140 protein-coding genes (1 of these 140 only partly in view) are annotated in these 179,099 nt (G+C 47.7%); 67 read left to right on the top strand and 73 right to left on the bottom strand.

Going from position 1 to position 179,099, the window contains the following annotated elements:
• Positions 1–355 precede the first annotated feature (355 nt).
• The 3 genes from GJR95_RS08040 (at position 356) to GJR95_RS08030 (ending at position 3,433) form a co-directional block, all read left to right on the top strand.
• Positions 356–841 carry a (2Fe-2S)-binding protein gene (locus tag GJR95_RS08040; RefSeq protein WP_162385387.1) on the top strand — a complete coding sequence of 162 codons (486 nt, stop codon included), beginning with the start codon at positions 356–358 and terminating at the stop codon, positions 839–841.
• Positions 842–843: 2 nt separating this feature from the next.
• Positions 844–3,015, top strand: a complete 2,172-nt coding sequence (locus GJR95_RS08035; protein WP_162385386.1) for a xanthine dehydrogenase family protein molybdopterin-binding subunit — start codon at positions 844–846, stop codon at positions 3,013–3,015.
• 124 nt (positions 3,016–3,139) lie between these two features.
• Positions 3,140–3,433: an antibiotic biosynthesis monooxygenase family protein gene (locus tag GJR95_RS08030; protein WP_162385385.1), complete on the top strand. Its 294-nt coding sequence runs from the start codon at positions 3,140–3,142 to the stop codon at positions 3,431–3,433.
• A gap of 71 nt (positions 3,434–3,504) precedes the next feature.
• Here GJR95_RS08030 and GJR95_RS08025 read toward each other — a convergent pair whose 3' ends face one another.
• Complete coding sequence (locus GJR95_RS08025) at positions 3,505–3,879, bottom strand: hypothetical protein (RefSeq protein WP_232541117.1); 375 nt, start codon at positions 3,877–3,879, stop codon at positions 3,505–3,507.
• A 365-nt stretch (positions 3,880–4,244) separates the two neighbouring features.
• On the opposite strand from GJR95_RS08025, the gene GJR95_RS08020 reads away from it, so the two are divergent.
• From GJR95_RS08020 to GJR95_RS08010, 3 genes are all read left to right on the top strand, one after another.
• The gene (locus GJR95_RS08020; RefSeq protein WP_162385384.1) at positions 4,245–5,006 is read left to right on the top strand and encodes an alpha/beta hydrolase; all 762 of its coding nucleotides are present in this window, start codon (positions 4,245–4,247) and stop codon (positions 5,004–5,006) included.
• Between the two features lie 109 nt (positions 5,007–5,115).
• Positions 5,116–6,195 (top strand): endonuclease/exonuclease/phosphatase family protein, encoded by a 1,080-nt coding sequence (locus GJR95_RS08015; protein WP_162385383.1) that lies wholly within the window; start codon positions 5,116–5,118, stop codon positions 6,193–6,195.
• A gap of 59 nt (positions 6,196–6,254) precedes the next feature.
• Positions 6,255–6,776 carry a GreA/GreB family elongation factor gene (locus GJR95_RS08010; RefSeq protein WP_162385382.1) on the top strand — a complete coding sequence of 174 codons (522 nt, stop codon included), beginning with the start codon at positions 6,255–6,257 and terminating at the stop codon, positions 6,774–6,776.
• A 54-nt stretch (positions 6,777–6,830) separates the two neighbouring features.
• On the opposite strand, the gene GJR95_RS08005 is transcribed toward GJR95_RS08010, so the two are convergent.
• A complete protein-coding gene (locus GJR95_RS08005) occupies positions 6,831–7,574 on the bottom strand; it encodes a pseudouridine synthase (RefSeq protein WP_162385381.1) in 744 nt (247 codons plus the stop codon).
• Positions 7,575–7,762: 188 nt separating this feature from the next.
• Between GJR95_RS08005 and GJR95_RS08000 the strand changes: the two genes are divergently transcribed.
• The 8 genes from GJR95_RS08000 (at position 7,763) to GJR95_RS07965 (ending at position 20,570) form a co-directional block, all read left to right on the top strand.
• Entirely contained in the window at positions 7,763–8,845 is a 1,083-nt protein-coding gene (locus GJR95_RS08000; RefSeq protein ID WP_162385380.1) for a Gfo/Idh/MocA family protein, read from the top strand.
• Positions 8,846–8,936: 91 nt separating this feature from the next.
• Positions 8,937–9,932, top strand: coding sequence for a phosphotransferase enzyme family protein (locus GJR95_RS07995; RefSeq protein WP_162385379.1), 996 nt, complete (start codon positions 8,937–8,939; stop codon positions 9,930–9,932).
• A 23-nt stretch (positions 9,933–9,955) separates the two neighbouring features.
• Positions 9,956–10,759, top strand: a complete 804-nt coding sequence (locus GJR95_RS07990) for a hypothetical protein (RefSeq protein ID WP_162385378.1) — start codon at positions 9,956–9,958, stop codon at positions 10,757–10,759.
• Positions 10,760–10,925: 166 nt separating this feature from the next.
• On the top strand, positions 10,926–11,699 hold the full coding sequence (locus GJR95_RS07985; RefSeq protein ID WP_162385377.1) for a helix-turn-helix domain-containing protein: 774 nt from the start codon (positions 10,926–10,928) through the stop codon (positions 11,697–11,699).
• A gap of 95 nt (positions 11,700–11,794) precedes the next feature.
• Positions 11,795–12,148: a YciI family protein gene (locus GJR95_RS07980; protein ID WP_162385376.1), complete on the top strand. Its 354-nt coding sequence runs from the start codon at positions 11,795–11,797 to the stop codon at positions 12,146–12,148.
• Positions 12,149–12,603: 455 nt separating this feature from the next.
• Positions 12,604–15,843: a SusC/RagA family TonB-linked outer membrane protein gene (locus GJR95_RS07975; protein WP_174260195.1), complete on the top strand. Its 3,240-nt coding sequence runs from the start codon at positions 12,604–12,606 to the stop codon at positions 15,841–15,843.
• Between the two features lie 30 nt (positions 15,844–15,873).
• Positions 15,874–17,436, top strand: a complete 1,563-nt coding sequence (locus tag GJR95_RS07970) for a RagB/SusD family nutrient uptake outer membrane protein (RefSeq protein WP_162385375.1) — start codon at positions 15,874–15,876, stop codon at positions 17,434–17,436.
• A gap of 314 nt (positions 17,437–17,750) precedes the next feature.
• Positions 17,751–20,570: a hybrid sensor histidine kinase/response regulator transcription factor gene (locus GJR95_RS07965; RefSeq protein WP_162385374.1), complete on the top strand. Its 2,820-nt coding sequence runs from the start codon at positions 17,751–17,753 to the stop codon at positions 20,568–20,570.
• Positions 20,571–20,638: 68 nt separating this feature from the next.
• On the opposite strand, the gene GJR95_RS07960 is transcribed toward GJR95_RS07965, so the two are convergent.
• Positions 20,639–21,721, bottom strand: a complete 1,083-nt coding sequence (locus GJR95_RS07960) for a fasciclin domain-containing protein (protein ID WP_162385373.1) — start codon at positions 21,719–21,721, stop codon at positions 20,639–20,641.
• A 581-nt stretch (positions 21,722–22,302) separates the two neighbouring features.
• Between GJR95_RS07960 and GJR95_RS07955 the strand changes: the two genes are divergently transcribed.
• The 5 genes from GJR95_RS07955 to GJR95_RS07935 all read left to right on the top strand — a co-directional run bounded on the left by GJR95_RS07955 (position 22,303) and on the right by GJR95_RS07935 (position 31,331).
• On the top strand, positions 22,303–23,628 hold the full coding sequence (locus tag GJR95_RS07955) for a sugar porter family MFS transporter (protein ID WP_162385372.1): 1,326 nt from the start codon (positions 22,303–22,305) through the stop codon (positions 23,626–23,628).
• Between the two features lie 12 nt (positions 23,629–23,640).
• Entirely contained in the window at positions 23,641–24,534 is an 894-nt protein-coding gene (locus tag GJR95_RS07950) for a carbohydrate kinase family protein (RefSeq protein WP_162385371.1), read from the top strand.
• 118 nt (positions 24,535–24,652) lie between these two features.
• Positions 24,653–27,811: a SusC/RagA family TonB-linked outer membrane protein gene (locus tag GJR95_RS07945; protein ID WP_162385370.1), complete on the top strand. Its 3,159-nt coding sequence runs from the start codon at positions 24,653–24,655 to the stop codon at positions 27,809–27,811.
• A gap of 19 nt (positions 27,812–27,830) precedes the next feature.
• Positions 27,831–29,549 (top strand): RagB/SusD family nutrient uptake outer membrane protein, encoded by a 1,719-nt coding sequence (locus GJR95_RS07940; protein ID WP_162385369.1) that lies wholly within the window; start codon positions 27,831–27,833, stop codon positions 29,547–29,549.
• 258 nt (positions 29,550–29,807) lie between these two features.
• The gene (locus GJR95_RS07935) at positions 29,808–31,331 is read left to right on the top strand and encodes a glycoside hydrolase family 32 protein (protein ID WP_162385368.1); all 1,524 of its coding nucleotides are present in this window, start codon (positions 29,808–29,810) and stop codon (positions 31,329–31,331) included.
• A gap of 232 nt (positions 31,332–31,563) precedes the next feature.
• Here GJR95_RS07935 and GJR95_RS07930 read toward each other — a convergent pair whose 3' ends face one another.
• Entirely contained in the window at positions 31,564–33,054 is a 1,491-nt protein-coding gene (locus GJR95_RS07930) for a mannitol dehydrogenase family protein (RefSeq protein ID WP_162385367.1), read from the bottom strand.
• Positions 33,055–33,118: 64 nt separating this feature from the next.
• The gene (locus tag GJR95_RS07925) at positions 33,119–33,439 is read right to left on the bottom strand and encodes a hypothetical protein (protein ID WP_162385366.1); all 321 of its coding nucleotides are present in this window, start codon (positions 33,437–33,439) and stop codon (positions 33,119–33,121) included.
• 232 nt (positions 33,440–33,671) lie between these two features.
• On the opposite strand from GJR95_RS07925, the gene GJR95_RS07920 reads away from it, so the two are divergent.
• Positions 33,672–33,896 (top strand): hypothetical protein, encoded by a 225-nt coding sequence (locus GJR95_RS07920; protein ID WP_162385365.1) that lies wholly within the window; start codon positions 33,672–33,674, stop codon positions 33,894–33,896.
• Between the two features lie 619 nt (positions 33,897–34,515).
• On the opposite strand, the gene GJR95_RS07915 is transcribed toward GJR95_RS07920, so the two are convergent.
• The 5 genes from GJR95_RS07915 to GJR95_RS07895 all read right to left on the bottom strand — a co-directional run bounded on the left by GJR95_RS07915 (position 34,516) and on the right by GJR95_RS07895 (position 39,455).
• On the bottom strand, positions 34,516–34,851 hold the full coding sequence (locus tag GJR95_RS07915) for a hypothetical protein (RefSeq protein ID WP_162385364.1): 336 nt from the start codon (positions 34,849–34,851) through the stop codon (positions 34,516–34,518).
• Positions 34,852–35,132: 281 nt separating this feature from the next.
• A complete protein-coding gene (locus tag GJR95_RS07910; protein ID WP_162385363.1) occupies positions 35,133–35,501 on the bottom strand; it encodes a hypothetical protein in 369 nt (122 codons plus the stop codon).
• 11 nt (positions 35,502–35,512) lie between these two features.
• Positions 35,513–37,771, bottom strand: a complete 2,259-nt coding sequence (locus GJR95_RS07905; RefSeq protein WP_162385362.1) for a transglycosylase domain-containing protein — start codon at positions 37,769–37,771, stop codon at positions 35,513–35,515.
• Between the two features lie 119 nt (positions 37,772–37,890).
• Complete coding sequence (locus GJR95_RS07900) at positions 37,891–38,343, bottom strand: GNAT family N-acetyltransferase (protein WP_162385361.1); 453 nt, start codon at positions 38,341–38,343, stop codon at positions 37,891–37,893.
• Between the two features lie 77 nt (positions 38,344–38,420).
• Complete coding sequence (locus GJR95_RS07895) at positions 38,421–39,455, bottom strand: RluA family pseudouridine synthase (RefSeq protein ID WP_162385360.1); 1,035 nt, start codon at positions 39,453–39,455, stop codon at positions 38,421–38,423.
• A gap of 126 nt (positions 39,456–39,581) precedes the next feature.
• Between GJR95_RS07895 and GJR95_RS07890 the strand changes: the two genes are divergently transcribed.
• Complete coding sequence (locus GJR95_RS07890) at positions 39,582–40,511, top strand: 1-aminocyclopropane-1-carboxylate deaminase/D-cysteine desulfhydrase (RefSeq protein ID WP_162385359.1); 930 nt, start codon at positions 39,582–39,584, stop codon at positions 40,509–40,511.
• 14 nt (positions 40,512–40,525) lie between these two features.
• Here the strand turns inward: GJR95_RS07890 and GJR95_RS07885 are convergent, their stop codons facing one another.
• Positions 40,526–41,479 carry an L-threonylcarbamoyladenylate synthase gene (locus tag GJR95_RS07885; protein WP_162385358.1) on the bottom strand — a complete coding sequence of 318 codons (954 nt, stop codon included), beginning with the start codon at positions 41,477–41,479 and terminating at the stop codon, positions 40,526–40,528.
• Positions 41,480–41,746: 267 nt separating this feature from the next.
• Positions 41,747–44,281: a hypothetical protein gene (locus GJR95_RS07880; RefSeq protein ID WP_162385357.1), complete on the bottom strand. Its 2,535-nt coding sequence runs from the start codon at positions 44,279–44,281 to the stop codon at positions 41,747–41,749.
• 435 nt (positions 44,282–44,716) lie between these two features.
• Between GJR95_RS07880 and GJR95_RS07875 the strand changes: the two genes are divergently transcribed.
• The 3 genes from GJR95_RS07875 (at position 44,717) to GJR95_RS42505 (ending at position 46,584) form a co-directional block, all read left to right on the top strand.
• On the top strand, positions 44,717–45,073 hold the full coding sequence (locus GJR95_RS07875; RefSeq protein ID WP_162385356.1) for a YciI family protein: 357 nt from the start codon (positions 44,717–44,719) through the stop codon (positions 45,071–45,073).
• A gap of 48 nt (positions 45,074–45,121) precedes the next feature.
• The gene (locus tag GJR95_RS07870; protein WP_162385355.1) at positions 45,122–46,393 is read left to right on the top strand and encodes an RNA polymerase sigma factor; all 1,272 of its coding nucleotides are present in this window, start codon (positions 45,122–45,124) and stop codon (positions 46,391–46,393) included.
• Between the two features lie 65 nt (positions 46,394–46,458).
• Positions 46,459–46,584, top strand: coding sequence for a hypothetical protein (locus GJR95_RS42505; RefSeq protein ID WP_262889773.1), 126 nt, complete (start codon positions 46,459–46,461; stop codon positions 46,582–46,584).
• Between the two features lie 78 nt (positions 46,585–46,662).
• On the opposite strand, the gene GJR95_RS07865 is transcribed toward GJR95_RS42505, so the two are convergent.
• Complete coding sequence (locus GJR95_RS07865) at positions 46,663–47,610, bottom strand: EamA/RhaT family transporter (RefSeq protein WP_162385354.1); 948 nt, start codon at positions 47,608–47,610, stop codon at positions 46,663–46,665.
• A 139-nt stretch (positions 47,611–47,749) separates the two neighbouring features.
• Here GJR95_RS07865 and GJR95_RS07860 point away from each other — a divergent pair, with 139 nt between their 5' ends.
• Both GJR95_RS07860 and GJR95_RS07855 read left to right on the top strand, forming a co-directional pair.
• On the top strand, positions 47,750–48,307 hold the full coding sequence (locus tag GJR95_RS07860; protein ID WP_162385353.1) for a DUF4142 domain-containing protein: 558 nt from the start codon (positions 47,750–47,752) through the stop codon (positions 48,305–48,307).
• An 88-nt stretch (positions 48,308–48,395) separates the two neighbouring features.
• Complete coding sequence (locus GJR95_RS07855) at positions 48,396–49,067, top strand: PorT family protein (RefSeq protein ID WP_162385352.1); 672 nt, start codon at positions 48,396–48,398, stop codon at positions 49,065–49,067.
• Positions 49,068–49,120: 53 nt separating this feature from the next.
• On the opposite strand, the gene GJR95_RS07850 is transcribed toward GJR95_RS07855, so the two are convergent.
• Complete coding sequence (locus GJR95_RS07850; protein WP_162385351.1) at positions 49,121–49,489, bottom strand: hypothetical protein; 369 nt, start codon at positions 49,487–49,489, stop codon at positions 49,121–49,123.
• A gap of 7 nt (positions 49,490–49,496) precedes the next feature.
• Entirely contained in the window at positions 49,497–49,961 is a 465-nt protein-coding gene (locus GJR95_RS07845) for a hypothetical protein (protein ID WP_162385350.1), read from the bottom strand.
• A gap of 157 nt (positions 49,962–50,118) precedes the next feature.
• Here GJR95_RS07845 and GJR95_RS07840 point away from each other — a divergent pair, with 157 nt between their 5' ends.
• The gene (locus GJR95_RS07840) at positions 50,119–51,270 is read left to right on the top strand and encodes a serine hydrolase domain-containing protein (RefSeq protein ID WP_162385349.1); all 1,152 of its coding nucleotides are present in this window, start codon (positions 50,119–50,121) and stop codon (positions 51,268–51,270) included.
• 1 nt (position 51,271) lies between these two features.
• Here GJR95_RS07840 and GJR95_RS07835 read toward each other — a convergent pair whose 3' ends face one another.
• Positions 51,272–52,009, bottom strand: coding sequence for an EcsC family protein (locus tag GJR95_RS07835; RefSeq protein ID WP_162391621.1), 738 nt, complete (start codon positions 52,007–52,009; stop codon positions 51,272–51,274).
• Between the two features lie 109 nt (positions 52,010–52,118).
• Here GJR95_RS07835 and GJR95_RS07830 point away from each other — a divergent pair, with 109 nt between their 5' ends.
• Both GJR95_RS07830 and GJR95_RS07825 read left to right on the top strand, forming a co-directional pair.
• Positions 52,119–52,841 carry a murein L,D-transpeptidase catalytic domain family protein gene (locus tag GJR95_RS07830; RefSeq protein ID WP_162385348.1) on the top strand — a complete coding sequence of 241 codons (723 nt, stop codon included), beginning with the start codon at positions 52,119–52,121 and terminating at the stop codon, positions 52,839–52,841.
• Positions 52,842–52,854: 13 nt separating this feature from the next.
• On the top strand, positions 52,855–53,421 hold the full coding sequence (locus tag GJR95_RS07825; protein WP_162385347.1) for a carboxymuconolactone decarboxylase family protein: 567 nt from the start codon (positions 52,855–52,857) through the stop codon (positions 53,419–53,421).
• Positions 53,422–53,515: 94 nt separating this feature from the next.
• Here GJR95_RS07825 and GJR95_RS07820 read toward each other — a convergent pair whose 3' ends face one another.
• The 8 genes from GJR95_RS07820 to GJR95_RS07785 all read right to left on the bottom strand — a co-directional run bounded on the left by GJR95_RS07820 (position 53,516) and on the right by GJR95_RS07785 (position 62,653).
• Complete coding sequence (locus GJR95_RS07820) at positions 53,516–54,103, bottom strand: RBBP9/YdeN family alpha/beta hydrolase (RefSeq protein WP_162385346.1); 588 nt, start codon at positions 54,101–54,103, stop codon at positions 53,516–53,518.
• 456 nt (positions 54,104–54,559) lie between these two features.
• Complete coding sequence (locus GJR95_RS07815; protein ID WP_162385345.1) at positions 54,560–55,117, bottom strand: carboxymuconolactone decarboxylase family protein; 558 nt, start codon at positions 55,115–55,117, stop codon at positions 54,560–54,562.
• Between the two features lie 25 nt (positions 55,118–55,142).
• Positions 55,143–56,357 (bottom strand): MFS transporter, encoded by a 1,215-nt coding sequence (locus GJR95_RS07810; protein WP_162385344.1) that lies wholly within the window; start codon positions 56,355–56,357, stop codon positions 55,143–55,145.
• Positions 56,358–56,434: 77 nt separating this feature from the next.
• A complete protein-coding gene (locus GJR95_RS07805; protein ID WP_162385343.1) occupies positions 56,435–59,215 on the bottom strand; it encodes a TonB-dependent receptor in 2,781 nt (926 codons plus the stop codon).
• 417 nt (positions 59,216–59,632) lie between these two features.
• The gene (locus GJR95_RS07800; RefSeq protein WP_162385342.1) at positions 59,633–60,178 is read right to left on the bottom strand and encodes a hypothetical protein; all 546 of its coding nucleotides are present in this window, start codon (positions 60,176–60,178) and stop codon (positions 59,633–59,635) included.
• Between the two features lie 97 nt (positions 60,179–60,275).
• Entirely contained in the window at positions 60,276–61,508 is a 1,233-nt protein-coding gene (locus tag GJR95_RS07795; protein ID WP_162385341.1) for a L,D-transpeptidase family protein, read from the bottom strand.
• Positions 61,509–61,646: 138 nt separating this feature from the next.
• The gene (locus GJR95_RS07790) at positions 61,647–61,892 is read right to left on the bottom strand and encodes a hypothetical protein (RefSeq protein WP_162385340.1); all 246 of its coding nucleotides are present in this window, start codon (positions 61,890–61,892) and stop codon (positions 61,647–61,649) included.
• Between the two features lie 158 nt (positions 61,893–62,050).
• Positions 62,051–62,653: a fasciclin domain-containing protein gene (locus GJR95_RS07785; RefSeq protein ID WP_162385339.1), complete on the bottom strand. Its 603-nt coding sequence runs from the start codon at positions 62,651–62,653 to the stop codon at positions 62,051–62,053.
• 405 nt (positions 62,654–63,058) lie between these two features.
• Between GJR95_RS07785 and GJR95_RS07780 the strand changes: the two genes are divergently transcribed.
• Positions 63,059–63,526 carry an FKBP-type peptidyl-prolyl cis-trans isomerase gene (locus GJR95_RS07780; protein ID WP_162385338.1) on the top strand — a complete coding sequence of 156 codons (468 nt, stop codon included), beginning with the start codon at positions 63,059–63,061 and terminating at the stop codon, positions 63,524–63,526.
• Between the two features lie 118 nt (positions 63,527–63,644).
• Here the strand turns inward: GJR95_RS07780 and GJR95_RS07775 are convergent, their stop codons facing one another.
• From GJR95_RS07775 to GJR95_RS07760, 4 genes are all read right to left on the bottom strand, one after another.
• Positions 63,645–64,040, bottom strand: coding sequence for an immunoglobulin domain-containing family protein (locus GJR95_RS07775; RefSeq protein ID WP_162385337.1), 396 nt, complete (start codon positions 64,038–64,040; stop codon positions 63,645–63,647).
• 274 nt (positions 64,041–64,314) lie between these two features.
• On the bottom strand, positions 64,315–65,337 hold the full coding sequence (locus GJR95_RS07770) for an MlaD family protein (protein ID WP_162385336.1): 1,023 nt from the start codon (positions 65,335–65,337) through the stop codon (positions 64,315–64,317).
• A gap of 112 nt (positions 65,338–65,449) precedes the next feature.
• Positions 65,450–66,205 carry an ABC transporter ATP-binding protein gene (locus tag GJR95_RS07765; RefSeq protein WP_162385335.1) on the bottom strand — a complete coding sequence of 252 codons (756 nt, stop codon included), beginning with the start codon at positions 66,203–66,205 and terminating at the stop codon, positions 65,450–65,452.
• A gap of 67 nt (positions 66,206–66,272) precedes the next feature.
• Positions 66,273–67,088 carry an MlaE family ABC transporter permease gene (locus GJR95_RS07760; RefSeq protein WP_162385334.1) on the bottom strand — a complete coding sequence of 272 codons (816 nt, stop codon included), beginning with the start codon at positions 67,086–67,088 and terminating at the stop codon, positions 66,273–66,275.
• A 205-nt stretch (positions 67,089–67,293) separates the two neighbouring features.
• On the opposite strand from GJR95_RS07760, the gene GJR95_RS07755 reads away from it, so the two are divergent.
• From GJR95_RS07755 to GJR95_RS07745, 3 genes are all read left to right on the top strand, one after another.
• Positions 67,294–68,970, top strand: coding sequence for a LamG-like jellyroll fold domain-containing protein (locus tag GJR95_RS07755; protein ID WP_162385333.1), 1,677 nt, complete (start codon positions 67,294–67,296; stop codon positions 68,968–68,970).
• A 1-nt stretch (position 68,971) separates the two neighbouring features.
• A complete protein-coding gene (locus GJR95_RS07750; RefSeq protein WP_162385332.1) occupies positions 68,972–69,799 on the top strand; it encodes a hypothetical protein in 828 nt (275 codons plus the stop codon).
• A 102-nt stretch (positions 69,800–69,901) separates the two neighbouring features.
• Positions 69,902–71,020, top strand: a complete 1,119-nt coding sequence (locus GJR95_RS07745; protein WP_162385331.1) for a caspase family protein — start codon at positions 69,902–69,904, stop codon at positions 71,018–71,020.
• Positions 71,021–71,093: 73 nt separating this feature from the next.
• On the opposite strand, the gene GJR95_RS07740 is transcribed toward GJR95_RS07745, so the two are convergent.
• The 14 genes from GJR95_RS07740 to GJR95_RS07675 all read right to left on the bottom strand — a co-directional run bounded on the left by GJR95_RS07740 (position 71,094) and on the right by GJR95_RS07675 (position 91,119).
• Positions 71,094–72,425 (bottom strand): hypothetical protein, encoded by a 1,332-nt coding sequence (locus tag GJR95_RS07740; protein ID WP_162385330.1) that lies wholly within the window; start codon positions 72,423–72,425, stop codon positions 71,094–71,096.
• On the bottom strand, positions 72,422–72,955 hold the full coding sequence (locus GJR95_RS07735) for a hypothetical protein (protein ID WP_162385329.1): 534 nt from the start codon (positions 72,953–72,955) through the stop codon (positions 72,422–72,424). The genes GJR95_RS07740 and GJR95_RS07735 overlap by 4 nt, the downstream gene beginning before the upstream one ends.
• Complete coding sequence (locus GJR95_RS07730) at positions 72,952–78,231, bottom strand: LptF/LptG permease family protein (RefSeq protein ID WP_162385328.1); 5,280 nt, start codon at positions 78,229–78,231, stop codon at positions 72,952–72,954. Before GJR95_RS07730 ends, GJR95_RS07735 begins: the two co-directional genes overlap by 4 nt.
• Positions 78,232–78,252: 21 nt before the next feature.
• Entirely contained in the window at positions 78,253–79,494 is a 1,242-nt protein-coding gene (locus GJR95_RS07725) for a hypothetical protein (RefSeq protein ID WP_162385327.1), read from the bottom strand.
• Between the two features lie 4 nt (positions 79,495–79,498).
• The gene (locus GJR95_RS07720; RefSeq protein ID WP_162385326.1) at positions 79,499–81,985 is read right to left on the bottom strand and encodes an acetate and sugar kinases/Hsc70/actin family protein; all 2,487 of its coding nucleotides are present in this window, start codon (positions 81,983–81,985) and stop codon (positions 79,499–79,501) included.
• 10 nt (positions 81,986–81,995) lie between these two features.
• Positions 81,996–83,531, bottom strand: coding sequence for a DUF4384 domain-containing protein (locus GJR95_RS07715; protein WP_162385325.1), 1,536 nt, complete (start codon positions 83,529–83,531; stop codon positions 81,996–81,998).
• An 81-nt stretch (positions 83,532–83,612) separates the two neighbouring features.
• The gene (locus GJR95_RS07710; protein WP_162385324.1) at positions 83,613–84,476 is read right to left on the bottom strand and encodes a hypothetical protein; all 864 of its coding nucleotides are present in this window, start codon (positions 84,474–84,476) and stop codon (positions 83,613–83,615) included.
• 45 nt (positions 84,477–84,521) lie between these two features.
• Positions 84,522–85,124, bottom strand: a complete 603-nt coding sequence (locus tag GJR95_RS07705; protein WP_162385323.1) for a hypothetical protein — start codon at positions 85,122–85,124, stop codon at positions 84,522–84,524.
• A 6-nt stretch (positions 85,125–85,130) separates the two neighbouring features.
• Complete coding sequence (locus tag GJR95_RS07700) at positions 85,131–86,729, bottom strand: DUF4384 domain-containing protein (RefSeq protein ID WP_162385322.1); 1,599 nt, start codon at positions 86,727–86,729, stop codon at positions 85,131–85,133.
• 18 nt (positions 86,730–86,747) lie between these two features.
• Entirely contained in the window at positions 86,748–87,347 is a 600-nt protein-coding gene (locus tag GJR95_RS07695; RefSeq protein ID WP_162385321.1) for a hypothetical protein, read from the bottom strand.
• Positions 87,348–87,414: 67 nt separating this feature from the next.
• Positions 87,415–88,509, bottom strand: a complete 1,095-nt coding sequence (locus GJR95_RS07690) for a caspase family protein (protein WP_162385320.1) — start codon at positions 88,507–88,509, stop codon at positions 87,415–87,417.
• Between the two features lie 30 nt (positions 88,510–88,539).
• Positions 88,540–89,286 (bottom strand): hypothetical protein, encoded by a 747-nt coding sequence (locus GJR95_RS07685; RefSeq protein ID WP_162385319.1) that lies wholly within the window; start codon positions 89,284–89,286, stop codon positions 88,540–88,542.
• Positions 89,286–89,948, bottom strand: a complete 663-nt coding sequence (locus GJR95_RS07680) for an RNA polymerase sigma factor (protein ID WP_162385318.1) — start codon at positions 89,946–89,948, stop codon at positions 89,286–89,288. The genes GJR95_RS07685 and GJR95_RS07680 overlap by 1 nt, the downstream gene beginning before the upstream one ends.
• Before the next feature lie 280 nt (positions 89,949–90,228).
• On the bottom strand, positions 90,229–91,119 hold the full coding sequence (locus GJR95_RS07675; protein ID WP_232541116.1) for a lytic transglycosylase domain-containing protein: 891 nt from the start codon (positions 91,117–91,119) through the stop codon (positions 90,229–90,231).
• Between the two features lie 442 nt (positions 91,120–91,561).
• Here GJR95_RS07675 and GJR95_RS07670 point away from each other — a divergent pair, with 442 nt between their 5' ends.
• Genes GJR95_RS07670 through GJR95_RS07660 form a run of 3 tightly spaced genes read left to right on the top strand, consistent with a single transcriptional unit; the run spans position 91,562 to position 94,460 of the window.
• Positions 91,562–93,268, top strand: a complete 1,707-nt coding sequence (locus GJR95_RS07670) for an IlvD/Edd family dehydratase (RefSeq protein WP_162385316.1) — start codon at positions 91,562–91,564, stop codon at positions 93,266–93,268.
• 11 nt (positions 93,269–93,279) lie between these two features.
• A complete protein-coding gene (locus GJR95_RS07665; RefSeq protein WP_162385315.1) occupies positions 93,280–93,663 on the top strand; it encodes a VOC family protein in 384 nt (127 codons plus the stop codon).
• 32 nt (positions 93,664–93,695) lie between these two features.
• Positions 93,696–94,460, top strand: a complete 765-nt coding sequence (locus tag GJR95_RS07660; protein ID WP_162385314.1) for an SDR family NAD(P)-dependent oxidoreductase — start codon at positions 93,696–93,698, stop codon at positions 94,458–94,460.
• 66 nt (positions 94,461–94,526) lie between these two features.
• Here GJR95_RS07660 and GJR95_RS07655 read toward each other — a convergent pair whose 3' ends face one another.
• A complete protein-coding gene (locus tag GJR95_RS07655; protein ID WP_162385313.1) occupies positions 94,527–95,132 on the bottom strand; it encodes a DJ-1/PfpI family protein in 606 nt (201 codons plus the stop codon).
• 54 nt (positions 95,133–95,186) lie between these two features.
• Positions 95,187–96,107 (bottom strand): EamA family transporter, encoded by a 921-nt coding sequence (locus GJR95_RS07650; protein ID WP_162385312.1) that lies wholly within the window; start codon positions 96,105–96,107, stop codon positions 95,187–95,189.
• 371 nt (positions 96,108–96,478) lie between these two features.
• On the opposite strand from GJR95_RS07650, the gene GJR95_RS07645 reads away from it, so the two are divergent.
• From GJR95_RS07645 to GJR95_RS07635, 3 genes are all read left to right on the top strand, one after another.
• Entirely contained in the window at positions 96,479–96,865 is a 387-nt protein-coding gene (locus GJR95_RS07645) for a hypothetical protein (protein WP_162385311.1), read from the top strand.
• A gap of 249 nt (positions 96,866–97,114) precedes the next feature.
• Positions 97,115–101,518, top strand: a complete 4,404-nt coding sequence (locus GJR95_RS07640; RefSeq protein ID WP_162385310.1) for a CusA/CzcA family heavy metal efflux RND transporter — start codon at positions 97,115–97,117, stop codon at positions 101,516–101,518.
• A gap of 19 nt (positions 101,519–101,537) precedes the next feature.
• On the top strand, positions 101,538–102,788 hold the full coding sequence (locus tag GJR95_RS07635) for an efflux RND transporter periplasmic adaptor subunit (protein WP_232541115.1): 1,251 nt from the start codon (positions 101,538–101,540) through the stop codon (positions 102,786–102,788).
• 130 nt (positions 102,789–102,918) lie between these two features.
• Here GJR95_RS07635 and GJR95_RS07630 read toward each other — a convergent pair whose 3' ends face one another.
• The 14 genes from GJR95_RS07630 to GJR95_RS07565 form a co-directional block, all read right to left on the bottom strand.
• Positions 102,919–103,512, bottom strand: a complete 594-nt coding sequence (locus GJR95_RS07630; RefSeq protein WP_198424816.1) for a DoxX family membrane protein — start codon at positions 103,510–103,512, stop codon at positions 102,919–102,921.
• A 106-nt stretch (positions 103,513–103,618) separates the two neighbouring features.
• Entirely contained in the window at positions 103,619–105,070 is a 1,452-nt protein-coding gene (locus GJR95_RS07625) for a leucine-rich repeat domain-containing protein (protein ID WP_162385309.1), read from the bottom strand.
• Positions 105,071–105,236: 166 nt separating this feature from the next.
• On the bottom strand, positions 105,237–108,092 hold the full coding sequence (locus tag GJR95_RS07620; RefSeq protein ID WP_162385308.1) for a M16 family metallopeptidase: 2,856 nt from the start codon (positions 108,090–108,092) through the stop codon (positions 105,237–105,239).
• A gap of 181 nt (positions 108,093–108,273) precedes the next feature.
• On the bottom strand, positions 108,274–111,126 hold the full coding sequence (locus GJR95_RS07615) for a M16 family metallopeptidase (protein WP_162385307.1): 2,853 nt from the start codon (positions 111,124–111,126) through the stop codon (positions 108,274–108,276).
• 120 nt (positions 111,127–111,246) lie between these two features.
• On the bottom strand, positions 111,247–112,017 hold the full coding sequence (locus tag GJR95_RS07610; RefSeq protein ID WP_162385306.1) for a LytR/AlgR family response regulator transcription factor: 771 nt from the start codon (positions 112,015–112,017) through the stop codon (positions 111,247–111,249).
• Positions 112,018–112,090: 73 nt separating this feature from the next.
• Entirely contained in the window at positions 112,091–113,116 is a 1,026-nt protein-coding gene (locus GJR95_RS07605) for a sensor histidine kinase (RefSeq protein WP_162385305.1), read from the bottom strand.
• Complete coding sequence (locus GJR95_RS07600; protein ID WP_162385304.1) at positions 113,100–113,789, bottom strand: ABC transporter ATP-binding protein; 690 nt, start codon at positions 113,787–113,789, stop codon at positions 113,100–113,102. The genes GJR95_RS07605 and GJR95_RS07600 overlap by 17 nt, the downstream gene beginning before the upstream one ends.
• A gap of 58 nt (positions 113,790–113,847) precedes the next feature.
• A complete protein-coding gene (locus tag GJR95_RS07595; RefSeq protein ID WP_162385303.1) occupies positions 113,848–115,098 on the bottom strand; it encodes an ABC transporter permease in 1,251 nt (416 codons plus the stop codon).
• A gap of 80 nt (positions 115,099–115,178) precedes the next feature.
• Entirely contained in the window at positions 115,179–116,273 is a 1,095-nt protein-coding gene (locus tag GJR95_RS07590) for an efflux RND transporter periplasmic adaptor subunit (RefSeq protein WP_162385302.1), read from the bottom strand.
• A 68-nt stretch (positions 116,274–116,341) separates the two neighbouring features.
• On the bottom strand, positions 116,342–117,658 hold the full coding sequence (locus tag GJR95_RS07585) for a TolC family protein (RefSeq protein ID WP_162385301.1): 1,317 nt from the start codon (positions 117,656–117,658) through the stop codon (positions 116,342–116,344).
• 136 nt (positions 117,659–117,794) lie between these two features.
• The gene (locus GJR95_RS07580) at positions 117,795–120,266 is read right to left on the bottom strand and encodes a TonB-dependent receptor domain-containing protein (RefSeq protein WP_162385300.1); all 2,472 of its coding nucleotides are present in this window, start codon (positions 120,264–120,266) and stop codon (positions 117,795–117,797) included.
• A 392-nt stretch (positions 120,267–120,658) separates the two neighbouring features.
• A complete protein-coding gene (locus tag GJR95_RS07575; protein WP_162385299.1) occupies positions 120,659–120,844 on the bottom strand; it encodes a CsbD family protein in 186 nt (61 codons plus the stop codon).
• A 58-nt stretch (positions 120,845–120,902) separates the two neighbouring features.
• Positions 120,903–122,036, bottom strand: a complete 1,134-nt coding sequence (locus GJR95_RS07570) for a flavin-containing monooxygenase (RefSeq protein ID WP_162385298.1) — start codon at positions 122,034–122,036, stop codon at positions 120,903–120,905.
• A gap of 63 nt (positions 122,037–122,099) precedes the next feature.
• Positions 122,100–122,549: a DUF2147 domain-containing protein gene (locus tag GJR95_RS07565; RefSeq protein WP_162385297.1), complete on the bottom strand. Its 450-nt coding sequence runs from the start codon at positions 122,547–122,549 to the stop codon at positions 122,100–122,102.
• A 194-nt stretch (positions 122,550–122,743) separates the two neighbouring features.
• On the opposite strand from GJR95_RS07565, the gene GJR95_RS07560 reads away from it, so the two are divergent.
• The 11 genes from GJR95_RS07560 to GJR95_RS07515 all read left to right on the top strand — a co-directional run bounded on the left by GJR95_RS07560 (position 122,744) and on the right by GJR95_RS07515 (position 137,227).
• Positions 122,744–123,271: an acyl-CoA thioesterase gene (locus GJR95_RS07560; RefSeq protein WP_162385296.1), complete on the top strand. Its 528-nt coding sequence runs from the start codon at positions 122,744–122,746 to the stop codon at positions 123,269–123,271.
• A gap of 65 nt (positions 123,272–123,336) precedes the next feature.
• Positions 123,337–124,608 (top strand): dicarboxylate/amino acid:cation symporter, encoded by a 1,272-nt coding sequence (locus GJR95_RS07555; protein ID WP_162385295.1) that lies wholly within the window; start codon positions 123,337–123,339, stop codon positions 124,606–124,608.
• A gap of 152 nt (positions 124,609–124,760) precedes the next feature.
• Positions 124,761–125,243 (top strand): hypothetical protein, encoded by a 483-nt coding sequence (locus GJR95_RS07550; RefSeq protein ID WP_162385294.1) that lies wholly within the window; start codon positions 124,761–124,763, stop codon positions 125,241–125,243.
• Between the two features lie 197 nt (positions 125,244–125,440).
• The gene (locus GJR95_RS07545) at positions 125,441–127,573 is read left to right on the top strand and encodes a M3 family metallopeptidase (protein WP_232541114.1); all 2,133 of its coding nucleotides are present in this window, start codon (positions 125,441–125,443) and stop codon (positions 127,571–127,573) included.
• An 863-nt stretch (positions 127,574–128,436) separates the two neighbouring features.
• Positions 128,437–132,927 carry a beta strand repeat-containing protein gene (locus GJR95_RS07540; protein WP_162385293.1) on the top strand — a complete coding sequence of 1,497 codons (4,491 nt, stop codon included), beginning with the start codon at positions 128,437–128,439 and terminating at the stop codon, positions 132,925–132,927.
• A 105-nt stretch (positions 132,928–133,032) separates the two neighbouring features.
• Entirely contained in the window at positions 133,033–134,073 is a 1,041-nt protein-coding gene (locus GJR95_RS07535) for a T9SS type A sorting domain-containing protein (RefSeq protein WP_162385292.1), read from the top strand.
• A gap of 128 nt (positions 134,074–134,201) precedes the next feature.
• On the top strand, positions 134,202–134,342 hold the full coding sequence (locus GJR95_RS41675) for a hypothetical protein (RefSeq protein ID WP_174260194.1): 141 nt from the start codon (positions 134,202–134,204) through the stop codon (positions 134,340–134,342).
• A 101-nt stretch (positions 134,343–134,443) separates the two neighbouring features.
• Positions 134,444–134,731 carry a PqqD family peptide modification chaperone gene (locus GJR95_RS07530; protein ID WP_162385291.1) on the top strand — a complete coding sequence of 96 codons (288 nt, stop codon included), beginning with the start codon at positions 134,444–134,446 and terminating at the stop codon, positions 134,729–134,731.
• Positions 134,703–135,143, top strand: a complete 441-nt coding sequence (locus tag GJR95_RS07525; protein WP_162385290.1) for a lasso peptide biosynthesis B2 protein — start codon at positions 134,703–134,705, stop codon at positions 135,141–135,143. The genes GJR95_RS07530 and GJR95_RS07525 overlap by 29 nt, the downstream gene beginning before the upstream one ends.
• Positions 135,134–136,054 (top strand): phosphoenolpyruvate carboxykinase (ATP), encoded by a 921-nt coding sequence (locus GJR95_RS07520; RefSeq protein ID WP_162385289.1) that lies wholly within the window; start codon positions 135,134–135,136, stop codon positions 136,052–136,054. The genes GJR95_RS07525 and GJR95_RS07520 overlap by 10 nt, the downstream gene beginning before the upstream one ends.
• The gene (locus GJR95_RS07515) at positions 136,055–137,227 is read left to right on the top strand and encodes a nucleotidyltransferase domain-containing protein (RefSeq protein WP_232541113.1); all 1,173 of its coding nucleotides are present in this window, start codon (positions 136,055–136,057) and stop codon (positions 137,225–137,227) included.
• A 35-nt stretch (positions 137,228–137,262) separates the two neighbouring features.
• Here the strand turns inward: GJR95_RS07515 and GJR95_RS07510 are convergent, their stop codons facing one another.
• Positions 137,263–139,245: an asparagine synthetase B family protein gene (locus GJR95_RS07510; RefSeq protein ID WP_162385288.1), complete on the bottom strand. Its 1,983-nt coding sequence runs from the start codon at positions 139,243–139,245 to the stop codon at positions 137,263–137,265.
• A gap of 142 nt (positions 139,246–139,387) precedes the next feature.
• On the opposite strand from GJR95_RS07510, the gene GJR95_RS07505 reads away from it, so the two are divergent.
• Entirely contained in the window at positions 139,388–140,086 is a 699-nt protein-coding gene (locus GJR95_RS07505; protein WP_162385287.1) for a hypothetical protein, read from the top strand.
• On the opposite strand, the gene porU2 is transcribed toward GJR95_RS07505, so the two are convergent.
• Both porU2 and GJR95_RS07495 read right to left on the bottom strand, forming a co-directional pair.
• Positions 140,083–143,346 (bottom strand): putative type IX secretion system sortase PorU2, encoded by a 3,264-nt coding sequence (gene porU2 / locus GJR95_RS07500; RefSeq protein ID WP_162385286.1) that lies wholly within the window; start codon positions 143,344–143,346, stop codon positions 140,083–140,085. The two genes, GJR95_RS07505 and porU2, sit on opposite strands and share 4 nt — an antisense overlap.
• A gap of 377 nt (positions 143,347–143,723) precedes the next feature.
• Positions 143,724–144,272: a YceI family protein gene (locus GJR95_RS07495; RefSeq protein ID WP_162385285.1), complete on the bottom strand. Its 549-nt coding sequence runs from the start codon at positions 144,270–144,272 to the stop codon at positions 143,724–143,726.
• Positions 144,273–144,565: 293 nt separating this feature from the next.
• On the opposite strand from GJR95_RS07495, the gene GJR95_RS07490 reads away from it, so the two are divergent.
• Complete coding sequence (locus tag GJR95_RS07490) at positions 144,566–145,075, top strand: DUF4494 domain-containing protein (RefSeq protein WP_162385284.1); 510 nt, start codon at positions 144,566–144,568, stop codon at positions 145,073–145,075.
• Between the two features lie 54 nt (positions 145,076–145,129).
• Here the strand turns inward: GJR95_RS07490 and GJR95_RS07485 are convergent, their stop codons facing one another.
• Positions 145,130–148,774 carry a VCBS repeat-containing protein gene (locus tag GJR95_RS07485; protein WP_162391616.1) on the bottom strand — a complete coding sequence of 1,215 codons (3,645 nt, stop codon included), beginning with the start codon at positions 148,772–148,774 and terminating at the stop codon, positions 145,130–145,132.
• Positions 148,775–148,973: 199 nt separating this feature from the next.
• Here GJR95_RS07485 and GJR95_RS07480 point away from each other — a divergent pair, with 199 nt between their 5' ends.
• The 6 genes from GJR95_RS07480 (at position 148,974) to GJR95_RS07455 (ending at position 154,845) form a co-directional block, all read left to right on the top strand.
• Positions 148,974–149,426 carry an HYC_CC_PP family protein gene (locus GJR95_RS07480; RefSeq protein ID WP_162385283.1) on the top strand — a complete coding sequence of 151 codons (453 nt, stop codon included), beginning with the start codon at positions 148,974–148,976 and terminating at the stop codon, positions 149,424–149,426.
• A gap of 74 nt (positions 149,427–149,500) precedes the next feature.
• Positions 149,501–151,819, top strand: coding sequence for a TonB-dependent receptor (locus tag GJR95_RS07475; protein WP_162385282.1), 2,319 nt, complete (start codon positions 149,501–149,503; stop codon positions 151,817–151,819).
• 7 nt (positions 151,820–151,826) lie between these two features.
• Entirely contained in the window at positions 151,827–152,405 is a 579-nt protein-coding gene (locus GJR95_RS07470; protein ID WP_162385281.1) for an AraC family transcriptional regulator, read from the top strand.
• Between the two features lie 127 nt (positions 152,406–152,532).
• Complete coding sequence (locus tag GJR95_RS07465) at positions 152,533–152,880, top strand: four-helix bundle copper-binding protein (RefSeq protein ID WP_162385280.1); 348 nt, start codon at positions 152,533–152,535, stop codon at positions 152,878–152,880.
• A 59-nt stretch (positions 152,881–152,939) separates the two neighbouring features.
• Positions 152,940–154,442, top strand: a complete 1,503-nt coding sequence (locus tag GJR95_RS07460) for a hypothetical protein (RefSeq protein WP_162385279.1) — start codon at positions 152,940–152,942, stop codon at positions 154,440–154,442.
• A gap of 37 nt (positions 154,443–154,479) precedes the next feature.
• Positions 154,480–154,845: a heavy-metal-associated domain-containing protein gene (locus GJR95_RS07455; protein WP_162385278.1), complete on the top strand. Its 366-nt coding sequence runs from the start codon at positions 154,480–154,482 to the stop codon at positions 154,843–154,845.
• A gap of 78 nt (positions 154,846–154,923) precedes the next feature.
• Here GJR95_RS07455 and GJR95_RS07450 read toward each other — a convergent pair whose 3' ends face one another.
• The 9 genes from GJR95_RS07450 to GJR95_RS07410 all read right to left on the bottom strand — a co-directional run bounded on the left by GJR95_RS07450 (position 154,924) and on the right by GJR95_RS07410 (position 164,779).
• Positions 154,924–155,745, bottom strand: coding sequence for a sensor histidine kinase (locus GJR95_RS07450; RefSeq protein ID WP_162385277.1), 822 nt, complete (start codon positions 155,743–155,745; stop codon positions 154,924–154,926).
• A gap of 649 nt (positions 155,746–156,394) precedes the next feature.
• The gene (locus GJR95_RS07445; protein ID WP_162385276.1) at positions 156,395–156,850 is read right to left on the bottom strand and encodes a hypothetical protein; all 456 of its coding nucleotides are present in this window, start codon (positions 156,848–156,850) and stop codon (positions 156,395–156,397) included.
• Positions 156,851–157,196: 346 nt separating this feature from the next.
• Positions 157,197–158,456: an MFS transporter gene (locus GJR95_RS07440; protein WP_162385275.1), complete on the bottom strand. Its 1,260-nt coding sequence runs from the start codon at positions 158,454–158,456 to the stop codon at positions 157,197–157,199.
• Positions 158,457–158,567: 111 nt separating this feature from the next.
• Entirely contained in the window at positions 158,568–159,872 is a 1,305-nt protein-coding gene (locus GJR95_RS07435; protein ID WP_162385274.1) for a Gfo/Idh/MocA family protein, read from the bottom strand.
• A gap of 56 nt (positions 159,873–159,928) precedes the next feature.
• Complete coding sequence (locus GJR95_RS07430) at positions 159,929–160,528, bottom strand: HEPN domain-containing protein (protein WP_162385273.1); 600 nt, start codon at positions 160,526–160,528, stop codon at positions 159,929–159,931.
• A 58-nt stretch (positions 160,529–160,586) separates the two neighbouring features.
• A complete protein-coding gene (locus tag GJR95_RS07425) occupies positions 160,587–161,372 on the bottom strand; it encodes a 3-ketoacyl-ACP reductase (RefSeq protein WP_162385272.1) in 786 nt (261 codons plus the stop codon).
• Entirely contained in the window at positions 161,369–162,514 is a 1,146-nt protein-coding gene (locus tag GJR95_RS07420) for a Gfo/Idh/MocA family protein (protein ID WP_162385271.1), read from the bottom strand. Before GJR95_RS07420 ends, GJR95_RS07425 begins: the two co-directional genes overlap by 4 nt.
• A 55-nt stretch (positions 162,515–162,569) precedes the next feature.
• Positions 162,570–163,403 (bottom strand): sugar phosphate isomerase/epimerase family protein, encoded by an 834-nt coding sequence (locus GJR95_RS07415; protein WP_162385270.1) that lies wholly within the window; start codon positions 163,401–163,403, stop codon positions 162,570–162,572.
• Positions 163,400–164,779 (bottom strand): glycoside hydrolase family 88 protein, encoded by a 1,380-nt coding sequence (locus GJR95_RS07410; protein WP_162385269.1) that lies wholly within the window; start codon positions 164,777–164,779, stop codon positions 163,400–163,402. The genes GJR95_RS07415 and GJR95_RS07410 overlap by 4 nt, the downstream gene beginning before the upstream one ends.
• 520 nt (positions 164,780–165,299) lie before the next feature.
• Between GJR95_RS07410 and GJR95_RS07405 the strand changes: the two genes are divergently transcribed.
• From GJR95_RS07405 to kynU, 7 genes are all read left to right on the top strand, one after another.
• Complete coding sequence (locus GJR95_RS07405) at positions 165,300–165,971, top strand: response regulator (RefSeq protein ID WP_162385268.1); 672 nt, start codon at positions 165,300–165,302, stop codon at positions 165,969–165,971.
• Between the two features lie 140 nt (positions 165,972–166,111).
• Positions 166,112–167,467, top strand: coding sequence for a HAMP domain-containing sensor histidine kinase (locus GJR95_RS07400; RefSeq protein ID WP_162385267.1), 1,356 nt, complete (start codon positions 166,112–166,114; stop codon positions 167,465–167,467).
• A 303-nt stretch (positions 167,468–167,770) separates the two neighbouring features.
• Entirely contained in the window at positions 167,771–168,073 is a 303-nt protein-coding gene (locus GJR95_RS07395) for a hypothetical protein (RefSeq protein WP_162385266.1), read from the top strand.
• Between the two features lie 86 nt (positions 168,074–168,159).
• The gene (locus GJR95_RS07390) at positions 168,160–169,242 is read left to right on the top strand and encodes an efflux RND transporter periplasmic adaptor subunit (RefSeq protein ID WP_162385265.1); all 1,083 of its coding nucleotides are present in this window, start codon (positions 168,160–168,162) and stop codon (positions 169,240–169,242) included.
• Between the two features lie 25 nt (positions 169,243–169,267).
• Positions 169,268–172,462 (top strand): efflux RND transporter permease subunit, encoded by a 3,195-nt coding sequence (locus GJR95_RS07385; RefSeq protein ID WP_162385264.1) that lies wholly within the window; start codon positions 169,268–169,270, stop codon positions 172,460–172,462.
• Positions 172,463–172,465: 3 nt separating this feature from the next.
• Entirely contained in the window at positions 172,466–173,899 is a 1,434-nt protein-coding gene (locus GJR95_RS07380; RefSeq protein WP_162385263.1) for a TolC family protein, read from the top strand.
• A 190-nt stretch (positions 173,900–174,089) separates the two neighbouring features.
• Positions 174,090–175,394, top strand: a complete 1,305-nt coding sequence (gene kynU / locus GJR95_RS07375; RefSeq protein ID WP_162385262.1) for a kynureninase — start codon at positions 174,090–174,092, stop codon at positions 175,392–175,394.
• 58 nt (positions 175,395–175,452) lie between these two features.
• On the opposite strand, the gene queG is transcribed toward kynU, so the two are convergent.
• Complete coding sequence (gene queG, locus GJR95_RS07370) at positions 175,453–176,403, bottom strand: tRNA epoxyqueuosine(34) reductase QueG (protein ID WP_162385261.1); 951 nt, start codon at positions 176,401–176,403, stop codon at positions 175,453–175,455.
• Between the two features lie 180 nt (positions 176,404–176,583).
• On the opposite strand from queG, the gene GJR95_RS07365 reads away from it, so the two are divergent.
• Together GJR95_RS07365 and dnaJ are read left to right on the top strand one after the other, a co-directional pair.
• Positions 176,584–177,189, top strand: coding sequence for a nucleotide exchange factor GrpE (locus GJR95_RS07365; protein ID WP_162385260.1), 606 nt, complete (start codon positions 176,584–176,586; stop codon positions 177,187–177,189).
• Positions 177,190–177,273: 84 nt separating this feature from the next.
• Positions 177,274–178,434, top strand: coding sequence for a molecular chaperone DnaJ (gene dnaJ, locus GJR95_RS07360; protein WP_162385259.1), 1,161 nt, complete (start codon positions 177,274–177,276; stop codon positions 178,432–178,434).
• A gap of 300 nt (positions 178,435–178,734) precedes the next feature.
• Here the strand turns inward: dnaJ and GJR95_RS07355 are convergent, their stop codons facing one another.
• A protein-coding gene (locus tag GJR95_RS07355) for a hypothetical protein (RefSeq protein ID WP_162385258.1) crosses the window boundary here: on the bottom strand, positions 178,735–179,099 show its final stretch. Its footprint extends 475 nt past the window's final position; only the last 365 of its 840 coding nucleotides appear in the window; its start codon lies beyond the right edge, outside the window — the gene reads right to left on this strand; its stop codon occupies positions 178,735–178,737.

Here is a 179,099-nt window from a genome sequence, read left to right as displayed (position 1 = left end):
ACCTCTACCATTTCGAACAGAGCCGTTAAGCCCCGTACTGCCGATGGTACTGCTGTCACAAGTGGGAGAGTAGGAAGGTGCCACCTGATGAAATCGAGTCTCTGATCGCAAGGTCAGAGACTTTTTTGTGTGTGATTAACTTGGCCAGAGCTCGGGTTAGCTACTCTCTTGACTTGCTCTTCTTGGTTGTGTTCGTAGCCAAAGCTGGCCTACGAACGGGATTATTGAGATATTCTAATAGCCTTAGGGAACTCCTTAAATAAAGAGTTCCCTTTTTAACTGCTTTTACTCTATCAGAGAGGAGTAGTTTTTGCTTTTTCGTATCTTAGCTTCTCTGAGTCAACCCTGCAAATCAATGGCTATCTTCAAACTACAAGTCAATGGACGGAGTTATCAGGCCGATGTTGATCCCGATACTCCTTTATTATGGGTATTGCGCGATTCTCTTGGCCTGGTCGGCACTAAATATGGATGCGGAATTGCCCAATGTGGTGCCTGTACTGTTCATGTGGACGGTGAAGCAACTCGTTCCTGTGTTCTCCCTGTTTCTTCTATAGGAAAAGCAAAGGTTACGACTATTGAAGGCTTATCAGCCAATGGTGACCATCCGGTTCAAAAGGCGTGGAATGAAGTAGATGTTGCGCAATGTGGCTATTGCCAGGCGGGTCAGATTATGACGGCAGCAGCCCTGCTCAAGCGTAATCCAAAACCAACCCAAGCCCAGATTGATGATACAATGACCGGTAATCTTTGCCGGTGTGGAACCTATCACCGCATACGCGAAGCGGTGAAATTAGCGGCAGCCTCTACTCCTTCCACTAAACCTGCAAAAACCAAATAGCTATGCAGACTGTATCACAATCAAGCCGTAGAAGCTTTCTGAAAATAGCTTCGGCAGCCGGAGGAGGTCTTTTGCTGGGCTTTAATTGGGCCGAGTCTGAAGCTGCCGCGTCGGCAGTAGTTGATGCCACGGCTTCAGTGCCCACCGCATTCGCTGGAGGAGCTGACTTTAACAGTTATCTGTCTATTAATCCGCAAGGTATTATTACCATATTTTCCCCTAATCCTGAAGTCGGACAGGGGATCAAGACGGCTTTCCCGATTATTGTTGCCGAAGAGTTAGATGCTGACTGGAAGAAAGTGGTTGTTGAACAAGCTCCGCTGGATACTAAAAAGTTTGAACGCCAGGTAGCTGGTGGTAGCGGATCTATTCCTCATTCCTGGCAGCGATTACGGAAAGCCGGTGCTACTGCACGACAAATGCTAGTGCTGGCAGCTTCGAAACGTTGGAATGTTCCGGCTTCAGAATGCTCAACCGAGAATGGATTTGTACTGCACACGGGAAGCAATCGTAGACTTAGTTATGGTGATCTGGCTACCGAAGCTTCTCAAATAACTGTTCCTGCTGATGTTAAGCTGAAAGAGATCAAGGATTTTAAACTGATTGGCAGCACCGTCAAGAATGTCGACAATCCGAAAATTATTACAGGAAAGCCTCTTTTTGGATTAGATTTCTACCGCGAGGGGATGCTGTTTGCGATGCTGCAACGGCCGGCGTTTGGCTATAAGTTGAAATCAGTAGATTCGAAGGCTGCCAAGTCGATGGGTGGCATTGTGGATGTCGTGACATTCGATAATAATGTAGCAGTAGTTGGTAAATCGACCTGGCAGGTTAAGAAAGCGAAAGATGCGCTCAAGATCGAGTGGGAAAAAGCGGATGTCCTGGAAAGCACATCCGATCATAATCGCCTTTTTAAAGAAATGCTGGATAGTTCGAACGCTACCGTTCGGCGGAAAGACGGTGATGTTGAAACAGCTTTTAAGAATGCGGCTAAAGTTGTAAAGGCAGAATATCAATGTCCGTTCTTACCACATAATCCGCTGGAGCCAATGAATTTCTTTGCCCATGTTCGTGAAGATGGTGCAGAATTGGTTGGTCCAACCCAAACTCCCGAATTAGCCCGTAACGAAACCGCAAAATTGCTTGGCATTTCGCCCGACAAAGTGAGTGTTGAATTGACGCGCATGGGCGGAGGGTTTGGCCGTCGATTGAAAGCCGATTATGTGATCGAGGCTGTTCAGGTTTCGAAACTTGTTAAGGCTCCCGTTAAAGTTATCTGGACGCGTGAGGACGATATGACGGGTGGTAGTTATCGGCCCGCTGTTCGTTACCGGTTCGAAGCGGCTCTTGATGCACAGGGAAACATGGTTGGGTACAAACTTCGGGGGGCCAGCATAAATGCCGGAAACGCAACCCGCGAAGATAATTTCCCATCTGGTGCTGTCGATAACCTCCTGATTGATAGTGTAGACCACAAATCCCCGATTACAACTGGACCGTGGCGGGCACCCATTACGAACTTCCTGGCGTTTGCCGAACAGTCGTTTATTGACGAAGTAGCGCAGGCTGCGGGTAAAGATCCTGTGCAGTTCAGGCTTGAATTGCTCGATAAAGCCAAGCAGAAGCCGGTTGGAGCTATAAAATATGACATTGACCGAATGAAGGGGGTTATTGAGTTAGCCGCCGAAAAATCGGGTTGGGGTAAGAGAAAAGGGGCTGATGGTAAACTCGTCGCTCAGGGATTCAGCGTTTATTTCTCGCACCGCTCTTATGTGGCTCAGGTCGGTGAAGTCGTGATGCAGAAGGGTAAACCCGTTTTGCAGAAAGTATATTCGGCGGCTGACTGTGGCGTCGTTGTTAACCAAAGCGGTGCACAACAGCAGGTTCGCGGCTGCGTCGTTGATGGTATTGGCCACGCGATGTACGGAAATATTACATTCAAGGACGGTGTTCCTGAACAGAAAAATTTCAATGAATTCCGGCTTATTCGGCTTAATGAAATTCCAGAGGTAGAAGTGCACTTTGTCCAGAATGAGATTGAGCCAACTGGTCTGGGCGAACCTTCATTGCCGCCAGCGGGGGGCGCTATCGCCAATGCCATTTACAAAGCTACCGGCAAACGATTGCGGAGCCAGCCATTTGCGCAGCAGGAAGAATTTAAAGGCGTTTCTTAACAGCAAGTCTTCGTTATAAATCATACCACGGTTAACATCACATACGAACCGTGGCATGGTTTGAAGCGAATGGCCTGAACAGATATAATTTTCCTAAACCTTTACTAGCTTACTACATAAAACTATGTACGCCCGTGTTATCCAATTTCCACTGAAGGCTGAAAGTATTAGTGAAGCAGTAGATTATTTTCGGGACTCAGTAGGGCCTGCCTTAAAAAATCTTGACGGCTTTAAGAATAGCCGAATGCTAACGAATTCGGAGACGAATAGAGGGCTTATGGTCACGTTATGGGAGTCGGAAGCGCATCGGCAGGCTGCCGAAACGAGTGGATTTCTCAAGGATGTTTTGAAACAAATGAGTAACTATTTTGCTGGCCAACCCACGGTAGATTATTATGAAGTGAGTGTGCAGGTCTAGTTTGACACTTATTATAAGCAATAAAGCCCGGCAATCACCGGGCTTTATTGCTTAGTCAATCGCATTTGTTGTTACTGCATGGCAATAACGCGGGGCGTTTGTTTGACGGGCGCAGTTGAAAGATTCAATTGTTTAAGAATGCTTCCTTCGGCTGATTTAACTTCCAGTTCATATTTGCCGTCGGCCAGTTCATCGACATTCAATTTCACAGCATATTTAGCTTCCTTCTTGCTGATGCTTTGGCGGAAAAGCACTTGATTCTCTGAATTACGCAGAAGAACCACAACGGGTACATCGGCGGTCTTGCTTACGGCTACACGGATCTGATTGCTGGCAGTTACAAATGCACTGGCATCGAATGGCAATGCTTTAGGTGTTGTTGGATTGGTCAGTGTTGCAGTACCCATTAGAATAGAAACTGCCAGATTGCTCATTAGTGAATACATGGTAGTAATGTTGTTTAGTGTTTATTAGATTTATTTGTTGTGTTCTGTTCTTAACCGTTCAATAGTAGTAAGCCAAAGGTTGTGCCAACAAATAATATACTCTGATTGTCAATTAGTTATAGCTTTTTCCGGTTCTTGACAATGTCCGCAACTGGACAATCGTTGTTCACTTGCGGACAAAATTACAGGGTAGATGTCTGGTGAGCGAACTAACAAATTATGAGGTGTAGAAAATAGGCGCTAAACCGTATAATATTCTGGATAAACCGGCTTGTTTCCCAGGATTGATTCACTAGTGGCATTAGATTTACAAAAATTGAGTCTTTAAGAGAAGATTATTCGGAAATATTTATTCTGTCAAAACTATGCATTTCAGATTCGTTATTTTGGGGTTAACGCTGTCTGTATTGGTCGGGTCGATCAGTTCAACAGTACGGGCGCAATCTACAGCCCGTAAACCCACCATGGTTATTGTGCATGGGGCCTGGGGTGGGAGTTGGGCGTTTAAAAAAGTTGACTCGATCCTGACTAACCGTGGCTATACTGTCTATCGTCCGTCGCTCACTGGCCAGGGGGAACGCGTAAATCTGGCTTCGCCTGACATAGGTCTGACTACGCACATTAACGACGTTGTGAACACGATTTTGTATGAAGATTTACATGATATTATCCTTGTAGGCCATAGTTATGGGGGTATGGTCATTACGGGCGTTGCCGATCGGGTTGCCGACCGAATCCGGAGTTTGGTTTACCTGGATGCAATTCTTCCCAATGATGGAGAAAGTGTAATGAGTATCCAGGGAGATCGGGCTGATTTTATTAAACCGATGTTGAAAGATGGCTTTATTGTGCCGATGTGGGTGAAAGCCGATCAGAAACCCCCTAAGGATGTTCCGCAATCACTGAAAACTTTTACCGAAACGATTTCCCTGAAAAATCCTGCTGCCCGAAATCTTCCTGCCCGATATATTCTAACCGTTGAAGCGGGTAAAGATCCTAAGGCCGATGATTTTGCGATACACGCCGACCGGGCAAAACAGCGTGGATGGCCCGTTTCGCAGTTGATATCTGATCATAATCCGCAATGGTCGGCGATTCTTCCACTAGTTAATGCACTGGATCAGTAACATAACGAATAAAGCCTGGCAATCAATAATCAGCCAATTGATTAAGTGAGATACATAACCTCGACCCTACTTTTGGGGTTATGCTCTCAACTGCCATTTATGATCTTCTATGCAAACGGTTGATTATGTACTGCTCACGTACTCCATTGTTATTACAATCACTTCATTTTTAAATCTCATCCGTCTTGATTATTGGTGGGTTCGAATTTGGGATTTTCCCCATCTACAACTCACTTTATTGGCCGCTGTTGGTCTATTGTGCTGGTTTTTAGTCGGTCATCATCTAGATGGCTATTTCGTAATTGTGCCCGTTGGTTTGCTGGCCACGCTACTTTATCAGGGGTGGCTGGTTTATCCGTTTACACCCTTTCATAAAAAACAGGTGGTCAGGTTGTCGCATAAAAGCGGCAGCAATCAGTTCGAGGAAAATACGATTCGACTTCTGGTGGCTAACGTACTCATGGAGAATACGCGAACGCCAGAAGTGCGGGAATTGGCCGATAAACATAAACCGGATGTAGTTCTTGTGCTGGAAGCGAATAAGAAATGGCAACAGGATTTAATCCCGTTAGAAGCTAACTATCCGTATCGAATATTGCATCCGCTTGAAAATACATACGGAATGCTATTATACTCCCGTTTCCCGATCCGGCATCAGGAGTTACGCTTTTTGATTCAGGATGATATTCCGTCAATATATGCAAGGATTGAGCTGCCATCCCGACAGTTGGTTCATTTTTATGGCGTTCATCCAATGCCGCCTAGCCCAACGGAGCATTATCGGTCTACAGAACGCGACGCCGAATTACTATTGGTTGGCAAGGAAGCCCGAAAAATAAAGGGGCCGATCATTGTAGCCGGCGACCTGAATGATGTTGCCTGGTCGCATACGACCCGGCTGTTCCAACGGGTGAGTGGTCTGCTTGATCCACGAATTGGCCGGGGTTTATACAATACGTTTCATGCCCACTATTTCTTTCTGCGCTGGCCACTTGACCACATCTTTGTCACCCCACACTTTCAACTGCGAAAAATACTTCGTTTGCCAAATTGCGGATCAGATCATTTTCCCATGTTCATTGCATTGACCTATGCGCCAGACCCTAAGCAGATGGCTGACGAAGTTCCGCAGCCGGAGTATAGCGATCTGGAAGAGGCCAGCGAAAAAATAGAGGAAGCAAAAGGGTAGAAAGCCGAAATAAACAAAGGCTATTAATAGCTGTTAGGTGGAGATAATAGACCAGAGCTATGAGTAGAGCTTTTTTGAAAAACGAAAGTGCGGATGATCCTGTCGTTATACCAGCGCGGGCACCGCTTCCGCCAGGGGCTACAAATTATGTTACGTTACGTGGTTTAGCGTTGTTACAGGTTGAGTTAATCGAGCTGGAAAACGAACGTGTCCTGGCGCAACAGATTGACAGTGAAGATGCTGAACGTACCCGGCAACTGGCTCTGTTAACTGGTCGTATCGCCAACCTGAATCAACGAATAGCAACTGCTAAGGTAGTCGACGCCCGTGAGCACCCGCGTGATGAGGTACGCTTTGGCGCTACAATCAGTCTACGCAACCGGGCAACAGACGCAAAACAGGCCGATCAGAAATTAACGATTGTAGGCGTTGATGAAGCTGATGCATCACAGGGGCGAATTGCCTTTACTGCTCCAATTGCGCGAGCCATGTTGGGAAAACGGGTTGGTGAAACCATTGTACTGCCAGCTAAGCAGGGAACGAATGCCCTGGAAATTACCGGGATAAACTACGAAGAATAAACATCGGATTTGGGTATACCAACGCCTGTTCATGTGCACGACTGTGCTTAATAATTAAATGTTGGGTACAGGCTGACGATTCTCATTGCCAAACAATGTACTCCACATGCGATTGAATTCAGTCTGGTAAGGTGCTGTAATCGTAATTTCTTCTGACGTTTGTGGGTGCTTGAACTGAATACGGCTGGCATGTAACAGCATGGTATTCATGCCAAAATTCTCCAGGAAAAGCTTATTCTGCTTATTGCAGCCATGGGGGCGGTCGCCGATAATCGGATGGAGGATATGGGCCATATGCTTTCGCAGTTGGTGCATTCGGCCCGTAGTTGGCGTCAGCTCTACCAACGAATAGCGCGAGGTGGCATGTTTGCCGAACGGTAACGGAATCTCCGTGCGCTGGCGTGTTTTAAGAAACGTAACTGCATCCTGAAGTACACCATCATCCCGGCGAAGCGGGTAATCGATAATTTGTTCGTCGGCAGTGTAGCCGCGCACGATGGCCAGGTACGTTTTGCTGATTTCGCCCTCGGCAAACTGTTGCTGCATAGCCGAATTCATGGTATCAGTCAGCGCAAAAAGAAGTACACCCCCCGTTTTCCGGTCTAACCGATGAACCGGATATACCCGCTGGCCCAACTGATCGCGGAGCATCTGAACCGCAAACTCGCTGGCATCACTGGCGATAGGTGATCGATGGACCAGTAAGCCGTGCGGTTTATTAATCGCGACTAAATCGTCGGATTGATACAACAACGTCAAGGGCTGGGAGGCACTGTGTATTGGATTGCTTACTTGCATATGTGACAAAAGTACGACCCAAATGATTAGGTCCGTTTAGAAGAGATCTGCCTGTCTACTTCCAGAAATGCTATCTTTGCGGTTCAGCTGATAACTTTGTCGTTTAATAGGTAATCTGGTAGTCGTCTCGTTCGGGATGCTACGGATTCAATGGGCCTAACACTAACATCCCAGTCAACGTCACTTTCATGTCACTTTCAACTAAATTATTGCGGGTTCTAGTAGTCGGTTGCGGCAACATGGGATCATCGCACGCTATTGCTTATAAAACCCTGGACGGCTTCGACATCTGCGGGATCGTATCGACCGGAAACAGTAAGGTTGTCCTTAACGAACGACTGGGTGGTGGGTATGCTTTGTTTGACGACTATACCACAGCGCTGGCAGAAACCAAACCCGATGCCGTTTGTATCTCGACCTACCCCGATACCCACGAATCGTTTGCCATTCAGGCCTTTGAACAGGGTTGCCACGTATTTATCGAAAAACCCATTGCCGATACGGTTGAGGGAGCGAAACGTGTCGTAGCTGCTGCCGAAAAAGCAGGTAAAAAGTTGGTTGTGGGCTATATTCTAAGGCATCATCCATCGTGGGAGAAGTTTGTCGAAGTAGCTCGGGAAATGGGTAAACCACTGGTTATGCGCATGAATCTTAACCAGCAGAGCCACGGTATGATGTGGACCGTTCACCGGAATCTGATGAAAAGCCTAAGCCCGATTGTCGATTGTGGTGTTCATTATATTGATGTGATGTGCCAGATGACGCGTTCGAAACCCATTCAGGTGAACGCGATCGGTGCCCGGCTGACCAACGATATTCCGGCGGGTAATTACAACTATGGGCAGTTGCAGATTCGCTTTGACGATGGCTCGGTAGGCTGGTATGAAGCCGGTTGGGGCCCTATGATGAGCGAAACCGCGTTTTTTGTTAAAGACGTAATCGGTCCAAATGGCTGCGTGTCGATTGTTGCTAAAAATGCAGGCGCTGCCGGAAAATCAGATAATGTCGATTCGCATACAAAAACAGAATCGTTGCGGGTGCATCGCGCTGCATTGGATGCCAATGACCAGTTTGTGGAAGCCGATACCTGGATTGATATGCAGGATGAACCCGATCATCAGGAGCTGTGCAACCGGGAACAACGTTATTTTTTGAAAGCTATTCAGGAGAATCTTGATCTGACCGACCACATGCAGGATGCCGTAAGCAGCCTGCAAATCGCCTTCGCCTGCGATGAATCCGTGCGGACGGGTCAGCCGGTTCTGTTATAATTCGCTTACGACTATTTCCAAAGGGCTGTGATGTTGCACAGCCCTTTTTTGCGTTTCAAAAACTACAACTTATTTTCTGTTCTCAGCAATTATGGGAATTTTTCCTACCCAATACTCGACTTTATCGTCGTCGGCCTTAAACGATAGCATTGAAAAAAGCTACGGATTCAGTGGTCTGACTTGTAAGTTACTGTTGCATGGCGTTAGCGATACCTACTTGCTGAAAGGCCCGGCCGATAAGTACATTCTTAAAATTTACCGGAATTCACACCGAAGTCTGGATGAAATAAAAGGCGAAGTGGAGCTACTTAACATCCTGAACGAACAGGGCGCAAAGGTATCTTACCCGGTTCGCGATCTCAATGGTGAACAGATTCAGGCGTTCAATGCTGCGGAAGGAATACGCCACGGTGTGGTTTTTAACTTCGCCCCAGGAAAGAACATCTATGATTTTACTGATGAGCAGTTGCGGGTTATCGGTAACGAAATGGCTTTCAATCACAACATTACCTCTCAGATTAACCTGTCGTATGAACGAAAGAACTATGATATTGAAACGACACTGACACGGCCGCTCAGGCTCACTGAACCCTGGTTTGCTGATGAAATGGAAAGCTATTCGGAATTAGAGGCTATTGCTGAACGGGTCATCCGAAAAATGGAAACATTTCATACGGCATCATTTAGTTACGGCTACTGTCATTACGATTATCTGCCCAAAAACTTTCATTTTGATGGCGATACGTTTACGCTTTTCGATTTCGACTTTGCCGGAAAAGGCTTTCTCGCCAATGACCATGCTTCTTTTCTGGTCCATTTTTTCTTCCATACGGCCACGGGTAAACTAGCGAAAGAGGAGGGCGATCGTCAATTTAACCGCTTTCTCGACGGGTATAGAGAAGTTAGAGCCCTGTCGGATGAGGAAATTGACGCGATTCCATTCTTAGGGATAATGTTCTGGATCTTTTATTTGGGTTTTGCGTGCGAAAACTTCGATGACTGGTCTAATAACTTTTTAAGCCCCAGGTATCTCAAAGAGCGTGTATCGGTCATAAAGCGATTTGCCGATATGTATTGTCGATTTTAACAAAACCTGAAATTCCAGATCTTATGCGGTTCGATCAAAAAGTTGTGAGCGCGTTGCTGGCGCTGTTCCTGTTCACCTCACTATCAACTTATGGACAGAAAGCGAAAGAGATTCGTCGATTTCAATTGACTGAAGTTCGGCAGGGCGTTGCGGTCGACGAGGGGCATTTTTATGTGATTAACAACCATTCACTGACGAAACATACGAAATCGGACGGGAAACAGACGGCAGCATGGAGTGATACAACGGGCCTGCTTAAGCACATGAACAGCGGTGTGGTGATCGGCCGAAAACTGTACTGTACGCATTCAAATTATCCGGATGTACCGATGGCCAGTTCAATTGAAATCTTCGATGCCCTAACACTTCGGCACATCGGTAGTCATAGTTTTGGCCTGTTTCCTGGCTCGGTTACCTGGGCCGATTTTTACCAGGGGCATTGGTGGGTCGCGTTCGCCAATTACTCCGATAAGGCATCTGCCGAGGGACGGGACAACCGGTGGACAACGCTGGTGAAATTCACTGAAAGCTGGCAACAGGTAGAATCGTGGGCGTTTCCGGCTAATGTATTACAGGCTTTTGCTCCCAAGAGTACGTCGGGTGGGACCTGGGGAAGCGATGGATTAATTTACTGCACTGGCCATGACAAACCTGAGTTATACGTCCTGAAATTGCCTGAACGCGGGCATACGCTGCAATACCTGAAAACAATTCCGACCCTTAGCGAAGGGCAGGCTTTTGCCATCGACCGAAGTGTAAATAATAAGCTGGTTTTTTATGGCATTACCCGAAATGACAACTATGTAATCGTATCAGAGATTAACTAATTCAGGTCTGGAGCCTTGACATCGTTATGAATTACCACGGGCCACATCGGGATTTCTCTGAATACCATCTTTCTTTTTATTCCTACTCTGAAAGAGTAGGAATAAAAAGAAAGATGTAGCTGTTGTTGGAGCAAATAGGCGTCCTTTTACAATAAAAGCCATTCTCATGAAGACGGAGCAATTTCTTCCTGCTGATCGATTAAAGCCATTCATTAAGACGTTTCTGATTATTGAAAGCGAAAATGGCATGGTCAACCGGATATTGCCCGGAACATCAATCGTAATGGCTTTCAAGATTAAGGGTAGCGTGAGCTATGCAGAGAAAGGCATTGAAACGTCTTTGTCTATGTCAACAATCACAGGATTAAGGAAGTCCCACCGTTTGTTAGACTATTCAAAAGAATCGGCTACGCTACTTGTTATTTTCCAGGAGGGTGGTGCCGCTGCCTTATTTAAGGAACCGCTCCATGAGTTGTTTGGCTTGAGTGTAGCACTTGACGATCTCATTCCTCGTAGAACTGTCGATGAACTGGAAGAGCGCCTGGCCGAAGCGGTAAGCAATCGACACCGGGTTAACATTATTGAACAATTCCTGCTAACAAGAGTCCACGAACCAGCGGGCGATAAGCTTGTCGATAGGGCCATTAACGAAATTAAACGAGCCAACGGAGTCATACGAATAAAAGATCTAATCACTAATCTGCCCATTAGCCTGGACCCTTTTGAGAAAAGGTTTCGGCGGGTCATAGGCACTTCGCCCAAGCAGTTTTCGTCAATCATCCGGTTGAGGAGCTTAATTGCTGACCATTCGCAGCAGGAAAATCTGACCGAGGCTGCCTATGTGGCAGGCTATTTCGATCAAGCGCATTTTATAAAAGATTTCAAATCATTTACCGGACAAACCCCACACCATTTCTTTGCCGCTGGCCCGTATTGGTAAGTCAATGATTTTTTACAATTCCCAGCTTTTTCAGTAACCTAGTTTTGTAGCAGTCAAGTGACTAATCGGTTGACAGAGACAAAACTAGAACAACGATGAACGAGTATGTTTTCTTAGTAAGATTTGGCGCAAACGCCACCCTGGCTCCTGAACAGCGACAAATAAATACCGAAAAGTGGGGAAAACTGATTCAGCACTGGACTGAACAAGGGTATTTTGTCGGGAGCAGTCTTATCACACAGGAAGGATTTGTGCTTTCGGGATCAGACCGGAAAGTTGATCAGGGCTTCGTTGCTGATGCAGATTTTCGGGTCGTTAGTATTATTCGTATGGCTGTTTCATCCATCGATGAAGCTGTCGAGCTAGCCAGGGCATGCCCCGTATTGGATTATGGCGGAACGGTTGAGGTAAGAGAAGTTCAGCCCAGGCCCGTTTTGGCAACCACCTAATTGTATCGAGTAATTTTTGGATTTCGCCAACCGAATCAGGCTGTTTAACTAGTCTGGATTGGTTGGCGAAATTGTATAGCTGTATCCTCAATGTAGTTAGAAGTCAATGAGTAACGCTGTGTTGTCGACAATTATCAGTAAGCATTATTCAGTATAGAAAAGATGGGAACGAATAAAGCCATAAATAAAGAATTTGCTGATGATCAGATAGAATAGTACGCAACTAAGTTGAAGCAAAAATTGACTTCATATGTGAAGATTGTTAAAGTTCTGTTTATGAGCTATTTGATATTAGAATTAACAGAATTGTTAAAGCAGACTTAAAAATTTATTAAAAATTTTTAATAAGAGATGAGTAGTTAAGATAAAATAAGTATTTCTATCCGCAGAGTCTGCATACCCTGTATTCCTTCTATTGTTTAAACCTAGACAGTCGTTTCGGCGGCAAAAACTTTATGCAAAAACTTTTACGCCCGCAAGCCTGGCTTGTGAGGATGTTGAGGCTGTCCTCTACACAATGTTTCCTTTTTCTTTTCTGCTCTACGCTCACTTACGCTGCAACGGTTCCTACTTCGGGGAAATCAACAAAAAACAATTTAACTACCAAATTTGTCGACAGAACGATATCGGGTAGAGTAACCGACGAGAATAATGCGTCACTGCCTGGTGTTAGTATTGTCGTGAAGGGCAGTCAGCGGGGTACCGTTACCGATTCAGATGGCCGTTATAAGCTCGATGTACCCAATAGCGATGCTACGATCGTATTTTCGTTTGTTGGATACCTGCCTCAGGAAGTTCGCGTTGGAGCTCAGGCTACGATCAATATTTCGCTTAAAGCTGACAGTAAAGTACTGGACGAAATCGTCGTTATTGGTTATGGTACAACCAAAAAATCAGATTTAACGGGGGCTGTCGCTGGTGTCAAAGAAGCCCAGCTGGCTGAGCGTCCTGCGCCTTCGCTAAACCAGGCATTGTCGGGTCGAATGCCCGGTGTGCAGGTTAATACCAACTCGGGGCGGCCTGGCGGACGGACTACCATCCGGATTCGGGGTTTCAGTTCGATCAACTCGTCGAATAACCCCTTATATGTGGTAGACGGAGTTATGTTGCCACAGAGTACGGGCGATCAGTTCAGTAACCCAATTGATTACATTAACCCCAGCGACATTGTCTCGGTTGAAGTGTTGAAAGATGCTTCGTCTACTGCGATCTATGGAGCCAGAGGTGCTAACGGTGTTATTCTGGTGCAGACCCGGAAGGGGAAAGCCGGTGAAGGACGGGTTACGTATGATGGTCAGTTCAGCGTGAATACCATTGGTCCGAACAAACCTCAGGTACTGAATGCCAAAGAATATCTGGCAACGGAAGATCTGGCCTATGCCAACATGGCAAAATACGATCCCGTCGGCTGGGCGGCTGGTAAATGGACGTTCCTGGATCCGAAAGTTAGACGGACTGCCTTTAGTGCAGCACATCCAGGCGTTTTTGATGCTAACCTCAATCCGTTGTATGACACCGACTGGTTCAAAGAGTCTTCGCAGAACAAGCTTTCACAAAATCACCAGTTAGGGTTTAGTGGTGGTAACGAGCGTACACAATATGCCCTGTCGGTAGGCTATCGGGATGATGAAGGTCTGATCAAAACCTCCTATTTGAAACGGTATTCGGGACGGTTTACGATTGACGATCAGGTGAAAACATGGTTGAAAATCGGTGGTACACTGAGCTATAACAATCAGTCAGAGAATCTGGTCGATATCAATGATGCAGTTGCCCGGCAAATCGTTGAAGATTTTCCTTTTCTGCCTGTGAAGTACGCTGATGGTAAGTACGCTGAAAACCGGGATTATCCGTCTGCAGAAGGTACGATGAGTTCGGTTCACCGTCTTATGGATCGTAAATACATCCAGAATACACAGACAAGCATCGGAAGCTTATATACCAATATTACATTGGCTAAAGGGCTGGAAATGAAGACGGTTGTAGGAGCGAATATTCAGACGCAGGAAATTGATCAGTCGCAGACCCGCACATTGGATATTGGCGCGAATGGTACTGCACAGGCCAACAATAACCGTACTACGTTCTGGTCGTTGGAAAACTACCTGACCTATAACAAGCAAATCAACGAGAAGAACGCCATTACTGCCCTGGTGGGTATTTCATGGCAGGCAACAAATCGATTTGGCATGGGGGCCAGTGTTCGGAACTTTGCAACGGATTACTTTACCTTCAATAACTTAGGTGCCGGTAGTACGCAGCCCACTGTGACCTCGTTTGCTGACCGAAGTGCGTTTAACTCCTACTTCGGGCGTATCAACTACAACCTGATGGATAAGTATCTGGTGACTTTTACCGGTCGGGCAGATGGTTCATCTAAGTTTGGGGAAAACCACAAATTCGCGTTCTTCCCATCAGCGGCAGTTGCATGGCGTGTTTCGGAAGAGAGCTTCCTGAAGGGTAATCCGATAATTTCTAACCTGAAAGTACGCACCAGCTACGGCTTGACAGGTAACTCTGAAATCCCGCCTTACTCGTCTCTCTCGCTGCTCAGCTCGAACTATTCGACGATTTACAATGAGGCCAGAGTGGGCGGAACAGGCATCAACCGCCTGGCAAACCCGGATTTGCGCTGGGAAAAAACAGCTCAGACGGATGCTGGTCTTGAAATAGGCTTGTTTAAAGGTCGCCTTACCATTGAAGCCGATTATTATTACCGGCTTACAACCGATATGCTGCTGGATGCACCTGTGCCACGTACTAGCGGCTATGCAACGATCCGTCGGAATGTAGGTTCGATGGAGAACCGGGGCTTCGAGTTTGGTATCAACTCCGTTAATATTGACCGGGGTGGATTCACCTGGAACAGCACGTTCAATATTTCGTTCAACAAAAACAAAGTGCTCTCCCTGGCAACGCCATCCGATATTTTCGGGGTAGGTGGTCCCAACTTTATTAACCAGACCAACATCATTCGCATCGGTGAGCCGGTTGGTTCTTTCTGGGGACTTACCCGTTTGGGTACCTGGAGTGAAGCCGAACGGGAGGAAGCGGCTAAATTCACGAGCTATCGGAATGGCTTGACGATTCTGCCCGGTGATCTTAAATATCTGGATGTAAATGGTGATAAAGCCATTACCGACGCTGACCGGAGTATCATTGGCAATGGTAGCCCAAAATTCTGGGGAGCCTTTACCAATACCTGGAAATATCGGAATCTCGACCTTACTCTCGAACTTCAGTTCTCGGGCGGTAACGACGTAATGATGATGAATTTCCACCCCAGCGAAGACCGTGTTTCGATTGCGAACAGCTACAAAAGTGTCCTGAATGCCTGGACACCAACGAATCAGAACACGCCTATTGCTGAGATCCGGGAGACACGGGCAGGATACGTAACCAACGTTGATAGTCACTGGATTTATGATGGTTCGTTTCTGCGGGGTAAAAACCTGTTGTTAGGGTATACATTCCCGGCAGAATTAACCAACCGGATCAAGTTAAACCGGCTCAGAATCTATGCATCAGCTCAGAATTTCTTCCTGAAGGTATCTGACAAAATCATTGGTGATCCTGAAGTAACACCAACAAACCAAGGGGTGAATGACAACAACAGCGCCTTCTCACAAGGCGAGATCTGGCACAACTACCCAAAGCCAACTACGTATATGGTAGGCCTGCAGATTGGTTTATAACCCATTCAACCGTATTAAAAGAAATTCACAATGAAGCATATAGTAGCAAAACAAATAGGCAAAGTATTACTCGGCGGAGCAATACTACTTGGCCCTGTTGGTTGTAAAGATTTTCTGGTAGAGCAGGCTCCATCGAACCTGACACCAGATAATTTCTATACCATTCCTGACCATGCCGAAGCAGCCCTGGCCGCCGTGTATGACAACCTGCGGTTTTTTGGCGACGGTTCCGGTATTTTCTCATCGAACTGGCAAATGCTGGAAGCACCTACGGGTACGTCCACAACGGAAACAGCGCAGAACTCCGACTTGAATAACCTGTATGGGTTAGTCTATGATGGCAACACTCAGCACATTGTTAACTATTGGAATGGCTGGTATCGTGTCGTTGCGCAGGCCAATCAGGCCCTTGATAAAGTGCCGGGCATCACACCAATGGATGCTGCTCTGAAAACTAAAATCCTGGGCGAAGCACGATTCCTGCGGGCAACGGCTTATTTCAACATCGTTCGTCTTTGGGGTGATGCTCCACTGATTGTTAAACCACAATCGGCAACTTCCGATGATTTTTATCCGAAGCGGTCACCTCAGGAAGATATCTATAAATTGATTGTAGAGGATCTGACAGCAGCTGAAGGGGCTGGTTTAGCGTGGATGGATGTGAGTGGTCGTGCGAATCTAGCTGCGGTAAAAGCACAACTGGCTCGGGTATACCTGACCATGGCCGGTCAACCCCTGAACAAAGGAGCAGCGTACTACAAACTGGCGGCTGATAAGGCGTTCGAAATCATTACGTATGCGAATGCCAATCCGACGGCCATCAACCTGTTTACGAACTACGAGGATGTTCATAAGGAAAGCACCAAAAACCGCGTTGAGCATTTATTCATGCTTCAATACAACACGCTGGTAGCCGGTAATCCAATGGATAATATGTTTCCGAACTTTAAGCCAGTTACGTATAACGGTCCATCCGGTACGGGCAGCACAGTTCCTACCTTATCCTTTTATAAATCCTACGAAACGGGCGATTTGAGGGCTAAAGATCAGGGGTATTTCTATACCAGTTATTTTACCAATGGTAACGGTGCTCCGTTCGACCTGGGTGGCCCTTATATTTTCAAGCACTTCAACCGGACATCTGCCGGTACAGCAGGAGTCACTGGGTCGCGTCTCAATAACCTGAACGTACCGCAGATTCGGTATGCTGAAGTGTTGCTGATGTATGCCGAAGCGCAAAATGAATTGGGCGCACCAACCCAAGTGGCTTACGATGCTTTCAAACGCATTCGGGATCGTGCCGGATTGACAACGCCTGCACTGGGTACCTATACGCAGGCTACCTTCCGGGAAGCGGTTTGGCGTGAACGCTGGCATGAACTGTGCTACGAGCAGATTACCTGGTTCGATATGGTTCGTCTGCGGAAAGTCTACAACGAAACCACCAACGGATTCGACGCTTTCGTAGGTCACGTGAACCAGAGTTCGAAACAGGCGTTGCAGGAAAAACACCTCCTGTTCCCAATTGGCAAGCAGGAGTTGCTGAACAACCCTAACCTCCGGCCACAGAATCCAGGCTACCCAGGAGCATAGGAAAGTACACAATCGAAATTCCAATCAGATCTGGCAGGAAAACAGGGATTTAATACCTGCCCGATCTGAATTCTTAAACAACCCGAATAATGAAACCATAAATTCGGGTTATCCAACTAAACAACAGCAGGGCAGACTCTAAATTCCCAACAGTTGTTAGTAGTACAGAGCTCTCTCAGTATTGGGGGAGCTTTTGTATTTTTGGCACCACTCAAACTATCGCACTTCACGTCTGTAATCATTATATTTATTCATTTTGTGCCCAAAATCTTATACATTATCTTTGTTCAATACAGGAAATCTGTGCCTCTCTCATGACTAACCCTGTCCGGTCGTCGACAACGCTTAATTCATCTTTTCTGAGAAGGTATTCGTCTTTACTTGTAAGACTTTGTGTCATTGCTCTCCTGGGGCAATTAACGGGAGCCTGCACCTCAACCACCAAAGACAAGACCTATCGAATTGGTTTTTCGCAACGAACCGGAGCCGACACCTGGCGTAAAACCATGCTGGAGAGCATGAATCAGGAATTAGCGTTTGATCCCCAGATTGATTTTATCGTTAAGGACGCTGGTGGACAAAGTGCCCGGCAAGTCGAGCAGATTCAGGAACTGATCAATCAACGGGTCGACTTGCTCATCGTGTCGCCGAACGCGGCCTTACCCATTACGCCGATCGTCGAAAAAGCGTATCAGCAGGGAATTCCCGTCATCGTGCTTGACCGCCGAACCGCTTCCGACCAGTACACCGCTTATGTAGGAGCCGATAATGTAGAGGTGGGCCGAACAGCCGGAATACATGCCAATTCGCTGTTGAAAGGGGTAGGCAATGTAGTCGAAATTGGCGAATCGCCGGGTTCGTCGGCCGATATTGACCGGCATCGCGGCTTTATGGAAGCAATCAGTAATCATTCGGGCATTCGATTGGTTGCCAAGCTGGAAGGTGATTGGGATAAACAGTCGTTCGCCGAAAAATTAACCCATTTACTTAAGTCACAGCCGTCGATACAGCTCATTTTTGCGCAGAATGACCGGACGGCGTTAAAGGCCCATCGGGTCTGCCAGCAACTGGGGCTGGGGCAGCGCGTTAACGTCATTGGTGTTGATGGGTTACCCGGTAAAAATGAAGGAATTGACCTCGTGGACCGGGGTATTTTGAGTGCTACTGTCCTTTACCCGACTGGCGGAAAAGAGGCCATCCGAACGGCTATGGCTATTCTACAAAAACAACCCTTTAAACGCGAAAACCGATTGCCGATTACGCTGATCGATTCGTCGAACGTCAGGATTATGAAACTCCAGAACGAGAAGGTGATCGAACAGCAACATGATATTGAAAAGCAAAGCCAGCGTATCGATGAACTGACCCAGACCTACTCATCTCAGAAGAATACCCTTTATTTCACGCTGGCCAGCCTGATGGTCGTTATTGTATTGGGTAGCTGGGCACTCTACTTATTCCGGTCCAAACAGACAGCCTACCAAACGCTTGAAAAACAGAATCAGGAGATCCTTGACCAGAAAGACAAAATTGAATCGGTATCGCAGCAGGCTCGGCTGGCCACCGAAGAAAAACTCCGGTTCTACTCCTACATCTCCCACGAATTTAATACGCCACTCAGCCTCATTCTGACGCCAACAGAGGACTTGTTGGGCAAGAAAAACGTTAGCACCCACGACCTGAAAAGTAATTTATCGCTGGTTCGGAAAAATGCATATCGGCTTTTGCGGCTGGTTGATCAAATGCTCGATCTGCGCAAAACCGACGCGGGCAAACAGCGCCTGCATGCGTCAGAGCAGAATATTATTGCCTTCATTCAGGACATTGTTCAGGATTTTAAACAAAAGGCTGAAAAACAGCGGATCGACCTTCAGTTCATACCGTCAAAATCCAGTCTGCCGGTTTGGTTTGATGGTGAAAAACTGGATAAAGTGATTGTGAATTTACTATCGAATGCCTTCAAATACACGCCTAGAGGTGGCTTGATTCACCTGCGTCTGGATGTAGTTGACAATCAGGTACGCATTCAGGTGGAGGACAACGGCGAAGGAATGACGCCCGATGAGCAGGCCCATGCCTTTGATCTGTTTTTCAGCGGAACCCGACCGTTCAATCTGTCGAAGGGGCTTGGCCTGGCTTTATCGATGGAATTTATTCAACTGCATCAGGGCGACATCGGCGTGCAGTCTGAGCCGGGTAAAGGAACCATATTTACAATTCTTCTGCCACTGGGTAATCAACATCTGGCTCCGGAAGAAATGGATGGCCCGGTAAGTCGTGGTGTGGAAGTGTCTGGTTCATCGGCCCGGCAGCGAACGCTGGCCGACATGGAAGACAGTGAAGAAGTTTCGGAACCGATAACCCTTTCGGGTAAACAGGGAGGTACACTGCTGGTTGTTGAGGATAACGATGATCTGCGTACTTTTCTGGCCACCCGCCTGGATAGCGAATTCGATATTATTGCCGAGAGTTCAGGTGAAAAAGGGTGGGAGCGTACGCTCGAAACAATTCCAGACCTGATCATCAGCGATATTATGCTTCCCGGAATGGATGGTTTACAACTTACCCAGCGGGTTAAAGCAGACCTTCGAACATCACATATCCCCGTTATTCTGCTGACGGCAAAAGGACAAATGGAACAACGGATAGAAGGTACTCGGGCCGGAGCCGATGCGTATATCACGAAACCATTCAATACCACCTATTTGCTCGAAACACTTCGCACAATACTCGCCAACCGCGAAAAATGGCAACGGCGTTATGCCTCTGATTTCCTCTCTAATTCAGGCTCCGGGAACCGTCAGGACAAGAAGTTTCTGAATGAGCTAACGGCCTTAATTGAACAGAATCTGACAGATCCGGCTTTTGGCGTTGAAAAATTAAGCCGTGATATGGGCCTTTCCCGCGTGCAGTTGTACCGGAAAGTGCAGGCATTACTCGATATGAACGTCATTGATTACCTGGCTGAAATCCGCCTGCGAAAAGCCAGGTACCTGCTAAAAGAAACGACTAAACCAATGGCCGAAATTGCCTACGAAACAGGATTCAGCTCGCCCGCCTATTTTACGACCTTCTTTAAGCAGCATACACAAAAGACGCCCTCTGAGTACAGAAAGACATCAGTAAATGCCTGATTAAACGTAAAACGCCGGATATGAAACCCGGCGTTTTACGTTTTTACTAAAGCGTCCTTCTCCTGTTCTTATTGGAATAAAAGCACCCGATCAATTACGTGCACCACTCCGTTTGATGCCACCTGATCGGCCTGGGTAATATTGGCGGCCGTTGAGCCGTTACCCTTGCCTAACACCGTTACCTTGCCACCGCTGACGTTCACACGCACACTACTACCCTGAGCCGTTACGATGTCGGCCCCATTCTGGAATGTTTGCGAAAAAGCGCGATAATTCAGCACATGATAGAGCAAAAGATCCGCTAGCTTCTTCTGATCGGCTGCCTTAATCGCAGCCTCGTCGGCATAACCAGCTGCTTTAAACGCATCGTTGGTTGGAGCGAAGAGGGTATACCCATTCTGCGTACTCTTATTCAATGCATCCTGTACGCTCGCACCCGCCCGATCGATAGCAGCCGACAGGAATGACAGATTCGCGTTATTCTTAGCCAGCGCAACGAGATTGACTGATGCCGGTTTCAACACCTGGTTAATTATATGGACAACACTACCCGTTGTTGGGTTATCACCCTGAATAATTTTAGCCTGGTTAACACTAATATCGCTGGCACTGGTTTTATAGACAGAAATCTGATTATCAGCCAATGCAGTCTGATAGGACGTATTGACTGCCGTTGGAATGGCAGACTGATCAATCCGGGAATTGACAACGTGATAACGCAAAATTCGTTGTAGATCGGCCGCTGGTGCAGCTGTAACAGCCGCTTCATTTGCATAGCCGGCTGCCTTAAAGGCATCGTCTGATGGGGCGAAAATAGTGATATTTTCTTTGTTTAATTCGGCAGCAATACCCGCACGAGCAATGGCTGCTTCCAGAAAGTTCAGCTTATCGTTCTGAGCGATAAACGTTACTGAAGAGACAACACTAACGCCCGGTGTAGCGGTTGTACTGGTGCCCGGCGTTGTTGTTGTTCCCGTGCCCGGTGTTGTGGTTGTGCCTGTACCTGGCGTCGTTACTGTTCCCGAACCGGGTGGCGTTGTGCTGGTGCCCGGATCAGGGGTTTCAGTTGAGCAACTAAAAAAGAACGGACTTGCTGCTAAGAGTAGCAGGAGCGTACTCTGTCGAAAGTACGCGCAAATTGACTGGTTCATGCGTTGAGTAAGTTATAATGAACAGATAAAATAAATTCGTCTCTTACCTATCCCGTCTTGCCGGGATACGCACAAGACTTCATATAAAAAAACTCTCTTTTGGGTGCGATGTTGTATGAACGGTAGTTCACGTTTGCTGGAACGAAGCAACATGTAACTACTTAACTACTTGATTTTGTTTAATTTATCTTGGAATTATCTTATTTTTTGTGGTGCGTATTTACTGATCTAGCGGTATGTAGCTTTTGTAGTAATCAGTACGGTTGAGATTCGTTTCCTAATAGTTTGAAATCAGATTCGAGTTGTTGCCCCGACTGCATTTGCCAGAGGGTATATACTGTAGAACTGGAATTGCCTGTTGAGGCTAAATTGTAGCGATGAAGGCTGAATCAAATCCGAAAATAAGCGTTACAAATTTGAAAGTAGATTCAGGAGAAATTTGCCTAATTAATTGATAGTCAGATATATAAATAATTTCACGATTTCGAAATTATTTGATCGAATTCCGAAAGTCTACCCCATACCCATCCGCTAAGTTTGACTCATGAACTGCCAGTAAACCCAGTTCATTCCAGTCAGACATGAGTCAAAAACAACGTATCTTCTTCTGGTCAATCACAGCGGCACTGGGAGGTTTTTTATTCGGATTCGACACGGCAGTCATATCCGGTGTCGAGCAGTCGCTCCAATCCTTGTGGGGACTTAGCGTGTGGGAGCACGGTCTTACGGTTTCTATAGCCCTTATTGGAACCGTGCTTGGCTCGATGTTAGGAGGAATTCCCACGCAGCAGGTAGGCCGTAAGAAAACCCTGTTCTGGATCGCTGTCTTATACCTGGCCGCATCTGTCGGTACGGCCTTAGCCGTCGACTGGTCCGTTTTTCTGATCTTCCGGTTTCTGGGCGGGCTTGGTGTAGGAGCCTCGTCGGTGGCGGCACCAATGTATATCACCGAAATTTCACCCGCTAAATCGCGTGGTCGGCTAGTTGCGTTGTTTCAGTTTAATGTCGTACTGGGTATCCTGATTGCTTACCTATCTAATTTTCTTTTGCAGGGAATCGCTGGTGATTCGTGGCGCTGGATGTTGGGTGTTCAGGCTATTCCTTCGCTGATTTTTCTGATTGCCGTGCTCAATATCCCCGAAAGTCCACGCTGGTTGCTGCTGCAACGAGGTAATGTAGCCGAAGCCCGCGAGGTGCTGAACATGATCGATCCTGCCACAGCCGAGAGTACCTTATGGGCCTTGCAGCAGCACGCTGTCGATCATCCAAAAACGGCTCGGCTGTTCACAAAACAATATAGCACACCGGTCATGCTGGCCGTACTGTTTGCTGTCTTCAACCAGGTATCGGGCATCAATGCCATTATTTATTACGCCCCCCGGATCTTCGAAATGACGGGCCTGGGAAAAAGCTCAGCCTTACTGTCGTCGGCAGGCATCGGTTTAGTGAACCTGGTCTTTACGATGATTTCAATGAACCTCATCGACCGTTTTGGGCGCCGAACGCTGATGAAAATAGGGTCGGTAGGCCTGATTCTATCACTTGCACTCGTAGCACGTGCCTTTTATGTGCACGATTTCAGCGGAATGACAGTACCGCTGCTGCTATTTGGCTACATCGCCTTCTTTGGTTTTTCGCAGGGAGCGGTTATCTGGGTATTTATTTCCGAGATTTTTCCGAACGAAGTACGCGCCAGTGGTCAGGCGCTGGGCAGCTTTACGCACTGGCTGATGGCCGCCATCATCACCTTCTCATTTCCGTATCTGTCTGAGCGTTTCGGTGGAGGAAATACCTTCCTCTTTTTCACCATCATGATGGTGCTGCAACTGCTGTTTGTGCTACGGCTCATGCCTGAAACCAAAGGCACCAGTCTGGAGCAAATCGAAAAAACATTCGTCGTTCATTAATCCTGTCTAAACATGACACCAACCATCACCTGTTTTGGCGAAATTCTCTGGGACGTTCTACCGACGAGTAAGCAACCCGGCGGAGCGCCCATGAATGTAGCCGCTGATCTACGCAATTTCGGATTGATTGCCCAACTCATCAGCCGTGTCGGCAGCGACGAACTGGGTCGCGAACTACTTGACTTTCTGGCGGAGAAGGCTATTCCACTCGATCTGGTTCAGGTAGGGCAAACACACCTGACGGGTGTTGCCAAAGCCAACATTTCTGATTGCAATGAGGTAACCTATAAAATTGTACAGCCTGTTGCCTGGGACTACATTCAGTTGGTGCCTGGACTCCTCAAAACGGTTCAGCAGAGCGACCTGTTCGTATACGGGAGCCTGGCTGCCCGTAGTCCACAAACCCACGAAACCCTGCTGGCGCTGCTGGCAGTGGCACCCCGAAAAGTATTCGATGTAAATCTGAGGGCTCCGCATTATGATCGGGCTTCGGTAGAAGAACTGCTTCATCTGGCACACATTGCCAAGCTGAACGAGCATGAACTGATTGAACTTTCGGGCTGGTATGGTGAGGAAAACGATCTGCACGGAGCCATGCATCAACTTCGTGATCGGTATCAACTCGAAACACTGTGTGTAACCCTGGGTGAGAACGGAGCCGTGTTACTGAACGAAACAGGTCTGTATAGTCAGACCGGTTTTTCGGTCGATGTAGCCGACACCATCGGGAGTGGCGATGCGTTTCTGGCTGCTTTCCTCTACAAAACCCTACAGGGCGAATCACCCAAGAAAACACTGGAGTTTGCCTGTGCAACGGGTGCTTATGTGGCTACGCAACAGGGGGCTACGCCCGTTTTTTCGGAAGAAACTATTGTCACCGCCATACTGTGTTCTGCTGAAGCCTAGGCGCTATGATGATTGTCAGGAGGGTCAGTGCTTTGATAAACAATGCTTTATTCTCCTGCCTGTCTTCCGCTCTACTGTAATTACCCTTCCATTTTCCAATCCTTTTAATTCCTTGATCATGAACAAGAAAAACTACCTGTTTACACTGGTGGCTATGCTGATGACCGTGCAGTTTGCACTGGCGCAGCGCACGATTACGGGGAGTGTGTTTGATGCTAAAACGAGAGAGCCCCTGATCGGAGCCAACATCGTTATTCCCGGAACATCAACCGGCACTGTCGCAGATACGAAAGGGACATTTTCTATTTCAGTACCCAGCAGTGCCAGTTCGGTACAGGTTTCGTTCATTGGCTATGATGCGCAGGAAGTGTCCGTTAAAGGCGTGAGCGTTATCAACGTTGCCCTGGTTGCGGGTGGGCAATTAGCCGAAGTGGTCGTTTTGGGTTATACCACGGCCCGCAAAGAGGACTTGACCGGCGCGGTGGCTGTCGTTGAGGTTGCAGCGACCAAAAACACCAGCTCGGGGAATCCCATGCAGGCGCTTCAGGGTCGGGTGCCGGGTTTGTATATCGAAAAATCAGGAACGCCCTCTGGTGAGGCCAGCCGTATCCTGATTCGGGGTGCCAACACGCTGGGCAACAACGATCCGCTTTATATTATCGACGGTGTACCAACCAAGCGATCGCAGGTTTTTCAGAGCCTGAACCCAACGGCCATCCAGTCCATCCAGGTGCTGAAAGATGCATCGTCGGCCTCTATTTATGGAGCACGGGCTTCAAATGGAGTGATTATCGTGACGACAAAAAACGGCTTCAATACCGATGGCAAGCTGAATGTTCAGTTCAATAGCAGCATCTCGGCCCAGTCCGAAAAGCCGGAGCGTTTCAAGATGCTGAACGCTGTTGACCGGGGGCGGGCTTTATGGCAGGCATCCGTCAATGATGGTGTTGACCCGGCATCGGGGTACGGTGATATTTATTCATTCGACTGGAACAAGGATTTTAAAAATCCAATGCTGAACAGCGTTTCGGTGAAACCGTTTGTGGGTGGTGACCAGAATGTGCCGGTTGGCGATACCGACTGGCAGAAAGAAATGTATAAGACCGGCTATGTTACCAATAACGACCTGACTATTTCGGGCGGTACAAAAAGCTCGTCGATACTGGTTAATCTGAGTTACCTCAATAATTCCGGTATGCTGCGTTACACGGGATACAACCGGTTGACAGGCCGGATCAATGGCATGACCAGCAAATTTGACGGACGGTTCAAATTTGGCATCAACCTGCAAATGACCACATCCCGCGAGACGCCGGTCGCTACCGACCTGGGTGGTGCACCAACGCCGGGACTGGCCGTTACGCTGGCTCCAACTATTCCGGTGTATACCAAAACGGGCGATTTCGCCGGGCCAATCGGGTCGGGTTATTCGGACCGGAACAACCCGTTGTTTATGCAGTACATCAACCGTTGGGATAAAATCAACCGGACCTTTCTGTTTGGGAACGTCTTCACGGAAATCGAGCCAATTCGGGGCCTGATTTTCCGGTCGTCATTGGGAATGGACAACGCCGGATATTCCAACAAAAACATTGAACAGTCGTTCCAGAACGGCTTTATTGCCCGCTCCCTGAATAGTCTGACGCTTAATACGAACAAGTTCTTAAGCCTGACCTGGACCAATACACTGCGCTACAATTTTGGGATTGGCGATCACAATTTCAAACTGCTTGCCGGTATTGAAGCCATACGGGATAATCTGGATGACGTAACATCGTATCGGGAGAATTTTGCGGTACAGACCGAAGATTTCTTCGTGCTGAGTGCCGCTTCTGGCAACGCCAGTAGCAATGGCACATCGACTGGAAGTCGCTTGTTGTCGCAGTTTGCCCGGATCGACTACGGATTTTCGGACCGGTATCTGGCCGCGCTAACGCTGCGCCGGGATGGGTCCTCGCGCTTTGGCGAACAGAATCGATACGGCTTTTTCCCGGCGGCCTCGGTTGGCTGGCGCATCGACAAGGAAGCTTTTATGAGCAATGTGAAACTGATCAGTAGCCTGAAATTGAGGGCTGGCGTTGGTCGTATCGGGAATCAGGATATTGGCGACCTGGCCCGGTTCGGGTTGTTTGAGCCGCGTTATGGAACCCTGGCATCGCAGGTGCCCAATGGCCATAATTCATTCTTCGATCAGTACTGGAACGTCGGTACAGCCTATGACCTGAACGGCTCTAATACCGGAACACTGCCTTCCGGATTCGTGCAAACCCAGGGCGAGAATACAGCCCTTAAATGGGAGACAACCGATGAACTGAACGTAGGACTGGATTTCTCTTTCCTGAACGGCAGTCTGGCGGGTTCATTTGATTACTTCACGCGGGAAACCAAAGACATTTTGATTAAGCCACCCGTAGCGTCGGCAGTGGGTGAGGGCCAGTTGAAATTCGTGAACGGGGCCACCAAAACCAACAAAGGGTTTGAACTCTCGCTGGCATATTTCGGTAAACCCATCGGTGATTTTACGTACAGCATCTCGACCAATTTTGCCCGCTTCCGGGATAAAATAACGGTACTACCCGAAGAAGTGCGGTCTGCTTTTGCTGGCAATGCAATCACGACGATCATCGGTCATTCGCAACTCGATTTGTTCGGTTACCGGACCGACGGAATTTTCCAGAATCAGGAAGAAGTCACCAAACACGCCCAGCAGGTTGGGGCGGCTCCGGGCCGAATCCGGTATCGCGATCTCAATGGTGACGGTAAAATTGATGCGCTCGATCAGGAATTTTTCGGAACGACACTGCCCACTCTTGAATACGGTACCCGTATTGAGTTAGGCTACAAAAACTTCGATTTCTCCATCTTTGGTTCGGGCATTGCGGGCCGGACAGGTTTCGATCCTTACACGTTTTACAATAATTTCATTCGCGGACGTGAAAATGTCGGGCCGGGTGTTTTCAGTGCCTGGACTCCCCAGAACACCGCTTCGCGGATTCCGGCCCTGACCCTGTCGGATGGCAATAATGAAACCCGTACGTCGGACTATTTCAACGTAAACACGTCTTATTTCAAAATCCGGAACGTACAACTGGGCTACACATTCCACAAGGATGTGATTGGTAAACTAGGCTTAACGAGCCTTCGTCTTTATGGCATGGTAGAGAATGTGTTCTGGATAAAGAGTAAAAGCTTCCTGGGGCCAGATCCCGAGCGGATTGACGTCAATACGATTCCGGTACCTCGCACATTCACATTCGGTTTAAATGTTTCTTTCTAACCCTGAGCTCTTCAAGATCATGAAAAATAAAATTCTTCTATCGTCAATCCTGATTACGGCAGGGAGCTTGTTTACTTCGTGTACTGATTTCCTGGAATACCAGCCTCAGGGAACCCTATCGTCCGATAACGTAAAGAGTGCCGAAAATGCTGATGCCCTCGTAACGGCAGCTTATGCCTCGATTGGAAATGGAGAAATGATCGGTCCTATTGCCAGTATGTGGGCCTATGGTAGCGTCCGGTCAGACGATGCCTACAAAGGGGGCGGTGGCGTGTCCGATGTTCAGGATGTTAACTTTTATGAACAGTATAACCTGACACAGCCGCAACAGGGCGATGGATTCATGCATCCCTACACCTGGGAGAACTATTACAAAGCCATTTCACGGGCCAACGTAGCCATCCGTTCGATCAGTAACCTGAGCGAAACCAGTTTTCCGCTGAAGAAAACCCGGCTGGGCGAATTGCGCTTTCTGCGGGGACACGCTCATTTCATGTTGAAAATGTTGTTCAAGTATGTCCCATACGTTGACGAAACGCTATCGAATGATCAGATTCTGGCCATCTCGAACCGGGCTATGACCAATGATCAGCTGTGGGATAAAATAGGAACGGATTTTCAGTTCGCGGTCGATAATTTACCCAATACGCAGACCCAGGTGGGCCGGGCCAGCAAGCTATCTGCGGCTGCATATCTAGCCAAACTGCGATTGTATCAGGCTTATGAGCAGGATGACAACAACAAGGTTGTTTCGATCAATAAAACCAAATTACAGGAGGTCGTTAAACTGACTGAGCTGGTGATCAGTTCGGGTAAGTATAACCTGCAACCCGATTTCGCCGAAAACTTCCTGCCCGAATACGACAATGGTGTGGAGTCTGTCTTTGCCGTACAGTATTCGATCAATGATGGAACGACGGTAGGGCGGCTCAACTTCGAAACGGGGCTCAACTACCCACACGGTGCTCCGCAGTATGGCTGCTGTGGCTTCCACCAGCCAAGTCAGAACCTGGCCAACGCTTTCGGAACAGACGCGAATGGACTGCCGAAATTCGATACGTTCAATGACGGGATCATTGACTTCAAAACGGCGACGGTCGATCCGCGCGTCGATCACACGATTGGCATCGACGGGCATCCATACAAATACAATGCGGCTCTGCCATTCAGCAATAGCTGGGTGCGTGATCCGGGCGTGTATGGGTTCTTCCAGAGCATGAAGGAACAGCAACTGGCAACCAGTTCGTCGTATAAGAAACAAGGCCCATTCATGGGTACATCGAAGAATATAGACATCATTCGCTATGCCGATGTACTATTGTGGCAGGCAGAAGCGTATATCGAACTGGGGCAGCAGGCATCGGCGCTACCGCTTATCAATAAAATTCGGGCCAGAGCAGCTACCAGTACCGGTCGCACAAAAAAAGCAGATGGAACCGACCCCTCGAAGTATCTGATCAAACCTTACGATGCCACAAACTGGACGCAGGCTTATGCGCGTAAAGCATTGCAATGGGAACGGCGACTGGAGTTTGCGGCCGAAAGCCCTCGCTTCTTCGACCTCGTACGCTGGGGAATTGCCGCCGAAACGCTGAACGCCTATCTCGACAAAGAGAAAACGAGAAGAGGTTTCCTGAGTGGGGCGAAGTTTACGGCTGGTCGGGACGAATATTTGCCGATACCACAGCGGGAGATCAATTTTACGAAAGGACTTTACAAACAAAACACAGGGTTTTAATAGTGAGCCTTTCGCTTCGAGCCTTTTAAACTGTTCATTTTAACCGCAAAGCACGCTAAGATAACTACGCAGAGAGCGCTAAGTCTTTAAATCAATTTCTCTGAGTTCTTTGCGTAGTTATCTTAGCGTGCTTTGCGGTTAAATTGGCTCACAGTAGAGCTTTAAAAATAAGTTTAGTTTAGTATGGGGAGCGTCAAAAGTTTGTATATCTCCCCACTTTATCTTTTCTCTACTGGAATTAACAAACCCGTATATCTTATGCGAAAACTACTAATAGCCGTTGCCGTTCTGGCCTCTATGGTACACTGCTCCTACGGCCAGGCGGATACGAAATCGGAACACTACCGGCCTCAATACCATTTTTCGCCCAAAGCCCACTGGATGAATGACCCAAATGGTATGGTTTATTTCAAAGGAACCTATCATCTGTTTTTTCAATATTACCCCGATGGTACTGTCTGGGGCCCGATGCACTGGGGACATACAACCAGTAAGGATATGGTGCATTGGCAGGAACAACCCATTGCGCTTTTTCCGGATAGTCTGGGCTATATTTTTTCGGGAAGCGCGGTTGTGGATGTCAACAACACCAGCGGTTTTGGCAAGAATGGTCAGACGCCATTGGTCGCTATTTTTACGCATCATAATCCCAAATTAGAGAAACAGAAGCCGGACCAGGTCGAATCGCAGAGCCTGGCATACAGCCTCGACGAAGGTAAAACATGGACCAAGTATGCTGGAAACCCTGTGTTGCCCAACCCTGGAATTACAGATTTCCGGGACCCGAAAGTGCGCTGGTATGAGGCTCAGAAAAAATGGATCTTGACCCTGGCAACCAAAGACCGCATTACGTTCTTTTCGTCGCCTGATCTTAAGTCCTGGAAAAAGGAAAGTGATTTCGGTAGCGATGCGGGCGCACACGGCGGTGTTTGGGAGTGCCCGGATCTGGTGCCGCTGAACCATAACGGAAAGACCGTCTGGGTGTTGATCGTGAACATCAATCCCGGTGGTCCAAATGGTGGCTCGGCTGGTCAGTATTTTGTAGGTGATTTTGATGGCTCAACGTTCAAACCCTATTCCAAAGAAACCAAATGGATGGATTTTGGGGCCGACAACTATGCTGGTGTAACGTTCGCCAACACAGGGGAGCGGACTATCCTGATGGGATGGATGAGTAACTGGCAGTATGCCGACAAGGTGCCCACCATCAACTGGCGTAGTGCGACTACCGTGCCACGGGAGCTTGGGCTGAAGGAAGTCAATAAAGAACTCTTCCTTACCTCAAAACCGGTAAAAGAACTGGACGTGCTGAATGATCAGGGCTTTGCGTTGAAAAACCTGACGGTGAACGATCAGTATGATTTAACGACAAAGGCTAAAAACGATACGGGCCTATTCAGGCTTGACCTGGCTACGCAGGCCACGAATGACTTTTCTATTGTGCTGGCTAACGAACAGGGCAACGAATTGGTAATTGGCTACGATAAAGGGACTAACAATTACTACATTGACCGGACGCATTCGGGTAAAACAGACTTTGAGAAAGGGTTTGGGAAACGGCATACTGCGCCCCGTTTGTCGACGGCTAACAAAATCTCGCTTACTCTCCTTGCCGATGCCGCGTCAGTAGAATTGTTTGCCGATGATGGCCTTACCGTTATGACGGACATATTTTTCCCGGAAAAGAATATGACCAAACTCCTTATCAAGTCAGCGAAAGGCATTTCAATCAGTAATTTAACCTATTCGAAACTGAATTCGGCGATACCGTCGGGCCTCTAAGCGAAAGGATAGTCAATCGAATTACGGATTGGTTCGTGAATTCGTCAGTAATGTTCTCAAAACCGACATGGGGAGGACGGTTCGCCGTGGCGACGGTTTGCTAAAACTCATCCAGACTATACACTCGGTTTTAAGAATCGCAACAGCGAACCGTCATCAGAGGTCAGGTTGAAGAACCTGACCTCACGTTATTACCCACTAAACGGTGTCAAAGGGGGGGCATCCACATTACTTAAATGGTCTCCCAGAACGTGCACATTGCTTGGCGGAGCGAAAAAGCAACGCCATAAATCGCGATCTGCTTTCTGTATAACTTGTAGGCAGCCGCAAAATGAGGAATTGACCGCAGATTAGCCGAAGCCAGTGGCGACGTGTCTAAAAATGCCAATTCATCCGTGTCCCTGATTTTCAGCCAGTCATCTTCCAATAGGAACGGTTCATCGACTGTGTAGGGTGTTCCTTTGTCATCAGATTTGGCCCGTAAATAATGCCCGTAAGCAGCAATCAGAAATGCGATACAGTAAGTCGGCTTATTCTGCGCGGCCAGGTCGCTCAGTGTAGGCAACAGGAACGTAGGCAATTTAGAGGCCCCATCAAAACACAATCGCGCTAACTGATCGCTTACCGCAGCGTTCGACAGTCGACTCACTAATTTGTTTTTATAGTCGGTCAGATCAACGGGGTCCGGGGGCGTAACCAGTGGCGTGACTATATGATTGATGAAGACGCTGATGTAGTTACTGAATACGTTGTCGTTCATCGCTTCATGAACCGTTCGATAGCCTGACAGAAAGGCCGGATAGGCCAGCATGCTGTGTGAAGCGTTCAGGAAACGCAACTTCAATGCTTCGTAGGGGGCAACATCATCGACAAACGTAACGCCTGCCAGTTCCCAGTCTGGCCGACCTGCGCAGAAATTATCTTCGATCACCCACTCCGTAAAATCTTCGCAGTATACCGGCATGGCATCATTGATGCCACTCTCGGCATTGAGCCGAAGCCGGTCGAGATCGTCTACCGTAGGCGTTATACGATCGACCATCGAATTCGGGAAGGTTACCTGATCGTCGATCCAGTTTGCCAGTTCAGGATTTCTGGCATAGGCGAACGAAAGAAATGCTTTCTTCGCTACATTTCCGTTGTGTTGCAGGTTGTCGCACGATAAAATCGTGAATGGGCTGGAGCCGCGTTCCCGTCTGCGGGCTAACGCTTCGGTTACATAGCCAAAAGCGGTTTCGGGTTGGCCAGGGTTCGCTAAATCATGGCGAATGGCTGGTGTATCGAGCCTGAAATTACCATTCTCGTCCATATTATAGCCACCTTCGGTTATCGTAAGCGATACAATTCTGATGGCGGGGTCGGCTAAATACTCAATCGCCTTTTCCGGATCGTCGCTGGCAGCTACGTAATCCATAATGGCCCCAACCACCGATACGTTCGATGATCCATTGGGCAAATATTCGGTGAGTGTATAGAGGCTATCCTGATTGGCGAATTTCGTTGCCATCGACTTACCCGAAGCTGTTATACCAATACCACGAATCCCCCAGTTTGTCTGTTTGGTTAGGTTCAGGTAGTTATTGGTATAGTAGGCCTGATGTGCCCGGTGAAAATTCCCGACACCAATATGGGCAATACCAGCGGTTAATTCGGTCGGGTTATATTTTGGCACATGGATAGCAGATGAATCTTTAGCCAGTGTGTTCTGAATGAGGGTCAACATAGTCAATGCGTTTATAGCGTTATTGATTGACGTGACAACCGGGCATCCCGGTGTTTTTTGTCATCTAGACCTTGTTTATACTGAGAAGCTGAGAAATGGAATTACTCTGGGATCGCCATTCATCACCACGTTGGCGCAGTCGCTGTGCAATCCCGATAATCTGGTCGCCCAGCTTTCCCTGTTCTTCAATGCCTGCTTCATTGTATCGGCTTTGCCGGGTAGGCTCCCAATAAAAAAGCTCGGTTTTAGCATCGTAGATGCCGATAGGCGTGCGTCCTTTCTGAGTTGACAACTGCCGTAAAACAGCTTCAGCTTCGGTATAAGTGGCACTGTAAATATGGTGATACTGCTTTCTGAGCAGGTATATAACTGAAAAACGATTCATGACAATGGGGTTAATTCAAGATGGAGACCACCACATAGCAGACATACGAATGACAGGTAGATTCATGATCACGTTGTCAATGAGTCGCTTGTCTGGTGTTCTTTGTCTCGTTGTTAGTGTGATAGCAAAGGCCATCCTCTGGCAGAGAATGTTCCCTAAGCTGCTCTGACAATGGCCATTACTATAGCCAGGTCAGGCGGAGTCATGCGCAGCTGTTAACCTGGTTGATTTTGTGAGCTGGGTCATTAACCCGTTGCACAAAACAGGAATTAAGCATTTCCCCGATGGTATTGGCCTTCTGGGCCAGAACAGGGTTGAGTGCGCAGAAAAGTCTGAGAAGTATCCGGACAGCTTGCCCGGTATAGAAGCAAAAAGCGTTTATCGGGTTCCGGATAGCAAGTTGCCGCCGAACGGTGTCATGATGCGGGTTAGTCCCTCAAAAACGACTGCGTTCTGATGAATAAAGCCAAGTATGAATAAACGTGAAAAAGTACAAATCGATATCCATATAGCCTTCGCTTTATTTTCTTGCTTTAGTGTGTATGACGAATTCATAATTTAGATAATTTCTTAATAATCAATAGTGGAGAAAAAGGACGTTGCACCTTCTTCGCTCACATACTTAACTAGTTGCAGTATAAGAATAGTTTGCTATTCTTGGTAAAGTACAATAAGTGCTTTTGATTTTTCATTGAAAAGGCAAAATGTACAACCGAATCTTTATCAAGTAATATGGTTAAAGCAGGTGAAAATTGGTGGATTCGATCAATTTTCGTCAACTAATAGGCGGGAACGTATACTATTGATCCCATTTTCAGTGTACTCAAATCATGAACTATCGTGACTCGCGGGCGAAATTAAATTAGCTAAAAGCCTGATTTTTAAACGAAGACTACTTATAATAAATTGACAATGAATAGTGTATGTCAATAGGGCTCTAAAAAAGGTAAGCTGTTCAGGATTGTAATAATCCTAAACAGCTTACATAAAATGGCTTCGTATCGCTCGCTAGTCGGGCAATTAGAATGGAGCATACCGATTATGCTCAAGACCTCTCAGGAATTTAGTCCTCACCCTTAATTGACCAGATTGGCTACTTCCCGGTCTCGCGCATACTTTTCCCGAATCGCTGCTTCGACATAGGCCGTGCTGTTGAGTTGCTGACTAACAATTTCAGCTACGTCGAGGGCAACGCCATGAATCGGTAAGGTGATCTTTTCGTCGGTTTGTTCGTCTACCGCATGGTTCGGTACCAGCGATCGAACAGGATGGCCAATTAATCGGCCTGTTTCGTCATACTCGCCCCAAAACTCCCAGTATTTGGAGTGGAACAGATTGCCACCCACTGATTTGACCAGAATCTGTTTGTTATCAACTAAAAGACGAATTCCGTATTTTTTAGCAGTTAACATGATCTTATTTTTTGCGTTTTTTACAAGGATGCCAATTGATATGGAATCGTTGCTTAAACCATTAAGCTTTTTTTGAAAAAGTGTATTATACGTACGGTGCTATGCCCGATATGTAGGGTGTACCAGCTAATCGTTGTATAACGCTGAACGTAAATCCGGCTCAAAATTGGAGATCATATTTCGTATGATAAAACGAATAAGTACCAATGCCCGATTTAGCTGGTTAAATCGGGCATTTCGGCGGTCGAACACAGATCATACCTAACCCATTTGAGAGCTTATCAGAGTGGATGCGAGCTAACGATTTTACAGTCGCAGCGTTTCGTTTCGGCGGGTAGCGTAACGGGTTTGTCGAAACTACTGTTCGGAGAAAGGGTTCGTGAAAATGTAGTGTATTTCTCTTTGAGCAATTTGCCCGATTCGTCAAATGCCGTAATTTTTACGGAAATATCGTTATGAGATCGGGACGATAAATTCTCAACGACAACATTGACCGTTGATGTAACCAGCACATTATCGACCTCCGAACAGTCGACCGTTAGGTCTATTGTCTGTGGTGTGAATGATGTATGGTTATACTGCGACATAAAGTAGAGCGCAATGCCACCAATGACTACCACAATCAGGAGAAGTCTTATCAACGCTTTCATTATGAATCGCTTTATGGATTATTATTTTCTAACTCCTTTTGAGCTTCCTTCTCCCTACGCTTGCGTTCGCGTCGTTCCTGGCGAAGTTGCTTACGGGTCTTTACCGTGTCAGTTGTAACGGGTTCGCTGGGAAGAACATCAGGACGATCAGCAGGTCGACGGTCGGGTTGAACCGCTGGCACCTCATCGGTCGTGCTTTTCTCGTCGCTTTTCTTGCCTTTAAATAACCGCCGGAAGAAGTTTCCAATTCCGGTTCCTTCGTCATTGTCCTCATCAGTCCCGTCAACCGGTTCGGTCATCAGGCTGTCGCTCTGGAACAGGGAATCGACCGGTGCAATCTGGCGCCGAAGCCCTTCGCGCAATCGAACATCATAGAATCCAAAAGCACCTGAATCGGGCGCGGTTAATCCGCGTCGGGCCATGATTTTTCCAATGAGCCGGAAATAACCGCGTACATTCCGGGCCTGTAGCGAACCGTCGGGTAAAAACCAGTCGAGGGCGCGTTTAGGGCGTGGAACGACAAACGCCAGGAAAATACTTTCGCCTAGATTGAGATCGGCGGGGCTTTTTGCGAAATAATACCGAGCTGCTTCGCCGATGCCATAAATGTTACGTCCCCACTCAATAATGTTTAGATAGACCTCATACATCCGGTTTTTCGGAACGATGTGTTCGTTTTCGATCAACCAGACAATCAAAATCTCTTCGACTTTACGGGAGAGCGTTTTATTGCGATTCAGAAAGGCGTTTTTAACCAGCTGCATCGATATGGTACTTGCCCCGCGTTTGAAGGATTTCTCCTTGAAATTGGTGGCAATAGATACCCGAAACGCTTTTTCATTGAACCCTTTGTGGGTGAAAAAATTATAATCTTCTGAGGTTAATAACGCATTACGCAGATCGGGCGAAATCTGATTCAGTGGCGTATAGTCCGGATTTTCGGGACCAATCATGATATCCCGAACGGGTTTTCCTTTCTCGTATGGGGTATAAATGAATGGGTGATTGATGGCAGCAAAATCAGTGCGTCCCATTTTCAACACCCGAAACCCTTCGGGTGTCAGCCCCGAATTAAACTGCACGGAGTCAGGTAGGGAGGTATCCAGATGGAATGTTGCGTCGTATTTTAGCTTTCCGGCTACCTGCATACCTTCCAGCGATTCAAACAGACCCTGCGGAAATGAGTTGAAAAGTGCCTGTGCATCCAGCAGATCGGTATGCAACTGCACATCATAAATCTTGGTTGGCTTTAGCTGGTATTTTATAAACGGTCGTGCACTGACTTCGCCAAGTCGAACGACTGATGAGCTATCGACACCCACATAATCTTCGCCTACAAACAGATTCGCATTCATCGAAGCTTGTGGCACAAGCACATCCGTTCGGGCAATGGCTGGGTGGTTAATCCGCAGATTTCGCACGGAGCCTACCCCTTCGAGTCGAAACTCATCACCCGCCCGATCTACATCGCGAAGCTGGGCCCGAACTGTATCTGCCTGTAATTTCAGATTGAATCGCTTCTGAATATACGATAATTCGAGTGGTTTAGGGCGTCCGCCCCGACCCTCGGCATAGAGCGCCAGATCATATTCGCGGTCAGCGGGATCGGCCGTACCGGTAACGTGCCAGGTGGCCTGATTACCATTCAGCTTGAGTGTCGATAGGACCGCTTCATCCTTAATGGTAGCTGTTTGCGTAAGCAGACTGATCGTATCCTTATTGTCCATGCCCCGAAACTCCAGATTACTAATGTTCAGGTCTTCGGGGATTTTAGAAAGAATATTGTCGATCAGATTCTCGGCCACATTCGATAAATCGGTGTGCCTGCTGCTCTCATTGGGACTATCTGTTTCTGTCGAGTCGCGCTTTCGACGGAGCAGAAAATCAATATTAGTGAGCGAATCGCGCTTTATGACCTGAATAAGCCCATTTTCGAGGGTCATACCAGATAAGCCGACTTTACCAGCCAGCAGTGGCCAGAACCGAACGGCTAATTCTACCCGCTTGATACGAGCCAGACTGTCGCGTTTTTCGGGAACGACCGAAATATCAGTAAAGGCCAGGGAGCTTAGACCTGTAAATTTGGCCGAGCCGATCCGAACGTCAAGATTGTAGTCTCGCTTTGCTTTTCGGATGGCTCGCTCAAGGGCAGATTGAAGCAGGCTTTCACGCTTGGAATAAGCAATACCGGCACCTACACAGCCCAATAAAAATATACTAAGAAATACCCAGCCAGCGATTCGGATGGCTTTACGTTGACGATACGTCATGCTTTGTCACTATTCTCGAACCGCAAAGATAGGGTTTTTGCGCATGGGGCAGGGCGCAATGAGCAGGGAGATTTTAGGAAACGGGCCTTTCTCCCTGCTCCGGGCATCCTATTCCCTGTTCAAAAATCCAGATGACAGTTCGTCCAGCCGTCGTCGAAACGGGTACCAAATTGCTGATAGAAGCCAATAGCAGGCTTATTCCAGTCGAGTACCTGCCACATCATGCCCGTGCAATGGGTCTCATGAGCCATTTCAATGGTAGCATCTAAAAGTAATTTTCCGATGCCATAACCCCGAAAATCTTCGGTAACAATAATATCTTCCAGGTAAAGACGCTTGCCTTTCCAGGTCGAATACCGAAAATAATACAAGGCCATGCCAACAATTTTCTGACTTTCAGAATCTTCAGCGACAAGCATCCCGAAAAGTGGATTGGCTCCGAAGCCATCATCGGCCATCTGCTCAGCGGAATTGGTTACCTGATCGGCTGCTAATTCGTAAACGGCAAGTTCAGTTACTAGAGCAAAGGCTTGTGGAATGTCGGTACGGGTGCCAGGACGAATCGAAATCATGGGTATAATGTAGTAGAGGATCTATAAAATGAAGGATTGGTGTTAAAGGGACGATGAGCAGACTGATTGCACCGTATTCATTGTGCATTGGCAATTAAATTCTTCCATTTTGTCAGAGTAGCCTGAAAATCGTCGGGGAGGTCAGAGTCAAACTGAAGCCACTGGCGACTGCGTGGATGGATAAAGCCTAATGATTTCGCGTGTAATGCCTGCCGGGGTAATAACTTAAAGGCGTTTTCGACAAAGGCTTTATAGCTGCCGACCGGATTGCCCCGAAGAATGCGATCACCGCCATACATGGCATCGTTGAATAAGGGATGCCCAATATGCTTCATGTGTGCCCGGATCTGATGCGTACGGCCTGTTTCCAGATTACACTGAACCAGTGTGACGTAGCGTAAGGGTTCCAGTGTTTTATAATGCGTAACCGACCATTTACCCTTGGCTTCGTCATCATAGATCACCTGCACTTTTCGGTCCCTCACGCTTCGACCGATATAACCCGTGATGATACCATCGGGTGGCTCCGGTTGTCCCCAGACAAGCGCATTGTAGGTACGCTCGATACTGTGGTCAAAAAACTGCCTTGCCAGGTGCGTCATGGCGTATTCCGTCTTGGCAATAACCATCAGGCCCGACGTATCCTTATCAATCCGGTGTACCAGCCCCGGCCTGATATCGCCATTTCGGGAGGTGGGCAGGTTCTGGAAGTGATAAACCAGTGCGTTGACCAGCGTACCATCCCAGTTGCCGTGGGCGGGATGCACAACCATACCGGCTGGTTTGTTGAGCACAAGCAGGTCGTCATCTTCAAAAACAATAGTAAGCGGAATGTTTTCCGGCTTAATATCGGTATCGCGGGGTGGGTGAGGCAGCGAAACGGTTATTACATCCGCCGGTTTGATTTTGTAGCTGGCTTTGGTGATTTTCCCGTTTACCTGTACGGACTCTACATCAATAGCGGCCTGAATTTTGGTGCGCGTGGCATTCTGGAGCCGGTCCATCAGGAACCGGTCGATGCGCAGCAGGCTCTGGCCTTTATCGACCACAATGCGGTGATGTTCGTATAATTCGTCGTCTTCGGGTAATTCGTCTTCCGTTTCCGCTACCATTTTCTCAGATTTGCAGATGTAGCATAGCCGAGGGGTGTCGCGCAGCTTCAGGCAAGTTTTGATGCCTGTTTGCTGATTTCCTCCCGGCAAGCTATAAAAACCGTATAAACAGCAAAAATAAGGATTATGGACGAACTTGCCCGGCAACTGGCCGAATTAGCTGGTAACTCGCCGGTCCAACTGCTCAACGATCCATTTCCCGAGCCCATCGGTATTCGGCTGTACCTGAAACGGGACGACTTGCTGCATCCACTCGTTTCTGGTAACAAATGGCGTAAGCTGAAATATAACCTGCTGGAAGCTCAGAAGCAGAATTTAAACACATTACTAACTTTTGGCGGGGCCTATTCCAACCACCTGTATGCGACGGCTGCCGCGGGGCAGGTATTTGGTTTCAAAACCATCGGCATTGTGCGAGGGGACGAGTTGGCAACTTCTGCTCGCAACCCGACGCTGGCCTTTTGCGAATCGTGTGGAATGACCCTGTATTTTGTAAGCCGAGCCGAGTATCGTCAGAAAAATGATCCAGATTTCCAGGCCGACCTGATAAATCGATTCGGGCCGTGTTATGTGATTCCCGAAGGGGGAACCAATGAACTGGCGATATGCGGTACGACCGAAATCATTCCCGAATTAATTGCCCAGCTAAGCCGTATTCCCGACTATGTGTGTTGCCCGGTCGGAACGGGTGGTACGGTTGCCGGTCTGGCGCGATCGGCACCGAAAGAAACTGTGGTGTTGGGGTTTGTGGTGCTAAAAGGGCTTGACCTGGCTAAACTGGAGCCTGAACCGATAGAAGCTGGACGGGCTCATGCCCGGCTCAGACAAGTTGACTATCCTTTTGGCGGATATGCTAAAACTACGCCCGAGCTGATTGCTTTTATTCAGGCATTTGAACGGAAAACAGGTGTTAAGCTTGAACAGATCTACACCGGGAAAATGCTCTACGGTATTTACGATCTGGCCCGTCAGGGCTACTTTCCCAACGATGCTACGGTTGTAGCTGTTCATACCGGTGGCTTGCAGGGGAGGAGTAAAGAACTGGACGTTGACTGATTTTTGTCAGAGTGTCAGTCCTGTACCGATGCCCGTTTCAAGCGGTCGTTTATGGCCCAGCCCAGCCCCTGATTGGGAAGTTGTTCTGCGTAGATAACATCAACGGGAAGCGCATCAAGCGTTCTTAAGTGCGCAAATAGATTTTTGGCCGCTTCGTTCAGGTCACCGGTAGGGGATAGTATCCGCTGATTATCAGGCGATATGCCACCAAATGGCTCTCGAAAAGCCAATGCTCCGGCGCGTTTGTCGGGCTGAGGACTTTCGCCCGGTTTAAGCAATATAAGTGGTTTACGCGGAGCATAATGGCTGCTTAGCATGCCAGGAGCATTGGGGTTAGAAGTCGAATGAGTTCGTACATCAACTGGCCCAATGACCCCTTCGATTTGCTCAAGGGCCATACCACCCAGCCGGAAAACGGTAGCCTTTCTGTTCTCAAATCCAATAATTGTCGATTCCAGACCAATGCTGGCCGGGCCACCGTCCAGAATGTACGGAATTTGATCGCCCAATTGATCGGCCACGTGCTGGGCCGTAGTCGGGCTGATGTAGCCGAACGGGTTGGCACTTGGAGCCGCTAATGGGAAATCAATCGAGCGCAACAGGTCTAGGGTGAGCGGATGGTTGGGAATGCGTACGGCAACAGTAGGCAAGCCCGACGTAACGAGATCCGAAATTTGGTCGTGCTTAGGCAAAAGCAGTGTCAACGGTCCAGGCCAGAACATCCGGGCAAGTTTTTGGGCTGGTTCGGGAACTGAAGTGACAAACTGTTCGACCTTTGCCAATGAATCAGTATGAATAATCAGTGGGTCGAAAGCCGGGCGATTTTTGACCCGAAAAATAGTCAGTACAGCATCCGGATTAAAGGCATTGCCAGCCAGTCCATATACCGTTTCGGTCGGAATCCCGACAACATTACCTGCTTGTAAAAACTCGGCTGCTAGACGAACATCCGTGCCAATCTGCGTCATGGGCGCAAAGGTACGAAGATTTCCGGTGGTCTACGTGAGAGCAGGCTTTCAGGTAGTGGCTCAGATTGAATTTAGTCAGTCATAACCGGTTAAGTAAGCTTGTATCGAATCGTTCGGTTGCGGCACGATAGTGCAGGCTTATAATTATTCATAAAACCTCAATCAGAAGTTTTATGCTATACTTCTACTTTGCTTTTAAATCAAACAAAAAGCCCAAATCAATACGATTCGGGCTTTCGCTTTATATCCTGAAGCAGGCTGGGTTGCTTATTCCGTCTTCAACACCCGTACCACTTCCGTTTGACCTGGGATATTTACCTGAAGCAAATGCACGCCTGGTGAACGGCCAAGCTTTACATCAAGTCGCTCAATAGCAGCTGCCTGCATAATATGTTCCTCGCTCACGGGGCGTCCCTGTTGATCGAGTAAAGCTACGAACATGGGCTGGCCTTCAGCCCCACTCACCTCAATGTGCACTATCTCGCCCACGACTGGGTTGCCCAGGACTTTCACGCTTAATTTACGATCCGGTTCAACTGCACTAAGTCGCGCCCGACCACAGACTGCTTTCAGGTTCCATAGGTAAGTCACCGTCGTACCGTTCTGCGTGGCCTGGAGCAGAATCGGTTGGGTATCGTTGGCGGTGCGCAGTTCTGTATCGACAAACTGATCCGGATTGGTCGTTGATCCCGTAATACCAATGGCGAAGAAGGTAATCGGGCTGCCATCCCCTCCGCTGGTGTTGAACCGAAAGGCCCCCGTTGCACAGTTGTAGGTTGGCGCTAACAGCGTCAACGTGCTGCTCGGGGGAGTGGGCGTGACGGGACACTGAGCGCGGATGTCCCATAAGTAGGTCACGGTCGTACCGTTCTGTGTGGCGTAGAGCAGAATAGGCGGTGCATCACTGGCAGTGCGCAATCCTGTATCGACAAACTGGTCAGGTGACGTGGTTGGCCCAGTGATGCCAATGGCGAAGAAGGTAATCGGGCTTCCATCCCCCCCGTTGGTGTTGAAGTGAAACGAGCCTGTTACACAGTTGTAGGTTGGCGCCAGCAGCGTCAGCGTTCCCCCTGGTTTATTGACGGGGCACTGAGCGCGGATGTCCCATAGGTAGGTCACTGTTGTACCGTTCTGCGTGGCGTGGAGCAGAATAGGCGGTGCATCACTGGCGGTGCGCTGATCCGTATCGACAAACTGATCTGGATTGGTCGTTAGCCCGGTGATGCCAATGGCGAAGAAGGTAATGGGGCTGCCATCTCCCCCGCTGGTGTTGAACCGAAAAGCCCCTGTTGCACAGTTATAGGTGGGGGGCTGTAGCGTCAGAACCCCTCCAGTGACGTAGAGCGTGATAGCTTGCCAGGCAGATAAGCCGCTGGGTGTTTGGGAGTTGACCAAAGTCAGATTCATCACTCCTGAGGTGAGGGGTGTCCCCTTAATGGCTGACCCAAAGCCGGAACCAAGTTGAACGCTCAGTCCGTTGGCGGGTAGCCCCGTTACAGAGACGGAGGTCGTGCCGTTGAGGGGGATCAGGAAGGGCAGATCGAAGCTAAAAGGCACCCCAACGGTGGCCGTCGCGCTAAGAGGAGGGAGCGGAGGGCCGATGGTAAGGGTGATGGCTTGCCAGGCAGTCAGGCCGCTGGGCGTTTGGGAGTTGACCAAAGTCAGATTCATCACTCCTGAGGTGAGGGGTGTTCCTTTAATGGCTGACCCAAAGCCGGAACCTGCTTGAACGCTCAGTCCATTAGCGGGTAGCCCCGTTACAGAGACGGAAGTCGTGCCGTTGAGGGGGATCAGGAAGGCCAGCTCGAAGCTGAAAGGCACCCCAACGGTGGCCGACGCGCTAAGAGGAGGGAGTGAAGGGCCGATGGTGAGGGTGATGGCTTGCCAGGCGGTCAGGCCGCTGGGCGTTTGGGAGTTGACCAGGGTTAGGTTCATCACTCCTGAGGTGAGGGGTGTCCCCTTAATGGCTGACCCAAAGCCGGAACCTGCTTGAACGCTCAGTCCGTTGGCGGGTAGCCCCGTTACAGAGACGGAAGTCGTGCCGTTGAGGGGGATCAGGAAGGGCAGATTGAAGCTAAAAGGCACCCCCACGGTGGCCGTCGCGCTAAGAGGAGGGAGTGGAGGGCCGATGGTGAGGGTGATGGCTTGCCAGGCGGTCAGGCCGCTGGGCGTTTGGGAGTTGACCAAAGTCAGATTCATCACTCCTGAGGTGAGGGGTGTCCCCTTAATGGCTGACCCTGGAGAACCTGCTTGAACGCTCAGTCCATTAGCGGGTAGCCCCGTTACAGAGACGGAGGTCGTGCCGTTGAGGGGGATCAGGAAGGCCAGCTCGAAGCTGAAAGGCACCCCAACGGTGGCCGACGCGCTAAGAGGAGGGAGCGGAGGGTTGATGGTGAGGGTGATGGCTTGCCAGGCGGATAGGCCGCTGGGCGTTTGGGAGTTGACCAGGGTCAGATTCATCACTCCTGAGGTGAGGGGCGTTCCCTTAATAACTGACCCAAAGCCGGAACCAAGTTGAACACTCAGTCCATTGGCGGGTAGCCCCGTTACAGAGACGGAGGTCGTGCCGTTGAGGGGGATCAGGAAGGGCAGATCGAAGCTAAAAGGCACCCCCACGGTGGCCGTCGCGCTGAGGGGAGGGAGGTCAGCGGCTGGAGTTAGTAGCTTGAAGAACTCACTAGACTGAACCAGATGGCCAGGATCGATTCGCCGGGGGGTGCCCTCCGACTGTAAGTTCCAGGAAAAGAACAGGATAAGCCCGATTAACCAACTAATTGACCGAGTTGTAGACGTATTATTCATAACCTGAGTATTTAGTATTAGAATGTTTTGAGTAGAAAGTAATTCTACTTAATTCTGGGCAATAATAGACCTACTTGTGTACCAACGGTAAATAACTTATTGAATCAGTGAGAATTCTATTTATCTGTATGCCAATTAGTTAAGTAGGTGATTTAAAAAGGTATTTATCCTGTTATGATGTCATAAACTAAACCGGCTTCCTGCCACTACTTCCAGGATTTTTACCAGCTGTTTTAATTTATATCAAACGGAGACATTCCCGATGTCGAGTATGATTTCCTATAGACCACTAAGGGTTGGGTCAGTCGGGTTGATAAGGCGGATTGGAAAAATTTTCGAAAAAAAATAATTCAGCTGTCCGGATTTAGAAAGTCTGTTCGTCTTAGAGGTGAAAAACAAATTCAATATCTTTCAATCCTTAAACAAACAAATCGTATGGACAAATTTATGCTCATCTTCCACTCGCCGTTTTCTCAGGAGCAGAACTTTATGGATCAGTCGCCGGAAGCGATGCAGGCCGAAATGGAAAAATGGAATAAATGGATTGGCGGTATTGCGGCTCAGGGCAAACTGCTTGGAACGGAAGCACTTATGCCTATGGGTAAGCTTATGACCAAAGGCGGTCAACTAGTTACGGATGGCCCATACACAGAAGGAAAAGAAATCATTGGAGGGTACATGCTCCTCAATGTAGCCAGCATTGAAGAGGCTACTGAGTTAGCCCAAGGCTGTCCTCTTTTCGAAAGTGAAGGATCGTCGGTAGAAGTCCGCCCGATTGTTAACTTTGGCTAAATCAATACAAGCCCCTCTTCCAAAAGGGGAGGGGCCATTTGAGTATCAATGCCGGATTCTGCTACCGTGTCGCCCTCGACGACGTCAAATCAGTTGGTCGACCATCTGTTCCGCCATGAGGCTGGACGGATGGCCTCGGTATTGACGTGTATGCTCGGTTTCGATCGGCTTGATCTGGCCCAGGATATTGTGCAGGAAGCGATGATGCAGGCTTTGCAGAGCTGGCCGTTTCAGGGCATTCCTGACAATCCAAGAGCATGGCTATATCGGGTAGCTAAAAATAAAGCTCTGGATGTGGTCCGTCGAGAGAAGCGATTCCATCAGATCAGTTCGGAGGTTGAGTACCTGAGCAATCAGGAAACGGCCGAAGCTATGGTCAATCACTATTTTTTTGATGATGAGATTACGGATAGCCAGCTACGAATGCTGTTTGCTATCTGCCATCCCGCTATTGCCGTAGAATCGCAGATGGCCATGTGTCTGAAGATTTTATGCGGACTGAGCGTTCATGAAATTGCCGTTGCCTTTCTTACCAGTGATGAAACCATTACGAAGCGGCTCTACCGGGCGAAAGAAAAAATTCGTCAGGATGGAATCCGGCTGGAAGTGCCAACGGGCTCGCAGCTTACTTCTCGGCTGGATACGGTGCTGAAGAGCATTTACCTGCTTTTTAATGAAGGGTATAACTCATCGCATCCGGATATGCTCATTCGCCGGGATTTGTGTGAAGAGGCCATGCGGTTGTGTCTGTTACTGGCCCAAACGCCCAAAACACAGTTTCCTGCGGTCCACGCGCTGCTCGCGTTGATGTGTTTTCAGGCGGCCCGGTTTGATGCCCGGACTGACGAAACTGGCGCAATCGTGCTACTTCCCGATCAGGTTCGCAGCCGCTGGAGTCAGCCCTTAATTCAGAAAGGACACGAGTATCTAGACCGGTCGGCCGAAGGCGAAGGGCCGGGCGAATATCATCTGGAGGCTGGTATTGCCATGATCCATTGTAGTGCTCCAACGTACGAAGCGACAGACTGGTCAACTATTCTGCTGTACTATGATCTGTTATTGGCTCAAAAGCCGTCGCCGGTTGTTGCATTGCATCGGGCAGTTGCGCTGGCAAAGGTCGACGGGCCGATGACGGCCATTCTGGAAGTTTTGGCGCTGAATGGATTGGAGAAGAGTCATCATTACCACGCTATTCTGGGTGATCTTTATGAACAGAGTTGTCAGGTAGAATCAGCCCGGCAGGCATATCGTCGTGCCCGGTCGTTGACGACGTCCGTCAATGAACGGGCGTTACTGGACCGCAAACTGGCTCGTCTTTAACAAACCGCAACAACGGTGTTTCCTGCACCGCATTCGTGGTTATCTTTGCCCGAAAAACGACAGCCATGAACGAGCGGTTCAAAATATGGCTCAAGCGCGTAGGTTGGCTGGGCTTCTTATTTTTTCTGATCAAAGGCCTGCTCTGGCTATTGATCCCATACCTGATTGCGAAAGGAGTCTTTTCGAAATAGCCTATTCATTTAGCCCTGCTTACAGGACCATTCAGAATTGGATGGCGTTCGGGTGGACGTTTTCAATAAACCTTTTGACTATCCCGCTAACTCCTGCCACGAAATCAATCCAATCGCCAACACTGCCAGTGCCAGTCCAATTTTGTTGGCGACTGACAGCTTTTCCCGGAAAAAGACAGCGGCCATGAGGGCGGCTATCAGAATGACACCAATGTTATAGAGGGGATAAACGAACGCACCGTTGCCGCCAAACTGCGACAAAGCCAGCAGGAGCGTATAGAAACTTAGAAAATTCGGGACGCCAAGTGTTACTGCGCCAATCAGGTTGCGGCCTTGAATTACCTCTTTCCCCTGAATGACCCGAACGATCAGCATGACCAACCCCGCTACAACTGCGCCCAGGACCATTGTCAGCATGACAACGATGGTTTTATCGGCCGAAGAAATGTAGCGAATATTCATGTAATTGATCATTGTGTTCGTAGCCCCGTAAAATAAAAACACAGCGACCGGCAACAGCACGTTTGCACCCAACCGACGTGGTGTAACGGGCGAAGGAGCTGGTTGGCCTTCCAGCACGGGCGTCTCTACAGATAATTCGTTGGTTTCTTTTTTGTAGGTACTCAGGCCAACTGCTACCACGGCCAGTATCAGCCCAAGGTAATTTAGAGCATCAAAAACTTTCCCCCCGGCCTGAAAGACAAAAAGACTAAAACAGACCGGAATGACCAATGACAGGTTATTAGCTAATGACGTTACTGTAATTCCCATTCGCTGGGTAGAAGCTCCCGAAAGCATAAACGTCAGGATAAACCCAACGCCCAGACCCAGGGCAAGCCATGTCCAGGTTTGCGAAAAATCAATTGTGAACGATTGACCGGCGGGCAACAGCAGATAGCCGGTCAGGAAACAGATGGGATAATTAAAAACAATGGCCTGAAATGTATTGACGTCGTACCGCGGAAACAACCGGAAGTTTAGCAGGAGCACCACCGAAAGCAGAACACTTAAAAACAAAAAGAGCATACGAAAGGACTGGTTATCAGGTAGGAGAATGCGGCCAAGTGGCCCATAAAATAACTCACCGCACGCAGTCCAAACAATACGGTTGGAGAAGAGTTTTATTTAAAGTTCTGTATATCAACGTTATAAAAACAACAAGACCATGAAAAAGACCATTCTTCTGGCCATGCTCATTGCCAGCGGGCTTACCCTGCAATCATGCGGTAGTAGCGGAAATAAAGACAGTGAAGAGCGCGCCGAACAGGCGAACGAAGATAAAAAAACATCTGACGATGATGATTCGGAGTTTGCCGTAAAAGCCGCCAGTGGTGGAATGCTTGAAGTTGAACTAGGCCGTATGGCGCAGGAAAAAGCACAAAGTCAGCAGGTTAAAGACTTCGGGGCTATGATGGTGAAAGACCATTCGCAGGCCAACGACGAACTGAAAGCGCTTGCTGCCAGTAAGAATATCACCTTGCCAACAACGCTGGGCGAAGAGCACCAGAAACATGTTGACGAGCTGGCCAAACTGTCGGGCAAGGATTTCGACAAGAAATATGTGAGCATGATGGTAGATGATCACAAAGAAGATGTCGACGAATTTGAAGAAGCCAGTAAGGATGGTAAAGATCCTGATATCAAGGCTTTTGCTTCGAAAACAATACCAACGCTAAAAGAGCATCTGGATAAGATCAAAGCGATCAATGATGCCATGAAGTAAGAGACCTGAACCTCAAAAAAGGGCACTGCCAGTTGGTCGGTGCCCTTTTTTGTTTTATTTCACCCCCAAATGATCGTGTACTACGCTTATGACCAAACTGTTCTGTTCGTTTCTATGCCTGCTGCTGCTACAGGCTGTACCTTCGCTTGGTCAGGAAAAATTATCCATTTCGGCGACAGTAACTCCTTTATACGTTCATACCGCCTATAATCGTCTTTATCTATTTCCTGACAGTGATGGGCAGGTTGTTGAACCTGTTTACCTGCCTGGTCCCATTGGCACAGTGGGTTATTCGGCCGGTCTGACGGGCTATTATACGTATGCTCCGGGCTGGTCGGTATCCGCCGGAATCTGGTATCGATACCTGCCAACGCGTGTTGCCCGGTTGCCCATTGCGGGAGAAGGAAACACAATCATTCGGAACCGGGGTATTCGGATTCCGCTGATGATCAATTGTCGATCATCAACTAATCAATTGTCCCCTTATTATACGCTGGCCCTGCTGGTAGATATTCCGTTCTCGTCGCGGGTAATTGCCGAGCGTGATGATCTGCCAACGCAAAAGCTTCGGCTCAACCCCGATCCTGGTCCGATCTTCAATGCTATGATTGGAGCCGGAGCCGTTTATCAGATCGACTCGAACCTGGCATTGACAGCACAGCCAACGTTGACTTATCGATTAGGGCGATTCGGCGGGTCACACACCGATAAGCGCACGTATGAACTGGGTTTGCAGACACAATTGATCTATACATTCTGAAACAGGCAGTTGGCCGTTTTCGGCCAATGGCTGACTATAGCCCCAAAAACGCCCTACTGCATCAGGTCAACATCATACATTCCTCGGGGAACGCTCCAGTAAAACTGGTAGTTTTTTCCCGCCACCAAGGAATACGTTAAAGGCAGTTTTCCCGTATTGGCCATATACAGATTCAGGTATGACCCTCTTACGGGAACCGCTTTCCGCTCACCAGCCGAAAGCTGATAGGTAGCCCATTGGGCTCCCGGCGTATCATACCGCAGTTGAAATTTCAGTAGATCTTTTGTGTTGTTCAGCAACGTAATGACCGATTGCTGACTGTAAATTTTGGGCGGTACTGCTCGCGTAGGTCGCTGTACCACCTGTGGATAAACCGCCGTTACCATCATAACCATATTTACCAGCATCATAATCGTTTTCATTTTGTATTCAGCGTTTGACTTCATCCGTTGGCCCACCCTTTGTTAAGCCACTCCGAGCGAGCATGTACCCGGCTATGGTGCCCAGCAAGCCAGTTGCAGCCGCCGTTCTTGTATTATCATTGGTGCCCATTGACACAAAAAGAGCCCCGACAATAATGAGTGTGACGGTCAATAGACGCAGCGCATCGAAGGCATCCATCTTTAACGCATCGCCCATACTTTGAATAAAAAAGATCTCGCCAATAATGGCCAGTAGACCAAAGCCAAGAATACACAGCGCCAGAATACTCTGCTCGCTCATGTGGTCTGGGGCATCGGTCTTGTGCTCTGGCGAATTCACCTGGTTCAGAGGAATCAAAGCGGGCACGTCCGCAGCGACAGAAGCCGGGTTTTGCACCGAATCGACCGTTGATTGCCCATACGTAAACGAACTGATCAACAACAGGCAAATTCCCAGGAGGTAGGTTTTCATGGTAGGGCGCAGTTAGCGTTTATGGTGTTTCCTTAGTCGAAAATCAACTCATGAATGGAAACAGCCGAAACCTATCCAGGAACCTTAAACTAAATCGCTACTGAATAGCAATGCAACGAAGGCCCGCTATTCACTATCTTTCCGAAAACCGTTGCGAATGAACTTACCTATACTACGTCTGGGCATTTTATACTACTGGGTTTTCCTCTTCCTGGTCGTGATTCAACAGGCATACGGCCAATCGGCTCTGACCACTACAGAGTTTTCCCGGTTGGATCAGCGCATAACCCAGTTGATGGATAGCGCCCACGTACCCGGTCTCTCCATTGTGCTTATCCGAGCGAATAAGCGGGTTTATAGTAAAGGATATGGCATAACGAAAGCTGATTCGACTCAGTTGGTTACCCCTACTACCGTGTTCGAAGCTGCGTCGCTCAGCAAACCGGTCTTTGCTTATGTGGTATTGCAACTGGTTGAAGAAGGCAAGCTGGATTTAGATAAACCACTGTATGAATACATGCCTTATCCAGATGCTGCGGCCGACGAACGCTACCAAAAAATAACAGCTCGTTTGGTGTTGAGCCATCAATCGGGTTTCCCGAACTGGCGCAAAAAAAGGGAATCGAACCAGCTTTCGATGGTTTTTTCGCCGGGCGACCGATTTGGCTACTCTGGCGAAGGCTTCGTTTTTTTACAAAAAGTGGTCGAGAAAATTACGGACAAACCCATCAATGAACTAATGGAAGAGCGGGTGCTGAAACCACTGGGCATGACCAACAGTGGGTTTGTCTGGAAGTCGACCTTCAACAGCAATTATGCGCTGCCACACAACGAATCGGGCGAAACGGAGACCAAATACAAACCTTCGCAGGCAAACATGGCTTATTCCCTTCATACCACGGCTGTCGATTACTCCCAATTCATTCTGGCTCTGCTGAAACCTACGGGTTTAAAAAAGACGACCACTGAAGAAATGCTTCGACCACAGAGTCAATTACCAAAGCGTTTTTCTGGCTCAGATACACTGGCTCCGGGCTTATTCTGGGGATTAGGCATTGGCATTGAGCAAACACCAACCGGAAACTATTTCTGGCATTGGGGCGATAATGGCGCGTTTAAGTGCTATGTCACGGCAAACAGTGACCGCAATGATGCGGTCATTTATTTTGCGAACGGATCGAACGGGTTAGACTTTGCCGACGAAATTCTAAAACAAACGATTGGTGGTCAGCACCCGGCGTTCGGGTTTTTAGGGATTGACTGGCGGGAAGAAGTTCGCAAACAGGCCAATAAACGGGCGGAAAAATAGATTAGGTCAATAGAGATTTGTTTTCTTCTGCCCACCGCATCCGGTAAGCATTCATGGCCGTACGACCTAGCTGGCTAACGAGCTGATAGTTGGCCACAATGCCCACCGCAGCGCCTATGCCCGGAATCAGTTGAGCCATTTTAACCAGATCGATATAATCGCGGTATTCCTGCTGAAAGGTCAGCCAATCGAACTGATTGATGTCGTCGGGGAGCTGGCGGCTATGTTCGGGCCAGTCAGCAATGTAGCGGTAAACGACCTGCCTGCGCTCCTGGCTCGAAAAAGCCAGCTGAAAAATGTAGAGAATATAAACCCGTTCGCGGTAGTCGCTAACTGAATGGCCGTATAGAGCAGCAATCTCAAACAGCATTTTCATTTTTAGCCCCAGCAACAGCGGAAAGTCGGCTAATCCCAGCAACAATCCTCCTGCTCCGGTAACTCCTCCTTCGGCGGCTCCGGCCTTCCGGTAAAAATTGATTCGGTCAACGACAGCTGCTTCACGCTGGGGTAAAGTCAGACCTGCTTCGGGTAACCGATTCAGAAATTCAGCCCCAAACAGCACCGCCCGCGTCATTTGCTTAATGGTTGCTGTAATCAGTTGATGAACACGCCTGGGAATGATGCGATTGATCCGGCGTTGAACCGCCGTAGAAAGCCGCCCAACGGTCGATGGGGGCTTTTGCATGGCCTGTTGCCAGCGGGTCAGTTCGGTCTGAACAGCTTCTTCGTAGGGAGTCATAACAAGAATTTCTGGCAAAAAGATAGTAGTTTAGCGAATTAAAATGATCCGAATCGGGTTTTATTAGTACATTTCCTATCACAAATCCCAACAACACCCGCTAGTGCTTATGAAGAAAGTCGTTTGGCTTCTGGCTGTTCTTGCGTTAGCTTATTTTGCAAGCACCGGACTCAAATCTACTCGTAGTGTTGTAGCCGCGTCTACCACAATCAAAGCTGCTCCCAAAGTCAGGAGTTTTGCAAAGCTTGACGTATATGATCAACTCAATCTGGCTCAATCTGGTTTACAAAAGAGCGTTTTTGAGTATGCAATACGGGGCTGGCAGAAACTAGACACGACGAAATCCGTTATATCGATCGTCGATCTAAGTCAGCCATCGAATAAAAAACGGCTCTATGTGGTTGATTTGGCCAACAAGAAACTACTCTTCAATACGTATGTTTCGCATGGCCGTAATTCCGGTGATTTGGTTCCCAATCAGTTCTCGAATACGAACTCGTCCTTTCAGAGTAGCCTGGGATTTTATCAGACGCTCAATACCTACATGGGAAAACATGGTCTGTCTCTCCAGTTGAAGGGCTTGGAAAAAGGCTTTAATGATAATGTCTATAATCGCAACATTGTGCTCCACGGAGCCGACTATGTCTGCGAAGATTTTATTCGTAAAACCGGCCGGCTGGGCCGCAGTCAGGGTTGTCCCGCTGTACCTTATGCCCTGTCGAAGCCAATTATTGAAGCCGTAAAGGGAGGGACCTGTCTGTTCGTGTATTCGCCTGATCCGAATTATTTGCAGCAGTCCACGTTTCTGGCCGACGCGTTTGCTACCCTGTAACCCTTTATTGATCATGCCCCATATCCAGCTCGAAACCCACTTGCCGGGTATAACCGGCTTGCTAGAATACCGTCAGGATTCTGCGCAACCTATCCGCGAACTGACTCAACTGTTATTACGGGGCGAATCGACGCTGACCGAGGGCGAACGGGAACTGATTGCTACATTGGTGTCGTCTCGCAACGAATGCCGGTTTTGTACCACAGCTCATACGGCCGCTGCCGACCGCCTGCTGGGCGAATCAGAAACGTGTGAATTAGTAAAGCAGGATTACGAAACGGCGCCGGTTTCCAATAAAATGAAGGCTTTACTGCACGTAGCCGCTCTGGTGCAGAAAAATGGTAAGGAGGTAACGCCCGAAGCCGTTGAGCGGGCAAAAGCAGCGGGTGCTACCGACCGTGAACTCCACGATACGGTTTTGATTGCCGCGTTGTTTTGCCTCTACAATAAATATGTAGACGGCCTCTCTACAGTAACGCCTACCGAACCGGCATTCTATGCCCAACTTGGTGAACGAATCACGACGCACGGTTACAACCGTTTAAAGCACGGCTACGATCATCTGAAGAAAAATGCCTGAATTTTTAGAAGTTAAAGGACCGCGACAGGAATACTGCCAGTTCATTATTGGTCGCGCACACTAGAGAGTAAGATTAGCTTTTCGAAACGTATAGCTAAGTAGTCTTAATGGTCTGGTCTATCATTTCTGCAAATCCTTCGATCACGCCAGGCTCGGCTTTACTGTTAAAATGTGATCGCTGAGGATACACCGTCACACTTGCATTGATACGATCAACCCACAATTTTTTGTTTTCTGCGTAGTTGGGCGTAAACGGATCATTGTCCGATAGGACTACCTTCCTAAACCGCACTCGTTCGGAAAGTGAGCGATAATCCAATCCTTTATTGGCTATCCACGGATTGATCGTGTCCCAGGGTCTATCGACCATGAACCAGGCGGCTATCAATAGAATACCGCCTATTTCCAATGTTTTATCCTGCCCCAATCGGGCAATAAGATACCGGATTACGACCTGGCAGCCTACGCTGTGTCCTATGAAATAGGTCAATTTATCAACGTGAGAAATCTGGCTTAGCAAAAAGTTCACAGACTCCTCAACATCGGGTTGATTCCAGTTAGGCATGTCGAGTACTATAACCGAGAGGCCATATCGTTCCATGATTTCGGCACCAAACCAATCATACCAATCTGAATGAATTTTGCCGCCCCAGCGTGGTATTAAATAAATGGTCGGTTGCATGGAGATTTCTAATTCGAAAAGGTTTTGATAAGCCCATCGTTATATAGGACAAAGGTAACATAGATAAACCAAACCCAGGCCATATTATACCTTGGTTCGGCTGCTGTTTTTCGTTAAAGCTAGCCAATAACAGCGGATCCTTTTACCGAATTAAATTGCCATTCGAAGCTTTTTAACCGACAATAGCACCAATGGCAACTCGTAGCTAATCATTCGTACGCTCAAGAACGTAATTCTACTTTCTTTACAATCCATATGATGATGAACGCTCAGAAGTCCTCGTATAATGGGCCAAATCATGGAAGTTATTAAAGCTGAGGGACTAAATACTACTTATGAGGCTAATAGGCAGTTAAAGAAAGATATGTCCCCACCCGCAGAGCAAGTGGGGAATATGGTTAACTTAACCTATGAGTTATTGATTGTTGGCATACCAATGTGTATCGTTGCGATCAACTAGTTAGCGGGAGCTTGTGTTGCTGGCAGGACGTAACCATGTTGCGCAAGCCGTTCTCCCATTGGTTCATAGACCGTTGAGTCGATAGGTGACAAGGTAGCCAGGCCATCAACATAGCGATTGAACATGCAGAATGTGGCCGCAATTAATACGGTATCATGGATGTCGCGGTCGCTCGCTCCATACTGACGGGCGTTGGCTACATCCGCATCACTGACGGTTCGGGCATCGGTCTGAACATGTGCGGCAATCGTAAGCAGAGCTTTTAGCTTATCCGAAATCGGGGCCGTTTCGTATTCGCCCAGAACAAAATCCACCACCTCCCGGTCTGGGCCAAATAGGGCACGGGCCGCAGCGGCATGGCTCTGCGTACAGAAATTACAGTTGTTACGAGCCGATACGTAGGTTGCAATCAGTTCGCGTTCAGCCTGACTCAGGGGTGAATCACCGCGTAATAAAGTCTGAGCCAATTCATAAAGTGGCTTTCCCGTATCGGGTCTATACATCACCAGACTACGAATACCAGGAACACCTTCTGGAAGTTGAATATGAGGCATTTGATTTATTTTTTTTGTGTAGAAATCAAACGGATGTTGTTCGGTGGCTAAACCAGGTCACGGTAAAAGCCAGCGCAAACGTTAAAGAGAAGAAGAGCAATGCATTCCCTAAGCCGCCAAATACGGCAACCAGCGATCCAACAAAAAATACACCGGTAGCTGTCAGCACCCGGCCAACATTAAAACAGAAGCCTGATGCGGTTGCTCGAATGGCAATTGGAAACAGGAGTGGTACGAAGCTTGATAATGTACCCTGACTCACGCCAAAACAGAGCGAGAGGAGCGCCGTTTCTGCATAAATTACGGGCGAAAACGCCTGATTCGTGCCAAATAACAGCCAGCAAGCGAACAGGCAACCGGCAAACGTACCCAGCAATGTAGACCGCATCCCTAGTTTATTAACTAAAAAACCAGAGACCGCTCCCCCCAGAATACCCCCTATACCAAACAGCATCATCGTTAATCCACGAGCCTGGCGTGCATCGGCATCAGTAGCAAAAAGTGTTTGAACCCAGGAAGGAGTCCACGAAAAAACCGCCCATAAGCCAATCAGAACAGCGCTGAAAATAAGCGAACCCTGCACTAAATTAAGGCGATACTGAGGTTGCCAGAGCGATTGCCTACTCGAATCACTTGTTTTTTTTGCCGCTTGCCAATGGCTGGATTCAGGCAAAAGTTGCGCAACCAGCAAGGCAAGTACTAATGGGATCAGACCTAGCCAGAAGGCCACCCGCCACTGGGCAAACAGCAAATTCATGCTGCCCGCCAGAACGATGCCAACCGGAAACGACATCGCCAATAATCCAAGTACAACCGCACGCCCACGTTCGGGCCAGATTTCTGACAGATAGATTGTCGTTATTACCAATACGCCACCTACGCCCATACCAGCCATAAACCGGAAGGCAGCCATCATTGGCCAGCTACTTGCCCAAACACACAGTAGTGTAAAAAAACCGACTAAAGCAGTGGCTAGCGTTAACGCCCGAACCCGCCCTATACGGTCGGCAACCAGGCCAAAACCCAATCCACCCCCGATCCATCCGTATAGAAAAGCGGCATTAAGCACAGCACCAGACGAGGCATCAGCCCCAAATTCGGGCAGAATAACTGGCAGAAACACCGATAACAGGGTTGAAACGGTACCACCCATCACATAACATCCGAAGCAAAGCCCAAACGCAAACCAGTTGGTCTGGTCAGTAACTGTCTGGCGGGAAGATGTAAGTACTTCATCCATGAGGTTTCTAGTTTTCGGTTTATGGTATTTTGTTATGACTTGCCAATCCGGATTGGCAAGTCATAACTCATTTTATATCAATGCATTAATTCGTCGAAAGATAGTGTCAGGTAGTATAGTCCGCCCACCGCTGATGAACCATATGCCTGCACAACGTAATTGTTTGCCAGATTACTGGCTCCAAGTTTCAGGGTTGTTTTTAAAGACGGTAGTCGATAACTAACCTGTGCGTCGAGCAATGAATAGGAAGGAACACGGCCCGGTCGATTTTCATTGAATGTACCATACCAGTCGAAAGCTTCCTGCCAATGCCAGGCAACGCTAAAGCCTACACGATCAGTTAAACGATCATTGCTCAGTACAGCATTGGCTTTAAATCGGGGTGTATTAAAAGAAGGTATATTGTTCGGGTTTGCATCCAGAATATTGAATTGTGCCCAGGTCGCATTGATATTCAGAAGATAACCGCGATTTAGCGTGGCCGTCAATCCGGCGCTGGCACCATCCGTCGAAACGCGGTCGGCTGCATTGGTATAAAGCTGATAAGCCTGCCGGTTAGCAGTCGTCAGCACATCGGAAGCTGCCGTCGGATTTATACTGCCATCAGCCAGAAGTACCGGACTTTTCGGGCTGATAACCACCTGATTAATGAGGAAATTTCTGTACTGGCCGTGGTAATAACTCAGATCGATCAATAAACGGGGCGTCAGCAATCCTTTATAACCTACTTCAAAAACCTGCGACTGCTCGGGGCGAATGTAAGGTACGTTCGACTTCACCAACTTATCTTTATTTTTGGCAACAGCCTGCGGGAAAGGTGTGCCTGCGGCCAGGTCCTGCCCGAACGCAGCGCCAAAATCGCCCACAGAGGCTGATGTAAACGAGTTTTCGTAAGCGCCTAAACCCGTCGAATTCGCAGGAGCCCCGCCCAGAATAATGATCGGACCAACGTTCAGTTTAATAAACTGGTCAGGGACAGTCGGGTTCCGAAACCCAGTTTGATAACTGGCCCGAAAATGATGCGCATCATTAGGTGAGAACACCGCCGAAGCTCTTGGTGTAAAATTCCCGGCGAAATTCTGGTTTTTGTCGTAGCGCCCCGATAGCGTAAGTTTCAGCTTATCGTTCAGGAGCGTTTTGGCCACCTGTAGAAACGCGCCATATTCCGACACTCGTACCTTATTGACTTTATCATCGAAGAGTGTTCCGTTGGTCTCCATTGCATAGTAGCGCAGATTACCACCGGCCTGTAAATTCACAACCCTGACGTGCGGGGCGAAGTCATAAAGACCTTCGATATGGTATAATTTGCTCTGGCTGAGTACACCTGCCCCTTGTAATCCGGCAATATGAATGTACTTATCTTTTTCCCGGTCAAAATCGGCAGAACCAGGCATGTAACGCCCCTGATCGGCAAATGTGCGGGCGGCATCGTTACTCTGAGCGGTAACGCCTTCTACTTTTCCACCGTAAGCTGCGCCATAACGCTCAAACCAGGTGGCGTCGGCTTTGTCGGGCGAAACCACATTGCCACTCAGGTCGCGTACCCATGCGCGGTTAATGAGCTGGCCCAGTGAACGCGTATTATAGGAGTTATTCGAGTTCTCGGCAGTAGAGTAGGCACGGATGAAAAAGTTTCGGCCACGTAATTCCAACCGATGCTGCGTTAACCGGAAGTCGTTGAGCATAAACCGGCTGCTACCTGTATAATTGGCCGTTCCCTGATTCACATTAAGTGCATAAATGGCTTCGACAGTAGGCGAAATCCGGTAATGAAGAGCGCCATTCAGTTTCAGACTGTAAACATCGTACGTGGTTAAATCACGCTCTTCATAACCTGTTCGCGATACACGCCCAATACCCGGCAGCGTTTGCGCTACTTCATCGCCGTAAACATTTAGTGCGTTTCGGCCCGGGTTTGTTGGGCCGCGTTTATCGGGACTGGTATTCGGATCGATGTCGGTGTAGTCGGCTGCATACCAGTCGCGACCTTTGAGGTAGGATGCATTCAGTTTAAACGCAAACCTGTTGCCAACTGCTTTAGCATAACGCACCGATGTTTCGGAAAAGAGCTTTGCGCCATCGCCAGTTGGATCGGCAACATGGTTTATTCCTGTTTTTTGCTGAATACTTAGCCCTTGATAATCAAATGGATTTTTGGTTTTCGTATACAACAGGCCGTTAAACGCCACCGGCCCATACAAGGCAGAGGCTGCCCCTGGGATTAATTCGGCAGATTCCACATCTAAATCTGACACGCCAAATAGATTGCCTACCGAAAAGCCCAGCCCCGGCGACTGGTTATCGACCCCATCTACCAATTGGAGAAACCGGCTATTGCCCGTCGAATTGAAGCCCCGTGTGTTGATCTGACGATATGTCAGTCCGCTGGTAACCATATCAACACCCTTCACATTATTAAGCGCTTCAAAGTAGTTGGCCGAAGGCGACTGCCGGATAGCACGGGCATCGAGTTTTTCGATACTCACCGGCGAGCGCAGGCTACTTTCTTCAATTCGCGAAGCTGCCACAACGACCTGATCGAGCAATTCAGACGAGGAGCGTAGCCGAACCATCAATGATTGGTTTACGGGTATCAGAACTTCCTGCTTTTCGTACCCAATCATCGATACGATAACTAGCCGCCCATTTAGATCAGAACTGGGCAAACTAAATCGGCCCTGGCCATCCGTAACGGCCCCCTGCTTACTGCCTTTAAGGGTGATGGCTGCTCCCGCTAGGAGTTTTCCAGTTTCGGCGTCGGTAACGGTGCCATTGAGTGCTGTCTGGGCAAAAGTGGATGGTATCAGCCCAATGAGAAACAGGAAAAAAAACAGGTTTGTATAGAGAGATTTCATGAAGTATGGGAGTAAGTATTTATGGACCAATGGTGCACCAGACCAAACAGGTGTGCATCAACCAGACCCAGCATACAATCATTGGCTAAAGCATACACGCAGCCAATGCGGATTTGATCGGGCATTGAGCCCTAATCCGGAGTAAGAATGAAAAACGAACGCGAAGGAAATGACGAACAAGACCCATTGCCCGATTGATCAGAACGCGATAAACAGGCAATGGATAGGTGATTTGTTAACGAACCGGCATGAGTGGTAAAGCCCATAGCAGGCAAAGCGTCTGGTTGACCAGAAGCAATACAAGCAATAAAGCAAAGTCAGAAAATGCAGGCATTCGTTGTCAATTTTGAAACGTACAAGAACATGCCCCTTCCGCCTGGACAGATGAGCCTCCTTATTCGTACCTGTAACCGACCGTCAGGCGGTCAGTTCGGGCGGGGGAGAGTAAATCGGCTCAGAGCGAGTCGAGAAAACCAAAGGCGATTCAGGAATCCGGATGGATTCACGCCAGGATGAAAATAGAAAATGAAGTACTGTACGTGAACTGGGTGAGTATTCTTTAAGCAGAAGCTTTAAGAGTTGGCTGGCTTTTCCACCTGTGGCGGGCACTGAGGCCAGATGATGGTTTACAAACGTCAAAAGATCATCCTGCCAGAACGAACGGCTGGTCGACTCCAGACCGGCTATATGCAATGTGTCTCCTTTTACCTCCAGACTCACAACATTGTAATAGTGACCCCGGTAATTAAAACCATCTTCGGTTGTACGTGCAATTCCGGTACCGTCGGTTTTATTGACCAGAGGAATCTGAAATTCGACAATGCTATCCACCGAACGATAAACCTGCAAACGAGTCGATAGGTCATGCTCTTCCTGCCACCATGCGCTCAGGCCCGCAATCACGTGCGCCAGCGTATGACAGAATAGTAAGATGAACAACCCAAACGAAACTATTTTTTTCACATTGAGCGGTGCGTAGCAGATTCGTAATGCTAAAGTACTATCGAATCCCGAACAAAATCAATGCCTTCCGATAACTCAGTGCATAAATTCAGCCAATTCAATTACCAAGTCCGTACACATCGTTATAAAAGTGCAACTGCCCAGCCGCATCGACATCGGCAATGTTATAGGTGATAAAAACCGGGAATCGTTTGGGAATAGACAGCGTCTGTGGCTTTTGATCGATCAGGCAGCGGTTCATAAAACCAGCATCGAAGGTTTGTTTGCCGAGAACGAAATTGGCTAACTCGACGGGTTTCTGCACCCGAACGCAGCCATGACTCCGCCAGCGATCGGTAGTGAGGGTAAACATGTCGCGGCCATTGGTATCGTGGAGATAAATGGCCAGCGGGTTTTCCAGGTCGAATTTAATCAACCCTAACGAATTCTCGCAACCCGATGCCTGCCGTATCCGGTACGGGAAATTCGTCTCAGACAGGCTTTCCCAGTCAATGTCTTCGGGATCTACTTCACGATTTCGACTGTCCAGTACCTGCAAATTCTGATTGTTCAGGAAGGCCAGGTTTTTCCTGATTTTGGGCAGCATTTCGTTGATCGCAATACTTTTCGGAACATTCCAGTAGGGGTAGGCCACGATGTCTTTAATGTACGTTGTCATACAGGGCGTTCGCTTATCTTTTTTGCCCGTAATGACTTTCATGGGTAAAAACCGTTTCCCACTTCGATCAAACACGTTCAGTTCGCCCGCCGGAATATTGACTACCACAAATTTATCGGGGTCGAATCGATTAATATAGCGGTAAAAATTTAGTGTTTGCCGGATCAATCGAAGCGAATCGGCAACGCCAGGACTTGCTTTCCGATTTCTCAATCGGTTATAGTGCTTCACTAACTGATTATACGGCGTAAAGGAGGCAACATCGGTAATGGCTGCGGGCGAGAAGGTTGTACTGATCTTTTCGGACCACGATGAATCAACGGCTTCTGGAAGGCCACTGAATTCTATACGGGATGGCTTCTTGCCATACCGTGTTTCCATTAATAACTGGGCGATTTTTTCAGCAATATCATCTTTAGAAACGGTGCTACTGATCGTGAAGCGGCTCGTATCGATGCCTACTGAGTCGGCATATTGGCAAACCTGGTGCAAAGTTTGCTTTGCCTGGTTAAGCTGACGCAAGGCCTGCTTCCGCTGACGCAAAGCCTGCTCCCGGTTTTGTTTCTCTTCCTGTTTTGTCTTCTGCCAGAGTAGCACCTGGCGACCGACAAAGAATACGATCACTAATCCGGCCAGAATGGCCACCCCAATCCATATTTTACGTTTATCCATTTTTCGTTGAGTGTATATGCACAATAAACACCGAAATGCCCGCTTAGGTTGTATGATTCGATCTAAAGCAAAAAACGCTTTTATCGGATGCACCTGATAAAAGCGTTTTTTGATCGAATTTTGTTGATCCCTTAACCACTAACTATAGGCAGGCTTATCAATGTCGGGCTTAGGATTCGGATTCCGGTTTGGATGCCGAATTCGCAGATTAGATCCCGGTTCGTCACCATCCATATAGTCATCCTCCAGTTGATCGGCGGGCAGCTCTTCTGCGTCTATCTGACTGCCGGGTCCACTGGTTCCTTCTGCCGACTGGTTGGCCAGTCCTGCGGGCGAAATAGCTTGTTTTGCACGAATCAGATCTTCTTTTTCTTCACTTTCCATTACGTCCTCCTTTCGTGGTTTGGGGCTACTGTCAACAGCCGTTTTTCAAGTAGATAACCGACGATTCTCAATATTGTTCGGTTGGTGTAGACAGACAGAATCCGCCAACGCGGTAATCGAATTGGCGGATTCTGTCTGTTACTAAAGATTTTTGCGGCCTATTTGCCTCCTTCTGCAGGCATCAGCACTGTATCAATTGAATGAACGATTCCGTTTGTAGTTTCAACATCGGCCGCGTTAACGGTCGCGGTGTTACCTGCCCCATCGGTAATGGTAACTGTATCGCCCTGTTTACCAACGGTTAATGTGCCACCCGTTACTGTTTTGAGCTTCTGGCCGTCCTGCAATTGATCGGATGTTAGCTTGCCTTTTACAACGTGATAGGCTAATAGTTTGACAAGTTTTGCTTTAGCCGCTGGTTGCAGAAGTCCATCGACCGTGCCTTCCGGTAATTTATTGAAAGCCTCATTGGTAGGAGCAAACACAGTGAAAGGGCCTTTACTACTAGCCTGTTCGGTCAGCCCCGATACGCGCAATGCCCGAAATAAAATGGTATGATCGGCCGATTTAGCGGCACTGATCGCCAGATCTTTACCGGTCGAAACTCCTGATTTTAGATTCGCTCCTGGCATACCCATATTACTGGTAGCAGCAGCACTAGGCTGAGTCGCGGTATTCTGATCCTGAGCCGTAGTGGTTATATTGACCCCAATAAGTAGAGCGAATCCCATCGCCCAGCCGAAACACGATTTCGTTGTCATAGTCGAGTATAAATGGTGAATACAAATCGACTTATTCGATTGAATAAGTCCCGATGCCACACACATCGGTTTTTGGTGAACGACCTTTTCGAAAAAATGTTTCGTAAACGGTATTTAATGGGATAAAAATTGAGGGAAAGAACAGCCGGACTTTCTGATAAAGAGCCAAAAAACTGGATGCTGTTGTTCTGATAAGTAAGACAGTTGCCCGTTTAAGTCAAAATCTTTACTGATGAGAAGTACCCATTCTCCTCACCTATGCCCGTGTGAGGAGAATGGGTATGTGTGGATAGTCAGATGCATTGAATAACAATTCTTTCCCGATTGTTAATTTATTTTCGATGGGAAAGGCCAACTTTGTGTTTCGATTGTTTCTTACCAAAAACCAATCGAACGCTAATTATTATGCAGATCTCGAAACATAAAGTAGCCGCCATCCACTATACCCTTCGTGATGATGCAGGCAACATCCTGGATTCGAGCCAGGAACGTGACCCGCTCTATTACCTTCATGGCAAGGGTAACCTGATTCCAGGAATGGAAGAAGGGTTGGAAGGAAAAGCCAAAGGCGACAAAGCAAAAATAGATGTAGTTCCTGAAAAGGGCTATGGCAAACGAAATCCCCAACTGATTCAGGAGGTTCCAATCAAAGCGTTTGGTGGCCAGAAAATAGAAGTTGGGATGCAGTTTGAAACCAATCAGGGCGAGTTGATCACCGTAACGCAGGTAGGACCGGAAACGGTTACCGTTGATGGCAATCACCCATTGGCCGACCAGAATCTGCATTTCGACGTTGAAGTCGTTGAGGTACGCGACGCGACGCCTGACGAACTGGCGCATGGCCACGTTCATGGTCCCGGTGGGCATCATTAAGTGGTAGAAAGCTGACTGTCTGTGGTTTGTTGTTCGCCTTATTCGTATGAATCGGCGAACAACAAACCACTTTTTTTATTGGAATGCACCTGCTGACAATCCGGAGAATTTACCCTACTTAAAGCGCTTCATACCGTATTCTGATAATTCGTTTCCCATCTTCGGTAGGCTTATCTACAGAAATCGTTTCGACAGAGATGCTTTTATTATTGAGCACTTCTTTAACGTATTTGACGTCGGTTGTGGGCTGATTATTCAGGTAATATGTTACCGTTCCGGCTGGATAATCAAACAAATTCAGGGGAAATCGAGCCGAACTGGTATTAATAATCCGGCTATATATTGTTGACGAACTCGGCGGAGATACCTGGTCGATAATCTCCGAATCTTTGGGCTTGATCTGTTGGTAGGTAGGAAATGAATTCTCCTGTTTTTTGGCCTGTGCATACGAGTTATATCGGCTTGTAAACGTAAGCATGGCCAGACAAAGAGCAGTCCAATGATAGCCCAACATTGTTTAGAGATTTGTCGTAAATGTTCAAAAAGACACTACCCTTACTGAAAGTCGCCGTTCTATAAAGCCCGTAACAGTCAGCAAGGGTAGATAGTCCGTGCATCTTAGTAACGCACAACTTGGTTGTCTAGTACATCTTTATGGCGTATTCTGTGACATGAAAGCTGGTCAAATAGCCTGGTACTATTTCAATTTATAGTTTATACGTACTAGCCCTGTATGTAGTTAATTATAAACCTATAAGGTTTCAAAAACCTTATAGGTTTAAGCCAGACTACGGTTTTGTGGCTGTACTATCTGCCTTACGCTTGGCATCTTCTTTCGCTTGCTTCTTGAAAAAACCACGCAACAGGAAATTATTCTGAGCAGCTTTCAAGTCTTCATTGAGCAAAGCGCTACCCCTGTTTAGATTCCGGAGCGTAATCCGAAGGTTGTTCGCCGTTTCCTGATCGGTTAGTAACACACCCAACGGACTGTTGTTGTTATTGAGTTTTTCGGATGCACGGTTAAAGTTTTCCGTCGATTTTCGTAGGCTGCCAACGGCGACATCGGCCGACGTTGCCGCACTTTCCAGCCGACCAGCCGAGCGGCTTAACTGGCGGAAAACAGTTGTATCTGTCACCAGTTCATTGGCTAACGTTCCCTTTGCATTTAATTTAGCCGCAAATTGTGACACTGCGCCCGTGACCTTTACGGTGTTGTCCGACGCCTTTTCCAGGTTTAGCATGGCCCGTTTAAAGTTGTTGGCAACGATCGAATCGGTCAGCACAGCGCCTACTGTGCCTTTTCCCTTCCTAAGATTTCCGACCAGCTCTTTAAAGTCGTTGGTTACGCGCAACAGGTTGTTATTATTTTCCTGTAGCGTTGCCATAATTTGGTCTGAGCTTAGGGCCGCCTGGGTTTGCAGCCGGTCGCCGTCTTCAACCTCAGGATGACTATTGGTTCCGCCCACAATGACAACAATTTTGTTGCCAATCAGCCCATCCGAGCTAATGCTTGCACTGGCGTCTTTCCGGATGAACTGCTTCGAACTCTGTTCGACGTCCATGTCTACTTCTACCTGCGCATTGCTATAGATACTGACTCGCTTAACCGTTCCGACTTTAACGCCTGAAAACCAGACGTTGTTACCTGCTTTGAGGCCCGATACATCTTTGAAAACGGCAATGAGACGGATGCTTTTCGTGAAGCGTTTTTGTTGCCCGCCCAGCACAAACACCCCTGCAACAAAGATGATAATGCCTAGCAGAACAAATATGCCAACAACAACAGCGCGTTTGTTCGATTCTGTACTCATAGTGAATTAGTGAATTGAGTAATTTAGGTAACTCGGTAATGGAGGTAATTGTGTAAATCGTGTCAGTTCAATTGCTGAGCCGATATTCGTTTACCGGATTACCTTACATAGGCTAATCAACAAATTTGTAATTGTAAAACTGCTGTATGCGCTCATCGGGGTCGGCAAAAACCTCCTCGAAAGGGCCAACTCGCTCAAAGCGCCCATCCAGAAGCATTGCCACACGATCGCCAGTGGATTTCGCACAGGTCAAATCGTGAGTAATGATAATGGAGGTCGCTTTAAAGCGTTCTTTAACTTCATTGATCAGGTTGTTGATCTCGATACTGGTAATCGGATCGAGGCCGGCCGTTGGTTCGTCGTAGAGCATGATCTCGGGCTTCAGCATTAAGGTTCGGGCAATGCCAATTCGCTTGCGCTGACCACCCGAAAGCTCCGAGGGCATCTGGTTGATCGTTTGCGATAAACCAACATCGTCCAGGGCTTCTTCAACGGCGCGGTCAATTTCCCCCTGCGTCAGATCCCGAACATTGCGAATGAGCGGAAACTCCAGATTTTCACGAATGCTCATACTGTCATATAATGCACTGCTCTGAAACGAGAAGCCAACTTTCTGACGGAACAGATCGAGTTCTTGGTCGCGAAGTTTTTCAACGTCCTGGCCCAGCACAATAACGCTTCCGGCGTCGGGCTTCAATAAACCAACAATAATTTTGATCAACACTGACTTTCCTGTACCAGAACGACCCAACACGACAACATTTTCGCCCCGGCTAACATCCAGATCAATGCCGCGCAGTACGTGTAAGTCGCCAAACGACTTTTTCAGGCCGTGGATACTGATAACTGGATCGGTTGGTTGTGTCATTTATAGTACAGGAATTTGGGTAAATGGGTCATTAATTAAAATCTTGTTCAGTCGTCAGCGCGAATCGCTAGTTGCCTCGAATGGCGGTAATGATCTGAAGCGACAGCAATTCTTCGATGAAGACCAGAAACATGGCTGTTACAACGGATGCATTGGCCGCCTTACCAACGCCCTCAGTCCCTTTTGAGGAATGATAGCCTTTGTAGCAACCGACCATGCCGATCGTAAAACCAAATACAATTGATTTTGTGATGGAAGCGAAAATATCGGTGTACGTGATGGCTCCAAAGACCTCCTGAAAATAGGACACAAAGCTGGTTTGCTCGTTCTGATTCACATTAATGAAGGCGCCCAGAAGTCCGACAAAAATGGTATACATGGTCAGAACGGGAATCGTGATCGATGTGGCCAGTACACGACTCACTACCAGGAACTTGAATGGGTTTGTGCCCGATACTTCCATCGCATCGATTTGCTCTGTTACGTTCATTGACCCCAGTTCGGCACCAATGCTCGACCCGACTTTGCCGGATGCAATCAGGGCGGTTACGAGTGGCCCTAAGGCTCGCACAATGGCAATGGCAATGAGGGAAGGTAGCCACGAGGTTGCTCCAAATTCAGACAATGACGGTCGCGACTGATTGGTAAACACGATACCGGTTATAAAACCCGTTGTTGAGATCAGCAACAACGATCGATAACCTACTTCATAGCACTGCCGGATAATCTCCTTAAATTCATAGGGAGGAATAAACGCTTCCCGAAAGAAGCGTCCGACAAAGGCCGAAACATCGGCCAGATTTAAAAAGAACTTATCCAGCCGCCGGGTAACGACGGGCTTACTGGATGATTTATTGGCGGAGTTGGTGGTGTCTGACTGCATTAAAGCGCTGACAGTGGTTCTGGTCGGATTATTCTAATAACTGATTTGACGGGTTTGGGTTTTAATTTATCCAATACCTTCACAAAGTGTGCAACATTACTATAAACAATACAAGGAGTCAAGTCGCCGATTTGGCCGCCGAATAATCAATTAAGGAACTGGATGTAACCTGCAATCCATAAATTTGCTACCATTCAATTGCACCATGAAGAAATTTTTACCGACGCTTTGGTTGCTTCGTTTAGTAAGTTGTTTTGTATTATGTTGGGTAGTTGGTGCCTGTAAATGGAATCTGGATACCCGTTCATTCCCCAAGTGTGAAAGCCCCACAGCAAAAATTAATTATCAGGCCAATTTACTGAGCGTAACATTTTCGCTGTCAGCTTTAACGGGAACCACCGACGATGTGAAGTGGGATTTTGGTGATGGACAATCAGGAAGTTCGACCGTTTCGGTTTCTATTCCACATTCATACACGGCTTCGGGAACATACGCTGTTAAAGCCAATCTGACCAATAAGTGCGGAGATGCTTACACGGCCAGTACAAGCATAACAATCAGTAATGTTGTTCCGCCCACGGTTACCATTCAGGACCTCGATCCGACTACCATAACTATGAATTCAGCGGCCCTTCGCATGACCGTAACCAGTAATGGCAACGGAGTGATTAGCCGGTACGGTTTATGTTATTCCACAACCAATAATCCACCGACAATTGCGGATCAGGTCATTGACAGTAAATCGAATCCAACGGTAGGAACGGCAAACGCATTTACAATAACTCAATTGCAGCCCGGTACGACTTATTACGTTCGCGCTTTTGCGATCAATAGTGCTGCTCCCAGCTATAGTTCAGATGTAAGAACGTTTACAACGCCACCTTTACTCCCGGTTGTAACAACTATTGGGACAAGTTCGCTCGATCGGAGTACGGCTTTGGTGTTATTCAGGCTGGATAATGCAGGCATTCCAGCTGCTATTCGTTACGGTATCTGCTATTCCAGTACGACAAATGATCCCAAACTACCCGGTTCATTGACAACTGAGATTACCGGCCCAGTTGTTGGAGCCAATACGTCTGTAACACTAACTAACCTGTCTATCAACACAAGGTATTACTATCGGTCGTTCGCGGTGTATGGAGATAATCAGGTTGTTTATGGAGACGTTCTCCCGTTTACTACGCTCGATTTTGACCTGACCACTGGTTTAGTGGCCAGCTTTCCATTCGATGGAAATGCCAGTGATGTTAGCGGAAACGGCAATCATGCGACACTAAAGAACGGGCCAACGTTTACGGCTAACCGTAAGGGTGGGGATCAGACGGCTCTATATTTCGACGGTGTAGACGATTACATCGAAATTGCGGATAATGCCAGCTTACGCCCGGCCAGTATTTCAATTAGTGTCTGGATTAAACCAAGCGCAGCGGCCCGAACATCCAGGATGCAGATTTTTATGAAAAACAACTTCGCCGATGGCGAACAGGAGCAATATAGCGCCATTGTCAAGGAGATACCAGTTGGGTCTTCGGCTACGAAACCATACATCAATTTCGACATTAAGCAACAGAGCAACTGTGTTCAGAGTAAAGGCTGGCAGGATCTGGAACTGTCTGACCTGGTTTTGGTGGATATCTGGCAGCATCTGGTTTTTGTTTACTCGGGTAGAACCATGATCGTGTATCAAAATGGGAAAGCGATCCGCTCAAAAACGGATTTGACACAAACCTTTATCGATAACTGTATTGGTGGTACCTTAAAATTTGGGGCGCAGTCGAAAAACTTTCCGAATTATTTTCAGGGTGCTATGGACGATATTCGAGTCTATAATATACCCCTAAATCAGGATCAGGTCGATGCGCTTTATAGTCGCCAATAATATGGAGAGAAATTTAGTTAACGGGCTTATCATCTGGTGCTTCGGCATTGGTTTGGGCTATGGCCAATCGCCGGAGAAACCGCCAATGGTATCGAACATCCGGGTTGAGTCGTCTCCAAAGCAGGTTATTATTCGGTATGACGTAGAAAATCTGACCCTGAAAGACTCCATCTTTATTCAGATTGAAGGACGGCTGCGGGGGCAATTGAACGTGAGAACGCTATCGGGCGATGCCGGATTGGGCGTTACGTCGGGTCCGAACAAAATCGTTGTCTGGGATTACCTCCGTGACGGCGAAACGCTGGATGAGGAAATCCAGGCAAAGGTGAATATCAAACCTTTTAGTAAACCAGGTCCAGCTGTTAGGAAAGGCAATGTAGAAAACAGTTCGGCCACCGGCACGGAGCAGCAGGTTATTGGCGGTGGCCCGACAAATGCGTTGCTGTCGGCGCTATTGCCGGGTCTGGGCAACATTATGGTTCAGCCTAAACACAGTATTGGGCTGCGGCCATTGATTTCGGTCGCGTATGTAGGGGCACTGGCCTATGGGCTCTTGCAGAAGGGCAAGTCAAACGACCAGTATGCGCTATACCTTCAGCAACCCTATGATCGGCTCGCAGTTCCCTATTATAATGAGGCTAACAGCCTGAATCATCGATACGTACTGGCAGTCAGTACGGCTGCCGTTATCTGGGTTGCCGATGTAACGTACACGCTGTTGAAAGGAGTAAAGAACGAACAGCGTCGCAAAAATCAATCGATTGGAATGAGACCTACGATGAACGTTGTCGGGAAAACGCCGACATTTGGACTTCGCTATCAGTTCTAGCGGGTAACATGAACCGCTTACTATAAAAAGGATAGCACTTACAACGGTTTTACCTCTTTTGTTGTCTATCTATCCGTAAGGATTACCGGCCCATAACACTAAATGAAAAGAATAGTAATCGTTTTTTGGGGAATCTTACTCTTCGCCAAATCCTTGCTGGCGCAGCAGACGGGCATTATAACCAGCGCCAGCGGCTGGGTAAAAACGGTCAGGCAGGTCGCGCCCGTCATTACCTGGCAAAGTCCGCAACTGACACGGTCGGAGCAAAAAGTGCCAACCGTGCGGATAACTGCGTGCATACAATCGGTGGAGCCACTTAGCTACCATTTTTTTCAGAACGGCAAAGAAATCCCAAATAAACGGACCGGTTTTAAGCATGTCGAATGTGGGCAGGAGCTTACCGAAGAAATTACACTTGAGCCAGGGGCCAACGAAATACACCTGACCGCAACGAACCCCGCCGGAACAACCACGTCCGACTCGCGTTATGTGACGTATAAAATGGGGCCACAGACTCCGCCATCACCGAATGCTCCCAAGCGTTTGGCTCTGGTGGTAGCCAATGCAAGTTACCCGAAAGCAGCGCTTCGTAATCCAATCAACGACGGGCGAACCATTCGGGATTACCTGCAAAAAGTAGGTTTTGAGGTCGTGTTGCGGGAGAATCTGCCACTCCGCGAATTGAAGCGAACAGTTGACACGTTTCTGGTCGATTTAGGGCGTCAGAAGCAAAATGTCGGGCTGGTTTTTTACGCTGGTCATGGGCTGATGGTTAATGGTGATAACTACCTGCAACCCGTTGATGCCGATCCGTCAACCGAGCCCGATGTAGAGTTTGAGTGCTATCCATTACGGCGATTGGTTGCTAAAATGGAGCAGGCAAATCCGACAGGTGCTAACCTGGTATTCTGGGATGCCTGCCGCAATAATCCGTACCGATCCTGGAATCGGAGTATGGGCGATCCTATCCACACCACCATTGCACCACCCGTTGGCACCATGATCGTATATGCCACGGAGCCAGGTAAAGTAGCCTCCGACGGCCTGGAGAAGAATGGCTTGTTTACCAGCGAGTTAATCCGACACATCGAAGAACCTGGGGTTGATATCTACGGGCTCATCGAGCGTATTGATGCCGGTCTGGAAGAACGGGGCATCAAGCAACCACCCTACAGCGAAGGGCGGCTGCGCGGTAAATTCTACTTCGTTAAACCTGAATAAGGTTCAGTTTTTGGACAGCCTGTTTTTTTTAGGCCGTGCCACGGTTAAAAAAAACAGGCTGCGAACTATAGAATTACTCGTTCAATGAATTGATTTTTTCGCGAACCTGCTCTAGCTGTGGCCTTACTGAGTCGGCTTTGTCGGGCTGGAGCAGCAGAGCCATTTCATAGGCGCGCTGGGCTGCCTGTAAAGCTGTGCCCGCTTTTGCTTTTTGGTCAGCCAGCAGGTAGAGCACAGCCTGATCGTAAGTGGTTCGGGCAGTCTGGGTCTGTTCGTTAAAGCGATACGCCCGCTCGCGGTCGATTTCGCTCCGTAACGCCTGCTGACGATCGGCATCTGGTACATCCCCCACCTGCTCGGCAGCACGAATCAGATACATCAGCGAATCGGGCTGATTCCGGTATTGCTGAAGTAACTGCTCAGCTTCACTGGGCGGAGGAGATTCATTGAGTGGCTGGGCTGACTCTTCGGGGTTTTCAAGAATCGCTGTGCTGTCTTCCGGCTCGTCGAAATCTGATCCATTTTCGGAGGTTATAACATACTCAGCGCTATCCTTCGGTTGTTGCGCATGATGTACGGCTCTCTGTTTTGGTCGAATTTTCCACCAATAATAACCACCGCCAATACTTCCCACAATGATAAAGGTTAGCAAAAAAAGTGAAATGGCTTTCCAAGGGAATGCTGATACCGGCTCTGGGGCGGGTTTCACAGGGACCTGCGTTTGGGCTGGCGGACGAGGAGTTTGAGCAACCATCGGGGCTGGCGTAGGCAGCACTTCGACTGGCACAGGCTCGGGTACAGACACCTGAATCGGCGGAGCAGCCGGCTTGGTTTCAACCGGCAAAGGGGCAGACGATTCCGTAGCCACTTCAACGGTGACAAGCATGAAAGGGTCAGCCAGTGAGCCGGTAGCCTGCGTCAATGAATCCAGACTGGTCACCTTCGCCAGATTTTGCGCAACGGTAGTGGTAATACCTGCTCCTTCGGCATCGCCAATGATGTACTGCCCCGGATTCAGAACGGCCGGTAGGTCGGTTCGTCCGGAGCCATTCTGAACCGACGAAAACTGGAAACGTCCCCAGGCAAATGCGTTTACTGCTCCAGTAGGGGAAATGATTAACTGCCCGAAACTCCGCAGAATATCATCGTCACTACCGCTAAAAGGCTGGTGTTTCTGCTGGGCAAATCGCTCGCGGAATGACGCTAATGCTTGCTGACGTATTGATTCAAATTGACTGGAATTGAGTAGCTTACTGTGCGTGCGTGCAGCTTCGTCGGCAAAAGATCTAAACTTGCCCGCCATACCAACCAGAACGGTTGTTCCATCGGGCGTAACGTGTCGGGCAAAGTAAGCGGGCCGGAGTTCGTTGGTCGAAAACGTTGAAAGAATAGTAAGCGGCTTCATTCGGCTAATGATTCGGTGCTGCGGAGTAAACTACTAATGATGTCGGTCGGGACCTGTACGTAGGTAATGCCCTGTCGTTGCTGAATGGGTAGCGAGAAACCATCGCCAGCCGATTCGACCCGTACCGGGCTATTGGCTGCCTGCGTAAATCGGGTCAGCGCCAGGCCATTGAGCAAATACCGCTCAAGTTGTTTTCGATTGCTGGCCTGAATGTACAGCCGTTCGGTTCCGGAACGAATCGATAAACCATTATCCCCCGTCAACAGATCAAGCCGGTTTCGCAACGAATCGAGCCGGACCCAAACCAGATGCCGATCTGTGTCCATTCGGTTCGGCTGGAGCGTTTGTGCGGGGATAGGGGCCTCGTCGGAAGGGCCATTCAGCCAGACAATAGCTATTGTCAGCACCAGAAACGTTGTGATACTGAACAATAAACCGGCTGGCTTCGGGCGAACCGGGGTTGCCCGAGGGGACGAAGGCAGTGGAGTCACTGCTGGTTGCTCGTTGGGTATGGATCGGCGAAGTTTCATAGGCGGCTGGCTGACGATTGTGGGCTATCGATGACTTCTTTGATAAGTTTACGGATTAGCTCTGCGGTGGCCGTATCCCAGGCACCACCGGGCGAATGACTGTAAAACGACACATAAATGACCCGGAAACGATTGTTTCGTAAATCGGAGGGGTGCAATTGCCGATCGTGCAAAGGTTCCTGACTAACAACCAGCAAGAGGTGTTTATCGCGTGCGCTGCCGGCTGCCCGGTTCCCGCTGATCGTGCCGGTTTTGGCATAAAACGAATATTGACCGTCATAAGCATCACGCAGCGGTCGCAGCCATTGAGCGGTACCTTCCTGAATGGCTTCATGCATGCCCGCAAAGAGATTCTGGGCGTAAAATGTACTGAGTTGATCCGGCGCTATCCACGACGCATCGACACTAAATCCCGTCTGTGTGACAGGCGGTTGGTCGGCCAGAATATGTGCTTTGTAGGCGTTGTTAAACGAGAAGAGTTTACCCGCCATTTCAGCCATTTTTAGGGGTGTTGTTGTGATTGGATAGGCACCCGATGCGCACTGGGCAATGGCATTTTGCAGACTTGTTCGTCGGTCGATCAAATACAGATGGGAGGGTTCGGGGAAACTCCAGAGTTTAAACGAACTGCGCGACGCATCAATCAGGGCATCATTGAGGCCCGGAGCGAGGTTGCGGCTATGCTGACCATTTTCGCTGACAACCTGCGCTGAATTAATCGGCAAATCGAAATTCTCCCAAAGCCCACGCCCCAGCAACGAGTTTGGATTATCCCAGGATGGAAACTGACGAATGCGATAGGTTTGTCCACCATAGCTTACTAGCGGGAAGTTTCGCTTCGCATCCTCCGATACTCCTTTCACAAAAAAAGGAGTATCGGACGAACTGTTGACAAACGCCTGTTTGGTTCGCCTTGCCTGAGCCGCATCCAGTGAGCCAAGAAGCAGTACCAGCGAATTGTAGGTATTTGTTGAATGGCTCAGGTAGTAATGATTGTTATGACCTGTCAGATTGTTTCGCCCAACGGTGAACCGGAGTCCTTTGCCACCAAAATAGCGCAGTGTATAATCATCGCCGTTTGGGCGGGCGATGGCCTCCATTGTTTGACTATCTACCGCGCCAAGCTGTAGATTTTCCCAGCCCAGATTGAACTGCGATGTTGTGGCCGCGTATAAAACCGGCTTGAAGGTTGAGGCAGGACCGTTTTCCATCCGCATGAGGCACTTGTTGCCGAACAGCATCCGTTCATCATAGCGTTGCGGATCAAGGTAAAGTGCGTCGAGAATTGGCTGGAAATCGGCCATGCGGTTTGGATCGATAGCTGTTGTATTACCGCGTTTATGATCAGCCATCAGGCGAATCTGACCGCGTTCATCGAGCACCACCATGCTGAAGGCTTTAGCACGTTCGGCTGGGGTTCTGAGTGGGCGTGAGCCATAAAAATCACGCACTAATTCTGTCACCTTCTCGGTTAGCGGTCGATCGAGCGTAGTTCGAACAGGCTGATGTTGCCGTTCTGCATCCCGGTCGTAGGCTGACTTAACCAGGTTCGTAAAGTGGTATGACCATAAAAAACGGTCACGCAGGGGATACACGTACTGCGGGCGACCATTTAGCCAGACATTGCGTGCCAGAAAATGATGGTCGTTTTGCCGAACTTCATAGTTGATCAGCCGACCACTTCCTTCGGGCATAAACTGGAGCAGATCGCCGGGTTGTAGTCGCAGAGCAAAGTCTGATCGCGACGATTCCAGTACATGGCTCCCCTGTTTAACCAGATACCGCGACCGGGTTGTGTGTTCGTCGCCCTGGGTAGTGGTCAGCACCAGCAAGGGTAGTGAGTCGGTTGTCCAACTGGCGGGTATTGTGCTTAACCGCAGGTTCAGATTGCTGCTACTGAACGGGCTGCCGGGAGCGCTGAACCAGTCGGCAACCGGGCTGTTACGGGAAATTCGTAACGACTGGTCGCTGTTAGATCGATTGACTAATAGTACACTGGGCAATTCAGATCGAGCCAGTACATGGCCCTGATAGCCATCCTGATCAGCATCAGGACTGCTCACGTTATAATAAAATGGATTGACCGCAAACTCCCATGTGCCCTCATTGGAGCGACGGAGGTGAATCAGATTCTGTGATCGATTTCTGGCTGGTTGGGCCAGAAAGGCTGCATACGCGCTCCGAAGTAGTGGCTGTCGGGCAAAGAGCGTATCGGCGGCTGCATGTCCGGGCCCTTTCAGATAGGTGTCGAACTGGCGTAGTAGTTGTCGAGTCGAACCTCTTGGGTTATTTTGTTCCTGCTGAAACGTCTGGAAAGGGCCATTAAGCTCACCAAAAGCCGTTTGCAGATCGCTGATGGTTTGCGATAAATCGAACTGGCGTGTATTTCGGTCAAATGGAAACAGGTAATACGACAGGGTAGCAATCAATACTAACCCGGCCATCAGAACCCCAAACGAGCGTCGGCCAAACCGACTGAATTCATAGCGCGCCGGTAAGGGCTGCGAAGAGGAAAGTGGTGTGCCCAGTACAATAACGGCCACAAAGATAGACAGAGACAGAAGCAATGTCAGGCGGCTATTCAGGCTTAATAGGGGAAAGTCCTGCCCCACAAATACCATCCGGTTCGTAGCGGTCATCCAGACGGCAAACGCGATACTGAACAGCAGACAGACCAATTGGGCCCGCATTTTTGAGGCAGGACTGAGTTTCCCGCCACTAACGGTACTGATCAACCAGCCCAGAAGCAGTGCCAGAAGCATCCAGATGATCCACTCGCTATGCTCGGCAATCACATAACGAACGGCGACCAGATCGGCAAGTTGTGTCTGATAGGTGGAGCCGGTATTAATGTGTGGAACCAGTCGGGCGTAGTGGGTCAGACTGAAGTTGCCTTTGTCGTAGAAGTAATTGACCAGCCATTGATTCTGGGCGGCTTCAAGGAGTTTTTGATTAGCTCCGTTGTTGAAGCGATTCTGCTCCTGACGCATCAGTTCGTCGGCCGAATGAATCAATATGCCCGCCCGATAGCGGATACGGGCTTCTTTTTCCAGCATACGATCGACCGCATTCGGGAAGAGAAACAAGCTCCCAATTAACACGGCCATTAGACCAGCGACCAGCGGGAGACCCCACGTAGGACGTTTCTCCTGAGGCCATAGAAACCGAAGAACGATCACACCAAAAGTAAGGATGACAATCGTTAGCAGTGGCCCAGGCGCACGAAAAGTAAGTTCGATAAGCCATGGCAGGGCATATAAGTACAATAAAATGGCGGTTGGCGGTCCAAACCAACTGAACAGATAACGGTATTGCCCGAAGCGTGAAGCGCCGGGTAACTGGTGGTCTTCAAAGGTGAACAACCGCAGCCACATGTAGAGCAGACTGAATAGCCCGAAAATAATGGCGAATCCAGCGTCGAGCATCCCTAACAGGCCAAAGCAGCTTAACCAGTTGATGGCCGAAAGGCGCTGGTATGCCGAAGAATTCACCGAACTATCCCCATTGCGGTAAATCTGCCGGAGCCAGTTGTAATCCACCACCATGTAGACGAGCAACGGGAGGAATACACTGGCAATCCGCTCCAGCCACGCAATCGGTCCGGCAGCAACATTGACGAATATCGGGAGAAGGTACGCCAATAGTGGTTTTTCGGATAACGTATCAGGCCATTGGGCCAGGTTCCGATTGATCCATTGACTGACCACCTGGCCCCGGAGTTTCCACCCGTAGATGACCGCGAAAAAGAGCAAAACAGCAAGTATGGTGTCTGTGTAATAGTTCCAGCTCAAGTTGGCAAAATTGGCAGAGGAATCAGTGGGTGGAAACGTACCCACCCGCCAGAGTAAAATACCTCGAACCGTCATGAAGGCCAGCAGGAGTATATACGCAATGAGTTCGGTGTTGATGAAGCGCAGCGGCTGTCGGGTTGGCCCATAAAGCGAATACGGCGTGAGCCACACGGAGGCTAAACTACCAACTACCAGCAGAGCAACCAGTAGAGCCAGATGCCAGAATTGAAGTGGATTGACTGCTTTTAGGTCCGTTACACGGAGGAGCCACCGGTTAGCCGGTGTGCCGGAACGGGTAGCTGTTTTTAGAGACAGGGTGTCGCCTGCGCGTTTTTCGTTGATCAGCGCGTTCGTTTGTTCCTGACTGACAACCCGAAATCGCATCGGCTGCCTTGTAGGGCCGGTTACGTAAAATAAACTGGCCGAAAATTGATGCCGATTCTGGCTGTTCCGGAGTTTTCCTAGTTGATACCCAGCCGGTAATGCGTTGTTAATGACATCGTCGATAGAGGAGGTCAGAAAAAGAGATTCACCAGTCGGGCCGGTTGGTTTTAGGTACATTCGCTCCGGCGTTTCCAGCCACAGCGCCATTTGACGGCCAATGGCACCAACGCGGTAGAGTGGCGTCCGGCTGACCTTAAGTCCGGTGAAAAACAACTGCTCCGGGCCAAGTGGAGCCGTAAATTCGGGATGCCGACTAAGCGCAATCGTGACACCATCGATTTGTAGTGATGTTGCCGACCGCAACATAGCCGCCGATGGAAACAGATAGAGTGGACTATCCTCGTTCGCTTTTGTACCCAGTTGGGCCCGAATCAGGTAGGCGCTATCCAACATGGTTTGAGCCTGTGCTAAACCCGGTCGGTCGATGGGTACTCTGCTCAGGAGTGTTCCGAGCAAAAGGCCGGTTTTGATGCGTCGGTTAAAGAGAAGGGTGTCCCAGGGGCTTGTTGACGTACCATTGCTGAGTTGCAGGAGGTAGCGAGTCTGGTCATCGTCGATGGGCTCTACATTCAGGGATAGGGATCGATTTTGACCATAACCAATGGTCAATTGTCTGGATACCTGCTTCTCGAAAACCGGATTTGCCAGGGTATACAAGTCGTTGTTGCCGATAAATATGGGCTCGCAAAAGCCCCGACCCACCAGTTTGGTCGTGCCCGATGTATTGGCCTGGAGTGTGAGGTTTCCGGGTTTAGCATCCCAGAACGCCCGGTTTGGATGCTGCCCATCGGCCAGTGTCAACTGCGTTTGAAACTGTATGCCAATGTGTTCGAGAACATGGTGGCTGGCATTCGTATAAATCTGCTCGGGGGCCGACACGTAGCTTCGTATGGTAAGGACCGAAGCAACGCCGAGTACCGCCAGAAGCATGTAGGTGGGTGTTTTCTGGAATGGACCGCGCCATAAAATTCCCAGAACAGTCACTACACACAAAAGCAGAAAGGTATTCAGGTTGAACAGGAAAGCCAGTGCAGTATCCATGAATGGCAATCGAAAAGGTGTTTAAAGCAGACTCTTTGGTACGTGTAAATCCTGAAGCAGTACATTTTCCAGCTCTCCCAGTTGCATCTCCTGCAAAATTGATAGCAGTACCCGATAGCGTTTGGCCGTTTTGTATGGGTCAATGGTCAGGTCTGGCGCAGCAGGTCGATTAGTCGGTTGGACCAATAATCGGACATTGGGAACCTCCGTCAGACGTGTTAACGGTAAATGCTGATACCCCTCCACAAATGCATGGGCGTGCAGTGCCATTTCGACTAACTGGCGACGGATTTGTTGCTTTTCGGCCTCCGGCAACTCTGTTGAGAGTGTTTGCAGATCGTCGTAAAATTGCCCGTAGCGTTGGTAGAAAGCCATCATGTATTGCTTCAACGCGGTCTGGTCAGCTTGCCAATCAGAAGGGACGGGTGGGTTTGCCGGAGATTGCTCCGGTAAACCAGGAGAGACATTCGCTGGAGTTTCAGATTGGGTGGGCGCTATAATGGCCCTGGTCTGCTCCTGAACAATGGGTGTTTCCTGTCGGGGCACTTGTGCAGGTTCAGCGACTTTGTCTCGTTTCATAAATGCCGCAATTCCCCATAATAGTCCGCCCAAAGCCAGCAAACCGATACCTGGCAGCTCGCTCGAAGGTGCGCTGGCTGGTATGTCGGTAACTTCCGAAGGAGATAGTTGCACGGCTTGATCGGGCGATAGATTCTGCGTGGTCAGTCGATCCAGAATAAGGTTGTTGTAGAGAATCAGCGTTGTTTGCTGGGTTTTTTGTCGATCAGCGATAAACGTAATAAACCGTTCAAATAAAGCCTGATCAGCTTTATCGCTGGCTGGGCCAGGTGTAAGCCCAGTGGAGCAAAATGTTGCCAGTTTTTGGCGGGATACTTCCCAGCGAGCCGCGTCGGTAGTTGCGCCAGCGCCAAGTCGAAATCTGAACTGGCTCCGCCAGAGAGCAAGATCACGGGGCGTTTTCACCGAACTTCCTTTCACGGAGTCGGCCCGAAATAGCAACGGTTCTTTGTTCAGCACGAGAGCACTGTCGGTTACCGTTAGTCGGGTTATTTGTTCAGGGCCACGAATCAACAAGGTTGAGCCTGTTGAGTCGGTCAGCAGGTAATTCGTGGTCTTGCTTAGCGTATCGCTGCTGGTTTTCCCTGATTGAGAAATAGCAGCTGGCTGGTGCAGGCATAGCCACAGACCCGCGAGCCACAACAGGGCGGCTACCCAGCGAATCCAGTTGGTGCGTGTTGTCATAGAGTCAGATTGTGTCATCGAGCGTACCGACCGACTGATCAACCACTACCTGGCTGAAATGCGGTTCATCGAGATACGGGAATAAGGTTTCAAAGACGAATTGGTCGTGCTGAAAAAATTCGGGCCGGATGGTCAGGCGGGCCGCTTCGGTTGGGGTCCGTAACAGAAATTCAGTACCCGTAAAAAACACATTGACCGTTGGCTGATTGGGTGTCAACAAGGCCGGATGGGCATACCGCAATCCACTGATGGAAATCCACTGGCTTGACGACTGGTAGTTTCTGAACGTAACGCCCTCATACAACGACGGCAGCGGCCGTCTTGATTGTAAGGTCGTTGGGGCGGTTTGAGTTGTAACGGGCGATGATGGATCGGGCTCGTAGCGAATCTTTTGCAGAAAACCGTCAACTTTGGTCACCATACCTTTGAGCCGGTGGGCTGCCTCCGTTAATTTCTCATAAGGACGGGGCAGCAACACCGCCACGGCACCGGTTTCGTGACCCGCATCGACCAGGCGAATGCCCGCATCGCCATCGACCTGCCGAGTTGGTTGGCCGACAAGATTCGCATCGTAATTGATGGTCTCACTGCTGAATGCACCCGCCAGACAAATTTTCTTCAGTGCTGTTGTATCTCGCCCATCAGACGCTAAACGAACATTGCCAAACCGATTGCTGACTTCTTCGGCAAAGAGCCGGAACAAAAATGCCCGGCCCGTCAGAATGACCTGCGGTGGTGAGTCTGGATCATAAAAGCCTGAATAAACGACTTCCTGCGCCAGTTTATCGGTCAGCCGTTTGACTACGTTATTGATGAAACCAAATTCGTCCTGTAATGACTCCTGCTGCCCTGCGAGCGTTTCCAGTGCGTCCGTCACCTCTTTCAGCAAGCCAGCCGAACCCACGTTGTTCTGATACCGGGCGCGAATATCCTGTATCTGCTGGCCGATCAGGTCATGAATGGGGCGGTAAGCAGTTTGATTCCTGCCTTTGTCGAATCCTCGCTTCAAGGTTTCGATAATCTCTCCAAACCGAATTTTGTCGACCAGATCTGTGGTAGGACCGAGGGCAATTCGCCAGATGGCCTGCTGCCTGACTGTAGAATCTGGACCAAAAATAGCCGCGAAAACCGTTTCCACGAAAGCGTAGGAAATCGCATTGCCTGCCCCGATGAAACCCGATCGAAAGACAGATTTGGTTTCATCGTCACGCTCGATCAGCGAAAAATCAGTAGTCCCTTTCCCCGAATCAACAATCAGGTAACGACCTTTCAACGGTAGAGGTTGCCGCTGAACAGACCGGCTTTCGCGGTAGCCAAGAAAAGCAGCGTCGCTCTCCGATAACGTTCCGACTTCGGCCCCGCGAAGGGCATAGGGCGAGTCGGGTTGCAGGAGGTCATGCAGATTTCGGTACGTACCCTGAACAAGTGTGCTGACCCGCTGCTGCTCAAAAACGTTTGGCACAAGTAATTTGACGGATAAGAAAAACGGCTGATTGGCCGGATGGCTATGATGAAGGTGTTCCAGCACCGTTCGGAGCAGGTAATTGACAATAGCCTGCTGCAAACCGCTAATGGTATCACTGAACCGGCGGATCGAAACCCCAAATTCATTGGTGGCTGGCGAGGCAAACGAAACATCGAATCGATAGGCACCCAGGTGAGCCAGCTTAAGATTCGATACCAGAAAATGACTTTGGGCCAGTGAATCAATCCGGTCGCGTTCGGTCAGCAGGTTCAGGTATTCTGCGTCGCCGTGTTGATTGGGCGCATCCGTTGACTGAAATACGGCTCCTGACCGACGTAGAAAAAATACCGAACGAAGTAAGTCCGGATCAGGATCACGCTGATGAAGGGCTTTTGCCGTTAGTTTGCCGCTATCGGAAGTGAGCAGGTTCGGATAGAAATACCGCAACAGGTCATCGACAATATTGAGCCGTTCCAGCACGCGCTGCCCGCTGCCCCGATTGGTCAGCACAATCTGACTGGCTTCTGAGCCGAAGTCCATCACAACGTCATAAATAGCATGTGGTTCTGCCAGATACAGCCTGATTTCACCCAGGTATGGTTGGCCATCCAACTGGGTTTGCACGTTTATGGTCAGCGCGTTGGTCCGTGGGATCTGACGATCTTTTGTTCGGGCCAGTAGCGCCAGTCCCGATTCAGTTTCATCGGCCGGTTCGAGCAAAAAGTGAGCGCTCTGGTCCAACAAGTCTTCTGCTGGTGCATCAGTATCTGACACCGTCAGGTGAAGGGTAAGCGAATCCGGACGGTTTTCATGCAGTGTTATGCCATCAATTACCCGGTCGAGGTTTGTTCCACCATGCGCTACAAGTCGCACCTCGCCGTCGAGCGTCAGCAATCGTGTCAGGGCTGTTTGGGGATCGTAGGGAATAATAAATGATGGAACAACACCATCGGCTGATTCGCGCGATGAACGCAGGGGCACAATATGAACTTTTTCACCACGCAGGCGAATGGGCAGGTAGTACATTTGGTCTGGGTTAAAACCGCACTGGGCGTGTCGTAATCTGCACCTTATCAGCCACAATGATGCCATTTGCCCGTAAACCCCGTACCGTACGGAGAACAGTATTGGTCAGTTCACCCGTCAAGACATTGAAGCTGTTCTGCTTCTTCGTCTCGAGGGGAGCAAACGTATCAGTTGTGGCGAAGGCTAGTAGAAATTCCTGTCCAAATGGGCTAGAGCATTCAAAGTCACCCGGTACATCGATGAACTGCCCCACGGCCTGCCCATCAATCCGGTAATTGTCGAATAGTAACGTTTGCGTACCGTCTTCCAGTACATAAATCAGGCGAACGGTAGCGGGTTTACTTACTTTCAGCTTAATGGTCATCCGTTCGCCCTCATGATAGGTAACGCCCTGACGCCCCCGGTTCGTTTGTAATTCAATGGAAAAATCACCGACCGATTGCGGGGCCATTACTGTCTTTACGGCTGCTTCCATGCGCAGGCTATTGGCATCTTTCGGCGACTCGAACGTCAATTGGTTTTGCCGTACCCAGCGGACGGGCAGGTCACTGGATACCAGATCGCGCTCGAAAGCCGCTTGTTTGTTAAACAATTTTGCCCGGATCTCCACCTGATCGCCCGTCGTTGCGAAACTTCCCCGCACTGTATAATCGGCAGTCTGATTGTCGCTTTTGAGTATCTCGACAACCGCACCCGTTCGTTGCTGGAGCTGTTGACGGAGCGTTTGCGTCAGCGCTTCACCGAATTCGGTGCTGATTCCCCGATTTTCAAACGTAAAATTGTCGATCAGAATATGCTTCGTCTCGGCGGGTAATTGCCGTCGAATTCCTTCGGTCAAACAGTCGACTACCATATTGAGATCCTGCTCCTGCGCCCGCATTTGAGCCAGGTCTTCGCGGCCGGTCAATAGCCGGGAGGCTGATGGGATAGCGGCAAGACGCCGAATACCACCGATTTTCAGATTATCGAATACCCGCTGACAATTGCTGTTGTCGAACGTAAACTCCAGCCTGAATTCTTTAACCTGCCGTAATTCATGCCGTTTTTTGGGTGCCCGGTTATTGTCGTAAGTACCGGTCAGGGTTTCAGAAACATACAACGGCATGAAAAGTTTTCCGGCTGCGTTTGCCTGAATCCGGCCATAATGTAGCCCATCGGTCAGGTCATTACCGATAGCAAGATCGCCGGCACGATAGAAGGTCAACACATTAACCAGATACTGTTTGATCGGTAATTCAGAACTCTCCCGCTGGTAGGGGTCCAGGTCATTGACGACCAACGGGTTACCATTACCAAAACAACGATCAAGCAGACCGGCCATAATCTGCCGTTTTTCGGCCGCCGATAGATCGCTGGCCGGGCGACCTAATTCATTCAGCCTGAAGTAGTAGGCAGTTTCCAGAAAGCGCCTGGCCTGACGGGCAATGTATACCTCATCCGAAGGCCGGAATGTGGGTGCTTCGATTTTGGGTTGTGCCGGTTGAGGCTGCCCTGAAGCCAGCCCTGTGAGCAGTAAAAAACACAATAAAAACCAATATCTGACCATGAAAGATGAAGCTGTTAGATGCTTTCGGGCGAACGTTCTATAGTATACTGGTTGATCAACGAACCAGACTCACCCGTTTGGTTAGGGGCGAATCCGTACAAGAGTTGCCAGCTCGGGTGGAAGCCGCGATGGCGACCGGGTGCCGTATAAATCGCTGATGAGCCAGCCCGAGTTTTCGTTGTCGCGTGAGAATTCGTCAACCCGAACAATCCAGCCAGATTTAGTCGGGATAAACAGTGAAACACGTTCGGTTTCGATCAGGCGGAGTTCGCGCTGGCGGACAGCCTCAATAAAGGTTCGCCCAACGCCTGTCTGACTCAGCGAGTCACTCAGGAGTAACCGTAAATCATGACCCTGTTTGATGACCCGGTGGAATTCCAGAAAACTGGTTTCGTGCGTATTTGGCGACAGTGTAAGCGGACGGGTTGCCCGTTGTGTTGTGTCGCCGGATAGTGGCGCTTTTGAGGTGTCGGTACTGGCAGTTAGAAACGGAGCGTCCAATCCTACCATGCGCCAACCCTGCGCGCGACCTATGTGCGTCATTTGCCAAAAAACGGTCAGTGTTTCGGCCTTACCCCGATAGCTGGCCCGAAAGGGTGTTTCGGCCAATACGTTTGCATACAGGTCGTCAGGCTTTTCTTCCGCTTCCGAAAGCTCGGTAACGAACGTATCGATAGCCTGTTTGTAGCTGGGCTGCGTTGTTCGACGGCTATCTTTAGCATCAAACAGACTAAGCAGATACGCCCTTCGTGGATACAGGGCTCTTAACGAGTCGGTTGTGAGCGGGCGCTGGTCGGGAGTCTGTTCATAATAAAACCGTTTCAGAAACTCCTCGATCTGCTTCACCGGCTGTGTAGTCTGGATCGGCAAGGATTGCGACCAGCCTTTCTGGCCGAAAATTCCAATCCATAGCGCGATGAAGAGAAGTAAACGAGAGCGACGCATAGAGAAGAAGAAAAGATTTAGCTGTTGGCCGTTACTGGCTGATTATTAGTTAGCGGGTATAACTTCCAGGCTTCTGGCCTTCACGTTGCCAAGCAACAGCGTCCATTTTTTCTCGTTGTATTCATTCAATCGGGCATCGGCCCGGATACTGACATCTTTCTTGGTACGGTCATGATAAACGGCCTGATCGCCCCGAAAACCTTTAAAATCCTGGTAATACGTGCCGGTGCTATGGTAGTTGCCATCGGTGCCAAGCCGGAAATCGCTCACATAGGCTACATCGTACTGCGTAATGTCGATATGGGTGTAATAGCCTGTGCTGATGTCGAGCAGGTTCCGGAAATAGCGTTTAACGGGCATCGTTCGCTTCCCTTTTCGGTCTATTATTTCCATGTTCGCTTCGTTGGTAAACAACAGGAGTGCCTGTTCAACGGCATCTTCGCGTTCGGCCGTCGAACGCTTGGAGTCGGGTATGATGTTGAGGTAATTCTGAAGTTCAGCAATGCGTTGTTTAGTCCGGTTTTTCAGATCGGCGGCTTCTTTCTCAGACAGGTCATCGTCGACATACGATTGCTTGAGCCGATCCTGTGACCAACTCAGCGATGTGGCGAAAAGTAATAGAAGTAGTGTGGCTAGGAATGGTTTCATGGTGGGTTACGGTTTATGGTCGAGGCTAATGAGCACGGGAACTACTTTGCCAATGGGGTCAGTAGCAGTACTGAATGTAATTTGTTCTGGATCGTAGTTCATCGTGTGCCAGTCCATCAACTGATCGCCGAGTGTTTGCGTAATTTTATGCGATAAACTGCCACCTATAGCACTCATTCTGGTTATGAGGGCACTCATATCGAGCGGTTTATCCGCAAACAGGACCAGATAATATTCCTGTCCCGGATTATTATCGAGCCGAATGTGTTTGGTTGGGCCCGGTAACACCGCCGACTCCTTCGCATCGATCATGGCACTCAGGCTATCGGCATAAGGGAATAACCGTGTAAGTTTCATGCTCTGATCGGTTCCGATCACGTAGACATAAGCCGCTTTGTCGTTATTGACCGTCAGTTTGAACCGTGTTCCGGATGCGTAGCCATTAACAAGTTTGTAGGCACCAATTTCGTCGTTTGTATCGTCGCCAACGGTCGAACCCCGGCTCATCAACCGCCGTGCAGGCATGTCGGAGCCGTCTACCAGCCGCATTTCCACGCTGGCCTGCATCGTTACCGATTTGTCGGGTTGCGTGGTTGGCACTGGTGATCGTTTAGGAGCAGTAGGAGATTGTGGCCTGGTATTAGTTTTAGCAATAATGGGTGTCACTTTGGTTAGTTTTGCCGTGGGTTGTTCCATCGGATACACCCGGAACGCATAGCGCGTAAACAAGACAAAGTCCCGGTATTTTATCCAGCACAAACCATTGTCGGCCCAGCGTGTCCCCCAGCTATTGACAACTCGAAAAGCCTGGCGGCTATCGTCGTAGCCAACAACCGTGAGGGCATGTCCATATAATTTACGGCGTTTAAAGCCGGATCTGATTTCCTGGTATAAATCGTCGACATCAGACGGAGCGGGCGTCCAGGTATCCGTCGAAACAGCCTGAAATGACAAAGGAATCATCATGCCGATGGGAACCGGATAGCCACCGGCCAGCGCCCGTTTGATGTTCTGTATATTCGCATTGACAACCGACTCGAGATTATTGTTCTGGCGAACCACGCGGAACATAGTGGCAAAGTCAAAAATCCGTTCAAAATGACGAATCCGAAACTGCGAAGCTTCAGAGTCATAGGGTTTAACATTCCTGATGCATTGTGGATAGGGGAGACTGGACCAGAATGGAGCTCCGTAATTTTTGAGCGCCAATAAGCCTTCATCCATTGTTCCGCCCTGCTGGCAGGTCACGTCGTTCGGTAACTTGAGTCGGGAATAAAGGTAGGTTGGTGAAAATCGGGTCTGATTGATCTGCGGTTTAGTCGTCAGGTTTCGCTGAATGGCTTCGATAGCCGTTCGGGTATAATACGCACAGGTAAACGCCACACAAGTGCCATAGTCGCCCTGCCGTTCAATGTCTGGCAAGTATTTTTCGTAGGAAATTGCTCTGGGAAGTGGAGCCTTATAGATCACATTGTCGGGCTTTTGTTCGACACGCAGGTAGGCTTCATCATCGAAACGTAAGCCCGAATTCACCAGGTCGGCTGGAGCCTGTGCCCAAACCCATTGTGCCGAAAGCAAGATCGTAAACCAGAGGAGAGTTTTCATTACGAGGGGCGGTGCTGCCTACTGTCGGGTTGAGCCAGCTTTAGGAATGGTGAGGTATAGAGTAAAAATCTGCCAATAATTCGTTGTAAGCGGAGCTGTTCCCACGGGTGTCATGACGGTAGCAATGTCGGAGGCCTGTGGCTTGTTTCCGGTAAAGGTTGTCGCATTCCGATAGGTGGTTACCATCGTTTGCCAGTCGCCCGCTGCGGTTTTAATCGACTGGCCATAATACACGACTTCGGCACCTTTAAACTGAACCGCTGCCGACCGATTGCCAAACTGTGCAAGGTAATCATTTACCGATAGACGGGCGTCTGGCTGCCCCGGCTGATGAACTGAAATATAGCCAGATGGAGCAAAATAAGCGGTTAGTTCGCGGGCGTATCGTTCCTGGTGGTTTGCCGGGATCTGCGAATATGTTCGTATGTGATGCAGAATGCTATCGATTTTTTGGGTCAGCGGTAGTTTTAGTAGTCGGACAGTGGGCATGGCTGTCGCCTGGGGCCGACCGGAATTTGTCAGCCGTACCTGGGCATGGCACGGATCAGGCAGACCACCCGACAGCCAGAGCCACAGGCAAGTAAACAATGTGAGGATATGAACGGAAAGCAACTTCATTACGGCAAGAGGAGCTTACAGACTGGTATATAGTGGGTAATGGAGCTTTGTGAAAGAATATAGCGATTTAATTCGACCATACTTCCTGAATGGCAATCGTTTGGTATAGTTTTCCGTTTGGCGTTCGCTTCGATCGTTTTTCAATAAAATTAACCTGCCCGATTTTTACGGCATTAAGGGTCAGTCGTTTAAGCATATCGTTGAGGGCATATTCACCGACCGATGTATCGTTTTGATAGATCGTTACGCGGGCATCTGCGTTGAAATACTGAGTGGCTTTTTGTCGTTGCAGGGCTCGTTCGGCGTAGGTCAGTCGCTCGTCTGTCAGCGTATTGAGGTATTGGCTAATCGCCGTAAAATGCGCGTCGGGTGGTAACTGTTGCTTTACAGGTTTCAGATTAATCTCATAAATCGACGTTTGGTGCGAACTATCGGGTCGGGCAAGCCTGTCTACCCGAGCCTGAGCATCGAGTAATAAATCAATCCAACTTAGTCGGGAGCGGGTCGTTGTCAGCACCGACAGGGCCTGTTCCCATGACCGTGTGTAATGACTTCCCTGATCGCTAAGCATGCAGGCAGACTGATGGGGCTGGCAGGCCGCAATAAGTACATCGCCGGTCTGATCCAGAAATAAATTCGCCAGCACCCGGTTGATATCATCTTCTACCGTTCCGCCTTTCAACATAGGGTTGATCATCAGACCGCGTGTTCCGGCGGGTAGTACAATATTGCAGGCATCGGCCATTGTGATCGTGAGCCGGGCAAGTTTTGCCCGTAGCGAATCATGAAGTGATCGCAGAGAGGGGTCGTTGCCGGGTTCAACACTGAGCAAGGGAAATGGATCGGTGCGTCCGGCAAGATTGTGTCCATGACCTGTGTAATAGAGAAAGGCAACATCCTTTGGTCCAATGTGCAGGTTGTGAAGCCGTTGCTCAATGCTGGGCCGCCTGAAGCCCGAATCGCTCAATACAACCAGATTTAAAGGATAACCAATTCCAGAGGCAATGGCCTTGAAAGTGGTTGTCATGGCCGCAACATCCTTCTGGCAACCGGGGCCGACGTCAGCTGCCTGCGTATCCGCTACGATCAAGGCATGGAACGTTTGCGAATAAGCTACCTGGCTAACTAAGGTTATGAGCAGACTAGTGAGAAGTTTGATCATACGATCTGTCTGGTTTATCGAGCCGAATGATTAGGGTTGACTCGCTGAAAGTTCATGGAGTAACTGCTCAGCCTGATTGCCAAAATAGGTTGTTTTACGAAGTGTGCCGAGCTCTGCTTTTGCCAGATCTACCTGACCTGTTTGCAGATAGCCGAGGGCCAGTAAATAGCGGGCATTGGCCTGCCAGTCGGGTAGCGGACAGTTGCGGGCTGGTTGCAGTAACGCTATTGCCTGAGCCGGTTCGTTTTTCTGCAATAAGGTGAATCCGGCCCGGATAGCCGACGTATCGCGGGCGATGGCCTGCAGACGGCTTACCTGATCTGGACCGGGTGCCGTAAGTAAAGGCTCACCATCGCGGGTAGTCGGGTCAAGCCGCAAGTCTGGCTCCATATATCGGGCTGCTATGTCGGCGGGTGATGGGGCCATGAATCGATCCTGCATGAAAAACCAGCCAAATCCGAGTATCAACAGGACGCTGGCTGCAATGGCCAGATACTGCCACATTGGCCGTGTGGAGCCAAAAGGAACCACCTTGCCCATTTCGGTATGAGTGGGTTTTATGTCTCCTCGAAGTAACAATTCAGCATGGCGGGCCGCTATTTCGTCGCGATAATTCATACGACGAAGGCCACTCTGCATCGCTTTCAAACGGGTAACTTCGCGGGATAATTCGCCGTTGCTGGTTAGCTCACGTTCGAACTGTGCCTTCTCACCAGCCGATAGCCGACCTGCGATATAATCTTCAGCCCGTTCGAAATCAGATTGAGAAATAGACATTATAAATACGAGTTTTTTAGTTGGTTAAAGGACTGTCGAAGCCCCATGACGCAGTTGCGACGTTGCTGGCGTAGATTAGCTTCGTTGATATTGAGTTGAATGGCGGCTTCGCGGTCAGGAACTTCGTCAATATAAAACAGGCGCAAAATGGTCTGACAACGATCTTTCAGGCCAGACATAGCGAGTTTGAGTGGCTCAAGCGCCCAGCTATGATCGTCGATATCTGTCTGAAGGAGCCAGTCGACCGCTTCATCACGAACTGCCGACGAACTTTCTTCTGACTCATCTGCTGATTGCTCCTGAAACGGCGATACTTCCTGCCGACGTTTGTCTTTGTCATACAGATTAAGTAGTGTAAACCGGCAAACGCTATGCGCATAGGTTGTGACTTTGGCTTTCTCGTGCGTAAAACGACCGCTTAAAATGTTGTCTTTAACAACAGCCAGCCCTTCGGTATAGGCTGAAATTAACGTATCATAGTCATAATTCTGACGGGATTGCGGAACAACAAACTGATTGTGAACCTGAATCATCAGATAGTCCCAGGCTTGTTGATCGTTGGCCCGAAGTGCTTCATAAAATGCCTGTTCGTCCTGTTGAAACTGGCTGAATGATGGCTGCACGGCGACCTTATTGACTGAACTACGAAAAAATGCGGCCATAATCTGTGAATTGGGTTAAACGCTTTTGTGTGGTGTGCTATAAAAGTTAACTAAGTAAACTTAATAAGTCGATTTCCTAACGCTAATACCCATGTAGGCTATCCTGGAGAAAGGCCTGATCTGATTTGCTGGTAAAATTTATTCCTGTCTAATCTGTTAATGGGAAAGACTGAATAATGTGAATAAAAAAAGTAAAGTCTACTATCAGCAGACTTTATTAACATGCAGAACGGTCGTAGAATCTGATTCTACGACCGTTCTGCCTATATGAATCGTATTTTTAACCGATTTGTATAGCTGACGCCAGAGGCTGAAATCGATAGGCTGTTTGTGGAACAGGAGACAAAAAGGACGAATAATCGTTCGGGCGAGACATTACTTCTTTGTAGAGCAACACGCGGTAGAGGTAATATTTGGTTTCGCGTGGAAGGCTCATCTGGTAGTAATCGCGGTGTTCGTGGCGTTTTAGTTGATTTTTCATCAGGCCCGGCCCGGCGTTGTACGCTGCGGCTACCAACGACCATGAACCCAACTGATCATATAGTTTTCGCAGGTATCGACAGGCGGCATCTGTTGCTTTAAGCACATTGAAACGCTCATCAATACGTCCACCTACCCGTAACCCCAACGAACGGGCAGTGCCAGGCATTAATTGCCAGTAACCTGCTGCACCTGCTCGTGAAACCGCTTTTGGACGTAACGCACTTTCGGCAAGGGGAACGTAGCGGAAATCATCAGGAATGTCGTATTTCTCCAGAATCGGATCGATAATCGGGAAAAATGCCTCGGCCCGTTCACGGAGGTTGCCCAGATCGCTGGCGTGACTACGAAACAGCGTAAATACATGTTTCCAGCGGTCAACAACATCGATCTTGTCGAGTGGCAGGCACTCTCCGCAGAAATCGACATCGAGCAAAGGAAGCTCCGGGGCGTTAAGTGCCGTTGCCAGTAAGGCTGCTTTGGCACTGGTGCGGGACATGTCAGACCGCGTTGCATCGGATTGCATCAGCCCTGACCGGGTCGCGCCAGACCGGGTCGCGTCCGAATGATTTGCAGAGCTAATCGTAGATGGGTTGAGATTGGGGACTGTGGTGGCGGTAAACTTTGCAGCAACCGTGACAGCCGGACGAATTACGGCCATCAATAAAGAAAATCCAACTCGCTTTAACAAAACATAAGTTTGATGGTACTGAGTCTATAACGCCAGTAGATAAAGTATTAGTTTGTTGATTGTCAATATTTTAGATTAAAACTAATTGGGCGATGTACTACTTGTTGTCAGGTTTTCCGGTAAACAGACTGAAAATCACGACCTTAAAATAACACATGAAAAAAGTGGTGAAAGCGATAATTGGACTAATACAGATAGGTTGAGGCCAGTTGAACTTGAGACCCAAGTAAGCCTAAGCTATGGAAATTAATAAATTAGGCTAACCAGCAAAAAAACTATAGTTTCGCTGGTATTCTAGTTATCTTTGTGGCGAAAAATGTGCATTAAGCTATGGTTAATGCAAAATCCGAGGCTATTTTTGCAACTGCCCAACGGCACACTTGCCAAAAGTATAATCGACAATAAGACGACTTTATTGATCACTACTTACTGGTCATTGACAATGCCCCTACGTTCCCGAGATTGGTTTGGCCGCACCGGAAAAGACGGCTTTATTTATCGTGCCTGGATGAAAAACCAGGGTTTCCCGCACCATGAGTTTGAGGGAAAACCCGTTATTGGTATTTGTAATACCTGGTCGGAACTGACGCCCTGCAACGCACATTTTCGCGAACTGGCCGAAGCCATCAAACGAGGGGTTTGGGAAGCGGGTGGTTTTCCGCTTGAATTTCCCGTGATGTCGTTGGGCGAATGCCAGATCAAGCCGACTGCCATGTTATTCCGCAATCTCGCCAGTATGGATGTGGAAGAAAGCATTCGTGGCAACTCGATCGATGCGGTCATTCTGATGTGTGGTTGCGATAAAACTACGCCTTCTCTCGTGATGGGAGCCTGTAGCGTCGACATTCCTACGCTTGTCGTATCGGGCGGACCGATGCTGGCCGGTCGTTTTCAGGGCCGAAAGATTGGAACGAGTGATCTCTGGCGGTTTGCCGAAGCCTTTAAAATGGGCGAGATGAGCCAGGCTGAGTTTGTGGCTGCTGAAGCCAGTATGGCTCGTTCGCAGGGGCACTGTGCCGTGATGGGAACAGCCTCCACAATGGCGGCCATGGTCGAATCGCTGGGGTTAGCACTACCCGACAATGCAACCATTCCGGCAGCCGATTCGCGTCGGAAAGTACTCGCTCATCTGACCGGTATGCGGGCCGTTGAGCTCGCGCGTGAAGGCATAACACCATCGAAGATTCTCACCCGGCAGGCGTTTGAAAATGCCATTATGATCAATGCCGCATTGGGTGGCTCAACCAATTTTATCCTCCATCTGACGGCCATTGCCGGGCGGGTGGGCGTCGATCTATCGCTCGATGATTTCGATACGCTATCGGCTAAAATCCCACTGTTGACCAATCTGCAACCTTCTGGCGAACATTTCGTGGAAGATCTGTTCTATGCCGGAGGCTTACCGGCCGTTATCCGTGAACTTCGGGACTATCTCAACAACGACGCCATAACCGTTAACGGTCGAACCATTGGTGAAAACTGTGCCGATGCGCAATGCTATGACCCCGCCGTAATTGCAACGGTCGGGCAACCCTTCAAACCCGAGTCGGGTGTAGCCGTTTTGCGGGGTAATCTCTGCCTGAACGGGGCTGTCATAAAACCCTCGGCGGCATCGCCTGCACTGATGCAGCATACGGGTCGGGCTGTAGTTTTTGAAAACATCGATGACTACAAAGCGCGAATCGACGATCCTGATCTGGATGTTGATCCGGGTTGTGTTCTGGTCCTGAAAAACGTTGGTCCCAAAGGGTATCCGGGTATGCCTGAAGTAGGGAACATGCAGCTCCCCGCCAAGATACTGGCACTGGGAGTTCATGATATGGTTCGCATTTCAGATGGCCGGATGAGTGGTACCGGTTTCGGCACGGTTATTCTGCACGTTTCGCCCGAAGCAGCCGTTGGCGGTAATCTGGCACTTGTGCAAAATGGTGATCTGATTACACTCGATGTTGAAAACCGGAGCCTTCATCTGCATGTGTCGGATGAAGAACTGGCTGGCCGGCTCGTTCATTTCAAACCGCTTGACCTGGGTTATGATCGGGGCTATGTAAATCTGTATATTCGCCACGTTACGCAGGCTCACGAAGGAGCCGACTTCGATTTTCTACGGGGCGGTTCGGGTAGTGAAGTAAAGCGTGATTCACACTAACAATAAAGAACATGAAGCGAGTAACTGGAATTGGAGGGCTATTTTTTAAAGCTGAAAAGCCTGATGAACTCAGGAATTGGTACGGCACTCATCTGGGATTTCAGACTGATCAGTATGGCGCTACATTTGAATGGAGACATGCTGACGACGCAGAGCAAAAAGGCTATACACAATGGTCAACGTTTGCTAAAGACTCTACGTATTTTGCGCCGTCCAGTAAGGATTTCATGTTTAATTTTCAGGTTGAAAATTTGACCGAGTTGCTCGCAGTATTGAAGGCTGAAGGGGTAACGGTTATCGGCGAAATTGAAGAATATGATTACGGTAAATTTGGCTGGATTATGGACCCGGAAGGCAATAAAATCGAACTTTGGGAGCCCAAAGCCGCTGAATAGGAAAAGCTGGTTTCTGGGAAAACGACTTTTTAATGACTGATTTTGTTAACCAAACCGCTATCATTACTGGTGCCGGACAGGGAATTGGCTTTGCTATTGCCCGCGCCCTTGCTAAACAGGGTGCCAATGTAGTACTCAACGATTATGATGAAGCACTGGCTCATAAAGCCGCTGATGCCATACAACAGGATGGCTATCGTTGTGAAGCATACCCTGGCGACGTCTCCGAGGTTTCGTTTATTGAACAGATGGTCGATACTGCCGTCAGCAGATTCGGTTCGGTAGACATCGCGATCGCCAATGCGGGTATTACTATTTTTGGCGATATCTTCACCACAACACCCGATGCATTCCAGAAAATTGTCAATGTGAACTTACGCGGGAGCTTTTTTCTGGCGCAGGCCGCTGCCCGTCAGATGCGTGAGCAGGGCAAAGGAGGAAGCATGTTGTTTATGTCGTCGGTAGTAGGGCACCAGGCGCACCCCGGTCTGCCCGTCTACAGTATGACCAAAGCAGGACTGGAAATGCTGGCGAAGCAACTGGTTATCGATTTTTCACCCCTTGGCATTACCGTAAATGCCATTGCGCCGGGCGCTACGTTAACCGAACGTACCCTGGATGATCCGACATATATCCCGATCTGGTCGCGCATTACACCGATGGGCCGCCCGGCCACTGTCGAGGATATTGCCAATGCGGCTCTGTTTCTGGTTTCGCCATCCTCTCGCCATATAACGGGCCAAAGCCTGGTCGTTGATGGCGGATGGACCAGCGTAAGCCCACCGCCGGTAGAGTGATTGAATAGCTGACTAATTAATCTCAATTAGTCAGCTATTCAATCACTCAATCATTCAACAATTCACTCATTTCCAATAATCATACTGCATGTATTCGGCTGTTTCGTCGGCAATGTCTTTACCGAGGAGCCTGCCAACAACATACAATGACATATCGATTCCGGCCGAAATGCCCGCAGAGGTAATGATCTGGCCATTATCGACATAGCGTTCAGCCGGAAGGACGGTTGTGTTGGGCGCTAGCTGAGAAAGACTGTCGATAGCCATGTAATGCGTAGTCGCGGAGAGGGCTTCGAGCAAACCCGCTTTCGCCAGTATTAACGCTCCGGTACAAACCGAAAGGACCAACTCCGCTGTTTCGGCCGATCGACGAACCCAGTTTAGAATGGCAGGATTATCCATTTCGCGTCGTGAACCAAAGGGTGTTCCGTCGGTATGGTAGCCGCCACCACCCGGCACAATAATGATGTCGGCTTTTGGGTGATCATTTAACAGATACGTTGGCGTTACACATAGACCATTGCGGGCATAAACGGGACCTCGTTCGGCAACCGTAAAAACCTGAAAATGGGGTTTGCCAGCTACTTTACCCGCTATGCCGAAGACTTCAAATGGCCCGGCGAAGTCCAGAACCTCAATTTCGTTGAAAAGCAGAATAGCTACGGTGCGCATGATTGTCGGTAATATTCAGTCGTTAGCAGGCAGTTGGCAGGTTTTAACAGACGGCTATTTCCTGCCCAATGTGATCAGTACTACCCCTGCCAGGGCAATCATTGCCCCAATGAGTGACTGGCTTGAGAATACTTCCCCGGCAAAAAACGTACCCAGTAGCATGGCCACTACCGGATTCACAAATGCATAGGTCGACAGGAGTTGGGGCGGTGCATTCCGTGCCAGCCAGGCGTAGGATGAAAATCCGACGATACTGCCAAAAATGACCAGATAGAACATGGACCAGATAGCTTTGGGAGGAGCTACCAAGATGCTCCAGGGAGTAACAGGCTCCATTACTAAGCTGATGACCAGTAGAACGAATCCGCCAATAATCATTTGAATTCCGCTGGAAATCGTACCCGATGGGAGCGATACTCGGGGAGCCAGTAGCGTACCGATTGCCCAGGCAAAATTGCCGAATATGACCAGACTGGAACCAAGGACATTTGCATGCACCCCCCTGGTTCCCTGTAGCTTGTCCGGTTTTATGAGGAAAAAAATACCGATTAAACCAACCAGTAATCCGGCCAGTGCCAGATTAGTCGGCCGTTGGCGTCCAAAGGATACCCAGTTAAGTGTCAGCAGAAATACGGGTAGCATTCCACCCAGCAAAGCGGCCATACCGGTTGGAATGTATTGAATACCAAGGGTTAGGCAGCCATTGGAAACAGTCAATAGCAAAACACCTACAATTCCTGCCGATTGCCATTCGATCCGGGTTGCGCGTGGCGTACCCGTTAGTCGGGCGTACGTATACAGAATACCTCCCGCTACAATATACCGCATGGCAGCCATGTAGAGAGGAGGCATCTGCTCCGTCATGAAGTGGATGAACAGGTACGTCGAACCCCACAGAATATAGACTGAGACTAAAGCTGACCAGAGAGTGACACGATTGGGAGTTGGAGAAACTGAGGAAGAAATGGCTTGCATAACTCGTTTACTACTTGCTGCTGGTGTAACACACACCCACTGGCTTTTTCTCCTTTACAGACTCTTTTTTTTGTGTTATCTATGATTGATTATGAAGATTCTAAGCAAAATTTTATTTGGTCTGGGCAAATCCTTTATCACACAGGCTTACGGCATTAAAAAAACAGACAGACTGCAAAAAGTAGAATCGTTGTCTATTCTGATTTTCAATTAGGGATACTGCGTTATCTCGTCCGATACCGCTCTGATCAATAGAGAGTTAATTTTGGGCGTTTGACATTACCATTGGATTGTTTCTAAATTAGACCTGCCTGATCAGGTGTTGAAACTTTCGGTCGCTCCCTGCGTTTAGGAAATGAAGCCGCGAAGCTATGAGGTCAGTTGTTGCCATCCTATTGTCTTGTTTACTACTGGGGAGCAGTTTGCTGCCCGGCTTCAGTATTGACCAGTCGGCAAAGTGGAATGAGTTGATGCAGCATTATCAGCAGCACAAAAAAGAGGTCAGTAATCTTAGCTTTCTGGATTTTCTGGCCATGCATTATGGCGCTAATTCCGAACACCAGAAGCATCCTACGCACAGTCATCATAATTTGCCTTCTGCCGGTCACTCGGTCCCGGTTTTTACGCCGAATGCAATTCGCCTTGTGGTTTCTTCAAGTGTACAGGTAATCATGCCCTATAAGGCCGACTTTATTCGTAAAGCCGATCTGTACTCATTTCTGGCGGTTTTCTCGCTGATCAATCCTCCCCGAGCTTAATTTTTGCATTTCATGGGTGAGGTGTGTCTTATTGGCAAGCCTTACACTCGTCGGATGAATGCAACTGGCACGTTTAGCGATCGCTGAACAGCCGCCATCGATGCTATATCCCGAAGGTATAGTCGAAAGACCGAGTCGGTTATCCCAATCATCAAAACTTTTCTGTCGTGAACCAGAGTATCAACGCTTGTGCTTGCGTTGCCCATCTGGCGTACTGATTCTCTTCGTAATAAAGAATTGCGTAGTTCTATGCTGAACGCTATCATTAAATTCTCGATCCAAAATAAACTCATTATTGGGCTATTGACGCTTGCGTTAGTAATCTGGGGCGGCTGGTCGGTAACGCAATTACCCATTGATGCCGTACCCGATATTACCAATAATCAGGTTCAGGTAATTACCAGCAGTCCCTCATTGGCTGCCGAAGACATCGAGCGACTCGTTACGTTTCCGATTGAAGTCAGTTTGTCAAATATTCCCGATCTAACCGAAATTCGTTCGTTTTCGCGATTTGGCCTGTCCATTGTTACCGTCGTGTTTACGGATGCTACGGATGTATACTGGGCCAGGCAGCAAATAGCCGAACGGCTTCAAAACGTAGCCGGGCAGATTCCACCTGGCGTGGGTACACCCGGTATGAGTCCTGTTACAACTGGACTGGGCGAGATTTTCCAGTATACGGTTGTGCCGAAAAAAGGGTACGAAGGGCGATATTCGCTAACTGACCTCCGCACGATTCAGGATTGGACCATTCGGCGGGGATTGTTAGGAACGCCCGGCGTCGCTGATGTAAGCGGTTTCGGCGGTTTGCTCAAACAATACGAAATTGCGGTTGATCCAGACCGGCTTCGTAGTGTAGGAATCACCATCAATGATGTCTTTACTGCACTCCAGCAAAACAACCAGAATACAGGCGGTGCCTATATTGATAAAAAGCCAAATGCCTATTTCATTCGGTCGGATGGGTTAATTGGTTCAACCGACGATATCGCCAATATCTCCGTACGTCTCAATAATCAGGGCTTTCCCGTGCGCATTCGTGATGTGGCACAGGTACGCATTGGCTCGGCAGTGCGCTACGGGGCCGTTACCCGCAATGGTCAGGGCGAAACAGTAGGGGGCGTTGTGATGATGATTAAAGGAGAAAACTCCTCGGCCGTTATCAAACGGGTAAAGGAAAAGATCACTGAGATCCAGAAAACACTGCCTGAAGGCATAGCCATTGTGCCATTTCTGGATCGGACGAAAATGGTGAATAATGCCATTGGTACGGTAGAGCGCAACCTGCTGGAAGGAGCCATCATTGTCATTTTTGTGCTGGTATTACTGCTCGGGAATTTTCGGGCGGGTTTTGTGGTGGCATCGATCATTCCACTGGCTTTGCTTTTTGCTATTGCCATGATGAATCTGTTCGGTGTTTCGGGGAATCTGATGAGTCTGGGGGCCATTGACTTCGGCTTGATTGTGGATGGGGCTGTGATTATCGTCGAAGCGACGCTTCACCATATTATGCTGCGCAACAAAGACCAGACACTCACTCAGGAACAAATGGACGATGAAGTGTTTGGAGCCGCCAGTCGGATTCGCTCGTCGGCAGCTTTTGGCGAGATTATTATCCTGATTGTTTATCTGCCGATTCTGGCATTATCGGGTATTGAAGGGAAAATGTTCAGACCGATGGCGCTAACCGTAGCTTTTGCTATTCTGGGTGCTTTTATTCTCTCGCTGACGTATGTTCCCATGATTTCGGCCCTGATCCTGAACAAAACGGTTGTGCATAAAGAGACCTTCTCCGATAAGCTTATGAAGCGGATTCAGCGCGTTTATGAGCCAGTTCTGCTAGGCTCGTTACGGTATCGGTTCATTATCTTAACCTGCTCCCTGGCGTTATTGGCTGTTGCCGGAATTCTATTCAGCCGAATGGGAGGTGAATTTATTCCACAACTCGATGAGGGCGATTTTGCCGTTGATACGCGAACCCTGACCGGCAGTTCATTGTCAGAAACCGTTGATGCTACACTAAAAGCAGAGCGTATACTGCTGAAGAAATTTCCCGAAGTGGAGCAGGTAGTGGCCAAAGTCGGCTCTGGCGAAATTCCTACTGACCCCATGCCAATCGAAGCCTCTGACCTGATGGTAATTCTAAAACCCCGCGATCAGTGGACAAGTGCCACCACGCGCGATGAACTGGCGAATAAGATGGCCGAAGAGCTATCAGTTATTCCAGGCGTAACGTTTGGCTTTCAGCAACCCGTGCAAATGCGGTTTAATGAACTTATGACCGGGGCCCGGCAGGATGTTGTTTTGAAAATATACGGCGACGATCTGGGGCAACTGGAAAAACTGGCTAATCAGGTAGGAGGTGCTATTCGTACTATCAGCGGAGCGAAAGACCTCTATATTGAACAGGTGGCTGGTTTGTCGCAGATTCTGATCAAACTCGACCGGGCTCAGATTGCTAAATTCGGCCTGAATGTAAGCGATGTGAATCGTACGATCAATACGGCTTTTGCGGGCCAGTCGGCGGGTCTGGTTTTCGAAGGCGAAAAACGCTTCGAACTGGTCGTCAGACTGGCTTCTGACAAGCGCCAAAACATCGACGATGTTCGTAATTTATATGTGGCCACACCCGCCGGACAGCAGCTGCCACTGGCGCAGATTGCCGAGGTTAGTATAAGGCAGGTGCCGAACCAGATTCAGCGCGATAACACACATCGACGCATTACGCTGGGATTCAACGTTCGGGGCCGCGATGTAGAAAGTATCGTGGCTGAAGTACAGCAAAAGGTGAATCAGCGAATCAAGTTTCCGAGTGGTTATTACGTTACCTACGGAGGAGAGTTTCAGAATCTAATCGACGCCAAAAAACGCCTGTCTATTGCCGTTCCGATTGCGCTGGGGCTAATTTTCTCGTTATTGTTCTTCACATTCGGGTCCATTCGGCAGAGCCTGCTCATCTTTATGGCCATTCCCTTATCAGCCATTGGGGGTATTTTTGCCTTACTACTTCGCGATATGCCATTTAGTATTTCGGCGGGAGTTGGATTTATTGCCCTCTTTGGGGTGTCGGTGCTCAACGGTATTGTCCTGATCGCTGAATTTAACCGACTTAGGCACGAAGAAGGTCTAACCGATATGATCGAGATTATTCGAAAAGGGGCAGAGGTACGCCTTCGGCCCGTTGTCATGACGGCCTTGGTCGCTTCGTTCGGATTCATTCCGATGGCCATTTCGAACTCGGCGGGGGCAGAGGTTCAGAAACCACTGGCAACGGTCGTTATTGGTGGATTGCTAACAGCTACCTTGTTGACGCTAATCGTCTTGCCGATTTTATACTCACTGGTAGAAAAGAAAAGCCTGGATCGTGAGGCAAAAGCCCGCCAGAAAACAGCCACACCCGCTAAAACAGTGGCTTCGGTTGTCGCTTTGCTGCTATTGTGTTCGGGAAGTGGCTGGACTCAGGCCATCAGTCCTGCTGCCCAAACCATTACGCTCGATCAGGCCCTGCAAGTAGCATCTGCACGCAATGCACAGGTACAGATTGCCGGGCTTGGCGTTAGCCAGCAACAGGCCCTGCGCCGAACTGCCTACGACGCCGGACGTCTGTCGGTTACGGCCATGCTGGGGCAGTATAACAGCCGCCGGTTCGATAACAACCTGACCATTACGCAGACCATTCCGAACCCAACGCTGATGCGCCGGATGGCGGAGCTGAACGATCTGACCGTTGCCAATCGAGAGGCCGGTGTATTGGTGACGCGCAATGATGTGCAGTATCAGGTGAAATCGACCTATTATGACCTGATTTATCTGTACCAGAAACGACACTTATTTCAGCAACAGGATACGGTATTGACCGAATTTGTGAAGGCTGCGGCTGTGCGGCTTCGGGTAGGCGAAACGAGCACACTGGAAAAAGCAACGGCCGAAAGCCAACTGGCCGATCAACGCGTACGGCTGGCGCAGAATGAAGCCAACGCTACGGCTGCCCGAACGCGTTTACAGGAGCTTCTGTATAGTCGCGAACCGATCGATGTACCAATGCTGGGATTACCTAAATTAGCGCTAACGCTCTCAGCGGATACGGCGGCTCTGGTTCGGAATCCCTTGCTTCGGCAGCTACAGCAGCAAATTCAGGTGGCTCAGCAAACCCGGCTCGTTGAACAGGCCCGGCTGAAACCCGACTTTCTGGTTGGGTTGTTCAGTCAGACACTCGTTGGAAATCAGTTCATTAATGGGCAGGAGTTGTATTTTGGACCCGGCTATCGGTTCAATGGTGGACAGGTAGGTGTTACGTTCCCATTGTTGGGACAGGCACAAAAAGCCCGCATCAATGCCGCCCGTATTGGTGAACAGATGGCACAAACCGATTTGCAGAATCAGCAGTTTTCACTCAGTAAACAACTGGAGCAAGCCATCAGACAGTATACGCTGTACCGGGATGCCCTTGCTTATTACGAAGGAACCGGGCTTGTTCAGGCCGATGTGATTCAGAATCATGCCCGACGTGCTTTTAGTGGTGGTGATATTGGCTACGTTGAGTTTTCGCTAGCTTTACAGCAATCCCTTACCATCCGGTCAAATTATCTCGACTTGCTGAATCAATACAATCAATCGGTACTTTACATCAATTACCTGCTTGGCAATCCATAACGACATCCATCACTGTTCAATGATCGACTTTATGAAATCAATCGGTTCACAAGTTTATATATTTTTGAGTGCTGCGCTGATCGGTAGTGTTTTGGCTGGCTTATCTTCCTGCCAGTCGAGTGATTCGGCTACGGCGGAAACACAAACTTCAGGGCAGGATTCAACCCAGCAGGCCGATTCTGGTAAGTCAGCCGGACCCGTGCGTATTTCGCTGACGCAGGCTCAATACAACGTGGCTGATATTCAGGTAGGGCAACCGACTTTCCAGACACTGAGTACAACCCTCAAGGTAAATGGCGTGATCGATGTGCCTGCTCAAAATCAGGTGTCGGTATCGGTGCCAGTGGGAGGATATATCCGGAAGATTAATCTGGAACCAGGCATGCGGGTGAAGAAGGGCGAAACGCTGGTAGTTCTTGAAAATCCAGATTACGTTCAACTTCAGCAGGATTATCTGGACACAAAAGCTAAACTTGACTATGCAGACCTGGAGTTTGCCCGACAGCAGGAACTAAGCCGCGAAAATGTAAATGCGCTAAAAGTCTTTCAGCAGACCCGTTCGACGCGCCAGAGTTTGCAGGCACAACTGGCCGGACTGACTCAGCGACTAACCATGTTGGGGATTAATCCGCAGCAAATAACGCCCGCTAACCTATCGCGTACGATTGCTGTACCATCGCCAGTGTCAGGATTCATTACCGAGGTTCCCGTCAACAATGGCCGCTTTGTGAATCCCGCCGACATATTAGTACAAATTACAAATGTCGATCACTTACATGTTCAGTTGACTATTTTCGAGAAAGACATCAGCCTTATTCATGCCGGGCAGGTGGTGCGCTTCAGGATGGGGGGCGATGTGGCCGGAGCGGAGACGCAACTGAACCACCGGGCCACTATTTTTCTGATCGGCAAATCGATTGCCGCTGATCGGACAATTCAGGTGCTGGCTCATGCCGATGGTAAAGACAGTGATTATACGCCCGGCGGCTACGTGACCGGACTGGTCGATATTAAAACCCAGCCTATGCTGGCTTTGCCCGAAGCCGCAGTACTAAGTTATGGCGGTAAGTCTCTGATTTATATTCTGGAGGATAAACAGCGAAAACCCACTGTATATCAATTCCGTCAGGTGGAGATTAAAACGGGTATACGTGAAAATGGTTATATCGCGATTACACTACCTACTGATATCGACCCGAAACAAACACCAATCGTAGTCAACGGGGCTTATAGTTTATTGTCAAAACTGAACAATAGCGAAGAGGAATAAAATGACGGACAGTAGCTATATCTACCCGAAGAACACATGCGAAGTTCGGATCTTATTTCCAACATCGTTATTGGTTCTATGGCAATGCGGTTAGGTAGAGCTAAGAAATAGCTATTTTGACCGCTCAAAATTACTTCCCTAAAAGTCCAGCATACGATAAAATAGCGTTAGGAATAGCACCCAGAACTTCAAGGCAAATGGCCGCTACAGGTAGGGTCAAGTATACCCAATATGGGTAAGCTATAGAAGATTTATTTTCTGTTAAGCTCTGCAAGGCGGGTAAGACTTTATTTCCAGACTGATAAAGAATCAGCCCAGTTAGCAGCAGGTAAAATGACAGGCGAAAGGTAAATGCCGTGGTCATTCCTTCCATAAATGTTATATCCCACATCAGAATGTTGAGCCAAATAGGAATGGAGGCAAAAGCACCAATGATAGCAGTCCTGTTAAAAACCAATAAAAGAGAGACACCAATTTGGGAGATGCCGATAAATGCTTTGAAGGGCTGATGGTCAGCCAAATACCAGGAGAGCCGGAACAAGCCAACCTCTTTTAGAGGTAAGTTCATTGTTTTCTCATCCACTCCAAACTGACTGCCGGTTAGTTTGGCCCAACCATAGTGAAACAGCGTCCAGGCTAATAGCACTCTGGCTGATAGGAGAAAGTAAGGCCAATACTGATCTTTTAGTAAGAATTTCATGCTCAAATTCAGCGGTATAGTCATCGTGGCTGTTGCAAAAGTAAATGAGCCTCAACTAAAATTGATTGGATATGGGTAGCGCATCATGTAATTGCCTAACCGACTCGATTTTTACAACAGCCAGCTAAGGTTAGTAAAATACCTCGGTTTGATTGGCTTCCAATTGCTGGATGATCGGCGCATATGGCCCCGATTTTGCATTAGCACCAGAGAGCGGATTTGATCGTAAATACAATTTCTTCAATCGTTTTGACTCGCCCAATGAGCGGGGTAACTCCTGTAAATTATTATTGCTCAGGTCAAGTTCTTCCAGAGAAGGTAGAGCGGCCAACACCTCGGGAGCCACCGAAAACCAATTGTAGCCAAGATCGAGTATCGTTAAATAGGTCATTTTCTGATACGAATCAGGCAATTGGCTAATCCGGTTGTGGTGTGCGTATAAAACCTGTAATCGGCGAAGCTTGGTCAGCGATAGGGGTAATTCCTTCAGATCATTGTGAGCAACGGCCAACTGCTCAAGCCGCTTCATTCGGCCGATCTGGCGGGGGAGTTCAGTTAATTTGTTGTAATACAAATCCATAACCCGAACATGCTTGAGCTTCCCGATGGTTTTGGGGAGTTGAGTCAGCCCAGCGTTATATAGATTCAGGTCGTTGAGCCGGTGAAGACGACGTAGCGTTTTGCCATCCAGTTCTTTCAGTTTATTATTCCCCAGCCATAAACTTTCCAGACGGCGGTTCTTTCGGATAGACGGTGGCACCTGGGTCAACCGATTTCCCTGCAAGTTCAACGCCTGAAGATGCTTATTGCGGGTAATAAATACACTGTCGTCGGGAATGACGTTGTATAGCAGGCTCAGTCGTTTGAGCGTTGGAATGTCGGCAGTTAGCCGGGCGGGTAATTCATGAAGTGCGTTTTTCGATAAATCCAGTTCTTCCAGCTTTGAAAACCGATAGACGATTTCGGGTACGGCGATCAAATCCAGTTGATTAAAGGCGAGCATTTTTACGGTATCGGGCCGGGTTGTTTTTTCGGCCGCTTCCAGCGTACTGATAATGCCTGCACCCCGCCGAACGGTGCGTTTTTGAGGAATATTGCCAAGCATAGTCATACCTCCCCAATGAAAACCAGTTTGCGTTTTCAACGGAAAAGGATGCTGATTGTACCATTCGGCAATGATTTGTATCAGCTTGCCCTCTTGTTCATTCGTTAAATCACGTCCTTTAAATGAGCATAATACCCATTCGTAGGTGCCATCAGGCCGAATAAATTCCTCGGTTTGGAGCATTACTCCCAGTACTGGCAACCGTTTTTTGTTGCTTTCTGTAAAGGTGAAAAACTGTTGATACCTGCTATTGATTGTTTCCATGAACAGTTTAGACTGAGTGGCAAAGGCCCCTTTTTCCTCCGACGATGCGCCCGATTTCACGATAACGCGGTTCAGGGCATATGGATATTTTTTTTTCAGGTCAGTCACTGATAGGTTTAGCCGGGTTGTATCGCGTAAAAAAATCACGTTTACCTGCGCCCATCCGGATAGTGCAAAACCGCCAAACAACAGAAAGAGAAGTAGCTTTTTCATGAGAAAACGATAGGTTTAGGAGTATGACTACATTTATAGTTAAATTCCATAAAAAGAACCGGGATTTTTTTAGATTTATGGATTAATGGGGTCTTGTTCAGGTCTTTTCAACGAAAACAAAATCAGATTAATCCTAAAATCAGCTAAATCCCGGTTCAGAAACTAGTTAATTTTTTGATCCACCGCTCACCGATGAAGCTGGCTGCTTCTCAGAAAGTTTCTTGGCGGCTTTGGCGAAATCACCAGCCTGGATGATCGAAATCTTGGCGGGGTCGATATGTTTTTTCATGGCCGCATTTATCTGCTCAGCGGTCAATGAAGTGATTTTCTTCTCAAAATCGGCATCCCACGTCATCGTACGATTCAGATACAGGTAGCTATTGAGCGTACCGGCCAGACCTGGGTCCTGCGCCCGTCCAACCATCCGCGATTGCAGATAACCTGACTTGGCGGAGGCCAGTTCTTCGGCCGTAAAGCCATCTTTTACCACTTTATCTAATTCCTCCCGGAATGCTTTGGTCAGACGCTCGGCATTTTCGGGATTGTAGATAGCATAGGTCATAAACATTCCCGTTTTATCGAGTGGGTTTGCCTGAAGCTGTGAGCCAACGCCATAGCTAATACCTTCTTTCTGACGGATACGAACGGCCAGCCGGGAATTTAGAAATCCGCCCCCCAGAATATAATTGCCCATCACCAGTGCCGGATAATCGGGATCATCGTCGCGCAGCGGAATGTTGACACCTGCTACGAGAAATGCATTCGCTTTATCCGGAGCTTCGATGGATTGCGGAGTAGGCTTGATATCGTTGAACGGTGTCACCAGCCGGCTAAACGGCTTTTTCGCTTTCCAGGAACCTAATTCATCCATGACGACTTTGCGAATCGGAGTTTCGTCAAAATCGCCAACTATGGCTACTGTCGAGTTCTGTGCGCCGTAAAAATCCTTGTGAAACTGCTTCAGATCATCGAGTTTCATGGCTTTTACGTCGGCTACATCTTCATCGGGCGTTGAGGTGTACCGGATATCTTCTTTGGGATACGGATTCATCTGGCGCTGAAATGCGGTAAACGCCAGTGCCTGAGGTTCTGAACGTTGCGCTTCAATTTGTGCCAGCTGTTCCTGTTTCAGCTTTTCGAACTCGTTGGGATCGAAGGCAGGGTGTTTCAGCATATCGCTTACAAGTCGCAACACGGCCGGGAGGTTTTCCTTCGTGGTTTTTATGGTTGCATTGACCTGATTACCACCACCAAACATAGTAACCTGAGCCTTCAGTTTATCGAGTTCATCCTTAATTTGCTGACGCGTGCGGGTCGTAGTGCCTTTATCGAGCATGGATGCTGTGAAAACCGAAATAGCACTTTTGTTCATCAGGCTTTTCTGATCGCCATACCGAAGGGTTAGCCGGGCGTTCACTTCATTGCCACGCGTTGATTTAGGCAATAAGGCTAGTTCGATGGTATTGGGTTGCTCTACGCGACGGGTCCGGCCGTCGATGTTAGCCGGTGACGGGTCGAACGCTTCACCGCTGGCAATAGCCGCCCGACCTTTGTAATTTTTGACTAAAGCATCGACATCCGGCGCATCTGGCACATCAACACGATCGGGTTTCGGCTCCGGAGTAAACTCGCCTACCGTACGGTTCGATGGTTTGAAGTAGAAGCCAGCGACGCGCTGTACATCGGCAGGCGTTACTTTTTCGAGGGCATCCCGGTAGAGGAAGCCTAACCGCCAATCGCCAGTAGCGATGTATTCACTCAACGTACGCCCTAACCGTTCAACGTCTTTAAAGCTTACTTCAAGATCTTTCAGGAGCTTGGCTTTAGCGCGATCGACTTCATCTTTCGTTGGGGCCTTGATCGAAACCGAATCGAGCGTACCGAGAAGCGCTTTCCGGGCGTCGCCAAGTGAGCTTTCCTTGAGTAGTTCGGCGGCAAAATACACGTACCCCGGATCTTTGGTCATGAACGAATAGCCGTATTCCTGCGACGCTTTTTTTGTCTCGATCAGGGCTTTGTAGAGTCGTCCACTGGGTTCATTGGTCAGCACTTCGGTCAGAACATCCATAGTTGGATAATCTGGATGCGAACTTGGCATGATGTGGTACAGCGCCGATACAACTTTCGTGTCACCCACGCGCCGAAGCGCTACTTCCCGCTCGCCATCCTGGGTTGGTTCAACGCTATAGGTTGGCTGAAGAATGCGTGTTGGCTTGGGAATGGCACTGAAATACTCATTGACGAGTTGCAGGGTTTTGCCTTCATCGATCTTCCCGGCTACAACCAGTACGGCATTATCGGGCTGGTAATATTTCTTGTAGAAAGCCTGAAGGTTTTCAATGGGTACTTTCTCCAGGTCGGAGCGGTTACCAATGGTCGATTTTCCGTAGTTATGCCACAGAAACGCGGATGATACAACACGCTCATTCAGTACATTCTGAGGGGAGTTTTCGCGCATTTCGAACTCATTACGCACCACAGAAAACTCGGTTTCCAGATCGCTTTTCTTGATAAACGAGTTCACCATCCGGTCGGCTTCGAGGTCGAGGGCCCATTTCAGGTTTTCGTCGGTTGCGGCAAACGTCTCGAAGTAATTCGTGCGATCGAGCCAGGTCGTACCGTTTGGCCTCGCACCGTGCGAAGTCAGTTCCTGGGGGATGTTGGTGTGTTTGGTCGATCCTTTAAAGACCATGTGCTCCAGTAAGTGGGCCATGCCGGTTTCGCCCAGTCCTTCGTGACGTGACCCCACCAGATAGGTGATATTGACCGTCACGGTTGGCTTCGATGCGTCGGGGAATAACAGTACTTTCAGGCCATTTTTGAACTGATATTCCGTGATGCCTTCAACAGAAGCACCTTTAGTAACACCTTCGGGAAGGGCAATAGCTGCCGGTTTGTCCTGCGCGGAGGATAGGGTCAGACTACCGACCAGTAAAGCGGTCGCCAGGGTTCCCTTTCTCGTCCATACAGACAGTTTTCCTCCAGATGGTGTCCGTCCGGAGCGTAAAGTGTTGTTTTGCATAAAAATACAGTTAGTTGGGTAATGCTAAACTTAGTGTGTAGGTAAGATTAAATAGATAAACTATCAATAAATTTTACAGCTACTTGGCAAAAAAAAGGATGAACGGTAGGTATTTTTCCTGATACAGGCAGAGTAGAGTCTCTACTCCCTGCCTGTATCAAACTAGCTCCGTAAACGACAATTAATCATTCTTACTGCCACCTACTGCCGAAGCGGGTTGCGTTTTTGCTTTTTCAGTTGCCTTTTTAGCGGCTTTTTCAAAATCGCCCGCTTTTATTATGGTCAGTTTGTTATAGTCGATGTATTTTTTGACAACCGAATTAACCTGTTCGGGAGTCAATGACTGAATCCGTTTTTCCAGTTCGGTATCATAGGCAAATGTTCGACCTTCCGCTTTGGTGAGGTATTGCGCCCATTTCCGGGTCAGCGATCCATCCTGCGAACGTTCGACCTGATTGTTCTGTAAAACAGCAGTTTTGGCCGCTTTCAGTTCTTCCGCCGTAATTCCATCCTTAACAAGTTTCTCAACTTCCTCTTTATAGGCTTTTTCGAGCCGTTCCGAATTTTCAGGATTATAAATGGCGTACGATCCGAAATTGGCTACTTTGTCATTATCATCAGCGTAGACATACGAGCCGACTCCATAACTGACACCTTCTTTTTGCCGAATCCGGGTTGCCAGGCGGGAATTCAGAAAACCATCACCCAGAATGTAGTTAGCCATGTAAAGAGCCGGGTAGTCGGGGTCATCGTCGCGCATCGGGAACTTCATCCCGGTCACCAGCATAGCATTGGCCTTGTCATTCGTCTGAATCGACTCCGTTTTATTTTTCAGATCAGCGAAGAGCTGTAAAGGCACTCGGGTAAAGGGTTTCGCTGCTTTCCATTTGCCCAGATCATTTTTCAGGATAGTTCGTATCATTGCCTCATCGAACGCACCAACAGCAGATACAACAGCGTTCTGGGTGCCATAATAATCCTTATAAAATTGGCGCACATCGTTGATAGTCAGCTTTTTGATGTCGTCGATATCTTCGTCGAAGGTCTTTGTATACCAGACATGACCTTTAGGATATGGATTCATTGTCCGCTCTGCCACGTTGAACGCAATAGACTGTGGCTCTTGTTTCTGCGACTCAATCTGGGCAAGCCGTTCTTCTTTCAGCTTATTGAATTCGGCTTCCGGGAAAGTCGGATTGCGCAGATAGTCGGTCACGATCTTCATGACGGCGGGCAAGTTTTCTTTCGATGTTTCGATGCTGACAATGGCGCTTTGACCGGATGAATAAACATACGCCCTTGTTTTTAGCTTATCCAGTTCATCTTTAATCTGCTGATAGCTCCGGGTTTTTGTGCCTCGTTCAAGCATGGATGCTGTAAACCCAGCCGCGGTCATTTTATTGGCCAAGCTCGTTTCGTCGCCCATACGGAGCTGAATCTGCATGTTTACCGAATTGCCCCGTGTGCTTTTAGGGAGTAATGCATACTTCAACCCGTTCGCTTCCTGACCCCGTTTAGTGCGGGTGTCGATGTTGGCAGGCGAGGCATCGAAGGCTTCTCCGGCGGCTACCATCTGCTCCCCTTTATAGTCTTTGACCAGCGACATAATGTCGGGTGCTGCTGTAATTTCGGCTCTGTCGGGTTTCTGATCGGGTAAAAACAGGCCAACCGTTCGATTTGAGGGTTTCAGATATGCCTGCGCCACACGTTGAACATCGGCCGGTGTGACTTTACGAATGGCATCCCGGTATAGAAACACCAGTCGCCAGTCGCCCGCTGCCATGTATTCGCTGAGTTGAAGTCCAACGCGGTCTACCTGCTTGAACATTAATTCAATACCGCTCAGAATTTTGGTTTTGGCACGTTCTACTTCTTCGGGCGTGGGTGCCTGACGAGTCACTTCATCGAGCGTACTCATCATGACATTGCGGGCGGAATCCAGCGAGTTCTCCTTTCGTACTTCGGCATAGAAGTAAGCAAATCCGGGATCATGCAGGGCTGGTGTCCAGCCATACTGGAAAGCTGCTTTCTTGTTTTCAATCAGCGCTTTATAGAGCCGGCCCGATGGTTCATTCGTCAGAACATCCATCAGCACATCCAGAACCGGATAGTCGGGATGCGTACCGGCTGGCGTGTGGTAGGCAGCCGCAACGCCCTGCGTATCGCCTACGCGTTTGAGGGTAACGATCCGTTCGCCATCCTGAGTTGGCTCAACCGTATAGGGTTGATTGAGTAAACGCGTCGGTTTGGGAATAGGACTGAAATATTGATCGACCAATGCCATAGTTTTCAACTCGTCGAATTTTCCGGCTACCAGCAGAATAGCGTTGTCGGGCTGGTAATATTTCTGGTAGAATGCTTTCAGGTTCTCAATGGGTACCCGTTCGATGTCTTCTTTAGAGCCGATAGTCGATTTGCCATAATTGTGCCACAGATAAGCCGACGACAGAACGCGTTCCATAAGCACGTACTGGGGTGAGTTTTCGCCCATTTCGAACTCGTTACGCACAACTGTAAATTCGGTTTCGAGGTCCTCTTTTTTGATGAAACTATTAATCATTCGATCCGATTCAAGGTCCAGGGCCCACTTCAGATTGTCGTCTGTTGCTGAAAATGTCTCGAAATAATTCGTGCGGTCATACCAGGTCGTACCATTGGGCCATGAGCCGTGTTCGGTCAACTCCTGCGGAACATTCTTGTGCTTCGTTGAGCCTTTAAAGACCATATGTTCGAGCAGGTGGGCCATGCCGGTTTCGCCCAGACCCTCATGCCGTGAGCCCACCAGATAGGTGATATTGACCGTGATGGTTGCTTTGGAAGGGTCGGGGAAGAGTAGAACCCGCAGGCCATTTTTTAGCTGATACTCAGTAATGCCCTCAACGGTTGCTACTTTCGTGATGCCTTCCGGCAAGGTTGTCGAGTTGTTCTGCGCAAGGGTTGTTAATCCGTTACCAAGGAGTAAAGCGATTGTCAATAAGCCTGTTAGCAAACAGACGGACAGACTCTGTCCAGCATGGAGTAGGGAAGTTTGCATAAGAATACGATTCGTTTGGGGTGGAAACTACTCGTATAGTTACGTAGTATTAATCACTAAGTCACAGTTAAGGCTGAACTTTTAACAAAATTTAGTGTAAACGGTATCGTCGCTAATGACCTAGCCCTCAAACCATTGCCGGAACAGGGCCGATTTCTCTTTGCTGACCATTAAGTCCAGTGTATCATTCGGCGTATTGAGTTGTACTTGTAGCTTGCCACTGTAATGTGAACGGTAGCCCGAAACGGCATTTAGACTGAGGAGACACTGCCGGCTGGCCCGAAAAAAACAACCTGGATCAACGAGTTCTTCCAGTTCATCAAGCGTTTTATAATCGGTAATCAATTTCTGACCGGCCATATTGACCAGATAAATTACCTCGTCGCGGAGAAAATACGCTACCTGCTCCTGCGGAACGGATACAATCTGGCGGAGGTAATGGCCCGTGAATCGACGTTTATAGAACGGTGATGCTTGTTTTTCGGTAATGTGAGCCAGAAATTGCCTGAACTGATCGCCCAATTCAGCACTACTCGCTACCCATCGATGATACTTCGCCAGTGCTGCTTTCAACTCATCGGGGTCGATGGGTTTGAGCAGATAATCGATACTGTTCAATTTGAAAGCGCGGATGGCATATTCATCGTAGGCCGTTGTGAAGATAACCGGTGCGTTCAGATCAGCTTGTCGGAATGCTTCGAAACTCACACCATCGGAGAGTTGAATATCGGCAATGACCAGGTCCGGTGATTTATGGCTGCTCAGAAAATCACAAATGCTTTGCACACTGGCAAGTGGCCCTTCAATGGTTGCTCCAGGTTCCAGTTGACGAACCAGCTTCTGTAGCTGCCTGGCAATGAGGGGTTCGTCTTCAATCAGGAGGATCGTCATTTGCGTTTTTGGTTTTCCGGGTTTGAGTTTATGGCGGACGCACCCGAAGATGTCCGGGCGTCAGCCTAAATGTCTATTCTACTGACAGCAGCGGCACACGTACGCAAAAAAATGTGCTGTCGCTGTCTATTTCAACCGGGCGGGAGCTCAGGTAACTATACAGCAATTTCAGGTTTTCGAGCCCCTGTCCATTGGACGTTTCGACCTGCCGTTTGCGCTGAATTGGATTTGAAATAGCAAGGTAACCATCCTTCGTCGCGATTGTAATAACAAGCGGATGAGATTCACTGATGCTGTTGTGTTTGATCGCATTTTCGATCAGAATCTGAAGCGTAACGGGTACAATCTGTTGATCCAGTGAATCTTTGTTTATCTGACTATGAACGATAAATGCGCCATCAAATCGGGTCTGCAATAAAGACGTGTAGTTTTTGATGAACGCCAATTCGGTTTCCAGAGGTACCAGCGCTTTATCTTTATGCTGGATAACATACCGAAACACTTTCGACAGTTGTTGCAGAAACTGCCGGGCCAGCACAGGATTATCATCAATCAGACTATCCAGCGATGAGAGGCTGTTGAACAGAAAATGGGGACTGATCTGGTTTTTCAAACTGTCTAACTGAACCTGCACTTTTTCCTTTTCTAATTGAGCCGTTCGCACCGTGTTTTCCTGCCAGCGTTTTAGCAAATGGCTGGCCATAAATCCTAAACAGATAACCGTATTGACCAGAAAGATCAGGAGGCCAATGATAATGAACGTGAACTTGTTCATCATGGACAGTACGGGGGTAAGCAATTGTGTCGTTACCAGGTACCCGACGATAATAACAATCGTCTTTACAATGCTCCAGCCGCCCAATACCTGGACTATTATTCGCCAGCGAATGTTTTTCTCAAACGGTAAGCGCCTGTTCAGCCACTCATTAAAGACGTAGTGGAAAATCCAGATCGTATTGAAAAGCAGGTAAGTGGCCAGAAAAAGTATGAGCTGAAGCTGCCAGGTAATGTTGGGAATCATCCATTGCCGAGCTATAACTCCCCCCAGAGAAGTCCACAGCAATAGGAGTTCGACATATAGATTAAATTTTATTTTCATGGCTTGCGATGATCATTCCGTCTGACATTTCGATGACGCGATCGGTTCCTGCCGCAAAGTCGGGGTCATGCGTAACGGCAATAATAGTCTGGCCTTTACCGGCGAGGTCACGAAAAATCTCGAAGACATTATCGGTATTGGCTTTATCTAAATTACCCGTTGGTTCGTCGCCCATAATAATAGTCGGATCGTTGATCAGGGCACGGGCAATAGCCACTCGCTGTTGTTGTCCACCCGAGAGTTTACTGGCTGGTTTTCGGGCGAAATCGGCCATGCCAATCAGCCGAAGCTTTTCCATAGCGCGTTCTTCCACTTGTTTTTCCGGATAACGGCCGAGCTTCAATCCGGGTAACATCACGTTCTGCAAGGCCGAAAATTCGGGCAGCAGAAAATGAAACTGGAACACGAATCCCAGGTGTTCGTTGCGAAAATGGGCTAAATAATCCTGACTGCGGCCTTTTAGCGACGTTCCTGCCATTTCGATGTTGCCTTCATAGTCGGTATCCATCGTTGAAAGCAAATAGAGAAGTGTCGATTTACCACAACCCGATTTGCCGACTATTGACAGAAATTCACCTTTCTGCACCTCAAACGTAACATCGTTCAGCACCTGAAATTTCTCAGGATCGTAGAAGTACTTGTTGAGATGCCGGGCAGAAAGAACCGTGTTCATGTAAGATGTATGCAATAAGATGGATGATAGAGGTGCATTGTCTATCATCCCTGAAAATTTAGCCTCTCAAAATAGCTACAGGGTCTACCTGTGCGGCCTTGCGCGAGGGGAAAAATCCCGCCAGCACGGTAGTTATGACGCCGAACAGCATACCCATGATGTAATATTTAGCCGCAAAAATGACGGGAAACGTTTTCAGACTTAAAAAATCACCCGCATCGAAAGGCGTAATGGACAACAGATAACTTAAACCAAACCCAATGCCGAGCCCCAATAAACCACCCGACAGACCAATAAAAGCGGCCTGTAACAGAAAAATGGCAATAATGTCGCGCCCATCGAAACCCGTGGCTTTCAGGATGGCGATATCCTTGATTTTGTTGATTACCGTCATGTTCATAATGTTGTAAATGCCGAACCCGGCCACAACAAGAAGGGTAATAGAAACGACATACGTTAACATATTTCGGATTTTTTCGCCCGCCAGAATTGCGGTGTTAGCTGTTGCCCAATCTTCGGTGTAGTAGCCGTAAACAACCCGGAGCCGCTTCCCGAACGGAATAGCCTGCAATGGATCGATCATTTTGATGTGAATGTCGGTGATGTAGCTGGGATCTCTCTGAAGAATTTCCTGCACAGTCGACAGGTTTCCATAGCTCTTGGTATTGTCGACAGTACCGACGCCAAATCCAAACGTGCCGACTACACGCAGGATACGCGTACCGCCTTTGGGTGTCGTTACCGTTACTTTGTCGCCCACGCGAACGTTGAGTTTTCTGGCCAGAACCGTGCCCATAATCAGGCCGTCGGGGTTCGTTTTTAAGGTACTCAGGCTTCCTGATTTTAGCCGTGATTTTAGATTGTAGAGCCTGTTTTCACGCTCAATATCGACACCGGCAATTGTGCCCGAGAGCTGAATGGGTCCATTGTTGTAAAACACCTGTGTGGCTACCTGTGGCGAAACGCCAAGTACACCGGGCTCGCGTTCGATACGTTCGGCAATGGTGAGACCATTCTTGATTCGGGCCTGTTCATCTTTGGGTTTCTGGTGGTAAATAACGTTGAACTGGCCGGGCCATAGTTGCTCGATCAGGCCGGGGCGTTGGGTGTTCACTTCGTTATAGAGTCGGATGTGGGGACTGGCATCCAGCGCGGAATCTTCCAGAAACTGATTTACCCCCTGCATAAACGAAATCATGGTGATGAACATAGCAATGCCGAACGTTACGCCAAGCATGGCAACGAGCGTCTGGCGCTTTTTCGCCATCAGGTGCGTCCGGGCAATCTGCGATGCGATGTGAAGGTCCATGAGGCTAAATGAGTGAATGAGCGAAAGATTGAATGAGTCAATGAATGGGGATATACAACCCGGCGAATGCGTTCGCTCTATCACTCATTCGCAATTAGTTTTGAGGTCGCCGTCAGGCCGCTTTTTACTTCGACGAGGTCAAAGTTTTCGGCTCCTTTCTGGAATTTTACTTTCTGTTTTTTGCCGTCCTGCTCAATCCAGACACTATCATTGCCGATGACATAGGATTTCGGGATTGTCAGAGCGTGCGGGTTCTGGCTGATAATGATGTTGGCTTCTACGGTCAGCCCGTAATAGGATGCGGGTCGTTCGCCAACAAATTCAGCATCGGCCCGGAACGATTGGTCGGTGCGGTTGAGTTTTGGATAAATCTTGCTAACACGGGCCTTGAATACTTTATCGGGGTAAACGTCAGCTTTCAGAACAACCTCCTGCCCGACCCGGAGCCGACCGAAATCGCTTTCATCGACCGCCAACTGCGCGTATATCTGATTGCCGCTACCCACAAGGGCAAGCTGCTCGCCGGGCCGGACAACCTCACCCGGATCTTTGTACACTTCGTAGACTTTCCCAGTCACGAAACTGCGAATGCGCGTGTTGCGTCCGGCTACTTCAGAACTAACCAACTGGCTGCGGTTATTGGCAACGTCGAGTGCAATCTGATCGCGGCTGCGTTGCAAGGTGTTGACCTGAGCGCGCAGGTTGTTGTGCGACAGCGTATAGTTCAGTTCAGCGCGTTCCAGTTCTGCTCTTGAGGTTGCATTCTTGCCGTACAGATCGCGGAATCGGTTGTAATTGATCGAATCGTTACTGAGCCGTATTCGGGCATTACGTACCTGCGCTTCCAGTTCGGCCAGAATGGGGGAGTTATTCCCCAGATTCGCACGCGCCTGCCGATAGGCATTTGCGGCTGCCTGCTGGCGGGCATCTTCGGTGTCGCTTTCCAGTACGAATAGTAGTTGATTCCGGCGAATGGAGTCCCCCTCATTCACCAATCGTTGTTGTAAAACGCCAGTGGCATCGGCCGTAACGATATACTCATTGCGTGGATATATGTTACCCGAGGCATAAACAGCTTCGGTGAGTTCGCGATAGGTGGGCAAAAGGCCATCGCTGCCCTGATGACAGGCGGCAACAAGCAACACAATTGCAGATAGGTAAAATGCGGTTTTCATTAGGCTATACAATGGATCGATTCTAAAGGATCAACCAGATTTCTTGATTAGTACCTCAACGTGTTCGGTTACTGCCCACTTCGGATTTGCAAAATCGTCTGATTGATAAATACGGTCGACAGATTATTCAGGTACCGATTTTGCGCCGTCAACGCTTCATTGAAAACGTTCAGATACTGATCGTAAGCAAACAGGCCGGATCGATATTTGATCAGTGCAATCTCGACGTTCTGATTGTTGAGTTCATAATTCTGGCGGTTTAAGTCCAGCGATCGAATCGCCTGATTATACGTATTCCGAACATCTTCATGATCGGTTTGCTGCCGTTTTCGCTCATAATCCAGTTCAGACTCGGCTACTTTTAGTTGCAGGCGGGCGCGGGTAATGTTGCTGGTACGCAGCCCTCCCGTAAAAATCGGCCAGTTGAATTGCAGTCCTGCTACGCCAATTGTATACCACGGCTGGTTTGTATTCAGGAAATTGATCTGGCTGCGCTGGGCCTGTTCGGTAAACCGGCCATAGGCCGAAAGAGTGGGCCATCGTTGTAGTCGTTCGCGGTTGAGTTGCAGTCGGGAAAGCTCGATACGAGCCTGCTGGAGCGTTACCTGTGGGCGTTCAACGGGGCTAAACACCGAAGCCGTTATGGCGGTCGTTGCGCTTTGTATGGTAAGATCCTGCGACAACACCAGACTATCGGTTGGGGCCAGCCCCAGAATCAGTTTGAGCTGGTTCAGATTACGGACATAGGTTAGCTCGTTTTGGTAGAGCACATCGGCCGTGGTCAGTTGTACCGACCGAATCCGGTTATATTCCAGTGGTTCAATGAGCCCTTTGTCAAGCCGATCGCGGGCAATTTGAGTGAGCGTGTCGGCGGCCAGTAGATTCCGACGGGTAAGCGCAATTGCCGAACGGGTCAGAAGCGTGGCATGATAAACGCGGGCGGTTTGGGTCGAAATCTCGTCCTGCAAAACCAATGTTTGCGTATCGGTGATGCGGAGGTTTTGCTCCACAATACCAAGATCGGCCCGAGCGGGTCGGTTTATAACCGGAACCGTAACTTCGGTACCGGCAGCCAGCACATAAGGCAATCCAAATTGCAGTGAACGAAACTCCCCCGGCTTTCCCCCTAAAAATTCAGCCGGAACCAACTGTACTGGCAGGGCAAAATTGTAGTCGAAGTTCGTGAAAAAGCGAGCCTGTGGGAGTAGATTTGCCCGGGAAGCTGTTCGTTGCTGAGCCTGAGTCAGCCGATTTTGCCGGGCGTTTATCAGTTCCGGATTATTGCGTCGGGCCAGTGCCAGGACTTCCTGCACCGTCGTGACAACCGTTTGGGCGTTTACGGTAAGCGAAAAAAACATCAGGCCGCTAAGAGCATACCGATTCATAAGAATAACGAATGGATGCCCAAAGGAAAATCGTTTCTGAACGAAGATTCTACTGATTTTAAACGAAACAGAGAAAACGGCCTACGAAGTTGCCGTTTTTGATCATGAAGGTAAGCTTACGAAACCGTCAGCGAACCTACTTCCTGTCATCGTTATTGATCTTTTTCTTTTCCCGATCTGTCGAAGTTTTCATTTTTCCAAAACGCCAGTTCAACGATAGGCGGATGTTCCGGACCACATTATAATTGATGCCATCGGACAGGAAGGTCGTTGTACGCAGGTAATTCTCAACGATATTGTATTCCCGGAACGGGTTCTCGAAATTAGCGGTGACTGAGAAATTTTGCTTTTTGAATTCCTTCCGGGCCGAAAATCCGTAATAATAGAACCCGGACGACTGCCCCTGCAACTGAATACGACGGGACGTATAGGACCCATTGACCTGAATGCTTATGTCCTTGGGTAATTGCACCGACGAATTCAGATTGAACTGATAACTCCAGTTTTTATTCGTAATCTGAAGGGACGGGCTGTTCAGTAAGTTGTAGTTCATACCTACCGAACCGCTCAGATTCCACTGCTTCACCGGTTTTACGGCACCGAACCAGTTAAAGCCGTAGGTGGCATTACGTGAAATGTTTCGATAGGTACTGTTTGACACTCCTGTGGAATCGACCGTTGTTATCCGTTCGATTGCGTTGTTGGTCTGGCGACCAAAAATCATCAGATTGATGGTTGTGCCGCCTTTGGTGAACGTACTGTACGACAGTTCGACGGAGTGGGTTAATTCGGGGTCGAGGTACGGATTGCCGGTCTGAATGTTTTTAGGATCGGCATAATTGACGTATGGATTCAAAAAATTAATGGAAGGACGCTGGATTCGCTGGCTATAATTGACTCGTATCCGCTGCTCGTTGCCCAGGCGTTTCGAGATGCTCAGATTGGGCAGGAAATTCTGATACCGGTCACTGAAACGGGTAGCCGTCGAAATGAAATCGGCGTTGATCGTGGTCATTTCAAATCGTCCACCCACATTAAAATTCCAGCGATTTTCTGTTCGCAACCGAAACGATGCATACGAAGCCCAGACCGATTGTTTATAATTAAATTCATTCGACCGGCGCGGGTCTTCCCGGAAATTCAGCGATCCGTCAGGAGCATTTTCCAGCCGATAGTCACTCCCCACATTCCGGGCGATCAATTTCGAGCCTACTTCCAGAATACGTCGTTTGGTGGTCGAAAAGGGGTGAGCGTAATCCGTCTGTAAAGTCAGTTCACTTTGCTGGTTTTGATTTTCATTGCGTTCCCGATAGGTAACGATATCTTCAACGGGCAGTGGGAATTGATTCAGTTTATAGGCACTCTGATTGTCATTCTGGTTATACTGGGCCAGAAAGGTATATTCCTGATCGGGACTTCGCTTGAATGTTTTGGTGTAGTTGAAATTGACATCCATGCTGTTGTTGCGATTCTGACTTTCGTTGTATCGACGAAAAGCCAGCACCGTGTCGATACTCTGGCGCGTATCCCGCGTGGAGAACGTATTGCGTGAATCCTTCCCGAAATTGGCATCTACGCCAATGCGATTCGTTGAATCCAAATCATAGTCGATGCTGAAGGAGCCGAATTGCGAGTTCCCGCGATTTTTGAATGTGTTACTTTGCGTGATGATACTAAATACATTTCCGTCCCGTAAATTTTGCCGAACCGTCGCTGAATTGCCATAATAATTGCTCCAGTTAGTACCCCCGTAGGCCGTAATGCTGAGCTTATTTCGTTTCAGGTTAAAATTGCCACCGAGATTATTTCTCCGGCTACCAACCGAGCTGGTAATGCCGCCAGTAAGTCCCTGTAACTGATTCTTCGTGATGATATTGATAATGCCTGCCGTACCTTCAGAGTCGTATTTGGCTGATGGAGCCGTAATGACTTCAACGGATTTGATCAATTCCGCCGGAATCATTTGCAGGGCCTCGCTAATGCTGCGGGCCATAATGCTTGAGGGTTTGTTGTTGATCAGGACTTTAATACTGCTACTGCCTTTCAACTGTACTGTTCCATCTGGGTCGACGGTCAGGAGTGGGACTTTTTTTAAGACATCGATGGCGGTGCCGCCAGTATTGGTCAGATCCTTGTCGGCATTATACACCAGTCGATCATCTTTATCTTCAATCAACGCTTTTTCGCCAGTGACTACCACTTCATTGAGTGTCTGGCTGTTAGCACGCAGCGACAAGACGCCCAGTGCCGTTACTACCCCCGTTTTACTAACGGTGACGATTGGGATCGTTTTATTATCGTAACCCAGAAAACTGATAACTATCCGATAGATGCCTGTCTGCACATTATTGATCGTGAACTTACCCTGTTCATCGGTAGTCGTGCCGGTTATGGGTTTTTCAGTTTGTGGGTTTATTAGCGCAACTGTAGCAAACTCAACGGGTTTATTCTGTGCTTCATCCATCACAGTTCCGCTAATTTTACCAAAGTTAGTCGCACTATTGACTGACTGTGTCAGCGACGATGAAGTTGGTGGCGATAGGGGCGTTTGTTGTGCTTTAGCCAGAATAGTTACCCACGTGAACGAGAGAAGTAATAGTGTTTTCATCCGTTGAAATTAGTGTCCAATAATGACCAATAACATAATCAGCTGATTATGCGACTGGCTTTTCAATTACAGGTTGTGAGGTTGATTCTAGAATTAACTACCGAGTCAATTCATCCCAACGAAAGCCCTAATCTGACTCAGGATTAGCTGGTTACAGATTAGACAACCGTAAGGTAGGATACGACCGGTAAGTAATTGCGTAGTCAATAAAGACATTTCGAAAAGAATGCTACTGATGATGAATGCAGCAGAATAAATCCCGGAAGCTGTTTTATCCTTGATACTGGCCGAAATATATCTTGTGGTAGGATTCTGGGAATGAGCTAAAAAATGCCCATAAAAAAAGCCGGACTCTTTCGATTCCGGCTTTCTATCAATCGATTATGATCTTTTTACAGATCGGCAATCGCTTTATTGATTTCGTCTTTTGTCTTCCCTGTTTTTTGCTGGATTTTCCCCCACATTTCGTCTTCCTGACCTTCCTGATAGGTTAGATCGTCGTCGGTTAGGTCGCCGTAGGCTTGTTTGATCTTACCTTTCAATTCGTTCCAGCCTCCTTTTACGGTTGTCTCGTTCATGATCGTAGTGTTTATAACGTTGAATGATCTTGTAATCATCTTGACTACGTTAATAGAACTATGCCGAGACAGAATTGTTTTCAACGATGTGCTTCACAATCCGATCCGAGTCAATATTCAGGTTGTAAATGACACCTGTCAGGGGCGTTGTATAACCCAGAAAATAGAGACCCTGCAAATCCTTGTCATTGAACCAGAGCTGTTTAGGGTAGCCACGATCATTCAGGATTCGAGCGGTTAGCGTTGTGTCAAGAAAAGCCGTAACGCCCGGTCGATAACCGGTTGCCAGAATAATGGCGTCGAAAGGCAATTCACGTTTGTCAGAAAAAGTTACGGTTTTGGCATTTACCCGCTCGATACCCGGAACGACAGTAATGTTTCCGGCTTTAATCTGGTCGAGCGTGCCGATGTCAATAACTGGAATGATGCCCCGCCGGGTGTCATAGGAAGGAGGGTGCGCTGGTTTACCAAGGCCATAGGCCGATACATCGCCCACATTTATTTTCTGAGCGAGACCCGCCAGAAAATCAGCGAACCAGCGTGGAAATTTGCTCAGGAAAATGGCGATCGGTTGTGCTGGCCGCCCGAATACGTCGCGCCGGATGATATTGATTGGTCTTCGTACCGAAATAAACGGTTTGGCGCCATGCTCCAGTAAATCAAGGGCCAGTTCGGCACCCGTATTACCCATACCGACAATCAGCACATTTTCATCGCGGAAGGGAGCGCCATTCCGGTATTCGTAGCTATGCCAGATAATACCCCGAAAATCACGCTGACCGGGCAGATCCGGCACATTAGGCACTTGATTATAGCCAGTAGCCACAACAACACGCTCCGCCGTGAATGTGTCTGTTTCGGTTTTTACCTGCCACATTCCGTCCTGATCACGTTGGATTTTCGTAACTTTTTGATTGAAAAGTGGCCGTATTTTGAACCGTTCGGCATAGCGTTCAAGGTATTCAACAACCTGCAAACGCGAAACGTAGGTTGGGTAATTGGTTGGATAGGGCAGGTGAGGAAGTGCAGAGTGTTCCTTCACGGTATGCAGGTGCAGACGGTCATAATGATTGCGCCAGGCGAAACCGATGTACTCACTGGCTTCCAGCACGGTAAATGGCTGATTTAAGTGGGCTAATTGCCCCGCCATTGCCAGTCCTGCGGGTCCGGCTCCAATGATGATTGTGTGCATGAGTTTTCGGTTTTCAACTGAATCGGCAAGTAAATCAAAGCGGGTTACTACCAGTCGAACACCTTATTTAATTCGTGTCCAGGTCTGAGTTTTGCCCAGAAGTGAGATGCCTACATAACCACGCACGTCGAGGGTGTTGGGGTCTTTGAGAGTCATCTTGCAATTATATTCTTTGCCATCTTCGGGATTATAAATCTTGCCGTCACTCCACACGTTGCCGCCATCAAATTTGAAATTATACATCAATAGCAGATTCTGCAGGGGGCGGTTCCGTTTGGAAGCATCTGTATTGCGGATATCCGTTTTGGGTTTGCCCGTAGCCGGATCATTGGGTTCGCTAACCCAGATAAGTTTACCGAAATAAGTACCGCCCTGCTTATAAATCTGAATATGCCCTTTTTTTGTGCCATTAAGCCAGGTGCCGACCACCGCATCGGCATTGTCTTTAGGGGCGAAAGCGGTTTGAAAAAGAAGCAGAAAAAAGATTGGCAACAGGTTACGCATAGTTTTCATAAATGCTCAATTAGGAGAATAAAAAAGCCGGATTTGTTGTACTAACGTAAATATCGAAGAAAATTGTCAGAACCTGAATTCGACTGATTTTTCGGATTTCGCAGATTTTCTGTATTTAGCGAAAATTGTCAACCGATCGAAAGCGCTGGAAAAAACAGGCCAGCCAGCGTACCTCGAAAAACCTTAGTTCTGCCATGTTTCATCGCGACCCGAACCGCACATACCCCACAGAAACTGAAACACGGGTAATTATCCGTTTTCAGGACTGCGACCCACTCCAACACCTCAATAACTCGAAATATTTCGACTATTATTTCAACGCTCGCGAAGATCAGGTCGCCACACTTTATGACTTCAATCCGGGTCAGATGTTTCGGGAGTTAAAAACGAGTTGGGTTGTCTATCAACATCAGATCGCTTACATCCGCCCCGCCATGGTGAGTGAGTGGATTCGAATAACCTCCCGGCTGATTTATTATAACGAAGACACCCTGGTAACGGAGTTCGTGATGACCGACGATGCCAAGACGCACCTCAAAAACGTGCTCTGGATGACCTCAAAATACATCAGTGTACTAACGGGTAAACGCATTCCGCATGATTCAGTTGTGATGGACTACCTACAGGCTACTTTACTGCCGAATGTAGATTATCCGAACGTCGATTTCAACGACCGCATTAAGGAAATCAAGCAGCAGCTTTTTCCAATTAAGGCCGTTTAAAAAAAAGTTTGTAGTTTGTGGTTTGTTCTTCCCGAATCAATACCACAAACTACCCCCATCTCTCTGTGCGTCTCCTCAACAACCTCACTGTTCGCGTTCTGATTGCTATTACCCTGGGTATTCTGACGGGGTATCTCTTTCCCGAAACTGCTGCTAAACTCAAGCCAATTGGCGACCTCTTTATCAACCTGATCAAGATGGTTATTGCGCCAATTATTTTCCTGACCATCGTGCTGGGTATCAGTAATATGGGCGATCTGAAAAAAGTAGGACGGGTAGGAGGGAAAGCGCTACTTTATTTCGAAATTGTTACAACGGGCGCGCTGGCTATCGGTCTTTTACTCGCAAATCTTATTCGCCCAGGCGATGGTGTTCAGACCGCAGCCGTTAAAGGCGGAGACATTAGTAAATATACAGAACAGGGTGCCGGAATGGACTGGACAGAGTTCTTTCTGCACATTGTACCAAGCAATGCCATTAAGGCTTTTGCAGAAGGAGATATTTTGCAGGTGCTGGTCTTTTCGATTCTGTTTGGCGTTGGCCTGACACGCATGGGCGAACTGGGCAAGCCACTCATCCTGACTTTTGAACGGTTATCGAAAGTGTTTTTCAATATTCTGAGTGTCGTGATGATTCTGGCACCACTGGGTGCATTTGGCGGAATGGCCTTCACGATTGGGAAATACGGCTTAAGCACGCTATTGCCGCTGGCAAAGCTAATGGGTACGGTTTACGCAACCATGTTTTTGTTTGTTTTTGTGATCCTGAACCTGATTCTACGGTACTACAAAATCAGCCTGTGGGCAGTGCTTAAGTTTATTAAAGAGGAACTGTTAATTGTACTGGGGACATCGTCGTCGGAGTCTGCTTTGCCGCAGATTATGGAAAAGCTCGAAACACTTGGCTGTTCACGTTCCGTAGTCGGCTTAGTCGTTCCGGCGGGTTACTCGTTTAATCTGGATGGGACTACAATCTATCTCGTGATGGCAACCGTTTTTCTGGCCCAGGTTTTTGGGGTCGATCTCACACTGGGCCAGGAGTTGACGATAATCGGAATTCTGATGGTCACCTCCAAAGGGGCTGCGGGCGTAACGGGTAGTGGCTTCATTGTGCTGGCCAGTACACTGACCGCCATTAAAGTAATTCCGGTAGAAGGGCTGGCATTATTGCTTGGTGTTGATCGATTCATGTCTGAAGCACGCTCCATAACAAACATTATAGGTAATACCGTGGCTACTATTTTCATTGCGAATAACGAAGGCGAATTTGATCGGGCTAAGTATAATCGGGTATTGAATCAGGAAGCTAAAAACGAACTGGCCGACTACAAATATTAGGATTAAGCGACTGAGTAGTTCTGATAACTGGTTTACTATTAATCAGTTATCAGACTATTTGCTCATTGAATATACTTTTTTTGAGAATAAATTAAACCATTTTATGGCCTGTTGTTCAAAGGGACAAATACAACCTGAAAATAACAACCACCATGAAAAAAGTACTGATGACGGCCGCTACACTGGTCGTTCTGCTCTCGACCAGCGCACTGGCACAACGGTATGGTTACCCTTCATACCCTTCTCCCCAGCCGAACGGCAACTATCCGCAGCAACCGGGCTACAACCAGCCCGGTTACGGTCAGCCCAATTATAACTACGACTATGATGACTACCGTTTCGATCGGCATCTGGAGTGGTGGGATCGTGAACTGAATCTATCGCGCAGGCAGGAGCGCGAGATTCGCCGGATTCGCAATCGATTCGAACAGCAAACCAATGGTATCGACGCACGTGATCCACGGCAGCGGGATTTTTTCCGGCAGGCACGGCAACGTCAGTTCTTCGATATGATGGCCGTACTGAATCCTGATCAGCGGAATCGGGTCATTGATCGGATGCGGCCCTATGAGCGTTCGGCCAGCCGGGGTCGTGGTTACGGGAACGATCGGGATTATTACCCAAGAGGTTACTGATTTTTGAGAGGAGAAGTGTGAACAACGGCCGGTCGCTTTGATCGGCTGTTTTTTTTTCTACGAGTTTTCAGTGCAATTGGCACAGGGATTGAGAAGACGTACCGTTCAGCCCCCTGATATGACCGTATATGCAACGCTGGATTTTGGGAGCTGTCTTTATTTCGTATTTTTCCAGGAAACTCATACCCCAAAACTGTATGTTAAGACATCAACAGCTCATGAAAACGAGTGCATTGCTAGCCGTTGTCGCTACGACGACATTGGCCCAGCCATCACCCCAACAACCGAAAATGACCCAGAATCCATTCTTAACGCCCTATTCAACACCCCACCAGGCGGCCCCGTTCGACAAAATAAGAAACGAAGATTATTTGCCTGCCCTTAAAGAGGGACTCATGCATGGCCGTAAGGATGTTGATGATATAGTCAATAATCCTGCGCAGCCAACATTTGAGAACACCATTGTTGCTCTTGAGCGCTCGGGCGATTTGCTGGGAAAGGTATCGTCTGTATTATTCAACTTAAATAGTGCTGAAACCACTCCCGAACTTCAAAAGATCGTCAAAGAAGCATCACCCCTGCTGAGTGAGTATGGCAACGACATCACGCTGAACGAGAAACTCTTTGCCCGGATTAAATCCGTTTACGATCAGCGAGCCAGTCTGAAACTCGATCCAGAAAGTGCAATGCTGCTCGAAAAAGCGTATAAACGATTCTCCCGCAATGGCGCAAATCTGGATGCAAAGGGAAAAGAACGTTTACGTGCTATCGACAAAGAACTTTCCCAGCTTTCAATCCAATTTGGTGAGAATGTTCTGAACGAAACCAACGAATACTCGATGGTTGTAACGGATGAAAAAGACCTGGCTGGTTTACCCGACTTTACGCGTGAAGCGGCTAAAGCCATAGCGAAGCAGAAGGGGAAAGAAGGTTGGGTATTTACCTTACAGGCCCCTAGTTATGGGCCATTCATGCAGTATGCTGAAAACCGCGAGCTGCGTAAAAAAATGTTTCTGGCCTATAACGGACGCGGATTCCACGGCGATAAAAACGATAACACGTCGATCATCAACAAAATCGTGAATCTTCGCTACGAACGGGCCAATCTGCTTGGTTATAAAACGCACGCTGATTTTGTGCTGGAAGAAAGCATGGCGGGATCAAAAAATAAGGTGCAGAGCTTTCTGAATGAGCTTGTTACCTATGCCCGCCCGGCTGCCGAACGCCAGCTGGCTGAACTGACAACTTATGCTAAAGCCCATGGATTTACGGACGATAAGCTGCAGAGTTGGGACAATAGTTATTATGCCGAGAAGCTTAAGAAAGAGAAGTATGATCTCGACGACGAGATGCTAAAGCCGTACTTCAAGCTTGAGAACGTGCTGAACGGTGTATTTACAGTAGCCAATAAACTATATGGAATCACCTTTAAGGAGCGTACGGATATTCCGGTCTATAATCCCGAAGTAAAAACCTTCGACGTGTATGATAAAGAAGGGAAGTTCGTTGCCGTATTCTATGGCGATTACTTCCCTCGGGCGGGCAAACGCAGTGGTGCATGGATGAATGATATCCAGGGACAGAAAATCGAAAACGGTGAAAACATTCGTCCGCACATCATTAACGTGTGCAACTTTACGCGCCCCACTGATACAAAGCCTTCCTTATTGACCTTCTATGAGGTCACTACGCTTTTCCACGAATTTGGCCATGGGCTACACGGCATGCTGGCTAATGGTAAATACGAAAGCCTGAGTGGAACAAACGTTCCGCGTGATTTTGTGGAACTACCCTCGCAGGTAATGGAGAACTGGTGCTATGATCCGGAAGCGCTCAAACTTTTTGCGAAACATTATCAGACCGGCGAAGTGATTCCAAACGAGCTTATCGAAAAGATTCGGGCGAGTCAGAATTTTCTGGCTGGTCTGGCAAACCTGCGCCAGTTGCGGCTCGGACTGGTCGATATGTATTATCATGGCCAGAAACCGACCGGAGAAACCATCACCCAGGTTGAGAATAAAGTTGATTCTGTCGCGAACCTGTTTCCACGTGTGGAGGGAGTAGCTTTTAGTCCTGCTTTCTCGCACATCTTTTCGGGCGGTTATTCGGCAGGTTATTATAGTTATAAATGGAGCGAGGTGCTGGATGCCGATGCGTTCGAGTTCTTTAAAGAGAACGGCGGTCTGGAAAATAAAGCCGCTGCCGATGGCTTCCGGAAAAACGTGCTGGAAAAGGGAGGAAGCGAGAAACCCATGGAACTGTACAAGAAATTTCGGGGACGTGAGCCTTCGCCCAAAGCCATGTTGCGACGCAGTGGCCTAATTTTGTAGGTCGCCTGATTATCCATAAATGCAGAAGGGGGATCGATTCGAATCGATCCCCCTTCTGCATTTATGGAGTAACATCAACGATATATGACGTATGTAGGTTATGGTTATTTAGATTGAAAATGAATAATGGAGTTATTTGCGTAAAAAATATATACTAAAACATCGATTAAAATAAATTTATAAAAAAAAATTACCATATTGAATCCAAACGAATCGGCTATGCGTATATAGGCGAGTTAGTGAAAATACTGAAAACTTTTTGTAGTATTTTGTTTATATGTTGTATTTTTAATATTAGCATGAAGTTGAAAATGGTATAACTTTTGCTTAATCGTGTTAAAAATTAATTGATAACGATAATAAGTAGACTGTGATAGGTTACCCTTATTGAATGAGGTGATAGATCTGGTGCAGTGTAAATTCTTTATGACATATGGTAATGAAGAATTTGCACAATGATAATTTGACTTTAATTGGTGGTAATATATTGATTTTGAGCTGATTAATAGATATTCGGTTTGGTGGTTGATAGATTTACATACCGAATAATATATTTTAGGTTGACCTGATGAAATAAGCGAATACTTTTAAGCGGGAATAATGTATAATAATTAGTAAATGATTTTTTTGGATCTATGTATATAGGGAAACAATCCCTATTTTAACTTTTGTTTACAATGGCATATAATTTGTTGTATTATGGCCGAGAATCTACACACGCAGTTTAATCTTATTTGACGTCATGGAAACTTGTTTCTCGTCAGCCTGTCGTGACCTACTCTGTAGAGGTCCCAATCAAAATTACCCCTTGCAACACTCCCTAATTAGTTCATTTAATCTACTTACCCTTTAATTCAGCTTTTATGAAAAAATTATCTACCTACATGTGTAGGAGATCCAATCTGAATCTCTTTACATGGGTCTTCCTATGTTTATCGCTGTTGGTATCGACCAATATACTGGCACAGCTAAGTACCGCACCATGTAATACGGTCGCGTCGCTAACGAACCCTACGTTTGCCAATCTTACAGTTACTTCCAGCCAGTTTATTGGAGACGAGTTTACCAATAAAGCAAACCTGATCGATAATGACCCTACGTTTTCAACTGATGCATTTTATTTAGCTGCGCTGGGTAGTTCTGCCTGGCTAGAGGTAAGAGACCATAATGCCACGGGCGCGAATGTATATCCTGCCGGTACGTTTGCTGGTTTTATTGTTAGTAGTGATGTTAAAATAGGGGGTACCACAACAATCAGCACTTATTTAAGTACCAGCCCTACTCCGAATACGCCTGTAACTACTAAGGTATTCACGAATCTGGCGGAAGTCGGGCTTCTAAATGGCAAAGCGAGAGTTGGGTTAGTTTCTACAGGTAGTTTCGATATAATTCGTATTAATTTTGGAGGACTCGCGGCAACCATACATGTTTACGCACCTGTCATAGAAAAATTCTGTAATACATCACCTGCTCTGGTTTGTAATACGCCGACTTCGTTGACCGCACCTGGGCATTCGGTTTTTTTTAATCCAGATCATACTGGTATTACGACTGATGTTGCCTGCCTTGCCTGTAACATTACAGATCCAGACAATATAATTGATGGGGATCCGGCCAATTCGTCCAGCATTATTTTGACTGCTGGAGTCGCTACGACCGCATCAATTGGTGTGAAAAATGCATTTGTTACGTACCCGGCTAGTACGTCGAGTACATTTGTTGGCTTTGACATCTCCAGTACAGCTTTAGTTGATTTAGGCGTTCTTGATCGACTAACTGTTTCTACCTATAAAACAGGCACCACCGCGGCTATACAATCGTTTACGGGGGCTAATCTTGTTTCAACTAATAGTTCTATATTATCAGGTACAGGCAGAAGAACCATTGGTTTCTTAGCTACACTGGATTTTGATGAGGTTCGATTAACGGTTACTAAGGCAGCGGGCGTATCGTTGGCAACACTTAATATATTTGGTGTTGTTGTTCAGAAATTCTGCGATGGCCCCAGCTTCCTCTGTATAGATAACGCGTTACCGAAAAATACGCTTACTCCACTTATCAATCCAACTCATCCTGTATATGTCGATGGTGCAAATACGGGAGTTGATGCGTTAGTTTGTGTAGGGTGTAATATTAATAACTCCCAAAACGTAGTCGATAGTGATCCATCGAACTCTGCAACAATTGTTTTGACTGCTGGAGTCGCCACGAATGCTAGCTTTGCCGTTGCTAATGCTGTGGATACTTATCCGGCGGGCACCTTTGCTGGGTTTAATATAGAGACAGCCACATTGTTGTCGGCTAATGCGATCAGTAAAGCGACAATTACGCTTTACAACAATGGAACATTGGTTCAACCGGCTTCGGCAACAGAAAACGTTTTAATTGTTGGTGCCACTACGGGCCTATTAACCAGTGGTCCCAATAGCCAGACGTTGGGTATTGTAGCTAAGGTGCCATTTGATGAGGTTAAAATAACCTTTAATCAGGTAGTTGGCGTTGATCTTGGAACCATCAAGATTTTCAATGCTATTATTCAGAAAAGCTGTGCTGACCCAATTGCCTGTAACAATACCTATTACCTGAATCGGCCAGGCACCCCGGCGGTTATTGATGCTGCCAATACAGGAGTGACCGGTATTGCCAATCCAGACCTGGGGATCGGTGCGGGAACCAATGGTACTATAAATGAACCCTGGAATGTGGTTTCGGCAAGCACCACTGATTTCGCAAGAATTACAAATACTGTTTCGGCTGCGAGAGCTTCCATAGCTGTGGTAGATCCAGTAAGTACATTCCCGATTGGAACATTCGCTGGTTTTACAATTCAGAAAAGATCAGGACTTGTTGCCGCTACTTTATTTCCAGCTTTAACTGTTTCGACTTATCTAGACGGCCAGCTACAGGAAACAAATATCACCGCGGGTGGCTTGCTCGATTTAACGGTGATTTTGCAAATTTTCGGAACAACGCCCGGCGACTTTATCAATGCAGGCTTTATAACAACGAAGCCTTTTGACGAAATCAAACTGAGTGTAGGGTCTTTAGCAAACATAAATGCATTGACAGGATTCATTGATGTATACGGTGCATTTATAGATACCCGTACATCGACAGGGGGTGGTTTGGTTTGTGCCTTAAATACAAATCCTGACTTCGCGGTTACCAACAAGAATGTACCGGCCACGGGAAGTGTCAAGACCAACGACGTTGTTCCAGCCGGAACTACCTATGGCCCAGCACCAGCACCAACCAGCCAGCCTGGCGGATCATCGCCAAGTCTGACGGTTAACTCCGATGGTACCTATACGTTTACCAGCTCGACACCTGGCGTCTATGTTTACAGTGTGCCTGTTTGTGGCACAGGTTTATCTGGAACCGCTTGTGCGACGCAAACGCTGACCGTCACGGTGCTTGATCCAACGGTTAACACCAATAAGCCTGTTGCCAATCCGGATATCGCTTCTCTCACTGGAGCTCCGACCAATCCGACTTCTACGACCATTAACGTAAAAGCGAACGATGGACCGGGTAATCCGGGCGGAACGTTGGGTACGCCTACCATTGCAACCGGTCCTGCCAATGGCACAGCTACTGTCGACGGAAATGGGAATGTCGTTTATACACCGAATGCTGGTTTTTACGGAACGGATGTGCTTACCTATACGGTTTGCGAAACACCTGGTGTCAGCCTTTGTGCTTCGACCACGGTGACTGTGACCGTTAAAGCGCCGGGCAGTGCCAACACAACGACGGCTGCCGACGACTATATCAGTACGTATCAGGGAACACCTATTACAGGTAATGTTAAAACGAACGATAGCGATCCAGAAGGGAATACCCAGACGGTTACGGCACAGAATACGACTATCCCAGGAAAAGGTACGCTGGTATTAGCTACTGATGGTAGCTACACGTTTACTCCAGTAGCAGGTGCTACGGGACCAGTTGACTTTAGCTATACAACAACCGACAACGGGAGTCCATCGGCTTCGGCTAGTGGAACGCTGCATATACTGATTAATCCGTTTAACCCCAACCCCGACTTTGCCGTCACTAATAAAAGCGTACCGGTAACGGGTAGTGTTAAAACGAACGACACCGTTCCTGTCGGATCTACGTATGGCCCGGCTCCAGCCCCAGCCAGTCAGCCAGGTGGATCTTCGCCAAGTTTGACCGTTAACCCTGATGGTACATTCTCCTTTAGCGCTACCACGCCTGGAGTCTACGTATATAACGTACCGGTTTGCGCAGTGGGTACGCCACCAGTTTGTACTACACAAACGCTGACAATATCGGTACTTGATCCAACGGTGACGACGAACCCTCCTGTGGCGAATCCTGATTTTGTTACTACAACTGGAGCGCCAGGTAGCCCAACTGCGGTTACCGTTAATATTAAAGCGAATGATGGACCAGGCAACCCTGGCGGAACGCTCAATACTCCTACAATTGCAACGAATTCCACCAATGGTTCCGCCAGTATTGATGGAAGCGGCAATCTGGTGTACACCCCGAATGCTGGTTTTTACGGAACTGATCGGGTGACTTACCAGGTTTGTGAAACACCCGGTACCTGTGCAACTGCCGTTGTAACCATTACCGTTAAGGCTCCTGGTGCCCCTGCTAACGTAAGTATCAATGATGATTACGTTTCTACACCAAGCGGTACTACTGCAACTGGCAATGTGCTCACTAATGATTTGGGGAATAATCTGACGGTATCAAGTCCGACTACAACAGTTACCTCATCAGGTACGTTAGTATTAACAGCGACAGGTAGTTATACATTCACGCCAGCTCCTGGTGTAACTGGTCCAGTTGACTTTACATATACCGCCTGCGACAATAGCACACCTTCGGTTTGTGGTAGTGCAACCTTGCATGTATTGATTGGTCAAGGGCTTCCTGATTTAACGCCTTCGCAATTGTTCTCCAGTTCACAAATAGCTCCTGGGCAAACGATTGATGTCCTGGTTGCCATTCGAAATGTAGGCGCAACACCCACTAGCGCACAAGTTGTCTTTAACGTCACTAATTATATAGCTTCTACCGGGCTGACAATGGTCGTTAATACAGACCCAACAGTAACTATTGGAGGGAATGTTTATACGTTAAATACCAATGATTTCTCGGTGAACAGTAACCAGTTTGCTTTCACATTTACTTCGGTAGCCGGCGCTTCAGGTGTTATTGCCAATGCGGGCAATAAAATAGTCGCGTTCAAAATCACTCGGGCAATGGGATCTAACAGTAGTTCAGTAACAAATACTGTAACTATTCCGGATGGAACGGGTGGTGGTGAAACACCAGTAAATAATAATACGATTGCTAACACGTTCTTCATGCCATAATTAACTAGTTTAGGGTTTTAAAGTAGTAATTACTTTGATTATTACTTTAAAACCCTAATATTGTCGCTTCAACCAGTCATTTAGGTAACCGAAAAACAGAACTTTATGAAAAAGCCAATTTACCTGTCTCTATTTTTATCCATCTTTTTGCTTTCGCTTAGTGCCCAAGCGCAGCAAGTTGATTTGCAGGGGGTTTCCATAGGACCCAGTTCACCAACGCCCATTGCCATTAATCAGATTCAAACCGTTCAGGTCGTTATTAAAAATAACGGACCTGGCGCTATTCCAGCCACCCAGGCTTTATTTACGGCGACGATCGATCCCGTTATTCTTCGATTTGATACACCATTAAACTTTACCGATCCCAGCGGCTTATTTACACTAACCTCGTCAAATGCCAGTACGCTTCAGGTTGCCAACAACGGCGGGCCATTGCCAGGTAATGCAGCTACGGGATATATCATTTCGTTTAATGTACGGGGAAATGCAACTGGAACCGGAAACCTGAATCTGACCTCGACTTTATCACTCACTTCGACAGTAAGTGATAACAATGGCAATAACCAATCGGCTGCAGGGAGCATCGTTGTTACCTCTGCCTTGCCGGTTTCCCTGGTTTCCTTCACTGCCCAGGCTCAGGAAAACCGTACGGTTAAACTAGATTGGATAACTTCTCTGGAAACCAATAATAAGGGCTTTTTGGTAGAGCGTAGCAAGGACTTGAAAGGTTTTGAAAAGGTAGGCGAAGTGAGCGAAGTCGCTGCTAATAGTAATGCCCAGAAGCATTATCAATTGATTGATCAGACTCCCTATTCAGGAACGAGCTATTACCGACTGACTCAGATTGATTTAAACGGTAAAACTTCGAGTTTCCCTGCCGTATCGGTTGTATTACGGGATGATGCCTATGGTGTTTATCCTAATCCTGTTCTAAAAGATCAGCGATTTACGTTGCGTTTGGATGAGCCGGAAACGGCAGTTGTTAAATTCCTCAGTGCCGATGGTCGCCAGTTGCCTCTTCAGAAGACGGGCGTACAGTCGGGTAATTTGCTGCTGAGAACTCAAAACAACCTGTCGGCTGGCGTTTACATCGTAACTGTAGAAGAGCGTGGTCAGACCCGCCAACACCGGATCGTTGTAGAGTAGTCTCCTGACAATCGAGCAGCCGGAGTTTCAATAGAATGAATCTTCAGGCCAAGCCCAAACCAGAGACACGAGAGACGTATGTTTCTCAGTAGAAACTCATTCAAAAAGACCTTTAGATCTCATTTATAATGAATAAGAACATCAAACAATCGATAAGTCCTTCTGGCAAAAAAGCCTATAAAACACCCAAGCTAAAAGTGCTGGGCAATGTTAAGAAACTAACCTTAAAGGTGGGTTCTGATACGGATGGTTTTGGCGGTCACTTATAATCGAGACTAGTTTCTCGTTTCAATTGCAGTGTAGCTTGGTTTGTCTCTAATTTGACGAACCAAGCTATTTTTATTAATTTCATGCCTAGTATATATGCTTTATGGCCTTGACCCCCACTACACGACTTCAGCGAGTACCAAGTCAATCTTCTTCAGTTCTAGGTAATGAAACCATTGTTTTGAATTACGAAATTGGTAATTACTATGAACTGAATGAATTAGGAGGATTTATCTGGTCTCTGCTAGAAGATCAAAAAGTAATTTCGGTTGAGGAGATTAAAGAAAAAGTACTCGAAGAATTTGAGGTGGAAGAGTCGGTTTGTGAGCAGGAATTAACTTCGTTTTTAGAATCACTTTTAGATGAAAAACTTATCGAAACCAAAAGCTAGTTTCACTAGGTTTATCAAGCTAAGTTGGTATCAAAAATTCCTTTTGGGCAAAGCTTTTATTGTACTGGCTGTTTATAAGTGCCTTTTGTTCATTTTTCCGTTCAATTTCTTTTTCAAGAAGTCGATCAATTTAGTTTCCTCACCTGTTGCACCCGATGAGCAGAATCTTGTGGTTATTGTCTGGGCTATTAGTGTCGTGAGTAATCGAATACCATTGGGATTTACCTGTCTGGTGCAGGCGCTTGCCGCAAAATGGCTCTTGAGAAAATACCCTGATGTCCACATTTGCATAGGCGTGCACAAAAGTGCTAGCCAGGCGTTTTCAGCGCATGCCTGGGTAGTCTATAAAAATAAAGTCATTCTTGGTGAACAAGAGACTCAAGTATTTCAGCCCATTTTAGAATGGAATTAAGTACCTATTATTATACAGCGTACGGGCTAACGATTGGTTCTGAAATTGCGCTTCCTCAGCTTAAAGAAATACAACCAACAGCGGTCGATCTGGTTATTAAACGAGGCAGAATTCCTCAAAGTCCACCGTTGGAGCCTACAAAAGTTTATCGAAGTGGCTTAAATGCGCAGTTTGCTCAAACTAGTCTGGGCAAACTGTGGCTAGACTGGTCTCCACTCATGTCGTTTCTGGCGGTAAATGGAAATGAATTGATCCTGGAAACTGACCAAACAGATGAAGAACTGCTTTCACTATTTACATTGAGCGAGGCAATTGGGTTAATACTTTTTCAAAAGGGTTATTTTTTACTTCATGGAAGTGCCATCCAGTTAACTAATAAGGGAGTCGTTTTTTTAGGACTGCCTGGTGCGGGTAAATCGACGACTGTGGCGGCCTTTGCCCAAAAAGGTGTGCCGGTGCTCAGCGATGATATGGTTTGCATTCGGCTCAAGGAAGGGCAAACTCCCACACTTATTCCTGCTTTTTCTCAGATCAAAATTTGGGAGAATACAGTCAACGGACTGAAGCTTAATAAAACAGACTTAACGCCCGTTCGTGAAGGATTGACTAAATTTTCCTGGCATGAATCCGTTACATTTGCTCAGGAAGAAGTCCCTTTAGCGCAGATTTTCGTATTGGAGAGGCCCAACGAATCAGAAAGTACACTAAAGCAGATATCAAAAAGTCAATTACCAATTGAATTGCTCAATCATTTTCCGTTACCAGACTCACTGCTAACTGGTAGCAGCCTAAAAGATTATTTTGAAAAAAGCATCCTGATCGCCAATACGACACCGCTTTACAAAATGAGTCGCCCTGCTGATTTTGCCAGGCTACACGAGTTTGTTGATTATCTTAAATCGACATTCTAAATGATGCCCGGCCGTACTCCTGAAATAGTGTTCCTGCAAATGGCCTGTACGATTGAGCCGTCAGTTGAAAAGAAAGCGCAAATCAACACGTTTCTGGCTCAAACCAAAATAAACTGGAATCGATTATATACGCTGGCTGAGCGGCATCGGCTCACACCATTTTTATATAATACGATCCAATCGCTACCAGAAATTCCTGATAAATTCCTGGTAGCACTGCGTACTAGTTATCAGGCCTCGGCTACTGATGGTATGCTGAAGCTTCACCACTATCGGCTTCTGGATAAATTACTGGCCGATCATGCGATTGATCATATTGCCTATAAGGGCATTTATCTGGCTGAACATTGCTATCCTAATAAAAACTTTCGAATTAGTGGTGATCTTGATGTATTGGTTAGGGCAGAAGATGCTTTTAAAACTACGCATCTGTTAGAACAGCATCAATACCAGTTAAGTAAAAAGCACACCTTGTATTATGAGGATGGTGAGCAACGCCTGCTTACCGAATTATCAGAAATTAGTTTATTTAAGCTATTCTATAATGATAGCTATTTCAATATCGATTTGCATTGGAAAATACTGTGTTTCAATAAAGATTATGCCTCATTTGATTTAGATTATATTCGGTCAAACAAGGGTTTTGAAAATGAGATTCAGGTTGTTTTGTTAGTGACGCACCATGGCGTGACGAATATCTGGCAACAACTTTACTATATCAATGATCTTTACTTCTTATTAAACAACAGAACGATTGACTGGTCGTGGCTGATGCAGGAGATGCGCCGGTATGGTATGGAGCGGATATTTCTGGTAGGTCTGTATTGGTGTCAGAATATATGGAATTTGGCATTACCATCCTCAGTTCAGCAGTTAGTCGATACCGCTGTTATTCATAAATTAGCCGATAGTTACGAGAAAAACTGGGAGTCCAATGAACCCGTTGCCTTTAGCAAACAGGTGTTTAATCAGTTTATTTATTTTCTAAAAGCACAAACTCGATTTAAGATACAGGCGAAAATCTGCATAACGTTTCTTACCAGCCGGGTGTTTAGGGCAAGTACGTTCAAAATAGGGAAGAAGTTGATTTATATCCCGAAAGAACTGGGCTTTGTAACCGTTTTTATCCGGGCAATCCGGTCTATTTATAAGTTTCTACCTGCTTCTCATTAGTCTTTACAAGCAAGCTAATAGGTCTATAATTCGAATCATTTAGCTGAACCAGCTTTCGCTAAATTTATCTGGGCGTTTTGGAGCGATCCCAACCAGAGTGACAGGTAAATAATACGACTTAATAACCAGTTGTAACGGGTCTTTTTAACGACCGGCATTTTTGGGTTGAAAACAAAATCAACAATTTTTGTAAAGGTGCCTCGATCAATCACTTCCCAGATCGGATGGCTGGGAGAAGAAAATTGGTCGTAGGTAGACTGATAGAGCTGCTTCGCTGATAGATTGCCATATTCGACAAAATTGGCTTTGGACAGTCGCGATACAATGGCGGGAGGCAGCACATCCTTTAGTCCGTTCCGGATCAATCCACGGCCACGACCATTGTCGAAACCTACGCCCAATGGTGTTGCCAGGCCTATTTCCATGACATTCTTATCGAAAAAAGGGAATGAGTACAAATGACCGTAATAAGCGCCAATGTGATTCAATTGCTCATTACAGATAACATTAGTCGTATTTAAAATCTGCCTGATTGGTTGATTCAGTTCAGCTTCTAAAGTTGTTGTTAGTTCTTTAGTCGATAGTTGTGAGCGAAGAGGAACACGTTGCTTAAAGTCGGAGCTAAGGGCATTGTTGATGAGTGATCGATGAGCCACTTTGTCCTTGATTCGTTTAAAACAATAAGCAAGGATGGCCGTAGAGGAAATGCCAAAGAATTTTTTTTGCGTGCGAAGCGTGTTGAAAAACGTACTCAGAGACTGGGCTTTAGCTTGTTTTTTTAGCCTGGTGCCGATAAAATATAAGATAAACTTTTCAAATTTGGCCTGATCGGTTAGCGTAATCCAGTCGTCACTTACATAGCGCAAATTTCTGTCGCTGGGAGCGATAAATTGTTCGCAGGCTAAAAGCAGATTCTCCCAATCCTGAGCATCAAATAACTCATCGAGTAAATCAAAACAGGTTGTGATGATGCTATCGCCGTCGTGACCTGTTAAGAGAATATCACAACTAACTTGCTGCGCTTCCAGCGAAACACTCAGGTGGAAACTGGAAGGAATGATAAAATGCTCGGGACGATCAAAAATCGTATTGATTTTTAGTACAGATTCCAGCACATCCGCTACTGGATGAACCGTGTGGTGCTGAACTGGGTACTGATCAATGACGGCCTGTACGTATTCGCTTTCGTCGGCCGATGGTAACTCGGTATCGATATTGAATGTATGCAGTGGAGCGCGATGTTGCTGAGTCAGTATTGCCTGCGCCATGCAGCTTACCGACGATGAGTCCAGACCACCGCTCAAATGAGATCCGATACGGGATTTGTCCTCGATTCGGCTATCAATAGCAGCTTTGAAGTAGTCCTTAAAAAGGGTTGAATAATCTTCCGGTCGGTTAAGATCTTTATACTTCGACAGATTAATTGTCCAATACGCGTGCGTTTGTTTGCGCTGGGCAGTTACCTCCAGATAATGGCCGGGCAATACACTGTAAATGGTTTCGTAGAATGTCTCTTCCGAGTAGGGAACATAATCGGCAATCCAGGTGAGGTACTCTCTGAATTTATGTTCATTTGGCTTTATAACAACATCGCGAAGGGCTAACAATGCCTTGATTTCTGACGCGAAAGCCATGAAGCGAGACGGCTGATACACATAATACAGTGGCTTTACGCCTAATGCATCACGCCCACAGAAAAGAGTCTGCTTTTGAGCGTCCCATAAGGCTACGGCAAAATCAGCATTTGGTTCGTTAAATCCGGCCGGACCGCTAGTGATGTAATTCGTAGTGAAAGGATGACTCGTTGTAATGCTGGAAAATAGATCTGAATCGGCAGTGGCGTAGATTGGTGCTGTTGGATTGACCTCAATTGAGTTGCCAAAATTTAATAATACGCCATGTTCAATCAATTGACTAGTGACTTTGCCCCGATGCCCCAGTAAGTTTATTACATTGGCTGTGTCAGCAAGTTCAATAGCCTGCTTATCAAATCGTATAATTCCAGCGATTCCGCTCATAATTGAAACCCTACAGAGAACTCTGATAAACTACTATCTTTCGTATCTTCGCTTCGGCTTAAACACCGGTTTATCAATCCGCCAAAGGTACAATATGTGTTAATGCCATTTCTATTCCAATAACCAGTAAGCCGCCCTGAGCATGCTTAAAAAAAGCAGTCTGTATGTACTTGTTTTACTGATTTTTTGCATTGGTGAAAGTTGTCAGCAAGAATCATTAGCGCCAGCCAGCGATGATTCTGCCTATTTCCCGCTCCAGATTGGTGACTACTGGATCTATCAGGTAACGCAGGATACCTATTCATCAATCAATCCAATCGCGGAGCGCGTTTATCAGGTTCAGGAAAAAATTAGTAGTTCTTACAATCAGAATGGCCAGTTATTTTTCCTGATGGAAGAATCCATTAAGAAAACGGCACAGGCAGATTGGCAACTTACGGCTATTCGGACAGTCTATAAAAATCTTACGGAAGCCGTTAGTCTGGACAATAATGTACCAGTTGTAAAGCTGGTTTTCCCGATTGCCCCAACCACTTCCTGGAACACAAATCTGTACAATTCCAACCCGGATACGTTGCTTCGATATGAAGATCAGTATCGTTCATTTTCGCTCGGAAAACTCAACTTTGATAACACAGTTTCAGTAATTGGGGCAAACGATTCGACCCTTGTGAATCTGGAAAAATATCGTCGGGTATATGCCCGAAATATTGGCCTGGTTTATCGGGAAAACGTTTCGCTGGTCTATTGTCAATCATCAGCAGATTGTGTCGGAAAAGGAATTATCGAATCGGGGACTAAACAGAAATGGGAATTAGTTGCCAGCAATCGCCTGCCTTAATGCTGCCAGAGAACTTTTCCCGTAAACGTCTGTATTCGACCATCTTTCCAGGTCAGTTGCAATGAGTAGGGGTAGACCCCTGGTGTTGTTCCCTGCCACAAAAGCGAATTTTTACCCGTCGAAACCGGAAACGAATGATCGTAGATCCGGGCTCCCATCAGATTATAAATCATCAATCGCGACTCGGTAGGTAACTCCTGCACATTTAACGTCAGGTCAAATTTGGCGTATAACGTAGCCGGGTTTGGGTAGGTCTGTAAAGTTATGGGCTCATCGGTGGCCAGCACCTTAAGGTCCAGAATGTAAGGTGGCTGCGTACGATTACTGCTGGCGTCTTTTCCAATCACAATGAGTTGATACTCCCCACCGGCTTTGAGCGACAGGTTTGTTCGTACCTGTAGTTGATTTGCCGAGACTGAAGCAATTGTAAATGCCGTTGCGGAAAGCTTTTGCTGAGCGCAGGTAGCACATTCTTTCAGGTAAATTTCAACGGAACTTGTGTCTTTGGCAGAGAGTGGATTTTCATCAATTAAATAGATATCGACCTTAGGGTTTGGGTCGATAACAGCCCCATTTTCTTTGACGGCTCCATTAATGAAGACGTTGAGCGTTGGGCTAACTACATCCGGAAGCGCATCTACAGGATAGCTACTACTAACTTCGGCCTGTGCCCAGTCAATAGAAAGTGTGGCTTTGTTGTTGGCTTTATCTAATTCGGTGATTTGATTCGTCGGGTCAATCAGGATGTCGATTGACTTCAGTGTTTCATCTTTGGCAATCGTGTACGACAGCGTATCCTGATAGCGAAATGAATTGAAATAAACCGTACTACTAGTTGCATTGTTACCAGTCGTTTTTTTGAGCGACAAACCGATTGACTGACCGGCGACAAATTTGCCTAAGTTGACCAATGGTATGACCACCCGAATCGAATCGCTACTTTTAATCGAGCTACCAGCCACTGATGACTGAATATAAATTCCTTTCTGAGCAACCGCAAAATCTGGATTCGGCAACGGATACAAGCTAAGGGCAGGGTCGCCCTGTAAAACCATCTCCAGCAAAACAGACTCATCGTAAAGATCAATGCCTTCTTTCTCAAGGGCTACGTTCAATTGCTGCTGGAATTTCCCAAAAGGCATTCCCAGCGAAGCAGGGTCCGTAAATAAGCTTCTGTACAGTTTTGTTAGATACTTGGTTGTTGGCTGTTCAAAACTCAAATAGGAATGGGCCAACACCAGGGCTGAACCTTTTTGGGGGGCCAGTACCCAGTCGGTTGATAAAGTGGTGAAACGGGAAAATATTTCACCAACTCCGCAACCATTAAAAATCATGAGCGGATAATTTTTATTCCGGTATCCATTTTCCAATGGCGAGGCAAAACCAAAGTTCATGTCGGTTATGGCTGGTCCGGCATGGCCAAAAAACGTAATCAGGCTAACGCCATCGTTTACCAACGGCGTAATGTTGATCGGCTCAACTTCTTCGTAGGTGTTGCTTTTACTGAATGCGCTAACCTGACCTCCCAATTGCCCATTTGCGAAAAGATCGCCCAGTTGACTCATCGTTGAGCGTAGGCTTTGCGCTTCACCTTTGCTTTTTCCTCCACTGATATGAATGATGTGTTTACGCCAGAGTCCGTTCGGTGTCGCATTCTCCAATTGCTTAACTTTCTCCAGATACGTGAGAACCTGGTCGTTTGTCGTAACATTGAGTCGGCCAGTCGGAATGGCGGGAGAATTTAGTGGAAAGCCGTTTAATCCGGCAGTGAGCAGAATATCGGAACCAGGGTAGCCAATTGTAGGCACCAGATCATCGGTCGCCGTTTTTACATAATAAGGATAACTGCACGCTTTGCCAACCAGCAGCAGATTTTTTACGGGCGCATTCGCCAGCATAAACGCAGCGAAACGCCGGAGTGCCAGCGGACCTTTTTCGCCATAATTAAACTGATCGGACAGGGAGTCTGCCGCTACAATAAATGGTTTGTAATTGCCGCCCTGTGCTGAAGCCCGGTAATTGGCATACGCCGTGGCTGATTGTCTAAGCGACGAGTGGGTAACGATCAGGTAATCGGCTGTTTGAGAGAACGTACTTTGAAAACGAACCGCCCGGATAGCCAGTGGTTTTGCTACCTGATTGGTAACCAGCACAGAACGCTTTCGGGAGGCATCACTGACAACAATGAGTTGCTGGCTGCCACTTGACTCAATGGCTACGTAACGGCAGTTCGCCTTATCGGTAATGTCATAGGCAAACGATGCCGAAGGAATATCGGTTAAGGCTAATAGTGCAGTCTGGCGTTGATTGGCGGGTATGTTAAACACTTTCGATAACTGAGCACCCATGGCAATGGACTGCGGATAAGTGAGTTTTACGTAGGTTATCGAAAAATGATCGATAAAGCCATACACCTCTGCTTTAAAACGCAGCGAAAGCTGGTCGTTCAGGATCGTATTCGGGCTGATCGTTTGCTGAAAGGTCTGGCTGGCGAACCCTGGGAGAAGTAATGACGCTAACGGGGTTGGGGTAGGCCCATCCAGTTGAACGTTTACTTTATGCGTCGAATAGTCTCGCCCGTTTACCATTCCTTCGAGCGTAATTGGCCAATTAGCAGGTACTCTACCCGTTAATTTCATGGTAACCAAACCAACGGAATCAATGGTAAGTAATGGTCCTGACCATCCTTCGCCAGGCTCGAAATAACTGTGTTGTAAAACGGGCTCGAGACCTTTCAGATTGTTAAACGTATACTCACTGGTAAACGCCTGAACGGTTTCTTCGACATGAAATGGTTCAGGTGTGAGCCCCTGCGCTGAATTGCTGAGTTCAGGTACGCGCTTACCTGTCTGTGTAGGACTGCTGGTCAGGAAATAAGCAGCCTCATCAGAATATAACGTTTGGTAGGGGTGTAAACGCTTTTGGGGCCTGTATAATAAGGAATCCAGGCTGCCGTCGTTTCCTTCGCCGTAGAACTCAACATAATCCTGTTCGTTGAAAACACCATCCTGTTGTCCTACTACACGAATCGCCATTTCCTGGCCTCTGAAAAACAACTGCCAGTTGGCTGGGTTCGCTTGCAGAAACGAGGCATCTGCTGTTTTGATATCCTGATAGCTGATACGGTAAACAGCCGCTTTATTGATCGAGAATTTGAGGTACTTTTGGCCAGACCTGATCCATTCATTGCCAAATGGATTTTGAGCGAACAAAGCCAGCGCATTTACTAAGAAATAAGCTAGAAGTACCCCTTTTTTCATACACAATTGAGCTTAGTTGACGCTTCGGATCGGGTTGCTATGGATTTCCTCACAATACATTTCTGTGAAAAGGAAACATCTTTCAGGAAATTGCCGAAAGACTAGCTACACGTAGAATACAAGTCAAATTTGTTTTCATCAAAGATAATGAGATCACCTGAATTTAATGATTGCTGTTAGTAGCCAAACAGTACTTGATCAAAATCATTGCCAAATTAAGTTCGTATGGTATAAAAAAGAGCCCTACAATGATCCAATTCGAAAAGAATCGGCCATTGTAGGGCATTTGTGGCATTCAATACGTCAGGAGGGCGAAGAAATAGGGTAGATTAATCCATTATTTGAGCCTTCAGCCTATCAACTAATGGATGGTCTGATTACGCTTGTTTGGTAACCTGAATGTTTAAGACGAGCCGTACATCATCGCTGACAACTACGCCACCAGCTTCCGTAACGCCGTCCCAGGTTAAGCCAAATTCTTTACGCTTAATGGTGCCGGTTACTTCAAAACCTGCTTTGGTCTGGCCGTAGAAATCCTGCATCTGACCACCATATTCGGCTTTCAGTTTTACAGTTTTAGTAACGCCATGTAAGGTCAGGTCACCAATGAGATCGTAAGTATCGTCGCCCGTTTGCTTGAACTGAGTTGACGTAAAGGTCAGTTTCGGGAATTGTTCTGCATCGAAAAAGTCAGCTGATTTCAGGTGACCGTCCCGTTGTTCGTTACCTGTGCTGATGCTGCTAATATCGGCTGAGAAGGTAATTTTTGAATCGTCAAAATCATCGCCAACCATTTCTAATTGACCATCAAACTGACTGAATAGGCCAGTTACGGTCGAAACCATCAGGTGTTTTACTTTGAATTGTACTTCTGAGTGCATCGGGTCAATAACCCAGGTTGTGGCGGTGATTGCTTGAGTTTCCATGATACTTCGTGTTTTTTTATCGGTTTGATAATGCTTGTAAGTGCATTTAATGTATATACATTTAATCCGTAAAAAATGTTTCATGCTTTAGATTAATTTTTTGTGAAGCTACTGAAGTTGTCTGGTTGGCATAGCTGGTTAAGCTTGCTGGCGCTTCGATGGGAGCGCTGAGAAAGTTAGTTCAGAATCGAAAAATCTTAGTTTATAACCGTCGTTTTCTATGGTAGTTGGGCATTTTTTAGGCACTTTTGCCTATTGATTTTTGTTTTATTTGTGTATTAAATCATTAAAAAATGCCCAACTGGTTCCTCGGAAAAATCCGTTATCAGCAACCCATTGACGACTCGAATGTGGGATCGCGGAACGAAGAGTTTATCAAGCAAAAAACGGTTACGGAAGCTTATCTGGTCGATGCCGTCAGCTATACGGATGCCGAAGGTCGGCTCTATCAGGAGATTGCAGCTAACACGCCCGACTTTGAAATTACCAATATCTCCCGTATGAAACTCGCTGATGTTTTTCATCACGAAGATGGGGGCGAAATCTGGTACAAAGTGAAGGCGATGTTTATCACCGACGACGAAAAAACGGGGAAACAGAAAAAGACGCCAAGTATAATGCTGGTGAACGCCGAGACGCCTAAGGAGGCCTACGAGCGTGTAGAGCTTAGCCTGAAAACCGCTCTTGATCCGTTCGAAATTACGGACGTCAATACAACGAAGATTCTGGAAATTTTCCCGTATAACGAGGAAGAGAAGCGTAATCTACGACCGCTGAGCGAAGTTATTGAAGCGGCCGAATAATGCCTGAAATCATAAAAAAGGGAGCTAACCGCCAGCGGTTAGCTCCCTTTTTTATTAACGCCCCACCAGATTGACCTGATTGAGTTCCTGTCGTTTGTGTCCCTGTGAGTCGGTTATTTCTACGACTTTTACCTGAGGGTCGAGTAGGAGCGTTCGGGATGATTGGGACAGAAAGGAGTTTCCATAACTAAATTCGACCTTCTGTTTTTTGCCATCCGTAAATGTCAGCAAGGCAGAGACATCGGTTGGCCGCAGGCGAACGGATGGGACGGATTTCGAATTTCGGAATACACATAATCTGCCCCGGTTTTGCGTACTCACCAGAAGCTCATGGCCGTCGGCACTGGCCAACTGGGCAAGCCCTTTCGCGTTTCCGGGAACATAAAATCCGCTTGCTGCAATAGACTGAGCGGTAAACCCACCTTTCCCATCGCCCCGAAGCCATAAGCCGTTCAGGGCATCGTAACGACCCATCATCACTTCACCACTAAAGTCGTTGCCAACCAGCATCACATCCAGATTTCCGTCGCGGTCAACATCATCGGCCACCATGCCAAAAATAGGTGCTAACTGGGCTGGCGTAGGCAGGGCATGTAAGGCAAAGGTTCCATCGCCCTTATTTTCAACATAGGCAGATTGTAGGTAATTCGCTTCAAGAACCAGTGCTTTCTCACGTTCTTCGGGCGTCAAAAGCTTATCGATACTGGCCTGAGTAAAGTCTTTGTAGAGCGGAAAACGCTTTCGCATGGCAATCATCTGTTTAATCAGATCATCGCGTCCATGGAAGGTAAACTCACGGCTTTTACCGTTTTCATCCGGAATAAAAATGGTCGGAATGGCATCATAAAAGCCATTATTGTCGAAATCGCCAGCATACAGGCGAACGGGTTCCTGATCACTGGCACGCATACGAGCGTTCTTGCCAAGGTTACCCGCAATGTAATCCATGTCTCCATCCTGGTCAAAATCACCTGATACGAGTGAATTCCACCAGCCTTTTTGATTCTGGAGCTTACAGTCAACGGGTTGCAGTTTTCCCTGTTGGTTCTTAAGCAGTGTGAGTGGCATGAATTCTCCGGCCAGCATCAGGTCGGGCCAGCCGTCGTTGTTGTAGTCGGTCCAGAGGGCATCGCAGACCAGGCCCAGATCCTGTAAAGCAGGCGCAACGGTTTTGGTCACGTCCGTAAATTTCGCCTGACCCGGTCTGGAGTCATTACGGAAGACAAAGCTCGAAACCGGCTTTGGGTAGTGATCCGGTTCGACGCGTCCACCAACAAATAAATCAAGATCGCCATCGCGGTCGAAATCAACTGCCTTGACGCAGGATTTGCTTATCGTACAGATTGGCAGCGCGTTTCGGTCGAGTGCAAAGGTTCCTTTCCCGTCGTTTATGTAGAGCCTATCCTGAAAAGTTGGTGTATTTGCGTTTCCTTCAATGCTGCCACTGGCCACATAAAGATCGAGGTCGCCATCCTGGTCGGCATCGAAGAGCAACGTTCCCATGTCTTCTTCTGGCTTGTCTTTGGCATTGGCCAGGCCACCAACCGTCGCAACAGCAACGGCTGCTTCGGGCAACAGGTCTTTTTCAATGAATGAACCGGTGGCGGTTTGCAGGAGAAAATGGCCTTTGTTCATGCGTGAACCACCAATGAACATATCATCTAATCCGTCGCCGTTGACATCACCGACCGATACGGCAGGGGCAAACTGAGAAAGCTTGTGTGGCAGTAACTTCTGAACGTTGAAATCGATGTATTCGGGTTCGTAATGCTGATAGGTTATCTTCATCGAATCGGTTACCTCCATAAACAGACTCGTTGGCTCAGGTTTCGGCTGAATGGATTCGTGGGCATTGCGTACATCGACGGTCAGTACCTGATTCGTCGTTACATTACGTAAGATCTGCTGTTTTTGCGGAGCACCATTGAGACCGGGCCAGATGATATGCACCTCGTCTATGGTCGAAACGTCGCCAAGACCAAAATGGGCAACGGCTTCTACAGTAGACAGGTAGCCGCGGTAAGGACTGTGCTCATAGACCTGTTGTTTAAATCCGGTAGACGGTTTTTTGTCATAGTAAATCTCGACAATGGCACCTAATCCATTCCGGTTCTGCGCTTCGCCGATAAACTTTATACGCAGATAATTCGATTTATCGACCTTATTTTCGACGAGATTATTCCGATACACAAAGGCCGAATCATTGATGTTGTTAACCACGTAGTCAACGTCACCGTCGTTGTCCAGATCGCCATAAGCGGCCCCGTTAGAGAAAGACGGTAGTTTGAGGCCCCATTTTTCCGTTACATCTTCAAAAGTCAGATCGCCCTTGTTCCGAAAGGCGAAATTGCTGATTTTAATGACCGGAATCTGGGCAAGCATGAACGACTTCGTAGCGACTCGCTCGCTTTGCTCCCGGAATGAGCCGAAATCGCGGTCAGTCACATCTTTTGGGAAACCGTTCGTAACCAGAAGATCCCGATAGCCGTCGTGATCGAAGTCAATCAGGTTGGGCGCCCAGCTCCAGTCCGTTTCAGCAACGTCGCTGAAAAGGCCAATATCGCTAAACACGGGATGCTTGCCCGATGCGGTAGGTGCCGTTCCCTGATTCAACTGAAGCGTATTTCTGGTGAACTGATACGTATGTTTAAATTGCTCGTTGTTGAGGTAGGTCTGGTAATTATTGGCCCCCATGAGCATTTTCTTGCGGTTGTTGTCGCGCGGAAGCATATCAACCGCTACAATATCTGCCAGGCCATCATTGTTAATATCGGCAACATCGTTACCCATGGCTGCACCACTGGTATGCTTAAAATACTGTGCCGCCTGATCGGTAAACCCTGTATGGCGATTACTTCCATTGTGGTTATTGATATACAGCAGATCGTCGGTCAGGTAATCATTCGTTACGTAAACGTCTTTCCACCCGTCCCGATTTATATCGGTTATGTTGAGTCCAAGCCCATACCCTTCGCTTAGAATACCTTCCTGTTTGGAGACATTCGTGAAAACCGGATGACCCAGCGTCGGGTTAGGGTCATTTCGGTAGAGCCGGTCGGTGGTAGGAGAGGAGCCGTCCACGATTCTGTCGCGGTAGGCATTGGGATTGTTCTCGATGGTATTCGTCAGCACGTAAAGGTCGAGGTCGCCATCGTTATCGTAGTCAAAGAAAGCCGCATTCGTGGTATGACCATCGTCGGCAATACCGTATTCTTTCGCCATTTCGCGAAATACGGGCGATTGCCCCGGCTTGGCTCCCTGATTGACGAACAGCATATTTTCGCGTTTGGCGGCTATTTTGCTGACTGTTGCCCCGACGTAGATATCCAGCCAGCCGTCGTTGTTGATATCGACCAGTGCCGTTCCCGAACACCACTTTCCATTGCCGGTTACGCCCGCTTTCTGAGTAATATCCTCAAATTTGAAATTTCCCTTGTTAATATATAAGCGATTTGCAACCTGATTACCCGTAAAAAACAGATCGGCTAATCCATCATTGTTGAAGTCACCAATTGCCGTACCTCCTCCATTATAGACATATTCGAAGTCAATAATATTCATCGTATCGTTTTCGGTGATACGGTTAGAGAAGGTAATACCCGTTTCGCTGGCGGGCAGTAACGAAAAGAGTGGCTTATCACAGGCCGTTAACAAAAACGTAAGGCCAACTACTAGAAACAGAGAAAGAGTTCTCACAATGAGTTAAGGACAGTTACTTAATTAGATTCAGGTGGAAACAAAAATACGATTACAGGAAGATATTTCATAAATTATTGGAGGGCCATTGACCGTTTACTAACTCATGGCTTACACAATTCTAAAACGGACTTATATAATTATGAAGTTTTACAAGGCACGTTTGTTTTTGTAAGTAACCGTTTTTACTTTTGACCCACTTATGAAACGCACTCTGTTCCAGCTACTAAACCTATTTATGGCCTGTGTCATACTGCTCAGCAGTACTGGCTTTGGTTTGGTGGAACATACGTGCCAGATGCGGGGCAAAAAGAAGACAATGGTCGTTGTCTTTAGCGATGCCAAATCAACATCAGGCTGTGCCGACCATAAACAGTCGGGCAAGTCGGATCAGAGGATTATTAAAAAATCGGAATGCTGCCAGGATGATCAGCGCTATGAGAATGTTGACGTTACATCGTCACTGAGCCAACTCGTTGCCAAGTTCGTCAAGAATATAACCGAGTCAATTCTGGCGGGGGTTACGGTGATGCTTGCTTGGATTGCCGATTGGGTTTTCGACAGAAGTGCATCCGTTGCGGTTAACGTTACCAATGATCCCCCTTCCCCGTCCGGACGCGATATTCTGACCCGCGCTCATAGTCTCCTTATTTGATTCGTTGATGAATGCACATTTCCGGTGTCTTTCCGACACTGGCGTATCGTGTTTATCCATCAATCAACGAACTCATGAAACTCCTTTTTTTATGGATGGCTATGCTGGCTGCGTCGCCAGTACTAGCGCAATCTGATTCCATTGCAACCAAATTACCTACTGTTCCTGTCCAGGAAACGGCTGTTCGGGGGATTATCAACGAAACCGTCAATAACAGGCGCGTGCCGCTTGCCGGAGCAACCGTACGTTGGGCAGGTACAACAAACGGTACGGTGACCGACTCGATTGGTCGGTTTCAACTCACTCTTCATCCTACTGTCAGGCAACTGATTGCCAGTTATGTAGGCTACCAATCCGATACACTTACGGTAACGAATATAGCCTCAGAAGTAGTTATTACACTCCGGTCTGAACGGACATTGCAGGAGGTAACCGTTTCGGGGGCTCCCGGTCAGATCGATCGCATTAATCCAATTCAGACAGAACTACTTACACAACGGACACTGGCGAAAGCCGCCTGTTGCAACTTGTCGGAAAGTTTCGAGACCAACGCATCGGTGAGTGTCTCGTATAGTGATGCCGTTACCGGCGCCAAACAGATTCAGTTTCTGGGATTGGGCGGACAATACGTGCAGACGAATGTTGAGAATATTCCGACTGTGCGTGGACTGGCTACGACTTTCGGCCTTAATTACATCCCTGGCACCTGGATCACCAGTATTGATGTTGGGAAAGGAGCTGGTTCAGTCGTCAATGGTTATGAGTCGATGAGTGGCCAGATGAATGTCGAGTTGCAAAAACCTGATGACAAGCAAACCTTGTTTCTGAATGGCTATGTCAACAGTTTTGGTCGATTTGAAGGTAACGTTAACTGGTCGAAGCCACTACTGGCTAATCGAAAAGGCCGAAATCAGGTACAGTCACAACCCGCTGTGCCAAAGTGGAGTGTAGGTGTTTTAGGTCATGCCAGCACGCTCCGTACTGAAATTGATCAGAATAACGATGGTTTTCGCGATCTACCGCTCTATACGCAGTTTAACCTCATTAATCGCTTTAAGTATAATGGCGACCGGTTTATGGCCCAATTTGGGGTTAAAGCACTTTATGAAGATCGCGATGGCGGGCAGTTGTCAAGGTTTGAGAGCCAGAGCAGCGCATCTCCCCGCTATAGCTTTTTAAATACGACAAAACGTCTGGAATTCTTTTCGAAAACGGCTAAACTCTATCCCGATAAACCGTATAAAGGTCTTGGATTGATCTTGAATGGTGTCCATCATGAGCAGACAGCCCGATTTGGATTTGCGCCTTATGACGGTCGGCAGCAAACAGTATATGCTAATCTGATTTATCAGACGATCATCGACAATACCAATCATAGTATTAAAGCCGGGCTTAGCTATCTGCTTGATGATTACCGCGAAAATTACAAAACGATTAATACCGCCCGAACAGAATCAGTACCGGGGGCATTTGCTGAGTATACCTACATCTATCCGGAAAAACTGACCCTGGTGGCTGGTGGCCGGGTCGATTTTCACAATCTCTACGGCACGCAGTTTACACCCCGGCTTCATCTGAAATATAACCTGACCGACAATCTCAGTCTGCGGGCATCGGCTGGGCGCGGATTCCGGGTGCCGAATCCATTTGCCGAAAACTTCGGTTACCTGGTGAGTTCAAGGGCTGTTTTTTTGAAGGAGCAACTTCGCCCCGAAGTATCGTGGAATTACGGGCTTAGCCTTACCAACGATTTTTTGATCTTCAGCAAAAAGGCCTCATTAACGGTAGATTATCATCGGACAAATTTCCTGAATCAGTTGATCGTGGACATTGAGCATCCCCGCGAATTGTATTTCTACAACCTTCAGGGGGCTTCTTTTGCCAACAGTTTTCAGGCAGAACTGAACGTGCAGCCGGCCAAACGCTTTGAGGTAAAAGCGGCTTACCGATTGTTCGATGTTAAGCAAAGTATGGGCGGGCCATTTGGCGAGGAGCGGCTGCTTCCCAAAATGATGGTTAGTCGCGATCGGGTTTTGCTGAATGCAGGTTATGCATTGCCGTTCGACAAATGGAAATTTGATGCAACGCTCCAATGGAATGGACCCCGGCGGATTCCTTATCTGCGCGAAGGCTATGTCCATACCACGTATCAAAACATGCCGGTTGAATTTGCACCTGGTTTCTACAACCTCAACGCACAGGTTAGTCGGGCATTTCGGAGTGGATGGGAAATCTATCTGGGTGGCGAAAACCTGACGGGCTTTCGGCAACAGAACCCGATCGTTGCCCCAAATGATCCATTCGGCCCCAGCTTCGATGCCGGAGCCCAGGTATGGGGCCCAATCACGGGTCAAATGGTATACACAGGTTTTCGTTTCAAACCTCAGCACTAAAAAGACTATGACACTGACCATCCGAAATATGGTGTGCGATCGTTGTAAACGGGTCGTGCGCGAAGAGCTTGAAAAGCTTGGCCTGACTGTTAGTCGGGTTGAACTTGGCGAAGTAGATGTCACGACTTTCCCGTCAGCTGTTACGCTTGATACAGTTCGACAGACGTTGCAGGCCAACGGGTTTGATCTGGTCGACGACCGGAAGCAACTGCTCGTCGAACACATGAAAGTGCTTCTGATCAATGAAATCCAGCACCTGAAAGGAGATCGACTACCAACGGAAAACTATTCGACTTTTCTGGAACGTAAACTCGGCTACGAATACTCATACCTCAGCGGGTTGTTTTCGGCAAGTGAAGCTCATACGGTCGAGAAATACATTATTGCGCTGAAAATTGAGAAAGTAAAAGAGTGGCTGCGATACGACGAGTTGACATTGAGCGAAATTGCCTGGCGATTGGGATACAGTAGCGTACAACACCTGTCGAACCAATTTCGGCAAGTGACCGGGCAAACGCCGGGACAGTTTCGGAAGGGAGCTCTGGTAGAACGGCGAAGCCTGGATTCTGTGCTTAAAAGCGAATGAGCGAACGGGATTTGTGCGCATGGCTACTTGTAAAACTCGTCCGTAATTATATAAAAACCGAACGCGCTTAGGCTTGTTACTTTGTCAGACCAATGGTGGTCAGAACTAGTCAAACTTACCTACTATCATGGAAAACATGACAATGACCTCGCACGTTGATACCTGTTTCGATTGTGCCAAAGCCTGCGAAGAATGCGCCACTGCCTGCATCGAAGCGGGTGATACCGACAGCAAAGGGCACGATATGACGGCTTGCATTAAACTTTGCCGTGACTGTGCCGATATCTGTACGTTATGTGGTCGTTTAACTGCCCGCGGCTCGCAATTTATGAAGTCATTTATGACGGTTTGTGCGGAAGCCTGCGAAGCCTGTGCAGGTGAGTGCGAAAAACATGCCAGCCACTTTGCGCATTGCAAAGCCTGCGCCGAGGCTTGCCGAAAGTGTGCCGAAGAATGTCGCCAGATGGCTGCCTGATACTTATCCGGGATGGCTCTTTTCATAAAATCCATCCCGGATTTTCTCTCAACAACCTGATGAAAAAGTTAATTTTAATTGCCCTGTTTTTTATCAATGGCCTTGTATTTGGCCAACATCAGCATCACGAAGGCATGACCATGCCGGGCATGGAAACGCCCGTGAAAAAGCCTGCCGAAAGGAATTTAAAGGCTGATACAACTAAACCGATGGATCATTCCGGCCATACGGGGATGAAGATGGATGATTCCATGAAAAGTATGCAGGCAATGAATCATGGCCTGACAATGGATACGACTATGGGAATGACCCATTCGCTTTCGCGCTACTTGCCGATGAATCGGAACGGATCAGGCACATCCTGGCATCCTGACAATACGCCCATGTACGCCTACATGAGCCACCCGACACCAAAAGGGTGGAGTTATATGCTGCACTACGCCATTTACCTGCGTTATACAAGCCAAAATGTCAATAATGCCGATAGACGAGGACATGATCAGCAATTAGGTGCCCCAAACTGGTTTATGGGCATGGCGCAGCGTAAAGTGGGGCAGCGAGGTTTGTTTCAGGTGCGGGCTATGTTGTCACTCGATCCGCTCACGGTCGGTAATGGCGGTTATCCGTTGCTTTTTCAGACGGGCGAGACTTATAAAGGCCAGCCACTGATCGATAAACAGCATCCGCACGACCTTGTTTCGGAGCTGTCGGTCAGTTACAGTCATGCGTTCACTAAAGATATTGATCTGTATGGATACGTTGGTTACCCTGGCGAACCGGCGCTCGGGCCACCCGCATTTATGCACCGAATTTCGTCATTCAATAACCCGGATGCACCGTTGAGCCACCACTGGCAGGATGCGTCTCACATTCTATTTGGTGTTGCTACGGTTGGGTTTCGATACAAGTGGGCAAAAATTGAAGGATCAACGTTTAAAGGGCGGGAGCCAGACGAAAACCGATATAACTTCGATAAACCAACATTCAACAGCTATTCCTATCGATTGTCGATAAATCCATCGCCAGCATTGGCTTTGCAGTTTTCGCAGGGATTTTTGACTGATCCAGAAGAAGCCCATCCCGGAGAGAATGTTACCCGTACAACGGCATCAGTTTTGCATAGTAAAGGGCTGGGGCCGGGCCGCTATGTATCGTCGGCATTTGTCTGGGGGCGGAATAATCATGACGGGGCGGGCGAGAATTCGTACCTGGCCGAAAGTAGTTTGCAGATTGACCGGATTGCTTTTTATGGACGCTACGAAAACGTTCGAAAATCGGCCGAAGAGTTAGGTATTCATAGCGATGAGCTTGGGCAGGGCGTGAGTGCTGGCTCATCATACACAATAAATAACCTGACGCTTGGCCTGAACTATCGCATTGCTCAACATTTTAATACTGATCTGGTTCTGGGTGCACAGTTGACGGGTAGTATGCCAGATCAATATCTGGGAAGCAACATTTACGGCAAAACACCGCTTTCCGGACAGATTTATCTACGTCTGACGCCCAGCCTGATGACAATGAATAAAATGCACCGAATGAACGGGCACCATTCTAATTAAATTTTCGTTTTTAATTCACTATAAACCAGCTACTAGTATGTTGCGTAACCTGTTTCTGACCGCCCTGACTTCGCTAATGATCGTGGGCAGCCTTTTCGCTGGCGCACCTTCGCGCGATGACAAAGAAAAGGAAGTAAAAATCAAAACGTCGGCGATCTGCGGCATGTGCAAAGCACGCATCGAGCGCAATCTGGCGTTTGAAAAGGGAGTTAAAGAAGCCGATCTTGACGTTAAATCGAAAGTTGTAACGATCAAGTATAATCCGGCCAAAACCGATGTTGCCAAACTAAAAGCAAACATCAGTAAAACGGGTTACAATGCCGAAGAAGTGCCCGCTGACGAAGTCGGTTATAACAAACTGCCGAGCTGCTGTAAAAAGGGTGGTGGCATGGATCATCAATAAGATATTCGTTCATAAAAAAGCCCGGCATGTAATCCTGCCGGGCTTTTTTATGAACGAATGCCAATGAATGTGGCCAATTTAACTGGATAAACTCGGTACGGTTTCGATAGCTAATTCGATAGAAACTTGAGTCCCCTGATTTTTGGCTGATTTGTATATACACTGGCCGCCAATAAGCTCAACACGTCGGAAAATGTTTCGTAGTCCGGCTCCTGATTTTGATAACTCCTGGCTCATTATTTCTTCATAATCAAACCCTTCGCCGTCATCATTAAAGGCTAGTGTAAATTTTTCGGGAGCGAATAATAAATCAATATGTATAATGTTTGCTCTGGAGTGCTTGATGGCGTTATTTAAAATCTCTTGAAAAATACGGAATAAGACAATTTCCCGGTCATACCCAAGACTGTATACATCGCCGTCTAAATGCGTACTAGTTTTAAACCGTTTCGTTTTCTCAATTCGTAGAAGCTCATGGGTTATACTTTCCAGCAAGCCAAAATCCTGGACAAAATCGCCGTCGAGACTTTTGGTTAATGAGCGTAAATCTTTGATAGACTGGCTAATAACGTCGGTAGTTTGTTTTATATAATCCAGACTTTCAACTTCTTGCGGAAGGCTTTCTAATATGCTTAAGTTTATTTTAGCTACGGATAATAATTGCCCTATATTGTCATGTAATTCCTGGCCGACCTCCTGTAATGTGGAGTTTTGTACTTCTAATTGAGATTTTAAAATTTCCCGATCATATCTAGCTTTTAAATCAGCCTTTTCCTGCCTGTACTGAGCTTGTTTTTTATTGAAAAAAAATAGAAAAGAAACCACAAAAGCGGAAAGTCCAAGAAAAATTAACGTGCCCAGAATAATGACCGTTATAATTGGATCGATTTTCGTTTGCATAATATAGCTTTTATAAACATATTATAGGAGAAGATATTTAGAATCGGATTTATTGAGAAGAGAAGTGTACCAATTTTTGGGTCGATCTTATTTAGAGGTGTCACCAGACCCATAATAAAAAACGTACCTGACCAAAAGAAAAGATTACCAATACTGATCCAGAATATTGGCTCATTTTTTAAATCAATAATTTCATTCCTCTTATATAGTTCATTAAAATAAATAAGTAATAAGCTAATTATTAATGCGCCACGAAGATTGAAAATATAATAATGTGTCTCATATTTTAAGATAAGCCCATAGATAATACTACTAATTGCGTAGATAATTATTGATATTGGTATGACTTTACGCATTAACCTATTTTTAAATTGATAATAGTAAACTGAAGCAATAAAAAAATACTCAACGGGCCCGTAAATAATGTATAAATATTGAAATTTTAGCCCAATCTGATACAAATACTCAGAATAAGCATCCACCAGAAAAGTTAGTCCTAAATAAATCCAGATACTATTGATCGGAAATTCATGCCGCCGTCTGAAGAAAAAACAGACGGCGGTAGAAAATCCTAAAGAAAAAAAATAAATGGCTAATAGAGCCTTCTCCATTCTTGTTTTATTAACATAAGTAACAGACTAAATGGCGGTTATCCAAAAAGTGCGGACTTTCCATTGCGTGGACAGCAAGCGATCATACTTTGATTATCCGCATTAAGGTCTACTGCCGCCAGAAGTGCTACATTATCACCAGCACCCAAATTCCGTTTGTTGGATTCCGTATTCAATATTTCTTCTGAAGCGTCATTAATACCAACCAGGGCAGCCGTAATTTTACCATTTTCATCAAAGCCTGGAAATATTCTTAAGGCTACGCACCTATCCTGCTCCAGAATAGACTGGATCAATTCTTTATCAAAATCAAAAAACTTAGTATATGCCTTTTCAGAAAGTAATGTAGAATCAGGCGAATAAAATGCCTCCTGCCAACTGTTTATTACTCTGGAAAGATGCTCAAATGCGCTGTCTGCATTGCTTGGATCTGATAATATTCCACCGCGTTCTTTTCTTTGGCTTGAATTGTCTTCACAAAATGTATTAGTCATAATTGTAATAAATTTGGGTTAATTAGGTATATAGTTTTTCTTTTACTCTACAGGTAGATTGGCGATATTTTGAATATCACCTCCATTTCAGTTATTGGCTGCTTACTGGTTGAGTTATTTTTCAAAGCCTTTGAACAGCCGTCGGAGCAGGTTCGGACTAAACCTTAAACAATGATCGACAAAAGGACGCGAGATAGTTATTTTATGTACTGACAAAATACATACATTCCCCACTAATAATTGGTGAGGTTTTTCCCGTATTTACTGGAGATAATTACCCTTTTTTGTTTAGTGCTTTGCTATAAATGATAAATTTTGTAAGCAGATGCAAAATTTTGTACATCTATTATACTTCTTCTACATAATCCAGATCTTTCGTAAACGTCTCGGCGAGGTAGGTGAGTGCTACCAGGGCCACGGCCAGCGTTAGAAGGCCAACGGTTAGTGCGCTGTAAACCGTTCCTAATGCGGGTTTAAGCTGAATGAAAAGTGCACTTAATGGAATTGTTGCCCCTCGTACAAAATTTGGAACGGTGGTTGCAACTGTAGCGCGAAGGTTGGTTCCAAACAGTTCGGCAGCAATGGTTACAAACAAGGTCCAGTAGCCATTGGCGAAACCAAGGCAAACACAGACTGCGTAAAACAGCGTTGTATCCCTTACGGGAGCCAGTAAATAAACGAGCATAAATGCCAGCGAAAGCAGCATGAACAGCCGGATCACTTTTTTGCGACTCTGGGTGTACTGGCTCAGAAAACCGCTTACTAAGTCGCCGAGTACCTGCCCCGAAAAACTCAGCATAACGGCTTTCCCTGCTACTACAGGTTCGCTTAAACCCAGTGCTTTCCCGAACTCCGGTGAAAACGTGATCAGGATGCCAACTACAAACCAAATGGGTAATCCAACCAGGATACACTGAAAATACTTGGCTAAGCGGGTTGGAGACGAAAATAGCATAACGACGTTCCCCCTGGGTAATACCCGCTGTTTTGTTTTAATGAAAATACCGGATTCCAGCACGTTTACCCGCAAAATAAGCAGTAGTAAACCCATTCCGCCCCCAATGTAGTAAGAGATGCGCCAATCGAACAGGTCTGCAACGAAATAGGCTAGAATGGCACCCAATACGCCCATTGTGGCAACAAGCGTAGTGCCATAGCCGCGAATTTCTTTGGGCAGAATTTCAGTAACCAATGTAATGCCAGCTCCTAATTCACCGGCGAGGCCAATACCGGCTACGAACCGTAATAAGGCATACTGATCCAGCGATGTAACAAATCCGTTGGCAATATTCGCCAGGGAATAAAGAAGGATTGAGCCAAAAAGAACGGACAGCCGTCCCCGTTTATCGCCCAAAATACCCCAGAAAATTCCACCAATTAGTAAGCCCGCCATTTGGGAGTTCAGCAGTAAAATTCCCTCACTTAGCAATCGGTCACCGTCAACTCCCAATGCTTTCAGGCTGGGAACACGCACAACACTGAACAGAAACAGGTCGTACATATCTACCAGATAGCCCAGAGCAGCCACCAGCACAGGAAGTTGGAGAAGTTGACTGATCACTGTGCGATTCGTCGTCATGGATTCAGGAGTAGTTATTGGCTTCATTGGTAGGAGTCTTTTCAGGTTTTGCGGTTACCCACAAAGGCAAAGGCAGATGTTCGCAGTACTAATCGAATACGTCTGCGAACATCTGAAAATCTATTGACTGTCAATTGGTTAAACCTTTTCGGGGACTACAAATGGAGCACGGTATTTTCGGGTCAGCATCTGATTGGCTTCCTTATCATTTACGAACACTTCATTTTTTGGATCGAAATGCAGGGTTCGGCCCAAACGGTAGGCGATATTCCCCAGGTGCGCAATGCCAGACGACAGATGGGCTGTTTCAACAGGGCCGTTCTGTTTCGATTTATCCCGCGACCGAACAGCTTCAATGAAGTTGGCGTAGTGATCGCCCCCTTCGTTACGGGCTGGGCCTGGAGTTCTCTCTTTACCCAAAAACGTTTTATAGTCCGAATAGCCGTTGATGACCATATAGCCCTTGTCACCATAAAATATGTTGCCAATTTCAACGCCATCTTCTTTGTTGGTCATCCAGGGGCGAACCTCAAACTGAATCACTTTTCCTGATGAGGGATATTTGTAAACCGAGGTAAGCGTTTCGGGGGTTTCTTTGCAATCTTTCCAGAGAAACTTACCACCTGCCGACGTGATTTCTTCAGGTAGGCCTACATCTAATCCCCACATGCAGAGGTCCGTTTCGTGGATTCCCTGGTTGCCAATGTCGCCGTTGCCGTAATCCCAGAACCAGTGCCAGTTGTAATGAACGTAGTTTTTGCTGAAATCCCGTGCCTGAGCCGGACCCTGCCAGAGATTCCAGTTTAGCTCGGAAGGAACGGGCGACGTGCCTTTATCGCCAATGTCTGGACGCCATTTATAAACAAGTCCCCGCGCCATGTAAACCTTGCCAATCAGTCCATCGCGCAGGTGTTTGATCGCTTCCTGAATCGCGACCGAGCTCCTCAGCTGTACGCCATGCTGAACGATACGATTGTAACGATGAGCCGCTTCGACCAGTTTACGGCCTTCGTACAGATTATGGGCACCGGGTTTTTCAACGTATACGTCCTTGCCTGCCTGACACGCCCAGATGGCAGCCAGTGCGTGCCAGTGATTGGGCATGGCGATGGTTACGGCGTCGATGTTTTTATCATCGTAGACCTGCCGTAAGTCGCCCATTGTCTGTACTTTTTTATTGTACTTTTTCTCGAATTCAGCAGCCCCGTTTTGTAGCACTGTGCTGTCGACATCACAGAGGGTAGCTACTTCGACATCTTTCTGTTTCTGAAGACCCTGAATGTGATCTTTACCGCGCCCATTGATGCCAATAACGGCAACACGTATACGGTCGTTGGCCCCAAAAGCACTGGCTGGAATAAAAGTGGGCATGCCGATAGCCGCGAGTGAACTGACGGCCCCTGCTTTAAGGACATCTCGTCGGGAAACTTGATTGGTGTTCATGTGTTTCAATTGGTTTAGGAAGTATTATTTGAGTTCTATAGAATTTCTGGTAAGCACTACAGCTTTAAATCGGTTGGCCTCAATTCAGGATAAGGCAGAGTAAAAGTTGGGTAAACCTGCAACCCTTTTTCGATCATAAATTCAATCAATACGTTTTGAGTTTGAACAGCGATGTTGCAGATAAGCATCATGTACCGAAAATTAAGCTCTTTGCTTAAGCGAGTTTCCGACAAGCCCAAATGGGCAATTGCATGCCTTATTTTTAGGATTTTATCGAGAAAAGACAGCACCTGCTGGTTTGTAAATCCAGGCCATCCCCAGCGAGCAGGAATAGTTTCTAAACCAATAAAACAGGCAGAAGCTAATCGCTTGATACCATCCGTGTTAGGTGAATTGAAGTTTTTAATTGCATCCTTCGCCTTAGCAGTTACACTACCTTCTGGTAATAAAGTGATCGCATCACTGAAACAATCCTCAATAAAAGCCTCCCACAGAGCAACCAGGTATATGATATAACTTTCTAATAAGTACGTCTGCTTTAGGAGGGATTTATGCACCGAAACCGCTTCCAAATCCTCAGTAACAAATTGGATGTGTTTGATTTGTGTCAGCTTTTTGCTGAATTTTTCCCAGGGCGCTATTTTGACATCTGTCATGGACTTAATAAATAAGGTTTGCAGATAATACAAGTATAATGTCCTGGAAATCAATAGGTTAAAGCCTCGGTAAAGTTAGTCCTCCATCAACCATGATGACCTGACCCGTCGAATACGGAAAATCGCCCCTGGCCAATGAGGCAACAGCTCGGCCCACGTCGTCGGCAAAGCCCCAGCGTTTCTGGACGCATAGGCCCGATTCGATCAGGGCGTCGTATTTAGCGGTAACGCCCGCAGTCATGTCCGTTTTGATGACGCCCGGTCGAACTTCATAAACTGGAATGTCAAACTCCCCAAGCCGGACGGCAAACAGTTGCGTTGCCATACTTAACCCAGCTTTCGCCACACAATATTCTCCCCGATTGACCGACGCAACCGTCGCCGAAATCGAGGACACGTTAATGATACAGGCCCAAAAATCAGCCTGTTCAGCGCGTTGCGCTATCATCCAATTGGCCGCTGCCTGCGTCAGGAAATAAGCACCCTGTAAGTTCGTTGACAGTACATACTGAAAACTTTCTTCGGTTGCTTCGAGAATATCGCGCCGTTCTTTTGGAGCTACGCCCGCATTATTGACCAGTACGTTAAGCTGCCCGAAATGCGATTGGATCGATTGCATCATGGCTTGTCGTGTCTCCGAAGAAGCAATATCCCCCTGACAATACAAGACATCGCTCCCCCGGTTTCGTAAGGCATCCAGCGCATCGCGAACGGCTTCTTCGGGCCGAACTCCATTGATGGCCAGATCGAAACCCGCCTTTGCCAGATGTTCCGCAATGCCGTAGCCGATACCCCGGCTTCCACCCGTTATGAAGGCTACGGGGCGTTTCTCCGCGTTTATCATAACTCCGGAATATCAACCCAACACCGCTTAGCCCAACTTTCCAGCCCTTTTTCGGCGAGCTGAACGCCTTTGGCTCCCTCCCGTAAATCCCACGGAAACGGCTCATCATTGACAACATGTTTCAGGAACAATTCCCATTGGGCCTTGAAAGCATTGTCGTAAATTTCCTGTTCGGGTACTTTTGACCAGCCATCGAAAAACGGAATGGTTTGAGGTATATCAGGATTCCAGACCGGCTTAGGCGTGTTGCCGTAGTGCTGCGTATAGCATTCACGTAATCCGGCTACTGCCGATCCTTTAGTACCATCAACTTGCAGCGTGAGCAGATCGTCGCGCCGGACACGAACCGTCCAGGATGAATTGAAATGAGCAATAACACCGTTTTCGAGTTCAAAAGTGGCATATGCTGCATCGTCGGCTGTGCAGCTATACGGGCGCCCCTGCTCGTCGATGCGTTGGGGAATATGCGTAGCACCGAGGCACGAAACGGATTTCACCTTTCCAAAAATATTGTCGAGTACATAACGCCAGTGGCACAGCATATCCACGATGATACCACCGTCATCCTCTTTGCGATAGTTCCAGGACGGACGCTGAGCCGGGATGCTATGGCCCTCGAATACCCAATAGCCAAACTCACCCTGAACGGACAGGATTTTGCCAAAAAAATCATTCTGGATCAGGCGTTTGAGTTTTAGCAAACCGGGTAACCACAACTTATCCTGTACGACACCGTTTTTTAAGCCAGCTTCCTGACACAACGTATACAGTTCCAGGGCAACCTCGGCACTGACTGCGGTCGGTTTTTCGCAGTAGATGTGTTTGCCTGCTTTTACGGCCTTCCGAACGCCCTCGGCACGTCGGCCGGTAGTTTGGGCATCGAAATAAATGCTGTTATTGGGATCGGCCAGAGCTTCGTCGACATCCGTCGTCATTCGCTGAATGCCCGAAAGCTGACACAATTTTTCTAATTTATTCCGGTCGCGGCCAACGAGAATGGGGTCAGGTATGATGGTTTCGCCGGGACCAAGTTTTACGCCACCTTGTTTAATAATTTCGACGATTGACCGCATCAGGTGCTGATTTGTACCCATTCGGCCCGTCACGCCGTTCATGATAATACCAATTTTGTGTTCCTTCATACTGAACGAGTGCAAGTGGGAAAGAGTGAATGAGCGAACGATTTACCGGCGCTCCTTATGAATGATGCAGATAACCCTGCTTTATTTTGTCAAGAAAAACCGACTGATCCTCGGACCAGTAGCGGTTTGAAAAGATTTCGACTTCATTGAAACCGTTGAAGCCCGCAGCCTCAACCCAGCCGCGAATTTGCCGGACATTAATACACCCTTCGCCCATTAGTCCCCGATCATTCAGGAAGTCGGTCGTTGGTGTTTTCCAGTCGCAGATATGAAAAGCGTAAAGGTTCTCATTTTTACCGCATCGGGCAATTTCACTTTCGAGCATTGGGTCCCACCAAAGATGATAGACATCTACCGCAACGCCTACCCAGGGTGAATTAATGGCCTCAGCCATATCGTTAGCCTGACTTAAGGTGTTGATTGCCGAGCGATTATCAGCGTACATCGGGTGTAAAGGCTCGATCGCCAGTTTGACTCCGGCTGCCTCGGCATCGGGGAGAATAGCCATTATCCCATCCTGAATCTGTTTTCGGGATTCGGTCAGTGGCTGATCTGGAACGGCTCCGCATACGAGCACGATCAAGGGTGCGCCCAGCGCATAAGCCTCTTCGATGGCTCGTTTGTTGTCGTCGATCGCTACCTGTCGACCAACGGCTTCAGAATGAGGGAAAAAACCACCCCGACACAGCGAAACGACCGTGAGGTTGAGGTCGCGAAGTAACTGACCCGTTTGCTTAATGTCTCGTCCTGTCAGTGCATTGCGCCATACCGTAATGCCGCCGATGCCTGCTTCCGAAAAGTTTTTGGCTGCCACGTCAATTGGCCAGGGTTTGGTCGTGATAGTATGGACGCAGAGCTGCGACAAATCGCTTAAGGGTTTTGCATTCATGGCAGGCAGTTGAAAAAGGTATAATAAGGCTCGTTCCGGATGATTCGCTGGAGATAAAGGGCCGCTTCGCGGGCGTGATAATCACCCCACATACTTGATTCCCCATTTGCGATCTTACTGCCCGCTGGTACATAATCCCAACCGTTGGGCTGGTGATAAATCGAATGTAAAATCAACCCCTGATGCGTTGGATTTGTGCTCAGATAGGGTTCGGAAAACAGCGTATCGAGTACGGTTAGTCCGGCTTGCCAATAGCGTTGCCCGGCCTCAGTAGATCCAGTCGACAGGAGGTATTTTCCCAGCCGTAACAATCCCTGTGCACCAATGGCCGCTGCCGAACTATCGACCGGCTCCACATCATTATACGGATCTGCCGGTCGGTTAAGGTAGTCTCCCAGTCGATGGAGGTTTGGGGCTCCTGTATCCCAGTAAGGAATTCCATCTATGGGTGTATGCTCGATAAAAAAATCGCAGGTTGCCGTAGCAGCTTTGAGCATAAACGCATCAATACTGGCCCTGCCGCCGAAAGGTTCCAGTTCGGCATCGTCACGGGTGGCCAGCCATTCCAATTCTTCGGCAAAGCCGCACATTGCCCAGGCCAGGCCGCGTGTCCAGGTGGTGAAACCCGAGTAACCCTGCTGCGAATTAGGGCACCGGAAGTTGCCATCTTTTACATTAAAAACGCTTTCGTGTGCAGTTCGTCCCCATAAATCATACGAATCACGCCCTTCGCCGTAGAATACCGAATAGTCGGCGGTAGCTTTTATATGCTGGAGAGCTCGCTCCAGCAGATTAATTTTAACGTCACCTTCGCCCTGAAAAACATGTCCTAACGCATGACTTAGCGTCAGAGCCCGGCACGAGCGGATGGTATCGACAAACAGTGAGTGCGGCCCGTTGAAGGAACTGATAAAGCCACCATTTTTTATAGTTGTCCAGCGACTTGCCTGAACCGCTCCGGAGATTTTCAGTGCTAATTCGTAAAAATTTTGCTCCCAGTCATTTTGCGGAATGCGACCTTCACGCATCAATCGGAGTAGATTTCCGTAGGTGCTGACATTGTTGAAACCGTGGTCATGAACACCGATGTGACTGATGTGGGGAGCCATCAGATCGAGTGTTTTCTGGCGACCTATTTCCAGAAACTCAATGTCATTGGTTGCGTCATATTGTATAATAGCCGAGCCAAACTGAAAACCCTGTGTCCATTCGGTCCAGCCACGAGTGGTATACTGGCCCTGTACAGTGAAAACCGGGGAGCCTTTTGAAACGTCGTAGCGCTGTTCGATGAGACGAATTTTCTGGCCAGAGAGCTCCCAGAACTGGGTAAGCTTGGTTGAGAGGTCAACGGGTTGTAAGGAATTGTTAATCTGCATACTGTGGAGAAAAGCCGCGGGTTTGATTCAGGCGGATATGTCTGTTATTTTTTCTAAAGTGCGGTCTCCTATGCTACTACTATATCCGATCGTAAATTAGTACGCTTCGCCAGGATGAATCAGGGCTTTTTCTATGCATTTGGAAACGATACTTAACTCCCGGCCCGGCTGTTGAGCTAATACCCGCCGGTTGTAAGCTAGTGAACAGGAAGCGAGCATCAAGCGTTAGTTAGGGTGTTCGTGTAACTCGCTGGTGAGATCGGGTATTGGGTCTTCGTATCTATGAGAAGGGCTTGCCAGTGATTACCTCTGGGATATCTGTTGAAACATCTTGACTATCTTTGTTTCGCTGGCTGGATAGGAACGAAGTGGCGTTCAGAGACGATTTTGAGAAAGACCTTTGTTAAACGAATTCGGGTAAGGTCAGAGGCAAGCACATCGGGGGTTAAAAGGTGGTGGTGTATCCAGCCCTGGTCAGGGAAGCCTTGAAATAAGAGTACAAATCAACCAATATCTTTTCATGAAAATCCTGGTAGTTGAAGACGAAGAACGGTTGGCCTCTTTTATTCGCAAGGGTATATCGGCCGAAGGTTACGAAGTCGAGCTCGCCTATGATGGACGTACTGGCCTGGCATTGTTTCGCAGGGATGAATATGATATTATTATACTGGATGTCAATTTGCCACACATCAACGGCTTTGATCTGTGCCGGTTGATACGGTCGGAAAACGAGACTGTACCCGTACTGATGCTAACCGCACTGGATAGCCTGGCCGATAAGTCGAATGGTTTTAACGCCGGGGCTGACGATTACCTGGCCAAGCCGTTTGAGTTTCATGAATTGATTTTGCGCCTTAGAGCATTATCGCGCCGGAACGGTTCCAAACTAAAGCAAGTACTCCGGCTGGCTGATCTGGAATTGAACCTCGATACCAAAGCCGTGACACGCGCTGGCAAGCGCATTGACCTGACTACCCGCGAATACTCTTTAATTGAGTATATGATGCTCAACAAAGGAAGAATCATTTCGCGGGTAGACATCAGCGAGCGGGTATGGAGCCTGAATTTTGACAACAATAGTAATGTTATTGATGTGTATATCAGTTACATACGCAAAAAGATCGACAAAGGCTTTTCGCCGAAGCTATTACATACCATTGTTGGAATGGGGTATGTGCTTAGGGAGGAGTAAGTGACGATAAGACCTATATGTTTAGACCTATAAGGTTTTCAAAACCTTATAGGTCTAGATAACACATTCAAGGGACGATAAGACCTATACGATGAGACCTATAAGGTTTTCAAAACCTTATAGGTCTAGCCAATACATTCATGCTCATTCGGAATCGACTGACGATCATTTTCACATTGCTGGCTACGGCCATACAGGTCACGCTGTCGCTACTGGTGTGGTATTTCTATTCACTGTACCGACAGGAGGAATTTTATAGTAGGTTGGAGTCAAAAGCCCGCGTTGCCGGACGGGTACTAATTTCCCGGCGGCATCTGCATGATGACTTTTTTAAAAACATGGTGCGGACCGATTTGCTCACCATCGTTGAAGAGCAAATCAGCATTTACGATCACCAGCACAACCTGGTATTTACAAACCGAACTCTAAAAGAATCTGACTATTATAAAGAAAAAATACCATTGCTTGCCACCGAATCAATGTTTGAATTCAAAAGCGGGCATCTTGAGTCGATCGTAGTACGATACAAGGACCGAGGGCAACTGTTTTACATTTTTGCCTCCGGCTATGACCGGATCGGATTTGCCAAACTGGGTACGTTACAACAAATCCTGCTGCTGGCTAATTTGCTGGGTTTTGCGTTGATTGTACTTGCCGGCTGGTATTTTTCGGGGGGGGTGCTGAAGCCTATTGCCGATATTGTGGATGAGGTGGAGCAGATAACCGCCATGGATCTGCACAAACGGGTTAATGAAGGGAATCGTCGGGATGAAATCGCCCAGTTAGCCATGACTTTCAATCAGATGCTTTTTCGGCTGGAGGATGCGTTTGTCTCCCAGCGTAGTTTTGTTTCCCATGCTTCTCACGAACTGCGCACACCGCTCACCAACATTCTGGGCACGCTGGAAACTTCGCTGCGATACGACCAAAATCCAGCCGACTGGTGCGAAAGCATGGAGGTATCCGTAGAAGAACTGAAAAAAGTGATTACCCTGACCAATGGTTTGCTTGGTTTAGCTAAAGTCACCGATGGAACCGTTGCCCTGACTTCTGTTCAGGTAGATGATTGCCTGCTCACGGCCATTGGGCAAGTACAAGCCAAGTATCCGGGTCGGAACCTGCCGCTTCGATTTATGACCAGTGAGGACGAATCATTCACGGTGAAAGGGAACGCAACGCTGCTGACTACCGCTTTTTTAAACGTACTCGATAATGCCTGCAAATATTCTACCGAAGCAGTTTCGGTAGAATTAATCGCTAAAAAAGAACAAATAACAGTAACGGTAGCCGACCAGGGGCGAGGTATTACTGAAGCGGATGCTGCCCACATACTTGATCCGCTATACCGGGGGAAAAATGTAGAAGACGTGCCAGGCTATGGCATTGGTCTGGCCGTAACGCAGAAAGTCATAGACTTGCACCAGGGTATCATTCAAATCACTTCCAACGTCAATAAAGGAACCTCTGTAACCATTTCTTTGCCCAGCCAGGCATAAATTTTTCAATCTAATTTTAATGTCCGGCTGTTTAGACCGTATTTGACTATAATGAACCCAAAGTTGACACCCTAGACTATTAAATAGTATTATTTGAAGAATAGCCGACCTCTTCAGGAATAGCCCTGTTAGTACGAGAGCCATTGAATCCCCATAATAGGTATTTTTAGTATAGAATTAAGTAGGTAATCCTCACTAGATCGAAACGGAGATTTAAACTTTTCCAATATCTTTTAATTTCCTTCTCATACCGTTTTAATGTCTTGGTGCTTGATTTGTGACAAAGCAACACAGACACAAGCAATGCAACGCCGGCATTTTCCCTCGATTTTGCTCTACTGCTTTGGACTGGCCCTGGCTTTTTCACTCGTGTTCAATGGATTTCTTCTGTACGAGCAAACCCGTCTGCGAAGCATTTACGAATACGAATTAGGCAACGCAGTCCACCCGGTGGATCTCGTGGTTTGGCAACAGCAGCTTTCAGACTGCAAACGAGCTAACCAACAGAAAGACAGCCTGATTCTTCAATTGGAGCAGCGACCCAACGCCACTCCAGGTCAGACAGTCAAAGTTGAGCGGAACTCGAATGGGCTAATGAAGAACTAGAAAATGAAATAACCAGCAGCAAATCAACGTGGCCAATGCCTACTAATAATTGTCAAACTAGTCCCGTGCAAAACAATAAAATTATCATGAATAGAATGCTCATACTCACGAGCTTGTGCGCCTTGTTGGGCTTGGCAAGTTGTGGACATAAAGAAGAAGAAAAGGAAGAGGAAATTAAGTATCAGGTTACGAGTCCATTAAAAAGAGACACAACAATCACCAATGACTACGTCTCTCAAATTCACTCTATCCAGCACATCGAATTAAGGGCACTGGAAAAAGGGTATCTGCAGAAAATTTTTGTGGACGAAGGGCAGTATGTCAGAAAAGGGCAGCTCATGTTTCAAATTCTGCCTATACAATACCAGGCTGAACTATTGAAGGCCCAGGCCGAAGCCAATTTTGTCGACGTCGAATACAAAAACACAAAGCTGCTGGCGGATAGTAATATCGTGTCGAAAAATGAATTGGCCCTGGCTAAAGCTAAGCTGGATAAGGCAAAAGCTGAAGTATCCGTAGCGCAGATCCACCTTGGATTTACGGAGGTCAGAGCGCCTTTCGATGGTATTATGGACCACTTCCAGGTACGGTTGGGCAGCCTTGTTAATGAGGGCGATTTGTTGACCACACTCTCCGACAATAGCAAAATGTGGGTGTATTTCAATGTGCCGGAAGCCGAGTACCTGAACTATAAAACGCACGCGCAAGAGGAGAATCTGAGTAGTGTCAACCTGCTGATGGCCAATCAACGGGTATATGATCATCCTGGTGTGGTTCAAACCATTGAGGCTGACTTCAACAACGAAACGGGTAACATTGCGTTCCGCGCTACATTCCCCAATCCTAAAGGGCTGTTACGGCATGGCGAAACCGGTAATATACAAATGACTTTGCCGATGAAAAACGCCCTGATCATCCCGCAGAAAGCCACCTTCGAAGTCCTGGAAAAGAAGTACGTGTATATAGTCGATAAAGACAACAAAATTCGATCGAGGGAAATCACCATAGCCGCCGAAATGCCGCACATTTTTGTCGTTCGAAGCGGTCTGAATAAAGATGATAAGATCCTTCTGGAGGGCTTACGTCAGGTAAAAGAAAACGAAAAGATACAATACACATTCGTGAAACCAGAGTCTGTTATCTCTAATCTAAGCTTGTATGCCGAGTAATCAGACATTCTAAAAACCAGACGTTATGTTCAGTAAATTCATTCGCAGACCTGTATTCGCTATCGTGATCTCGATCATGATAGTCTTTATCGGCATACTGGCTATCCAGAAATTGCCTATTTCTCAATTCCCTGATATTGCTCCCACAACCGTAAATATATTCATTGCTTATCCCGGCTCCAGTGCCGATGTATTGGTAAAATCAACGCTGATTACATTGGAACAGGCAATCAATGGCGTTCAGGATATGCGGTATATTGCGACCGATGCAACCAGCGCCGGTGAAGCTACCCTCCGGATTATTTTTGAACCGGGGACAGACCCCAACGTGGCCGTTATACGGGTGAAAACGAGGGTGGATCAGGTTATGCCACTCCTGCCCGAACTGGTTCAGCGTGAAGGGGTTATTATTTCGCCTGTGCAACCCAGTATGTTGATGTACGTCAATCTCTATTCCAAGGAAAAGAGTATTGACGAAAAATTCTTGTTCAACTACGCCACCGTTAAAATGATCCCCGAAATCCAGCGGACTAAAGGGATCGCCAGGGCACAAATATTGGGTAGCCGGCGGTATGCGATGCGCCTATGGTTAAACCCTGAGCGCATGCGGGCCTATAATATCTCCACCGAAGAAGTCATGAAGGCCGTAGGGGAGCAGAGTATTATCGGTCGGCCAGGCCGGATCGGTCAAAGCTCCGGTATAGCTGCCCAGTCGCTGGAATATGTACTCACCTACAAAGGACGGTATAACAAGCCGGAAGAGTATGAGGGTATCATTATCCGGGCCAATTCAGCCGGTGAAAGCATACACTTACGGGATATAGCCCGCGTTGAATTGGGAAGTGAATTCTTTGACATCTATTCGAACCTGGATGGCCATGCGTCGGCAGCCATTGTATTGCGGCAAAACTATGGTAGTAATGCCAGTGACGTTATTGAAGAAGTAAAAAAGAAGCTCGAAGTAATGAAAGAATCCTTCCCTCCGGGAGTGGATTACAAAATCAGCTATGACGTGTCCAACTTCCTGGATGCCTCAATCGAGCAGGTAATTGATACGTTGCGGGATGCATTTTTACTGGTTGCCTTAGTTGTTTTCATATTCCTGGGCGATTGGCGTTCAACCCTGATACCGATCCTCGCGGTTCCGGTATCCTTGATCGGGGCGTTTTTCGTCATTCAGGCTTTTGGGCTTTCCATCAATTTAATTACCCTCTTTGCCCTGGTACTGGCCATTGGTATTGTGGTGGATGATGCCATTGTGGTCGTTGAGGCCGTCCATGCCAAGATGGAAGAAGAGCCGAATCTATCACCCTTTGGTGCGGTTAGAAAAGTGCTTGGTGAGATTAGCGGAGCTATTATCGCCATTACCCTGGTAATGGTATCGGTATTCCTGCCTATCTCCTTCATGTCGGGTCCGGTCGGTACGTTCTATCGTCAATTCTCGATCACTATGGCCAGTTCCATTGTGATTTCGGCCCTGATCGCCCTGACACTTACGCCCGTGTTATGTGCCATGTTGTTGAAAAATCACCATGGCCATCCCGAACGGAAGAAAAACTTCCTGACCAAAGGGATCGATAGTTTCAACCGGGTGTTTGACAAACTTACCGGACGATACGTTGGCTTGTTAAAATTAATCGTTAGCCGACGAGTCGTTACGTTCATCATATTATTGGGTTTCTGCGCAGGAATATTCTATGAGAATACCGTTCTGCCAGCCGGATTTATTCCGAACGAGGACCAGAGTACGATTTATGCGATTATCCAGACGCCACCGGGTTCTACCCTGGAAAAAACCAACCAGGTTTCCCGAAACCTTCAGAAAATTTGTGAAGAAGTTCCGGGTATAGAATCGGTATCGTCGCTGGCCGGTTACGAGATTATGACCGAAGGCCGGGGTTCCAATGCCGGTACGTGTCTGATCAACCTGAAACCTTGGGGAGATCGAGACAAAAACGTGAAGGAAATCATGGAAGAACTGGAAGGTAAGACGAGAAATCTTGGCGCTGTGGTTGAATTCTTCGAACCACCGGCTATTCCTGGATTTGGTACGTCAGGCGGTTTTTCCATGCGCTTATTGGATAAAACGACCGATACCGACTACCGTGAGTTTGATAAGATCAACAAAGAATTCATGGCGAATTTGGGCAAGCGTAAAGAGCTGACTGGCTTGTTTACCTTTTTTGCCGCGAATTATCCGCAATACGAACTGGAGATCGACAATAATCTGGCCATGCAGAAAGGCGTGTCTATCGGAAAAGCGATGGATAACCTTAATATCATGATTGGCAGTACCTACGAACAAGGGTTTACCAAGTTTAACCAGTTCTTCAAAGTGTATGTGCAGTCTGATCCTAAGTACAGAAGGCTTCCATCCGATCTTTTAAAGCTTTTTGTCAAAAACGATGCGGGTGATATGGTGCCCTACTCAGCATTCATGCGGCTTAAAAAAGGTCAGGGACCGAATGAAATTACCCGCTTCAATTTGTACAATTCTGCCGCCATTCAGGGCCTTCCGGCGAAAGGATATACAACAGCAGATGCCATACAGGCCATACGGGAAGTTGCCAAAAAGACCCTGCCAAGAGGATACGATATCGCTTTTGAAGGCCTTTCCTACGACGAATCGATCCGGGGAAATGAGTCTCTGTATGTGTTCCTGATTGTATTGGCCTTCGTTTACTTTGTGTTGGCAGCCCAGTACGAAAGCTTTATCATTCCGTTGGCTGTAGTGTTCTCGCTGCCGGTTGGGATATTTGGTTCGTTTTTGCTGCTCAAGTTAATGGGGCTGGAAAACAACATCTATGCCCAGATCGGACTCATTATGCTGGTTGGTCTGTTGGGTAAAAATGCCGTACTGATCGTGGAGTTTGCCGTTCAGAAACGCCATCAGGGAGAAACAATTCTGAACGCAGCCATTGAAGGGGCCAGGGTCCGTTTCCGCCCGATCTTAATGACCTCATTTGCCTTTGTTGCCGGACTGATACCGCTGATAAGTGCAACCGGTGCCGGCGCTATTGGTAACCGTACCATTGGTGCTTCAGCCATGGGTGGTATGTTATTCGGCACCATTTTCGGGGTCATAATCATTCCTGGATTGTACTACATATTTGGCAGTTTGGCTGATGGCAGAAAGATGATTAAAGATGAAGAAGATGATTCTTTAACCGAAAATCTGGTTCATTCAGTTGACATTTTCCCACAAACAGAAGAAGTTTAATCGATGAGCAATAAAAGACTATTGGCTTGCTTAGGGATAGCTTTCATTGCCCTACTCAATGCCGCCTGTAGTGTTCCGCGCCTGGTTGGAAAAACAGAGAATAAACTGGTACCTGCGAGTTATAACAACTCGCAGGACTCGACCAATTCGGCAAAGAGTACCTGGAAAGAGTATTTTACCGACCCCAATCTGGCAGCCCTGATTGATACAGCTTTGTATAACAATCAGGAACTAAATATTACGCTACAGGAAATCCAGATGGCTAATAACGAAATATTAGCCAGAAAAGGGGCTTACCTACCCTTCGTTACGGTGGGTGGCGGTAGCGGTGTCGACAAGGTGTCGCGCTATACGAGTCAGGGAGCGGCCGATGCCTATTCAGAAATAAAACCGGGTAAAGAAACGCCGGAGGTTTTACCGAATTCGTATATAGGTGCCTTTGCCAGTTGGGAAGTGGATATCTGGCATAAGCTGCGTAACGCCAAAAAAGTGGCCGTAATGAATTACCTGGCTTCTATTGAAGGGAAGAATTTCCAGGTTACGAATCTGGTCTCTGAAATTGCCAATTCGTATTACGAGCTTATGGCACTCGACAATGAGCTGGAGATCGTACAGAGAAACATTACGGTTCTTACCAATGCTTTGAGTATCATAAAGCAGGAGAAAGAAGCGGCCAAAGTAACCGAACTGGCCGTGCGCAGGTTTGAAGCTGAGGTATTTAAAACCCAAAGCCTTCAGTACGAAATTCAGCAAAAGATTGTCATAGCAGAAAACCGGATTAACTTTCTGGTGGGTAGATTTCCGCAACATGTTCAACGGAATTCCCAGAATTTTGGCACTTTAATTCCTGCCAAAATTTCGGCAGGTATCCCACCCCAGTTGTTAGCCAATCGCCCTGATATCCGACAGGCTGAATTGCAACTGGCGGCAGCCAAGCTGGACGTAACGGTGGCTAAAGCAAATTTTTATCCTTCGTTAAACATTTCAGCATCAGTGGGCGTCATGGCCTTTAATCCGATCTATCTGGGAAATCTTCCTCAATCATTGATCGCTTCGCTGGTTGGTGATTTAGCCGGTCCCTGGATCAATAAGAATGCCATTACGGCTACGTATCAAAGTGCCAATGCCAAGCAAATTCAGACCGTTTATAATTACGAGCGAACAATTCTGAATGCCTACATCGAAGTTGTCAATCAGTTGTCGAATATTGATAACCTGGAGAAAAAGTACAACATGAAGAATAACCAGGTGGAGGCACTTACCCAGTCGACTGGTATATCGATCAAGTTATTTACTTCAGCCAGAGCCGATTATATGGAAGTGCTGCTAACTCAACGCGATGTGCTGGAAGCACGAATGGAGCTTATTGAAACCAGAATGCAACAAATGAATGCGCTGGTCAATACGTACCGGGCGCTTGGTGGTGGATGGAAATAAATTCCTGATACTAATTAATGTAGGCCTTTAACTAAGACCCGTGCCACGATTTCGACCCGTGGCACGGGTCTTAGTTAAAGGCCTACTACTTTTTTCTGAATCTCTTCTGGAAAACCTGATCAACGGTCAAAATAATTGAACAAAAACGGCTTAAAATCGTAGCTTGTAACAGACTTGTTGATACCTCCAGATGACTTACGAAAATTCACGCGCTTTCGCTCAACAACTTGATCAGGCCGACCCTCTTCGGCAGTTTCGCGACCGTTTTCATATTCCTCAGCGCGACGACAAACCCTTAATTTACCTGTGCGGTAATTCGCTTGGCCTGCAACCCAAAACAGCGCGTGAAGCCCTTGGCCGGGAGCTTGATACCTGGCAGAATCTAGGTGTTGAGGGCTGGTTCGATCATTCTGCCGTTGCAGAGACGGAAAGTGACAGACAAACCTGGTTAGGCTACCATACGACCTGTAAAGATTCTCTGGCGCAAATCGTAGGGGCCGAAACTTCGGAGGTTTGTCCGATGAACGCTCTGACCGTGAATCTGCATTTATTACTGGCTTCCTTTTATCGGCCCGGTACAGCTGATTCTTCAGGGAAAAAGAAGTATAAAATTCTTACGATTGCTGGTGATTTTCCATCGGATCAATATGCTCTTGAAACGCACGTTAAGCATCATGGATTAAATCCCTCGGAGGCAATTATCGAAATAGCGCCACGATCCGACGACAGCCTGATCCATACGACAGATATACAGCATGCCATTGCCGAACATGCCGACTCGCTGGCTTTGATCTGGATGAGTGGCCTGAATTATTACACGGGGCAGGTTTATAACATGGATGCGATTACCCAGACAGCCAAACAGCATTGCGTGCTCATAGGTTTTGACCTGGCCCATGCGATTGGAAACGTACCCTTGCGGCTCCACGAATGGGGCGTTGACTTTGCCACCTGGTGTTCCTATAAATACCTCAATGGTGGGCCGGGGGCTGTGTCGGGCGTGTTTGTTCATGAGAAACACCATGATCAGAACTTGCCAAGGCTAGCTGGTTGGTGGGGTTATCGCGAAGGCCGGCGTTTTGATATGAAGCCCGGTTTTCTACCAGCTCCCGGAGCCGATGGCTGGCAGGTTAGTACGCCTAATATTCTGTCACTGGCTTTGCACCGCGCAGCTCTGGCCATTACAGCCGAAGCTGGAATTATTCCACTCCGGCAAAAAAGTGAACTATTAACCGGCTATCTGGAGTATGTGTTGGCACCGTTTGATGAAGTGCTGCTGGTAACGCCCGACGATCCGAACCAGCGCGGTTGTCAGTTATCGTTGCTGGTGCGCAAAAAAGGCCGTGAGTTGTTTACTTATCTGACCGAACAGGGTATTATCGGCGATTGGCGCGAACCCGACTGCATTCGACTGGCTCCCACACCCCTATACAACACATTTGAGGAAGTATGGCGGGTAGGGGAGGTAATGAGCGGCTATTTTGGCGTACAGTAGTACACAAGCAGATGCCTAAAAATTGCTTGAAGTGCATTCATGCAGTCAGTAACTGTTGTCAGTTTTCAGAAACAGAATCAGGCTTATTGAACGCAACATTCCGCTTCAGACCCTCCAGTTTGGTTCGTTTTACGGCCGATCGGCGGAAAACCTCACGAAAAACATCTTCCGTAATTTCCTCCCAGTCGACCTTTGTAAACGAGGCTAATTCGGGATTTGGGCTGAACTCAACCGTTTTGTGTGGTTTGGCAAAACGATTCCAGGGACAGACATCCTGGCAGATGTCACAACCGAAGACCCAATTGTCAAATTTTCCCCGAACATCGTCAGGAATTGCCTCTTTTAACTCAATCGTAAAGTAAGAAATACATTTGCTGCCATCAACCACGTAGGGGCCAACAATTGCGTCGGTTGGGCAGGCGTCGATGCAACGCGCACAGGTTCCGCAATAGTCAGTAATTGGGCCATCAGGTTCCAGCTCAAGATCAAGAATTAACTCGCCAATAAAGAAAAATGAACCGATCTCGCGATTGATCAGATTGGTGTGTTTTCCGACCCAGCCTAATCCCCCTCGTTTTGCCCAGGCTTTATCCATGACTGGAGCTGAATCGACAAAAGCCCGCCCACCGACTTCGCCGATTTCTTCCTGAATATAAGCCAGTAAATCTTTTAGTTTGTCTTTGATAACATAGTGATAATCTGCACCATAAGCATATTTTGAGAGCTTATAATCAGCATCGGATTCGGGAAGTTTCTGCTCTGGATAATAATTGAGTAAAACCGTTATGACCGATTTGGCGTCATCGACCAGCAGACGTGGATCAAGCCGTTTGTCGAAGTGATTAGCCATGTAATTCATCTGGCCATGCATCCCATTCTTAAGCCAGGTTTCCAGACGGGGCGCTTCTTCTTCCAGAAAATCAGCCTTCGCCACGCCACAAAAATCAAAACCTAAGGCAAGGGCTCTGGCTTTGATCAATCGAGTGTACTGACTTGTTGACGAATGCATAAAAAGACGAAGACGACTGTTTCTCGAAAACAGATTTGCCGGAAAGATAAATCCTGTAAATTAATAAATCAGTGTAATCGCAGTTCATAAATCGTGTCAACTTGGCAGTAAATGCGGTTTTGGCCGGGCTTTTGCCCATCTTTGCATATGAATTTCTGGAAGCGAAATAGAAGCTCATCAATGGAAAATAAAGACATTTTGGACGAAGAAGCGTCTACGAATACGCAACAACCTGACAACCTGACAACTGCAACGGCAGCCGGTGAAGAGGCTGTACCCGTCAATGGCGGAGAGTCGGAAGAAACAACTGAAAGCAATTCGGCAGAAGGCTTTGTAGCTGAAACGGAACGGATTGGCAGCGAATTAGCTGAACTTAAAGATAAATACCTCCGTTTGTACGCTGACTTTGAGAATTTTCGCCGGCGCACGGCCAGGGAAAAACTAGACCTGATCAATAACGCCAATGAAGGCTTATTACAGGCGTTGATACCGGTTGTTGACGATTTTGAGCGCGCTATGCAATCCATCGAAGCAACGGACGATATTGCCGCTGTAAAAGAAGGTATAGCCCTGATCTACAATAAGTTGTTTAAGACTTTAGAGAATAAAGGCTTAAAGCCAATGAGCTCGAAAGGGGAAACGTTCAATGCCGACCTGCACGAGTCTGTAACTCAGTTTCCGGCTCCAAGCGATGATCTCAAAGGAAAAGTCATCGACGAAATTGAAAAAGGGTACTATCTGAATGACAAGGTCATTCGGTTTGCGAAAGTAATTGTAGGAGCATAATTTTTAGGTGTGATGTGGGATATATGATGTATGGTCCAATGTGCCAGACTAGACATCATATATCCCACATTATATATCCCGACCATGGCAACGAAGCGCGATTATTACGAAATACTGGGCGTTGATAAGAACGTCTCGGCGGAGGAGTTGAAAAAGGCATATCGGAAGATGGCCATCAAGTACCATCCCGATAAAAACCCCGATGACCCCACCGCCGAAGAGAAATTTAAGGAAGCGGCAGAGGCTTACGATGTTCTGAACGACCCTCAGAAGAAGGCTCGCTATGACCAGTTTGGTCATGCCGGTGTGGGTGGAGCTGCTGGTGGCTATGGTGCCGGTGGGCCAACCATGGAAGATATATTCAGTCAGTTTGGTGACGTTTTTGGCGACGATTCACCCTTTGGCAGCTTCTTTCGGGGAGCGCAGGGGGGCGGAGGACGCCAGCGCGTTCGTCGTGGCTCCGATCTGCGTATCAAGCTGAAATTGAATTTACAGGAAGTTGCCAACGGCGTCGAGAAGAAAATTAAAGTGAAGCGCCACGTTACCTGTAACACCTGTGGTGGTAACGGGTCTAAAAATGGAACAGCCGTACAAACCTGTACGACCTGTAGTGGAACGGGGCAAACCCGCAAAGTAGTCAACACCATGCTTGGGCAGATGGTCTCGACCAGCACTTGCCCAACCTGTAATGGGGAAGGTAAACTAGTAACCGACCGGTGCGACGTATGCTTTGGTGAAGGTCGTGTATTGCAGGAAGACGTTATTCCAATTAAGATTCCGGCCGGTGTTGCTGAAGGTATTCAATTGTCGGTAGGAGGAAAAGGAAACGTACCCCCGCGGGGTGGTGTTGCTGGTGATTTGCTTATTGTCATTGAAGAAGAAGAGGATGCTGATCTCAAGCGTGATGGTAACAACGTCGTGTTTGATCTGTATGTCAACTTCGTAGATGCCGCTGTCGGCACAAATGTTGAGGTGCCAACTATTGACGGGAAGGCACGTATTACGCTTGATCCGGGCACACAGAGTGGAAAGATACTTCGTCTTAAAGGCAAAGGAATTAAAGAATTGAACGGCTATGGTCGTGGTGATCAACTCGTTCATGTTAACGTCTGGACGCCAAAAGCGTTGTCGTCAGAAGAGCGGTCGATGCTGGAAAAGCTACGTAACTCACCGAACTTTCAACCGAAGCCTAATAAAAATGAAAAAGGGTTCTTCGATAAAATGAAGGATTTCTTTCACGGATAAGTATTGACCACAAACGGTCAATAAACAAACAGATAGAAAAACGCCAGGGAGCTCCATTATGGGGCTTTTTTGGTTTATGGGTCTTTTGCTTCCTGTAAGTCTATTTTTGGGAAAATTCGTTCTTGTAATTACTTCTTATTTTTCAGCGATTCTAACTATTGAAGCCTGTTGAGCAGTTCAAACTGGCTTGGGGTAATAACTCGTGGCGGTTCAATAAATACGTTACATTTGAACGCGCTGGAAAAGTAGGATAGAACTATGTTTTGTCCTGTTGGAGAGGATATTGCGAACCGTAACAGATCAGTAGTAGTAGTCTGTAGCTGTCCAGAAGTAAGGCTTACCCTGATTGTACCAGGATTCCTGGTGGTACTCAATTTGCCGCGTCATTCGTCCCTGAGCGTCATATTCATTCGTATAGGAGTAGTCATAGGTATGGACGCCGTCTGTATAACCGTAGTCAAGAATCTTTTTATGGACGAGTGCATTTCGACTGGTTTCTCCCAGAAAGGTCAACTGGGCTGGCGGAGCAAGATGCGAGTTATCGTAGGTCATCTGAGTTACCTGCTCTAGCTTACCGTTCGCTATTCCATACTGCTCAATACGAACCACGTTCCCATTCTCAATAGTGAATACCTGCCGGTTATTCAGCAATTGTACTGTTTTTA

The organism is Spirosoma endbachense (genome assembly GCF_010233585.1).
Taxonomy (GTDB): Bacteria; Bacteroidota; Bacteroidia; order Cytophagales; family Spirosomataceae; genus Spirosoma; species Spirosoma endbachense.
The sequence above is the reverse complement of the archived record's forward strand: the minus strand, read 5'-3'. Positions and strand labels throughout refer to the sequence as shown.

What these genes read in the sequence shown, in the direction of transcription:
- GJR95_RS08040 (WP_162385387.1), top strand. Translation starts at nt 356, where the DNA reads ATGGCTATCTTCAAACTACAAGTCAATGGACGGAGTTATCAGGCCGAT.
- GJR95_RS08035 (WP_162385386.1), top strand. Translation starts at nt 844, where the DNA reads ATGCAGACTGTATCACAATCAAGCCGTAGAAGCTTTCTGAAAATAGCT.
- GJR95_RS08030 (WP_162385385.1), top strand. Translation starts at nt 3,140, where the DNA reads ATGTACGCCCGTGTTATCCAATTTCCACTGAAGGCTGAAAGTATTAGT.
- GJR95_RS08025 (WP_232541117.1), bottom strand. Translation starts at nt 3,879, where the DNA reads ATGTATTCACTAATGAGCAATCTGGCAGTTTCTATTCTAATGGGTACT.
- GJR95_RS08020 (WP_162385384.1), top strand. Translation starts at nt 4,245, where the DNA reads ATGCATTTCAGATTCGTTATTTTGGGGTTAACGCTGTCTGTATTGGTC.
- GJR95_RS08015 (WP_162385383.1), top strand. Translation starts at nt 5,116, where the DNA reads ATGCAAACGGTTGATTATGTACTGCTCACGTACTCCATTGTTATTACA.
- GJR95_RS08010 (WP_162385382.1), top strand. Translation starts at nt 6,255, where the DNA reads ATGAGTAGAGCTTTTTTGAAAAACGAAAGTGCGGATGATCCTGTCGTT.
- GJR95_RS08005 (WP_162385381.1), bottom strand. Translation starts at nt 7,574, where the DNA reads ATGCAAGTAAGCAATCCAATACACAGTGCCTCCCAGCCCTTGACGTTG.
- GJR95_RS08000 (WP_162385380.1), top strand. Translation starts at nt 7,763, where the DNA reads ATGTCACTTTCAACTAAATTATTGCGGGTTCTAGTAGTCGGTTGCGGC.
- GJR95_RS07995 (WP_162385379.1), top strand. Translation starts at nt 8,937, where the DNA reads ATGGGAATTTTTCCTACCCAATACTCGACTTTATCGTCGTCGGCCTTA.
- GJR95_RS07990 (WP_162385378.1), top strand. Translation starts at nt 9,956, where the DNA reads ATGCGGTTCGATCAAAAAGTTGTGAGCGCGTTGCTGGCGCTGTTCCTG.
- GJR95_RS07985 (WP_162385377.1), top strand. Translation starts at nt 10,926, where the DNA reads ATGAAGACGGAGCAATTTCTTCCTGCTGATCGATTAAAGCCATTCATT.
- GJR95_RS07980 (WP_162385376.1), top strand. Translation starts at nt 11,795, where the DNA reads ATGAACGAGTATGTTTTCTTAGTAAGATTTGGCGCAAACGCCACCCTG.
- GJR95_RS07975 (WP_174260195.1), top strand. Translation starts at nt 12,604, where the DNA reads ATGCAAAAACTTTTACGCCCGCAAGCCTGGCTTGTGAGGATGTTGAGG.
- GJR95_RS07970 (WP_162385375.1), top strand. Translation starts at nt 15,874, where the DNA reads ATGAAGCATATAGTAGCAAAACAAATAGGCAAAGTATTACTCGGCGGA.
- GJR95_RS07965 (WP_162385374.1), top strand. Translation starts at nt 17,751, where the DNA reads ATGACTAACCCTGTCCGGTCGTCGACAACGCTTAATTCATCTTTTCTG.
- GJR95_RS07960 (WP_162385373.1), bottom strand. Translation starts at nt 21,721, where the DNA reads ATGAACCAGTCAATTTGCGCGTACTTTCGACAGAGTACGCTCCTGCTA.
- GJR95_RS07955 (WP_162385372.1), top strand. Translation starts at nt 22,303, where the DNA reads ATGAGTCAAAAACAACGTATCTTCTTCTGGTCAATCACAGCGGCACTG.
- GJR95_RS07950 (WP_162385371.1), top strand. Translation starts at nt 23,641, where the DNA reads ATGACACCAACCATCACCTGTTTTGGCGAAATTCTCTGGGACGTTCTA.
- GJR95_RS07945 (WP_162385370.1), top strand. Translation starts at nt 24,653, where the DNA reads ATGAACAAGAAAAACTACCTGTTTACACTGGTGGCTATGCTGATGACC.
- GJR95_RS07940 (WP_162385369.1), top strand. Translation starts at nt 27,831, where the DNA reads ATGAAAAATAAAATTCTTCTATCGTCAATCCTGATTACGGCAGGGAGC.
- GJR95_RS07935 (WP_162385368.1), top strand. Translation starts at nt 29,808, where the DNA reads ATGCGAAAACTACTAATAGCCGTTGCCGTTCTGGCCTCTATGGTACAC.
- GJR95_RS07930 (WP_162385367.1), bottom strand. Translation starts at nt 33,054, where the DNA reads ATGTTGACCCTCATTCAGAACACACTGGCTAAAGATTCATCTGCTATC.
- GJR95_RS07925 (WP_162385366.1), bottom strand. Translation starts at nt 33,439, where the DNA reads ATGAATCGTTTTTCAGTTATATACCTGCTCAGAAAGCAGTATCACCAT.
- GJR95_RS07915 (WP_162385364.1), bottom strand. Translation starts at nt 34,851, where the DNA reads ATGTTAACTGCTAAAAAATACGGAATTCGTCTTTTAGTTGATAACAAA.
- GJR95_RS07910 (WP_162385363.1), bottom strand. Translation starts at nt 35,501, where the DNA reads ATGAAAGCGTTGATAAGACTTCTCCTGATTGTGGTAGTCATTGGTGGC.
- GJR95_RS07905 (WP_162385362.1), bottom strand. Translation starts at nt 37,771, where the DNA reads ATGACGTATCGTCAACGTAAAGCCATCCGAATCGCTGGCTGGGTATTT.
- GJR95_RS07900 (WP_162385361.1), bottom strand. Translation starts at nt 38,343, where the DNA reads ATGATTTCGATTCGTCCTGGCACCCGTACCGACATTCCACAAGCCTTT.
- GJR95_RS07895 (WP_162385360.1), bottom strand. Translation starts at nt 39,455, where the DNA reads ATGGTAGCGGAAACGGAAGACGAATTACCCGAAGACGACGAATTATAC.
- GJR95_RS07890 (WP_162385359.1), top strand. Translation starts at nt 39,582, where the DNA reads ATGGACGAACTTGCCCGGCAACTGGCCGAATTAGCTGGTAACTCGCCG.
- GJR95_RS07885 (WP_162385358.1), bottom strand. Translation starts at nt 41,479, where the DNA reads ATGACGCAGATTGGCACGGATGTTCGTCTAGCAGCCGAGTTTTTACAA.
- GJR95_RS07880 (WP_162385357.1), bottom strand. Translation starts at nt 44,281, where the DNA reads ATGAATAATACGTCTACAACTCGGTCAATTAGTTGGTTAATCGGGCTT.
- GJR95_RS07875 (WP_162385356.1), top strand. Translation starts at nt 44,717, where the DNA reads ATGGACAAATTTATGCTCATCTTCCACTCGCCGTTTTCTCAGGAGCAG.
- GJR95_RS07870 (WP_162385355.1), top strand. Translation starts at nt 45,122, where the DNA reads ATGCCGGATTCTGCTACCGTGTCGCCCTCGACGACGTCAAATCAGTTG.
- GJR95_RS42505 (WP_262889773.1), top strand. Translation starts at nt 46,459, where the DNA reads ATGAACGAGCGGTTCAAAATATGGCTCAAGCGCGTAGGTTGGCTGGGC.
- GJR95_RS07865 (WP_162385354.1), bottom strand. Translation starts at nt 47,610, where the DNA reads ATGCTCTTTTTGTTTTTAAGTGTTCTGCTTTCGGTGGTGCTCCTGCTA.
- GJR95_RS07860 (WP_162385353.1), top strand. Translation starts at nt 47,750, where the DNA reads ATGAAAAAGACCATTCTTCTGGCCATGCTCATTGCCAGCGGGCTTACC.
- GJR95_RS07855 (WP_162385352.1), top strand. Translation starts at nt 48,396, where the DNA reads ATGACCAAACTGTTCTGTTCGTTTCTATGCCTGCTGCTGCTACAGGCT.
- GJR95_RS07850 (WP_162385351.1), bottom strand. Translation starts at nt 49,489, where the DNA reads ATGAAAACGATTATGATGCTGGTAAATATGGTTATGATGGTAACGGCG.
- GJR95_RS07845 (WP_162385350.1), bottom strand. Translation starts at nt 49,961, where the DNA reads ATGAAAACCTACCTCCTGGGAATTTGCCTGTTGTTGATCAGTTCGTTT.
- GJR95_RS07840 (WP_162385349.1), top strand. Translation starts at nt 50,119, where the DNA reads ATGAACTTACCTATACTACGTCTGGGCATTTTATACTACTGGGTTTTC.
- GJR95_RS07835 (WP_162391621.1), bottom strand. Translation starts at nt 52,009, where the DNA reads ATGACTCCCTACGAAGAAGCTGTTCAGACCGAACTGACCCGCTGGCAA.
- GJR95_RS07830 (WP_162385348.1), top strand. Translation starts at nt 52,119, where the DNA reads ATGAAGAAAGTCGTTTGGCTTCTGGCTGTTCTTGCGTTAGCTTATTTT.
- GJR95_RS07825 (WP_162385347.1), top strand. Translation starts at nt 52,855, where the DNA reads ATGCCCCATATCCAGCTCGAAACCCACTTGCCGGGTATAACCGGCTTG.
- GJR95_RS07820 (WP_162385346.1), bottom strand. Translation starts at nt 54,103, where the DNA reads ATGCAACCGACCATTTATTTAATACCACGCTGGGGCGGCAAAATTCAT.
- GJR95_RS07815 (WP_162385345.1), bottom strand. Translation starts at nt 55,117, where the DNA reads ATGCCTCATATTCAACTTCCAGAAGGTGTTCCTGGTATTCGTAGTCTG.
- GJR95_RS07810 (WP_162385344.1), bottom strand. Translation starts at nt 56,357, where the DNA reads ATGGATGAAGTACTTACATCTTCCCGCCAGACAGTTACTGACCAGACC.
- GJR95_RS07805 (WP_162385343.1), bottom strand. Translation starts at nt 59,215, where the DNA reads ATGAAATCTCTCTATACAAACCTGTTTTTTTTCCTGTTTCTCATTGGG.
- GJR95_RS07795 (WP_162385341.1), bottom strand. Translation starts at nt 61,508, where the DNA reads ATGGATAAACGTAAAATATGGATTGGGGTGGCCATTCTGGCCGGATTA.
- GJR95_RS07790 (WP_162385340.1), bottom strand. Translation starts at nt 61,892, where the DNA reads ATGGAAAGTGAAGAAAAAGAAGATCTGATTCGTGCAAAACAAGCTATT.
- GJR95_RS07785 (WP_162385339.1), bottom strand. Translation starts at nt 62,653, where the DNA reads ATGACAACGAAATCGTGTTTCGGCTGGGCGATGGGATTCGCTCTACTT.
- GJR95_RS07780 (WP_162385338.1), top strand. Translation starts at nt 63,059, where the DNA reads ATGCAGATCTCGAAACATAAAGTAGCCGCCATCCACTATACCCTTCGT.
- GJR95_RS07775 (WP_162385337.1), bottom strand. Translation starts at nt 64,040, where the DNA reads ATGTTGGGCTATCATTGGACTGCTCTTTGTCTGGCCATGCTTACGTTT.
- GJR95_RS07770 (WP_162385336.1), bottom strand. Translation starts at nt 65,337, where the DNA reads ATGAGTACAGAATCGAACAAACGCGCTGTTGTTGTTGGCATATTTGTT.
- GJR95_RS07765 (WP_162385335.1), bottom strand. Translation starts at nt 66,205, where the DNA reads ATGACACAACCAACCGATCCAGTTATCAGTATCCACGGCCTGAAAAAG.
- GJR95_RS07760 (WP_162385334.1), bottom strand. Translation starts at nt 67,088, where the DNA reads ATGCAGTCAGACACCACCAACTCCGCCAATAAATCATCCAGTAAGCCC.
- GJR95_RS07755 (WP_162385333.1), top strand. Translation starts at nt 67,294, where the DNA reads ATGAAGAAATTTTTACCGACGCTTTGGTTGCTTCGTTTAGTAAGTTGT.
- GJR95_RS07750 (WP_162385332.1), top strand. Translation starts at nt 68,972, where the DNA reads ATGGAGAGAAATTTAGTTAACGGGCTTATCATCTGGTGCTTCGGCATT.
- GJR95_RS07745 (WP_162385331.1), top strand. Translation starts at nt 69,902, where the DNA reads ATGAAAAGAATAGTAATCGTTTTTTGGGGAATCTTACTCTTCGCCAAA.
- GJR95_RS07740 (WP_162385330.1), bottom strand. Translation starts at nt 72,425, where the DNA reads ATGAAGCCGCTTACTATTCTTTCAACGTTTTCGACCAACGAACTCCGG.
- GJR95_RS07735 (WP_162385329.1), bottom strand. Translation starts at nt 72,955, where the DNA reads ATGAAACTTCGCCGATCCATACCCAACGAGCAACCAGCAGTGACTCCA.
- GJR95_RS07730 (WP_162385328.1), bottom strand. Translation starts at nt 78,231, where the DNA reads ATGGATACTGCACTGGCTTTCCTGTTCAACCTGAATACCTTTCTGCTT.
- GJR95_RS07725 (WP_162385327.1), bottom strand. Translation starts at nt 79,494, where the DNA reads ATGACAACACGCACCAACTGGATTCGCTGGGTAGCCGCCCTGTTGTGG.
- GJR95_RS07720 (WP_162385326.1), bottom strand. Translation starts at nt 81,985, where the DNA reads ATGTACTACCTGCCCATTCGCCTGCGTGGTGAAAAAGTTCATATTGTG.
- GJR95_RS07715 (WP_162385325.1), bottom strand. Translation starts at nt 83,531, where the DNA reads ATGGTCAGATATTGGTTTTTATTGTGTTTTTTACTGCTCACAGGGCTG.
- GJR95_RS07710 (WP_162385324.1), bottom strand. Translation starts at nt 84,476, where the DNA reads ATGCGTCGCTCTCGTTTACTTCTCTTCATCGCGCTATGGATTGGAATT.
- GJR95_RS07705 (WP_162385323.1), bottom strand. Translation starts at nt 85,124, where the DNA reads ATGAAACCATTCCTAGCCACACTACTTCTATTACTTTTCGCCACATCG.
- GJR95_RS07700 (WP_162385322.1), bottom strand. Translation starts at nt 86,729, where the DNA reads ATGAAAACTCTCCTCTGGTTTACGATCTTGCTTTCGGCACAATGGGTT.
- GJR95_RS07695 (WP_162385321.1), bottom strand. Translation starts at nt 87,347, where the DNA reads ATGAAGTTGCTTTCCGTTCATATCCTCACATTGTTTACTTGCCTGTGG.
- GJR95_RS07690 (WP_162385320.1), bottom strand. Translation starts at nt 88,509, where the DNA reads ATGATCAAACTTCTCACTAGTCTGCTCATAACCTTAGTTAGCCAGGTA.
- GJR95_RS07685 (WP_162385319.1), bottom strand. Translation starts at nt 89,286, where the DNA reads ATGTCTATTTCTCAATCTGATTTCGAACGGGCTGAAGATTATATCGCA.
- GJR95_RS07680 (WP_162385318.1), bottom strand. Translation starts at nt 89,948, where the DNA reads ATGGCCGCATTTTTTCGTAGTTCAGTCAATAAGGTCGCCGTGCAGCCA.
- GJR95_RS07670 (WP_162385316.1), top strand. Translation starts at nt 91,562, where the DNA reads ATGCCCCTACGTTCCCGAGATTGGTTTGGCCGCACCGGAAAAGACGGC.
- GJR95_RS07665 (WP_162385315.1), top strand. Translation starts at nt 93,280, where the DNA reads ATGAAGCGAGTAACTGGAATTGGAGGGCTATTTTTTAAAGCTGAAAAG.
- GJR95_RS07660 (WP_162385314.1), top strand. Translation starts at nt 93,696, where the DNA reads ATGACTGATTTTGTTAACCAAACCGCTATCATTACTGGTGCCGGACAG.
- GJR95_RS07655 (WP_162385313.1), bottom strand. Translation starts at nt 95,132, where the DNA reads ATGCGCACCGTAGCTATTCTGCTTTTCAACGAAATTGAGGTTCTGGAC.
- GJR95_RS07650 (WP_162385312.1), bottom strand. Translation starts at nt 96,107, where the DNA reads ATGCAAGCCATTTCTTCCTCAGTTTCTCCAACTCCCAATCGTGTCACT.
- GJR95_RS07645 (WP_162385311.1), top strand. Translation starts at nt 96,479, where the DNA reads ATGAGGTCAGTTGTTGCCATCCTATTGTCTTGTTTACTACTGGGGAGC.
- GJR95_RS07640 (WP_162385310.1), top strand. Translation starts at nt 97,115, where the DNA reads ATGCTGAACGCTATCATTAAATTCTCGATCCAAAATAAACTCATTATT.
- GJR95_RS07635 (WP_232541115.1), top strand. Translation starts at nt 101,538, where the DNA reads ATGATCGACTTTATGAAATCAATCGGTTCACAAGTTTATATATTTTTG.
- GJR95_RS07630 (WP_198424816.1), bottom strand. Translation starts at nt 103,512, where the DNA reads ATGACTATACCGCTGAATTTGAGCATGAAATTCTTACTAAAAGATCAG.
- GJR95_RS07625 (WP_162385309.1), bottom strand. Translation starts at nt 105,070, where the DNA reads ATGAAAAAGCTACTTCTCTTTCTGTTGTTTGGCGGTTTTGCACTATCC.
- GJR95_RS07620 (WP_162385308.1), bottom strand. Translation starts at nt 108,092, where the DNA reads ATGCAAAACAACACTTTACGCTCCGGACGGACACCATCTGGAGGAAAA.
- GJR95_RS07615 (WP_162385307.1), bottom strand. Translation starts at nt 111,126, where the DNA reads ATGCAAACTTCCCTACTCCATGCTGGACAGAGTCTGTCCGTCTGTTTG.
- GJR95_RS07610 (WP_162385306.1), bottom strand. Translation starts at nt 112,017, where the DNA reads ATGACGATCCTCCTGATTGAAGACGAACCCCTCATTGCCAGGCAGCTA.
- GJR95_RS07605 (WP_162385305.1), bottom strand. Translation starts at nt 113,116, where the DNA reads ATGAAAATAAAATTTAATCTATATGTCGAACTCCTATTGCTGTGGACT.
- GJR95_RS07600 (WP_162385304.1), bottom strand. Translation starts at nt 113,789, where the DNA reads ATGAACACGGTTCTTTCTGCCCGGCATCTCAACAAGTACTTCTACGAT.
- GJR95_RS07595 (WP_162385303.1), bottom strand. Translation starts at nt 115,098, where the DNA reads ATGGACCTTCACATCGCATCGCAGATTGCCCGGACGCACCTGATGGCG.
- GJR95_RS07590 (WP_162385302.1), bottom strand. Translation starts at nt 116,273, where the DNA reads ATGAAAACCGCATTTTACCTATCTGCAATTGTGTTGCTTGTTGCCGCC.
- GJR95_RS07585 (WP_162385301.1), bottom strand. Translation starts at nt 117,658, where the DNA reads ATGAATCGGTATGCTCTTAGCGGCCTGATGTTTTTTTCGCTTACCGTA.
- GJR95_RS07580 (WP_162385300.1), bottom strand. Translation starts at nt 120,266, where the DNA reads ATGAAAACACTATTACTTCTCTCGTTCACGTGGGTAACTATTCTGGCT.
- GJR95_RS07575 (WP_162385299.1), bottom strand. Translation starts at nt 120,844, where the DNA reads ATGAACGAGACAACCGTAAAAGGAGGCTGGAACGAATTGAAAGGTAAG.
- GJR95_RS07570 (WP_162385298.1), bottom strand. Translation starts at nt 122,036, where the DNA reads ATGCACACAATCATCATTGGAGCCGGACCCGCAGGACTGGCAATGGCG.
- GJR95_RS07565 (WP_162385297.1), bottom strand. Translation starts at nt 122,549, where the DNA reads ATGAAAACTATGCGTAACCTGTTGCCAATCTTTTTTCTGCTTCTTTTT.
- GJR95_RS07560 (WP_162385296.1), top strand. Translation starts at nt 122,744, where the DNA reads ATGTTTCATCGCGACCCGAACCGCACATACCCCACAGAAACTGAAACA.
- GJR95_RS07550 (WP_162385294.1), top strand. Translation starts at nt 124,761, where the DNA reads ATGAAAAAAGTACTGATGACGGCCGCTACACTGGTCGTTCTGCTCTCG.
- GJR95_RS07545 (WP_232541114.1), top strand. Translation starts at nt 125,441, where the DNA reads ATGTTAAGACATCAACAGCTCATGAAAACGAGTGCATTGCTAGCCGTT.
- GJR95_RS07540 (WP_162385293.1), top strand. Translation starts at nt 128,437, where the DNA reads ATGAAAAAATTATCTACCTACATGTGTAGGAGATCCAATCTGAATCTC.
- GJR95_RS07535 (WP_162385292.1), top strand. Translation starts at nt 133,033, where the DNA reads ATGAAAAAGCCAATTTACCTGTCTCTATTTTTATCCATCTTTTTGCTT.
- GJR95_RS41675 (WP_174260194.1), top strand. Translation starts at nt 134,202, where the DNA reads ATGAATAAGAACATCAAACAATCGATAAGTCCTTCTGGCAAAAAAGCC.
- GJR95_RS07530 (WP_162385291.1), top strand. Translation starts at nt 134,444, where the DNA reads ATGGCCTTGACCCCCACTACACGACTTCAGCGAGTACCAAGTCAATCT.
- GJR95_RS07525 (WP_162385290.1), top strand. Translation starts at nt 134,703, where the DNA reads ATGAAAAACTTATCGAAACCAAAAGCTAGTTTCACTAGGTTTATCAAG.
- GJR95_RS07520 (WP_162385289.1), top strand. Translation starts at nt 135,134, where the DNA reads ATGGAATTAAGTACCTATTATTATACAGCGTACGGGCTAACGATTGGT.
- GJR95_RS07515 (WP_232541113.1), top strand. Translation starts at nt 136,055, where the DNA reads ATGATGCCCGGCCGTACTCCTGAAATAGTGTTCCTGCAAATGGCCTGT.
- GJR95_RS07510 (WP_162385288.1), bottom strand. Translation starts at nt 139,245, where the DNA reads ATGAGCGGAATCGCTGGAATTATACGATTTGATAAGCAGGCTATTGAA.
- GJR95_RS07505 (WP_162385287.1), top strand. Translation starts at nt 139,388, where the DNA reads ATGCTTAAAAAAAGCAGTCTGTATGTACTTGTTTTACTGATTTTTTGC.
- porU2 (WP_162385286.1), bottom strand. Translation starts at nt 143,346, where the DNA reads ATGAAAAAAGGGGTACTTCTAGCTTATTTCTTAGTAAATGCGCTGGCT.
- GJR95_RS07495 (WP_162385285.1), bottom strand. Translation starts at nt 144,272, where the DNA reads ATGGAAACTCAAGCAATCACCGCCACAACCTGGGTTATTGACCCGATG.
- GJR95_RS07490 (WP_162385284.1), top strand. Translation starts at nt 144,566, where the DNA reads ATGCCCAACTGGTTCCTCGGAAAAATCCGTTATCAGCAACCCATTGAC.
- GJR95_RS07480 (WP_162385283.1), top strand. Translation starts at nt 148,974, where the DNA reads ATGAAACGCACTCTGTTCCAGCTACTAAACCTATTTATGGCCTGTGTC.
- GJR95_RS07475 (WP_162385282.1), top strand. Translation starts at nt 149,501, where the DNA reads ATGAAACTCCTTTTTTTATGGATGGCTATGCTGGCTGCGTCGCCAGTA.
- GJR95_RS07470 (WP_162385281.1), top strand. Translation starts at nt 151,827, where the DNA reads ATGACACTGACCATCCGAAATATGGTGTGCGATCGTTGTAAACGGGTC.
- GJR95_RS07465 (WP_162385280.1), top strand. Translation starts at nt 152,533, where the DNA reads ATGGAAAACATGACAATGACCTCGCACGTTGATACCTGTTTCGATTGT.
- GJR95_RS07460 (WP_162385279.1), top strand. Translation starts at nt 152,940, where the DNA reads ATGAAAAAGTTAATTTTAATTGCCCTGTTTTTTATCAATGGCCTTGTA.
- GJR95_RS07455 (WP_162385278.1), top strand. Translation starts at nt 154,480, where the DNA reads ATGTTGCGTAACCTGTTTCTGACCGCCCTGACTTCGCTAATGATCGTG.
- GJR95_RS07450 (WP_162385277.1), bottom strand. Translation starts at nt 155,745, where the DNA reads ATGCAAACGAAAATCGATCCAATTATAACGGTCATTATTCTGGGCACG.
- GJR95_RS07445 (WP_162385276.1), bottom strand. Translation starts at nt 156,850, where the DNA reads ATGACTAATACATTTTGTGAAGACAATTCAAGCCAAAGAAAAGAACGC.
- GJR95_RS07440 (WP_162385275.1), bottom strand. Translation starts at nt 158,456, where the DNA reads ATGAAGCCAATAACTACTCCTGAATCCATGACGACGAATCGCACAGTG.
- GJR95_RS07435 (WP_162385274.1), bottom strand. Translation starts at nt 159,872, where the DNA reads ATGAACACCAATCAAGTTTCCCGACGAGATGTCCTTAAAGCAGGGGCC.
- GJR95_RS07430 (WP_162385273.1), bottom strand. Translation starts at nt 160,528, where the DNA reads ATGACAGATGTCAAAATAGCGCCCTGGGAAAAATTCAGCAAAAAGCTG.
- GJR95_RS07425 (WP_162385272.1), bottom strand. Translation starts at nt 161,372, where the DNA reads ATGATAAACGCGGAGAAACGCCCCGTAGCCTTCATAACGGGTGGAAGC.
- GJR95_RS07420 (WP_162385271.1), bottom strand. Translation starts at nt 162,514, where the DNA reads ATGAAGGAACACAAAATTGGTATTATCATGAACGGCGTGACGGGCCGA.
- GJR95_RS07415 (WP_162385270.1), bottom strand. Translation starts at nt 163,403, where the DNA reads ATGAATGCAAAACCCTTAAGCGATTTGTCGCAGCTCTGCGTCCATACT.
- GJR95_RS07410 (WP_162385269.1), bottom strand. Translation starts at nt 164,779, where the DNA reads ATGCAGATTAACAATTCCTTACAACCCGTTGACCTCTCAACCAAGCTT.
- GJR95_RS07405 (WP_162385268.1), top strand. Translation starts at nt 165,300, where the DNA reads ATGAAAATCCTGGTAGTTGAAGACGAAGAACGGTTGGCCTCTTTTATT.
- GJR95_RS07400 (WP_162385267.1), top strand. Translation starts at nt 166,112, where the DNA reads ATGCTCATTCGGAATCGACTGACGATCATTTTCACATTGCTGGCTACG.
- GJR95_RS07395 (WP_162385266.1), top strand. Translation starts at nt 167,771, where the DNA reads ATGCAACGCCGGCATTTTCCCTCGATTTTGCTCTACTGCTTTGGACTG.
- GJR95_RS07390 (WP_162385265.1), top strand. Translation starts at nt 168,160, where the DNA reads ATGAATAGAATGCTCATACTCACGAGCTTGTGCGCCTTGTTGGGCTTG.
- GJR95_RS07385 (WP_162385264.1), top strand. Translation starts at nt 169,268, where the DNA reads ATGTTCAGTAAATTCATTCGCAGACCTGTATTCGCTATCGTGATCTCG.
- GJR95_RS07380 (WP_162385263.1), top strand. Translation starts at nt 172,466, where the DNA reads ATGAGCAATAAAAGACTATTGGCTTGCTTAGGGATAGCTTTCATTGCC.
- kynU (WP_162385262.1), top strand. Translation starts at nt 174,090, where the DNA reads ATGACTTACGAAAATTCACGCGCTTTCGCTCAACAACTTGATCAGGCC.
- queG (WP_162385261.1), bottom strand. Translation starts at nt 176,403, where the DNA reads ATGCATTCGTCAACAAGTCAGTACACTCGATTGATCAAAGCCAGAGCC.
- GJR95_RS07365 (WP_162385260.1), top strand. Translation starts at nt 176,584, where the DNA reads ATGGAAAATAAAGACATTTTGGACGAAGAAGCGTCTACGAATACGCAA.
- dnaJ (WP_162385259.1), top strand. Translation starts at nt 177,274, where the DNA reads ATGGCAACGAAGCGCGATTATTACGAAATACTGGGCGTTGATAAGAAC.